The following is a 227,486-nucleotide window of genomic DNA, read 5'->3' on the forward strand; positions in this document are numbered from 1 at the left end:
CTGGTGGCCTCGTCGAAAATGAGAATCCGGGGATTGGCCACGAGCGCGCGGGCGATGGCGATCCGCTGCCGTTGCCCGCCGGAGAGGGAGCACCCCTGTTCGCCCACCAGCGTGTCGTAGCCTTCGGTCAACTCGAGGATGAAGTCATGCGCACCACGAGCTTCCGGTCGAGTCTCTCCGGAATGGCCTTGCCGTCACGCGCGGTACGGGCGAGCATGGCGAGCATCGCCGGTTCAATGAACCCGAAGTCGAGATAGGCGATGCCCTGCGCCACGGCGACCGTCGTGTAATTGGCCGACACCGGCTGATCCGCGTGCTCGACCGGTGTCAGCGTCACATTCAACGCAACCACTTTCTCGTTTCATTCGGCCATGGCTTCCTCCGATATTCCTCCGTGATACCCAAACCTCTTTCTTGGCTGCATGGACCATCGCTCATCTAGACTGCCACCTAGACGTTGTCAACGACGAAAAAGTACTAGTTTGTGTAGGAACAGCCGCACACGCGGAAGGCCCGTGGTTTCGCCAGAACCCTGCACAACCGGCCTTACCGCTCACCACAGCGTGACTCGACGGCAGGCACCGGAGATTCTGCGAACCCGCGATGAGAATTTTCTCGGGTTTCCGCCGCGGTTGACGCCATCCGGGCACAGGCTATACTTGGTCACAATACAGCATGAGGTCACGCGATGGATTGGCACCTGGCGCTTTGGACGGCCATCAGTTGGATGTTCAGCGGTGGCATCCTGTATCTCGTGTACCGGTTCGGCCTGAACAGCGCGATCGAGCAGGGCCTGAAATGGAACTCCTGGCGGAGCATCTTGTTGCTGTTGGGATTTGTCGTCTGTCTCGCTATGTTCGGGACGGACTATCCGGACCAAGGCCTGCTCGTTCAATTTGACCAGGACGATCAAGCCCGGTTCGTCGGCATCTTCGGCATCATCGTCCTCACGTACGCCTTCGGCTACTTCGACGGGAGATCTCAGGAAACGACCGCGTAGTCGAGGTCTCCTTTCTCCTCTTGCGGCCCCGCGGCCGGCCCCACCCCTCAGTAGAATTCCTCTACTGGCTCCCACGATCCGGCGGTGAGTAGAATAATCTGCCACCCTATCACCGGGAGGTGGGTTATGACACACCACACACAGCGGGAGGCCCTCGGGCCTCTGATCGGTTTCGCCGTCTTGCTTGCCGCGACCGGCTGCGCGACCACCTCCGATCTGGACAAGCTGGAGCATAATCTGGCGCAAAAGGTCGATGCCCAGACGAGAGCCATCCGGTCGGAGGTCGCCACGATTCGCGACCAGGTCAAAGGGATCAAAGCGGAAGTGGAAGGCTTGCGCGCCCAGGTCGGCACGTTCCAAATGGATATGCGCGCGGCGCTGGAGGACGAGAAAAAGACGGACGCCATGCGGGATCAAATCCTTAAGGATCTGACTCTCGTCACGACCGGCACGAAGAAGGCGGTGGAAGGCTCTCAGGCCGCCGCGCAAGAAGAGCTCAGGAAGCTCGAAGCGGTGACGGGCGACGCGGCCAAGCAGCTTCAGGCGTTGCAGCAGATGGTCTCCACCGTCGGCGTCAGGATGGAACAGTTGCCCGCGCAGGTCAGCGCGCTGAGCGGCGATCTGCGCGCCCTGACCGACACGCTGTTGGGGACGTATACGCTGGAAGAAGCCGCGCTCAAGGACCGCTTGAAGGCGCTGGACGAGATGAAGCGGCGCCTGAAGCCTCTTGAAGCCCGGCAGCCAGGCGAGGCCGGACCGGCCAGGTAAAAAGGTTCCCGCGCGGGCCGCGCCGCCGGAGCGGTCCTGTCGAAGGCCGTGCTGAGAACCGAAGGGAGGTGAGGGAGATGCCCATGTATGAATACAAATGTCTGGACTGCGGCAAAGAAGCCGTCCTGTCCCTCAGCCTAAGGGAGCGGGAAAGCGGGGAGGTCGCCTGCCCATCCTGCAAGAGCAAACGGATGGAACAACTGTTTACGAGCGTAATGGCGAAGACCAGCCGGAAGAGCTGACGCTCCGTTACGTCTGGCGTTTCAGACTCAGCATGTAACTGGTCAGATCGTTGAGTTCCTGCTCGGTCAGCGGGAACTTCGGCATGATCGATCCCGGCGAGACCGATTGCGGATCGCGGAAATGCCGCAGGTGCCATTCCCGTTCGGGCCTGACCTCGCCCACGTACGAGAGATCGGGGCCCACCGCCCCGCCTTCTCCGTGAATCCGATGGCAGCCCGCACAGCCGTATTTCGCGTAGATCTCTTTGCCGTGCGCGACGGCCGGATCCACGCGCGGCACGGCATAGAGATTTTTGAGGGAGATCCCGAGCAAGGAAAACACCACGACCAGAAAGACCACACCGGCCCCGATCGCCACGGGGCGTGAAGAGGGATGCCGGACCGGATTGCGATCAATGAACGGCCAGAAGAGCAGCACCAGCACGAACAGGGCCGGCAGGATCCATGTGGCCACCGGTTCGAGCGGCCCGTGCACGTATTTCAACAACTCATAATAGAAGAGGAAGTACCACTCCGGCACCGGCACGAAACTGGTGTCTGAGGGGTCGGCCTTGTCCGTGAGCGGGAACGGAACGGCGAGCGCGAGCGTCGCGATGACCAGGAACACCCCCAGCATCACGACCGCATCCATGTAGACCTGCCGGGGATAGAACGTTTCGCTCCCCAGCGCCGCGCGATCTTCGCTCCACGGGCCGGCCGGCCCGACCCGCCTCAGGATGAACAGGTGCAGCGCAATGCCGGCCACGGTCAGCGCGGGCAGAAAGAGGACGTGGACGGCGAAGAATCGGGACAGCGTCAGCGCTCCGAGCGTCTCTCCGCCGCGCAGGACCCGCACCAAAAAATCTCCGACCAGGGGGACGGTCCCGACCATGTTGATGCCGACCTGCGTAGCCCAGTAGGCCGTCTGGTCCCACGGCAGCAGATAACCCGTGAACGCGAAGGCCATGACGAGCAGAAACAGGACGACGCCGACCATCCACATCAGTTCCCGCGGAGGCTTGTAGGCGCCGTAGAGAAAGACCTGCAGCATGTGCAAGCCGATGGCGACGACCATCCCAGACGCCCCCCAGTGGTGCAGTCCCCTGACGAAGGCGCCGAAAGCCACCTGTGTTTCAATGAATCGAACGCTGTCGTAGGCATGGTCCGGGGTCGGCGCGTAATAGACGGCGAGAAACATCCCGGTGACGGCTTGCAGGACGAAGAGGAAGAGCGTCGCCGAGCCGAATACATAGACCCAACTGGCGCCGCCCGGAATGGGCTCGTCCAGGAGCGTCCGCTCGATCGGCTTGAGCTTCAGCCGGCTATCGAGCCAGTCATACACTCTGGAGGCCATGCGTCCCTCGTGAAGCGTGAAGCGTATTTCGTCCTTGGGAAGCGCCGTTCATCGACTGCGAGATACGTTTCACGAGTTCCGCTTCACGCACATCATAATTCCACGCTTCGTGGTAAGCCCGCCTTGAATTCCCTGTACTGGACCAGGAGCCGGCCGTTCTCGATTTTCGATGGCAACCGATCCAGCGGCCTGGGCGCGGGTCCGCCCATGACCCGGCCCGTGACGTCGAACACGCTCCCGTGGCATGGACATTTGAACCGCCGGTCGGCTCCGTCCCACCGATAGCCGCAGCCGAGATGGGTACACATCGGCGAGAAGACCGTCACCTGCCCGTCACCCTGCTTGATCGCCCACACGGCTTTGTTGGACTTCGCTTCCATCCAGCCGTCTTTGACGGTCGCCACGTAGTCGAGCTGCTTCGGTTCGCCGACAGGCAATTCGTCGAGCCCTCCGACGTCGACCCATGATGACTCGCGACGTTTCAACGCCGGCGAGACAAAGTAGCCGACCAGCGGCACCGCCAGGGTGAGCCCGATCACGGCCGCCGCCGCGGCGGTGACCCACCCGAAGAACGTGCGGCGCGATCCGACCGGCGTGAAGAAGCCTGGAGTCTGCTTATCTTTGGGCTCATCCGGCGGATTCATGCGCGTTTCCTCAAATGGATGACGGCTAACAGCGAATAGCCAATAGCAAATAGCTCAGAGTTATTCGCTGCTTGCTGCTCGCTGCTCTGAAAATGCCCCCTCGATCCCCTCCCCCTTGAAGGTGGAGGGGAAGTGCGGCTACAGTCTGTTCGCTATATGCTGCTAGCTGTTTCAAAGCAGTTGAGCCCCATCGCAAGCCTCCGCCCCTTCTTCAGCGCTGCAGACAGGGCTCGAACATCTGTTCGCAGTGCTCCATCCCGCCGATCGACTCCGGCACAGGCACGTACTCCACGTCCGTCACCCGCTGGTCTTTGAGTTTCAGGCGCGCGCGGCACCCATTCGGCACGATGGGCACGCTGGCCTTCGAGCCGACGAAGGACCGTTCCAACGGAGGAGCTTCCCGGTAATAGATCAGGACGGCTCCTTCCTGGCCGGAGGTCCTGGCAAGCGGCTCGCCGGCGCAGACCACGACATCCTGTTCGGTTTTCCCGATCAGAGCCGCCCTCGCCGGAAAAGGTTGATCCGTCTCGAGGGTGGCGCATCCTCCGACGGCAAGGAGGCTCCAGGCCGTGAGGACCGGAGCCAGCCCCGGAGGATGCCGTTCCGCCAACACGTCGTGACGAGCCGGCCGGGCGCCTGCCGCCGGCAGGTTCGACCGGCTCGGTCGCCCGCGCGCCTTCACGGCTTTCCCATGGACGCCGGCGGACAGGTGTTGATCCCGAAGAGCTTCCAGGCCGGACAGAAGCCAATCGCCCCCGTCACGAGCGCCACCGCGCCGACCACGAAGGCGATCCCGGCGCCCCAAGGGGGAAGCTCCGCAAACGCGCCGACCCCCAACAACACGATGCCCAGTACGATCCGAATCGGTCGTTCAATCCCGCCCACGTTGCACGTCATGGCTCCACCTCCATACCAAGCTTCGCTTGATCCGGCCGCTCTTTTACGCGTTATCGCGATGAACGCGGCCGGAGAGACTGCTCAATTCGCTTTCCCGGATTTCAGCACCGAGCTTGCTGAGCCGCTCGCTCTTTATCGTTTCATGCACGACTGCGTGTCTTCACGAATGAATCACCCGTGTCGCATCCGGTCCTGCCGACTCAAACACTATATAGGAGTCGGCCGCCTATGAAAAGATTCATGCGAGGCCAGCATGAGCTTCCACAGCTCCATCGCCAGCAGTGGGACCAGTCCGACTCCGACCACCAGCATCCAGTGCTCCGGATCGAACGGGCTGACCTTGAAGACTTCGCGCGCCGCCGGCAGCAGGATGATCAGGACCTGCAAGGCGGCCGAGACCCCGACCGCCCAGAGCAGAGACCGATTCGAGAACACGCCGATCGAGAAAATCGACCGCCGGTCGCTCCGGCAGTTGAACGCATGGAACAACTGCGCCAACACCATCGCGGTGAAGGTCACCGTGCGCGCCCGCTCGAGGCTCTTGTCCATGGCGAACAGACAGTACGCAAAGACAAGCATCGTGCTTGCGGCGATGAGCGTCCCTTGGCCAAACATGAGCAGAAACCGTCGCCGAGACAGGAACCGTTCCTTCGGATCGCGCGGCGGCCGGGTCATGATGTCGGGCTCCTTCGGATCGGCGGCCAGGGCAAGCGCCGGGAATCCGTCGGTCACCAGATTGATCCAGAGGATCTGGACCGGCAACAACGGCAAGGGAAGCCCCAACAAGGTCGCCAGCAGCATCAGCAACACCTCGCTGAGGTTGCACGACAGGAGGTAGTGAACGGATTTTCGGATGTTGTCGAAAATGGCCCGCCCTTCCTCGACAGCCGCCGCGATCGACGCGAAGTTGTCGTCCGTCACCACCATGTCCGACGCTTCTTTGGTCACGTCCGTGCCGGTCAGCCCCATCGCGACGCCGATGTCTGCCGCTTTGATCGCCGGCGCGTCATTGACGCCGTCGCCCGTCATCGCCACCACCGCGCCCCGAGCCTTCCAGGCCCTGACGATCCGGAGCTTGTGCTCCGCCGACACGCGCGCATAGACGGCGACCTGCTCCACGCGCTCCACCAGGGCCCGGTCGGACAAGGCATCCAGCTCGGGTCCCGCCAGCGCCTCCCCCCGCCCGTTCACAAGACCCAGGTCTTTCGCGATCGCGATCGCCGTTTCCTTATGATCGCCCGTAATCATTACGGTTCGAATGCCCGCCTCCCGGCACTGCCGCACAGCGACCTTGGCTTCAGGCCGCAGCGGGTCCTTCATGGCCATGAGCCCCAGAAACACCAGGGCCTGTTCGATGTCCGCGGCTCGGAGATCGACCGGCTTGTCGTCCAGTTGCCGGCGGGCGATCCCCAACACCCGCAACGCTTCGTGGGCGAACGTCCGGTTGGCCTCCACGATCTTCCGCTTCGCCGACTCATCGAGCGGCTTGACGGCGCCGTCGACCGTCAACATATGGGCGCATCGTTCGATCAAAACATCCGGCGCGCCCTTCACGAATGCGGCGATCCCGCCGGGGGTTTTGCGGAGCACGGTCATCATCTTGCGTTCCGGGTCAAACGGAACCTCCCCGACGATGGGCGCCTCCGCCTCCAGCGATTCCTTCCACAACCCAAGCTTCGCCGCCGCCACCAACAGCGCGCCCTCGGTCGGATCGCCGAGCACCTGCCAGGTCGCGCCCACCTGCCTGAGCGTCGCCCCGTTGCACAAGACGGCCGCGGTGAGCAGCTCCCGTAGCCCGTTGCCCGTTGCGCGTCCACCGTTTCCGGCTCGTTCGGATAACGGATCACAGATTACGGATAACGGACCACGCCCAATCTCGCGAATCTCGCCCTCCGGCGCATACCCTTCGCCGGTCACCTCGAACGTTCGGCCGTCGATGAAAAGACGGGTCACCGTCATCTCATTCTTGGTCAAGGTGCCGGTCTTGTCGGTGCAGATGACGGTCGTGGATCCCAACGTCTCGACCGCAGGGAGCCGGCGGATGAGCGCGTGGCGCGCGACCATACGCGTGACACCCAGCGCCAGCGTGATCGTGACGATCGCAGGAAGTCCCTCGGGGATGGCCGCGACGGCCAGACTCACTGACGTCAGGAACATGCTGACCAGTGGCTCTCCGCGCAGCAGCCCCAACACGAAGACCACCGCCACGACCCCCAGCGAGAGATAGAGCAGGAGATGGCCGAGTTGTTCGAGACGGCGCTGCAGCGGCGTGACCTCCGGTTCGGCCGTCCGGAGCATGGTCGCAATCCGCCCTAACTCGCTCTGCAAACCCGTTGCGACGACCACCGCTCGCCCTTTCCCGGCGACGACGACTGTACCCATGAACACGAGGTTCCGTCGTTCGGCGAGGGGATGGTCATCGCCGCTCATGGCGGCGACAGATTTGTCCACCGGCGTGGATTCTCCGGTGAGCGCCGCTTCCTGCGTCCGGAGGGCGGCCGCATAGGTGAGCCGCGCGTCGGCGGGCACATAGTCGCCCGCTTCGACCAGGATGAGATCGCCCGGCACCAACTCCCGTGCGGGAATCGATCGGGCGCTTCCATCCCTCACGACCCGCGCCGTCGCGACCGAGAGCTTTTTCAACGCGGCCAGCGAACGCTCGGCCTTGAACTCCTGCGCGAATCCCAAGATTGCGTTCAGAAACACGATCGCGAGAATGGCGCCCGCATCGACCCATTCCTGGAGCAACCCGGACACGACCGCCGCGCCGATCAAGACCCAGATGATGAGGCTGGAAAACTGGGCGAAGAACAGAGACAACGGTGACGGCAGCGGGGCCTCCGGCAATTCGTTCGGCCCGTGCAGGGCGAACCGGCGCGCGGCCTCCTGTTCGCTCAGTCCGTGATCCAGGTCGGAGCCCAGTTCGCGGACCGCCGCACCAGGCGACATCGCGTGCCAGGAAACGGGTTTCAGAGAGGACGCCGGTGTCATGCAGTTCGTAATTGTGTCGCGATAGCCAACAGCGAGCAGCCGTCAGCTCTTCCGCTTCCCCCTCATCTGTTTCCTCTCCCCCATTCCTGGGGGAGAGGGCTAGGTGAGGGGGATTTTCGTTCCCCGTGGAAAAATGACCGCTACCGAAATAGCAGCCACAGCCCGAGGAAATAGCCGACGATCATGACCATGCTGTCAGGTTCGATCAGCAGATAGCGCTTTTCCACCCGGTACATAATACCCATGAGACCGACGTTCATCAGCAGAATGCTCCATAAGGCCGTCAGCGCGTGCGCGGGATCGACCGCGCTCAGCAGAGGTCCCTCGCGAAACGCGGCATCGGCGAAAAAGAAGGCCGCCATGTTGAAGGCGTTGCTGCCGAAGAGGTTGCCGACGGCCAGATCGAAGGCGCCCAGGCGCACGGCCGCCAGCGCCGTGACCAGCTCCGGCATGGAGGTGGTAATGGCCACCAACGACGTGCCGATGAACGTCGCGCTGACGCCGGTCCCCTCGGCGATCTCCTTGGCCGAACCGGCCAGGAGCGGTGCCGCGCCAAGCAACGCCAGCGCCGAAATGAAAAACCCCGCCAAGGCCCATCGCAGCGTCTTACGCCGCTTCCCATGCCTGTCCTCCGCCAACACCGCCGCTTCTGCGACTGCTTCCTGCTCCCGCTGGCGGCGCTTCACATCTTCCTGCCGGAAGATCATCCGCATTCCTAAGACGTACATCACGAGCAGGAGCACACTGCCGAAGCCGATCCCCGCATGTTCCACATCCGCTCGCAAGAGCACCAGAAACGCAGCCAGCCCGGTTAGGACCATCGCCAGAGAGGCCACCAGGGTATGTTCGAAGGCCGCCTGCTGCCACACCCGCCTCCTCCGATACGCAAGATCGATCACGCCCAGCGTCAGCATATTGCTGAGCCCGGCGCCAAAGAGATCGCCAGCGGCGAGATCGGGCGCGTGAAGCAGGCCCGCGCTCATGGTGGTGAAGACTTCCGGCAACGATGTGGCGGCGGCCATCAGCAGCACGCCGATCCAGAGCCGGCCCAACCCCGTCAGCTCGGCGATCCGATCGCCGTATTGCGAAAGCTTCGTGCCGGCAAAGACGATCGCCACGGCGCTCAGCGCGAAAAGCCCCCACGTCAGCACCATCAAGCCTCTCCTCCGCGGCCGAGAAGCCGGCCCTGGCGTTCACCGAGTCAGCGACCGGACATAGGCGAGCACGTTTCGGCTCTCCTCCTCCGACAACCGCAATTTCCACGACGGCATGTTCGGTTTGCCTTCGTGCAGCGTCTTCAGCAGTTCTTCGTCGGATTTGCCCTTGGTCGACGGCGAGGTGAGGTTCGCCGGCTCCGGACCGAGCAGCCGGTAGCCGTCACCTCTGCCTTGCGGACCGTGACATCCTGCGCAATGCCGCTGATACAACGCCTTGCCCCTTGCCAGGTCGCGGGCCGGCGAGCCGGTCTCAGCCGACGCGCCGATCCCGCCCATGATCCCCAGATTCCAGAGCGTCGCCGCCACCCCCATCAGCCACGCACTCTTCATCGCGTCACCTCTTCCGAAACCACCTCCGACATGTCGTCCGCAAACAGCTTCTCCTCGGCGGCAGGAGCCTTCGGCCGATCGCCGGGCTCCTCGAACCAGCGGTACAGCGCGGGCAGCACGACCAACGTGAGCAACGTCGAGGTGAAAAGCCCGCTGATCACCACCGTCGCCAGCGGCCGCTGGATTTCCGCCCCGATGCCCTGCGAAACCGCAAGCGGCAGAAGCCCGAGCAGCGTCGTCATCATCGTCATCGTGACCGGGCGGAGCCGCAACGTGCAGCCGGCGATGATCGCCTGGTCCGTCGGCCGCCCTTCGCCCCGGAGCTGATTGACATAGGATACCAGCACGATCCCGTTCCCCACCGCAAGACCGAACAATTCGATGAAGCCGATGGACGCCGGCACGCTCAGGTACTGGCCGGTGAGCCACAGTGAGACGACCCCGCCGATCAGCGCGAAGGGAAGATTGAGCATGATCAGGATCGCGTACCTCCACGAATGGAAAGCGACGAACAACAGGAAGAGAATCAGGCCCAGGGCGATCGGGACCACGATCATCAAGCGGGCATTGGCCCGCTCCATGTTCTCAAAGGCGCCTCCCCACGTCACAACGTAGCCTTGCGGCAACCGCAGCTCCGTCGCCAGCTTCCGGCGCCCTTCATCCACCACACTCCCGATGTCGCGATCCACCACATTGAACCCGATATAAATGCGGCGGCGCACCTGTTCGCGGCTAATGCGCGCCGGTCATTCCCGCATCTCGATGGTCGCCAGCTCGCTCAAAGGGATCGGCGCACCGGTGGCGGCCTTGACTCGAATCTCTCCGATGGCCCCGACGCTGTTGCGATACACTTCCGGAAATCTGAGGATGAGCTGAAACTTGATCGCGCATTCGGTCCTGATGCCGGAGATCAGTTCATCGACGCGTTCCTGGATCGGTTGGCTCATGAGGACCGAAATACCGGGAATATCGGCCAGCCGCCGGCGAATCGCGTCCACGAGACCCGATTTGGTCTTGGCGGTGGTCCAGGTCTCTCGCGGACGCAGCAAGACGACCGGGTCGCTTTCGTTCGGCTCTTCCGGCGCGTTGGCGATCTCAGAGCAGCTCAAGCCGGTTCCTGGCTTCGCGCGCCTCTGCGCAAGCCGTTCTCAACTCCGCTTCGCGTTTCTGAAACTCGGCAAGGCTGACCGCCCGGTGCTGGTAAAGATCATGAGTTCGTTCATAGACCAGTTCCGCTTCGTGTAGTTTCGCCGTCGCCTTGAGATACGTCGCCTCGGCCAAACCGAGCTCCGTACTGTGGAGCAGGGCCAGCAGCTCGCCTTTCTTGACGTCCTGGCCGAAGTCCACATACACCTTCACCACGCGCCCGCGAATCAGGGTGGTGACATCGGCCAGTTCGTTTTCATTGGGCTGTACCGTGGCGGGAAACTCCCGGTACAACCGGAATTCGCCGCGGGTCACGGGGTGGACCTCGATCCCCGCCCGCACGATCTCGTCAAGTTTCAGGCGCAAAATGCCCGAGGGTGCGGCGGCCGGAGCGGGCTTCGCGCCGGAAGCCTCGTCTCCCTCTCTGCCGCAACCCGGCGGGCCGACCAGACACATCAGCAGGACGACCGCGCAGAATTGCCGGAGTGAGCGCGTAAGACGACCCGGCGGCGTCATCGCTTCTTCACGGCGGTGCACAAGTACGGCTTCACCATCTCCCAGGAATCTGTGGTGTTCACGGGAAACTCGGAGATCGGACAAAAGAAGGGCGGAACCGCACGCCACAACCGCACCGACGCCCCTCACCAGGCCTATGCAGACAAGGCACTGCTCCCACTCTCGTTGCGTCCGGCAAAGGTCATAATTACCCACGAGTGACCGAGGCAAGCCTAATGCCAGCCTAGGCCGTTGGAACGAGGCAATTTCTTAAAGGATCTTGCAGCGGCGACAAGACGCTTCAGACGGCACAGTGGCAGAAAGGGGCAGCTTCATTGGAACCCCAGGCCCAAAACACCCCGTGCCGCGGCCTGAACCGCGGGGATGGTAGTCGTCTCCCACGGTAATCGGGTAACCATCGAGGCACGAGATAAATTTCTTCACTATAGAGATAGGCGCAGGATCGGTCTGCCGATCTTGCACTTGGTAACGGTAGCCTGAATCCTTGGGCGAGCCACCATTCTCCCTTTTCTTTCATTTCGCATCGGACGCTGTGAACGGCGGAATGAGCAGACGTGGAAAGAAGAACAACTGGCCACGTTGGAGAGAGGCCAAAGAAGCAGCATCCCGCAATAAAGGATGCCGTGCGCCCAGTCCACTGTTACAGGATACACCTCGAATATAAGGGCTACTTATAGTTTGCTCGGAAGCTGTTTAAGAAGCTTGTTATTCGATCAAAAGCTGAATGATCAAGCGGTATTAAGGTTTCCGGACGGCTCCAGGCCCATTTCAAAGGCGTATATGGATCACTCTTGCACGCGGCAGACAAGAAGCAACGCATTTGCAGTTTAGATAACTTCGATTTCGGCCAAGATTCCGCATTCGTACAACGAACGAAATCCTCAACACATGGTCTAAGGCTAAACCACTTGTCGAGGGCTGCCCCCAGGCAAAGCGTTTCCAGATTGCCAGGTTGGTCCGCTTCAGGAAGTAAGACTACTGCGATGTCCGGCGATCCACCGCGCGTAGCAATTGTAAAAGGCCGGTCAGGAACCGGGTAGGTCTCAGCTGATTCAATTTGTTCTCTAAGCTTTGCGAACGCACTGCCTGCATCGTCATCGCTGTCGGTCACAATGACTATGCCGGAGATCTTTTCGAAGCCCTCAAGGACCCTAAGGGCGACGAGTAATTGGCCAAAACCTTTCTTGCCTCCAGTGTCCGACTCTGGTTTTCCAGGGAAAGCGACTTGAAAACCGTTCAAATTTCTTTGTTCTACGAGATGCCGAAAAAATGCTTCGTCATCTTCTCCTTCTCCGACAATCAAACATGGACCAACTAACGGCCTTGGAACCAAAAGATGATCCCTACCTCACTTCGAGATCCTGATCCATTGCGCTACGAAGCTCCTTTCCGCTAAACATTCTGATATTGCAGCGATCATCTTGTCTCTCAGCTCTTAAGAGTCTGAAGTCATCCTGATTCTCTTTAAGCAACGGTGACAGTGCTCTGAGGCAATCCAAGCTGTGAGTTGAGGCAATCAATTGAACATCGTAGTCCTTTGCGAAAGTAAAGAGAGAAGACCAGATAGTAGACAATCTGTCGTAGTAAAAGCCATTTTCGATCTCGTCCACGTAAACAACTCCATGAGGGTTGCTCGCAATGGCTAACAGTAGACTCACAAACTTGTTGATTCCACCGGAAACCAGCGTTAGCGGCAGCCTTCGACTTATCGAAGGCGCCACCAATCTTGCGTATACCATAGGCGAGCCAGAATCTATCTCGACGGATAATCCCTGAATATAGGGGAATTCTCTGTTGAGAGCCTTGACCAATTCGCCTTCTTTCCCTTGTTTGCTAAGCTCTGAAAAATGAGCAGCGTTTTCCTCGGCATTCGGATTATGGAACGAAGCAAATAGGGAACCAGGGAGCGGATCGATGAACTGGCCGACGTTCAGACCTCGCGGTGTCAATGCGGGTTTAACCTCAAAGGTTTTGCCTCCGCTTATTGTCCATTCCATCCTGATGGGTGTGATGACTGACATATCATCCCTCTTCTCCAGGATGGGAATAGTCAAGGATTCCTCGGATCTATAATAGATCTTCAAGGACCTGTCCGCTCCGTGAGTTCCGGACGTCCTAATGGATATCTGTCGATTTTGGTCAAATGCGTAAAATAGGTCTCGCCACAAGGACTCGTAGAATCTTCTTTCGTAAGTGATCTTCAGAACATCTCCAAAACCCCTCCATCCGCGCAAGCGCAAGAAGACCTCGGCAGATCCTGCAGCCACAAGAAAAAGAGACTCCAGGAAAGCAGTTTTACCGGTGGCGTTTTTCCCGACCAGTAAGTTAATTCTGCTCAGACCATCAAGGTTCAATTTCTCAAAACACCTAAAATTTTGAATTTCGATTGTGCTGATCATCTAGACAATGTGCTGAGATTCCTTGCACACCTCCCTAACTAGCGCTGCATAATACGTTACCGGATGTTTTTTGTCACGCTGTGAAGTGTGCCCCAACTGGCTTGGTTGCTTCCGCTGGGTGCATCATCGACCCCTTTATATTCTTCCCACTGCATTCGAACTGTAATGGGTACCTGGCACAGTCTTAGATGTTACCTTCAAACTTGTTGTTTTCTCCGCGTGTATTGGAGCTTGCATCAAAGCCGTCTTGTGCTCCGGCGTATCACGTCCAGGCGGCTGGGCTGGAATTCCTGCCGCACATCGCCGTAGTGGGCGGGACACAACTTGTCGCAGCATGCGGCCCTTGCTTCCGAACAGCAAGGGCGAAGCCTGTACTGTTTGAGGCCGCTGCGGCCGAGTTTACAGGATTCGAGCAGGCAAGGCTTAGTTGGGTGCCCCCGGAGGCGTCTTCAGCGGCAGAATTCCGGCCCAGCCACCGTTCCCACTCCAAACGGCCAGGGACCCATTGCCTAACTGGGCTTCGTGCAACGGGTGTGAGCGGAGGCAGTCAGTCCATCGCTCTTCCCCTCGCGTCCCGTCTCTTTGTCCTTCCGCCACCGCCACGTCACATACACCGCCGGGATCACGAACAGGGTCAGGATCATCGCTGAAAGTACCCCGCCCACCTGCGGAGCCGCGACCCGCTTCATCACGTCCGCCCCAGTCCCCGTCGCCAGCATGACGGGGACCAGGCCCAGCACGTCCACCAAGCCGATCATCGCCATGGGCCGGATGCGTTCCACCGCGCCGCGCTGGACGGTTTCCAAGAGATCGTCCAGGGTTTTCAACCCGCCCGCCGCCTTGCGGCGGGCGCAGGCCTCGTCCAAATAAGCCAGCATCACCGCGCTCGTTTCGGCCGCGGTGCCGACGACGGTGATGATCCCGACCCAGACCGCGATGCTCATGTTGTACTCCAGCGCAGCCAGGTACCAGATCGCGCCGACCAGCGCGAGCGGCACGCCCAGCATGACCATCAGCGTTTCGGCAACGGACTGGAACGTGAGATAGAAGACCACGAAGATGATCAACAAGGTCAGCGGGACCACGACCGCCAGCCGTTCCCGCACCCGTTGCATGAACTCATACTGTCCGGACCAGGCGATCGTGTAGCCCGGCGGCAGCTCGATTTTCCCCTGCACAGCGCGCTTGAGGTCCTCCACATACCCACCGACGTCCCGCCCGGCCATATCGACGTACACGTAGGCCGCGAGGCGGCCGTTCTCGTCGCGGATCATCGGGGGCCCGCTCACGAAGCGCAGCGCGGCGAGTTGCGCGAGCGGCACCTGGATGCCCGCCGGTGTCGTGACAAGGACCCGCTTGAGCTTCTCCGGATCGTCGCGCAGCTCCCGCAGGTAACGGACGTTGATCGGATAGCGCTCGCGCCCTTCGATCGTGGTTGCGATATTCTCCCCGCCGATGGCGGACTCGATGATCCGCCCCACGTCCATCACCTTCAGACCGTAGCGCGCAATGTCCTCGCGGTTGATCTCGAAATCCAGGAAGTATCCGCCGGTGACCCGCTCGGCGTACACGCTGCGGGTCCCCGGCACCTCCTTCGCGACCATTTCCACATGTCGCCCGATCCGTTCGATCTCCTTGAGGTCTGAACCGAAGATCTTGATGCCGACCGGCGTCCTGATGCCGGTGGTCAGCATGTCCACCCGGTTCTTGATCGGCATCGTCCACGCGTTGGTCACCCCTGGGAACTGCAATGCTCGGTCCATCTCGTCGATCAGGCCTTCATAGCTGAGGCCTGGCCGCCACTGCGCTTTCGGCTTCAACATGACGACCGCTTCGATCATGCTGAACGGCGCCGGATCGGTGGATGTCTCGGCCCGTCCGGCTTTGCCGAAGACCCGCTCCACCTCGGGGAACGCCTTGAGCTTCTGGTCCATCAGTTGGAGGAGTCGGCCGGCTTCGGTCACCGAGAGGCCGGGCAGCGTCGTCGGCATGTAGAGGATCGTCCCTTCGTACAGGGGCGGCATGAACTCGGAGCCGAGTCGCTGAAACGCGGGAACCGTTCCCGCCAACAGCGCCAGAGCCGCCAACACCACCAGGCCGCGGTGGCGCAAACAGCCCCTGAGGGCCGGCGAGTACAGCCGCTGCAGCAGCCGGCTCACCGGATGGCGCCGCTCCGGAAGAATCCGGCCCCGCATGGCGCCCGGGAGCACCGCCGGTACGAACGTGATCGCGAGCACCGCGCAAGCCGCGATGGCGAGATTGTTCGTCCAGGCCAGGGGCCGGAACAGCCGGCCTTCCTGCTCCTGCAGCGTGAAGATCGGGATGAAGGAGATCGCGATCACCACCACCGACGCGAACGTCGCCGGCCCGACTTCCTTTGCCGAGTCGATCAGGACTTTGGCGCGGTCTCCTTGCCGGCCTGCTTGCTCCCATTCCTCCAACCGCTTGTGCGCGTTGTCCACCATCACGATCGCGGCGTCCACCATGTCTCCGATCGCCACGATGATCCCGCCCAACGACATGATGTGGACGCCGATGTTCATCAGGTACATCGGCACGAACGCGATCAGCACGGCCAGCGGCAAGGTCAGGATCGGGACGGCGGCCGATCGGACGTGAAGGAGGAACAGGACGATCAGGGCGCCGGTCACGATCAATTCTTCCGCCAGGCTTTCGTACGCCGTGGCGATGGATTCTTCGATCAATCCGCTCCGATCGTAGGCGGTCACGACCTTGACGCCCTTCGGGAACGACGGTTCCAGCTCCTTGAGCTTGGCCTTGACGCGCTCGATGACGCTCAGCGCGTTCTCGCCGAAGCGCATGACGACGATGCCGCCGACCGCTTCCCCGATCCCGTCCATTTCGGCCAGCCCCCGCCGCATGTCCGGGCCGAGACGGACCGTCGCGACATCACGGAGCAGGATCGGCGTCCCGCTCTCGCTCACCCCGACGGCGATCTTCTCGATGTCACTGACGGCCTTGATATACCCGCGGCCCCGGATCATGTACTCGATTCCCGAGAACTCCACAACCCGGCCGCCCACATCGTTGTTGCTTTCCCGGATCGTTTCGATGATCGCCGGGATGGACAGCCGATAGGCCAGCACCTTGGTGGGATCGAGGTTGACTTGGTATTGCCGGACGAAGCCGCCCACGCTCGCCACCTCGGCCACGCCCTCGACCGCGCGAAGCCAGTAGCGCAGATACCAATCCTGGAAGCTGCGGAGCGAGGCTAGGTCGTGCTGCCCCGACTCGTCCACGAGCGCGTACTGGAACACCCACCCGACGCCGGTCGCGTCGGGGCCGAGTTGCGGCGCGACCCCTTCGGGCAGGCGCCCTTCGAGCTGGCTCAGATACTCCAACACGCGGGATCTCGCCCAGTAGATGTCCGTGCCGTCCTTGAAGAGCACATATACATAGGAAAACCCGAAGTCCGAGAGCCCGCGCACTACCGTGACCTTCGGCGCGGACAGCAAGGCGGTCACGATCGGATAGGTGATCTGGTCCTCCACGAGATCGGGCGAGCGTCCCGGCCACGTCGTGTAGACGATCACCTGGGTATCGGACAGATCCGGCAGGGCATCCACCGGCGTCTGCCGCACGGCCCACAGTCCGGCCGCCGCGGCAAAGAACACCAGCAGCAGGACGAAGAACCGGTTCTTCGCGCTGAACTCGATGATGCGTTCAACCATCGTCAAACACGTCATGCGTCATGCGCGACACGTTATGCATCATGAGTGACAGAACCGGGTATTTCTTGTCCTCTCCACGCTTCGCGCATCACGTCTCACGCATCACGTCCTATTTCATTCCCGGCATCCCGGCCATCCCGCCGACGGCGGCTTTCAACTGACTCTCGGAATCGATCAGAAAGTTCGCCGAGGTCACGACATGGTCACCTTCCTTGAGCCCCTGCACCACTTCGACCCAGTCGCCGGCCCGCTCCCCGAGCTTCACGGTTCGCCACTCCAGCTTGCCGCCGCCGTGATGGATGAAAATAATCTGGCGTTCGCCGGATTCCAGCACCGCATCCCTGGGAATCGCCAGCCGGGTCCCGAGCGGGATCTTCAGCTCCACATTGGCGTACATATCAGGCTTGAGCCGCTCGCCTGGATTGTCGACCTCGAACCGGACTCTGGCCGTTCGCGTCTTCGGATCCAGCGTCGGATAGATGAATCCCACGTGACCGTGCAGCTTCGTCTGCGGGTCATAGGACAGCGTGACCATGGCGCCCTGCCCGATTCTGATGGAGGGAAGTTCGTACTCGTAGATGTCGGCCATGATCCAGATCTGCGAGAGATCGGCGATGAAATACAGCTCCGTCCCGGGCGTGACGTACGTGCCGGCCCTGGCCTGCATGCGGATGACCGTGCCGGTGATGGGCGAATGAATCGGCAGCGTCCGGAGCACCCGGCCGGTGCGCTCAAGATCGCGGATATGGTCCTCCGTGATATCCCAGAGCTGGAACCGCCGCTTGGTGGCCTCCAGCAGTTCTTTGGCCCCGCGGGCGACCTCGGGAAACTCGCTCCCGCCGAGTTCGCGGTAACTCTGCAACGCCAGCAGGTATTCCTCCTGAGTCGCGACCAGGTCCGGACTGTAGATCGTAAAGAGGATCTCCCCTTTCTTGACGTGGTCCCCGACCGCGCTGACCCGGAGATCCTCGATCCAGCCGTCGAACTTGATGTTGACCCGAGCAAGCCGGCGCTCGTCGATCTCGACCCGCCCCACCGTCCGAATCGCTTTCTCGAGCGGCCGCCGCGCGGCTTCCTGGAACCGCACCCCGATCGTCTGCAACCGCTCCGGGGCGATCGTCACGGTGTTGCGTTCCGCAACCGGCGTGGACGGCGCCGCCGGCGCGCCGGCGTGCGGCGCCCCTTCGCGGGGTATCGTCTCATGCGGCTTCGCCGGCGCACCCGGCGGTTCCTGCGTCAGGAACCAATAGCCCGCCGCCAGCCCTGCCGCCAGCAACGCAAACGCCCCTGTGATGACGATCATGCGCTTCACGTGCCCTCCGCGGTCCGCAGTCCGCCACCCGTCATCCGTGATGCGTCACCCGTGATCCGTGAACGGTGATCGGAAAACGGGTGACGGACAACGGCTAACGGTTCGCGGATAACGGGCCTCCGGTCAATTCCTCCAATCTCGCCAGCGCCTTTTCGTGCGCGACCATTTCCCCGTGCAACTCAAGTTCATTTTCCTGCAAAGTCAGGAGACTATTCAGCAGCGTCAAGAAGTCCACTTTGCCGACGCCGTAGCCCGCCTGAGCGGATTGCAACGCCAGCGTCGCTTGGGGGATGATCGCGTCCCGGAGAATCATCACAAGGCGCTCCGCGCGCTGCGCCTGGACGAACGCATCCTTGACCCTGAACAGCACCTCCTGCCGCGACGTGCTCAAGTCCTCCCTCGCGCTGGTCAGCCCGGCGAGCGCTTGATTGACGCCCTGTCGCTGTTTGGTGGCATAGTAGAGCGGGATACGGATGCCGAGCATGACCTGATACCCATTGTCGTTGATCCGGTCGTTCCGGAGCCCCAAGGCGGTCACATCGAAGTCTGGAAAATACTCGCGTCTGGCCAGGGCGACGGCTTGCTCGCCTCGCTCGACCCCCTTGGCCGACGCCTGCAGAATCGGAGAGAGCGCCTCGGCCCGCCGGCTCAGCTCTTCCAACGGAAACGGGAGGAGGGCGACCTGGATCTCCTCGGGAGTGCCGAGCGCCGCGGCGGGGGGACGATTCAGAATGCGGTTGATCGCCGCATGGAAGCTCTCTTTCTGCTGCTCGAGCACCGCCAGACGGTCAAGGACCCGGGAGATCTCGACTTGCGCGCGAAAGACATCCTGCTGGGCCGCCCGTCCGACGGTGTACCGTGCTTTCGCGGTCTTTTCGAATTGGATCAGGAGCTGCTTGTTCTTCTCGACGATCTCGATGGCCTTGTGGACGAAGTGCAAATCAAAGTAACTCTGTTTGAGAGCCGCGATCAGCCGGAGCCGGGTCGCCAGATAGTCCCGTTCCAGCCGCTCGGCTTCCCGCTGGGCGACCTCACCGCGGAGCCGGAGCTTTCCGGGAAACGGGATCTCCTGTCCGAAGCCGTACACGGCGCCCTGAAGCGGCTCCACCATCGGCATCCGCTGATAGCCGAGCTGAACCTTCGGATCAGGGAGCGTTTGCACCTGCGGCACGATCGCCTTTGCCGCTTCCCATCGCTCGCGCGCCGCCCTGACCTCCGGGTTGTTCTCCATCACCTCCGTGATGAGGTTGTCCAATGACAGCCTCGTCTCTTGCGCGGCATTCGCGGCGGGGATCACACACCAGAGGCAGACAGCCGAGGCCGCCGCCATCCATCCTGTCATCAAGCGGATCATGGTCGTCCTCCCTCAAAGAAAAAGAACGGAGAGCCCTTGACCGAATCGGTCGCCGGCCCGTTGACGCAGCCGTTTCTCAGGAGAGGATCAAATGCGCAGGACGGCGTTCAGGGGAAGATTGCGCGGAGGATCGTGGAGCGTCCGGACGAGCAGGTGGGCACAACCAGACGCCGGCTTTGCACAGGAGACCGCGGGCACCGCACCTCCGGGGCAGAGCCGGTGCGCATCACCGGCGGGATCGAGGGTCTGGCCGGTCTCCACGGTGAGGGTCTTAAAGGCTTCGCAAAACTGGGGAGTCGGCTGTTGCCCCGACGTCGAACACCCGGCGCCCATCGTCGTTGCCGGGTGCCCGACGAACGGCAGCAAACAGGCGTAGGCGTTGAAGCTGAAGCCGGCAAACAGAACGATCAACAGGGCGACGAGGATGGCGCGTGCGCGACGCATCGATGATCTCCCTTACGCGAAAGCATACGCCTGCCGCGCAGACGAGTCAATTTGCAGGCGCGGGAGCGGTGTGCTCCGCCTGAGCACGCCCGTTTACAATCAAACGGAATCCTATTTGCTCACCGCACCACCAACACCGAACAGGAGCTGTGTTGCACGACTTTCGTGGACACACTGCCGAGCAGGAAGCGCGCGATGGCGCCCAAGCCTTTGGCGCCGGTGACGATCAGATCGGCTTTCTTGCGCGACGCGACCTTGATGATTTCCTCGGCGGGCTTCCCGAGGCGGAGCACCTCTTCGACGTGATAGCCGGCTTTGACCAACTTTTCCGCGCACCGTTCGACGACCCTCTTGCCAGCTTCTTTCAGCTCGGGATACTTCAGAAACGGCATCACGTGCACGACCGACACCCGGATCGGCTCGGACCTGCCAGCGGCCGCGCCTGCGTCCGCCCTGAGCTTGCTTGTCAGAAACCGGATCGCTTTCTCGGACGACGGGGACCCATCGGTTGCGAAGACGATGTGGCGGACCGGCCTGGCCTCCTCCTTGACGACGAGCACGGAACAGGGCGCATGGAGCGTCACCTGCGTCGAGACGCTGCCGAGCATGAACCGATCGAGCGCGTCCAGTCCCCGGCTGCCGAGGGCGACCACACCGTCGCGCCTGGGAGCCTGCTTCAGAATCGTCGAGGCGATGCCACCGTTTTGGGTGACGACTTTTCCCTTCAGGCCATGAGCCGAGAAGAGCGAGCGGGTCTCTTCAACCACTTTTTTCGCCCGCGTCTCCAGCCGCTTGATTTCCTCCTGAATGAACCGCTCGTTCCCGGCCACCACAGGCTGCACCACGAAGGGCGCGCGCAGCGCCGCGACGTCCATGACGTGCAACGCCGTCACCTGAGGCGGTGAAACAAATGGCAACCGCGCGATCCATTCCGTCGCCCACCGACCGTACTTGGAGCCGTCGACCGCTAAGAGGATTTTCATCGTCACCGTCCTTTCGTATTCAAAGAGGCGAGAGGCGCCCATTCCTCATTCACCATCAGCATTCGTCCCTAGCCCAGCGCCTGAATTTTGATCCGGGCCAGCAGCCGCTGCACGTCCTTGAGCCGGCACAATTGGTTGCCCGGCGCGAGGGTGGCCGCCGTGCCGGCGGCCGTCGCGAAGCGGACGCACTCCTCCAAGTCTTTGCCGCCCGCATGCTTGAACACAAAGCCCGCGACGGTCGAGTCGCCGGCTCCGACCGTGCTGCGAACCGTCACGGCCGGAGGCACGGCCCGGTATCGCTCGGCGCCGCTGACCGCCAGCAGCCCACGCCGTCCCTGTGAGACCAGCACGATCCGCACCCCCGCCCGATTCAGCGCCCGCGCCGCATCCCACACTGCGCCTTCGGTCCGCAACGGCCGCCCGGTCAGGCGACGCAGCTCATTCAAGTTGGGCTTGATCGCGAAGGGCCTGGCCTTGAGGCCCGCTTGGAAACAGGGTCCGTCCGCGTCCAACATCGCTTTCGCGCCTTCCCGCTGGACGAGGGCGATGATCTGCCGGTACGCATCCTGCGGGACGCCGCGGGGCAGACTGCCACCCAGCACGACATAGGCGCCTTGCAGGTCCAGCAAACCCAGATGCGTCAGAAACGCCCGCCATTCCTCCGGGGCGACGACAGGACCTTTGGCGTTGATCATGGTCTGCGTACGGCGCTGTTTCGCGCAGATAATGATGTTGCGGCGGGTTTCCTGCGCAATCGCCGTGAAGTAACAGGTCACGCCCTCGCCTTTGAGCAGATCGACCATGAGCCGCCCGTTATGCCCGCCGATAAACCCCAGGGCGATGCTGTCGCCGCCCAGACGCCGGATCGCGCGCGACACGTCGATGCCTTTCCCTCCGGCGTAGATGCATTCTCCCGTCGCGCGGTTGGCGTCGTCCACCCGCAGATCCTCGACGTCGAGGAAATGATCCAGCGCGGGATTCAGGGTGATGGTGTAGATCATCGCTTGCGCGCGGCCACGGGGCAAGAGGCTTGTGGCGAGAAGATCACGTGAGGTTTCCCCTAGCCCCGCGCCTCTAGCCTCGCGCCTTCTTTGCGAAGATACACGAACCAATAGACCAGCGCCACCAGCACCGTCCCGCCCAGGATGTTGCCCGCAGTCACGAGGACCAGGTTGTCGACGGCATCCCCGACCGGAATCGGCGCACCGCTTCCCGCCGCGACCGCGAGTCCGACCGGGAGGAAAAACATGTTGGCCACCGAGTGCTCGAAGCCGCAGGCGACGAAGGCGCTGATCGGGAAGATAATGGCCAGGATCTTGTCGGCCACGCTGCGGGCTCCCATGCAGAGCCAGACGGCCAGGCAGACCAGCACGTTGCATAACATGCCCCGCGCCAGCGCGGACAGCGGATCGAGCGAGGCTTTGGTCCGCGCGATCCGGGCCATCATCTCACCGACCGCACCGTCCTCCAGTGTGTGGACTCCCGCCAGCCACACCAACACCGCCGTCCCAAGCGCGCCCAGCAAATTTCCAAGATACACCCACCCCCAATTCCTGATGACCTGTGCAGTCGTGATGCGGCGGGCCGCCCATGCCATCGCGATCAGGTTGTTCCCGGTGAACAACTCGGCGCCGCCGACCACGACCAGCACCAGTCCCAGACTGAACGTGAGCCCGCCGGCCAGGCGTGTCAGGCCGAACGCCCCGGCCGAGCCGCCAGGCCCGGCGGTGATTGTCACGATGTAGAAGAGCGCGCCTAGCGAGATGAACGCCCCGGCCAGCACGGCCAGCGCGAGCGTCGTCAGGACCGGCGCCGCCGCTTTGGCCACCCCGACGTCCCGGACGCGCACCGCGATCTGGGCTGGCGCGTAGGCGTCAAATAGGGGCACAGAAGAGATTGACGATTGGTCCATCGCTCTTGGCTATTCCGATCACAAAGACGGCGTTACCTACCTGCGAGAAATGCGTGACTTGCGAGAAGCGCCAGAAGGACCAAACCCGCGAGCCGCCAGTCGCGCGTTTCCCGCCTGTCTCGCCGTCTTACGTAATCAACTTCGCCTGTACGCGGCCGAGTTCGGCCTCGTCCTCAGGCTCGATCTTCTCCCGGTCCAGGCGCTCCACCCGCACGGCCGACACCTTGTACTCGGGACATTTCGAGCTCTCGTCGGCGCTCGACGACAGCAGGGCATTGATCGCGGTGCCCGGAAAATGGAAGCTGGTGAAGAGCTGACCGTGCTGGACCCGCTCGCTGATCGCCAACGGAAGCGTCGCGTCGCTTCTGGCGCTCACCAGCCGGACGATTTCGCGGTCGCGGAGCCCCAGCCTGGCTGCGTCGTCCGGGTGCATCTCCAAGACATCGGCGTCGACCACCTGCAGAATCGCGGTTCGCCGCGTCTGCGCCCCGCAGTTGTAATGCTGCAGGATGCGGCCCGTGATGAGGATGAACGGGTACGCCTCGCTCGGCGATTCGCCCGGCGGCAAATAGTCCACGGCGACGAATCGAGCCTTTCCTCCGGGAAACCGTTCCTGATGCATCAGGGAAGTGCCGGGATGGGTCGGAGCGGGGACCGGCCACTGCAACCCTTCGGGCGTTTCCAGCCGGTCATAGGACACACCCGCGAACATCGGGGTCAGCCGCGCGATCTCGTCCATGATCTGAGACGGATGCGCGTAGCGCATGGGATAGCCCATCCGCGTCGCCACCTCACAGACGACTTGCCAGTCCGGCAGGACGCCGGCGGGCGGCTCGACGACTTTCCGAATGCGCTGAATCCGCCGTTCGAGATTCGTGAAGGTGCCGTCCTTCTCCAGAAAGGAGGCGCCGGGGATCACGAGCCGGGCGAACTTCGCCGTCTCGCTGAGGAACAGGTCCTGCACGACCAGGAAGTCCAAACTCGCCAGAGCCTGCCGGACCTTCTTGAGATTCGGATCGGTTTGCGCCACGTCGTAGCCGATGATCCACAAGCCCTTTAAGCGGCCGTCGAGCGCTGCATCCCACATGTCCGGAATCTTCATGCCGCGCGCCGTCGGCAGCGGACGTCCGGTGACCGTCAGGTGCCGCGCGGCCAACTCGGGATCGTCGAGGCTCTGGTATCCGGCGAAATAGGTCGGCAGGCAGCCGACATCGGAGGCCCCCTGCACGTTGTTCTGCCCGCGCAACGGGTTGATGCCGGTTCCGGGCCGGCCGATGTTGCCGGTCGCCAGCGCCAGGTTGCAGAGCGCGATCACCCCGTGGCTGCCCCAGCGATGCTCGGTCACGCCGAGGCCGTGGACGCAGAGCGAAGCGCCGCTGGTCGCATAGCGCCGGGCCGCATCGCGGATCATGGCCGCCGGGACGCCCGTGATCCGCTCGGTCACTTCCGGCGTGCAGGACGCCACGGTCTCCAGCCAGTCGTCGAGCCCCTCCGTCCTCGCCGCCGTGAAGGCATTATCAATAAGACCTTCTTTCGCGATCACATGGCCCAACCCGTTCAGCAGCGCGACGTTCGTGCCCGGCTTCAACTTGAGATGCAGGTCGGCCAGACGCGCCAGCTCCGTGCGGCGGGGATCGATCACGATCAGCGGTACGCCGCGCCGCTTCGCCTGCTTGATCCTCGCGCCGACCACCGGATGGGATTCGGTCGGATTGGCCCCGACGACCATGATCAGCTTGGCCAGATCCACGTCGGCGATCGAGTTGGTGGCGGCGGAGGCGCCGAGGGTCTCCATCATGCCGGTCACGGTCGCGCTGTGGCAGACGCGGGCGCAGTTGTCGATGTGGTTGGTCCCGATCACGCAGCGGATGAACTTGGCGAAGAGATAATTCTCCTCGTTGGTGCCGCGGCTGGAGGAAATGGCTGCCAAGGCATCGGGGCCGTAGGTCTTCTTGATGCGCGCGAACTCCAGCGCCACGCGGTCGAGCGCCGCCTCCCAGGACACCTCCTCCCACCGATCGCCCCGGCGCAGGAGCGGAACCCGTAACCGGTCCGGCGCCGAGATGTACGTCCAGCCGAAGCGGCCCTTCATGCAGGCGTGGCCTTCGTTCGACGGCCCGTCATCCGCCGGTACCATGCTGACTACCCGGCCGTCGCGGACGCCGGCGTCGAAGGCGCAGCCGACCCCGCAATAGGCGCAGATGGTGCGGACGGTCCGGGTCGGGGGTCCGAACTCAAGGACGGTCTTTTCCGTCAGGGCTCCGGTCGGGCATTCCTTCACACAGGCGCCGCACGAGACGCAATTCGAAGAGGCGAATCCGTCGCCATCCCCAGAGAGCGGGCCGGCGCCGGCGACCGGCCGCGAGCCGAAGCCGCGGTCGATCATCGTGAGCGCGAAGGTCCCCTGAATTTCGTCGCAGGCCCGGACGCAGCGCGCGCAGGACACGCAGATCGCGTTGTCGAAGGTGAAAAACGGGTTGGAGTCGTCCCGGTACGGGACGCGTCGCGCCGCGTCCGTGTACCGCACGCGTTCGAGCCCCAGGCTGGAGGCTAACTGCTTGAGGACATCCGGCGTCGGCGCATCCTGGGGTAGTTCCGAAAGGTACAGCTCGACGATATTTCTTCTGTGTCGCCGCAGCCGGTCGGTCTTGGTCTGCACCACCATCCCCTCCCGCACCGGGGTCGTGCAGGAAGCCGGGGTACCGGCCAGGCCCTCCACTTCGCAGAGACACAGACGACAGGAGCCGAACGGATTGAGATGATCCGAGGCGCAGAGGCTCGGAATGACGATGCCCGCCCGTTGCGCGGCTTGGTAGATCGTCTCGCCGGGAGAGGCGGAGACGGATCGGCCGTTGATCGTTAGCGTGACCACTGAGAGCGCGGGGCGTGTGGCATCCAGCCTGCGATCGGAGGGAAGGGTCGATCCCTGCGATACTCCGTTCATGTCTCGCGTCTCCCGCCCTTCGCCTCTCGCCTAACCCGCATTATTCATGAACGCTTCTGCTGCAAACGCGGACACGCTGTTCCGACGGGCGTGCTCGCCACTCAGTCGGTCAACATACTGTTGCAAGTATGCTTCCCTCCTTCGTGGCTGTGCTTGCCCGTCTCACAACGCGTCTCCGCGTTTTCCCGACGAACCGTCATGAATAATGCGGGCTAAATTCGTGAGGAAAATGCTCGATCGCCGTCAGCACCGGATAGGGCGCGCGGCCGCCGAGCGCGCAGAGACTCGCCGTTTTCATCGTCTCGCCGAGATCGGCCAGCAGCGCCAGATCGTCGGCGGTCCCGCGGCCCGCCTGGATGCGTTCCAAGATCTCCCGGCCCCGCACGGACCCGATCCGGCAGGGTGTGCACTTTCCGCAAGACTCGTCCGCCGTGAACGCCATGAAATGCCGCGCCAACTCGACCATGTCCGTCTCATGGTCGTACACCACGATGCCGCCGTGCCCCAGGATCGCGCCGGCCTCCGCGAAGGCGTCGTAGCAGATCGGAATGTCGAGCTTGGATTCCGGAAACAAGCTCCCCAATGGTCCACCGACCTGCACGGCCTTGAAGCGCGCGCCGGGAGCCATGCCTCCGCCGAAGCGGTCCAGCACGTCGCGCAAGGTCAGGCCGAACGGAACTTCGACGAGCCCCGGTTGTTTCACCCGTCCGCCGATCTGGAGAGGGATCGTCCCGCGCGACCGTTCGGTGCCCAGCGAGGCGTGCCAGGCGCCGCCGCGCGAGAGGATATTCGGCACGGTGGCGAAGGTCAGCACATTGCTCACGATGGTCGGCCGGCCGTAAAGCCCGGAGACCGCGGGATAGGGAGGCTTGGCGCGCACCACGCCGCGACGGCCTTCCAGGGATTCCAGCAGGGCCGTCTCTTCCCCGCAGACGTAAGAGCCGGCGCCGCTCACGACTTCCAGCCGGAAAGGAGTGCGGCCGAGTTGCAAGAGACCGGTCCGCTCGGCCTCATCAATGGCGGCCCGCAGCGTCCCGGCCGCGGCCGGATATTCCTGACGGCAATAGATGTAGCCGCTGTCGGCGCCGATGGCGCGGGCGCAGATCAGCATGCCCTCGATCAGGCGGAAAGGCTCCCCTTCCATAACCATACGGTCGCAGTAGGTTCCGGCGTCGCCCTCATCGGCGTTGGCGACCACGTATTTCCGGCCGGCCGGCGCCTGGCGGGCCACATCCCACTTGTTCCAGACCGGGAAGGCGGCGCCGCCGCGGCCTCGTAGTCCGGAGAGACGCACCTCTTCGATGATGGCCTCAGGGGACATCGATCTGGCGGCCTCGAGTCCCTTGAGTCCGCCGTGGGAGCGATAGTCCTCCAGCGAGAGCGGCCGGGTCACGCCGAAGTTCGCGAAGGTGACCCGTGTCTGCTCCTTAAGAAAGGGAATCTGATCGACGGGGACGCCGCCCGCGCCGTTCACGATCCGGGGCACGTCGTCCGGGGTCACGTTGAACCAGGCGATGCGCCCGCCCGGCGTGTCCCGTTCGACCATCGGCTCGAGGAAAAACGCGCCCCGCGAGGACGTCCGGATCACCTCGACGCCGGGCCGATCGCGCAAGGCTTCCGCCACTCGATCGGCGCCCGCGGCAACGGCCGATGTATCGCTTGAAAGGTAGAGGCGAACCATACATTAGCTTTCAGCTTTCAGCTTTCAGTCATCAGCTATCAGCTAAACTCTCTCCCTCGCCCTCCCCTATTTAGGGGGAGGGAAGGGTGGGGGTACTGACGGCTGATAGCTGACAGCCGAAAGCTTCCTTACTTGTACTTCTCAATGACCGCCGCAAGCTCCGCCGGCGTCATCCGCCCGTACAGATCGCCGTCAATGATGACGGAGGGCGAGACCGCGCAGTTGCCGACGCAATAGACGTTCTCCAATGTGAAACGGCCGTCCGGCGTCGTTTCTCCGACCCCGACCTGCAATCGGTCGCGCAACTGACAGAGCACCCGTGCGCTGCGGTTCGCAAGGCAAGATTCGCCCATGCAGACGCGGATGAGATGGCGCCCCGTGGTCCTGACGCGCAAATCAGGGTAATAGGAGAGTACGCCGGCCACATCCGCTTCCGTCACCTGCAGCGCATGGGCGATCTCTCCGACGGCGTTCGGGGGCACATGCCCCAGCCTTTCCTGTACTACGAGCAAGGTCTGCAGTACGTTCGCCCGGTCCGGCCGCTGCGGCCGGCACCTATCGAGAATCTCGGCCAGGAGCGACGCCTGCTCGTCCTTCATCGCACCACCTCTTCGATCCCGACATGGGCGCGGAGCCTGTTGTAGTCGAATGCCGGCCGACCCGTTCGCCGCCGGCCGATGTCGTTCCGTTCCATCTCGTCGATGAGCGCCGCGACCTTGTCGCGCGCCGCGGGAGACGCCGCCGCGTGGCGAGGCGTCTGCCCGCCGAGCGCGGGCGACTCCTGATCGGCCCATTCGAGGTATGTGGTCTCCAAAAAGGAGGCCAGCAGCGCCCGATCTTCTTCCGGGGTAATCACGAGAGACACCGGCTTCTCTGCGGCGAGATCCGACACAGAGGGCCGACGACCCGGCGGAGTCGTGGACTCTCCTCGAAACCGGAGCGCATACCCGAACGCGTACGCCATCCGGTGTTTGATCTCTTCCAAGCGATCGCGCAAGTCGCACTCGACCATCAGTTGGGTCGGTGTCAACGTCAGCCTGGCTATGACGCCGGTTCGTCCATTAGTCCCATCCCCGCGCTGCACCCAGGTACGCACCTGACGTGTTCCCCATCCAGGCCCGTCCTCGAGCTGCAGGATGGCCTCCAGCTCCAGCCCCTCCATCGCCGCCAAGCCGTCCGCCAGAAACCGATACTCATGATGCTCGTAGAACGCGATGGCGTAGAGATAGGGCTGGCCGTCGGGCGTGCAATAGCGGATGTTCGTCACCGCCTGAAGCAACGCGGCGAAACGCATCCTCGCGAAGTTCCAAAGGAGGACGTAGCCGTAGAGCTTGGCGAACTCCGTCCATTCACCGAGCGCGAAGGACCCGGAGGCGGCCTCCATGGCAAGCCGCTGTTCGTGGGTGAGTTGGTAGAGGCTTTGAGCGTCGGATGCGCTCAGCACGATGGCGCTCCCGGGAATGACCGCGCGATCGGTGTCGGGATCGCCCGGTTCACGGATGAGCCTCGTGAACAGGATCTGCCCGGCCGCCAGCCCCTTGGCGAACTCGCCGCCGGTGACGCGGAATACCTGACTGTCGCCGACCGAACGCACGGCGAACATCCCGCTCGGAGGGCCGACCTCAGCGGGCATCACCTCCAAGAGATCCATATACGAATGCTTCAACGGGTCCAACCAGGCGCGCTCCTCGTCGGGCACGTGCTCCGTAATCGTGTCCCGGAGTTGCTCGATCAGACTCAACTGCCCTTCGGGGTAGAAGTCTGCGTAGACATACAGATTCGCCAGTTCCACCTCTTGCGCCAGAGGCGCGAGGGGCGTCGCCGCGCCCGCTTCCAGATACGGTCTGAGCGCCTGCTCCAGCGCCGCCTTTCGTTGTCCCGCGAATCCCGGCTCCAACGACAAGGCTTCGAGGCGCGCCAGGACCGCCTCCAGGGACGGCTTCATCGGCGCCCACAGGCCGGCCGTCTGTTCATTCGCGAGCTTCATGAATCTCCTCCATCACGATGGCTTCGGCATCCAGCCAATCCTGCAACGCGTAACCTTCGCGCCGTCCCCGTTCTTCCCACAGTTCGTAGGCCTTGGTGGCGATCCGTTCCCACATGCCGTCCGGCAACTCGATGGGTTTCTGAGCGGAGACGGCTACGGTCCGTTTGGGCGTCGCCTTGGCAGCGCCGTTTTTCTTGACCGAGACTTTCATGACATCCTCCCTGTTCTGAAAATAGCCAATAGCTTCACCCCCACCCTCCCCTCCCCCTTCAAGGGGGAGGGTCTCGGGGAGGGGGTTTTTCATGCTGCCGGGGTACCCGTTGCTCTGACGCGGCAACGGGTCGTGGCCGACATCTCATGACGACTGTGGAGAACATAGCGAGCGGCAAGTAGCCAACAGCTCTCAGCTATTCGCTGTTCGTTGTTGGCTCAATTTTATGAACGACCGGCCGATGATCCGGCGCGAACTTCGGACTCCGCACCGTCAACACCGGGCAGTCCGCCCGCCGCAGCACCGCTTCGGTGACGCTGCCGTTGACCAAGTGAGAAATCCCCCGGCGGCCGTGCGTGCCCATCACGATGAGATCGACCGCCTGGCTGCGCGCATGGTCGAGAATGGAATCCGCCGGCAGACCTCCCCGCAGCGCCTCGTCCGCCTTCAGTCCGCACCCGGCCGCCGCCGCGGTCAGATCCCGGAGCCGCCGGCCGAGCTTCGCCCGCTTTTCTTCCAATTCGGACGGATGAGACAGCGTGAAATCCAAACCGTACGCCAGCGGCTCCATGACATAGAGAATCGTGACGGCCGCGTTCAATCGCTTGGCGACCTGTACCGCATACTCCAACGCATCCAGCGAGCAGTCGGAAAAATCGATCGGCACCAGCATCCGTCGGACCACGATCGGCGAGGAACGGTCCGGGACCTGCGCCGTCCTCGGTTTGTGCCCGCGAACCGCCAACACCGGACAGGGCGCGCCGCGAATGACCCGCTCCGCCGTGCTCCCCAGGAGCACATGCTCCAGGCCGGTCCGGCCGTGCGTCCCGACGACCACTAGGTCGTCGCCGTTGTCACGGGCGATCGCGGTGATCTTCTGGCTGGGAATCCCGATCACGACCTGCTTCTTCGCCGAAAGCCCGACTTGCGAAGCCCGCTCCGCCAACCGCTCGAGATGGCGATCGGCCTCTTTCCGGAGTTGGCCCAGGTACACGTCGTTGATCGGATACTCGGGGTTCATCCCGGGCGGAAATTCCAACACGCTCACCATATCGAGGCTGGCCCCCCAAGCCGAAGCCAGGAACAGCGCATACTCCTCGGCGCGAGCCGCGTAAGCCGAGCCGTCGGTGGCTAAGAGGATGCGGTGAATGAGCGGTGTCATCCGTTGTCCGTTGTCCGTTGTCCGTTGTCCGTTGTCCGTTGTCCGTTGCCCGTTGCCTTTCACCCCTCAGCCTTTACCCCTTACCCCTCACGCCTCAGGTCCTTCAGACCGCTTCGACATTGAGCAACAACAACTCGCCCTTCATGCCGGGATGAATCGAGCACTTGAATTCGTACCGTCCCGGTCGTTCGATTGTGAACCGGATCTCGGTCTGCTTCTTCGGATCCAGAAAGACGCCGCCGATCCCCTTGCCGTAGGAAATGACCCCGTCGCTCTCGACCTTGGTCAAGGTGCCTTCGAACATCGGCGACCCGAAGTCGTGTCGCTCCCCGTCCTGATTCCGGATCACGATCACCGTGGGCAGGCCGAGCCGCAACGGCGCCTGTTTGGCGACGAACGCATACTCCTTGATCGTGACATCGACGCGCTGCTCGGTTTGCGCGCCGACCGGCGCCAAGCACCCGAGCGCGATACAGCCGGCCACCACCACCTTGCTCATCCATCTGCGCGCATCCGATAGCCAGTGTGTCATCGTCCTCCTCCTTCACGAGACTCCGTCCCGCGCGGCCGCAGTCGGACCGGCAACGGGACGGTCAAGACCGGACAACCCGCCGTCCGCACCACTTTTTCGGCCGTGCTGCCGAAAAAGATCTTGTCCACGCTCTCGACCTGGCCTCCATAACTGCCCATCACGACCAAATCCACCCTTTCCATGCGAGCCGTCCGGGCGATCTCGACAAAGGGAGCGCCCTCCGCCAACAGCCGCCGGATCGTCACCCCCTTGGCCTCTTCGAACTGCAACAGCCGACGCGCCTGGAGCCGCGCATGATGTCGTAACCGTTTCTTCTGCCCGGTTTCTTCTGACGGAAGCGCCAGCCCCAGCCTGTTCAACGCGGTCAAGCTCTTGGTATCGATGACGTGCAACAGCAGCACCTCCGCGTGGAACAGACGCGCCAACGACAGCGCGACACGGAACGCCTCCTCCGAGCACGGCGAGAAATCCACCGGGACCAGAATCTTCGAAAAGAGTCTCTCACCCATAAGCACCCTCTCTACGCCCAAACGAGCGAATCGCTCATAGCAAGCCGCGAACAGCCAAGCCGCCCCTTCTTCTCCGCATCTAGCGTCCGGCAAGGGCAAGACACAGAGTGGATTCGCTGCCTGTCCGTCAGGGTCTGCGGAAATAGTCAGCAAGGCCGGTGCCACCTGCGGAGAGCAAACAGCGAATAGCAAGTAGCGAATAGCAAAGGGGGAAATCCCGCGGTAGCCGGCTGCGAGCTGTTCGCTGCCAGCTACCGGCTGAGAAGAAGGGGGAGTCTTGCTACAGTCCCACCTGAGTCCCTGTAGCGGAAGGCCACAAAGACCGTGAATCGTGAGGCGTGACGCGTGGACCGCAGAAAGACAAAGCGGCTGCTCGTGTTCATCAGATGCCCGTGATCTTTCACGCTTGACGGATTCCTCTTAACCCGTTTACCTCTTCCTGCTTACCCCTCTCGCCTCGGCACGGCACCCCTCTTGCTCCGGATTCATTTATGTGAAAGGTCGGGAGGGAGAGACGGATGACGAAAGCAGAGTGGTTACTGGTGGGGGCCGTCCTGTTAGGAGTAGCGATCGTCGTGTACTTCGTCTTCCTCTGCCCAACCGAATGCCACTGACACGACCGGCACGAGGCTCGGGGCAAGGGGTCTAGACACTGCACCGGGAGGAGAAGATGTACTGTGAACGATGTCACGGACTCATGGTAGTGGATTCTTTCATTGATCTCCAAGACGACTCCGGACATCTGTGGCTACGGGCCTGGCGCTGTGTGAACTGCGGCGAGGTGAGCGACCCGGGCATCATCAAGAACCGATCGGCTCACCGGTTCTGGCTTGCCGGGCTTGCCGGGCGCATGTTGTCCAAGTCCAAACGGCCGCGCACCGTTGAGCTGATCCCGCTGGCCGCGTAACGGACACGGCGATGACCACGGCCGCCGATCTGATGACACCCGCCGTGCCGCGTGCGAACCCCGACCACACTGCGGGGCAAACGCTCGCGTCGCTCCGCGAGCAGATATGGACCGAAGTCGGCCACATCTATCTCATCGACGCGGACGCCCGCCTCATCGGGCAGGTGCCGATCGAAACCCTGCTGAGCGCCGAAGCTCACCGCCGCCTTGACGATCTGCGAGGCGCGCCTCCCCTGGAAGTCTCGGCGGAGGACAACGCCGAAACCGTCGCCCTCACGGCGGTGGAGCGGCATGACGCCGACGTCGCGGTGATCGATGCGGAACGCCGGCTGTTGGGCGCGATTCCCATCGGTCGCTTGTTGGCGCTGCTTCACGAGGAACACGTGGACGACTGGCTGCGCATGGGCGGCATCGGAAGGGTCCATCCGGAACCGACGGCCCAGGGCGGCACGTGGACGGCCTTCCGGGCTCGGTTGCCTTGGCTCCTGATGGGATTGGTCGGCGGGTTCCTGGCGGGTGGAATTGCGGAGACGTTCGAGACTTCGCTCAAGCGGGAAATCGCGCTGGCGTTCTTCCTGCCGCTCGTGGTCTATATGGCCGATGCGGTGGGCACGCAGACTGAAACCGTGCTGGTTCGAGCGTTGGCCTATGGGACCGTCCCGTTTGGGCCGCAACTTCTCCGGGAAGCCACCGTCGGCACGCTGATCGGCGGAACGATCGGGCTTCTGGCCGGAGCCGGGCTCTTGTATTGGGATGGACGAGCGTCCGTGGCCGTGATCGTCGCTACAACGCTCGCCGTCACGGCGGTTGTCGCCACAGTGGTCGCGAGCCTCCTTCCGCTGGGCCTCGTCCGGCTCGGAGCCGACCCGGCGCTGGCCAGCGGGCCGGTGGCGACGGTGTTGCAGGATCTTCTCAGCGTGGCAACCTATTTGAGCATCGCCACGGTGATCCTGCGCTGATAGCGCGGGAAAGAGGGCACCAATGTCGCAGTACAGCCGAGGTCCCGACGAGCAGCCCGTGACGCTCCCCGGCCCCGGTGTCCGGCTGGAAGGTGTCCTGGCGGTTCCACCGCGCCCCGTCGGTGTCGTGGCCTTCGCCCATGGGAGCGGAAGCGGCCGATTCAGCCCCCGCAACAATTTCGTCGCCCGGAAGCTCCAGGACGGCGGCCTCGCCACGTTGCTCATCGATCTGCTCGACGAACGGGAAGCGGACGATCGCCGCAAGGTCTTCGACATCGATCTGCTGGCCGATCGGCTTCTACTGGCGAAGGCCTGGCTGGCGGAACGGCCGGAGACCCGGACCCTCCGCCTGGGCTATTTCGGCGCCAGCACCGGCGCCGGCGCGGCGCTGCAGGCCGCCGCGCGTGACCCTTCATCCGTCGGCGCCATCGTTTCCCGCGGCGGGAGGCCGGATTTGGCCGAACGCTATCTGCCCGCGGTGACCGCACCGACCCTCTTGATCGTGGGAGGTCACGACACCCCGGTGATCGAGATGAACCAGAACGCATTTCGGCGCCTCACATGCCCGAAAGAGCTGGTTATTGTGCCGGGCGCCGGCCACCTGTTCGAAGAACCCGGCGCCTTGGAACAGGTCGCGGACCACGCGCAGCGCTGGTTCCTCCGGCACTTCATTCACACGTAGGGAATCGCGAGCGCACGCTCGTCGGATGCGCAAGACCGGAGTCTGGGTCATACTCTGCTTATGGAAGGTCAATTGTTATTGGTCACCGGTCATTCGCGAAGAGCCCCGTATGGCTCCCGAGATCTCCGTGCGTCCGGCCGATAACCATTGACGAATCGCCAATGACCAGAAAATGGAGGAGGCCATGCGGATCTTACTGGCTGTGGACGGATCGGATAATTCGTACGAAGCCCTTCGGGCGCTGGCCCATCTGACTCGAGCCGAACAACTCATCCTGCTTCACGCCCTGGACGTTCCTCAGCCGACCTACCCGATGATGATGCCGGAGGTCGCCCGCGACATTTATACGACCGTGGAGAAGGAGATGCGGGAAGACGGCGAGCGGCTGCTGGACCGGATGGCGTCGTTGCTTCCGATGAACGTCGGTCCGGCAACGAAACGGATCGAGGTCGGCACGCCGTCCGAGGTCATCGTCAATGTCGCCCGGGAAACGGGGACGGACTTGATCCTCATGGGCGCCCGCGGCGTGGGTCCGATCAAGGAACGGCTCTTCGGCAGCGTGTCTCACCGCGTCCTGACCCACGCTTCCTGCGCGACCCTGATCGTCACCGGACCCGTTCGGAGCATCAAGCAGATTCTGCTGCCTCTGCAGGGGCCCGACGATGCCGAGGCTGCGATCCGGTTCTTGACCATGACACCGTTTCGAGAGCCGGTCGACCTGATGCTCGTCACGGTTCTCCCCTTCGCCCAACCTCTGTGGCCGGCGGGTATCTCCGTGACGGAGGCCATGAAAGAACAGGTGTTGCAGAGCGCACGGGCGTTCCTCGATGACGTCGCCGGGAAGCTGACCGGGTTGGGGTACCGCGCCCGGGGCGCGACGCTGCTCGGCGCCGCCGCCCCCATGATCCTGCATGAGGCCTCGAAGCTGAATCCGGACCTGATCCTGATGGGCTCCCGCGGACGCGGAGGTCTCACCCGCTTCGTGCTCGGCAGCACGTCTCATGCAGTGATGCACCAAGCCCCCTGCCCGGTGCTGGTGTTTCATTGACGAAAGGCCACGTAGGTAGTACTCTCTGGTTCAGTCAAGCCGCAAGCCGCCCGATGCCGCCTCAAACCGTTGCAGGCCTCGTTCGGTCTTGAGGCCGGTCACGGACCCGGTCGTTGAGATATCGAAATGAGCATCTTAATCGTGGATGATTCGCCGGACGAACTACGCTTGCTCAGTTCGCTCCTGGAGAAGGCGGGGTACCGATCGATTCTCACCGCCATTTCCGCAGAAGATGCCTTTCGAACACTGGGGGTTGACGGCTCTGAATCCTCCCCGACAGCGGTCGATCTGGTTCTGATGGATATCGTGATGCCGCAAACGGACGGGCTCGAGGCCTGCCGGCGGATCAGAGCGCACCATCGACTCCACGACCTCCCCATCATCGTGATTACGGTCAAGAGCGACCCCGGTGACCTGCGCGCCGCGTTCACGGCAGGGGCCACGGACTTCATCCGCAAACCGGTCAACGAGGTGGAGCTGGTCGCCCGCGTGAGCGCCGCCCTCACGTTGAGAGAAGAACGGGAATGCCGCAGGGAGAGAGAGGAACAACTCGTCGGCCGTACCAAAGAGCTGGAACGCGCTCTCCAAGAAGTGAAGGTTCTCCGAGGCCTTATTCCGATCTGCAGCAACTGCAAGGGTGTGCGAAATGAACAAGGCTATTGGCAGCACATCGAAGAGTACATTCGTGATCATTCAGAGGCGGAATTTACCCATGGCTTGTGCGAGACCTGCATGGCCGAGCGGCGCGCTCAAGACCGCGTTGAACGGACGAAGCAAGACGAGGCGGATTCGTCTCCTGCGGTCTCGGTCACCGGAATAGACAAGCCCGGTCAAAGCGAAGTGCGCGATGTTGAGTCGGTATCATCTGAGGCGGCAGGAGATTGGGCGCGGGCCAGGAAAGCTCGACGCGTGAAAATACAGTGTCGGCTCCTTTTCTCTGCGGAGAATATTTCGTCGGGGGAAGCTCGTGTCCTGGACCTCTCCACCTCGGGTTGCAAAGCGGAATCCCTCACGCCGGTGAGAAAGGGAATGGAACTGGCAGTGAAGCTCTTTCTCCCGGATCACGAGTGGGAACTCAAAATTGAACGGGCGGTGGTCCGATGGATCGAAGGGAAGACGTTCGGCTTGGAGTTTCTCGGCATACGCCCTGCCCAGCGCGAACGGATTCGACTCCTTCTGGCGAGAAGCGAGAAATAATTGCCGCCCATTTGGCATCCGGTAAAGCCGTGCAGGCCTCTCTACGCATCGATCAGATGGAAACACGGGCCATCAGTTTCTACTCGGCCTTCGAAGCCTCGCACAGGGGTCCGAACTTCACAGGAACCGTTGCTTGACGATCGTGAGAACCCGCTCGGCTGCTTCTGCCGGCGTCGCCTTTGTCGTGTCGATCCGAAGGTCAGGCTTCAGGGGCTCTTCGTAAGGAACCTGGAGACCTGGCACCGTCGCGGACTCCCCGCGCTGTCCCTTCCGGTAGGTGCCTTTTTTGTCCCGCGCCATGCACACCTCCAGCGGGCATTCGACGGCGATTTCGAGAAAGCGCGGGATCAGGCCTCGCGCCGAGTCCCGATAGGCCCGCCGGCCGGCGGTGGCGTCGAAGATCACGGTGACGCCGTGTTCGACGAGCCGGGAGCCCGTGAAGGCCAGCGCGCGATAGAACAGGTCGCGCTCCTCCGGCGAATAAGTTGGCTCGGGCGTCAGCACGCGCCTGACCTCGTCCGACTCCAACACGTCCACGCGCAACCCCAACGCCTCCAGCTTCGGACGCAGCGCCGCGACGATCGTGCTCTTCCCCGAGGCCGGAAGGCCGGTGATCCAGACGGCGAAGGCCTCCTTTGAAAATGCCGTCATTCGTCAATCGTCATTCGTCAATCGTGAAAACGGGAACAGGCACCGCTTTGTCTTATCTCGCCTCTCGCCCACCCATGATTTTAGATCCGCTTGCTCCACTTCGCGAACCGGTCCGCCAACAGGACCCCGTTCGTCTTCAGCCCTTCGGTCTGAATGGTTTTCCGAACCGCTTCGATCCGGCTGGAGAAGTTCGGGTGAGTCTTGAAGAACGCGCGGTCGTCCCCCTTGAGGTCGCGCAGCCGGGTCAGCAGCGTCACGTAGGCGAGTGGATCGTAGCCGACCCGGGCCGCAAACACGTCCCCCCGTTGATCCGCCTCGGTCTCCTTGCTCTGGTCCAGCCCTTCGTCCAACAGTTTTTTCACGGCTCCGTCGATCAGGTTCTTGAACGCCGCCGGGTTCTGATTGGCGTAGGCGAGTCCGGCTTCAGTGATCCCGGCGATCTGCTTGCTCCTCTGGATCACCTGCAAAATGTGCTTCTCGGTCACATGGGCGATTTCGTGGCCGAGCACCGCCGCCAGTTCCGCCTCGTTCCGCACCTGCTTGAGCAAGCCTTTCGTGACGAAGATATAACCCGCCGGCGCGGCGAAGGCGTTGATCGACTCGTGGTTCAGGATCGCGAAGCGATAGGGAATGTCGGGCCGGTCGCAGGTGTTGGCGACCGCCCGGCCGACGAGATTGACGTAGCGCGTGAGGGCCGGATCCTCGACGACCCCGCCGTATCGGGCCACCACCTGCAGCGCGATGGCCTGACCGATGGAGGATTCCTCCTCATAGCCGATCGGGAGCAACCCGGCGACCAAGGTCCCGGTCCCGCGGATCACCCCGGCGAGCCGCTCATTGCCGGATTGCCGCGCGACATCTTCGGCCGCCCGCTGCACTTCGGCGCACCCGCCGAGCGTTGTAACGAAAGCCAGTATGCCCATAACGGCAGTTCCCCAGAATCCCTTGGCCCACCCACGCATCATGAAAATGCGGGTGGCGCCGACCTGGGCGCCCATCCGCCCGGAGCGGGGCCCCCACACCGGGCGGGGTGCGAGGACGGATGGCGGGTACCCACGCGAGTGGGTGGTGAACCGGGTGCCCTTTGGGCGGCGAGCGGGCGACAGGACCTGCATTTTCAGAACAGAGATCTTATTTCGCATACTCGCCGAGCCCTCCTTCCTTCAGAAATTCTTCGACCTCCTGATCCGGAATCTGATACGCGGTCATGCGATCGACCGTGTCGCGGTCTTTTGGGGAAATCCCCGCGCGATCGGCGTAGCCTTCGGAGACCTTGTCCAATCCGCGTGCGCCGGCCGACGCGGTCACCGCCGACGTCTCGCTCCCGCGCATGCTGCGCCCGAGCTGCGCCAGCCCGCTGTCGCCGCCGCTGGGCTTGGTCTTGCTGGTCTTGCCGGCGTAGATCCAGCCCTGCGCGCCGCTCTCGGTCTTGACCTGCAACCAGCTTCCTTCCTTTTTCACCACCTCCAACTGATCCCCGTATCGCAGGTTGGCCACTACCTGATCCAGCGATGTCTTGCCGGACCGAAGTTGCGCCGTCCTGGCTTGCACATAGACGGTTTCAGCGAAGGCGGCGGTTACACAGACCAATGCCGCGCCGACGATCAGCCCTTGCAGCGTCCACCCTCTCCGTCGTGTCACGATCTCCTCCTCCTTTTGAACCGGCTTTCCAATCGAGTCTATTGCCCCTCGCCGCTCGCCCCGCGCCGCCCTGACCATTACTTCGATTTCAGTTCATACACTCCGTCCCAATCCGGCGGCGGAGGAGCCGTCAGATACGCAGCCGCCCGCTCGCGATAGACTTTCGACGGCCCGTCCGACGGGTCCAGCGCCAGCGCCGCCTCGAATCGCTGCTTGGCCGCGGCGAAGTCCCGCCGCTTGTAGGCCGCCAGGCCTTCGAGATACATGTCCGCCACTTTTTTCCGTTCGACCGACAGTCCTCCTTTGCGCCCCAGCAATTCGTACACCGTCACCGGTTCTTTCTTGCCCTTCACCCTGAGCAGATCCACCTCGCGCGCCTCGATATCCTTCTGGGCCAATTCGTAGGTCCGCGGCCCCAACAGAATCAGCGTATCGTAAAACTTGTTCGCCCCTTCCAGCCGCGAGGCGAGATTCACGCTGTCGCCCATCACGGTGTATTCGAGTCGCTCCGGCGACCCCATGTTACCGACGACCAGCGGCCCCGAGTTGATGCCGATCCGCGCCACGATCTCCGGATAGCCCTCCGCTGTCCACGCGTCGCGCAGCCGCGCCAATTCCGCCTGACTGTCCAGCGCCGCATAGCAGGCCTGCGTCGCGTGATTCGGATCGCCCAACGGGGCGCCGAAGATCGCCATGATGCCGTCGCCCAAGTACTTGTTCACGTTGCCCCGGTGCCGGCGGATGATGTCGGTCATGGCCGACAGATAGCGGTTGAGCAACTCGACCAGTTCTTCCGGCTGCAGTCGCTCGGAAATCGTGGTGAATCCCGCGACGTCCGAAAAGAAGACGGTGAGTTCTTTTTTTTCCCCGCCGAGCTTGATGCGCTCGGGGTTGCGCATGATCTCTTCGACCACTTCCCTGGACATGTACTTGTCGAACGCGGCCCGCAGTTGGCGCCGCTGCCGTCCCTCGATCAGATATTCCACGGTCGCCGCGACGCCGAAGGAGACGGCCAGCGCGCCCTCCGGAAACACCAACTCGATCCACAGCCCGTGCGACGCGAAGGCATGGACAGCGAGGGCGTAGTAGGCCGCCGCCAGTGCCGCGACGAGCCCGATTTTCAGGACCTGCTGCCGGATCAGCATGAAGCTCCAGGCCGTCGCCTGGCATAGCGCCAGCGTCGCGACAACAAACATCCAGTACGGCGCCTGCCGCATGAACTGTGACCGCAGGATGTTGTCCAGCGCGGCCATATGGATCAGCACCCCAGGCGTGAACGGTGACAGGGGCGTCACGCGCAATTCGTACGTGCCGGCCGCGGTCGTGGCGACGAACACGATTTTGTCCTTGAAGACCGCCGGATCGAGCAGCGGTCGCTCTCCCTTCTGAAGCTGCGCAAAGGACTGGAGCACGGCGCCGGCCGAATAGGACGGATAGGTCCTCTGCTCCAGCGTCCCATGCCAATCGATCAACATGGCGCCCTGGGAGGTCAGCGGCACCGACGTGGCTCCCATCCGGATCACGCCCGGCTCCAACGACACCTGATCCGCGCCCAGGAGGTACCGAGCCGCAGCCGCAGCGATATGGGGGAGGTGGTGACCCTGGGCAGCGGCCACAAGCGGAATGCGGCGCGTCGTCCCGTCGGAATCAGGCGTCAAGTTGATGAACCCGAGACCCCGTGCGGCCTCGGCGAGCGGCTGGATCGGCAACTTCACGCCGGGATAGGTCGCCAGCGGCGGAGTTGCCTCATCCGCCCGCACATCGACCGGCACGCCGGCCTTGGCCAACAGCTCCGGCGCGACGTCTTGCGACTCCCCCTGGAACAGAACCGGCAGGAACACGTTGCCGGCCGCCTGCACCTCGTCGGCGAACACCTGATCGAACTCTTCGGCGTTATCGTCCGGTTCCAAGAACAGGATATCGAAGACGACCGCCTTGGCTCCCGCATCGCGCAGAAACCGTACCAGGTACCCATGCCGGTCGCGCGGCCAGGGCCAGCGGCCGAACGCTTCCAAACTGGCTTCGTCCACGGCGACCAACACGATGTCTCGACCGGATTTGGAGGGATCGGCGTAGATCCGGAAGCGATGGTCGAGCGCTTTGAGCTCCGCGATCTCGAGCCAGCCGGTCCGATGCAGCATCAGCGCTAGAACACAGACCGACAGTCCCACGGCGGTCGCGATCAACGCTTTCTTGGCCGACTTGGATAGTTCCATCAACCTTGGTTGGGACGGATATGGAAGCGCTCCCGCGTCGCCGTCCGCGGCTTGGTGAGGACTCTATCGCGCTCTCGGAAGCGGGCATTCGCCGGGAGGGAGATCCGCCGGAGAACGTGCGGCCCGACTGCCGTCAAGGCACGTCCTGGGCGCAGCGGAACCCGAGGGTCGGCCCCCAGTAGGTCATCTCGTCCCAGCTCCGGTAGCTGGCGCGCAGCTCGAGCGGCCGCTCGTTCCAGTCCCCTCCCCGCAACACGCGGAAGGAACCGCGGAGCGGCCCTTGCGGGTCGCGGGCGGGCGACATCTGGTAGAAGTCCTCGGCATACCAGTCCTTCACCCATTCCCACACGCTGCCGACGAGATCATGGACTCCGTAGGGCGACACGGTGGCCGCCTGGCTGCCGATCTTTTCCGTGCTGTTTGCGCCGGCTTTGATCTCGCCGTTCTTGGGACGGCCCTTGATCACGTCCTCGCTGTTGCCCCAGGGATAACGCCGCCCGTCCGTCCCGCGCGCGGCCTTTTCCCATTCGGCCTCGGTGGGCAGGCGTTTGCCGCGCCACTCGCAATAGGCCCGTGCCTGCGTCCAGGTGACGCTGGTGACCGGATGCTGCGCCCGTTCGGGATCGTCGAAGGCCTGCCGATCTTTGGGCGGCGTACAGCCTCCTCCATCGACGCACTGACGATACTGCGTATTGGTGACCTCGTACTTGTCCAGCCAGTACGAGCTCAGATACACCCGGTGCATCGGCCGCATGTCCGGCAGGCCGTCCTCCGCGCCCATCAAGAACTCGCCGGCCGGAACCAGCACCATGCCCTCCGGCGGGGTAATCCCTTGCTGGACCAGCTTGCGCAACTCTTCCTGTTGCACCGCTTGCAATTGTTGATTGACTTTGGCGATCTGGGCCTCGTCGTCGTCCGCCGACGGCTGATCCGGAGCGGGCGCCGGGTGACCCCGCGGCGCCGGCGCGGGAGTCTTGCCGGTCTTCGGCGCTCCGCCCGACGGCTGATTGATCGTCTGTCCCGCCGGAGGCGACTCCGCGACCCGCACCGTCTCGATCCTGACCGAGGCCCTCATCAAGTCGTGAACCAGGTCGGCCTCGTCGCCTTTCGCCTTGGGCTCTTTGCCGCCCTTGCCGATCGACGTAAAGTCGAAGTCCGGAATGTTCGCCAACAGCGGCGTCGCATAGCTGATCGGCACGGCGAAGGCCATCCCTTCCGGCACGATGCCGGAGGGATGGCTGAATTTGGTCGTCACGATGCCGATCACCTCGCCCCGGCGATTGAACACCGGGCCGCCGCTGTTGCCTGGATTGACCGCCGCATCGACCTGAAACACCCGCTGCACGCCCTTCGTGCGGACGGCCGCCACGCGTCCGCGGGTGACGGACACTTCCCGCAGACCGAACGGAAATCCGACCGCGATGACTTCCTGATCCAGCCGCACCGCCCCGGCATAACCTAAGGCTGCTTCGGACAGCCCCACGGTTTCGATTTTGAGCAAGGCCAGATCATGCTCCGGATCGGCGCTGATGAGGATGGCCGGCGCGCGGAACTCGCCCGGCGTCACGACCACGATCCGCCGCGCGTTCGAGACGACGTGATGCGCGGTCAGGATATACCCGTCCGTGTGCACGATGACGCCGCTGCCGGCCGGTTTTTCCGCCGGAAGAGCGGGACGTTCGGCCGCCCCGATGAGCCGGGCTCCGCCCGCGATCGCCAGCGTCGCCGTCAGTGTCAGCAATGCCGTCCGTTTCATTTCCGGATGGGAATCATCACGCTGATCGCCCCTGCGTTCTGGCCGAGCTTCAAGCCTTCGCGCGGATACCCGGTGCGATCCAACTCACCCTTCGGCTCCCCGTGACAATCGAGGCACTGTCGGGTCGTGTACAGCGGAAACATCAGCCGCAGCCAACCGCTTTTGGCCGTCACCTCGCTGATCACTTTCTCGCGGGGGAACGCCGGATCGGCGAACGCCTCCAGCGCCGCCCGTTCCGCCGCATCGGGCGCATTGCGAGGGTTCCGCGGAGACAAGGCCGTCTGCTTCAGGCGCACGCCGGTCCGCTCGGTGAACCGCGCGGCCACCCGCGCGCCGAAGACGGCCGGAATGAATCCTTTGAACCCGACATCGGGTCGATTGATTTCCGGCTGCGCGTCCGCGACCACTTGCTTGCTGACCACGACCAACTCCTTGAGCAACCGCTTGGCGCCGTTGGGAATGCGGGCCTCGTCCAGATCCTGCAGATCCACGCCGGACCGGCTCCGGAACATGTCTACAAGCTGCCGCTCAAAGAGATCGGGCGTAAAACCTTTCTCTATCCGCCCGGGATCGTCGAAGAGGGACTGGTTGTCGTTGATGACGGCACGCCCGGAGTCCAGCAGAATCGCCAGAAGGCGGGCGGCACTCTCGAATTCGAGAACTGTTTGAAGCGGGACACCGGCGTCCGGGCTCCGCTCGCGGGCCGCGGCCGCCTCGCGTTCACCTCCTCCGCAGGCCATCAGGACCATCAGCGACGCGACCGTCAAGCATAGGCGGCGAAACATCGTGTCGATCCCAGCCCGCATTATTCATGAACGTTTCTGCTGCAAACGCGGATACGCTGTTCCGACAGGCGTGCTCGCCCCTCAGTCGGTCAACATACTGTTGCAAGTATGCCTCCCTCCCTCGTGGCTGCGCCTGCCTGTCTCACGACGCGTCTGCCGGGTACCCGTTGCTCTTTCGGTGCAACGGGTGCAGCGCGACGAACCGTCATGAATAATGCAGGCCAGGAGCCTGTCCGGCAGGCTCCTGGCGCGTACGCTCGTGAGGTGAAGCGGTGGACGGATGTCCCCCGCCTGATCATCAGGCGGGGGAACATCTTGGCGTGGATGGTACTTTTGCCCTCCCGTGAAGTCAAGCCGGGCGGGTGGGGTGAGGGGATTTCAACGACCTCGATGGATGTCGACCATCACGTTGTCGGCATCGAGCTCGATCGTGATAGGCATACCTTCCTGGAGAACGGAGAGCTTGCTGCCGGCCAGCGGGTCAACCTCATAACTGGCAGGTCCGTCGGGAGTCGAGAGTTGGATTTCGCTCCAATAGGGGTCCGAGTACCGAACGGTGCCGGCAATGAAGCGATGATCCGGGAAAAACCGATCCGTTCGCGAGACGTCGATCAGCACGTTCCCCGAATCCACTAACAGATTCACCTGCTCCCCGACCTTCGCCTCATGGAGTCCCACCCGATCCGCTTTCGACGGGCTGATCGTCCGAGGCTGCAGTCCCTTCTCGGTCTTCACAAAAAGAATCCCCGAACGGATCTTGGCAATCACCCCGCTGAAACCGTAATGGGCGGATTGAACGAACGGCGTCATCGGCTCGGCACCCGCCGGCGCGACCCCCGCCGCCAGGAATGCCCCGGTCAGGAAGAAAGAGAGGACGTAACGCATAACCTCACCTCTTGTCTTTCCGGAAGGAAAGCGGGCCCGTCGGCGTTCGCCCGGAACTGCCTCCTCCTCGCAATTCCCGGCCGACCAGGCCCGCATCCTCCGCATCGGTTCGCACGGAGCGGCGCGAGAGACCTCAGAACCCGCCGCCCGGCGGAGGCGGAACCGAAATCCCGTATTCCTGAACAGGCGTGACCATCAGGGCGAAGTTGAGCAGTTCATCGGCCGCGATGTCGTTGATCCCATGCTCGCGGTTCCGCAACATCTTGAACCACTTGCCCATCTCGGTCCTCACGGTGCGTTGATCGCCGCGCGCCAAAGCATCCTTCACCAACGTGAGCTTCTCCTGGTATGGCTGCCAGTTGGACGTAGGATAATTGGACTTATAGAAACTGACGGAATTGGCGATTTCATCCACCCAATTGGCCTGGGCGAGCGCAAGACTCGCGGAACACAGCAGCACCGCACAGGCGCTGATCACCGCCAGAGACAGACTCTTCCTGTTCATGTGCCCCTCCTTTGCGGTTCCTCGACCGTTCCCGGTCAAACCCGGTATCGGCCGCTCCGCTTTAAAACGAGATGGCGGACTGGGTGTCCGATTCTCTCGCGTTCTCGAAGTCGGACAAGTCCGGGCCTTTCAGGTTCTTCAGATCGATCTGGAACGTTTCGTTGTCGGGCACCTTCAGGGGTTGCTCGGCGCCTTTCCCGAGTTCACCCGGCATCGCCTCGGTCGACTTCGAAGTCGACTCATGGCCCGGCTTCTCCTTCTTGATCTCGACCGGAGGACCGGTCGTCGCGCCTGACTGTTCAGCCGCGAGCGCGAGCGGCGCCAGCACGAGCAACAGCGCGACGAGCGCCGCACCGATCAAAGCCACTCCTATGATGCGACCGTGTGTCATGGTTCTCACCTCCTCGTTCTGTGTCGACACTTGGGCTGTGCCCCGGCCCCGCTGGTCGTTGTGTTATCCTAATCGCGGATCGCACGCACGAGCATCGCCGGAACGGTGGATTTTCTATCGCCCGATCGGGTGATGGCCGCGCGCGGTCACCCGGCGGCTCCGGGGTCGTACACATCGTCGATCCAGTAATCGCAGCCTCCCTCCTTGCACGGCGGCCCGCCCTCGAACGGCGTCTGTAAGGTGTGATCGGGAACACTCATCGGCTTCTCATTGCCGATTCCCAGCTCGATCGCGCCCGTCGTCGTTCCCGGCTCCGCCGGTCGGACGCTCAACGCAAAGTTGTACAGCTCATCCGCCGCGACGTCGCTGATGCCGTGCGCCCGCTCCTGCAGCATCCTCAAAAAGCGATCCGTTTCCACCTTCACCAGGTGCTGATCGCCGCGGAGCAGACTTTCGTGGATTCTCGCCAACTGTTCTTGATAGGGAGCAAAATCCGAAGCGGGGTTGTTCGCTTTCTCAAAGGCCACCATGCTCTGGATTTCATCCACCCAGGTCCCTGCGGCAAACGCCGGGCCCGCGAGGAGCACGCACCAGGCGCCTGCCATGGCCAGCAGCAGGGCCGTCCGTCGTCGAATCGCCTGTGTGTTCATCTCGGCCTCCTTATGTGATTGTCCTGTCCGATCCCTGCCGATCCTTCCCGCGCTCTCCCTCATCGATCACCGCGGGCGCATCGGCCTCCCCGGCGGTCGACGCGCGCAACGTCCGTCACCGGCGGCGCGCGGGAACTCGCACAAGACACCTTCGGCACGACGTCTCCTCTTCCTCCGGTGACGAACCCATCCGAGCGCACCGGTCATCATAGGCGGCGGAGGAGCGACGGACTATTCCCGCGAGGGCGGATTTTTTCTCCATCGTTCGGGTGAGAAGATGGGAAGAGGAAGAGAGAAGGTCTCGGTTAGTTGGCGTTCAGGTACGCGAGAACCGCTTCGACGCGCCCTGTCACGCCGAGTTTGCGGTAGATGTGGTGCAGATGGGTCTTGACCGTGTCGGCGGAGACGCACAACTGGTCGGCGATTTCCTTGTTCCCGCGCCCCGCAGCGGCAAACGCCAGGATCTCGCGTTCCCGCTCGGTGAGCGCCGCGAGTCCGCCGGGCTCCTCCGCGCGGACCCGGTTCATGGCGGCGAAGGCCGTCCGCGCGAACCCGTCCGGCATGAAGGGCGAAAGCACCGCTTCGCCCCGCGCGCTTGCCCGGATGATCCGGAGGAACTCCTGGTGATCGGCGTCCTTGAGAATATAGCCGCAGGCTCCGGCCCGGACCGCCGCGACGATCCGCGCATCATCGTCGTGCACGGAGAGCATCAACACTTTGGTCTCCGGCAGGCAGCCGCGGATCAACCGTGTGGCGGTCACGCCGTCGAGCTTCGGCATGTCCACGTCCATCAGCACCATATCGGGCTTGAGCTGCGTGACGAGGTCGAACGCCTCCCGGCCGTCCGTGGCCTCACCGAGCACGGACAGGTCGGGTTCCCGTTCCAGCAGCAGGCGCAGGCTCTGTCGAAACAGCCGCTGATCCTCGGCGATCACAAGGGTGATAGGCATGGCGCCTCTTGATTGGCCGGCAGGAGGATCGAGAACACCGCCCCGCCCTCGGCGCGATTCGCCGCCCAGATCCGGCCGTGATGGGCCTCCGCCACCAGCCAGCAGAAGTGCAGCCCCAGACCCCGCCCGATCCGCAGGTCGCGGCCGTCCTTCTTGCGGAAAAACATCTCGAACAGGTGCGGCAAGTCTTCGGGTTCGATCCCCGGCCCCTCATCCTCGACCCGGATCAGCACCGCCGACTCGGCCCGGCCGGGTCCTTCCGCGCGCAGGTCGACTTCAGGTTGCGCCTCGAGCGTGACCGTGATCCGGCTTTCCGGCGGCGAGTACTTGAGCGCATTGTGGATCAAATTCATGGCGACCCGCTGAAACCGGCGACGGTCGGCCGTCATCCAGACCTCCTCATGCGGCACCCGCAGACGGATGATCACATCTCTCGCTTCCGCTTCGCTCCGGAACAGTTGCACCACCTCCCCCAACGCCGCATTGACCGAGAACCGGGAGGTAATGAGCGGGAGACCGGAATAGCTTTCCTGATAGACATCCAGCATGTCGTTGATCATGCCCAGCAACAGGTCCGTGGTAAACCGAAGGTCCTGAAACCAGCGCCGCTGGGGTTCGGCCTGCAGTTCTTCCCGCTGGCCGAGCAGCTCCAGCGTTTTCTTGATCCCCGCCAGGGGGTTCCTGATGTCGTGCGCGAACATTGAGGCGAACTGACTGAGCGAGGCGAGCCGCTCGGAACGCAACAGTTGCCGCTCCAACTGCTTCTTCTCGGTCACATCGCTCAATTGCAGCATGACGGAGGCGCCGGCCCCGACCGGCTCGACAAGAACGAGATCCGTTTCCATCACCAGGACGGCGCCGTCCGGCGTCCGCACCCGCAGGTCCGCCGCCGTGTTCTCTTCGCCGGTCTCCAAAACTTTCCGAATGGCCTCCAGGAAAACCGCGCGGTCCGCTTCGACGAACAGATGCTCCGCCTGCATACCGACCAACTCTTCGGCCCGCCGGCCCAGCTTCATCTCAGCCCGGCGATTCGCGCCTTGCACGATCCGCGCGGCATCGACGAGCAGCTTGGCATCGACCGAATGGTTCCAGAGCATGCGGTAGTGCGCTTCGGACGTCGCCATCTCGCGATTCGCTTTTTCCAATTCCCGCACATAGCGTTGGCTCTCTTGGGATGCGCGCTCCAACCGTTCGGTCAAATCAGCGAAACTGGCCGCCAAGGTGTCGATCTCCACAATCCCCGAGGGCGGGGTGGCGAGCGGCTTGGGGAGAGGCCCTTGCCCGATCGACCGCACGTGATCCACCAGCGCATTGATCGGCTTGACGATGCGACGCGCCAAACGCCAGCGGAACAGGGCCACGAGGCCGACCGCGCCGACCCAGAACGCGGCGAGCTTCCACGTCAGCGCGACCAACGGAGCGTAGGTCTCCCGAGGATCCTGCCTCACCAGGATGTACCAGATCCCGTCCGGCGCGATCTCGGACGGCAACGAGACGGGCGCGATCCCCACGATACTGCCGCGACTCCCGTGCGTATCGCTTTCCACCTCAAGCCATGCGGCGCCCCGCCTTACGCGGCCAGATCGGTCGCGCAGCGCCTGTATGCCCGCCGCCTTTCGATGCCACGCCGGTGGGAGCACGGGACAGGCCAAGACTTCCCCCCGCTCTCCGACCAGCATCACGTGGCCCGTCTCCCCGATCCGGCTGCGCAAGACCGACGCGAAGAGTTCGTCCTTGCCGATGACGACCTTCAGCGCGCCGAGCGCCGCGCCGTCTTCGTCGATGATCGGCGCCGCAATCTCCCAGAAGCCGCGCCCCGATTCATCGACCCTGAGGTCCCCGGCCCAGGGACGTCGCTGCTCGAACACGACAGGCCACCACGGCTGGCGTTGATAGTAGGTCCTCGCCGCGTCGCTCGTCACTCCTCCGACCGAGCGTCCCTGACGATCGATCACCACCAGAGAGCGGAAGTATTGGCGCTGTTCCTCGCGCCATTCGTGAAACGCGGGTCTATCAAGGACCAGCCTGGACCCTTGCCTTGCGGCGCTCTGCACATCCGGCAAGGCACTCAAGCGTTCGACCCATTCGATCTCTTTGGCCAGAATCAATCCGACCTTGTCGGCGCTTTGGCGAGCGAGTTCCTGGAACGTCAGACCGATCGAAGCCTGGAGGGAGAGCTTCGCCTGCCAGTAGGCATACGCGAGACCGATCGTGCCCGAGAGCAGACCGATCGTAAGGACTGAGAGCGTGATCAGACTTTGGAGACTGATCCGCCTGGTCATGGGAGGGCGATAGCCGTTACGACAGAACTACAACGGGCAGGCCTGCCGAACACAGACAAGCGTTTACGCCGCGTGCCTCGTCTTGCCGCCCGAGCCGTCGGCGAACGATTGGCCGGTGGAGGAGGCCGACCGTCGATGCTCCGCATCGCTCTCGCCCGCCAGGGTGGCGGCCAACAGCCAGAGCAGCGCACACATCGTCGCAAGGCCGATAATCTCGACCATGGTCACACCTGTTTCGGCGCCGTACGCCTGGTCGAACGTCACGCGCTCAGGCCGCGTGTTTGCCGCTCGTCCGAGTCGTCTCAGCCTGTTTCGCCGGAACATCGCCGACTCCGGCCAGACCGTCGAGCGGCTTCCTCGCCCTGGAGTACAGAATCTCCATGCAGACGAAGAACACGACCAGAAGCGCGACCAGGCCCGCCACGATTCCCCAATATCCCCAGGACATAAGCAATTCACCCGCGTATGAGGCCGACATCTCCATCCGCCCCCGTCGCTGCGGAGCGCCGCCTGTGGCGGTGCTCCGACAGATCTGCCCTAGGCCGTCTTTCGATACGCCTGAGTCGGCTCCGGCCGGATTTCGCCGATCACCACTCCACGCTCCCGCTCGGCGGATGGCAGCAGGAGCCCTGCAAGGAACAGCCCGATCAACCCGATCGAGGCTGCGAACAAGTATCCGACCGGAATCTCCGGCCAGGACCGCGGTTCAGTCACCGGGACGGACGTCCGTCGAGCCAGCGGTTCGGCCGCATCAAGCTGCGCAAAGAGGTCCGCTCGCAGTTCGGTCCGAATGGCCGCAATTGCCGCGCTGGCGATCTGCCCCTGGTTCACGGCGCGCGCCTCGTCGTAGCCGGCTTGCACTTTCGCGACCTGAACAACGGCCGCCCCGATGTGTTCCTGCGTCCGCTCGACCGCGCCCGCACGGTGCCGGCTGGCGGTCATGATCAGCTGCCCCAGATAGGGCTGCCAGCCGTTTTGGAACTCTTCATCCATCCGCGCGCCCATGGCCTGCGTCTGACGAATCATCCGCTTGTTAAACCCACTCTCGTATTGGGCCGGCGAGAGCACGCCGCTCCGGACCCCTCGTTGGGTGAAGTTCACGATCGCGCGGCCCATGACCGCTTGAATGCGACCGGCCTCGTCAGCCGCAACCGCGGCTGCGTGCGAACGGATCGCGTCGATATGCCTGAAGGGATCGGTCGATAACCAGTGCTGGGTCATCGTCGCCCGATTTAAATCCGAGACGGCGGTCGCCAAGTTTTCGGCCGCGGCGCGCTCAAGCAGATAATCCTCCACGATGGCCTGGCCGAGCGCCGGCTGGACCCACTCCATGCCGGCCATGATGCCGGTCGAGTGATTCAGCGAGACCGTCTCCGGGCCGGCGGCCTCCAAGGTCCCGTTTGCCGATATGAAGACGGCATATCCTCCAAGCAGTGTCGCGCAGAGTCCGATCACGACCATTAAATCGACTGGTTCCAGCGTCCGCCTCATGGTCACCTCCCTGATAGACGTCCGACTTTCGCTTTGTGACAAGTCCGGATACCCGATCGCTTGCCGTCCGCCGACGACACCGCCATATGAATGACGCAAGCTCAGTGCCTATCGCAAGCCTGCGGAACCCGTTGATCTGTTGAGAGCCTTATGAATTCCAACCATTTTGGCGTGGTTGATTCCAACCAGTCGCGCGCCAAATCCACCACATCCGCCGACGTGACTTTGACCCGAGGCGTCGCGTCGGCGCCATGTTCCGGATACACCGGATACACGTGGGAAGGACTCTGTCCTCCCGGTCCAGCACAGACACAGACGTTTGGGCTAGGGCCAAACGGCCCTAGGCAGATTCCACTTTCAGCAGTATCGTATCTCTATGTTTTCTTTACGAACTCTTCTGTGTTCCCGCCGCGCTCCGGTCAACGTCATTCCGAGTTCGGCGGGCACTCGGTATTTTCACGCTCAGCCCGTTGCCCGGTCGGGCGGATCTCTAAAACCGAACGCCGCGACCGATACGCTTCTTCATCGCATCGCGCACAGCGCGAGCACGTCCCGAACCGCAGCAGGAACATTGATCTTGGGGATTTTCCTGTTGGATCTCTTTGCTCCGCCTGGTTCTGCGGTCTGGATGCTCTATCTCCTCGCTTTGTGGCTTGCTTTTCGGTCTTCGAATCGGCGGTTCCCTCTCACGATCGCCGTCGTCTGCACCGGCCTGATTGCAGCGGGCTATGTCCTGTCCACGCCCGAAGAGCCTGTCCGGTTTGCGCTCATCAACCGCGCGTTGGGCGTGCTCGCCCTGTGGACGCTGGCGATGTTAGTTCGTCAGCGAGCCGACATGGAAGACCGACTCGCGGACAGCGAACGACGTGTTCGGCTCTTGGCCGACGCGGCACCGGTCATGATCTGGGCGGCCGGTCCCGATACGCAATGCACCTTCTTCAACAAGCCGTGGCTGGACTTTACCGCTCGCACCATGGCCGAGGAATTAGGAAACGGCTGGGCCCGGGGAGTGCACCCCGAAGACCGCGATCGCTGCTTCGCTACATATCTAGGCGCGGTCGAGGCGCGCGAGCCGTTCCGGATGGAGTATCGTCTCAGGCGGGCGGACGGCGACTATCGATGGATACTGGATACCGGCGCTCCGTTGTTCTCGTCCGACGGATCGTATGCAGGACACGTCGGGTCCTGCATCGATATCTCGGACTATCGGCTCGCGCAGGACACGTTGGAAGACCGGATCCGCGAGCGCGAAGCCCTCTTCGCGTCGTTCATGGACCACCTCCCGGCCTTCGCGTGGGTGAAGGCCCCCGACGGACGCTACGTCTATGCGAACAAATATTTTTGCGAGGTCTTCGGGCTCAAGTCCGACAAAGTGCTCGGACGCACCGACACAGAGCTGTTCCCGCCTGATACCGCGAAGCAATTCGTGGAGAACGACCGGTACGTCCTGACCACCGACCAAGAACTCCAGACCATCGAAACGTTTCGGATCGACGGCCGACAACGTTACGGCTTGGTCCGCAAGTTTCCGATTAGGGACGGGGGCGCGATACGACTGGTCGGCGGCGTCGCCATCGATATGACCGAGGCGAAGCTGGCGGAAGAGGCGCTGCGGGAGAGCCGGGAACGATTCAGCAGCGCGTTTCGCGACGCGGCCATCGGCATGGCTCTGGTCGGCCCGGACGGCCGGTGGCTCCAGGTGAATCGGGCCCTTTGCCGAATCGTCGGGTATTCGGAAGAGGAGCTGCTGGCGACCACGTTCCAGGCCATCACTCACCCGGACGACCTCGACGCCGATCTGGCATACGTGAACCAGATGTTGCGTGGCGAGATCCCCACCTACCAAATGGAAAAGCGGTATTTTCACAAGCGTGGCCACATCGTCTGGATTCTCCTGAGCGTGTCTCTCGTTCGCGACCAGGAGGGAAAGCCGCTCTATTTCATCTCTCAGATTCAGGACATCACCCAGCGCAAGCTGGCACTGGAACAACTCCAGGCCGCGCATGACCGGCTGCGCGACATGACCCGCAAGCTCGTGGCCGCCGAGGAAGAAGAACGGCGACGGCTGTCACGCGAACTGCATGATGAGTTCGGACAGGCCCTGACCTGTCTGAAATTCGACCTGGTGGCGGTGATCAAGAGCCTCTCCCAGGGCGGAGCCGCCGTTCAACCCGCTGAGGTGACGGACAAAGTCCGCGCCATGGCGAACCTGGTCGACGACATTATTGAATCGACCCGGCGGATCGCCACCGGCCTCCGACCAAGCATTCTGGATGAACTGGGTCTGGCGGCCGCCGTCGGGTGGCAGGCGCACCACTTCCAGACCCGCACCGGCATCGTCTGCGAGACAATCATCGATCCGCGGCTCGCGCAATCTCCCGTCGAGGCGACCCTCTCCACCACGATCTTTCGTATCCTTCAAGAGTTGCTGACCAACGTGCAACGGCATGCCCAGGCGACCCGTGTACGCATCGCTCTATTCGAGAAAGAGAATGCGCTGGTCTTGTCCGTGCAGGACAACGGCAAGGGCATCGAACCGGCCCGGACCAGCGGATCGGCGACGCTCGGTATCCGAGGCATTCAAGAGCGGGTGGCGCTGCTCAGCGGCGAGTTTTCACTGCACGGGGACCCGGGACGGGGCACGTCGGTGGAGGTGAAGCTTCCCCGCCGGGAAGCAACGAGGCCGGAGGGGCCTGGGCGATGAGCTTGAAGCACATCCTTGTCGCGGACGACCACGCGATTCTCCGGCAAGGATTGAAACAGGTGCTGGCCGAGGAGTTCGGCGACGCCTTCATCGGGGAGACGGGCTCCGGACAGGAAGCCTTGGAAAAACTCCGATCCCAACGATGGGATCTCATGATCTTGGACATCAACCTGCCCGACAAGAGCGGGCTGGATGTCATCAAAGAGGCGAAGGCCGTGCAGCCTCTCTTGCCGGTGATCGTGTTGAGCATCTATCCGGAAGATCAGTACGCCGTGCGCGCGCTCAAAGCAGGAGCGGCGGCGTATCTGAACAAGGAAGCGGCCCCGGATGAGCTGGTCAACGCCGTGAAGACCGTGGCGCAGGGTAGGAGATACGTCAGCGCCAGGCTGGCCCGCGAGTTGGCCAAGAACGCCGGCGACGAACCCGCCGCGCCGCCGCACGCAACCCTGTCCGATCGTGAATTTCAGGTCCTGAGCTTGATCGCCAAGGGCAAAACCCTCAAAGAAGTCGCCGAGACGCTGGGACTCAGCAGCAAGACCGTCAGCACGTATCGCGCTCGCTTGCTGGCCAAGCTCAGCCTGCCGACAACGGCCTCGTTGATCCGGTACGCCATCGAGCAAAGGCTAGTCGAATAGCGTCTCCCCCCCGGCCATTTTCCCAAAAGCACGATGCGTAGGATTAACCCTACACAAAATGAGACTTTTCCGTAGACGCTGGAAATTCATCAGCTATACTCCAGTTTGGGTTGACTCCGCACCGGAGCGAAGAGAAGCGTCGGCGCAGGTCAACACACGGCGCATCCGACCCGGCACGGCTGCTCGGAATGACCGGACTCACGATTCAAGGAGCCGCAACATGGCCAGGATTCTAGTGGTGGACGACGAACAAAGCATCCGGGATCTGCTCGATACCATCTTGCGTCGGCGCGGGCACGATGTGCTGTTGGCCGACCAAGGCCAGAAAGCCCTGGAACTGTTCCAGCGAGAACGGCCGCATGTCGTGATCCTGGATCTTCACATGCCGGGCATGAACGGGATCGCCGCGCTCAAGCAGTTCCGGACGATCGACGCGCAGACACCGGTGATCATTCTGACCGGTGTCGGGACCGAAGCCATGGAACAACAGGCTCGGACGCTCGGAGTGACGGACTTTCTGCAAAAGGGCTTCTCGCTCCATGCCCTCGGAAGCGCACTCGACCGGGCGCTGAAACAAGCGAATCCTGCGACTTCATCGTCTCCTTCCGCGGCGCCTTCGACGGCAAAGCGCTAGAGCGTCAGGCCACCATAGCAAGCAACATGGCGCACGTGTTGATCATCGACGACGAGCTTCCTGTGCGGACGGTGCTCCGCGCCCTCTTGGAGCGCGAAGGGCACACCGTTCTGGACGCACCTGACGGTCGGGTCGGCCTCGCTCTACTCCGGACGTCCTCGGTGGACCTTGTGCTGACCGATATTTTCATGCCGGAAAAAGACGGGATCGAAGTCATCATGGAAATCAAACGCCGCTGGCCTCATTCGAAAATCATCGCGATCACGGGCGGGGGGCAAACCGGCCAGACGGAATTGATCCCGGCTGCGCTTCTGTTGGGCGCCACGCGAATGTTGCAGAAGCCGATCGCCAAGCAAGCGCTCATCGACGCGGTCACCGAAGCGCTCGCAGACCGGGCCGTCGGCGGGGCTTAGCTCTCGAACCCAGCCCGCTGCATTCCGGCGACGTCCGGCACAGGCACCGCGTGACAATCCGAGTGGAAACACAGGACAGCCTCCTATGATCAATCGACGCCAACACACACGCTACAAGGTCGCCTTTCCGAGCACGTTTCATGGAGAGCGGGTCGACGGGGAAGGGACCGTCGTCGACATCTCGACCGGCGGTTGCCGGATCACGAGCGAGGCCGCCGTCTTCACCGGCGACTACATCGGGATCGCCATCCAGCTCTCCGGCGAGACCGCTGTCCTGACCGTGGACTTGGCCGCCGTGCGCTGGTCGATCGGCAAAGAGTTCGGCGTCGAATTCATCCGCATAAAAGCGGACCACCAAGAGCGCCTGCGCGCCATTGTCGCGCAGATGGAGCAAGCCTCCGCGCACCGGCAAGAAATCGCCTCCGGGAGCCCCGATGCGGTCGTCGCCGAGGAGTGTCCGAATCAGCAATAGCGAGGCCGCCCGCACCGGCGGCCCGGCCAGGCCGACGAGGCAAGGACGAGAGCCCGACCTCTCCCTTCCTCTGGAAGATTTACCGATGGATCATCCGTCGCCCGACAAGACCGCCGCTCAGGTCGAGACCCCGCTCGTTTCCTCGACAGGTTACAACCGCTACCAACTGATCCTCCTCCATACTCTCGTCACCATCGTCCTCTGCTACCAGCTTCTGTTCAGCAAAGATCCGCTGCTTCACTCCACCGTTCTGGACCTTGTTGCCCTCGCGCTCATCGGCACGATCATCGGATTGAGCGTCCTGCCGCGGAGCCTGTGGGCCACACGGTGGCTCGTCTGGGCGCTGGTCTTGTTCGACACCGGCATCACCACCGTGGCCATCTACCTATCCGGACACGCGAGCTCCAACTTCTACGTGGCGTATTTCCTGATCATGCTCATCGCCGCTTTCGCCCCGACCTTGTCACAAATGCTCGGCCTCTCGGTGATCCTCTGCCTCTCGTACGGCGTCATGCTGTACCTGGAGACCGGTGAACTCGGCGTCCTGGGCGAGAGCCATTGGCTCCAGATCCCCATTCTGCTGATTCTGGCCATCTTCTACGGGAGCACCAACGAGAGTGCGCGAAAGCTCAGCCGCGACAAGACCCTGCTAGTCGAGCAGATCAGCGAGCGCAAACGCGCCGAAAAGGCGCTCCGCGAGAGCGAGGAGCGCTATCGCCGCCTCGTGGAAGTCTCGCCGTACGCTATCTTCATCACCAGACGCCATCGCATCGTCTTCATGAATCAAGCGTGCTATCGGCTCTTGAAGGCCACCAGTCCGGACCAGATCATCGGGCGCTCGCCGTTCGACTTCTTCGATCCGGAAGACGATCCCGCCGTCAACGACACATTCCGCCGGGCGCTCGGGGAAGGACGACATCTCCCGTTGATCGAGCGACGGATCCTGTGTCTTGACGGAACGGTCATCACCGCCGAACTCGCCGTCTCTCCCCTGACCGATCACGCTTCCGCGGCGATGCAGGTAATCCTCCACGACATTACCGAACGCAAGCACCTGGAAGAGCAGGTCCGCCAGTCCAAGAAAATGGAAGCCGTGGGACAGCTCGCAGGCGGCGTCGCGCACGATTTCAACAACATGCTCACCATCATCGCCGGGCACGGCGATTTGTTGGCCGAAGACTCGACGCTGACTGATGATCAGCGCCGCAGCATCGAACAAATCAGGCAGGCCTGCATACGAGCCTCCTCGCTCACCGCTCAACTGTTGGCCTTCAGCCGGCGGCAAGTGATGCAGCCGAAGGTCTTGAACCTCAATGACGTCGTCGCCAACATGGAGCCGATGCTGCGACCGCTGGTCGGCGAACACATCACCCTGTTCACCGTCCTGTCGCCGGGCTTGGGCCATGTCAGGGCCGATCCGAACCAGCTCGAGCAGGTGCTGATCAATCTGACCATGAACGCCCGCGACGCGATGCCAGACGGCGGGACCCTGACCATCGAAACCGGCGGCTGTGACCTGGATGAGGACGTGATCAGTCGGCAACGCCTCGACGCCCGGCCGGGTCGATATGTGTCGCTTCGCGTGGCCGACACGGGAGTCGGCATGGACGAGGACACCCTCACCCGAATCTTCGAACCCTTCTTCACCACGAAACCGAAAGGCAAGGGGACCGGATTGGGCTTGTCCACCGTGTACGGCATCATCAAGCAGAGCGGCGGCAGCATCGCAGTGTGCAGCAGACCCGACCAGGGCGCCTCTTTCACCATCTATCTGCCCCGGGTTGAAGAGCCCGTCTGCGCGGACATCACGGGCACCGAGTCACCCGACGCCTTCGAAGGAACGGAGACCGTGCTCGTCGCCGAAGATGAACCGGGAGTCAGAAGTCTGGTGCGCGACTCGTTGCGATTGAAAGGCTATACCGTGCTGGAAGCCGGCAATGGGACGGAGGCCTTGGCTCTGGCTGAACGACACTCGGGACCGATCCATCTTCTGCTCACCGACGTGATCATGCCGCAGATGAACGGGCGGGAACTGAGCGAACGGCTCAAGGCGCGAAGGCCCGGCCTCAAAGTGTTGTTCATGTCCGGCTATACGGACGACGCGGTTCTCCGGCACGGGGTCGTCACCGAGGACCTGCCATTCATTCAGAAACCCTTCACCCCTTCGGCCCTGGCGGGCAAGATGCGAAACGTACTTGATGCTCGCGATGCGAAACCGGCCTCCGCGATTCGGTAGCCCGCATTCTCTCACGAGGGTGCGTGACCGTCGCGGCGTTGCTTCGACCCACTCCAGTCGGCGGAGCGATGCGCATCACGAGCCCGAGCCATTTCGCACTATCTCAACTCGACAATCGTGACGCCGTCGCCGCCCTCGGCTCGTTCTCCGGACCGAAAGCTCGCGACGTACGGAGATCCCTTCAAATACTCCCGCAGAACGGCCTTCAAGCGCCCGGTGCCGTGGCCGTGAACGACCTTCAGCAAGGATTCCCCGCGCAACGCCGCCCGGTCCAAACCGGCGATCAGCAGATCGAGCGCTTCGTCGGCCGCTTTGCCGCGGACATCCAGCGCGGCCGGCATATCACGAGCGGGATAAACGGCCGGCCCGAACGGGTTCGTTGTCCAGGCCCGTTTGCTGCGAACTGGCTCTTCGGTCGACGATCGGTTGACACCGGCCAGACCGGAGACCGGCACCGAGACTTCACCGTCGCCCACCTTGACGCGGACCCGCTTCTTGCCCGATGGGGATTCGAGCAACGTCCCGGTGGCCCCGACGCCGAGGATCTCCACCGGGTCTCCGACGTGAAGCTGTTCCACCGGCATCGGGTCCGACGGAGCCGCCAGCCGGGCCCTTTCACGTTGTTCCAATTCGGCCAGCCGCTGCTTGGCCTCTTTCGCCTTCTGCGCCGTGCGTTCGCGCTTCAGATCATCGAGAATCGCCTGGACCTCCGCGCGCGCCCGCAACAGTTCTTCGGTCAGCTTGCGCTTGACACCTTTCCGTTCTTCCCGCTCCGTCTCGCGCAGCCGAGCGAGAATCTCGGCCGCCTCGCGCGAAGCCCGCTCGGCCTCGACGCGGGCCTGAGAGGCCCGATCCGCTTCCACTGCCAGCCGCCGCTGGTGCTCCTGGAGATCGGTCAGCAGATCTTCCAGAGCCCGCTCGTCGCCTTTTAAGAACCGGCGGGCGTCTTCAAGGATCGACTCCTCCATCCCCAACCGGCCCGCGATGTCGAAGGCGGAAGACCCGCCCGGCATTCCCATCAGCACGCGATACGTCGGCGACAAGGTGCCGACATCGAATTCCACGCTGGCGTTGGCGAAGTCCGGTCTGCTCTGCGCCAGCGCCTTGAGCGCGTTGTAATGGGTCGTCGCCACGACCTTCATGCCGAGTTGGGCCAGCCGCACCAGGAGCGCTTCCGCCAAGGCCGCCCCTTCCGCCGGATCGGTGGACGTGACCGGCTCGTCCAAGAGCACCAGCGCCCGCGGCGTCTGGCTGGCACTATCCATCGCGGTCACGGTCGTCGCATGGTTCAACAACCGGATCATCTGCGTCATGTGGGCGGAAAAGCTCGAAAGATCCTTGGTCAGATCCTGCGCGTCGCCGATGTCGGCGTAGATTTCCGGGAAAAACGCCATCTCCGAATCCGACGCGCAGGGCAGCGGAAGCCCGGCGCGGACCATCAAGGCGAACAGCCCGAGCATCTTGAGCGTGACGGTCTTGCCGCCGGTATTGGGTCCCGAGATCACGAGCACCCGAACCTGGTCATCCAGCAGGAGATCGTTGGCGACCACCCGGTCTTTCGCCAGCGCCAGCAGCGGGTGTCTCGCTTGCTTGAGCCGGATCCGGCCGCACTCGTTCAACACGACCGGTCGAGCCCTGAGCCCGCGGCTCAGCGCGGCCTTGGCTGTGACGCAATCCAGTTCCGCCAGGACCTCCATCGCGCCGACCATCGCGTCGGCGTGCTCCGCGACCATCGCGGACAGCTCCCGGAGGATCCGCCGCACTTCCCGGTCGACTTCCAGATCGGCCACTTTGATCGCGTTGTTCAGTTCGACGAGTTCGCGCGGCTCGAGGAACACCGTCGCGCCGCTGGCCGAGACATCGTGAACGATGCCGGGAATTTTTCCCCGCATCTCGGCCTTCACCGGGACGACGTATCGGCCTTCGCGTTGGGCGAAGTAGGTTTCCTGCAGGACCTCGGCGTAGCGCTTGGAGTGAAGAATCTGCTCCAGGCGCTGGCGCATGCGCTGCTTCAGGTCATGGGCGTGGTGGGTCAAGCGCCGGAGCTCGGGGGAGGCGGATTCGCGGATCGAGCCGTCCGGCTCGATGGCCCAGTCGATCTCGCGCTTGATATGGCCGACTTGCGGAAAGCTTTCCAACGGCTTGGCCAGCTCGCACAGCGCCGGGGCCCGGTCACGGTGACGGCCGATAGAGCGAACGACCTCGTCGACGAGCCCGAGCACGCTCGAGCAGTCCCGCAATTCATGCGCCTCCATAGGCGCGCCCTTGCTCGCGCGGGCGAGCGGCTCCCGGACGTCGGGAAACGTCAAAGCCGGAAAGGGATCGGCGGTTTCTTGGAGCGAGAGCAATTCGGCGGTCTCTTGCAACCTAGTCCGCGCAGCCCGCAACCCTGACTCCAGCGGAAGGGCCCGGCAGCGGTGGACGCCCATGCTGGAACGGGCGTGCCGAGCCAACGCCTCAAGCAGCCTGTCCCATTCCAGTACGTTCTTGGCCTGTTCAACCAACGATGGTTCGTTCATGGGCGCCCCGCGCACCCGCCGCAGTCACCCCTCGCGAGGGAGCCTCGGCTATGCGGACTCTACCGAAGAACCCGGTCTAGAACAAGGCGCCCCCGGACCGGCCGAAACACGTAGCGTCTAGGAAAAATCACCGACCCTTTGCTTCATTCCCCGGCTTGACAAGGATTCGACGGCTGAGTACTATCGGGCTTGTCTGCCGGTTGATTGCCAACCGGCATCTTTTTTTCTAAAGGGCTCACGACTATGGCTATTCGCGTCGGCATCAACGGATTCGGACGGATCGGACGGAACGTGCTGCGGGCCTCTCTGGACGATCCCGATCTGCAGTTTGTCGCGGTCAACGACCTGACGGACGCCAAGACCCTTGCCTACCTGCTGAAGTATGACTCCGTGCACGGCACGCTCAAAGCCAAGGTTGAGGCCAAAGGCGACCAGATTTTCGTCGACGGCAAGGCGATCAAGGTCTTGGCCGTCAAAGATCCCAAGGAACTTCCCTGGAAAGACCTGGACGTCGGATACGTGATCGAATCGACCGGACGGTTCACGGACCGGGAAGGTGCCGGACGCCACTTGTCGGCGGGAGCCAAGGCCGTCATTATTTCCGCGCCCGCCAAAGACCCCGACGTGACGATCGTGCTCGGCGTGAATGAACACGTGTACGATCCCATGGCTCATCACATCATCTCAAATGCGTCCTGCACGACGAACTGCCTGGCGCCCGTGGCCAAGGTTCTGCTCGAGAATTTCGGCATCAAGCACGGCGTGATGACGACGATCCACTCCTACACGAATGACCAGCAGTTGCTCGACCTCCCTCACAAGGATCTCCGGCGGGCTCGCGCGGCCGGCTTGTCGATGATTCCCACAAGCACCGGCGCGGCCAAAGCGCTGCACCTGGTCCTGCCGCAGCTCAAAGGAAAGATGGACGGGATGGCGATCCGCGTCCCCACGCCGAACGTGTCGCTGGTCGATCTGACCGTCGAAACCGAGCAAGACTGCGACGCCGCGGCCGTCAACGCCGCCTTCAGGCGCGCGGCCGACGGGTCGCTCAAAGGCATTTTGCAGTATTGCGAAGAGCCGATCGTGTCGATCGACCAGAAAGGCGACCCCCACTCCGCAACCCTGGACGCTCCGCTGACGACGGTGATCGATCGCCGCCTCGTCAAGGTCACGGCTTGGTACGACAACGAGTGGGGCTATTCGTGCCGCGTTCGCGATCTCATTAAGTTCATCGCGGCCCGAGCCTGAACGCCTGATCGCCAGGACAGGAACCACGCCTGAGTCCATCTCTCCCCTCCGGTCCGCCGCTCCACCCGGACCGCAACTCGGGGCCAGCGGCGTGAAGCGTGAATAAGGAGCGGTGATGTGAACCTGCACAAACAGACCATCGAAGACCTTCAACTGTACAACAAGCGCGTCATCATCCGGGCCGACTTCAACGTCCCTCTTGACGACTCGTTGCAGGTGGCCGACGACACCAGGATCCGATCCACGCTGCCGACCATCAACCGCGCGATCGACGAAGGCGCCAAGGTCATCCTCTGCTCGCACCTCGGCCGTCCCAAAGGAAAGTTCGATCCGAAACTCAGCCTGGCCCCGGTGGCCAAGCGACTCCAGCGCTGGCTCGGCAAAGATGTGGTGTTCGCGCCTGACTGCGTCGGTCCAGCGGTCGAGAACGTGGTCGCACGCATGAAGCCCGGCGACGTGCTGCTCCTGGAAAACCTGCGCTTCCATCCCGGGGAGGAGAAAAACGACGACGATTTCTCCAAGGCGTTGGCTTCGCTCGGCGACGTGTACATCAACGACGCCTTCGGCGCCGCGCACCGGGCCCATGCCTCCATCGTCGGCATTCCCAAGTTCGTCAAGGAATCGGCGGCCGGATATCTTCTGAAAAAGGAAATCGAGTACCTGGAGGGCGCGGTCGAGAACCCGATCCGGCCGTTCGTGGCGATTCTGGGCGGCGCGAAGGTGTCCGGCAAAATCGGGGTCATCGAGAACCTGGGCAAGAAAGTCGACAAGGTCATCATCGGTGGCGGTATGGCCTTCACCTTCATCAAGGCGATGGGGTTGGAGATCGGCAACTCGCTCGTCGAAAACGACATGCTCGATTTCGCTAAAGGCGTGCAGGAACACGCTTTCTCGCGCGGGGTGAAGTTTTACCTGCCGGTCGACTGTGTCGTGGCGGCGAGCCGGGAGCCCGGGGCGGAGACCAAGATCGTACCCGTGCAGGAGATTCCGAAGGACTGGTACGCCCTGGACATCGGCCCCGCGTCGGTCAAACTGTTCACCGAAGCGGTGCAGAACGCAAAGACGATCCTGTGGAACGGCCCGATGGGCGTGTTCGAAATCGACGCATTCGCCCGCGGGACGATGGCCATGGCCCATGCGGTCGCCAACGCGTACGCCTTGACCATCGTGGGCGGCGGTGATACGGCCCTGGCCGTGCACCGGGCCGGCGAGTCGGAAAGTATGTCCTTCATTTCCACCGGCGGCGGCGCGGCCCTGGAACTTCTGGAAGGCAAGCAACTCCCCGGCCTGGTCGCCTTGCCCGACCGGAACCCCTGAATTCTCGTGCCAGTCGCATAACGATCCGTTGAGGTCACCGCCGTGCGCCGACTGCTCATCGTGGGCAACTGGAAGATGCACAAGACGGCCTCGGAGGCGGCGGACCATGTCCGGCATCTCTTGGCGCTGATCCCGGAGACGATCGGGATCGAAGCGGTCCTCGCGCCGCCGTTCACGGCGTTGCAGGCGGTGCGTGACGCGCTGGCCGGCGATTCTCGCTTCGTCCTTGCCGCGCAGAACCTGTTCTGGGAAGACCAGGGCGCATTCACCGGAGAGATTTCCGGACCGATGTTGAAGGACCTCGGCTGCCGATACGTGATCGCCGGCCATTCAGAACGGCGGCAGATCTTCGGAGAGCAGGACGAACTCATCAACAGAAAGGTGCGCGCCGCCGTGAAACATGGCGTACGGCCGATTCTCTGCGTCGGAGAATCGGCCACCGAGCGTGACGCCGATCGCACCGATGCCGCGGTGACCGGACAGCTTCTGAAGGGACTCGCCGGCCTGCGCAAGGAAGACGTTGCGGCGGTGACCATCGCGTACGAACCGGTGTGGGCCATCGGCACCGGACGGGCCGCTTCGCCGGAACAGGCGGCGGCCGTGCACCGGACGATCCGGAAGAAATTAGCGGAACAGTGGGGACGTGACGCGGAGACCGCGATCCGCGTCCTGTATGGCGGGAGCGTGACGCCGCAGAACGCGGCATCGTTGCTGGCCAACGACCAGATCGACGGCGCATTGGTCGGAGGGGCTTGTCTCGATCCGAACGCCTTTGCTACAATTCTCGCCGCTGCGCAAGCCCGCGCCGCGTGCCCGCGATGAGGCCGTGATGTACACCTTGATCGTGATTGTTCATGTGCTGGTCTGCTTCCTCATGATCGGCGCCATTCTGCTCCAGTCCGGCAAAGGCGCAGAGATCGGCGCCGCCTTCGGCGGCTCCAGCCAGACCGTCTTCGGCAGCCGGGGGCCGGCCAATTTCCTGAGCAAGTTCACCGTCGTCGCCGCTTTCGTGTTCATGATCACGTCGCTGAGCCTCGCCATCATGGCCAAAGAGCGTACGTTCTCTTCCACCGTCATCGACTTGAACAAGAAAGCCGCGCCCGCCGCTCCGGCGGACAGTTCCAAAGACTCCTCACCGAGCCAGCCGGCCGAAGAAAGCAAGCCGGTGAGTCCGTAGACTTCCAGCTATCGGCGTTCAGCTCTCAGCCACTGATCCTGCCTGCGCCGAGCCTCGGCGAGCCGGCATTGAACTAGCGTCTTTCTGCAGTAAAGCACCCGCTTTTGAGAGCGAGGTTTCCAAACTCGCAGTTCCGAGACCAAGGCTGAAAGCTGATCACTGAGAGCTGACCGCTGGGGGCTGATAGCTGACGGCTGCCGGCTTAAATTCTCGTCAGCCACGCCTGGTGGGAGGGGTCCTCGCCTTTGACGACATCAAAGAACGCCTTCTGGAGACCCATTGTAATCGGACCGGGCTTGCCGGTTCCGATCCGCCGATTGTCGATTTCGCGCACCGGGGTGAGTTCCGCCGCAGTGCCGGTCACGAACACTTCGTCGGCGACATACATTTCGTCGCGGGTGAACCGTTCCTCTGCCACCGGAATCCCGCGCTCCCGCGCAAGCTGAATGACGGAATTCCGCGTGATGCCTTCGAGAATGGAAGTCAACGGCGTCGTCTTGAGCACGCCGCGCCTGACGATGAAGACATTCTCGCCCGTCCCTTCCGCAACATAGCCCTCGGGATCCAGCATGATGGCTTCGTCGTATCCGTCCGCCTTCACTTCGCGCTTGGCCAGGATCGAGTTGACGTAGTAACCGGAGATCTTCCCGCGGGTCATCGAGACGTTCACATGGTGCCGCGTGAAGGACGACACCCGCGCGCGAATGCCGTTGGCCAACGCCTCTTCTCCCAAATAGGCGCCCCACCGCCACGCCGCGATCGCCACGCGGACCGGGTTCTCCCCCGGATAGAGCCCCATCGCGCCGTAGCCGATGTAGACCAGCGGGCGGATGTAGCAGGCATCCAGCCTGTTCACCCGCACGGTCTCGACGATCGCCTCGGTCACCTGCTTTTTATCGTACGGTATCCGGATCATGGCGATGTGCGCAGACTCGAACAGCCGGTCGACATGCTCCGGTAGGCGAAAAATGGCCGAGCCGTTCTTCCCCCGATAGCAGCGAAGGCCTTCGAAGGCTGCCAAGCCGTAGTGGAGAGAATGGGTCAGGACGTGGACGTTCGCGTCCGCCCAATTCACAAACGTGCCGTCCATCCAGATTTTGTCGCTGGGTTGCATCGTGGAGCCCCTGAGAAATGTGGGTTCGGTGTTCGAGACAAGCACAACGGTATAGCAGCGCCCTCGGCCTTGTCAACGAACCGCGAAGACCTTAGCGCGTGTCCCTTGCCTTGCGGCCCGGTCACCGGACGATGCGTTCCCCTAGCCCTTTGCCTTGACAGTTTTCGCGGCCCTGTGTTAGAGATTCGCTTCCTGTTTGGAGGCACATACCCCTATGTATGCGATCGTGGAGACCGGCGGCAAACAATATCGGGTCGAGCCGGGGACCCTGCTGCAGGTGGAAGCGCTGCCCGGCGAAGTCGGCGGCACGGTCGAATTGGACCAGGTTCGGCTGGTCCACGGCGACAGCGGCTTCCTGGTCGGCCGGCCTGTCGTCCAGGGCGCGCGTGTGCTGGCGGAGATCGTCAAGCACGGGCGAGCCCGCTCGATCATGGTTTTCAAGAAGAAGCGCCGGAAGAACTACCGGCGGACGAAAGGCCACCGGCAGGGCTACACGCAGATTCGGATCACCGGCATCCAGACCGCGTGAAGCGATAGAGACCGTGAAGCGCATCTCGTGAAGCATCGTTCGTTTGCGAGATACGAGCGACGGTCTCTAGCGAGATACGAACGACGAGATACGAGGAACTGAACAATGGCAACGAACAAAGGCGGCGGCTCCTCCCGTAACGGGCGCGACAGCAACCCCCAATATCTCGGCGTCAAGGCGTTCGGCGGCGAAACGGTGAAGGCGGGAAGCATTCTCGTCCGGCAACGCGGGACGAAATTCTTCCCCGGCTTCAATGTCGGCCTGGGGCGGGACCATACGCTGTTCGCGAAGATCGCCGGGGTGGTGAAGTTCGAAGGCGGACGGGACAGGCAAAAAGTGAGCGTGTATCCGACCACCTCGACCGAGTAGCGCGCCGCCTTCCTTCTCCTCCTTCTGATCCTTTATCCTGTACCAACGCACAGCCAGATCAGTCCGCCAGTGCAGGCTTGACCCGGCAGGTTTCGCCCGCACGACTGCCGCGGTCGAGCACGGGTTCCGGTGACGGCCATGTTTGTCGATGAAGTCCGCATCTTCGTGAAGGCCGGGCGCGGCGGGGACGGCGTCTGCAGTTTTCGCCGCGAAAAGTACGTCCCGCACGGAGGGCCGGACGGTGGAGACGGCGGCAACGGCGGCAACGTGATCCTGGTCGCCTCGCACCGGCTCAGCACCCTCCTAGACCTGCGGTATCAGCAGCATTACGAGGCTGAGGCCGGCCGGCCGGGAGAAGGGTCCAACCGCCACGGCCGCACGGGCGACGATGTCGTCATTCCGGTCCCGGTCGGCACGATGGTTTTCGACGACGAGACCGGCGAGGTGCTGGCCGATCTGGCCGCGGACGGTGATTCCTTCGTCGCAGCCCGCGGCGGGCGCGGCGGGCGCGGCAATTCCCATTTCGCGACGCCCACGAATCGCGTGCCGACGCGTTTCGAACACGGGACGCCCGGCGAAGAGCGATGGCTGCGCCTCGAACTCAAACTGCTGGCAGATGTCGGCCTGGTCGGCTTGCCCAACGCCGGCAAGTCCACTTTGATCGCCGCCATTTCCGCCGCGCATCCCAAGATCGCCGACTATCCGTTCACGACGCTGACTCCCAACCTCGGCGTGGTCCGCCTGGGCGAAGACCGCAGTTTCGTCGTCGCGGACATTCCCGGCCTGATCGAAGGCGCTCACCAGGGCAAGGGGCTGGGCTTCCAATTCCTCCGGCACATCGAGCGGACGTCGTTCTTGCTGCACCTGGTGGACGTGTCGGAGTCCGCGCCGGACGATCCCATCGCCGCCTTCGAGGTCATGCGGAAGGAACTGGCGGCCTATGACGCGACGCTCAAAGCCAAACCCTTCGCGGTCGTCGGGACCAAGGTGGACATCCGCGAGTCCGGCGCGCGCCTGGAGCGTCTGCGGACCTATTGCAAGCGGCACCGCTTCAAATTCTTTCCGATCTCGGCCGTGACCCGGGAAGGCCTCGAGGAGGTCGTGCGTTTCGTCGGCCAGAAAGTGGACGCGTTGAGGAAGGAACCGTGCGCGACGAACTCCTGAAGCAAGCCAAACGGATCGTCATCAAGATCGGAAGCAGCCTGGTCGCCTCGCGCGATTCCGGACTGCGTCCGGAGCAGATCGACCGGTTGGCGGACGAGATCGCCTCGCTCAGGACGGACGGGCGGGAGGTTTTGATCGTCTCGTCCGGCGCGATCGTGTCGGGCATCAAGAAACTCGGCCTCAAAACCTATCCGAAGAATCTGCCGGTCAAGCAGGCCGCCGCGGCGGTCGGCCAAAGTCGGTTGATGTGGGCCTACGAGAAAGCCTTCGAGCGCGTGGGGCTCAAGGTCGCCCAGATCCTGCTCACGCATCAGGACTTGGCCGACCGGCGGCGCTTTCTCAACGCCCGCCACACGCTGACCACATTGATCGAATTCGGCGTAGTGCCCATCATCAACGAAAACGACACGGTGGCGGTGGACGAGATCCGGTTCGGCGACAACGACACCTTGGCCGGCGACGTCGCCCACCTGGTGGATGCCGACCTGTTGGTGATTCTCTCCGACGTCGACGGGCTTTACACCGAGGACCCGCGGCGCAATCCCTCGGCGACGTTGATTCCGCTCATCCCGGACATCACGGACGACATCGAGCGCCGCGCCGGCCTGTCTTCAACGTTCGAGGGCACGGGCGGTATGGCGACGAAGGTGCGCGCCGCCAAGAAGGTGGCCGAGTACGGCGTGGCGACGTTGATCCTCAACGGGGAAAAGGCCGGGCTGTTGCCGGCCGTGTTCGCCGGACAGCCGGGCGGCAGTCTGTTTCTGGCTCGCAGCCGCCGCTTGACCAGCCGCAAACAGTGGATCGCCTTCACCCTGCGCGCCCGGGGATCGCTCAAGCTCGACGACGGCGCGGTCGAGGCGCTCACGAAACGGGGCAAGAGCCTGCTGGCCTCGGGCATCATCGACGTGGTCGGCCAGTTCGAAGCCGGAGACCCGGTCGCCTGCACGGACCGGGACGGCAAAGAGTTCGCAAAGGGGTTGGTGAACTTCTCATCCGAAACTCTGGCCCGCATCAAAGGCCTGAAGACATCAGAGATCCAACAACTCCTCGGACAGCAGGAATATGAGGAGGTCATTCACCGGGATAATCTGGTGATCCTCTAGGAGGAATGTGGCATGTGGAAGGTGGAATGCAGACGGCCGATGCCGGGCCATTCCTCATTCCTCATTCCACATTCCTCATTCCTCGTTCATCAATAATAAAGCATGCGTCTCGGCTTATTCGGCGGCACGTTCAATCCGATCCACATCTGCCATCTGGCGATCGCCGCGCAGACGCGGGACCGGATGGGGCTCGACCGGGTTCTCTTCATCCCCACCGGCGATCCGCCGCACAAGCCGCCGGGCGTGCTCGCGCCGGCCGAGCACCGCTGCGAAATGGTCCGGCTCGCCATCGCCGGCGAACCGACCTTCGCCCTCACCGACATCGAGATCCGCCGTCCGACGAAATCCTATTCGATCGACACGGTTCGGGAGCTGCACCGCGACTACGGCGCATCGACGGCGCTCTTCTTCATCATCGGCCTCGACGCGTTTCTTGACTTTGATAGTTGGCGGGAGGCGCCGACCCTGCTGCGCCTCTGTCATTTCGTCGTCGTCTCGCGGCCCGGCGCGTTGTTCCGCTCGTTCGAGAAGGTCTCGTTGCTGCCGCCGATCGAACCCGCGCAGCTTTCCGAGCTGGACGCCGATCGGAAGGACCGCGTCGATGTGCAGATTCCCGGCGGCCGCGGCCTCTCGCTGCTCCGCCTTCCGCCCTGCATGGTCTCCGCTTCGGACATTCGCAACCGCATCCGGCAGCGACTCAGCCTGGCGAATCTGTTGCCCACCCCTGTTGAATCCTATATAATTCAGCACAAGCTCTACCTGGAGGACGCCGATCGTACTGGAGTCTAAGGCCAAGGCCCTCGCGATTGCGCGGGCATCCCTCGACAAAAAAGCCTCCGATGTCCTGGTTCTCCACGTTGCGAAACTGACCTCCGTCACCGATTATCTGGTTCTGTGTTCCGGGGAATCGGAACGTCAAGTCAAGGCCATCGCGGACAACGTGGACGCGGTCCTCTCGGCGCAGCGCTCCGCGCCACTCAGTATTGAAGGCACCTCCGCGTCCAACTGGATTCTGATGGACTTCGGTGACGTGGTCGCGCACGTGTTCCGCAAAGACGTGCGTGAACACTACGCGCTGGAAAAGCTGTGGGCCGATGCCAAACGAGTTCGGCTACCCTCGAAAGGTTCGTCCGGCCCGGCCCCGGTCCGGCAGACTCTGCGGGTCCGTCCGCCGCGGGTCCGGTCGACGAAGCAGGCCTAAGCCATGTTTCGGCTGTTGCTCACTATCTTCCTGGTCAGCGCCGGCATCTTCATCTACGGCTATTTCCGCGAACTGAACCCCGGCACCATTACCATCCGCACAAGCCCGACCGACACCTTTGAATTGAGTCCGGTCACGCTCGTCCTGGTGTCAATGGCGGGAGGGGCGTTCATCGTCACCCTGCTGGTCGGCATGCGCGAAACGGTTCACTTCATCGGCACCTGGCAGAGCAATCGCCTGCTGCGGCGTAAAGAAAAAGTCGATGCGCTCCACCGCGAAGGCACCCATGCCTTCATGTCGAAGCGCACGGCCGAGGCCATCAGTCTCTTCGAAAAGGCCTTGGCCCTCGATCCGAACCGCACCGATTCTCTGCTCTGGCTGGGCAATATCTACCGCTCGGAGAACAATTACGCCGAAGCGATCCGGCTTCACCAACACGCACACCGGGTGGACGCGCGGAACATCGAGGTGCTGCTGGAACTGGCCAAGGACCTCGAGTGCGCCAAGCGGTACGAAGACGCGCTCCAAGCCTTGCAGGACATCCTGAAGATCGAGCCGGACAATCTGACCGCCCTGATCCGCAAGCGGGACCTCTTCATCCGGTTGGAGAAATGGGCCGATGCGCTCGAAATCCAACACCGCCTGCTCAAAGCCAACCTCTCGGAGGCCGACAAACGGGCCGAAACCAACCTCCTGGTCGGCTGCATGTACGAAGTCGGACGCCAACTGCTCGAACGCGGCCATCCGGAAAAGGCCCGTCGCTACTTCCGCGGCGCCATCAAGAAGGACCGAGGATTCCTGCCCGCCTACATCGGCCTGGGTGAAATTCTTGTCAGGGAAGGCAAGGTCAAGAACGCCGTCGAGATCCTCAAGAAGGTCTACGCCAAAACGAAGAACGTTATCATCCTCCACCGGCTCGAGGAGCTGTATCTGGAACTGAGCGAGCCGGCCGAGATCATTCGGGTGTATCAAGAAGCCGTCCAACAGGACCCACGCAACCCGGTGCTGCAGTTCTATCTTGGCAAACTCTACTACCGGCTGGAGATGGTCGATGAAGCATACGATGTACTCTCGACGATCGAAGGACCGCAGGATCAAATGGTCGATTATCACAAGATCATGGCCAACCTCTACTTGCGCAAACAGCACGTGCTGCAGGCGGTGGCCGAACTGAAAAAAGCGCTCGGCTTCAAAAAGCGCGTCGTCGTGCCCTACGTCTGCACCCACTGTCAGCATGAAATCATCGAATGGTCGGGCCGCTGCCGTCGCTGCGGCCTCTGGAATACCTACGTCGCCTTGCCATGGGTAGACACCGGCAAGCCCTGCGTCGATCAGGACCACCCGCTGCCCAGTCTCCGCGCCGTGCCTTATCAGGGCATTGCATCTCCGTTCGAAACCGTGTAGGTTGCCGCCGGTATTTGCTGATCTGCTCATCTGCTGATCTGTTGATTTGAAGACGCGAGGCTCGACAGATCATCAGACCACAAATTTGTTGAGGTCCCCATGAATTACCAGGCTCTGGCCGAGAAAGCTTTGCAGGATGAAATGCTCACGCGGGAAGAGTGCCGGTCCGTTTTGAAGGCGCCCGATGAAGAACTGCTGGCCCTGCTCCAAGCCGCCTTCCGCGTCCGCGAACGTTACTTCGGCAAGACCGTCCGACTTCAGATGTTGCTGAACGCCAAGAGCGGCGCCTGTCAGGAGGACTGTCACTACTGTTCGCAGTCCTCGATCTCAACCGCCACGATCGAACGTTACGGTTTGTTGCCTCGGGAGCGGATGGTTGAAGGCGCCAGGCGGGCGGCGGCGGGAAAGGCGCAGCGCTATTGCATTGTGATCAGCGGGCGCAGTCCGCTGGATCGGGAGATTACCGAGATCGCCGACGCAGTGAAGGCCATCAAGCGGGAGATTCCCATTCAGATTTGCTGTTCGCTGGGATTGCTGAATGAAGAGCAGGCCCGGCAGCTCAAGGCCGCCGGTGTGGATCGGATCAATCACAACCTGAACACGAGCGAGGCCTACCATCCCTCGATCTGCACGACCCACACGTTCCAAGATCGGCTGGCGACGATCCGCAACGCCCGATCCGCCGGCCTCGAAATTTGCTCGGGCGGCATTGTCGGTATGGGTGAACGGGATGACGACATCATCGATCTGGCCTTGGCTCTGCGCGACGTGAAACCGGACTCCATCCCCCTGAACACGCTGCATCCGGTCCCCGGCACGCCCTTGGACCACTGTCGGAACCTTACGCCGCAGCGCTGCCTGAAAGTGCTGTGCCTCTTCCGCTTCCTCCACCCGCGGACGGAAATCCGGATCGCCGGCGGACGCGAATTCAATCTTCGTTCGCTGCAGCCGCTCGCGCTCTACCCCGCCGACTCGATGTTCGTGGACGGCTACCTCACCACCCCGGGGCAACCGGCCCCGGAAGTGTGGCAGATGATCGCCGACCTGGGGTTCACCATCGAAGTGCAATACAGCCGATCTCATATTCATGAGGAACCGGTGACTACCCACCGGTCCGGAATTGTGTGAAGACCTCCGGCTCGTATTCCACGCCAAGACCAATCACGGCTTCCTGACCTTAAAGTAGACATAACCCACGAGCAAAAGTCCAAAGACCGACAGAAACCCTGGCGACAGGATCAGCGATTCAGGGGATAGCTCCGTCGGCAGACCAAACTCTTCCGGTCGTTCTTCCGCTCGTGTGGCAGCCTCGGCCAGCCAATTGGTGCCCTGTCCTCTACTGCCCTCCTCTTCCGAAAGGTACAGGCGATCTCTCCGTCACCACCACTGAACCGGACTCTGAAAGACAGACCTGCGTCTGACCGACCGACGCTGGGACCAGCGCTCGCATCCACTCCCAATCGGGAACAGACAGGCACCCAAAGACCGGACGGTCGGGCTTCTCCTGACGCGCTTCCGGCTTGCTATGTGCAGAGTCATTGATCCCGAGCAGCAGAGTGACGGCAACGCACCCGACTGCTAGAACCAGGAGCTGCGCAACACGGTTAAGCATTCTGATATGAAATGCAGGTCTGTCACCGACCGGCCGGGTACCCGTTGCCGGGAGACCCATTGCTTTCATATGCATGGGTCGTGGTTACAACGGGTGAAGGCCCGCACCCCGCCAACACCTATACCAAGAAGGTCTACCGGCTCTGCCAGATTTTGTGTGGTGAGTGTCGTGCCCTCTCCCTTGATGAGAGAGGGAAGGTGAGGGTGAAGCCGGGCGAGTGCATCGTCCCACACCCTCGCCTTTCCAATAAGATCCGAACAACCGGTTTTCCGGATCATTCGCGGTATCAGAAGTGATACCCGACTCCGAACACCACAAAGTGAGCGCTGTAATCGGCTTTAAAGCCGCCGCCAAAGGGAAGGAAGTTTGCTTGGTTGAACTTGTATTCACCAAAGACGGCGATGTGCTTCGTCATGAACCCCCGCATTCCGGCCAAGACGTTCAAGCCCGGCCGGACCGCAGAGCCCGCCGTCGACGAAGGAGAGGTGTACCAGAAGAGGCCGAGTCCGGCCCCCGCGTAGGGTTGAACGAATTCACCGGGATAACGGTACACCACGTTAAACGCCGCCGTGGTCACCCGAACATGATCACCGGGAACAATATTTCCGCCCGAACCGCTCACCATGAAGTGCTGCTGCTTGAGATACGGAGTCGCCGTATACACTTCCGCTTCGCCTCCGAAATACTTCAGGTTGTCCAGAAAGTACCCCACCTTCAACCCATAGATCGGAGAATTCTGGAGACCGAGATCCGATCCGGTGACGCCCGCATCTCCCCTGACGTCGCTCAATTGCGCCGAAAGTCCATACCCAGCAAACCCTGCCACGTAGGGTTCCGCATGGGTCGCACAGGGAGAGATAAAGATCAGAGCAACCGTTCCCATCCATACAAAACTATATAGGAGGACTGTTCTGGCGATTCCCGTGAAGTAATTTGATCTCATGCCTGGCATCCCCTTTTCTTGATCGGTTGAGAGAACCTGTGGTCCATGACGGCGCTCAATACTCCCTTTCCGGCAAAACGAGAGAAAGCGAAGACCCTGAGCAAGGCGGCGTTCGTTTCCCGCATGATGAGGTTTGCGAGCTCAGTGGCGCCTGTTCCAATCATGGGCAATCTGGAGGCTAAACATCCCTCCACTATCTTTCGCGAAGTAGGCGTGAATCTGCTTGGTTTTTCTCAGTGGTGGACGAGCCGGATAGAGGAGCGGGTCATAGCCACGGACGTTGACGCGAATCGTGTGACATGTTTCGAGCCACTCGCCGACTTTCTTCAAGGCTCCGTTCTTTTTCGCCTCGGTGGGCCACCTGTTGATCTGTCTTGCGACTTCAAGCAACAGCGCTTCGACGAGTTCAGCATTCTCCTTGTTGATACCCGGGGAGGAGTCTTTCATAATGGCAATGAGCGCAGACACTTCGCTATGAGGTTTCTTGAGTTGCTTCTTGGCAAGACGGTCTAGAAGTTTGCCTTGACCGATATCGGCAGGACGCACCTTATTCTTCCCCCTCCAGATGACATAGACGCCGTCAGCATTGAGGGCTTCCTCTACTAAAATTTCATCCATACGGCGAAACGTTGCGCTGATCACCAACATCGCCAATGCTCCTGCTTGTTGTCCTTTCTCAAATGTTGTCCGGATGAGTGGAGCATGGACGGTCCTGACAGAGGTCGAGTCCAGTTCAACCGAGAAATTGGTTTCAGATGCGGCCGTGGCCTTCAAACGCTCCCACTTCGATTAATCGCCACTTATAGTCACCATCAAACTTAGCACCTCGCCCGTAGGTGTCAACTAGATTGCAACTTATCGTCTGTCCACTTATAGCATGTAGACTGATCGACTGGCTTGGCCTAGCTTACGCGCCCAATGAAACATTCGGAGCGGTTGCAGGCGGCGTTTGGCAAGGCCATGAGAGGGGCTCGCATGGCGCTTGGGATTTCCCAGGAGGAACTGGCTGCTCGGGCGCAACTCCACCGGACTTACGTGGGGGACATCGAACGAGGCAAGCGCAATCTAAGTCTTGTGAATATGGTTAAGGTAGCGGAGGCCTTAGGCAAGAAACTCAGCGATTTGGTCCGTGACATGGAACGGCATTTACGGAAGTCAGGCGTGGAGAGATAGAAGCGTCAGCCGACATAAGGACAGAACACGTGTCAGGCGACATTTCGTTGGATGGATAAGGCGCAGTTCACGGCGAGCGCCAATCAGTAATTCTTCTGGACGGCCAGTTCTTGAGGAGGAGTGGCTGGCTTTTCAGGAGGAGGGCCACCCCAGATCAGGACGTCCGGACACAGGTGCGGCCCTGTTCGGCCGTACGACCGTGCCGTCTCCACTGACGAATCTCGACGATGGCCTGAATCTGGATGAGTTTCTTGAGAATTTCCCCACCGTCAGGTGTGAACAGGCGCTCCAAGTGCTCGAATTCTCAAAGACATTGCATGATTCAGAAACGACAGTCCGGCCTTTCAATCACGACCGTTCAGGACCTTGGTTGGAGCGGTATCAAGAATGGCGAATTGCTCCGTCGGGCTGGAGAGCGATTTGATGTCCTGATACCAGCGGACCGTAAACTCCGTTACCAGCAGTAACTGGAAGGCCGGAGGCTGGCCATCGTGGTGCTCCCCACGAACCAGGTCCGTATCGTGGCCGACCTTCTTCCGGCCCTTGAGGAAACCCTGAAAACACTTAAGCCGGGGGCACTGGTAGCAATCCCGTTGCCGTCGGCCGGATAACCTTTCTCGAACAAGGAAGTCGCACCCCCTTCCTTCACATCACTGACCGCAACATCAACCGGTTGGCCTACGACTTCCCAAGAGCGGAGAAGATCGCGACTGTCGAGCCAGAGCAATAACGTGAGTTACTGAGCAGTACAACCAGCCTTCAGGCCATCCCAGTACCATCGGCTCCGAAATTGACGCCTGGTCTATGACCTCTACGGCCTGAGGGAAGAGGAAATCACCATCGGCGAGGAAGCTCCGGTCGTTTCTTGAAGGGAAGCGAAGGACAATGGCAACCATGAGCCAGAAGACGAACCGGTCAATCGGTCTCGCTCAGGCCGAGGCGTGACTGCAACAGTGGCGCAAGCACCATGACACACCCGCGAAAGTGGCGGCGGCCCATCGGAAAGTCTTACTGGAGCGGGTGAGTCAGTCCATGGCGTTCGAGAACCAGCCGGTCAGTACGGATCGCCTCAAGACTCTGACGGCGACCAAGAGGACCAACGCGAGCCACCGCAATGGACTCTGATAGGAACCTCTAAGTTAGTCCCGCTTTTCAGCAATCCCTTCACAGAATAATCCACTCTCGTCACGCCTCACGTGTTACGCCTATTCCACGCATTACGCATCACGCTTCACGTCTCACGCTTCACAGCTATTCATACCGCAGCCCCTCCACGATCGGCTGTTTGCCCGCCCAGCGGGCCGGGACGTAGCCGGCGAGGAGGGCGGCCGCCACGGCCAGCACCACCGCTTGGACGAGCACGCCCATCGGCAGTATGGGTTGAATCGTCCAACCGAACGACTGCTTGTTGATCACCTTGATCAGCAGGAGCGAGAGCAGGATGCCGCCTGCCAGGCCCAGGGCGGCGCCCAGCACGCCCAGATAGCCGGCCTCCCAGAGCACTAAACGGTGAATCTGTTGTTCGCTGGCGCCGATCGCCCGTAGAGTAGCTAATTCCCGCTGCCGCTCCAGCACGGACGTGAGCAATGTGTTCACGATGCCCAGGACGGCGATGATGACCGCGATCGCCTCCAGCGCATAGGTCAGGAAAAAGGTCCGGTCGAAGATGTCCAGAATTTCGCGCTTCAGCTCGGCGTTGCTGATGAGCGCGGGGGGCGCGTACGCCGCTGATTCGCCCGCTAGCTTCTGAGCGATCGCCTTCCGCACCGTATTCAGATCCGCGCCCGGCTCCAGATACACCGGAAACACCGTCACGCTGTCGTCCCTCCACAGCCGGCGGTAGAGGCTCTGGTCCATGACGACTTTCCCGCCGTCGGTGGCGTAGTCGTAGAACACGCCCATGATCGGGAAACGTTGTTCACCGGACGGAGTCATCAACGACAGCGTATCCCCTTGTTTGACACCGAGGTACCCCGCCAGAACCTCCGAGAGGATCACCCCGTCTTTGGCGGCCGCGCGCCGGAGGATCGCGGCGGAATCTCCCGAGACAAACAGGTATCGGCTCCGCTCGGCATGGAGCCGCAAATCGCGCGAGACCAGCGCGGTCGATCGGCCCTGAATGTCGATCCGCAGGTCACGGTAGGCATCCACCGCCGCCACACCGGGGACCGAGGCGACGAGCGCCCCCCACTCGCGGGGGAGCCGTTTGTCCAGCGTGCCGTGCTGGGTCCCGCGCAGCCACAGGCTCGGCGCAAGCACTAGGTCCGCGATCACCGTCTCGTTGATCCAGATTTCGACCGTGTGGCGAAAGCTGCGGACCATGATCCCGACTCCGACCATGATCGCCAGACCGATCATCAGCGCGGACACCGTGACGCCGTTGCGACCTGGCGAACGCGCCGTCTGATCCGCTGCGATCGCCCGAAGCGCGCCGGAGGCCGATAGATCGTCCCGTCTCCGGCGGTGCGTCACGGCCCAGACCCCCTGGATCAGCAGCGGCGCCAGACACGACAGACCGACCAGCAAGCACAGCGTGGAGAGGTAGCCGAACACCGGCAGTCCCGAAATCGGTCCGGGCATGGCCAGCAGCCCAGAGGCGATCAAAAAAGCGCACCCGACCCCCGCGAGCGTGCGCCTGCGCAGTTGCCGGCTCGCTTCGTAGCCGCCGGGTGCCAACGCGAGCACCGGAACCGTCCGGCCGGCGTCCAGGCTCGGCCCTAATGCCCCCACCATTGAGACCAGCCCGCCGATCAGCGCGCCTTCCGCCAACACACCCAGAATCGCCTCCATCCCGATCCCCGTGCGATCGCCGGTCCCGACCACCGATACATAGAGGTCGGACACCGTCCGGCTCAGCAACGACACAAGCCCTTTGGCCAGCGCCAAACCGAGCGCGCCGCCGAGCAGCCCGCCGACAATCCCGATGGCCGCCGCCTCAGCGAGAAACAGGCCGGCCACCGCCCGTTCGGACATCCCGAGCGCCCGGAAGATGCCGATTTCCCGGCGCCGCTGCGCCACTGCGAACGACACGGTGTTGTAGATGAGGAACATTCCCACCAAGAGCCCGACGCCGCTGAGGACGCCCAGGTTCAGTTGGAACGCGCGGACCATCTCCTCCACTTGCCGGCTCCGTTGAGCCGGCCGCTGCACGACCACGGAGGGGGGCACGATGGCCTGTAACGCCGCTTGAACGTCATCGACCGGCCGGGTGGGGGCCGTGACCACATCGATCCGGTCGAGGCGCCCGACCATCCCGAAGAGCATCTGCGCCGCGGCGATGTCCATCACGGCCAGATCCTCCCAGACCGAGGGGGGCCCGGACGGCGGTTCGATCACTCCCTTAACGGTGATTTGACGCAGGCGGTTGCCGACCAGAATGTCCAGCGTGCTCCCTTGGGTCAGACCCAACTCAGCCGCCAGCCGGCGCCCGACGAACAGCGCTGTCGCTGAAAGCAAGGAGTGGAGCGCCCGTTCCCCGGTACCCTCGCTTCGAACACGAAACGACTTCAGCTCGGCCGCCTCCAACAGGTCCAGTCCCAACACCACAAAGGACTGGCCGCGATGCGGGCCCGCCGCCACGCGAACCCCCTGTTCGATGACCGGGGACGCCGACGTGACATCCGGGTGCTCGCGGACGATGGTGATGACCGTTTCATCCAGCCCCAGTTCTCCGCCGGACACCTGCAAGGTCGCGGACCCGGCCACGGTCATGACGGCATCTTGAAACGACTTCAGGACATCCACGTTCGCCGTCCTGACCGCCACCGACGCCGAAACACCGAGGGCCACGCCAGCGACGGTCAACAGGGTCCTGACCGGCCGTTCGAAGAAATGTCCCCGACCCAGCATCAGCAGGGCTTCAAGCCGACTCAACAAGACGCCCATGTTTCTTCAAGCACTCTTCATGAGCGATCGCTCACCCACGCATGATGAACATCACGAACGGGCTAGAGGCAAGGGGCTCGGGGCAAGGGGGAAGAGACTCAGACCTCTCGCCTCGTGCCCCGCGCCTCGCGCCTATTTTCCATACAGAGCCGCGCGCGATCTTGTACTCCCCCTTGGGAAATTCTACGGTAGAATCATTTACAGACTGTCCGGCCTCTGTTAGACTGAATTGAGATTGACGCAACGGGGAGGCGGTTATGGCCAAACCTGCCAGGACCAAAAAGGCGAGCAGACCTCGGGCGGCGAGAAGAGCCAGGCGAAGCGGTGGGCTCACGCCTCGTCAAAAGCAGATTCTGCGTTTCGTGGCGCAGGGGATGACGAACCGTGAGATCGCCGCCCAGCTCGCGATCAGCGTCCGAACCGTGGAAGTCCACCGTTTCAACCTGATGCGGCGCCTGAAGGTGCGCAACGTGGCGCAACTGCTGCGCCAGGCTCTGCTCCACGGGCTCCTCCCGAAGAACTTCGCGCTCAGGTAAGCGGTCACAATTCTTTCAGTTTGCCGCGGCAGGCCGCCGGCGAGGCGTAGCCTTTCTTGTCCAGCACCGCCGACAACTCCTGTTCCAGCCGCTCGAACGCCCCCAATCCCTCCTCGACCAGGACCGTGCCGATCTGAACCGCCGACGCGCCGCACAGGAGATGCTCGAAGGCGTCGGTGCCGGTCATCACTCCGCCGGTCCCGATGATCGGCAGCCTGTCCTGAAACCGAGTCCAGAACGCCCGGACGTTCGCCAGCGCCACCGGTTTGATCACCGGGCCGCCCAACCCGCCGAACCCGCCCTTCGGCTTGATCACCGCGGTTTCCCGTTCAGGATCGATCACCAACGCGTTGCCGACGGAATTGATCAACGAGAGAAAATCCACGCCGGCCCGGCCGATCACCTGCGCCATAACGTCGTGATGGGCCGGATCGAAGTAGGGAGGCAGCTTCACGCCCATCGGCACCGTAATCACCTGCCGAACTCTTCGAATGAGCCGTTCGGAAGCCTCCGGATCGTAGCCGATCTGCGGCTTGCCGGGAATGTTAGGACAGGAAAGGTTGAGTTCGATCAGATCCGGTCCGCTCTTCGTGATGACCTCGGCGATCGTGACGAAGTCGTCTTCGCAGAGCCCGGCCACGCTGGCGAGGACCGGCTTGCCGAATCGACGGAGCGAGGGAATGAGTTCCGCATAGGCGCGATAGCCGAGATTGGGCAGACCCATGGAGTTGATCGAGCCGCCCGGAAATCCGTAGTAGCGCGGTTCCGGGTTACCCTGGCGCGGCTCCAGCGTCATGGACTTGGTGACGATCGCGCCGGCGCGGGAGCGGCCCAGCGCTTCCAGCTCCTCCCGCGTCACGCAGCGCGCGCCCGCCGCGTTCATGAAGCAACTGGGAAACCGCACGCCGGCTATAATGACGGACAAGTCCACCGCGTCACGCGCCTTGTGTGATGAGCTGGGGAGTCGTGCGGGCCGCCAGTTGTCCGTCCTGCATATGCCAGACGTAGTCGGCCTCCCGGGCCGCCGTCGCGCTGTGGGTCACCAACAGGATCGTGTGGCCAAATTGTTGCGGCAACGACCGCAGCAGCGCGATGATCTCCGCCCCGCTCTTGGAATCGAGATTGCCGGTCGGCTCATCGGCCAGAATCAAGCTCGGCCGGTGAATCAGGGCGCGGGCGATCGCCACTCGTTGCTGTTCGCCGCCCGACAGTTCCGCCGGTCGGTGCCGGTCGCGCGCGCGCATGCCGACCAACTCCAGCGTCTCGGCCACCCGCTTTCGCACCTTTGCCCCGCTCTCCCCTTTCAGCAGGAGCGGCAGCGCGACGTTCTCCGCCGCAGTCAGGCCGGGGACGAGATGGAAGGCCTGAAAGAGGATCCCGATCAGCTCACGCCGCAACCTTGTCCATTCGGCGGCGGTGAATCCGGAGGTCGGCCGGCCGTCGATGACGATCTCACCCGCCGTGGGAAGGTCCAACCCACCCACGAGATTGAGCAGCGTGCTCTTGCCGCACCCGCTCGGTCCGACGAAGGCGCAGAAGTCCCCTCGCTCGATCTCCAGCGTGACGTCCCGCAGTGCCACGACCTTGGCGTCGCCGCGGCTGTATTCCTTCGAGACATGGACCAGCTTGACCACACGCCTGCTCCCCTGCCCGCCCTCGTATAACACAACCTCCCGCAGGTCACAACCTTGACAGCGGGCGGCGACTGTCTTAGAAGAACGGCGCGCAGCCTGATCGATATGCTCACACCCCCCGTCGAACTCGGTTTTACCCGGCGTCACGTCGGCCGCCTACTCTCGACCTTGGCCCGCCGAACGCTCAATACCCTCCTGCCGGTCGAGTGCGCGGTCTGCCGGACTCCATTGACCGACGATCCGGTCCCGTTTTTCTGCCGGCGCTGCTGGTCCGCGATCGAACCGTTCCACGGTCCCTCCTGTCCGCGATGTCATCAGCCGTTTCCGTCCGCCGTGTCCCTGCTCCACAGTCCTACTCATCTTTGCGGCGCCTGCCGCAAGACCAAACCGGCCTACACCGAAGCCTGGTCGCTCTATCCCTATGTTCCGCCGCTCCAGGAAGCCATCCGCCTGTTTAAATACGGCGGCAAGGTGACGCTGGCGGATGCCTTGGCCGAGTTACTGAACCGCGCCTTACCGGAACCGCCGGCCGCCGACCTCGTCATGCCGGTGCCGCTCCATCCGGCCCGATTGAGAGAACGGGAATTCAACCAGTCGTTGCTCCTGGCCGACCGGCTGAGCCGACGGCTGCGCATCCCCCTGTCCTTCACGAACCTGGTCCGCGCCCGGGCAACGGAAGCGCAGACAAGACTCCGGCGGTCGGCGCGGCTCAAGAACCTGCGGCGGGCCTTCCAGGTGCGGCGCCCGCAGGAGGTCGCGGGCAAACGCGTGTTGCTGATCGACGACGTGTGGACGACCGGAACGACCATCAACGAGTGCGCCAAGGCGTTGAGGAAGGCCGGCACGGGCGACGTGTTCGCCCTCACGGTGGCGCGGGCGGTGAGTCCCGATCTGCTCTCCGCCCGTGTCGAGGCGGACCTTCCCTCGCCGGCACCGATCCCGAACTGACCATGCCCATCTACGAATATCGCTGCCGCGACTGCGGCAAACGAAGCAGCCACCTGGTGTTGAGCATCAGCAATCCGTCACCGGTCTCGTGCAAGCACTGTCGGAGCGCGAACGTCGAACGGCTCATGTCCCGCTTCGCCGCGCCCAAATCAGAGGAAGCCCGCCTCGAGTCGCTGGCGGACCCCAGCAACTTCGGCGATCTAGATGAGAACGATCCGCAAAGCATGGCCCGGTTCATGAAAAAGATGGGGCGGGAAATGGGCGAGGACTTCGGTGATGAATTGGATGAAGCCATCGAAGAGTCCGGCGGCGACCCGGCGGAGTCGAACACCACTGACATCGATTGACTTACATTGTCATCAATAATCGCTTGACTTCATGTCGTCGTCGGGCTAGCATCGCGCCGGATGTCGGAGCCTTCTTTCCGCGTGATGGTCCATGCCCAAAGAGGTCCGGAACGAATTGCTGACCGTGGCCGAGACGTGTCGCTATCTCAAGGTCACGCCCCGCACGCTCTATCGCTATATCCGGAACCGCCGGCTGCCGGGTTTCAAGCTTGGAAAGGAGTGGCGGTTCGTGCGGTCCGACCTCGAACAGTGGATCCGGCAGCGGGCCGACGAATCCCGTCCCTGACGCACTGAGGAGCGGAGCCATGTTTGCCGGCGAATACCTCTGCAAGGTCGATGAAAAAGGCCGGTTCATCGTCCCCTCGCCCCTTCGGGAGCAAGTCGAGGCGCAGGGCAACGGCGTGGTCTTTCTCAAGGGCCCCGAGCAGTCGCTCTGGCTTTACTCGATGGGTGAGTGGGAAAAGGTGTTGGAGCGGACCAAGACCACGCTCGATGAAGACCAAAGCCGCCTGTTCATGCACTTCATCGTCTCGGAAGCCGGCACCTCAGAGATCGACAAGGCGGGACGTATCCTGATCCCCGGCCGGCTCAGGAAACTCATCCCGGTCGATGAAGACCAGGAGATCGTGCTGGTCGGGCTCTATCATCGGCTGGAAATCTGGAACCCGGCCGAGTGGCGCCGCTACCTGAGCAAGACCGAAGACAGGTACGAACAGCACCTGTCCAAGATTCTCAACCTGCTCTGATCGACCACCGTGCCGACTTCACCAGGCAGGCGCCGCCGTCCCCGTTCACCGGTTTCGCTACGCCTCACGTCCTACCGGTCCCCACGCAAGCCGCCCGCGGATTTCCGAGAGCCTATTGCCTCGCCGGCGATGGTGAAGCGTCTGCCGGGCGCCGGCCGACTCCGCTCGGTCCCGCTGGCCGCCGGCCGACCGCCGCAACCTTTACCCGTCGTGTCCGCTGAACGTCTCTCCTTGAGCTTGCCGGTCCCCCCCAGCGTCAACCATCAATATGCCACGGTCAACGGGCGCCGCCTACTCTCCGCCGCCGGGAGAAGCTACAAGGCGCTTGTCGGGCAACAGATCGTCCTCGCGCTGGCGCGGTCGCCGCACCGTCACGCCTTGCTCGAGACCCTGCGAGCGGACGAGTTGGCCCTCTCGATTCGGTTCTATTTCACCTCGCGGTTGCGGCGGGACGTGGACGGAGGCCTCAAGATCGCCCAGGACGCCCTGTGCGAGGGACTGGGCATCAACGACAACCGGATCGTGGAAACGCATTTGTACAAGCACCTCGACAAGCTGAACCCTCGAATCGAGATTGCCCTGTCTCCCGTCACGGCTTCGACTTGATCCGATTGTACGAGGATACCCCTCCTTATCGGAGAGATCCCTATACAGACGCAATCCGGGCCACGCTCTCCTGCAGCCAGATCGGCCACTGAACGCGAGCTTATTCATACCGCAACGCCTCGATCGGATTGAGGCGCGCGGCCTTGTTGGCGGGGTAGAGGCCGAAGAACAGCCCGACAGCCAGCGAAAACAGGAAGGCCACGACAACCGATTCCGCCGAGATGATCGTCGGCCAGCCGGCCACGACGGTCGTGAGCCGGGCGCCGGCGATGCCGAGCAGGATTCCCACGATGCCGCCGACCAGGCTCAAGGTCATGGCCTCGATCAGGAATTGAACCAGGATGTGGCGCCGCTTCGCACCCACCGCCATACGAACGCCGATCTCCCTCGTCCGTTCGGTCACCGACACCAGCAGAATGTTCATGATCCCGATTCCGGCCCCCAGTAACGATACGGCGGCAACCACTGCCAACATTTTGGTCAGCTCCGCATCTGCCGCCTGACCGACACCGCTCATCTCAACGTCCGTTTTAATCGTAAAGTCGTCCGCTTGACTCGGTCCCTTTCTATGGCGTTCCCGCAACACCGACCGGACCTGCTCGATCGCCAGCGGGATTTCTTCGCGCCCGTGTGTGGAAGCCAAAATCGCCTCTACCGGTTCCGACAGCGAGCGGCCCTTTACTCTCTGTAGCGCGGTAGAAAACGGGACATAAATCACATCGTCCATGTCGTAGCCGAAGGCGTTCACACCTTTTGGTCTTAAGACCCCGACCACCTCAAATCCCCACGCTGGGGCGGAGCAACCGGATGGAAGCGCCGGATCGGCACCATTGCGGCTCAAGGAACTCTGCAACGGTTCATACAACGAAAGGGGACCTTGTCCCAAACAGGGCCAACGCAGACCTCCGCCTGTACATGGTAGCTCTCTCGCTCCGGTCTCCGACTTCCCTGGTCGGGCTTTCTGCTCGAGCAACGGAAAAGGTCGGACGCATCCTGCATTGACCTGCGCCCCTTCACCTGTTCCCTTCGTTGAACCATTCGACGGGACGGCGCTTTTGGACAGTCGTATCTGTGCGGATATCGCTTCCTCTCCGATCTCAAAAAGATTCTCAAGGACCGTTCGTCCGACTATGGCAACCGACTTGTTGCGTACGAGATCTTCCTCGTCAAAAGGCCTGCCCGCGACAAAGGACCAGTTGCGGATCTCCAAGCAACTCGGAGTAATTCCGACGACACGCGTTTTCCAATTCCGAGACCCGCGGACTGCCTGCACCGTTTCTCCGACCGTCCAGCAAGTCGACTTTAACAGGGGAACGGCTTCCTGCAACGCCTGCCCATCCGCAACCGTTAACGCCGCGGAAATTTCCGGGGTCTGCCGAATCCCACGAACCATCGGTGCGCCAGGATTCACGAAGATTGCATTGGTCCCGATTGCGAGAATCTGATCGACCACGGCCGACTTCGCACCGCTACCGATCGCGATGGTGATCAAAACGGCGCCGACCCCAAGACCCAGACTCGCGATGCTGAGCAAGGACCGAAAAGGATGGCGAGCCGCTCCATCAATACCGACTCGGATGAGCTCTCTGACGGCGACCCGAACCATGGTCGTTCCGCTCTGCTGCGGTTATGGGGATTCGGCATCCGTGGGCCGAAGCATCCGAATCACCTGGGACACGATGGCGAGAGATCCGCTTCGCCGGACATCGCCTCATTCGTACCGCAACGCCTCGATCGGATTGAGGCGCGCGGCCTTGTTGGCGGGGTAGAGGCCGAAGAACAGCCCGACAGCCAGCGAAAACAGGAAGGCCACGACAACCGATTCCGCCGAGATGATCGTCGGCCAGCCGGCCACGACGGTCGTGAGCCGGGCGCCGGCGATGCCGAGCAGGATTCCCACGATGCCGCCGACCAGGCTCAAGGTCATGGCCTCGATCAGGAATTGAACCAGGATGTGGCGCCGCTTCGCACCCACCGCCATACGAACGCCGATCTCTCTCGTCCGTTCGGTCACCGACACCAGCAGAATGTTCATGATCCCGATTCCGCCGACCAGCAACGACACCGACGCGATCGCAAAGAGCATGACCGTCAAGGTCTGGCTGGTCCCTTCCTGCACCCTGCCGATGTCCACCTGCGTCCGGACCGTGAAGTCGTCGGGCTGGTCCGGCTGCAGACGATGGCGCGCTCGTAAGACCTCGCGGATCTGCTCCACCGCTTCCGGCAGGTCTTCCGCCCGATCGGTTGAAGCGAAGAGGGCGCCGACCGAGCCGAGGAACATGGTGCCGAAGACCTTGCGTTCGGCCGTCGTGAACGGAATGAAAATGATATCGTCCTGGTCCGAACCCTGGGCGGATTGGCCCTTGGGCGCGAGCACACCGATGACGCGGAACGGCACGTTTTTGATCCGGATCGTCGCGCCGACCGGCTCCTCGCCCGGATCGAACAGGTTTTCGACCACCGTCTGTCCGACCAAGGCCACACGCGCGGCGCTATCCATGTCGGCCTGCGTGATAGGCCCACCGCTGACGAAGGACCAGTCCCGGATTGTCAGATAGCCGGGGGAGATCCCGTTCACCGGGCCGTTCCAATTCTTGTTGCCGTTGACGATCTGCATCACGTCGCGCTTCGCCCAGGCCGTTTCACGCAGCAAGGGAACCCGCTTTTTCAGTTCCAACGCGTCCGTCACCGTCAAGGTCACGGCGCCGCCCTGTCCCCCGCGAACGCCGCCCACCGTCGTCGCGCCGGGCAGGATGATGATCACGTTGGTGCCCATGCTGGCCACCTGCGCCTGCACGGCCGCGCGCGCGCCCTGGCCTATGCTGACCATGGCGATGACGGCGCCGACGCCGATGACGATGCCCAACATCGTCAAGCCGGCCCGCATCCGATTCCGGCCGAGAATACGCAGGGCCGTGACGACGGTCAACCAGACGAACGTCGACATCAGGTTCCGGGTCTCCTTGCGGCGGAGGCGGACAGGACGTCCGCCCGCCGGTCGCTGATGATTCGCCCGTCCTTCATCCCCAGTTCGCGGGACGCACAGGCGGCGATGTCCGGTTCGTGCGTGACCAGGATGATGGTGAGGTGGTCTTCGCGGTTCAGTCGCTGCAGAATCCCCATGATCTCCCGGCTGGACTCGGTATCCAGGTTGCCCGTCGGCTCGTCGGCCAGGAGGATCGACGGCGAGGACACCAGCGCGCGGGCGATGGCGACACGCTGCTGTTGGCCGCCGGACAGTTGGGTGGGATAGTGATGTTCCCGCCCGGAGAGCCCGACGCGCTCCAAAGCCGCTGCGGCGAGCGCGCGCTGTTCTTTCAAGGACAGGCCCCGATAGAACAGCGGCAACTGCGCGTTCTCGAGAGCGCTGGTTCTGGGGATGAGATTGAAATTCTGAAAGACGAAGCCGATCTGCCGGTTGCGGATGTCGGCCAACGTATCCGGCCCGAGTGTGCCGACTTCGACCCCGTCCAGCCAATAGCGTCCCCGGGTCGGTTGATCGAGGCAGCCTATGATGTTCATCAGCGTGGACTTGCCGGAGCCGGACGCGCCCATCACCGCCACGAACCCGCCGCGCTCGATGGTCAAATCGACGCCGCGCAGCGCCTGGACCTCCACATCGCCGACGCGATAGATCTTCCAGAGATTCTCGCAAACGATCAGCGCGCCCATAGCCGAAACGTGAATCGTGAAGCGTCGGTCGTACTCGTCGCTCGTATTTCGTATCCCACCGTGCGCATCCGGTTCTTTGTACGCGAGATACGCTTCACGCACAACGCGCGACGAGTTAGATCCCGCGTGGGCCGCGCCGTTGGCCCGTGCCGAATCCCGGCGGCAGTTGATGCGGGGCCCGTTCGCTGCGCGGCAACTCGAGGCCGACGATAACCTGGTCGCCTTCACCCAGCCCGCCGCTGGTCACTTCCGCCGCCATCCCGTCGGAGATGCCGGTTTGGACGGTGACCGGCTCCGGCTCGCCGGAGCTTCCCAACCGCCAGACCGTCCTGACCGGTCCGTTCTCGGCGCGAAGCGCCGGCTGGCTCTGTCCGACCCCGCCGCCGTTCCTTGCCGCCCGGGCTTCCGATGACTGCCCGGCGCTCTGATCGGTCTTGGGCGGCGTAAAGCGCAAGGCCGCATTCGGCACCTTCAACACCTGGTCTCGCTTGGCCACCACGATCGAGACATTGGCGGTCATGCCTGGCTTGAGTCGAAGATCCCGATTGTCCACTCCGACCACGACGTTATACGTCACGACGTTCTGCACGTTGATGGGAGCCAATCGCACCTGCTTGATCACGCCCCGGAATTGTTCCCCAGGGTACGCATCGACCGTGAACGTCGCTTCCTTGCCTTCGGTGATCCCCCCGATGTCCGATTCGCTGACGTTGGTATCGACCTGCATTTGCGTCAGATCCAAGGCGATCAGGAAGAGGTTGGGCGTGGCGAAGCTGGCGGCGACGGTCTGGCCCACTTCGACGTTTCTGGCGACCACGATTCCGTTCACCGGCGACCGGATGACGGTGTATTTGAGGTCCAGTTCGGCCGCGTTGAGCGCGGCCTCCGCCTGCTTGACCTGCGCCTGGGCGAGTTTCAACTGCGCCGCGGCGCTTTCGTAGTTGGTCCGCGCCAGATCGACGTCGTTCTGCGAGACAAACTGTTGCGCGATCAGCGAATTCACCCGCTCCAGCTCACGCTTGCGCTGCGCCACATCGGCGCGGGCGCGGACCACATTCGCCTTGGCCATTTCCAAGTTGCTGGCGGCCTGGTCGCGACGCGCCTTGAACGGCGCCGGATCGATGATGGCGACGACGTCGCCGGCTTTGACGCGTGAATTGAAGTCGGCGTGCAGGCTCTTGATCATACCGGAGACTTGCGTCCCCACCTGCACCAACACGACCGGATTGATGGTGCCCGTCGCGGTGACGATCGACACGACCGAGCCGCGTTCCACCGGCACGGTCCGGTACCGCATCGGCGGCTGGCGTTCGCCGTTCAAGAAGACGTAGCCCCCGATGGCCAACGCGGCCACGAGGACCCCGACGATCCAGACGATCTTCCTCATCGGGCCGATTAGACTCCACACATGCAGGCTGTCTCCGCATTGTACCAGGAGGGCACGGGGGAATCACCCGGACGAAACAAGAGCTAACAGCTCGCAGCGAGCAGCTTAAAGCTGCCCCGTTGTTGGCTGCCGGCCATTCACATTTTCAGAACAGTCCCCATGGCCCTTTGGGCCACCCTGCAGGACGAAAATCGTGGATGGGCGAGAGGCGAGTGGTAAGGGGTTCAACTCCTCGCCTCTCGCCCCGTGCCTCTCGCCTCGCGCCTATTTTCTACACAGGCAGGAATAAGAACGGCCGTTCGTCTCCCGACGAACGGCCGTCATGCACTCCCTCTCGGCGCCCGCCTACGGCGCCACCGTGATGCGGTCCTTGATCATGTCGAAGGTTTCTTTGGGAAGCACGTTCTTGGCCACCAACTCGCCCTTGATCCGGTATGGTCGATTGCTGACGATGCGGTCGGCCATTTCCTTCGTCAGGCCGAGGAACAGGACCATGTCGCCGGCCGACGCGGTATTAATGTTCATCGGCGTCACACTCGGTTGAGGAGGCGTCGGCACCGCCGAGGGAGTCATTGGTCCACCCGGTGCGGCCGCACCCGGAACCGGCGGCGGGCCGGGCGCGGGAACAATCGGCGTGGGCGGCGGCGCGGTGCGCTGACGCTCTTTGAGCTCTTTTTGGTATCGGGCGACCAGCGACTTCAACGTCTCATTATGCCGTTTCACATCTTCGTATTCCTGGCGAAGGCTGCGGTTCTGCGCCGCGAGCTGTTTCTGTTTGTCCTCCAGTTCCTTGAGCCGCGCCGCGATGTCGCTGCGTTCCTTGTCGCGGGCGTGCTCGATGCGTTGCAATTCATCGCGGGCCGCCTGCGCTTCATTGCCGAATTTGACGTTCAGCTCCTTCAGAGTTTTGACTTGCTGCTCGAGGGCGCTTTTTTGCGTCCGCGTCTTCTCCAGTTCCGTCTTGGCAGCGTCCGCCTCGGCCAGGGCGGCTTTGTACTTGCTGTTGCTCACACAGCCCGCCGCGGCCAGGGCGCCGAGCAGGACCACGCACATCGTGACATACCGCTTCATGAACGACCTCCTCTCAGCCGTTTCGTTTGCACTCACCCGCGATTTCCCGCTTCAGGGCCGACTCATGCGAAATGGTAAACCTTCAAGACACGACGTCGCAGGAGAAAAACAGGTGAGATCACGGCGCCAATTGTGTGTAGTCCATCGGCCTCGCTTTGTCAACAGATTTGCGCGCATGACGGCCGATTCGCGCGAATGCGCGCACCGCATGCCGACGTTCCGTTTGAAATCCGCTCGCGGCTTGACTGACCACCGGGTCTCTGTGATCATGCGCCGAAACCGCCGTCCCGCATCGACGCACCGCAACTCTGGTAGGTGTCATGATCCAGTGGGGTCCGGAGCTCGCCGTCATCCTCGGGCTGGTGGAAGGCCTGACCGAATTCCTGCCGGTCTCCTCGACCGGCCATCTCATCCTGATCGGCCATGCCCTCGGCTTTACCGGCGCGATCGCCGCAAGCGTGGAAGTTTCGATTCAATTGGGATCGATCCTGGCGGTGGTCGCCTATGAGCGCCGCAAGATCGTCGAGCTCTTCTCCCAAGCCGGAAAAGAACAGGCGACCCTGCGGGAGATGCTCAAGACGCGCGGCGGCTGGGTGACGACGCTGCGGTGCTCGGCCGAGGCGCACCGCCACCTGTGGTTTCTGCTCGGCCTTGGCGTCGCCTTCCTCCCCGCCGCGCTGGTCGGATTCCTGGCGCACCGGTGGATCGAGACCTACCTCTTCACCCCGCAGACCGTCGCGGCCTCGCTCATCGTCGGCGGCCTCCTCATCCTCGCCGTAGAGGCGCGCCGTTCGCCGGCGCAGATCACCCGGCTCGAACATGTCGGGGTGCGGGCCGCCTTCTGGGTCGGCGTCGCGCAGTGCGTCTCGCTGATCCCTGGCATGTCCCGATCCGGATCGACGATCGTCGGCGGGTTATTCGCGGGCTTGGACCGGAAGGTGGCGACCGAGTACTCTTTCTTTCTCGCGCTGCCGACGATGATCGCGGCGACGGCCTACAAGATGGTTACATCCCAATCCCTGTTCTCGAATCAGGACTACCTTGCCCTGGGGCTCGGCCTGGTGGTGTCGTTCGTGGTCGCCTGGGCGGTCATCGCCGCATTCCTGACCTTCGTCCAACGGCACACCCTGCGGGTCTTCGCCTACTACCGCCTGATGCTCGGCGCGGTGGTCCTCATGGCTTTTTACTGAAAGAGCGTGTGACTGAGCCCGTCATTCGTCAATAGTCATCATGGCCGCAACGCGGCCGCCCTGTTTGACCCGTTGCTTGGCCCCAGAAACGCCCCCTCACCCTCCCCTTTCCCCATCCGGAGGATAAAGGTGAGGGGGGATTTTCAGGACAGGACTGAAGAGGAAGCGATCGATTAGCGACCGACGCTTGACGCTTGACGAGTGTCGGTCAGGACTGGTCTTCCTGAAGCGCCGGCTCTTGCTGCTTCTTTTCTAGGGCAAAGTGCAGAATCAGGAAGGCGACGCCGACGCTGATGGCGGCGTCGGCGACGTTGAAGGCGGGCCAGTGATACACGTCGTAGTAGAAATCCAGGAAGTCGATCACTTCTCCATAGCGCAGCCGATCCAAGAGATTGCCGATCGCCCCGCCGAGAATCCCTGCGATGCTCAGTTGTCCCATCCAGTCGCGCTCCGGGAGGCGGAACAGGATCGTCCCCAGCAGCACCAGCGCCAGGACGGACGTGAGCCCGAAGAACACGAAGCGGAACGCGCTGCTGCTCCCCGCCAACAAGCCGAAGGCGGCCCCGGGATTTCTGATGTAGGTCAGGCTGAAGAGGTTGGGGATGATCGTGATCGACTCATGCAGCCGCATGGTCTGCATGATATACACTTTCGTCACCTGATCCAGGCCGACGACTCCCGAGCTGACCAAGCCCAGGATCAGATAACGGGTCTTGCCGTTCACCGAATCGCCTCAACGCAGCGGTCGCAGAGAGTCGGATGGTCCGGGAACGTGCCGACCGCCGGCCGATAGTTCCAGCAGCGCTCGCACTTCTCCCCGTCTGCCCGGACCACGATAACCTCGTGATCATCTGGAGGCCGGACTGTTGCGCCTGAACGCAATTCAACTTGAGAGCAAATGAACAAAGCGGGCAACTCAGGCTCGTAACCCTTGAGAAATTCGTAGAGTCCGCTGGTTCCTGTGACAACAACCTTGGCTTCGAGCGAAGAACCTATGAGTTTTTCCCTGCGTTGTTCCTCAAGCTTGGAAAGAACGGTGGTGCGGACACGGAGCAAATCATTCCACCGACTCGCCAATTTCTCGTCTGCCCACTTCCGATCCGCCTCCGGAAACGAGGTCAGATGCACGCTGTTCGCGCCGGCATCCTTGCGCGCCGCTTCCGGCAGCATGCGCCAGATCTCTTCCGCCGTGAAGCTGAGGATCGGGGCCATGAGTCTTGTCAGCGCCACTAAGACATCGAATAGCACCGTTTGCGAACCCCGGCGCAACGGGGAGTCCTTTCTGAACGTGTACAGCCGGTCTTTCAGAATATCCAGGTAGACGGCGCTCAGGTCCACCGCGCAGAAGTTGTTCAGCGCGTGGAAGATCGTATGAAATTCAAAATCTTCATAGGCGCGCGTGACACGGGGGATCAACTCCCCGAGCCGCAGCAACGCCCACCGATCCAATTCCGGCAACCGTTCATAGGGGACCCGATGCTGCGCCGGGTCGAAGTCGTAGAGGTTGCTCAACAGGAACCGGCAGGTGTTGCGGATCTTCCGATAGGCCTCGATCAGGTGATTGAGAATCTCCTGGGAGATGCGAAGGTCTTCGCGATAGTCCTGGGCCGACACCCAGAGCCGAAGAATTTCCGCGCCGGATTGTTTGATCACATCTTGCGGCGCGACGACATTGCCGGCCGACTTGGACATCTTCTTCCCGGCCCCGTCGACCACGAATCCGTGAGTCAGCACGGACTGATAGGGCGCGCGGCGGTCCGTGACGACCCCGGCCAACAACGCGCTGTGGAACCACCCCCGGTGCTGATCGGATCCTTCAAGGTACAGATCGGCCGGCCACCATTTGCGCGGCTTGAGCACCGCGGCGTAGCTCACGCCCGATTCGAACCAGACGTCGAGGATGTCCCGTTCCTTTTCAAACGCCCGCCCCCCGCACGCCGGACACGTCGTCCCCGCCGGCAGCAACTCCGCGGCCGGTTTCTGGAACCACACATCGGCGCCGTGGATCTCGACAAGTCCGGCCACGTGGTCGATGATCTTGGGATCGGCCAACACGGTCCGGCAACCCGCGCAGGTAAAGCCCGGAATCGGCACGCCCCAGACGCGCTGCCGGGACAGGCACCAGTCCGGCCTGTTCTCGATCATGCCGTGGATCCGGTCCCGCCCCCACGGAGGAATCCACCGCACGCGCTCGATCTCGCCCAGGGTTTCCCGTCGCAGGTCGTTGATCTCCATCGAGACAAACCATTGCTCCGTCGCCCGGAAGATCACCGGGTTCTTGCAGCGCCAGCAGTGGGGATAGGAGTGGGTCAGCGAGCCGTGGCCCAACAATCGCCCGTTGGCTTTCAATCGCTCCACGATCGCCGGGTTGGCCTTGAACACATGCTGGCCGGCGAATTCCTTGATCGCTTCCGTGAAGCGACCGGCGTCGTCCACCGGCGCCAGAATCTCCAGCCGTTCGCCGGGCGAGGCGTTCGCGTTGTGGGCCAAGACCAACGCATAGTCCTCCTGCCCGTGTCCTGGCGCGATGTGGACGCAACCCGTACCCTGATCGAGCGTGACGAAGTCGCCGAGCAGAATCGGAGACAGACCCTGCGTCAACGGGCGCTGTGTCTCAAGACCTTCGAAGCCTTCACCGCCCCGTTTCACGCCCAGCACAGTGTAATTCGACAGGCTGCAAGCCTTGGCCACGCCGTCGAGCAGTTTCTGCGCGATGACAAGGACTTCGCGCCCGACCTTCACGAACGCGTACTCGATCTCCGGATGGAGGCAGACCGCTTGGTTGGCGGGTAGCGTCCAAGGCGTCGTAGTCCAGATCACGATCGAGACGCTCTCGACATCCGGGGGAAAATCGAGACGCAACGGCGAGGCGCTCGCCAAGACTTTGGGCGGACTCACCAACGGGAACTTCACATAAACCGACGGCGAAGTGTGATCCTCGTATTCGACTTCGGCTTCGGCCAAGGCGGTCTGATCGGTCGTGCACCAAAGCACCGGTTTGAGGCCTTTATAGACCCCGCCGCGCTCGACGAACTTGCCGAACTCCCGCAGAATCGTCGCCTCGTAGGCCGGGTCCATCGTGAGATAAGGCCGCTGCCAGTCGCCCAACACGCCCAACCGTTGAAACTCTTCCCGCTGAATCTTGTAATACTTCTCGGCATAGTCGCGGCAGAGTTTGCGGATCGACGACGTGTCCAGGTCTTTCTTCTTCTCGCCCAGTTCCTTGAGCACCTGATGCTCGATCGGGAGGCCGTGGCAGTCCCACCCCGGCACATAGGGCACGTGGTAGCCGGCCATGGTCTTGGACTTGACGATGATGTCCTTGAGAATTTTGTTCAGCGCGTGGCCGATGTGGATGCGCCCGTTTGCATAGGGCGGCCCGTCATGCAAGATGTACAGCGGCCGTCCCTTACCCCTTTCTTGAATCTGCTCGTAGAGCCGTTCCCGCTCCCACCAGGCGAGCAATTCCGGCTCCCGTTGAGGCAGGTTGGCCTTCATCGGGAAATCGGTTTTGGGGAGGTTCAATGTGGCTTTATAGTCCATGCCCGTAAGGCGTAAAGAGTTAGGCGTGTGGGGATCGGCCTCGTCCCCCTTACGCTTCACGCCTCACGCTTCACGATTCGGTTAGCTGATACTCATCATCCGTTCCAGCGCCACCTTCGCCCAGGCTTTTTCATCTTGCGGCACGACGATGCGGTTGACCACGTGCCCTTCGGCCAGGTTTTCCATCGCCCAGCAGAGGTGGGGGGCATCGATGCGGAACATGGTGGCGCATTGGCAGACGGTCGAAGAGAGGAAAAACACCCGCTTGTCGGCCTGCTCCCGCTTGAGGCGATTGACCAGATTCAACTCCGTACCGACGGCCCAGGTCGTCCCGGGCGGGGCGGAGCGGACCGTGCGGATGATGAATTCCGTCGAGCCGACAAGATCGGCCTTGTTGACGACGTCCTCATGGCATTCAGGGTGGACGATGACCGTGCCGTCCGGGTATTGCCTGCGGAAATAATCCACGTGGGCAGGTTGGAACATCTGGTGCACGCTGCAATGGCCCTTCCACAGAATCAGCTTCGCCCGTTGAATCGCATCGCGCGTATTCCCGCCGTTCGGCATATACGGGTCCCACACGATCATCTGCTCGCGCGGCAGCCCCATCTTGTTGGCGGTGTTGCGCCCCAAATGCTCGTCGGGGAAGAAGAGAATCTTCTCACGCCGCGCCCAGGCCCACTCCATCACCGCGCGCGCGTTCGATGAGGTGCACGTGATGCCGCCGTGCTCGCCGCAAAAGGCTTTGAGCACCGCGGCGGAGTTGACATAGACCACCGGCAGGACGGTGTCTTCGACCGGAAGGATCCGGCCCAAAGCCTCCCAACACTGGTCCACTTGTTCGATCGCCGCCATGTCCGCCATCGAGCAGCCCGCCGCCAGATCGGGCAGGATCACAGTCTGATTCGAACGGCTCAGAATATCGGCCGTTTCCGCCATGAAGTGAACGCCGCAGAAGACCACGTACGGCCGTTCGGCGTGTTCGGCGGCCTGTTTGGCGAGCAGCAGCGAGTCGCCGCGAAAATCGGCGTGCTCGATGACTTCATCCCGTTGATAGTTATGCCCCAGCACCATGACCTGATCGCCTAGGGCGCGTTTCGCCGCAGTCGTACGGGCGAACAGCTCTTCGGCGGACAACGTCTGATACTCCGTGATGGGTCGGGGCAGCGAAGCGACGGATTTCACAGACACCTCGATTGGTTCCCACCGGATCGGCGTCGGCGCGCGGCTGAGTATGCGGGCATTCTACGACAGAGCCTGCCGACAATCAATGTGAAGGGACTGCGAAAAAGCCCTATTGGGGCTGATGGAGCAGGAGCCCCAGGCGCAGGGTCCAAATGCCGATTGACTCTGATCGCGGAGGCGGGTACGATCCGATGCATCATAGCTAGGGGAGCCACTCGGCTGAGAGTCCGCCTGCCGGACGACCCTCAGAACCTGACCTGGATAATACCAGCGTAGGGAAGCGGAGAGAGCGTTGATGTCCGGCGACTCAGCCGCACCCCTGTCACGGTGCGGCTTTTTAGTTTGGACGCAGTAAATCGATGGGCAAGGGGCAAGGGGTTCAACTCCTAGCCTCGTGCCTATTTTGAGAAAGGATGTCATATTATGATGAGCGAGTCACAGACCGGAAACGGGACAACCAACGGCAACGGCCATCAGCCTGGCGAGGCGGTGCTGACGACGACGCCGTTCCCCGCGTCGCGCAAGATCTATGTCGAGGGCGCTATGCCCGGTGTGCGCGTGCCGATGCGGGAAATCAGCCTGACGCCCACCCGGCCGGCGAACGGCGGCGCGCCGGTGCCGAACCCGCCCGTGACCGTCTATGACACGTCGGGGCCCTACACGGACCCCACGGTCTCCGTTGACATTCGGAAAGGATTGCCCCCCACCCGCCTGCCGTGGATTCTTTCGAGAAACGACGTGGAGGAACTGCCGACCGTGACCTCCCTGTACGGTCGCCAGCGGGCCGCGGATCCCAAGTTGCGGGAGATTCGGTTCCAGCACACCAGAAAACCCCTTCGCGCGAAACCCGGCATGAACGTCACCCAGATGCATTATGCGCGGAAGGGCATCATTACCCCGGAGATGGAATTCATCGCCATCCGGGAGAACCAGTCCCGTGAATTGGCGCGCGAAGCGCTGGCGGCGGACAACGGGCGCGGCGGCGGGCCGCCGGACGACGCCGGCCGGCTCTGGGTTCAACACCCGGGACAGCCCTGGGGCGCCTCGATCCCCGACAAGATCACACCGGAGTTCGTGCGGGACGAAGTGGCCCGAGGCCGCGCCATCATTCCGGCCAACATCAACCACCCGGAGAGCGAGCCGATGATCGTCGGTCGCAACTTCCTCGTGAAGATCAACGCCAACATCGGCAACTCCGCCGTCGCCTCTTCGATCGAAGAGGAAGTGGAAAAGATGATCTGGGCGATCCGCTGGGGCGCCGACACGGTGATGGACCTTTCCACCGGCAAGAACATCCATGAAACCCGCGAATGGATCATCCGCAATTCGCCGGTCCCCATCGGCACCGTGCCGATCTATCAGGCGCTGGAGAAAGTCGGCGGCAAGGCCGAGGACCTGACGTGGGACATCTATCGCGACACGTTGATCGAACAGGCCGAGCAAGGCGTGGACTATTTTACGATCCATGCCGGCGTGCGGCTGCGCTACATTCCGTTGACGGCCAAGCGCATGACCGGCATCGTCTCGCGCGGCGGCTCGATCCACGCCAAGTGGTGCCTGGCTCATCATGAGGAAAATTTCGCCTATACGCACTTTGAGGAAATCTGCGAGATCATGAAGGCCTACGACGTCTCCTTCAGCCTGGGCGACGGCCTGCGGCCCGGCTCCATCGCGGACGCGAACGACGAGGCGCAGTTCGCCGAACTGGAGACGCTGGGCGAACTGACCAGGATCGCCTGGAAGCACGATGTGCAGGTCATGATCGAGGGCCCTGGCCATGTGCCCATGCACTTGATTCAGGTCAACATGGAGAAACAGTTGAAGGCCTGTCACGAGGCGCCGTTCTACACGTTGGGCCCGCTGACGACCGACATCGCGCCGGGCTACGACCACATCACCTCCGGCATCGGCGCGGCCATGATCGGATGGTACGGCTGCGCGATGCTCTGCTACGTCACGCCGAAGGAGCATCTGGGGCTCCCGAACAAGGAGGACGTGAAGGCCGGCGTCATTGCCTACAAGATCGCCGCGCACGCCGCCGATCTGGCTAAGGGGCATCCCGGCGCCCAGGCGCGGGACAACGCCCTGTCGAAGGCGCGGTTCGAGTTCCGGTGGGAGGATCAGTTCAATCTGTCGCTGGATCACGAGACCGCCCGCGCCTATCACGATGCGACCTTGCCGGACAACGCCGCCAAGGTGGCGCATTTCTGCAGCATGTGCGGACCCCATTTCTGCTCGATGAAAATCACGCAGGACGTCCGGGACTATGCCGCGCAGAAGCTGCTCGACGAGCAGCGGGCGCTGGAAGTCGGCATGAAAGAAAAAGCGGAGGAATTCAGAAAGTCAGGAGCGGAAATCTATCTTTAAGAACCTGGCAAGAGGCACGAGGCAAGGGGCGAGCGGATTGACCTCTCGCCTCTAGCCCCTTGCCCCTAGCCCCCATGGAGTGCCATCATGGCCAAACCCAAACCCTCCCCTTTGCGCGAACGAGACATCACCCGGCAGATCGCGCGGGAATACTACAAGGAGTTCGATCAGCTCATCGAGAGCGACGTCATCGTCGTCGGCGCCGGACCCTCGGGCTTGATCTGCGCCCATGATCTGGCCGCGATGGGCTTCCGCACGTTGGTCGTCGAGCAGGCCCTCGCCTTGGGAGGCGGCTTCTGGTCCGGCGGCTATCTGATGAACAAGGCGACGATCTGCGCGCCGGCCAATGAAATCCTCGAGGAGATCGGCGTGCCCTGCAAACAGGTCAAGGACTGCGACGGCATGTATATCGTGGACCCGCCGCACGCGACCGGCGCTTTGATCGCCGCCGCGTACAAGGCGGGCGCCAAGATCATGAACCTGACGCGGGTCGTGGACTTGATTCTCCGGAACGACGGCTTATTGGAAGGGGTCGTGGTCAATAACACGACCGCCGAGATGGCGGGTCACGACGTGATTCACGTGGACCCGATCGCCCTGGAAAGCAAGGTGGTGGTGGACGCCACAGGCCACGACGCCGTGGTGGTGGACCTGCTCCACAAGCGGAACCTCTACAAGCCGGTGCCGGGCAACGGCGCCATGTGGGTTTCCCGCTCGGAGGAAGAAGTCATGGACCGGACCGGCGAAGTCTATCCCAATTGCTTCGTGGTAGGATTAGCTGTAGCGGCCGTGTACGGCACCCCGCGCATGGGCCCGGCCTTCGGCTCCATGTTGCTCTCCGGCCGGTACGGAGCGGAGCTCATTAAGAAAAAAATAAAACAAGAGTGATTAAGTAACTGGTGATTAAGTGATTGAAGCGCCGAATCACTTAGTTGCCAATCGCTCAATCACGAATCACTCAATCGCTTCTGACCATGGACCTTCAGGATTTCTTAATACAGGGCGAGGGCAGCGAAGAGGACAAGAAGGAAGCCTGGAATCTGTTCCAGCGGGCGTACGAACACCAGATGAAAGGCGATCTTGAGGAAGCGGTCCGGCTGTACAAGAAGTCCATCGAAACCCATCCGACCGCCGAGGCGTATACCTTCCTGGGGTGGACCTACAGTTTCATGGGCAGACTCGACGAAGCGATCGAGGAATGCCATAAGGCCATCGCGCAAGACCCGGATTTCGGCAATCCCTACAATGACATCGGCGCCTACCTGATCGAGAAGGGCCAGTTCGACGAAGCCATTCCCTGGTTCGAGAAGGCCATGCAGGCCAGACGATACGAAAGCCCCGCCTTTCCTCATCTCAATCTCGGACGGGTCTATGAACGCAAGGGCCGCTGGAACGACGCGATCGAGTGTTATAAAAAGGCGCTGGCGCTCAACCCTAATTACGCGCTGGCCAAGCGCGCGCTCGGACGCCTCATCAGCATGATGAACTGAAACCGGCGGTCTATCTGGTCTGTCTCGTCTATCTGGTCCGTTTGGTTGGGGAAAAGGCGCATCAGGTGGTCCGGCTGCGAGGCTGCGTGCGGGTGCACAGATGACGACGAATCATAACAAGACAGACCAGAAAGACCGGACAGACCAAAAGACCATTTTAGTCGCCGTCAACGACATCTTCTTCTACACCAAAATCCGCGATGCGCTGTTGCCGAACGGCTACACATTGGAGCGAGTCCGGACGCTGGACGAGGTGCCGCAGAAGCTGTCCGCGTTGCGTCCCACGGCCATGATCGTGAACATGAACGACCCTTCGCTGGATGCCTTTCGGGCGCTGGAGACGGTCAGAGGCGGCAACAGCTTGCGGTCCATGCCGATCCTGGCCTTCGCCAATCACGAAGAGGTGGAGACCTGGAAACGGGCCAAGGAGTTGGGCGTCACCAAGATCGTGTCCAGGAATGAATTCTCGGCGAGGACGCGGGAATTGATCAACGAGTTAATGAGCAAACAGCCAACAGCGAGCAGCGAGTAGCTCCAACCACTGGGCTACGAGCTATTGGCTATGTGCTACTCGCTCATGCGCAAAATGAAACACTCCCTTCTCCAAGACCAGCACGCGAAACTGGGCGCCGTTTTTGAAGAGGTCGCCGGTTGGACCATGCCCGCGCACTACGGCGATGTGCGGGCCGAGCACGGGGCCGTGCGCCGGGTGGTCGGCCTCGCGGACCTGTCGCATCGAGGCCAAGTCCGCGTCACCGGCGAGGATCGGATCAAATGGCTGCAGAGCGTGATCAGCAACGACATCCTGTCGCTCTCAGTCGGCCAGGGCGCCTATTCCAGCTTGCTGACCCACAAGGGCAAGATGCTCACGTATTTCCGGGTCTACCTGCTGGCCGACTCGGTCATGCTCGAAGACGTCGGCGAGATCGGCGAGAGCACGTTTCAGGCCCTGCGCAAGTTTCTCCTGTTCGGCACGAAGGCCAAGCTGGAGAATTGCGCGGAAAGCTGGGGGCTCCTGCTGATCAGCGGTCCGAAGGCGCCGGAGGTACTCAAGGCGGCCTTCAAGGTCGAGGTCGGCCATCTCCGGCCGCTGCATGTCCTGACTCACCGGATCGGCGGCCTGCCGGCCTTGCTCATCCGTACCGAAGAGACCGGCGAGACCGATATCGAGATCATGATCTCCGCAGACGGCGTGCAGACTGCGTGGGAAGCGCTCATGCAGGCCGGCCTACCGTTCGGCATCAGGCCGTTCGGCGGTCATGCGAGGGAAGCGCTGCGTCTGGAAGCGGGATTGCCGAAGGCCGGTCCGGATCTCAACGAGGACATCGTGCCGCCTGAAGCGAATCTTGAAGGCAAAGCGTTCAGTCTCACCAAAGGCTGCTATCCCGGCCAGGAAGTCGTCGCCAGGATGGACACCTATGGCAGCGTGCGGCGGCGGTTGGTCGGCTTGGTGTTGAAGGAGCCGGTCATTCCGCCGAGAGGCGCCAAGCTCTTCAGCGGCGAGCGGGAAGTCGGCTGGATCAGCAGCGCCACCTACTCACCGCAACTCGACAGCGTCATCGCGTTCGGATTTCCGCTCCGCGATTTCACCAAACCGGACACCGCGCTCACGGTCGACATCAATGGCCGGCGCTACGACGCCACGGTCCGACCGCTCCCGTTTTACGCCCGACCTGCGGGTTAGAAGGACACCACCTGCTCGTCCGGCAGTCGCCGCTCGCGGAGGTGCGTGCGAGTCAGTCCCGCATCGAGCAGCGAATCACCCAGCCCCTCCATCGCCGCGGCCAAATTGAGCCGAAGCTGAACCTCCTTCTTTTTCCGGTCCTCTTCCGGAACTTCTTTTAGGCGCCCCCGCGTGTAGATCGCGACTTCCGTCTCGTGCCAGACGACCGCGCCGGTGACAGGATCGATCGCCGACGCTTCCACGCGGACCGGGCGAAAGGCCACACCGAACACATAACCTCCTCCGAACCAGACCGGCATGCCGGTCAAAAGCTCAAAGCCCACATTGCCGAGAATCGCGGCCGGATTCCAGGCCGTAGCCAACCCGAGCGCGACCGACTCCCAGGTCATGTCCGCGAGCATGCCTCCCGCGAGCCACTGCCAGCGGACCTTGCCGTAGTCCTGCACCACGCCGGTAACGAGAAGGTCGGCTCCAAGCCGCACACGCAGGCGATGCAGGTGTTCAGGTGAAAACGGCTCCGTGGTCGCGATACCGAGTTCGCCCAACACCCGATCCGTTTCTTCCAATGAGATCAGCGCATAGACGCGCTGATCGGCCAGCCTGGCATACATCAGTCGACGCGCGTCGTCACTGATCTGTCCGACCGCCCGTGCAACCAACCGCGGCTCTTCCTCCGGCTCGAGGTCTCCGTTCACACTCTGAATGGACGACAAGCTTGTGATTTCAACGCCCATCGCGAACGGCAGCACGGCAACCCTGGGCGGGTCAGCCGGCGGCGGATCAGGCTTCGCTTCGGACCTCAACCCAACGCATCCGGCCAGACCGAAGGACAGACCGACCATGACGGCGCATACGGCCAAGCTGATCGTGCTTGTGCTATGCATCGGACAACTCCCTTCGCGTGCGAAACAGACGATGAGCGGACGTGAGCCGGTCTAAGCTTGAAGAAACCGGCCCACAGGCTCACATACGAAGGGGCGGAAGACAGGGAGCGGCAGAGCGGGGTTTGAAGCGGCCATCGACTGGCGCGACGGAACAGGAGGACATCTTGAACGAAGAAAGACCCGTCAAGTCGTCGTCGGCATCCACCAATCTCTGACTCATGCCGGCGGTCTTCACGTGAGACGCCTCACTGCCGACGCTGGGCACCGTCGTATTCTCAGCGGGACCTTTCAGATCGTCCGGCGGAAACGGCAATTCGGCCGCCTCGGCTTCGGGGAACTCAAACACCAGGTCCTCGACCACATCGGCTGAGGCAGTCACAGCCAGGAGAAGCGCCAGCCAGGAGAGGGCTCGCAAGAAGCCGCCTTTCATTGCGACCTCCCTGCCTCGCTCTTTCGCCTTCGCGGAAGCCACCGTGGGACTGCGTTGCGATACTCCGCATAGAGCTGCCCGAACCTGGCTTGCAACAGAGGTTCCTCGATGGAGATCACAAACAGATGAAAGCCGACGCCCAACAAAAACGCGTAGACGGCGATCGCCAGGGAATCAAACGCCAGAGCTTCCCCGACGAGCATGAGAAGAATTCCCAGATACATCGGGTTCCTCACCCAGCGATACAAGCCGGTCGCCACAAACACGACCGGCGGATCCCACAAGGCCGGTGTGCCTTGGCCGCGCGTCGAAAACTCCCACGCGCACCAGAGATAGGCGCCGGCGCCGGCGGGGATCAACACGACGCCGATCAGGGACCACGGTCCGAAGGAAAACGGCACGCGGGGTTGGAAGTGGGACAGCAGCCAGTAGGGAATCACGATCGTCACCGTGCCCGGGACGAGGACGGTAAAGAGGATCGTCTTGATCAATATACGCATCGCGGCTCCGGCCACCGCGCGCGGCCATCGGTTGGGAACGCTTCGCGCCGGCGCTCACCGTTCGGGATTGCGGGCGTCGGCGACCGCCCGGGCAAAGGCCAGGACGCTTTTGCGCTCCTCGTCGTCCAGCGCGAGCAGGAGGTGGGTTTCTTCGGCATGCATGAGCCGCAGGCTCAGAAACGGCTCTTCCCGCCGCTTCTCCCGGTTTTCCCAGACCGCATCGATGATCTGCACCTTGTCCAGTTGGGCGACCGACACGACATCGTAGCGGAAATATTGATCGCCGATCACGATGTCGTAGAGAACGTTTCCGGCGGTGAGCAGCACGAGGTTGAATCGGCCCTGGTCCTCATACCCCTCGGGCAGGAACTTGTTGACATGACACAACGCGACCTTGCGATCCCCCAGCGCCGCCCGAAACTTGAGCTTCAAGGCGTCGTAATCGATCTGGAGCGCCTTCTCATCCGGACCGGTCGCGGCGATCGCCGCATCCTTCGCCTTCTCATAGATTTCATCCGCCGTCATCAGACCCGCCATCGTTCCCTCTCCTTTTCCTCAATCATTCCGCCTGAGCGTTATCCGCCGATGCTTCCGAATCGCGAGTCGGTACCCTAACCGGCCCGCCGCCAGGAATGCAAGAGGGTTACCGAGCCTTGAGCGTATGTGCCGCCCGAAGCGCGCCCTGGTCGTCGAGAATCCGGACCTCGAGCAGCGTTCCTTTCACCGACACCACCCCGAAGTTCGAGTACCCGCCGTCGCTGAACAGGGTCACGGGCTTGAAGGCGGGATTGGGGAGGACAGGACGACCGTAGGCCGCGGAGAGCGGCCCGCAGATGAATTCATGAAAGTCCGCCACACCGTCTCCATCCGGATCGTAGGCGTTGGCTTGCACGTAATGCACGTCGGCCGCCAACCAGACGACGTTCTTGATACGGCGCGACAGGATCGCCTCCACAATCTGCCCGAGCTCCGTCTGAAACCCCGTTCCGTCCGGCCCGCGCGCCCAGCTATCGTTGCCCGGCGCCAGTAGGGTGCCTCCCTTGGGATTGGACAACGGCACGCTGGTGGCGATCACCTTCCAGGTCGCCGTGGACTTCGCCAACCCGTCCAGCAGCCACGCCCGCTGTGCCTCGCCCAGCATGGTCTTGCCCGGCCCATCCGGCTCCGCGTTGCGGCTGCGGTACTGACGCGTATCGAGGATGAAGAGTTCCAGGTCGGCCCCGAATCGGACCCGCCGATACAGCCGAGTCGGATCGTCAGGCGGCGTCCGGATCGGCCAGTACTCCAGCAATGCCTGCCGGCCGATCGGCATCCGCGGATCATGCGGACCGGCAAAATTGTTGCCGACTTCGTGGTCGTCCCAGATCGCGAACACCGGGACGGCGGCTAAGAATCGTTGGAGCGCCGATGAGCCGCGCTGATAGCGATGCTTCGCACGATACTCATCCAACGTCGAGGCCGTAAAGGCGCTGCCCGGGGCGTTCGGCGGCGAGGGGCAGGTATCGTCGCTATAGATGAGGTCGCCCAGCAAGACGGCAAAATCGGGCTGTTGCCGACGCATGACATCAAAAATCGGGTAGCCGGCCCGGTCATCGCGACAGCGTTGCTGCCCCCCGAGATCGCCGCTCCACAGAAAGGTCACCGGCGCTGGCGCGTCCGGCGCAGGCGCCGTCAGAAATTCGCCCGCGGCCGCAACCTTCGCGACCGGGGCCAAGCCGCCTTCCCACTGCCGGTCCTCCACCAACACCTGATACCGGTACCTTGTCGCAGGCTTCAGTCCATCGAGCGGCACGCGGAGCGTGAAGTCATGCTCCCGGCCGGTCTGCAGGAGGGCGGTTCCGGCCAAGTGAGGCAAGTCGGCATGATCGCCCTCCGCCCTCGCCCATTCTTCCACTGGCGCCCATTCAATCTGGACTTTCTTGGGGCCGTCCGTACGGAGCCACACGAGAGCCGAACGATCGGTCACATCGCCGGTCGCGATCCCGGACGACAGCCTGCCGGAAAACGAGGCGGATGGTTCCGCAAAAGGGCTGCCGGGCGGCAGGCCGGGTTTATAAGAAGGCGGGCAGCCGGTCAGTGACAACGCCAGCCAGAGAGAGACCGGCCCAATCCAGATACGAAGCCAGGAGCGCATCGAGCGCCCACACTTACTTGAACAGGCGCGGCTCCGTCAAGGCATGGCCCGGCGCCGTTGCTTTTCTGCCGCGAGGTTCGGCATACTCGCTTCGGCTTGACGAGGTGTCGGCGGCGACGGGTACGGAGGAATTGCCTATGAGCGATCAGGCGTGTTCGATTCAGAATTGCAAAGCCAAGGTCTATGCGCCGGCCGGGACGGGCGCGCTCTGCAAAGAGCATTTTTTGAACTTCCTGGCTTGGCGACGCAAGCGCGGGCTCCAGATGTTCCAGAAATATGCGGCCATGACGATGGAAGAACGGGACACGGTCATGGCCGAGTGGGCCCAAACGGTCAGAATTGAAGAGGCGCCGGCCCCCCCGGGCGCGAAACGATAGTCCATTGCTGACTTCCTCGAAGGACCGCCGTTCATGTGCGCACGCTCTCGCTTCGCCACCCACCTTGTTGTCATCGGCGGGATCGGCTTGGCCGCGCTCCTTGCAGTGCCGTCTCTCGGCGAGGCCAGTTGCGCCGGTCTGAAGGGTGATGATCTGCAACGTTGCCTTGCAGGAGAGCTCAAGGATCCAGGGCCCGCCAAGATCCTCTTCTACGACCAGGCAGGCAAGTCTATCGCGCTCGACCAAGCCGTCGTCACCCGCTCCATGGACGAAGTCTGCCGGACCATCGGACGTGACGGCCTGTTCACGGCCTATAAAAACGACGGGCCCCGCCGGTCGGCGCGCATCTGGAAGGAAGTCTCCTGCAGGAGTGGTCGTGTGGACGGCCTTTGGAAGGAGCATTTCCCGTCCGATAACACCCTCACCATCCTCTTCTACGACGCCTCCGGCAAGGCCGTGAAACAGGCGCTCTACTACAACGGCCGGCTCATCCGCGAAAGCCCCATCGGCGGGAAGTAGGCCTGCGACCACTCGTTCTTCCGCTGGTTCCGGGCAACTGATCGATCGAACACTCGAACCGCTCGGCTCTTGTCCAACGCGTGGAGTTTGACTAAGTTGACGGTATGGGTGACACAGGCTGGCTGGTCTTGATCGTCGCGAGCGCAGGGATCCTGACCCCGCTGGTGCGCCGCTGGTATCGCCGACGAGTCGCTGCCAAATCGGCGGATCGCCTATTGTCCGAGGTGCTCAAAGCCAAGGACGCCTTCCGGCGGTGAGCAATCGAGTTCAGCCCGAGAATTAACCCGGATCGCAGAATATTTTCCTTGCGGCAGAAGATGCGGCGGCAGTATTAACGGCCCGATCGAGTGACGCAGCCGGCGCTGTTGGATGAAGTGGCACAAGTCTATCAGTACCGAACGGGGAATCAAGTACTGTCACGACTCTCGTTGCCTAAACTCTCGCGCTCCGTGGAGGACGCCCAAAATATAAACCGCCGGGGAAAGGGGTCGGGAGTCTTTACTCTGGATCCTTTTAGGCCGGCCCCGCAGCAGAGCGGACGTTCGCCTTGGCTTCCGACCCCTTTGTGTGTTCTCAAGAGATCGTCTAAAAGACTCCCGACCCCTTTTTTGTCGTTCGACCCCTTTTTGTCGTTCGCCCTGATACCAGCGGTTACCAATGACGGTCTTGATCTTCGCCACGCGCTCGGAGGAATACGGAAGAAGCACAATGAGCCTTCCCGCACCACCTGGCATGATCTGAATTTGGTTCGCCGGCATCTTCAACACTTCTGTCTAGCGCGCGCTGGGCGAACCTGAAGCGAGGGTGACGGCTGCATGCTCACTGCCCGTGTCCGGCGAGATCATTCTCCCCACACCCTTCCTCTTTAGGGGAGCGGTCTGCACGCCCTCGACTGCGCGCATCATCGACCCGTTGCAATCTGAAGAGCAACAGGTCCCCCAACACCGCCCATAGTGTTCTCATATGACCACCCCTTGGCGCGCGGTCTGCGAGCACAGAGAGAGCACAGCTTCACCCCATGACCGGTGACCCATGATGATGAATCATCAACCACTCATCCCCGATCCGTTCATAGAGGTTCGTGGCCAGCACCCGGCTTTCGATCGGTTGGTCGTCCTGGCGGCTGGTGATGTTCTCCGTGCAGATCACCCAGGCGATGTCCCCCGCCACCTGGATCTGAATCTCGGTGAGCTCGAATTTCATGGAGAACGTATTGTTGAAGATCAATACCCACGAGTCCCGCACCGCCGGCCACCCCACCCGCTGCGACCAACCCGGATGGATGCAGGTGACATATTCCAGGTGAGCCCATACCTTGTCCATCCGCGCGATATCCAAGCTTTCAAAGGCGTCGTAAAAGGCCTGGTTGGCGCGCGTCACTTCCTCGATTCGTTCCTTGATCATGCTCGCTCCTTGGAATGGGGTGCGTCGTATCATACCCCAAGTGCGCAGAGCGGGGCGAGCAGCAGGAATGGAGGAATACCGGTGTTCCTACTGACAGGGTGGACGGGACAAACGCGGGAAAGCGAACGGATGGAAGCCGCTCAGCCGGTTGGTGCAAGACGCGGCGCAGCCTTTACCCGCAAGGCGGTGGTTGGCGAACGGCATGGCTACTTTTTCTTGGAAGCTTTGGCTTTGCTCGGCGCGCTCTTCACCGCGGACTCCTTTTTGACCGGCATGGGGGCGGTCGCGCCGTTCCGCAAGGCCTCGATCATGGCTTTCCTCGTGGCGAACGTCTTGCCGGCCAGCGGTCCTCGTTCGCAGATATAGGGCCCTCTCGGCCGTTCTTGACGGCAGTCATGCTTATCGGAAGACTTCGCGGCGAACGAAGTCGCCGGTCCCATGACCAATGCCATCAGAACCACACTCAAGAAGACGGACAGATTTCGTGACATCGTACCCTCCTGCGTAAAAAAATAGGCGCGCGGCTAGAGGCCCGAGGCAAGATCTCAGGGCCTCTTCTCCCTCGCCCCGAGCCCCTTGCCTCCCGCCGAAGGCTCATGGGGTGTTAAGAGCACTGTCCAAGTATAGCAGGCGGCTCTGAAGCGGCAGCCTTCAGCAATCAGTAGTCAGCCATCGGCTTGCTGATAGCTGAAAGCTGGAGTGGTCAAGTTTTTAGGCGAGAGGTTTGCCAGCCGACCAACCAGACGCCGGCCAGAACCAAGATAATTCCGATGATCTCGATCGACCCGACCGGGTCTTTCAAAATAAGCGCGGACAGCACGACCGCCGCGACGGGCGTCAGGTTGCCCAGCACGGACGCGCGCGAGGGACCGATCCCGTTCACACCGTACAACCACGCCTGCTGCGCGACGGCGGTCGCGAAGATGACCAAGTAGCCTAACGCCAGCCAATCCTCGGCTGTTACCGAGGCCATACCCGCCTCCGTCATTTTGCGATCGGCCCACATCAGGGGAACCTGGAGCACCGTGGCAACCAACAACGTCGTCCAATTGACCGTCAGCGCGGACATCCGCTCCATGATCGTCCGGCTACCGATGCTATACAGCGCCCAACTCACCACGCCCAGGAACACGAGCGCGCTGCCGAGCACCGGCTGTTCGCCGACGGCCTGAAATCCCGCCACCGACACGAGCGCCACTCCCGCAAATGACAGGAGACAGCCGAGCCAGACGGCTCGCAACGGGACATCTTGAATCAGCATCGCCGAAAGCAACGACGTGACGACCGGAGACGAGCCGATGATGACGCCCGCAACAGCACCGCTCACGTATTTCAGCCCGATCAGGATCAAGAGGTGATTGCCCAACACACCGAGCCCGAGGAGCGACAGGGTACGGAGGTCCGTACGAGTGAAGCGTGCCACCCCGCCCTCCTGCCACCACCAGGTCGCCATCAGGATGGCGAGACCGCCCGTATCCCGCAGCACGGACGCTTCGACGGGCGAGAAGGACCCGAGCGCCAACTTCTGCGCGACGATCGAGCCGCCCCACAGGACGGCTGCTGCCGTCACCGCCCCGTAGGCGGCCCACTCCGAAGGTTTACGCATGGTGCACGGGCTATAACAATCGGCTCCGCCGGTCGTCAAGCGGTTTCTGATCGTCGCCTGCGCCTTGACAGGGTGGCGCGGCTTCGCTATTGTGCGCCTCCAAGCCGATCCGGGGATCGCAAACGGCCGGACATTTTCACCTCGTGGAGGAGTAATGACGCCTCATCCAACGGGACGCCGACTGGTGTCCCTGTTCCTCGCCGGATGTTTGCTCTTGGCTGGCTGTACGAAGACCCTGGTCAAAGACGACGTCCGCACCGCCAAAACGTCCGGCGATCACTGCTCGGGCAGCGAATGGGTGGACGATTCCGCGATCGCTGCGCTGCCGGTTCCTTTCGTCGCGTTCTTCGTTCCGCACATCGATCTGCACGACATCAAGGCCGACGAGTATCTGAAGCGCTGCGGCGGCGATCCCACGCGGCTGGTCAATCGGACGGTCGAGGTCAATCGCACCGCCTGCATCCCCGCCGCGCTGGTGTACATCATTACCCTCGGCATCTGGCAATGGTGCCCGGCGCAGGTGTCGTGGGAAGCGGACTTGAAGGCGTGAATCGTTAGGCGAAACACACCTCACACCTTACCCATCACGCCACACGCATCACGTCTTCTTTCGCACCACCATCACGCCGTCCCGGATTGTCACCAACACGGCCGTGACTCGCGGATCAGCGGCCACCAGGCGGTTCAATTCCTGGATCGTGGCCGTCGACGCATCCGGCGGCGGATGCACCAGCACGTCGCCGTTCCATAAGACGTTGTCGATCAGGATCACGCCCTTCGGCGACAGGAGTTCCAGCGCCCGCCGATAGTAATTGACATAGTTCACCTTGTCCGCATCGATAAAGATCACGTCGAACGGACCGGTCAGCGCGCGCAACGTCTCCAGCGCGGGACCCATCCGGATGTCGATCTTGCGGCCATGCGGGCTCTTGGTAAAATACCTCCTGCCCAACACCGCCGACTCCGGATTGATCTCGCAGGTGATCACGCGACCGTCCTCCGGCAGGGTTTCCGCGAAGCACAGGGCGCTGTAGCCCGTGAACATCCCGATCTCCAGCACCCGTTTCGCCCCCACCAACAACGTCATCATTTTCAGAAAGGCGCCCTCCAGCGGCCCGACGATCATGTGCGGGATCTCCATGGTCCGATAGGTTTCCTCCCGCAACGCGCGGCAGACTTCCGACTCGGCGGCGGAGTGGGCTTCGGCGTAGGCTTCGATTTCTGGCAAGACCAGGTTCTTCATGTTTCTCCTCGGGTGATTTGAAAAAACGGGCATGCGTTGCGTACACTCAGCGGACGATCATACAGCATCTCATCTTGCAAGCGAGAGGCAATCGGGAAGGAGGCCAAGAGTGAAGACCCTTGCCACCCTGGAACCGTTGACGACGCGGTTGCTCGAGATTCAGCGGATCCACAGCGCGGCGTCCCTGCTTTCCTGGGACCAGGAAACCTATATGCCGCCGAAAGGCGGCGACGCTCGGGCCGAGCAGATCGCCGCGCTGCAGGGCCTCGCCCACGAGCGGTTCGCCTCGCCGGACCTCGAACGGGAGCTGACCAAGTGGATCGATCCGGCAACCGGCCGAATCCTCGAGACGCCGGGCGATGCCTGGGACGAGCCGTCCCGCTCTCTGCTCCGGGAAGTATGGCGGGATTTCAGCCGGGCGAAGAAACTGCCGTTGGAGTTCGTGAAGCGCCTGAGCCGTGAATGCTCGCTGGCCCAACAGGTCTGGGCCGAAGCGCGGCGCAAGAGCGACTTCAGAATGTTTTTGCCCAATCTTCGCACAGTGGTGGCCCTCAAGCGGGAGGAGGCCGGCTATCTCGGCTACACGGCGTCGCCTTACGATGCGCTGCTGGATCTCTACGAACCGGGCTCGACGGTGGCCGCGCTGAAGCCGCTCTTCGACGCATTGAAAGCCCGCTTGGTCCCATTGCTCGATCGCGTGATGGCCAGCTCCGTCAAGATCGATGACGCCGTCCTCTTCAAGTCCTACGACACGGCCCGCCAATTGGAATTCGGCCGCCTGGTGCTGACCGCGATGGGTTATGACTTCGAGCGAGGGCGTCTGGATCTTTCCGCCCACCCCTTCACGACCTCCTTCCATCCCACGGACGTCCGAGTCACCACGCGCGTGCACGAAAAGGAGTTGCCGGTCTGCCTGTTCAGTTGCATTCACGAAGGCGGCCATGGGCTCTACGATCAAGGCCTGGATCCGCGCTATTACGGCACGCCGCTCGGCGACTCGCTCTCGCTGGGCATTCACGAAAGCCAATCGCGGTTATGGGAAAACTGCGTCGGCCGCTCCCGGCCCTTCTGGCGGTTTTTCTACCCGCTCCTCCGGCAGACGTTCCCCGAGCAACTCGGCGGCGTCGAGATGGAACAATTCTACGCCGCCGTCAATCGCGCCAAGCCGTCGTTGATCCGAGTGGAAGCGGACGAGTTGACCTACAACCTGCACATCATGCTGCGGTTCGAGATCGAGCAGGACTTGATCGAAGGTCGCACCCAGGTCGAAGACCTCCCCGCTATCTGGAATCGGAAGATGCAGGAGTACCTGGGTATTGCGCCGGAGACGGACGCGGACGGCGTCTTACAGGATGTCCATTGGTCGCTCGGTTCGTTCGGCTATTTTTCCACCTATACCTTGGGCAATCTGTACGCCGTCCAGTTCTACGACCAGGCGCGCCTGGAAATCCCCGACTTCAACGCGCAGATCGAGTCCGGACAGTTGATCGTGCTCCGGCGATGGCTCGAGCAGAAGATTCATCGCTGGGGACGCATGTTCACCCCTGATCACTTGGTGCAACGGGTCACCGGTAAAAGCCTGTCCCCCGAACCGTTCCTGACGTATCTGGAAAGGAAGTACGGCGAATTGTACAAGCTATAGGCGAGAGGCACGGGGCGAGGGGCGGGGACGGATTGCTCGGGCCTCCGCGCCCGAGTCAATAGCCCATGGCAGCATTCAGTTTGGCGAGGATCGCCGGCGACAGCGTGAACTCCGCCTCCGTTTCGATACGGGACGGAACCAAGATCGTGGTGTGAAAGACGATGTCCCGAATGGCGAGCTTGAAGTCGGGCTCCTGCGGCGTGCTCAGCTCGACCGCCTCGACCGACTTCGTAATCGTGCTGCTGTCTTGCGGACCGTAGGTCGCAACGACGGCCTGGAGAATCTCGATGATCTTCTCGTTGGCCTCCACCCCCTCCACGGCCTTGAGAAGCAGCGGGATCACTTCCTCCCTGACCTGGTCGGAGACTGCGAAGTTTTCGATCCGCTCCTTGCGCCGCAGCGACATGAGATCGTTGTCCAAATCTTTGCTGAAGACACCGTAGGCGTAGCGGAAAAATTCAAAGTGGAAGCCCTTCAGATTCTTGCCGAACATCTGGAGCTCGCACAGGAAGCAGAGGGATTGCAATTTCACGTCGTTCAGCAGGCCGAACGGCTCCGCAAGATGCAGCACGTAAAGCAGAAGCGCCCGGTCGATCGTCATCTGATGAGGCTTGCGCATCGCGCTCCACCTGCAAACCATGTCCGTCGGAAAATTTTTGCACTATAATCTCGGGTCGAGCCGCCAGTCAACGTACAGGGCCGGCGATCGGAGACCCGTGGCGGGCCCGGGAAGAAGGGCCCGGCTGCCACTTGACCCCGATTTTCATTTCGTCTTAAATGATTCTTCTCAAGAACAATCTCAGTCCGGCTCACGATGGCGTCGCATAAAAACACGCACAAGAATATAAAAGAAATGCAGGTGCTCAAGGAGCACCTGGCCAAACATCAGCTCAAGCTGACTCGGCAGCGGGAGCTGATTCTCAGCGTGTTCCTCAAAAAGGAGCACATCACCGCCGAGGAGATGTACCATCTGCTGGCGAAGAAAGACCCCCACCTCGGCCTCGCGACCATCTATCGGACCCTCAACCTCTTTTGCGACGCCGGCCTGGCGCAGGCCCGTCACTTCGGGTCGCAGACGCAGTACGACAACGTCTCACACAAGGGGCACCACGACCACCTGATCTGCACGGGCTGCGGGAAGATCGTAGAGTTTGAGAACTGCGAAATCGAACGCCTGCAGGAAGAAGTGGCCACCAAGAACGGCTTCGTCATTCAGACCCACAAGCTCGAACTCTATGGCCTCTGTTCGAGCTGCCGCCATTGACCCGCCCAATTGCCGGTATCGTTCGGGATACGAATCAATTTCATTCACCGGGAGCGCGTTTCGACATGAAAATGCACGAAGGAGTTCGTCGGCCTGATCGCCGCGAGGTCCGGCCTGAGACCGTCTTTCCTTACAGAGGCATGTGGCCGATTCTGATCCTGGCATGCCTGGTTTCGATCGCCGGCCAGGCGCCGTCCTCTCCCGCCGCGGATCGGCTGGTCGTCTACTCCGGGCGGGCCGAGCGCCTGATCAAGCCGGTTCTCGATGCCTTTCAAGCCAGGACCGGCATCCAGGTGGATCTGCTGTCGTCCGGCACGACTGAACTGGTCAACCGTCTGCAGGTGGAAGGCGAACGGACCCAGGCGGACGTCCTGATCACCAACGACGCCGGTAGCCTGGAACGGGCGCGGGAACTGGGGTTGTTGCGGCCCCTCTCCATGCCGGAGACCGAGCGGGCGATCCCGTCGCAGTTCCGCGCGCCGGACAACAGTTGGGTGGGATTGTCGGGACGCTTCTGGATCGTGGTCTATAACACGACGCGCGTCAAACCCGGAGACATCACGTCCATCCTGGACCTCGCCGCCCCTCGCTGGAAGGAGAAGATCGCGATTCCGAATTCGGGCAGCGAATACCTGCAGGCCGGCGTGTCGGTCATCAAGGCGACCTACGGGGATGAAAAGACCAAGCGGTTCCTCCAAGGGCTGAAAGCCAATGCCGGCACCCAGGTGTATCAGAAAAGCTCGCAGATCGTGGAAGCCGTCGCGAAGGGAGAGGCGGATGTCGGGCTGGTGAACCACTACTACGTCTATCGGCACCTCGCGACCCAGCCCGGAGCCCCCATTGCCTTGCTCATGCCGGATCAGTACGAAGGGGGGATGGGCGCCATCATGAACGTCGCAGGCGTCGGGGTCGTGAGACACACCCGCCATCTCGACGGCGCGAAACGACTGGTCGAGTTCCTCGTCTCCCAAGCCGGCCAGAAAATGTTCGCCGATCTCAACAAGGAATACCCGCTGCATCCCGAGGTCAAAGCGGACCCCGCTTTGCTCGAACGCAAGACCTTCCGTGCGGCGACGGTGCCGTTGGCCCGGTTGGCGGAACTGCGGGAGCCGACCGTGACCCTCATCGAGCAGGTGGGACTCCGCTGACGGACCGGCACCGCATGACCACGGCCTTTCGACATATCCCTTTCCCGCCGCTGCAGGTGTTTGCCGCTGCGACGGCCGGCCTCCTTACGCTGCCTCTGCTGTACATCGGATTTCTGGCCTTGTCCGCCGATCCGGCCGTCTGGGTCCGGTTGTGGGCCACGCGCATTCCCGAGTTGCTGATCAACACCGTGTCGCTGGCCGCCGGAGTTTCGCTGGCCACGTGTGTGCTCGGCGTCTCCTTCGCCTGGCTCGTGGTCCGATTCGACTTCCCCGGACGCCGCATCTGGGAATGGGCGCTGGTGCTGCCCTTGGCCATGCCGACCTACGTGCTCGCGTACGTGTACACCTTCATCCTCGGTATGGGAGGTCCCTTCCCCCTCTTTCCGCCGCACAGCTTTGCCGGCGCGACGCTGGTCATGACTCTCGACACCTTTCCCTTCGTGTATCTCTTGAGCCGGGCGGCGTGGCTCAATCTGAACGTCTCGTTCGAAGAGGTCGCCCGGGCGTGCGGCGCCTCGCGCTTCGAGACTCTGTGGCGCGTCACGCTGCCGCTTCTGCGGCCGGCGATCGTTGCGGGCCTTGCCTTGGTGATTCTGTATGTCGTGTCGGACTTCGGCGCCGTATCGCTGCTGCGCTATCAGACGCTCACCTATGCGGTCTATCAGCAGATGACCGGCCGCTACGACCACACGGCCGCCGGTATCCTCAGCCTGCTCCTGGTCGTCATCGCGTTGGTGTTCCTGGTCGCGGAACGCTGGTTCCGCCGGAAAAGCCGGTTCTACCAGACGGCGGGCCGCTACCGGGCTCCCGAACGCAAACGCTGCGGACCGCTGGGCACGCTGTTCGCCACCGGCTATCTCGCGATCGTACTGGGCGCCGCCTTCTTGGTTCCGGCGGCGCTGCTCGTCCGGTGGAGCCTCTCCGCAATCGTGCAGGGCGCGGTGGACGGTCGTTTCGTCGGGTTCATCTGGAACAGCACGGTCCTCTCCGGAGGGACCGCGACCTGCGCCGTCGTGATCGGCATTCCCTTGGCCTACCTGGCCGCCCGGCATCCCTCGCGGTTCAACCTGGCCTGCCTCCAAGCCGCCTATGCCGGATACGTGCTGCCGGGGCCGGTCGCCGCCTTGGCGCTGTTGGTACTGTTCTCCCATGTCGCGCCGTTCTGGTACGGCTCCATCGTCGTGCTGGTGGTCGCATACATCGTCCACTTTCTGCCGGCCGGTCTGCAATCGCTGGAGCCGGCCCTGCAGCAGGTGACGCCCAATTTGGAACAAGCGGCCCGGAGCCTGGGCCTGGGCATGCGGGAGACGCTGCAACGGGTGACGCTGCCCTTGGTGCGGAACGGGTTCATCGCGGCCTGGGTCTTGATGTTCCTGCATTGCATGAAGGAACTGCCGGCCACATTGCTGCTCCGGCCCGTCGGGTTTGACACGCTGGCGATCCGGGTGTGGCTAGAAGCCAGCGAGGAGTATTATCAACTGGCCGCCCCATCGGCCCTCTTGATCGTGATGTTGACGCTGCCGGCGCTTATGTTGCTCGTCTCCAAGGATTGGCGGGCGACAAGAACACGGTGATGCGTGACACGTGAAGCGTGACGCGGCGAAAACACAATCCTCAACCACAATGACGGGTTCTCAACGGCAGAGCCGACAATTGAAAAAGGCGCCAGGAGAACAGCCGATCGGGTCGGCGGCGCATGAAAACATCCTCGAGCTGCGCAAGGTGTCATGCGCCTACCAGGCCGGGCGCCCGGCGATCTCGGAGATTTCGTTTTCGGCGTGCGAGGGCGAGATTCTCTGCCTGTTGGGACCGTCCGGGTGCGGCAAGACGACGATTCTCCGCGTCATCGCCGGATTCGAACCGGTCTCCGCGGGCGAAGTCTGGCTCTCGGGGCGGCTCGTCTCGGCCGTCGGGTTGACCGTTCCCGCGGAGCAACGGCGCGTCGGCATGGTTTTCCAGGAATATGCGCTCTTTCCGCACCTGCGCGTAGCCGACAACATCGCGTTCGGCCTCCGGCGCTTGCCGTGCGATCAACGAAAGGCCCGGGTGCAAGCCATGCTGGAGATGACCGGACTCACCGGCCTGGAGAAACGGTTCCCTCACGAACTATCTGGCGGCCAACAGCAGCGGGTGGCGCTGGCCCGCGCCCTGGCGCAGAAGCCGGTGATCCTCCTGCTCGACGAGCCGTTCAGCAACCTTGACCCCGACATGACCGGCAAGATGCGCCAGGACCTCCATGACCTCCTGAGACGGACCAGGACGACGACGATCCTGGTCACACACGATCATGACGAAGCCTTCACGATGGCGGATCGAATCGCCGTGCTGAACCAGGGCCGGCTGGAGCAAGTGGACACGCCGGAAGCGATCTACCACACGCCTGCGACGCCGTTCGTGGCGGACTTCGTAGGCCAGGCGGATTTCATCCCCGGTATCGCGCAGGACGGCATCGTGCAGACCGAAATCGGCGAATTCCCGAACCAGGTCGGCTACGAAAGCGGAACCAAGGTCGTCGTCATGATCCGTCCGGACGACGTGCGTATCGTGCCCGCCAAGGATGCGACCGCCCGCATCCGGTCACGACAGTTCCGCGGATCGGAAAATCTCTACGCGATCGGCCTGCCGTCCGGCCAAATCATTCATAGCAGCGAAGCCTCGACGCACGTCTATCCCGTCGGCACACCCGTTGAACTCCAGGTGGCGGCAACACACATCGTCTTGTTTCCGGCACGCTGAACCAAAGACATGGAAACCGAAACAGCCTCTAAAACCCTCTGAAGAAATGCCAGAATTTTCCATTGACAGATTTTCTTCCGCCGTGATATTGATAACGCCTCTCAAATTCATCCATTAGACTTTTCGTCAGGCGCAAGGCCGGAGGAAGGGCGGGGTCATCAAGGTATGGACGTCTTGAAAGAAACGGTCGACTACGGGGTGATCGGGCTTCTGTTGGTTCTCAGCGTCTGGTGCGTCGCTGTGGCCGTCGAGCGATGGCTGTTTTATCGCCGGGTGGACGTCTCGCAATTCCCGAATCGCCAGGTGTTTGAGATTGCGCTGACCAAGCGGCTGGTCATCATCGGCACGGTCGCCGCCAACGCGCCGTATATCGGGCTGCTGGGCACCGTGCTGGGCATCATGCTGACGTTTTATACGATGGGCACATCCGGCACCATGGCCGTGAACACGATCATGATCGGCCTCAGTCTGGCGCTGAAGGCCACGGCGGTCGGCTTGCTCGTCGCCATCCCCTGCGTTGTGATGAACAACGTGCTGCGGCGCCGCGTCACCGAACTGCTCACGCTCCACAAGGTGCAACATGGATCGTGAGATGGACCAAATCAACGTCATCCCGTTGGTGGACGTGATGCTGGTCCTGCTCGTCATCGTTCTGACCACGGCGACGTTCATCACGACCGGGCAAATACCCGTCGATTTGGCCAAAGCCAAGGAAGCGGGCGACCGCAGGGACGTCCCGTTGGTGATCACCCTGACGGCGGAAGGGAAGCTCTACCTGAACGACCGCCCCGTTCCCGAGGATGGACTGAGGATCGTTTTGACTCCCCATCCCAGGGAATCCCTGGTCGTCGTCCGAGCCGATCGCGTGACGATGCTGGAACGATTCGTTCAGGTGGTGGACGAGGTGCGCGGGCTCGGATTCCAGCAAGTGAGTCTGGAGGTCGTCAGGTCGTGACCATGCCGGCTGCCGGATCGAATCGCGGTCTCAATTACCGGATCCAGGGCTGGGCGGTGTCGGCCGTCACCCACGCGCTGGCTGTGGGAGCGGCTTTTGCGCTGACGTCTAACTTGCACTTGCCCCCGCAACCCGAACCGTTCAAGTGGGAAGTCTCCTTGGTGCAGCCTCCCGCGCCCCAGGTCGTCGAGCCGCCGCAGCCAGACCCGACCCCGCCGAAGCCGAAACGAACGGAGCAGCCGGTGGTCGAGACAAAACCGGTGGTCCAAACGGTCCAGACCGTGACGCATGTCGTCCGGCAGGAGATCCGCGAAGTCACGCCCCAGGTCCGAACCGCCGTCCGGCCGGCGCCGCAGGTCGTCACCCGCGCGATGGAGTCCGTCAACCGGACGGCGGAGACCGAGGTACCGGCCGTCCAGACCGTTGTCGCGACCGAAGCGCGGCAGGTCATCACGGAGCCGGCTGCAGTGGTGCAGGAGGAGGCTCCGGTGGTTCGGGAGGAGGTTCCGGCGACTGTTCAGCATGTCGTGCAGGAGGCGCCTTCCCCCGTCGTAGCTGCAACTCCGGCTCCCGTGTCGCGTCAGGCCATCAAACGTGACCCGGTTGCGGCGATCCAAACGGCAGCGATTTCGGAAAACCCGGTCGAGCCGATCCAGACAGGCACAATCGAAAGTGCGTCTGTCCCCGTCGAGACCGCCGCGATTCAGGAACGCCAGATCGTTAGCGAGCCCGTTCCTGCAACGACGGCGGCGGCAGTGCCGATCCAGCAGGCCTCGATCCGCGAATTGCCGGTGCAACCGTTGCCGGCCGCCAAAGCGGACTATAGTTGGCTGGCCGAGGCGTTGTGGAACCGCGTCGAACAACTCAAACGCTACCCCCATCTCGCCAGAATGAACCGGTGGGAAGGCATGGTGGTGTTGCAGGCCGTCATTCGGCACGATGGACAGCTCGTCGATCTGAAGGTGGCGGAAAGCTCCGGCCATGCGGTGCTCGATCAGGACGCCATGGAGGTCATGAGAAAGGCCTGCCCGCTCCATCTGAAACACCCCCTGGGCAAGCCGCAGGTCGTGGTACAAGTGCCGATCAGCTATAAGCTGCAATAGACTTTTCCCTTTTCCCTCTCCCCTCAGTGGGAGAGGGTGAGGGTGAGAGGGCCCGGCGTAGTGAGGATAAGGCCGACGGCTGACCGCAAACAGCGTTTTTGAGATCGTCAAAGGAGAATGAACGTGAAACAGCAAGATTGTGATTATCGATTCTTCCTAGCCGTAGGACTATTGACAGCGATGATGTGGTTTTGTGGAGCGCCGGCTTGGGCACAGAACCCCCAGGGCAAGGCGGAGAAAAGCTTCTCGGCGGTCGTCACCGATACCCAAGGGGTGGAATCGGAGGTCAAGAACATCATTTTCTACTGGGAAGAGAAGGTCAGTGAAACGGCCTTTGTTCCGCACGAGCTTCGAGAGGTCCCCGTCAAGAAAGGGGCGGCCACCATCAAGGTCAAATTCGAATCGATCAAGCAGATCGATGTCAAACCCTCTCCTGACGGCGGGCCCCCGAGCGTCTCCATCAGCCTGACGAACGGCAAAACCGGCGAATTTGCTCTGGCCATGAACGGCAGCTTCAAGGGCTCGTCCGATTTCGGCGACGTGGAGTTTCCGGCCAACGGCTTGAAGAGGATCGTGTTCAAATGACACCAAGTCCAAGCGCCAGTCTTCAGCGTTCGCTTTCGCATCCGGCCGACGACATATCCGGTCGCAGTCCCCGTCCGTTTGTAACGTAACCCTAATAACCCTATAACCCAGGAGGAGGTCTTGACATGGGTGGGCAATTGAGAGAGTTGATATTGAGAATAAGAACTAAAACCAAAATCGTTGCAATGCTCTATGCTTGCCTCATCGCATGGGCGTTTTTACTCCTGCCGCTTGGCGCGCCGGCAAGCGCTGAGGAACCTTCGGGCCAGACCGCTGGTTCTCAAGAGACAACCGGCCAAGGGCCGGAAGCGCCGGCGCCCGAACAGAAGCCGCTAAGAATCCCCCTCACCGAGGTGATCGGGACCGCCCCAGAGGCGCTGGAACACATTCCCGGCTCAGGCCGTGTGGTGACACAGGAAAGCCTGTGGAAGAACCATCGCCTCACGATCAATGAAGCATTGCGCGAAGTTCCCGGCGTCAACGTGCGCGATGAGGAAGGGCTGGGCATCAGGCCGAACATTGGGATTCGAGGTCTCGACCCCACCCGAAGCCGAAAAATCCATATCATGGAAGACGGCGTCCCGATCATGCTGATGCCCTACGGCGACCCGTCGTCCTATTACTTCCCGCCGGTCTTCCGCTTCGACCGGATCGAGGTCTTGAAAGGCAGTGGGCAACTGCTTTTCGGTCCGCAGAACATCGGCGGCGTGATGAACTTGATCACCCGTATGCCGCCGTTGACTCCGACCGGCAACTTTGAGTTCCGTGGCGGCAATCTGAACTACTTCAACACCCATTTCGATTATGGAGGAACCTGGGGCAAGAGCGGCTACCTGGTGGACTACACCCACTATCAGAGCGATACGCCTCGCTTTACCAACATTCGGGCCAAGGTGGATGACTTCACCTTCAAAACCGTTCAAGAACTCACGGCTCGTACCACCATTTTGGCGAAGTTCAATTACTACCGCGAAGATTCCGGTATCGGTTATCAGGGGTTCACTGAAGCCGACTGGGGAGCACGCGGCGATGATCGCCAGACGCCGTTCACGCATGATCATTTCGATTTCCGCCGCGTGGGCGTGCACGTCGCGGTCCAGCACATGTTCAACGCGGACCTGAGCGTGACGACCAATTTCTTCGGTCATTACATCGCGCGCGACTGGTCGCGGCAGAATCAACTGGCTCTCAGAGCCGATGGCACCACAACTACTCTCACCGGTAACAACCTGCCGGCTAACACCCTTACCGTTGTACCGGATCCACAGCGTCGCTTCACCAACGAACGAGAGTATTGGGTCTACGGCGTCGAACCTCGTTTCCACCTGACCCATCGATTGCTGGGGATCAAGAGCGAGGCCGATTTTGGCGCCAGATTCATGCACGAGCAGTCCGATCGCAAGCAGTTCCTGAATCAGATCACAGGAATCGGAGGCTCATCCACCTGCTTGGCAAGTCCGGCAGCCGCAACGTGCTTAGGCGAAAACAACATTCGGAAAACCGACGCGTATGCGCTGTTTTTCCAGAACCGGTTTTTCGTCACCGATCAGATCACTGTGACGCCGGGCTTCCGGGTCGAACACGTGAACTACGAGCAATTCAACAAACTGCCCACCACCGGAGAAACGTTCGGCAAGACTGCCATCACAGAAGTCCTGCCGGGGATCGGCGCGACCTATTCGCCGATCAAGAATTACACCTTCTTTGCCGGCTTCCACCGCGGGTTCGCGCCGCCGCAGGTCTCAGACGCGATCACGGGAACCGGCGCGGTGGTCGATTTGGACGCCGAGTTGAGCTGGAACTATGAACTGGGTATGCGAAGCACCCCGGTCCAGTGGCTCGGGTATGAACTGACCTTTTTCCAGATGGACTTCCAGAACCAGATCGTGTCGCAGTCCGTCGCGGGAGGAGTCGGCGCGACCTTGACCAATGCCGGACGGACTCGTCATCGCGGCATCGAATTCGCCGTGAAGACCGATCTCTTGGATGCGGTGACCGGACAGAACAGGAACGAAGACATTATCTTCGATCTGAACTACACCTGGGTCGCCGATGCGGAGTTCAGAGGAACGCGGAATAGCTCCATCACCGGCGCTGCCCTTCTCCCCGGCGAGGCTGCGGTGTTCAACGTAAGCGGGAACCGTCTTCCGTATGCGCCCAAGCACATGCTCACGGCCGGACTGGGCTACATCAATCGCCAGATCGGGTTCGACGGTCGAGTGGAAACCCAGTGCATCAGCGACATGTTCGGAGACGACCGGAACACGCACGTCGCGACGCCGAACGGCCTGCGCGGCATCGTTCGCGGCTGGTGCGTGTTGAACGCGGCGGCCAACCAGTACGTGAAGCCGATCAACACCACGTTCTTCGTCACCGGGAAAAACCTGCTGGATCACCTGTACATGGTGGATCGGACCCGCGGCATCTATCCGGGCCTGCCGTTGATGGTCCAGGCTGGTGCCCGATGGACGTTCTGATCCTCACCCTCCCCTCCTCCGCCTTGCGGTGGAAGGAAAGGGAGGGGGGTTGTGGAACATGGGACCTGTCACGAAGCGCGGAAGGATGAACGTGGCGGACCACGGCCAGGTCCGTTGCCTGTGCGGCCAGCTTCTGGCCAGATGGGTTCCCGACGGCATCCAGGTGAAGTGTAAACGATGCCGGAGGATCGTGACGATTCCGTTCGCTGAGATCGAGGGGTCGCCGGCATCCTGCGGCGCCCCGCTCAAGACAGTCCCGACATGAACACGGCCTGCAGGTAGCGCAGTGTAACGTCAGGCCAGAGGACCTGCGAGTCCTGAGCCCAAGGCGATCTTCTTTTCGCCTCATCCTTCACATGGGAGAGGCGACGAGAGGGTCGTCTTGGGCTCTTCTATTTTTCGCCTGTATGGGAGGGAGCCAACGCCATGAACAGCACCGGGCCTGCTCTGTTGAATCATCATCCCGATCTCGCCGCCGTCGTGGATGAGCTTCACGCCCTCGATCATGTGCGGCTGCCGGCTCGATCCTTGTCGGACGTTCGCGCCGTTCAGATACGGCGGATCGTCCGACGAATCGAGAGCCTCTTGCCGCATCACGGAGGCCACGGGGAGCGGACCGCCTGCTACGCTCTTGCGTTCGGAGAAGCCCTCGGGCTTTCCGACGACGAATTACTCCACCTCCGCTTCGCCGCATTGCTCCACGATATCGGCTTGCTGACGGTCCCGGCCGGCATCCTGTCGGAGACGAGACCGCTTACCGGCGATGAGTACGCAGCGCTGCAGAGCCATCCGCGGGCCGCCGCCGAACTGCTGGAGCCGATCCGTTTCCTGCGCCGGGCCGCGCTTCTGATCGCCCACCACCATGAACGCTGGGACGGGTTCGGCTATCCCTACGGCCTGCGAGGTGAGTTCATTCCGCTCGGCTCCCGCATCCTGGCGGTCGCGGACACGTTCGACGCGCTGGCCGCCCGTAGGCCGGCGGCTGCCAAGGTGTTCGAGCACGAAACTGCATTGGCGCAACTGCAAGCCGTGGCCGGCTCGCAACTCGATCCTGATCTTGTCGCGACCTTCGTCCGGCTGGCGCCGGCACTGAGGCCTGACAGCTCTCCCGGGTGGGGTTGTGCCCCCCACCCATTCGGGCGGGGCGCCTCTCTTCCTCCTGGGCCCCCCGCCCGCCCCTTTTCTGGAAAGACCGCACGGCCCGCCGGCGAACGTTCGAAAGCGGGCAGACCGGAGCGCTCGACGACGACCATGAATGAGAGCCCGCCGAGGCCATGAACCACCGTCCACGGAGGGATCCTATGCGCCGCGCCGACTCGACAGGACAGTCTGCATGTGACCCGGCCTGCAGAACGAACACTCGCGCCCCCCTGAGCTCATCTCGACTCTGCGACGATCCGTTCTCGATTCAAGAACATCCCCCCGCGTTGCAGGCGCCTCCGGACGTCGCGCAGCGCGTGCAGGAGTTCATCAGGAACAACCTGCACGAGGGCCTGACCCTCAAGGATCTGGCGCGGTTTCTGGGCTACTCGGACAAGTACTGCTCCGATCTCTTCAAGGCCCTCATCGGCATTCCCTTCTCCCACTATCTGAAGCGTCTTCGCCTTGAGCGGGCCGTCGGCCTGCTCGCGGAGTCGAATGCGACGCTGTCCTGCATCGCCGAGGCCCTCGGCTTCAGCGATCAGTTCGCCTTCAGTCATTTCTTCAAAAACGCCGTCGGCTGCTCCCCTCAACGGTTCAGATCGCAATGCCCCTCACGCCGACTTCGCCCGAACCTTTCGCGCTCCGCATGGGCGAGCCGCCGCTCCAAGCCGCATAGTAAAGGTTGAAGTTCGGCTGAGCGCCCCCCGGCTGTACGGCCTCTCATGTGGCCGCCGGACGGCGCTTCCGGCAATCTGGAAAATGAACATGGTCAACGCTTCCGCGTCGAGATATATTGATATTGAAATGCAATCTCAACAACTGCCTGAGCTACCGGAGTTGCCGGTGCGAATGTGTCTCAGGAACAAGAGGATCACAGGATGGCCGGCGGCGGCCCTACCAGCCCGGCTACTCGCCGTGCTTGCGGCGCTGCTCCTGTTCACATTCGCGCCGACACCCGAGCCGGCGGCGGCCGGATCGACGGTCGGCTTTCTCGTCGTCGCCCCTGACCGAGGATTTTTAGGCAACCAGGAAATCCGCGCTGTGTTCGACGAGTTCGCGCAACACTATGCGCCGGCGGCGCTGGCCTGGGTCGGGCGGGATTACAACGGGATGGGGAGCGAATACTCCGACTATCTCAGCCGGGCGCTGGCCGACCTTGAGCGCGGCGGCGCGACGGAGATCGTGGCGATTCCGCTCTTTGTCTCCGCCTCGGACCCCGTTTTGCAGAAGGTCGTGGCCCATCTGCCCGCCTATGCACGAACCGGAACCATTCGGTGGGCCGAGCCGATGGTCTCGAGTCACCTCATCCGCCAAATCCTGTTGGATCGCGCGATGGCAGCGAGCCGTGACCCGGAGCATGAACGGCTCCTGCTGGTCGGATTCGGCGCGACCGACGAAGCCGGAGAGGCGGCCATGCGCCGCGACCTGGAACGGTACCTGGCCTACATTACGCAGTACCTCCGTTTTCGAGAAACCAGGGCCGTCCTCTACTACGACCGCTCCGCACCGGACGCCGAACGGAACAACAAGGCGGCGGATCAGGTGATTGTCGAAACCGCCGCCAAGAAGGGACGGACGCTGCTGGTCCTGGCTACGATCGGCCCGAAATTTGATCAGACGATGGCGCTGACGCACTGGTTCGGCGACAAGCTGCGCGACTGGAACATCGCCTATGTCGCGGAAGAACTCCTGCCCCACCCCAACGTGCTGCTGTGGCTGAAGAAGACCGCCAACGCCTTTCTGCCGGCGTCTCCGGCAGAAATCGGCGTCGTGATCATGCCGCACGGCGCCACCCAACCGTGGAACGACGCCGTGGAGCGCGCGATCGCGCCGCTGCGCCCCCGTTACCGGATCCAGATGGCCTATGGGATGGGCGATCCTGCCGTGATTCAGCAGGCCGTCGAGCGATTGGAGCGGCAAGGGAGCCGGCGCATCGTGTTCGTGCGCATGTACGCCCTCGCTCACCATCTGAAACACCGCATCGAATACCTGCTCGGCCTCTCCGATTCACCGGAGCCCGAGGGCCGACACAGTGGACACGATCGGGAAACGACCCCTCCGGCGCAAATTCGAAGCGCGGCGCTCTTCGCCACGTTCGGCGGATACGAGGAAGACCCGGGCATCGCCGAGGCGCTCCACGAGCGGATTCAGGAAGTCAGTCGCGACCCGTCGCAGGAGACCGTGATCCTCGTCGCGCACGGCGACAAGCGCGATGAGGACAACGCGCACTGGCTCTCGGTCATGCAGGCCAACATCGAGCGGCTGAAGCGCGATCCCCACTGCGCCAAGCTGAGAGCGATTGAGGCGGCCACGGTCCGCGAGGACTGGCCGGCGCTTCGGGAGCGCGCCGTCGGCGACATCAGGAGCCTGATCGAAGCCCACGCGAAAACCGGACGGGTGCTCGTGATCGCCGACCGGCTCTATGGGGCGGGACCGTACCGGAAGCTGTTCGACGGGTTGGAGTACGTGCTGAACGACAAGGGGCTCGTGCATCCCGCGCTGACCCGCTGGCTCGAAGCCGGGATCAATCAGGCGATTTCGGTCCTGACCCGACCGGTTTCCGCCATCGATCGCGTTGCAAAGCCCTGAGACGGGAATACAGGAGGGATCGCGATGACCTGTCCGAAATGCCGAGGCCTGCTGGTGATCGAACGGTCTTTAGACTTCTACGCGCGCACGGGCGCATGGCGATGCATCAACTGCGGCGAGGCTCCGTCCGGTAGACCTTCGGTGTTGCCGGACTTGCGTACGCCGGTTCATCAGCGCCGTCGCGCTCCAACGATTCCGGTTCCCGCCGAATCGGGGGAGAGGCGCCGTGCGCGGCGCGACAACGTGGGATGAGGGAGGACAGTCCATGTTGCTCATCGGCCAACGCGCTCCTCGGTTCCGAGTGCCGGCGTTACGGGACGGAGCGTTGACGTATCTGGATTCCGCCGGAATGCACGGCCGCTGGGTGGTCCTGTGCTGCTTGCCGAGGCTGAGCCTGGTCGAGGCGACCATCGTGGACCGTCAAGGCGCCGCTTTCACCTGCTACGGGGCCGATTTTCTCGCCGTCGCGCCTGAAGATCGTGCATTGCGGCGGCCATGGCTCGGCAGGCTCGGCGCGTTGCGGGCGCCCCTCCTGGTCGACCCCTTGCGCCGCCTTCACCGCGCCTACGGCCTCGTCCAGGACCAGACTCTGACCCGGTGCCGGACTTTCTTGATTGATCCGGACGGTCTGCTCCGTTTCCATTTGGTACACGATCTGACCGGCCGAGGCCTGAGCGCGGTCACGGAAATCCTGCGCCTGTTCCAACACCGACAGGCGCCGGCTCTGAGGCATTCGTTTGGAAGGAGGTGAACGATGCAGAAGGGTTTGAGAAGCACCGGGCGGGCGACGCTGAATGTCTGCGGATGCGGTCGGCTCCATGTGACCTACGGGCCGATCACTCTGCATTTCGAGCCGGAAGAGTTTCTCACGTTCGGGGAAGCCGTGACTCAGTTGGTCGATCAATTTCGACGGATCCAACGCGATCAGCTCGTTCCGTCGCCGCCCGGACACGAGACGGTCTGCCATTAAGGGAGGAACGTCTGATGAACATTCGCGAATGCCCGCGTTGCCGCCAACACAGCCTGGTCCCCACCGGGGCGTTTTGGGCCTGTGCAAGCTGCGGCTACGCCATCACCGGTTTCGCGCTGGCGGTCGAATTGAGGGTCGCCTCAAGAAGAGAAGCCGCCGCGCGTATCACTGCGACGGAGAAAGGATTCTGAGGAAAGGCCGCAGGGAATGTGGCGCATACTCAAAGACCGGCTTCCGCTGAGACCCGATGACCGGATGGTCCTGATCAGCCTGCTTGCCTCGCTGGGAATGGTGGTTATGGCGACCGCCGGTCTGTGGCTGTGGACGATCATGTCCACGTCGCCTCTTCCTACGGCATCCGTGAGCCTTCCGCCGCTGCCCTAAAGAACAAATGGGGGAGAGACGAACCGTCTCTCCCCCGCCGGACGCGACTCGAAATGGCTTTATGACCCTTCCTTCTTGATCTGTTCGGACAGGTAATTTTCGAGTCCAACCTGCTTGATGGCCCTGAGCTGGGTCTCGAACCAGTCAACATGCTCCTCGGTCTCAACGACCATGTCCTCGAGCTTGTGCCTCGTGGTGAAGTCCCCGACCTTCGCGCAATGCGCGATGGCGTCGCGCAGGAGTTTCACGTCGTCCTGTTCGAACCGCAAGTCCGCCTGAAACAGGTCCGGGACGCCGCGGCCGCTGCTGACGGTCCCCAGTTTCTGCATGTCCGGGGTGCCCTCGAGATACAGGATATGATCGAGCACCTTGGACACATGGCTCATCTCTTCAGTGGCCAATTCGCGAAACTCATGCTGTAAGCGGTGATACCCCCAGTTCTCGCACAGCGAGGCGTGCAGGAGGTATTGGTGGACCGCCGTCAGCTCCATGGTGACCACCTTGTTCAGGAAGTCGACAACACCTTCTTTCGCTTTCATGGCTCGCCTCCCTGCCGAAGAAGTTGTACGGCTTTACGGCCTATTCCTCTTTGTGGATCTGCTCGCTCAAATAATTTTCCAAGCCGACTTGCTCGATCAACTCCTGCTGGGTCTCGATCCAATCGATATGCTCGTCAACGTCCTTCACCATGTCTTCCAGCATGTGGCGCGTGGTGAAGTCCCCGACCTTGGTGCAATGGATCACGCCTTCGCTCAAGATGGCCAACATCTCCTGCTCGGCCTTCAGATCCGCCTTGAACTGCTCGGGAACGGTTTCGCCGACGTGCACCGTGCCCAGCCGCTGCATGTTGGGCACGCCTTCCAGATACAGAATGTGCTCGATCAGCTCTTCCGCGTCCTTCATTTCGTCGAACGCCCGCTTGCGGACGTGATGATGGAGGCGCTCGTAGCCCCAGTTCTCGCACATCTTGGCATGGACAAAATACTGATTGATGGCCGTCAAGTCCGCGGTAAGGATCTTGTTGAGCAGATTGATGACGCCTTCCTTCGCTTTCATGCTAACCTCCTCCGGTCCAGGGGGTTAAGGTAGATTGCCGAATGAATGCCTATGGAGTTCTGCGCGGCGGCGCACACGCCGTTCATTACCAATCATTATCCTTCCTCTTCGCGTCTTCGTCAACAGGAGATATACGTATAATTGACTACCATTCTCATCTTCGATGAAATCGCGTTTCATTCTCTTTTTGCGTTGCGCCGCCTCGGTAAGCCGGACGATGCAGACCGAAAAGAAAGTTGAAGAGAGAGATGCGGCGGAGAGGCGGCTGGGGGGCTTCTTATCGTTATCCGGCTTCCCGATAGCCGCAATCTTCATTGCGGCACTGGACGGTTCGGCCGGCCTGTTTGCTGACTTTCTCGACGAGGAAGGGCGCTTTGCAGGTCGGACAGGATTTATTCACCGGGCGATCCCACAACGCGAATTCACACTGCGGATAGCGGCTGCAGGAGTAGAACGACCGGCCCTTTCGCGTCCGCTTCTGCACCAGATCGCCGCCGCAACCCGGCGTCGGGCACTTGACTCCCAACGCGATCGGCTTGGTGGTCTTGCAGGCCGGGTAGGCGGAGCAGGCGAGGAACTTCCCGAAGCGGCCGGTCTTGACCACCATCGGACTGCCGCACTTCTCGCAGGTTTCTCCGGTGGTGATCTCTTCTTTCGGCACGACTTTGATGGTGCCGTCGGACAACTTCTCGAAGTTCTGAGTGTTCTTGCAGGGCGGGTCCTCCTTGTACCCGGGACACGCCAGAAACTTTCCGTTCCGGCCCCACTTGATCTCCATCATGCGGCCGCACTTTTCGCACGGGATGTCGGTCGGCGGATGAACGGTGTCCTTGGGGCCCGGAATGTGCCGCGCCTTTTCCATGTCCTTCGTAAAGGGCCCGTAAAAGTCCCTGACCGCGGCGACCCACGGCTTGTCGCCTTCCTCGACCTGATCCAACTCCTGCTCCATTTGCGACGTGAAGTCGACGTTGATGAGGTCGGGGAAGCCTTTGAGGAGAAACTCATTCACCGTTTTGCCCGTTTCCGTAGGGACGAATCGGCCGTCGACCTTTTCCACGTACTTCCGCTCCTGAATGGTGGAAATGATGCTCGCATACGTGGACGGGCGGCCGATGCCTTTCTCTTCCAGCTCGCGAATCAGCAGCGCCTCGTTGTAGCGCGGAGGCGGCTGGGTGAAATGCTGCTTCGGCGTAATCCCCGGCACGCTCTGCCCGTCTTGAGCGACCAGACGGAGGCGCTCCCCCTCGCTCAGAACCGGAAGTTGACGCTCGGCCTCATCCTCGGCGTCGGACGCGGCCTTCTGATTCCCGTTGAGGGCGTCCGCGTCCTTGCCTTCCATGTAGACGGCCGTATGGCCCGGAAATTTGACGACCGTCCCGGTCGCCCGAAAGATGTAGCGATCTCTTGTGCCGATCGGCGCGCAATCCACCCGTGTGACATCGAGTACGGCCGGCACCATCTGCGACGCGACGAACCGATTCCAGATGAGCTTGTACAAGTTGTAGAGATCGGGCTCCAGGTACGACCGGACGGATTCCGGATCGCGCGCGACCGAGGTCGGCCTGATCGCTTCGTGCGCCTCCTGCGCGGCCTTCTGGGTTTTGTAGACGTTGGGCGTCGCCGGCAGAAACTCCTCGCCGAACCGTTCCCGGATCAGGCGCCTGGCTTCTTCCATCGCTTCGTTGGAGATCCGGGTCGAGTCCGTCCGCATATAGGTGATCAATCCGGTCGGCCCTTCGTCGCCGATGTCCACGCCCTCGTACAGTTGTTGAGCCAGGGTCATGGTTTTCTTCGGCGTGAAGTGCAGCTTGCGGGCCGCTTCCTGCTGGAGCCGGCTGGTGATGAACGGTGCGACGGGATTGCGCCGCTTCTCCTTTCGCTCGATGGATCGGACGACGAACTCTTTCCCCTGCACGTCCTCCACGATCCGCCGGGCGTGTTCACCGGACGGGATGGAAGCTTCCTGCTCGTTGATGCTGTGCAGCTTGGCCTCGAACGGAGGAGGTTGGCTGCCGGCCAGCGTGGCCGTGATGGACCAATACTCCTCGGGACGGAACGCTTCCCGCTCCTTTTCCCGGTCGCAGATCAATTTCACCGCGACCGATTGGACCCGCCCCATGCTCAAGCCGCGGCGGACTTTCTTCCACAGCAACTGGCTGCCCTGATAGCCGACGATTCGATCCAGGACGCGCCGCGCTTGCTGCGCATGCACCAATTTCATGTCGATCTGCCCCGGCGACTGCAACGCGCGTTTGATGGCCGATTCCGTGATCTCATTGAAGAGGACCCGGTAGATTTTCCCGTTTTTCTTCTTCCCCTTGCCGTTGATTTCCTGGGCGATATGCCAGGCGATCGCCTCGCCTTCGCGGTCAGGGTCCGGCGCGAGAAACACCTTGTCGGCCTCCTGCGCTTTCTTCTTGATCTCAGCGAGCACTTTGGCTTTGCCCTTGATCGTGACGTACTGAGGCTCGAAATCACGTTCGACGTCGACGCCGAGTTTGCTGGTCGGAAGGTCTTTGACATGGCCGACGGAAGCCATGACGGTGTACCCGCGACCCAAGTACTTCGTGATCGTCCGGGCCTTCGCCGGCGACTCAACAATGATCAATGATTTCGCCATCTACGCTCCCGCTCCTTAAAAAACGGTCATTCCGCGATCGTCTCCAACTATATCAGATCGTGACGGCATGCTCATCTCTCGACCGGTTCAATTATAACCGAAGGTAGGAATGCCCGGGCAGTTGGCGGACGCGCTGCTTCAGCTCCAACGCCAGAAGGAGCGCGGCGACCTCCGAAGGGGAGAGACCGGTTTTCACGACCACGTCATCTAAGTGCCGCGGCTCATAGGAGAGCGCATCATAAACCTTCGCCTCGTCTCCGCTCAAGCGGGACGATGGTTCGCGCGCCTCGGACGCCCGCGCGTTCACGCGCCGCTTGAAGGCGTCATCGACCTGCGGCAGGAGCTCGTCGATCACGTCCTGCGCGCATTCGACCAGTTTGGCGCCTTGCTTGATCAGTCCGTTCGGCCCGCGGCTATTTTCCGCCTTCGCGAACCCGGGCACGGCGAACACCTCGCGGCCCTGATCGGCGGCCAACCTCGCCGTGATGAGCGATCCGCTCTCGATCGCCGCTTCCGCAACCACGACCCCCAAACACAACCCGCTGATGATCCGGTTGCGCCGGGGAAAGTGGTAGCTGTGCGGCGGCGAACCCGGCGGCAATTCGGACAGCACGGCGCCGTGGGCTTCGATCTGTTCGCGCAGCGTGTCGTGTTCGGGCGGATAGGTGCGGTCCACGCCGCACCCCAGTACCGCCACCGTCCGTCCGCCGGCGGCCAACGCACCCCGATGCGCAGCCGCATCGATCCCTCGCGCAAGCCCGCTGACGATCGTAAAGCCGGACGCCGCCAGGTCCCGGCTCAACTCCTCCGCCAAGACCCGCCCGGCGTGACTCGCGCGCCGCGCTCCGACGATCGCCACCGCATACTGGTCGGACGGCTCCAGTCGTCCGGCGACATACAGCACCGGCGGCGGATCCGGAATCATCCTGAGACGAACCGGATATGCCTCATCGAGGCACGTGACCACGGACAGCTTCAGGCGAACGATCGCGTCCAACTCCCGGTCGATGCGTTCGCGGGCTTGCGCGTCGGGTCCCCGTTGAATGGCCTGCGCCAAGGCGGGACTGCACCCCGCTCCGGTCAATTCACCGGCCGACGCCGTCAAGACCGCTCGGGGCGAACCGAAGGTCTGCACGAGCCGGAACAGCGCCGCCTCGCCCAGCCCGTTGACGGCCCGCAACGTGAGCCAGGCTTGCAACGCTTGCCGTTCGCGCGCGTCGTGTCGCTCCCGCGCCTTTGTCATCGCGTCACCGGATTCAGGTGTGCAGCAGAGGGACGGACTGGCCCTGTCGGACAGATCAGAGCACGACGATATCGTATTGCTCCAGGTGCAGCTTCTCGTCGGGCATCACGATGATCTTGGCCGAGAAGTGGCGTTCCAGTTCTTCGATGCCCTGCCGCTCCTCGTCCTGGAGCAGTTCCGCCACCGCGGGATGCGCGCCGACCACGACTTTCTGCCCATCGCCCAGGCTGCCGATCCGCCGGATCTCGCGGAAGATCTCGTAGGCGACGGTCATGGGCGATTTCGTATACCCCCGCCCCTCGCAGTACCGACAGGGCTCTGACATCGCCCGCAGAAGATCTTCTCGAACCCGTTCGCGCGACAGCTCGATGAGTCCCAGGTCCGAGATGCGGGAGATGCGCGTGCGCGCCTTGTCCGAAGCCATGGCGTCGACCAGGGCCTGGTAGACCTTCTCCCGGTTTTTCTCCCGCTCCATATCAATGAAGTCGATGATGATGATTCCGCCGATGCCCCGCAGCTTGATCTGGTACGCGATCTCCTTGACGGCTTCCAAATTGTTTCGGAGGATGGTTTCTTCCTGATCGCGTTTGCCGACGAAGCGTCCCGTGTTGACATCGATGACCGTCATGGCTTCCGTATGGTCGATGACGATATACCCGCCGGACTTGAGCCACACCTTCCGACTGAGCGCGCGGGCGATCTCCTGTTCGATGGCCAGGTAGTCGAACAGTCGCTCTTCCTTGTCGTAGTAGTGGATCCGCGAAACCTGCTCCGGCGAGAATCGCTGCACGAAATCCCGGATGGCGTCATATTCCTCCTTCGAATCGATGAGCAGCCGTTCGACTTTCTTCCCGAAGAGATCGCGCACCACCCTGAAGCTCAGGCTGAGGTCCGAGTGCAGCAAAGAAGGAGCCGGCTGTTGGTCCCGCTTCTTCAGGATGTCCTGCCACAGAACGTGCAAAAATTCGACGTCCGAGCGCAGGTCGTCTTCTTTCACCCCCTCGCTCACGGTCCGGACGATGTACCCGTAGCCGGGCCGCCGGAGCCGCTTCATGATCTCCTTCAGCCTCGCCCGCTCCTCGTCGCGGGGAATCCGCCGCGACACCCCGATGTGGTCGACGTTCGGCATGAACACGAGATACCGACCCGGCAGGGACACGTAGGTGGTGACGCGCGGGCCCTTGGTGCCGATGGGGCCTTTGGAGATTTGGACCATCAGCTCCTGCCCCTCGCTCAGCAACTGTTCGATCGGCTTCAAGGTCTGGCGACGGGGCCGAGGCAGTTCCGCCCCCCTGTCGTCGTCCTCGCTGTCCATCAGGGTGTCGCCGGGCTCCGTATCGGTCGACAGGTCCGAGACATGCATGAAGGCCGCTTTTTCCAACCCGATGTCGACGAACGCCGCTTGCATGCCCGGCAAGACCTTGGCGACGCGTCCCTTGTAGATGTTGCCGACAAAATCCTTGTCCTTGGCCCGATCGGTGTACAGATCGGTGACCAGCCCGTTATCGAGCACCGCCACGCGCGTTTCTTCGCGCGCGACGCTGATCGCGATCTCTTGTCCCATACGAACTCCTTCAATAAAACAACGTTAACCGACGACGCTTGATATTCAATAGAAGACCAAGGGCCGCCATCGTCGTTATTGTGACGCTTCCCCCGTAACTCATCAAGGGCAGGGGGATGCCGACGATCGGGAACATCCCGGCGGTCATGCCGATGTTGACGACGACGCAAAAGCACAGCATCGCGATGACGCCGGCGGCCAGCAGCGCGCCGAGGACGTCCTTGGCGCGCGAGGCGATCTCCAGCGAGAGCCAGATCAGCCCGACGAAGAGGGCCAGCAACAGCAGGACGCCGAGAAATCCCCATTCCTCCGCAAACACGGCGAACACGAAGTCCGTATGCCCCTCCGGCAGGAACTTGAGCTGGCTTTGCGTGCCTCCATACAGCCCCTTGCCCAGCAACTCCCCCGATCCGATCGCGATGCGGGACTGGAGCCCGTGATAGCCCTTGCCGCCCGGATCGTACTCCGGGTCGACGAAGGCCATGATCCGGTGTCGCTGATACTCATGCAGCGAGCCCCACAACAGTTCCCAGGCGAAGGGGAAGAGCATGAGCGAAAACAACAGAATGATCCCGATCGCCTGCGACCGCATCCCGACCATCAGCAGCATCGCGGCGTAGACCGCCAGAAAACTCAGTCCGCTGCCCAAATCCGGCTGTTTCAAAATCAACAACAAGCCCGGAAGCATGATCAGTCCGGGCAGAACCACGCGTTGCAGCCATCCGATGCGCGGCGCGCTCGAATAGTAATGCGCGAGCACCAGGATCAGCACCAACTTGGCGAACTCGGAGGGCTGAAACGCAAAGGGGCCGATCGGAATCCATCGCTGCGCGCCCCGGCTGGTCTTGCCTATGACCAACACGACGGCCAGCAGCACCAGGATGATCGCGTAGAGGGGGTACGCCAGCCGTGCGATCTTGTGATAGTCCACCGTCAGCATCGCGACGAACGCCGCGCTGCCGAGCGCGATCCACATGAGTTGCTTCAGATAGAACGGCGTCCCGCCCTGCTGGGCGTGGGTCACGCTGTAAATCGACAGAACGCCCAGGAACAAAATAGCCAGGACGAGCCCGATAAAACGCCAGTCGAAGCTGTCGAACCCGCGGTTGTCGATCACGCGGTCGATCATCGCGTCTCCCTTGGCGCCGAAGCGGTCGGCACACCGGGCCCCTGCGCCACAACCGGGGCCTTTGGCGGCAATTTCACGAGCGCCTCGATGATTTCTTTGGCCAACGGCGCAGCCGCCGACCCTCCGTGCCCCATATGCTCCACCAAGACGGCGACCGCGATGCGCGGCTTCTCGACCGGCGCGTAGGCCACGAACCAGGCGTGGTCGCGGAATTTCTTGGGAATATCCTTCTCCGGTCCCGTCCTGAGCGCGGCGGTCTGCGCGGTCCCGGTTTTGCCGGCGATGCTGATGAGCACGGACTTGGCGCGGGTCGCGGTCCCTTCCCGCACGACCCCGGCCAGCCCTTCCTGAATCAGCTTCAGCGTTTGCGGTTTCACCTCCACCTTGCCACGCGCGACGGCCGGCAACTCCTGCAGGCGTCCGGTGGCGCGGTCCATGATCGCCTGGACGAGCCGCGGCCGGTAAGCCACGCCGTTGTTGGCGATCGTTCCGATCACGCTGGCCATCTGGAGCGGCGTGACCGTGACATAGCCCTGGCCGATGGAGGCCGAGATGGTTTCTCCCGGCAGCCACGGCTCTCCTTTCACTTTTTCCTTCCAACTGGTGGACGGGACGATCCCCACACGTTCGGACGGCAACTCGATGCCGGTGGGCTGTCCCAACCCAAATTGCTTGGCGTAGTCGGCGATGGTGTCGATGCCCATCCGCTGTCCGACCGTGTAGAAATACACGTCGCAGGAATGGACCAACGCCTGTTCCAGGTCGATGAAGCCGTGTCCCCCGGCTTTCCAGTCGCGATAGAGGCGCCTTCCGAACTGATAGCCGCCGGTGCATCGCACGGTGGTCGAGGGACTGACCGTCTTGGTCTCCAGCGCCGCCGCCGCCATGATCACCTTGAAGGTCGACCCGGGCGGATACTGGCCTTGCGTAGCCCGGTTGTTGAGCGGGTGCCCTTCGTCCTGGACGATCTCCACCCATTGTTTGGGAGTCAACTCCCGCGACAGGACATTCGGATCGAAGGCCGGCCGGCTCGCCATGGCCAAGACGTCGCCGTTGGTCGGATCCAACGCCACGATGGCGCCGGCTTCTTCTCCCAGCAGGTCTTCGGCCAGCCTCTGCAACCGGACATCGATCGTGAGATACAGATCGTCGCCGGCCTCCGGCTTCTCCACGACGTCGCTGCGCTTCTCATGGCCCAGGGCATCGACTTCGACGCTCTTCTGCCCCGCTTTTCCTCTGAGGAAACGATCGAACGTCTTTTCAACGCCGTACTGCCCGATCATGCTTCCCTGGTGCAGTTCCTCGAATTCGGACCGCTCCAACTGTTCGGCCGAGACCTCGCCCACGTATCCGAGGAGATGCGCAGCGACCGCGCCGCCCGGATAGTTGCGCTGCGATTCGACCTGAATCATGACGCCCGGCAGATCGAGACGATGCGCTTCGATGACGGCCGCCTCGCGCAGGCTCAGGCGGTCCTTGATCTTGCGGGGAAGCAATTTCCCGCCCTTCGTCGCCAGTTTCCGGCGCACCATATCCGGATCGAGCCCGAGGAGCGAGGTGAGCTGCTGAATCAGCGCCTCGCGATCTTTCACATCCTCCAGCGTCACATAGAGCGTGAAACTCGGCACATTGTTCGCCAGCAGCACGCCGTTCCGGTCGTAGATCTGCCCGCGCACCGGCTCCAGAATCACCGAGCGGGTCCGGTTGTTTTCCGACAGGTCGCGATAATAGGATCCCTCGCGGATCTGCAAATGCCAGAGCCGAAAGGCCAGCAAGGCCACCACCAGCAGCAAGCCGATCCGTAAAACGGTCAGCCGACGCTGAAGCTCGCCCAGCTCGACATCTTGAAATCCGACGGACGCCATGCTCTCGTTTCGGGGTTACTCGGCCAGCACCCACCGGTCTCGAACCCGCTCTTCCAGCACCCAATACACTCCCGCGCCGAGCAGCGCATCGAAGACGGCCTGCGGAACAAGGACGGAGCGAACCGCCAGTCCCACACCGGCCCAGCCGCCGGTCTGCGCCAGAAGCAGAAAGAGCACACCCGAGCAGCAGGAGATGATAAAAAGACCGGCCAGCATCACGACGGTCGTGACATGCGCGACCTGACGCCCGGCCAATCCGGCCAGCAGACCGATTGCGCTTTTTGTCGCCAGGTTGAACCACCAGTCCCCGGCGGAGAGCAGATCCTGCGCGAACCCCAACAACAGACCCGCCAGGAACCCTTCCAGCTCTCCGCGAAAGAACCCGATTAAACAGACCGAGACGAGCACCAGGTCTGGCCGAACCCCGCCCGGGCCGAGGTAATGCAGAATCGTCGCCTGCATCGGCACAAGCGCCAGCAGAAACGCTCCGTACAGCGCCGCTTTCATGGTGTTCCCTTTGCGGCGGGCCGAGACGGCAGCAGGCCTTCCGCGCTCGCATCGTTGTCGCCGTACGGTGCCATGATGACCAAGACTTCCTCCAGCTTCGAGACATCCACCTCGGGAAGAATCTCGGCGGACTGGAAGAGCGCCCCTTCCTCTTTTTCAATGCTCGTGACGGCGCCGATCATGAGGCCGCGCGGAAAGCCCCCCGTCAACCCCGACGTCACGACGCGATCCCCGGCCCGCACGGTCGAGAGCAACGGAATGTACTTCAGTCTGGCGCCGCCTTCGGCGGTGCCTTCCACAATGCCTTCGTCCCTGGTGCGCTGAATAAGGCCGGGGATGGCGTTGTTCGGATCGGTGATGAGCAGCACGACCGAGGAGGAGTTCGTCGTCTTGACCACCCGCCCCACCACTCCGGCCGGCGTGATCACCCCCATCTCCGGCCTGACGCCGTCGGCCTCCCCCTTGTTCAGCAACACCGCGCGATACCAGTTGGTCGCATCGCGGCCGATTACCTGGGCGGCCAGCGTATGCGGCGCGCCCTTCCGTTTGAATTCCAGCAACGCAGCCAGGCGCTGCGTCGCAGCCGCGGCTTCCCGAAGCTGACTGTTCTGCCCCCTCAACTCCTCGATCTCTTTCCGCAGCGCCTCGTTCTCCTCGCGCACATGCTGCAACGCCACGTAGCCGTCCCACAGTTCGGTAAGGCCCCGATCCACCGCCGAAAAAGCCGCAAGCGGCACGCCGAGCACCTGCCCGACCGGTCCGCCGAGGTATTGCAACAGCATGTGAATCTGGCCGGGGAGCAAAAAAAGAATGGAGAGCAGGAGGGCGAACAGAACGATGGCCAGCCGTCTCGTGCCGTATGTCGAACGAAAAATGGCCATCCACATCAGGGATGGAACCTTACCGGAGGCTGCTGCACTGCGACATGACGGACACCTTGCGAAGGAGATCGAGCTCGTCGAGGATCTTTCCCACGCCCAGCACCACGGACGTCAACGGATCATCCACGGTGATGATGGGCAAATTGGTTTCCTCCCGGAACCGCGTGTCCATCCCCTTCAGCAGAGACCCTCCTCCGGTCAACACAATGCCGCGATCGATGATGTCACCGGCCAGCTCCGGAGGCGTATTCTCCAGCGCGACTTTGATGGCATTGACGATCGTCCCGATAGGTTCCTGCAAGGCTTCCCTGATCTCGGCGTCGTCCACCACGAGCGTGCGGGGGATGCCGGAAATCAGATCGCGCCCCTTGATCATCATCGTCTTGCGCTCCTCGAACGGATAGGCCGATCCGATTTCCACTTTGATGCGCTCGGCCATATGCTCCCCGATGAGGAGGTTGTACTTCTTCTTGATGTAATTCATGATCGCTTCGTCCATGCGGTCGCCGGCCACTTTCACGGACTCGCTGTACACGATGCCGCCCAGCGAGATCACGGCGATATCGGTTGTCCCGCCGCCGACGTCCACGACCATGTTGCCCGACGGTTCGGTGATGGGCAGACCGGCTCCAATGGCGGCGGCGACCGGCTCCTCGATCAAATAGACTTCCCGCGCGCCGGCCAGTTCGGCGGAATCCCTCACGGCCCGCTGCTCCACCTGAGTGATGCGGGACGGCACGCCGATGATGATCCGCGGCCTGACGAAGGCGCTCCGGTTGTGGGCCTTGCGGATGAAATACTTGAGCATCTGTTCGGCCATCTCGAAGTCGGCAATCACGCCTTCCTTCATGGGTCGGATGGCGGTGATGTTGCCGGGGGTGCGCCCGAGCATTTTTTTCGCTTCGGCCCCGACTGCGAGGACCTTTTCACTCTTCTTCTCCACGGCGACGACGGAGGGCTCGTTCAGTACAATCCCCTTCCCATGCACGTAAACCAGGGTCGTCGCAGTGCCCAGGTCGATCGCGAGATCGTTCGAGAACCAGCCGAAGACATCGCCAGAGAGTCCCACAGTTTGTCTCCCTTCCTCTCAATCCTGTGCGTTCCGCACGGTTACGCCGCCGTTCCGTTCATTCGGGCAGATCCAGCCGACCGGCGTCCAGCACCTGGGTATGGGCCACTTCGTCTCCGAGGCGAAGTCCCCGGTCGTTGCCGATCACGAGCAGCGCTTCGAAGGACACAACGGCGAGCGAACCCACCCATCCCACATAGGGGATCTGAAACAGCAATAGAGCCGCGGCGAAGGGCAGGTTGCGGATAATGGATTCCTTGAAGCCGGCCGCTTCACGCGTGTGCGGGACAATCGTTTCGAGACCGATCAACCGCTTGCCGACACTACGACCGCCGGCGAACCCATCGGCAACCAAGGCATAGGCGAGCCCAGCGAGGAAACCGACCGGAGGAACGACCTTGTCCGCAGCGGCGACGATGAGAAGATCGATCAGCTTCGCAATGAACCGGTTGAGGACGTGCGCCTTGGGATAGACACCGACATTCGACGGACTGACCCCGGCGACTTCCTCCGCCAACTGACCTCCTCGCAATTAGTGGACAAGTATAACAAATTGGGTCATGCAGCACAAACAAACAGACGATCCACACGCATGCCCACCGACGGACGACGGAGGCGGTCCATAGGCAAGTCGCGGCCGAATCGCATGTCCTCGCGCGGCCTCCGCGCTCCCGTCGCTTGCCTTTGCGCGTGACGGCTGAGTAGAATCCGCGCAGAGTCAACGAGGAGACCGGATATGATCAAATTGATGCGAGACGCCGCCCACAATTATCCCTGGTTGCTGAAATCGATCATGGGCATCCTGGCGGTCGCATTCATCATCACGATGGGCTGGTGGGGATTCGGCGAGTCGCAGGGCAATATCGTCGCCTCGGTCGGCGATCTGACGATCACCCGCGACGAGTACCGGCGCGCCTATGAAAACACCTATCGCTTCTACAAGGACAAAGTGCAGGGCGACTTCAAAGAAGAGACGCTCAAGCAGTTCGTGCTGGAGCAATTGATCGAAAACCGGCTCTGGTTGGTCGCGGCGAACGAAATGGGGCTGGCCGTGACCCCCGAGGATTTACGGGAGGACATTCTGCAGCGTCCGGAGTTTCAGCGGAACGGCGTGTTCGATCCGGACCTCTACCGCCGGCTCCTGGCCGCGAACCGCTTGACGCCGTCGATTTTCGAAGCGGCGCAGACGAAAGAGATTCTCGGCGAGAAAGCCAGAATGATCATCAGGGACGCGGTCGCCCTGACGCCCGCGGAGATCTCGGAAGCCCAAGCCCTCGTCGCGCGGCAAACGGCTGCGGACGCGGGCAAGAATCCAACAGCCACCCAGCGTATTTACCAGGACTTTTTGTTTCAGAAACAGCAGCGCGCGCTGATGGCCTATGCCGAAGCGCTCAAGACCCGGGTTCCGATCAAGATTCACAAAGAACTGCTCTAACAGCAGGTAGCAAGGAGCGAGCAGCTTACAGCTACCAGCTATTCGCTATCAGCTATCCGCTCAGAGTATCAGCATCGCATCTCCGTAGCTATACAACCGATACCGTTCATTGATCGCCTCCTGATAGGCGGCCCGCATGCGTTCGTGTCCGCCGAAGGCGGACACCAGCATGAGCAGGGTCGTCCGAGGAAGATGAAAGTTGGTCATCAGGACGTCGACGGCTCGGAAGCGATAGCCGGGGACGATATACAACTCGGTTTCGCCTCGAAAGGGCCGGATGTTCCCGTTCGGATCGGTGGCCGATTCCAACGCGCGCACGACGGTGGTCCCCACCGCCACCACTCGACCGCCGGCCGCTTTCATCCGGCGAACCAATTCCGCCGTTTCTACCGACACCTCGATCCATTCGGCGCCCATGCGATGTTCCTCAATACGGTCGACGGTCACGGGTTTGAACGTGGCCGGCCCGACATGCAAGGTGACGCACGCGAGCGTCACGCCGCGATCGCGAAGAGACGCGAGCAGCCGCTCGGTAAAATGCAGCCCGGCGGTCGGCGCGGCAATGGCGCCCTCCTCACGAGCGAACACGGTCTGATACCAAGCCCGGTCCGCGTCCGTCGGCGCGCGCTTGATATAGGGGGGGAGAGGCATGCACCCGATCTCCCGCATGACTTCCTGAAACGGCTGGGGTGATTCGACGCGCACGGTCGTTCGAGACTCGCTGCGATCCACGACGACTGCGCGGGCCTGTGAGGCCAACTCGATCGCATCCCCCGGCCGAAATCTCCCCTTCAGCAGGACCTCCCAGATGCCTCCTCCCAGCTCCTTGACGAACAGCACGTCCACCCGTCTGCCGCCCGGTTGCTTGCGGCCGCTCAGACGCGCCGCCATCACTTTGGTATCGTTGACGACGACGAGGTCTCCGGACCTCAGCAAGGAAGGCAGATCCAGGACCCGTCGATGGAAGAAACGACCGGCCCCTCGGTCCACAATCAGGAGGCGAGCCTGGTCGCGAGGTTCGACGGGTTTCGACGCGATGAGACTCGAATCGAAGGGGAAGTCGAATTCGGAAAGCAACATCACGGGCCGGGAACGGATGGCGGCCTCACCAACGAAGCGGACTGGAGTTCAGTCCCCGGATAGTAATAGCCCAGGATCGTCGCAAAGGAATAGCCGAGCTCGGCCAGTTCCTTCGCGCCCCATTGGCACAGCCCGACGGCATGGCCTGCCCCATACCCGGACACGACCACGTCCGGGCCTATAACGTCCAGATCGAACTGCGTGCTGGGAATCGCCGCGTACCCGATGACGCGGCGCAGGTCCTCGCCGCGCAGATACAGTTCTCCCCCGGAGTGCAGGACCCGGAGTTTCGTCACCCGACCGGCCCGGCTGTAGGAGGCGGGCGCCAGCGTCACGATCGTGCCGACCGCAATCCCCTGTTGCCGGAGATTCCGCTCCAGGGTTTCCAGCTTGAACGAGGCCCGCCACCGATAGTAGGGCGAGTTGACGTCGAACGGACACTCCACGCCTTTTAAATAAGGCAAATCCTTCGACCAGACGTTGAGCGCATCCTCGGTGAGTCCCGCGGCGGTGGAGGAAAAAGCCGCATAGATCGGCGCCTGCTGATACGTCACGACGAGCCCGCGCGTCTCTTCGACCGCCTGCTCGATCCGGCCATCGATGCCGTGCCGTCCCCGATACACCTGATCCTGGGTGCCGGCGACCAGATCATAATCACGGCCGGCGCTCACCATCCGTTGGTAGAGCGCGTACGTGCGCGCAGCGACCGCCTGCGCCTTCAGCACCTCCGGATGCCAGGCCGCGTTGACTTCCGAAGGAACGACTCCTTTGACATATTCTTCCAGATCCAGCTCGTTGACGATCATGAGCCCTTTGCCCCGGCGCAACACGGACACCTGCCCGGCGACCTCCAGCGTCGTCGTCATGTCCGATCCAGGTGGGACGCCGTTCGCGTTGACCGACAGTCCGCTCGAGGGCCCCGCGGCGATCACGAGGGCAAGGTGCCCGCTCGACGCCCGGACAACGAGCCCATCGGCGGGCGTTTTCTCTCCGTTCAGCGCGATCGAGCCGCCGACCGCCGTGAACGAAATCGGCGGCCGCACCGCTCGTTGTTCTCCGTTCGAGAGCAGGAGGGTCAGGCGGTCGCCGGCCCGCAGGTCAATCCGCTGGGCGTCCTGCGAGAGCAGCACGCGGACGGAGTCCGCCGCGGCAGCCGGCACGCCGCACGGCGGTCCCGCCCACTGCCAGGCGCACAATCCCGCCAACATCGCTGTCACGAGTTTCATCGCCTGAACAGCCACGAGAGGAGAGTCAAGAGCAGACTCAAAACGACGCTGAGGAGAATGCTGGTCGCAATCGGAAAGTAGAAACTGAAGCGGTCGCGCCTGATCGCGATATCGCCGGGCAGCTTACCGAACCAACCGAACGTTTCGCCTAAACCGGGCAGCTTGTCCAACAGGGTGAGCAACAGGCCGATGAGCGCGATGCCCAGCCCCAGCGCGATCAAGAGCTTGCCTATCGGACTCCAGTCGGGCATGGCTTATTATTGTATCAGACATTCGGCGATCTGGACCGCGTTCAGCGCGGCGCCCTTTCTCAGATTATCGGCCACCACCCAGAGGTTCAGGCCGTTGGGGATCGATTCGTCCTCGCGGATCCGGCCGACGTAGACCTCGTCCTTGCCGGCCACATCCAGCGGCATAGGGTAAATCTTCCGCTGCGGATCGTCGTACAGTTGCACGCCCGGCGCGGTGGACAGAATCGCCCGCGCTTCGTTGGCGGTCAGCTTCCGCTCCGTCTCGATGTTGACGGCCTCCGAATGTCCGACATAGACCGGCACGCGCACGGTCGTCGCCGTCACCCGGATCGACGGATCACCCATGATCTTCCGCGTCTCGTTCAGCAGCTTCACCTCTTCCTTCGTGTACCCGGAAGGAAGGAACTCGTCGATGTGCGGCAGGCAGTTGAACGCGATCTGATAGGGATAGACCTTGGGACGCGCTTCCTTGAAGCTGAGCAGGTCTCGCGTTTCCTCTATCAGTTCGTCCATCGCCTCCTTCCCCGTGCCGGACACGGATTGGAAGGTGGTGACCACGATCCGTCTGATCCGCGCGCAGTCGTGGAGCGGCTTCAGGGCGACGACCATTTGGATCGTCGAGCAGTTCGGATTGGCAATGATGCCCTTGTGACCGAACACATCGGACCGATTGACTTCCGGGACCACCAAAGGCACGTCCGGCTCCATCCGCCAGGCCGCGCTGTTATCGATCACCACCGCGCCGGCTTGTGCGGCGAGCGGGGCGAACTCCCGGCTCACGTCACTCCCGGCCGAGAACAGCGCGATGTCGACGCCTTCGAAGGAGTCCTTGCTCAGCACGTTGACGGGAATCTCTTCGCCGCGGAACGACACGGTTCCGCCGGCCGACCGGGCTGAGGCCAGGGGCAAGAGACTCTCGACCGGAAACTTGCGCGCTTCCAGCACCTCGATCATCTCGGCCCCGACCGCGCCGGTCGCCCCGACCACGGCCACGCGATACGCTGCTTTCTTCGTCAGCATCCTCTCCGCTCCTCTGGCCCGTTATGCGTCACATGTCACGCCTGTTTTGCCACAACCGCACGAATCCGGTGGTTGAACGTGTCCGCGACGAAGATCGTCCCCCAGCCGTCGACAGCGACCCCAAAGGGATAATTCAGGCAGGCCTCCTCAGCCGGCCCCCCGTCTCCTGAAAAGCGGGCGACTCCCGTGCCGGCGATTCGCGTCACGATGCTTCTCCCCCGATCCCATCTTCGGATCAGGTGGCTGTCGGAATCGGTCACCAGAATGTTACCCTGTCGATCGACGGCAATGCCATAGGGACGGGACAGGCTCATCGAAGGCGCGTCCGTCTCACCCTGATATCGATACTGGCCGCCGTCGCCGAGGACGGTGCCGATCAGACCCGTGACCGGGTCGATCTTTCGAATCCGCCCGTTAAAGGTATCGGCGACATAGAGTTCCTCTTCCGGACCCAAGGCCAGCCCGCTCGGACCCGCCAAGCAGGCGTGAATCCCCCTTTCCCCGTCTCCGTCGTAGGCGGCAGTTCCCGTGCCTGCGATGGTTCGAATGATTCCCGTTTCCAGATCGACGACGCGGACCCGATGGTTGCTTTGGTCGGCGATGTACAAGCGCCCTTTGCGGTCCACGACCACGGCGGAGGGTTCGTTCAACGCCGCGGCGACGGCAGGCCCGCCGTCGCCGGAGAACCGAGGTTGTCCCGTGCCGGCGACGGTGGTGATCACCCCGGTCATCCCATCCACACGGCGAATCCGGTGATTCATCGTGTCCGCGATGTAGAGATTGCCTTGCCCATCCACCGCGACGGCCGAAGGGAAATTCAAGAGCGCCTCGGTCGCCGGGCCGCCGTCGCCCGCGAATCGCCCCTTGCCGGACGCGACGCCGGTGACAAACCGCACTGTCCCGCTGAGATCCGCCAGTTGCGCGAACCGCTCGGGATCGGATCGATCCGGAGTCCCCAAGGGATCGTCGTCGGCTGCGGACGGATGCGCCGGAGAGAGACTTCGTCGATCACCCGCGGTGGAAGTCGGTCCCTCCCGCCTTCCCGCAACGGTCGTGATGATGCCGGTGGCGAGATCCACTTTCCGGATGATGTGGTTCTCCGAATCGGCGATATACACATGCCCGCGCCCGTCCACCGCGACGCTCTTGGGCTCGTTGAGGCACGCCGCCGTCGCCTGCGTCCCGTCTCCGAAGTAGTCAGGTTCGCCCGTGCCGGCGATCGTGTGAATCGTTCCCGGTTTCGCTGAAACCAACACGACCCTATCCTCGAACGCTACACGAGATTGCGCGCAATCGCGTCCCCCATTTCAGCCGTTCCCACGATCCTGGCCCCCGGACCGGCGATGTCCTTGGTCCGATAGCCCAGATCCAGCGTCTTGACGATGGCCTGCTCGATCGCTTCCGCTTCCTTGTCCAGATTGAACGTGTAGGAGAGCATCATCGCCGCCGACGCGATGGTCGCGATGGGATTGGCGATGTTCTTCCCGGCGATATCCGGCGCGCTGCCGTGAATGGGCTCATAGAGGCCGGCATGGGCGCCGAGGCTGGCCGACGGAAGCATGCCGATGGAGCCGGTCAGCATGGCCGCCTCGTCGCTCAGGATATCGCCGAACATGTTGTTGCAGAGCAGCACGTCGAACTGCTTCGGGTTCCGGATCAACTGCATGGCGCAGTTGTCGACGTACATGTGCGTCAGCTCCACATCCGGATAGGCTTGGTGAACCTCCGTGACCACGCGCCGCCACAACTCGGACGACTCCAATACGTTCGCCTTGTCCACCGACGTGACCTTCTTACGCCGTTTGCGCGCCGCGGCGAACGCGATCCTGGCGATGCGTGCGATCTCTTCCGTCGTATAGACCTCGGTGTTGACGCCCCGCTCGCCGCCGGGAATTTTTTCGATGCCTTTCGGTTTGCCGAAATAAATCCCTCCGGTCAACTCCCGAACAACGAGCAGGTCGATGCCCTCGATGACCTCCCGCTTCAGCGTCGACGCGTCGGCCAGCATCGGATAGAGTTTTGCCGGACGCAGATTGGCGAACAGGCCGAGCTGCTCCCGCAGCCCCAACAGCGCTCGTTCCGGACGGAGACTGTACTCGAGCCCTTCCCACTTGGGACCGCCCACCGCCCCGAGCAGCACGGCATCGCTGTGCTTCGCCAATGCCAGGCTCTCTTGCGGCAGCGGGACGCCGACTTTGTCGATCGCCTGCCCGCCGATGTCCCCGGCGACGAATTCGAACGTATGTCCGTACCGTTCCGCGACGGCTTTGAGCACTTTGACCGCTTCGGGCACGATCTCCCGGCCGACGCCGTCGCCGGCCAACACCGCAATCCTCGCTCTCAACGATTCCTCCTCTTTTTGAGCCCCTTCCTCATCGCCGCGTGCCCCTTCGCCTCTCGCCCAGCTATTATTCCAGCACTTCCTCGTCCTGCGGACGCCAGGCCGGGTCCACGAGACACAGGAACTCGATGGGCACGGCGCCGTCATTCTGCAGCGACTGTTTGCCCCCGGGCGGCACGTACACGACCGACCCGGGCTCCACCGGCACCGATCGGTCGCCGACCGTGAAGACGCCCCGGCCGGCGAGAAAGTAATACACCTCCGACGACGCCAGCCGGTGCCACTTCGACCGTTTGCCCGGCTCCAGTTTGCCGTGCGCCAGGCTGTACCGGAGGGCCAGCGGCGTCTTGGCCGGATGCAGCAGTTCCCGCAGCCAGGTCTGATCACCGGCCAGAAACTCCGGGCATTCGTTCAGGCTCGTCTTCAGCACGCGCGCCCTCGTTGGCCCATCCCCGTCGCAGTCCTCATGAGCGCAAGGCGCTCCCCGTGCGATTGGCTCCTCGCCTTCGATGGTAGTGAATGTGCGGCTGATGGCTGTTCGCTGCAGGCTACTCGCTATTGTTAATCAAGGGCGGTCACTCTATCCCGTGCCGCCCGCTCAAATCAAGCTCACCTTCTGCGCGCCATCGGCCTGTTTGGACGCCCAGAACGCGAGCTTGTTCAAGGCATTCAGGTACGCCCGTGCGGACGCCACGATGATATCCGTGTCGGCCCCATGCCCCGACACGGTGCGCCCTCCTTCTTCGAGCCGCACCGAGACTTCGCCCTGCGCGTCCGTCCCGCCGGTGATGGCCTTGACCGCATACATCAGCAGTCGGCTCTTGGTCTGCGTCATCGCCGCGATGGTCCGATAGACGGCATCGACCGGCCCGTCCCCGGTGCCCGTTTGTTTGACCAGGCGGCCGTCGATTTCCAACTCGACCGTGGCGGTCGGAATCTTGTCGGTGCCGCTCTCGACGTGCAGCCATTTGAGCGCCACCCGCTCCCAGATCTTCGCGATCTCCTCGGAGACGATCACTTCGAGGTCTTCCTCGTAAATCTCTTTCTTCTGATCGGCCAGACGCTTGAACCGATCGAAGGCGCGGTTGATCTCCTCCTCCGTCAACGTGTACCCGAGTTCCTCCAGCCGTTGCCGGAAGGCATGCCGGCCCGACAACTTGCCCATGACCAGTTTGCTGTCCACCAGACCGATGGATTCCGGCCGCATGATCTCGTAGGTGGTCTTCTCCTTCAGCAACCCGTCCTGATGAATGCCGGACGTGTGCGCGAAGGCATTGGCCCCAACGATCGCTTTGTTCGGCTGGACCACCATACCGGTGATTTTGCTGACCAGGCGGCTTGTCTTGGAGATCTCCTCTGTGTTGATCCCGGTGTCGGCGCCGTAGAAGTCCTTGCGCGTCCGCAAGCCCATGACGATCTCTTCCAGCGCGGTGTTGCCGGCCCGCTCGCCGATGCCGTTGATGGTGCACTCGACTTGTCCGGCGCCCTCCAGCACGGCGGCCAAACTGTTGGCCACCGCCAACCCCAGATCGTTGTGGCAGTGGACGGAGATCACCGCCTTCGAGCTGTTCGGCACCTTTGCCCTGATCCCGCGAATGAGCTTGCCGAACTCCTGCGGGACCGCGTAGCCCACCGTGTCGGGAATGTTGATCGTGCCGGCCCCCGCCTCGATCACCGCTTCCAAGACTTCGTACAAATAGGACGGATCGGACCGGCTGGCGTCCATCGGCGAGAACTCCACGTCGTCCACGTAGCCCCGCGCGCGCCGGACCATTTCGACGGCCCGTTTTTTCGCTTCCTCCCGCGTCATCCTGAACTGGTATTTCAAATGGATGTCCGAGGTCGAGAGAAACGTATGGATGCGGACCTTGGGCGCGCCTTTCAGGGCCTCCCACGCGCGGTCGATGTCCTCGGGCCTCGCCCGCGCGAGACTGCAGATGATGGGCCCTTCGACTTCCTGGGCGATCCGCCGCACCGCTTCGAAATCGCCGGGAGAACTGTACGCGAAGCCGGCTTCGATGATGTCCACCCCCAACCGGGCCAGTTGCTTGGCGATCATCACTTTTTCTTCCACGTTCATGCTGGCTCCCGGCGACTGTTCGCCGTCCCGCAACGTCGTGTCGAAAATCCGAATCATCCGTGTCATGTCGGCACCCCTCTCCTTGAGCGAGCAGCCGACAGCGAGCAGCCCATCGCTCCGGAGCTATTGGCTACGCGCTATCCGCCGGCGCGTTTCGCTCGGAAAAAACAAAAGCCTCCATCCCGTTTTCAGGGACGAAGGCTTCACGCGCTCCGTGGTACCACCCTGATTCAGCGACCGGCTCGAAGGTCACAGGTCGGTCGCCCTTCATTGCACCCGTCTCGTGGGTGAGGCGGGGTCCGCTACCCAGGACGCCTCTTGCGAGTCATGTGAACCGCAATGGGCGCCCGTTCACGGGCCCGGCTCGGAGGCGAGTTCGGCGAATCACGGGTTGGTTCGCACCGGCCACCAACTCTCTCGATTCCGTGCGGATCGCCTACTACTCCTCGTCGTCGCCGTTATTCTTTTCTGTCCAACAGCGCCAAATCGGCCTTGGCCTGGCCGCCGCGCTTTCCGAACGCCTTCGCCAGCCATCCGAAGCCGCGCTCGACCGGCCCCGACACCGCGTACGCGGCAAAGATAACAAATAACATGACCTGAGGCCAAGCCATCACCAGCATGAGCCCGAGGATCACCCAGACCAGGTAATTGAAGTGGCGGCCGCCTCTGAACTTCAGATCCTTGAAGCTGCGATACTTGATCGTGCTGACCATGAGAAACGCCAGCGTCAGCGTGATGATCAGGATCAGCAATGGCTTGACCTCGGCGCCCATCCGGACGATGTGATGGTCGAAGATGACCAGTGAGGCGACCACCCCGGCTGCGGCCGGAATGGCCAGACCCGTAAAGTATTTGCTGTCGGTGTTGGCGACGGTCGAGTTGAACCGAGCCAGGCGAACGGCCCCGAGGGCCACATAGGCGAACATCACCGCCGCCCCGAACATGCCCTGCCCGCTGAGCGCCCACGAATAGATCAACAGACCCGGCGCCACCCCGAACGACACCACGTCGGCGAGCGAATCGTACTCCAGGCCGAACTGGCTCGTGCTGTTCGTCAACCGCGCCGACTTGCCGTCCAAGACATCGAACACCATCGCCACCAGGATCGCGACCGCTGCCGCGATATAGTTGGCGTTAAAGACCGCGAGAATGGCAAACACGCCGCAACAGAGGTTCCCGGTCGTGAACAGGTTCGGGATCAAATTGACGGCGCGCCGCCGCTTGCCATACTTCGCGAGCGCCCCGCGGAATCCGGTTCCTTTCATCGGAGTTCTCCCAAGACGGTCTCGCCGCCTTTGACCCGGTCGCCCACAGCCACGCGCAGCGCGGTGCCCACCGGCAGAAACGTGTCCATCCGCGAGCCGAACCGGATCAATCCGAACCGTTCCCCGCGCCGGACCACCTCGCCCGGAGACACCCAGCACACGATGCGGCGCGCGATCAAGCCCGCCACTTGCACGCAGAGCACCTTCGCGCCGCCGGCGGTCCTGAGCATGAGCGCGTTCTGTTCGTTCCTCAACCCGGCGTCCGGCCGGTTGGCGGCCACGAAGCGGCCCGGCTGATAGACCACGTCTTCGACCGTTCCCTCGCAGGGAATCCGGTTGACGTGGACATCGAAGATATTGAGAAAAATGCTCAGCCGGATGCTCCGTTCCTTGAGGAATCGCGGCTCGTACTCTTCGTCGATGGCGATGATCTTGCCGTCTCCCGGAGCGACGATCAGCCCCGGTTCTTGCGGGATCGTGCGCCGGGGGTTCCGGAAGAACCACGCGGTAAAGAGCGTGAGCGCGCTGAACACCGCCGCGCCGACCGGCCAACCCAGCCACCCACAGGCGAGTGTAAGACCGCCCGCCGTTCCCACAAAGGGAATTCCGTCTTGGACTATCGGCATGCCGGCGGCGCGATCAGCCATGGCGCAATCAATTCTTCGATTTGTCGACCAGCTTGTCCTTTTTCAGCCAGGGCATCATCGCGCGCAGCCGGGCGCCGACCTCTTCGATCGGATGCGCTTCACCCTTGGCCAGCAACGCGTTGTAGACGGGACGGTTGGCCTGGTTCTCCAACACCCACTCTTTTGCGAACAGGCCGCTCTGAATCTCCGACAGAATCCTCCGCATCTCTTTCTTGGTCTCGTCTGTGACGATGCGCGGCCCTCGCGTAACGTCGCCGTACTTCGCGGTGGTGCTGATCGAGTAGCGCATGTTGGCGATGCCGCCCTCGTAAATGAGATCCACGATCAATTTGACCTCGTGCAGACATTCGAAATAGGCCATCTCCGGCGAGTAACCGGCTTCCACCAGCGTTTCAAATCCGGCCTGAATCAGCGAGGTGAGCCCGCCGCACAGGACGACCTGTTCCCCGAAGAGATCGGTCTCCGTTTCTTCCCGAAAGGTGGTCTCGATCACGCCGGCCCGCCCGCCGCCGATCGCGCTCGCATAAGCCAGCCCCACTTGCCTCGTATTGCCGCCGGGGTCCTGGTGAATCGCGAGCAACATCGGCACGCCGCTCCCTTTGGTGTACTCCGACCGCACCAGATGCCCCGGCCCCTTGGGCGCGACCATGAAGACATTGGTGTCCGCAGGCGGCACGATCTGGCCGAAGTGGATGTTGAACCCATGACCGAACGCCAAGTATGCCCCCGCTTTCAGGTTGGGCGCGATCTCCTGCTGGTAGATGGCCGGCTGGGCCTCGTCCGGCGCCAGGATCATCACGACATCGGCCGTCTTGACGGAGTCGGCGACGGGCATCACCTTGAGCCCGCTCGCCTCCGCCTTCTTCCAGGAGTTCCCTTCCCGCAATCCGACGACAACCTGGACGCCGCTCTCCTTCAGGTTGAGGGCGTGCGCATGACCCTGGCTGCCATACCCGACCACGGCGACTCTCTTGCTGCGAATCTGCTGCAGATCGGCATCCTTGTCGTAATAGATCTTCATCTTTCACTCCTCGTAATCCGTGAAACGTGATGCGTAATCCGTGATGGGTGGCGAGACTACGGTCCGATCCTCCGGAACCGATCACGCATCACGGATCACGTGGCTTCATTCCTTTGCAACCCGTTTCGGCTGAGCGGCGGCCGGCCTGATGGGTTCTCGGGCGATGGCGACTCGCCCGGTCCTGATCAGTTCCTTGATGCCGAGCGGCTGGAGCAGGTTGATGATCGCTTCGATCTTCTTGGGATCGCCCGTCACTTCGATCGTGTAGGTCGTCGGCGTGGAATCGATGACGTTGGCGCGGAAGATGTCGGCGATCCGCAGGGCCTCGGCACGGTCCTCGGCCCTGGTATGGACCTTGATGAGCGCCGTTTCACGCGACACGAACTCGCTCTCGTTGAGGTCCACCACCTTGATGACGTCGATGAGCTTGTTGAGCTGCTTGACGATCTGCTCGATGATCCGGTCGTCGCCCGAGGTGACGATCGTCATCATCGACATCGACGGGTCGAGAGTCGGCGCCACCGACAGGCTCTCGATGTTGAAGCCTCGTCCGCTGAACAGCCCGGCCACGCGAGAGAGCACGCCGAACTTGTTTTCCACCGTAACGGAGATGATGTGTTCCATCTTGAGCGAATGGCGAACAGCGAGCAGCGAATAGCCGATAGCTCGGAGCTCCCGGCTATTCGCTATTCGCTGCTCGCTTGATCACGCAGTCAGCACCGTATCTTTATCTTCCGGCGTCACCGGCGACGGCGCCGCTTGCTTCTTCTTCAGCTCCGGCGGATCGGCCAGGATCATTTCATGGTTGCAGCCGCCGGCCGGAATCATCGGATAGCAGTTTTCGTACGGGTCCACCGGCACATCGACGACCACCGGCCCGTTCACGGCAAGGGCTTCCTTGAGCACGCCGTCCAAGTCCGCGACCTTCTCCGCCCGCAGGCCGACCGCCCCATAGGCTTCCGCCAACTTGACGAAGTCCGGCACCACGTCCAGGTAGCTCGACGCGTATCGCCCTTCATAGAACAGGTCCTGCCACTGGCGCACCATCCCGTGGAACCGGTTGTTAATGACGACCAGCTTCACCGGCAGCTTGTTGACGACGGCCGTCGCCATCTCCTGCATATTCATCTGCACGCTGCCGTCGCCGGCGATGCACAGAACCAGCCGGTCGGGAAAGGCCGCCTGGGCGCCCAACGCGGCGGGGAACCCGAACCCCATCGTGCCCAGTCCCCCCGAGGTCAGCCACCGGTTCGGCTTGGCCAGTTTGAAATATTGCGCCGTCCACATCTGATGCTGGCCCACATCAGTCGACACGATCGGATCGCGATCCTTGGTCAACTCGTAGAGCCGTTTGATCACATGCTGCGGCTTGATGGGCCCCTGCGGATCCTGTTCGTAGGTCAGAGGGTGGGCCTTCTGCCATTCGTGTATTTGATCCCACCACGGTTTCCGAAGCTCTTTCTGATCCCCGTTCACCGTCGCCCGCAGGATCTGAATCAGCTCCCGCAACACCCGTTGGCAATCGCCCACGATCGGGATGTCGACATGAATGTTCTTCCGGATCGAGGTGGGATCGATATCGATGTGAATGATCTTGGCATAGGGACAGAACTCCGAGACTTTTCCGGTCACCCGGTCGTCAAAGCGCGCGCCGACCGCGATCACCAGATCGGAATAATGAACCGCCATGTTGGCCCAATAGGTGCCGTGCATCCCCATCATGCCCAGACAGAGGGGATGCTCGCCGGGAAACGCGCCCAGAGCCATCAGGGTCATATCGACCGGGATCTGGGTCAGTTCGGCCAACTCCAACAATTCCTTCGACGCGCCGGAGAAAATCACCCCGCCGCCGACGTACAGGACCGGCTTCTTGGCCTTCATGATCGCTTCAGCCGCCTGCTTGATCTGCCACTTGTTCCCGTCGTACGTCGGGTTGTAACCTCGGATCGACACCGAGTTCGGGTAATGGAAGTCGGCCTTGTTCATCGACACATCCTTCGGAATGTCGACCAAGACCGGGCCCGGCCGTCCGGTGGTGGCGAGATAGAAGGCTTCCTTGATCGTGACCGCCAGGTCGTTCACATCCTTCACCAGGAAGTTGTACTTGGTGCAGGGCCGGCTGAGCCCGACGTTGTCCGCTTCCTGAAACGCGTCGTTTCCGATCAGGCTGGTCGGCACCTGTCCGCTGAAGCAGACCAGCGGCACGGAGTCCATATAGGCGTCGGCCAGGGCGGTGATCACGTTGGTCATGCCCGGCCCGGACGTGACGAGCGCGACTCCGGCCTTGCCGGTGGCCTTGGCATAGCCTTCGGCCATGTGTCCGGCGCCCTGCTCATGCCTGGTCAGGATGACCTGAACGTCCTTTTGCTGATGCAGGATATCGAAGATCTTCAAGACGACCCCGCCCGGCAACGCGAAGATGGTCTTGACCCCTTCGCGGCGGAGGCATTCGACAAAGATCTCTGCACCGGTGAGCTTCATAACTCCCCCCTTGCTCCCCACCGCCTCAGACCTGAGACAAACAGGGCACCCGCCGGCGCGTAGCGAGAGATGACGCCCGGCAATCTCTCCGATCTTACTGAAAAATCAATGACTAAGATGGGCGATGGTACCATCGCCCACCGGCGGCGTCAATAGGAATGACGGCGAGCCGGAGAAAAACGGCTCGATGACAGTCTCTACCGCTTCGTGCTAGGCTCCGATCCCCGACCTGCCGGTCAGGCAAGGTTCGATTCAGACAGATACGCGCGATGCCGGCGATCCACGTCACGGTCCTCTCGAGGCAAGACTGTCACTTGTGCCGGGTCGTTGACCGGATGGCGCAACGACTCCAGCGGGAGTTGGCGTTTGACCTGACCAAGGTGGATATCGACACCGCCCCGCACCTGGCCACCCGATACGGGAACCGTATTCCGGTCGTGTTGATCGATCAGGTGGAGAGCCTGTCGGGCAAGATGACGGAACGGGACCTGCGGCGGGCGATTCAAAGGGCGCGCTGGAGGAGACCTATAAGCCGGATTCTGTACCGCCTGAGAGAAGCTCTCACACGGCGGTGATCATTTCTCTGGGACCCGGATCGCTCCGGGCCTCAAGCGACCTACCCGAGGACCTCGGCCGGGCCGGCCTTTCCGAATCCGGTCGACACGCCGACCGCTCCGGTCGTCCTCCTATTTGGTCTTGCTCCGGGCGACGCTTACCGTGCCGTTTGTGTCGCCACAAACGCGGTGGGCTCTTACCCCGCCGTTTCACCCTTGCCTGATCCGAAGGCGACCGATATGGGGTCCATGTCGCCCCGGCCATCGGCGGTCTGTTCTCTGTGGTGCCGGTGTCGGATCGCTCCGCCTGGGAATTACCCAGCGCCCCGCCCTCGGAGTCCGGACTTTCCTCCCACCGGGGAAACCCCGATGAGCGATCACCCGATCTCCTCCAACGCGCAGGGTCAGTATAGTCATCGGGTCGTGATCGTTGCAAGCATCGTGACGCGAAGTGAAACGGCGATGACTTCGCCGGATCGCTGAAGGAGATGGAACCGGATGGCCCAAGGCCTTGATAAAAGGGCGGCAGAAGAGACCGATCTACTCGGCCGGCTGATGAGCCGCGGCGGCCGGAGCGTCAACAGCGCTGAGGTTCACCGGGCCGGATCGCAAAGGAGGCACGTCGGCGCGGTAAAACTCTGCGTCCTTCAGGAGTTGATCCTTCAGCGAGAGCAAACAACGCTCGGTGACTTGTCCTTGCAGTTCTTCAACGGCCAAGGGAGTGGCGCCGAACAAGTGATAATAGGCCGTGCCCTTGGATGCCGCCTGATACTGCCTGATCTGCCCGTCCCACCGTTGCAGGTCCAACGTCATCTGCGCTTCATAGTCGTATTCCAGGGGAAGGAGCGGGGTGGCCAAGAACATCGACGCGCCGATGAGGAACCCCTTGAAGGCCGCTTGCCCGGCATGGGAATCCACGGTCTGGCGCATCGAAAGGCGAGCGACCACGTGCTTTCGATCACCCAGCGGCGGCTGGGCGTGGGCCGGAAAGAGGAGCTGCGAAAAGACGCCGGTGTCGTACAGGGCGCTCACCAGGCGGCGGTCCAGGTCGGCGTTCGGATTGAGCGGCGCCCCGTTCTGCTCGACGGCGGTGATGTGCAGCACAGCCGGGACTCGCGCTTCGGCCGGAATGACGGCGATCGTGGTCGGCGCAGCGGGCGGAGCAGTCTCTGCCAACTGCGTCCATCGCGCGCACCCGCCGCAAAAGACCGCCAGGGCCGCGCAAGCGGTGACGACCGCCGCCGAGGGCCCCAGACGCGTTCGATCACGTCGAGATGCCGGCTGTAGGCTCATGCCCAAGGCGCCCTCCTTGCTAAAAGAAAAAAAACGAAAAGCCCGCGAACGGCAAACTGGAGTTGATGCCGAGGTTCGGCATGCGCGTGCCGGCATTGGAAATGTGATGGAAGCGATACCCGACATTGAGCGCAGCTTGATTCGTCAGGAACCACGAGACGCCGAGCCCTGCCGTGACGATGAAGTTGAATCGGGACGACTCCTCGGGGATGCGTCCGCCCAAGTCGGTCCAGAACGGACCGCCGGCGAATTCGACATAAGGCCGCAGGCGATTGAGCGCGACGAACGTGTATTTGATCTTGGGCGTGAACCCGACGCCGTGCGTGAGAACCGGTTCGCGAAACTCGATGTAGACCACCTCGGCGCCGACCGTGGTCTGACCCCGATACCAGCCGTCCCCGACCGGCTCATGCAGCACCATCCCCCACGACGGCATCAGCGCCGGGCCTTCCTGTTTGGTCACATGCTTTTTCGTCAGTCGGTGCGGAAGCAAATAGCCGGCGGTCAACCCGATCTCTTGCGTGCCGGCGGGGTAATGCGGCTTGATCTCCTCGGCCTGGCTGTTGACGGCTGAACTCACGAAACCGCTCGCCAGAATCATGACCAGAACAAGAACCCGTGCCGTCATGCGAGATGGCTGTTCGTCATCCTACCGGTTGAAGAAGCATGCGCCTGAACCGCCGACGCGAGTGTCTACACAAAGCTAGCAGAAGTTTGCGCGTTGTCCAGGAAGGGAAACCACGCAGGGGGAGCCGATCACGGCCCGAGCGCGTAGCGCGGTCCCCAGTCTAACGCTGCCCCCGATCTGGCGCCTTTCCTGGATCCCCTCATTGGCACGGAAAAGACCGCGCCGCCTTAGCGGCGAGCCGTGAGGTGACGCCGCAAGACGGAGGAAACGGAGCGCGTACACACCGGTTGAGAGAAGCGCGGCAAATGGAAGCCCTACTCCCACCGTGACCGGAGCTTCAGGAGGGACGATTCCTTTCCATATATACAGCTCTGACAGGGGTGAGGGCGGTCAGCGATCAGGGAGGTAGGCTACTGAGTGAAGCGTTGCCCAAGGTAGCGTTCATGAGCGATCACCGATTTCCTTCAACGCGCAGGGTCCTGTATAGTCACACCTGTTCACAGGCCTATGGCTCACGGAGCAACTTCGGATACAACGCCTCGATGGGTGACGCGCGCGGCGCGCCCTGCCGCCGCGGAGACACCAGCAGCCGCCGAAGAGGGGTGGATGTGGGGCCGACGGTCGATCGCCGCATAAAAGCCAAATGCGGAGGGCATGGTTCACGTCACATGCGGGGAGCAGCCAATTTCTACAGGAATTGGGATGCAACCTACGAGGAGCGTGCAAGCTCTCTCATCACAACACCATCCTTGCCCTTCCAGGCACATCGTCGCACGACAGTGATGGGCGTGTCAGGCTGCAAAATAAAACTCGCCAACGGCTCTGTCGGGGGCCGACGATCGACCTTAATGTAGGCGACAAAGCCCGCCAAGTAGAACCGAACATAGTTGACGCCATCATAGCGATCCGGGTGCGGATCCAGCATGGCTGTGTAGCCCGGCGCATCGAATTTAGCAAGTACCACAGCAAACCTTGTAGGCTCCCCCGGGTCTTGGGCTGCAATCATGGTGCGAAGCTCTTCCTCGAAAGGTCCCGTTGCAACGCGCCGGTAGAAATCTTGCTTGGACACGGAAGCCCGCCACAGCAACGATAGAAAGAAAAGCTTCATTTGGGGGTACTCGAAAGTTCTAATTCTCCACCCGACCACCGCACGCCCGTCGTAGATAGCTTCGTGGTGCAGAGAGTCTCGGAGGAGCACCTCTTGCGCGTGCTTGTCCCAGGGGGAATACATGTTGTCGCATGGACGGCAGAGAATCGACTTGTCGTACACGCCGACTGGTACACGCTTCGGACGCGCTCCGTGCTTGTTGGTGTATATCTGCAGCGCCTCAGAACGATGGCCGATACTCCGGAAAAAGCCGGCCGGAATGATGTGCGCCTTGATCAAACGCTGCTCAGTTTGGCAGAACCGGCAGATCATGACATGCGTTGTGCGGCCAACGCCGCTTGAACCGGGGTACCGAACGGACGCTACACTCTGCGCCGACGTTACACCGCGCCCTGATGAAAGCACAGACACACGCAAAGGGGTCGGGAGTCGATTCTTGACAGGAGGCCTGCGATTCCCGTAGAAGCGCATCCGGTTTCTGTCGTCCCCGCGCGGCCGCTGGTACTCTCGCCCGTCATGTCATGCGTAACGAAATGACTCCAACCCCTTGTCCTTGTTCCGCGATGATCCAAATAAGACGCCCGATCCCTTTGTTCCCTTTCTTTGCCAAAATCCGGCTTGATGCGCAGCGCCTGCTGAAAGGCCTCGATCGCCTTGGTAAACTCTTTGGTTTGATCACAGGCGACGCCCAGATACGTCCACGCCATCGTCTCCTGTGGTTGCGCTTGCGCCCAGGCCTGCGCATGTTCCAGCAGGCCCGGCCAGTCTTTCTTGCGCTCGAGCACAAGAGTTGTCATGAGCCACCCGACCACGCGCTGGGCGGCCGGCTTCGTCGTCGTGCTCCGTTGTGAGAGCGCGGTGACCCACTCGACCGGCACGGCGAAATTCACCTGTTGTCCGCCGCTGAGGGAGAAGGTCGGCAGCCCGATCAGCCGGCCTCGCTCACCAAAGAGCCCGCCGCCACTGGAACCCGGCGAGATCGGCGCACTGATTTGCAACACGCGCCCGTCCGGCACGTCGCGCAAGCCCGAGATGAGGCCTTCGGACAACGTGAGTTCCAGCCCGTACGGGGCACCGATGGCAAAGACCTTCTGCCCAATCTTGAGCGACTGCGTCTCACCCCGCTCGACCACAGGTGCATCGAACCCCGTCACGGTCAGGCTGCACACGTCGCGCTCGTAGTCGGCGTCCTTGAGCGTGGCCGGATAGTCCCGATTGCGGTGCGTGACCGACAGCGTCGCGGCATGCTCGATGACATGGCAGTTGGTGGCGACCTCGCCGCGTGCGATCACCACGCCGCTGCCGAGGCTCCGGCGCATGCCCTCGCCGTCCTTGCCATACACCACCACGATACTCGCGGACACGGCCTCGAACAGCGCTGTGGGCGACTGACTGAGGGTATCCGGCTGCTGGTGCGCCGTCGGGGTGGATACGGACTCGGACGGCTCTGTGGGCGACGTGGCACAACCGGCCACCGGGATGGACAGGGCCGCAACGACGAGGACCGCGCAACGGCCGCGAATCACGGCGCGTCGCTCCCGGGCAGGGATTGGCATGGCAGGCTCATCCGTGACGCCCCCCGAACAACAGCGCACACAGCCACGGGGTCGCTCGTATTCTACCTGACTCCGTGTTCCGCTTGTCCACAAGCACAGGCAGACAGCAGGACTCGGGAGCCGCCGTTCGCCAACCTTGGGCGGGACGTATGCCGAAGCGAGGATGATCCTGTCACCAAAAGACTCCCGACCCCTTTTATCTCTTTCAAATAAGACTCCCGACCCCTTTTATCCGACCCCAGCGACTGGCGGATGGCGATCCACTGCTGCGTGCCCCAGACGGATAGCCCTACGGAGCCCTTCAGCAGAGCCCGGCATTCCTGGATTCCTACCGCCCGCTGATCGGCGGCAGCTCGGCGCCGAGGCCGAGGCCGCCCGGCGGGTAGAGCGCTAGGGCTTCGGGCATCCATTGCTGGAGTTGCCGGATGCGGGTGCCGTGGCCGGGATGCGTCGAGAGGAATTCCGACGGCGATTTTCCTCCGGAAAGCTGTTCCATGCGCTCCCACAGGCGCGGGGCTTCGCGCGGGTCGTAGCCGGCCTGCGCAGCGAGCAGCAGCCCGATGTAGTCGGCCTCGGATTCGTGCGCCCGGCTGAACGGAAGCAGCACGCCCACTTGCACCCCGGCGCCGAGCGCCGCCATCGCGCCTTGCGAGAGGAGCGGACTGCTCCCGCTCGCGCCTAACGCGATATTGGCCGCCTGCAATCCGACCTGCGCGACGATGTTCTGGCTCATGCGCTCGGCGCCGTGGCGCGCCAGCGCGTGCACGACTTCATGCCCCATGACGGCCGCCAGCCCGGCTTCGTTTTTCGCCACAGGGAAAATGCCGGTGTATACCGCGATCTTGCCCCCGGGGAGCGCGAAGGCGTTCATCGTCTTGTCGTCCTTGATGACCGTGACTTCCCACTGGAATTGTTTGGCCATCTCCGCGTACTTGGATTGCTTGGCCGCCTCGATGACCCGCTGCGCCACGCGCTTCACCGGCTCGACCTCGCGGGGGTCCTGGGAGATTTTCACCTTCGGGTCGTTCTTCACCTGCGCATAGGCCTGGGCGCCCAGTTGCAACTCCTCCGACACCGGCATCATCAGCAACTGGGATCGTCCGGTGTAAGGATTGGTTTCGCAGCCCGCGACGCTCAGCAACGCCGCCGCCAGGACCACCGCCGCGCCCATGCACCGACTGATCCAGCCCGCTGCTTCCATTGTCAGTCCTCCCAACACAGATTCTCGCCCGATTCGAAATTGACCGCTCAACCGAGGTCTGTTAGATTAGCGCCCCGCCGCAGCCATGTCCACGTGGAGCCATTCCCGTTGACCCCCTCGCCCGCCCATTCGAGCGTCACCCGCATCGGCATCGACGAATCCGGCAAAGGCGATTATTTCGGCCCGCTGGTCGTCGCCGCGGTGTTTGTCGATGCGACGACCGAATCCGAGCTTCGCCTGATGCAGGTCCGGGACAGCAAGAAAATTTCGGACGGCCGGATTCTCGAGCTGGCCCCGGACATCCGCACCATCTGCCCGCACAGCGTGGTGGCCATCGGGCCGCAGCGCTACAACGAACTGTATCGGAAGATCAAAAACCTGAACCGGCTGCTGGCCTGGGGGCATGCCCGGGCGCTGGAGAACCTGCTGGAGCGGGTCGATTGCGACTTGGCGATCGCGGATCAATTCGGGGACGAGCGGCTGATCCTCAACGCGTTGCAGGAGAAGGGCAAGCGGATCCGCCTCGAACAACGCCCCAAGGCCGAATCGGACCTGGCCGTGGCGGCCGCGTCCATCGTCGCGCGCGCCGAGTTTCTGCTTCGCTTGAAACGCCTGTCCGACGAGGTGGGGACGACGCTGCCCAAAGGCGCGTCACCGGCGGTGGAGCTGGCGGCCAGGATGATCGTGAAGAAGCACGGGCAGGAACGGCTCGGTGCGGTGGCCAAGCTGCATTTCAAAACCACCCAAGCGGTGCTGGCGGGTTAGCGCGCTAGACCGTCTCGCCCACCTCGTCGTCGGCCTTTTCCGCGCTCGGGCCGATTTTCACGTCTTCCACCGGCCCGCCGTCCCAGTACAGCATCCGGTGGCAATAGGGGCAGGTCTGCAGCTCGTCGGACCGTTTGACCTCGGCGACGAGCTGGGGCGGCACCTGCAGCCGGCATCCTTGGCAGATCCCGTCCCGCACCGGCGCCAGCGCCAGGTCTTTGCGCGTAGCCTTGAGTTTGGTGTAGCGGTCGAAGAGTCCCTTGTCGATTCCAGCGGCGAGCTCCCGCTGCTTGCGGTCCAACTCCGACAGCTCCGCTTCCAGTTTCGCGTCCAGATCCTCGAGCGTTTTTTTCTCCAGACCGAAGGCGCGCTCCGCCTCCGTCACCTTCGCCTGTGCGTCCTTGGCGGTCCGCTGCATCTGCTCGACCTTCTCCATCAGGATCAGGATCTGCTCCTCGATCTCGCCTTTCTTCTTGTTCGCCATCTCGATCTCGAAGAGATACGCCTGGTATTCCTTGTTGGTTTTGAGTTCGCTCATGCGGGCTTTCAACTTCTCCGTCTGCGCCTCGTGGGCTTCCAGGTCCCGCTCGCGCGCGCGGCGTTCCTTGACGTACGTCTCGACCGAATCGGCGGCTTCTTTGAGGAGCCGGGCGGCTTCTCGGAGGGGAGCTTCCGCGGCGGCCAGCCGCTCGGGGATTTTCCGTCGCTGTTCCTTGATCTCGGCGATCCGGAGATCCAGGGTTTGGAGCTCGATGAGAGATGAGAGATGAGGATTCAATGGAGCCCTTGTTTCCCGCTATCCGTGACGCGCCGCCCGGACGTGTCGCCCGGCGTCCACCCGGCGGCAATGGTGGGCCCACTAGGACTCGAACCTAGGACCAACTGATTATGAGTCAGCCGCTCTGACCACCTGAGCTATGGGCCCGTCTCAGCCGTGCGCCGACGCGCCCGATCCTTCACCATGCACGGCATTTTACAGGCTTTCGACGAAGCTGCGCAATTTCTTGCTGCGGCTCGGATGGCGCAACTTACGGAGCGCTTTGGCCTCGATCTGCCTGATCCGTTCCCGCGTGACTTCGAAGTCCTGCCCAACTTCCTCCAGGGTATGGTCCGTCGCCTCGCCGATTCCGAAGCGCTTGCGCAGCACCTTCTCCTCCCTGGGCGTCAGCGTCTCCAGGGCGCTGTTGATCTGGCGCTGCAAATCGTAACGGATCGCCGCTTCGAGCGGGGAGATCGCTTTCTTGTCCTCGATGAAGTCGCCCAGATGGCTGTCTTCCTCCTCGCCGATGGGCGTCTCGAGCGAGATCGGCTCGCGGGCGATCTTCAGGATCTTCCGCACCTTGTCCAAGGGGAGGTCCATCCGCTCGGCGATTTCCTCGGGGGTCGGTTCGCGCCCCAGTTTCTGCACCAGATGGCGGGATGTCCGGATCAGCTTGTTGATCGTCTCGATCATGTGCACCGGGATGCGGATGGTCCTCGCCTGGTCCGCGATCGCGCGGGTGATGGCCTGGCGGATCCACCAGGTCGCGTAGGTGCTGAACTTGTAGCCGCGTTTGTACTCGAACTTGTCCACCGCCTTCATCAGACCGATGTTGCCCTCTTGAATCAGATCGAGGAATTGCAGACCCCGGTTGGTGTATTTCTTGGCGATGCTGACCACCAGCCGCAGGTTGGCTTCGACCAGCTCCGCCTTGCCCCGCTTGACCTTTTCCTCGGCGATGTCCAGATGCCGCACGGCGTCCTTGATTTCTTCCGCCGAGACGAGGGCCTCCTCGGTTTCCAATTGCCGGATCCGGCCGCGGGCCGCCTGGAACGTCTTCTTCAGTTCCTGAAGCGTCTCCTCCGACAGACCGGTTTTGCGCTTCACGGCCAGCAGATCGCGTCGGCCCCGCCCGAGCCTCCTGAGCAGTTCGAGTCCCGCTTCGCCCGACACGCCGAGCTTCCGCTGGCACTGCGCGATCTCGCGCTCCGCCGCCCGGATCTGTTGCGCCAACTCGCGGACCCGCTGGACCATCCGGTCCTTCAGGACGGCGTGCAGGTTGACCGATTCCATCTTCTCGACGACCTGCTGCCGGATCGCTTCGATCTGTTTCTTGATCTTCTTCTGCCGGGCCGGATCGTTGCCCGCATGCCGGCTCTTGTCGTAGAGGCTCTTGAGCGCGGAGGAGACTTTGCGGACCGCGTTCAGGGCGTCGAGCGTCTTCCGCTTCAGCTCCTCGTAATCGCGTTCGACCTCCTCTTCCTCGAACTCCTCTTCGGCCTCCGTGACGGGAACGATCTCCCGGACGTCGATCTTTCCGTGCTTGAGCTGATCGCGTAGCGACAGGACGAATTCGATCGTCATCGGCATGCCGTACACGACCGAAGCGATTTCTTTCTTCCCTTCCTCGATGCGCTTGGCGATCTCGATTTCTCCTTCCCGGCTCAGCAGAGCGACGCTGCCCATCTCTTTCAGATAGAGCCGGACCGGATCGTCCGTGCGGCTGAGCGCGCCGGGCGAGAGGTCGATCTCCTTTTCGCTTTCCTCGATCGCCTCGCTTTCTTCGACTTCCTCGGCCGTCTCTTCGTGTTCGCCCGTCTTCTGGAAGCGTTCGCCGTCCGCCGTATCGACGATCTCGATGTCCATCTCGCCGAACATGGTCATGAGATTCCCGAATTGTTCGGAGGAGACCACTTCGGCCGGCAAGGTGCTGTTCAGTTCGTCGTACGTCAGAAAGCCCTTCTCTTTCCCGAGCGAGATCAGCTTCTTCACCTCGCCGAGCAGTTCTTGTTTCGGCATAACGACTCCTTCGCAGACAACATTACACGGCGGACGGCTGGGCCCCGGCTTTTCTGATCCGCAATTCGTTGACCTGCGCGTTCAAGACTCGAACGTCCTCGAGCCGCCCTTCGCGCTCCGCCGTTTTGAGTTGGGCGATCAGCTCCCGAAGCATCGTTTCGGATCGCTTGCGTTCCAGGGCGGCCAGGCAGTCCCGGATATACCCCTCGACATCGTCGCAGGGCCGGTCCGCCAGCGACAGCTCGGTGGCCAACGGCCCGCACTCGGCATCGCCGACGACCTCGTCCAGCACCTCCCGCAGCCGAACCCGCCCGTCCCGGTCGAGGTTCTTGAGCGCGCTTTCGACGATCCGGCGGCAGGCTGAGTCCGAAAACGCCTCGGTCCGCAGTCGCCGGATGTCGGCCGGAGACAACCGTCCCTGCAACAGAAAGTGTACAAGATCGCGCTCCTCGGGACTGATCTTGGGCCGCGCCGGCGACGGCTGTCGCTGAGCGTCCCGCCTGTTCCATTTCCTGGGTTCCCGAGCCAGCAGGGCGGGATACCGCTCGATCAGCCGTTGCTGACTGATCCCCAAACGTTCCGCCACGACGCGCAGGCGTTCTTCCTTCTCGATCGGGTGGGTGTTCTTTTGAAGCACCCGGAGCACGTCGTCCACGCTTCTGATCCGGTCTTCGATGGTTCCCGACTCCGCGCCCTTCAGGCAATGTTCCAGGGCGAAATCGAGCAGGCTCGGCGCCTGTTCCTGCAACGAGAGAAAGGCCTCCGCTCCGCGTGTTCGGACGAAGGTATCCGGGTCTTCGCCGTCGGGCAAGGACACGACCCGGACTCCAAGCCCGCTGTTCACGAACAGATCCAACGAGCGCAACGCAGCCCGGACCCCGGCCTGATCCGGATCGAACAACAGCACCACTTTCGAGACGAACGGACGGATCTTCTGGATATGGTCGGCGGTGAGCGCCGTGCCGAGCGTCGCGGCGACGTTGCCGATGCCGGCTTGATGCAGGGCGATCGCGTCGAAGTAGCCTTCGACGATAATGAGGCTGCCGGTCCTTCCGGCCGCGTCGCGCGCCAGGTCCAACCCGAACAGCGTCTGGCCTTTCTTAAAGAGCGGCGTGTCCGGAGAGTTCAAGTATTTCGGCGTCCCCTCCCCCAGCACCCGACCGCCGAATCCGACGATGCGCCGCCGCTGATCGCGGATCGGAAACATCACGCGGGCGCGGAACGTATCGTAGTATCCACCCGCGCCGGGGCTTCCCGACATCTGCCTGCGAGCCGCGACCAACCCGGCCGCGGCCAGATCGGCGGGATTGAATCCCTCGCGGGTCAACGCTTTCACCAGCGCGTCCCACTCCGGCGGGGCAAAGCCGAGCCCGAACCGCTCACTGATCTCCGGCTGAATGCCGCGCCCGAGCAGGTACGCCTGCGCCTCCTTGCCCAGCGTCGCATCCGACAGATTACGCCGGAACCATGCCGCGGCGGCCTGATTGACTTTCTCCAGGAGCGCTCGACTGGCCGCGTTGGGATCCAGTCCCTTGCCCGTCAGCTCCGGCACCTGAATCCCGACTTTTTGGCCGAGTTCGCGGACGACTTCGGGGAAGCTGGCGCCCGTCATTTTCATCAGGAACGAAAAGACGTTCCCGCCGACCTTGCAACCGAAGCAATGAAAAATCTGGCGTGACGGACTGACGTTGAAGGAAGGCGTTTTTTCGTGATGGAAGGGGCAGAGCCCCCGGAAGTTTTGTCCGGCCTTGGAGAGGGCGACGTGCTGGCCGACCACCTCCACAATATCGATCCGGTCCCTGATCTGGTTGATGATCTCGTCAGCAATCAGGCCCTGCCCCACAGCGGCACAGACTCCGTCTGGTTGAGTGGTCTCTCTGACTGAACCCCGGACAGGTATCGGCCGGCGGACCGGAAAAATTGACCGGTCACCCTAACAAACGAACCAGCGCGCTGTCAATGCGATGGGGACCCGCCCTCAACCCGGCGGCCAGGTCATGTGTCGGCCGCCAAGCAAATGAAAATGAAGGTGAAATACCGTCTGCCCGCCGTGAGATCCGACATTGGTGACGACCCGGTAGCCGGACTCCGCCAAACCCCGCTCTTTCGCGATCTCCTTGCAGGCGAGCATCAGATGGCCCAACAACCCGGCGTCTTTCTCGTCCAACTCCTGCACCGACCGGATATGCCGTTTGGGAATGACAAGAATATGCGTCGGCGCCTGGGGATTGATGTCCTCGAAGGCCAGGGAAAGTTCGTCCTGACGAACCAGCTTCGCGGGAATGCTTCCTTCGACGATCCGGCAAAAGATACAGGTGCTCACGCGCGGCTCCTCACGGTCGGGCGGGGCGCAGCCCCGACTTGCCGTAACGCTTGGCCAGTTCCTGATAGATCTCGTCAAGCGTGATCCGGTGATAGCCCAGAACCAGCAGGGTGTGGAACAGAAGATCGGCCACTTCGTAGACGATGTCCTCCCGCTTGCCGTTTTTGGCGGCCAGCAGGACTTCCCCCGCCTCCTCGGCGACTTTTTTGAGGATTCGATCGACTCCCCCTTCCAGCAAGGTGGAGACATAGGAGCCGGGTTTCGGCGACGCGCGTCGGTCCTGAATCGTCTGATAAATCCGCTCCAGAATCCCGCCGAAGGCCTCGGTCGTTTTCTCCGTTTCGGGCGTCCCCTGGTCGGTCACGCGGCTGAAAAAGCAGGACCGCTCGCCGGTATGGCATGTCGGGCCGACCGGCTCAGCCTTGACCAACACGGTATCCCGATCGCAATCGACGAAGAGATCCTTGACCAGGAGCCGATGGCCGGAGGTCTCCCCCTTTTCCCACAGCGTCTTGCGGGACCGGCTCCAAAAATGGACGGAGCGGGTTTCCAGCGTCTTGCTGATCGCCTCGCGGTTCATGTACCCCAACATCAGGACCGTGCCATCCCGCCAGTCCTGGACCACCGCGGGAATCAACCCCTGCTCATCGAAGGCCATGGAACTCTGGTCGTTCATCCCCGTTTGCCTGCTATGCGTTACCGGCAATTCGCTGTTGGCTATTCGCCGTTCGCTATCTTCTTTTATAGTCACCCCGCCGTCATTTCGACCGGAACCATCCGCACCGCCACGCCTCGTTCGCGCAGATATTTCTTGGCCTGGGGAATCGTGTATGTCCGGTAATGGAAGATCGACGCCGCCAGGACCGCGTCGGCCTGACCGACCGCCAGTCCATCGTACAGATGCTCCAGCGTGCCCGCGCCGCCGGAGGCGATCACCGGAATGGACACGGCCTGGACGACCGCCCGCACAAGCTCCAGATCGTACCCCGCTTGGGTCCCGTCCTGGTCCATGCTGGTCAACAGGATCTCTCCGGCTCCGTAACTTTCCACGCGGCGGGCCCAGTCGATCGCCGACAAGCCGGTCGGTTTCCGGCCGCCATGGGTATAGACCTCCCATTCCGGCGACGCGCCGGACGGTTCGCCGTTTCGGCGCCGCTTGGCGTCGATGGCCACCACCGTGCACTGCGTGCCGAACCGTTCGGCCGCCTGCCGCACGAATTCCGGATTCTGAACCGCCGCCGTATTGATGCTGACTTTGTCCGCCCCGGCTTTCAGCAACGCCCTGATGTCCTCCAAGGCCTTGACCCCGCCTCCGACCGTGAGGGGCATAAAGACCCGCTCGGCAGTTCGCTCCACGACGTCCAGGATCGTCTTGCGGTTTTCGTACGACGCCGTGATGTCGAGGAAACACAGCTCATCGGCGCCTTCCCGGTCATAGGCCGTCGCCACTTCGACCGGATCGCCGGCATCGCGCAGGTTGACGAACCCGACTCCCTTCACCACCCGTCCGTCCTTGACATCCAGACAGGGAATGATCCGTTTGGTCAGCATGGTGACTCGCTATGCTCGCTTCAGGCACGGGGCAAGGGGCCTGCGGCGGCGATCGCCGCCGCGAGGTCCAGCTTTCCGTCGTAGAGAGCCTTGCCCACGATCACGCCTTCCACGCGGGGTCCCAGCGCCTTGATCGCCAGCACATCCTCCACGCTCGCGATGCCTCCGGATGCGATGACCGGGACCGAGGATGCGTCGACGATTTCCTGCAACGCCACCAGGTTCGGTCCGCTCAGCATGCCGTCTTTGGCAATGTCCGTGTAAATCACGGCGCTCAGGGGATACCCGGCGAGGTTCTTGAGCAAATCCACCGCGCGGGTGTCCGAAACGCTGGTCCAGCCTCGCACGGCCACATTGCCGTCACGCGCGTCCAATCCGAGCACAATGCGAAGCGGAAACTCCCGGCATGCCTGCTCCAGCAGGGCCCGGTCCCGCAAGGCCGCCGTCCCCAACACGACCCGGGACACGCCGGCGTGCAGATAGCGACGAACGGTCTCGATCGTCCGGATTCCCCCTCCTACCTGCACCTTGATCGAGACCGATTTCACGATCGTGTCGATCCGGTCCAGGTTCTTCGGCTCTCCCGCGACCGCTCCGTCGAGGTCCACCACGTGGATCAGCGCCGCGCCAAGCCGCTGCCAGCCCAACGCCACACCCGAGACGTCGTCCGAATAGACGGTCTCGGCGGCCAGGTCTCCCTGTCGTAGACGAACGCACCGCCCGTCTTTCAGATCGATCGCCGGAATCACCAGCATCGCCGATCACTTGCCTAACGCGCATTATTCATGAACGCTTCTGCTGCAAACGCGGATACGCTGTTCCGACGGGCGTGCTCGTCACTCAGTCGGTCAACATACTGTTGCAAGTATGCTTCCCTCCTTCGTGGCTGCGCTTGCCCGTCTCACAACGCGTCTGCGCGTTTTCGCGACGAACCGTCATGAATAATGCGCGCTAAGCCGACGCAGAAACGCAAGATCTGCTACGATGTCGCGCCGAACGGAAAGTCTTGCAAGACCAGATCCGCCCCATAGGCGGCCAATTCGTCGGCCGTGACGAACGCGCCCTTACGCTGGATGAACCCGATCAGATCCTCGTTCATGGGACGCTGCTTTTCGTAATAGTTCCCTTCCCACAAGACCGTTCCGTCGCGCGCCACCAATTTCATTTCGAATCCGACCGCGGCGGGATCCGCCCCCAGCCGGCTCCCTTCCCGTTCTTTGTACACCAACACTCTCCCGACCAACGCCGCGTCCGCCGACATCCGTTCGGCAAGCCGTTGGGCCAGCGCCTCACGAGACAGATTCTCGTGTTTCCCGGACAACTCTTTCGCCGCCTTGTCCGCTTCATCCAGTGACAGAACCAGCAGCGCCTTCCTCGCCCGCAATCGATTCCAGATCATTCGGGTGACTTTCTCCGCGGCGGACGGAGGCACGACCGATGTCGGGCGACTGGCGGTCTCACCGCTCGGGGGAACGGCCACCGAAATGTCCGAGCCCTTGGCGCCGGCCGGAACCTGAAACCGCGGCTCCAGCGGATCCACAACCTGCGGCGTGGTCAAGGCGTCGAACGGCACGACCGCGATTGTCTGCACTCGATACTTCTCCAGGTCCGGCGACGCCTTGACGCTGACCTTGGACGGCCCGCATCCGTCCAGCGCCGCACACGCCGCAGGCAGGGCCAGCCAGACCGTGAGCGCAGCGCGCATGGGTCCGCCGCACACGAGGCCCAGGCAGCGATCGTTCATGTCCAGTCCCCGAAGTTCTTCACCATGCGGAGACCCACGGCCTGGCTTTTTTCCGGATGGAATTGGCAGGCGACGATGTTGTCGCGCCAGACACTCGACGCAAACCGCAGGCCGTAGTCGGTCACGCCGGCGACGACGGTCGGATCGCTCGGCTCCACATAATAGGAATGCACAAAATAGCAGAAGCTCCCGCTCTCGACGCCCCGAAAGAGCGGCGCGGGTTTCTGGATCACGACGGCGTTCCACCCCATGTGAGGAATCTTCAGCGCCGGCCCGTCGCCCGCCCCCTTCCACCCGTTCCGTTCCCGGTCGAACCGAAAACGTGTGACCCGGCCCGGGACGACATCCAGTCCTTTATGGACGCCGAACTCCTCGCTTTCGGTGAACAGGACCTGCAGGCCGAGACAGATGCCGAGAAACGGCTTCCCGGTCCCGATGGCTCGCCGGATCGGATCGATGAGCCCGTATCGGTCCAGATTCGCCATGCAATCGGCGAAGGCCCCGACACCCGGCAACACGACGTGCGTGGCGTCGCGGATCACACGCGGGTCGCGGGTCACGACCGCGCGATGCCCCACTGCTTCGAACGCCTTGTGGACGCTCCGCAGGTTTCCCATCCCGTAGTCGATTATGGCGATCATAGTTCCAGGCTAAGGGCGATAGGCACGAGGCCAGGGGCTAGAGGCATGGTTTAAGAAAGTCTCTCCCCTGCCCATCGCCTCTCGCCTCTTGCCCCGCACCCAGTTAGAGCTTTCCTTTTGTCGACAGGACGCCGGAGAGCCGTTCCTCCAGCGAGGTGGCCTGGTCCAATGCCTTGGCCAGCGCCTTGAAGACGGCCTCCATGATGTGGTGGGGGTTGCGGCCGTAGAGCACGTTCACGTGCAGGTTGAGCGCGCCGTGCGCGACGAAGGCCTGGAAGAAGTCTTCGAACAAACCCAGGTCAAACGACTTGATCTTGCGTTCCGGCAGATCGACCCGATAGACGAGATAGGGCCGTCCGCTCAGATCGACCGTCACCTGCGCCAACGTTTCGTCCAACGGAACCGACGCCCAGCCGAACCTCCGGATGCCTTCCTTCGTTCCCAGCGCCTGCTTCAACGCGTCGCCCAGGACGATCCCGATGTCTTCGATCGTGTGATGGTCGTCGATGTCGACGTCGCCCTTGGCCTGGACCGTCAGGTCGAAAAACCCGTGCTTGGCGAGCAGCGCCAGCATGTGATCCAGGAAGGGGATCGTCGTGCTGATTTTGCCCTGCCCGGTTCCGTCAAGCTGGAACTCGACCTGGACCTGCGTCTCCGTCGTCACCCGCTGAATCGAAGCCCGTCTGGGCGGCCGCGTGCTCGTCATGAGAACCTGCTTTCCGCCGATTTGGCGTGCGCGTCGAACCCTTCGATATGGGCGAGGCGCGTCAGGTGGTCCTTCACCTTGACGAGCTCGTCCCGGGTGTAATGCACGATGTTGCTCATCTTCACGTAATCGTTCACCGACAGCGCGGAGAAAAATTTCGCCGTCGCGCCGGTCGGCAACACGTGGTTCGGGCCCGCAACGTAGTCGGCCACGGCGGGAGGCGTGTAGCGGCCGAGAAACAGCGCGCCGGCATGGCGGACTTTCTCCAGGTAATCGAACGGCCGATCTACCGACAGCGTGAGATGTTCCGGCGCAATGTGGTTGGCCAGATCGATCGCCTCGTCCAAGGTGGTCACGACAAAGGCCACCGAATGCCGCGCAATCGACTTGGCCGCGATCTTCTCCCTCCGCAATTTTTTCACCTGCGCCTCGACCAGACGGACGACCTCCTTGGCCAGCCGTTCGGACGTGGTCACGAGATACACTTGCGCATCCTCGTCATGCTCGGCTTCGCAGAGCAGGTCAGCCGCGACATGTGCGGGATTGGCATTGTCGTCCGCGATCACGAGCAGCTCGCTCGGCCCCGCCACCATGTCGAGCCCGACCGTGCCATACAGTATGCGTTTGGCAGTGGCGACATAGATATTGCCCGGACCCACGATTTTGTCGACACGGGCGATGGTCTTGGTCCCGTAGGCCAGTGCACCGATCGCCTGCACCCCTCCGACACGATAAACCTCATCTACCCCGGCAATGTCGGCCGCCACCAGCAGATAGGGATTAATTCCGCCTTTCGGTGTCGGCGTGCACATCACTACTCGTTTGACGCCGGCCACCTTCGCGGGGATGGCGCACATCAAGACCGAGGACGGATAGACGGCCTTGCCTCCCGGCACGTAGATGCCGACGGCGTCCAGCGGCGTCACAGCCTGGCCGAGCGTCGCACCGTTGTCCTGATACATCCAGGTCTTTGTCCGCTGCCGCTCGTGAAAGGCTGTAATGCGCTGCGCGGCGAACCGCAACGCGTCCCCCTCATCCTTACGGATGTGATAGTAGGCTTCTTTGATGTCTTCGGGGGTGACTCGGATTTCCGCCGGTCCCAGCGAAACCCGATCGAATTTCTTCGTATAACGGAGAAGCGCCCGGTCCCCGCCTCGCTCCACCGCCCGCAAGATGGTTTTCACGCTCTTCTCCACGGCTCCGCTCTGCAGGCGACCGCGGGACGTAATGCGTTTGAGCGCTGGAGCAAAGGCCCGATCCGTGGTGGCGATGATTTTCATCCTGGCGCTCCCGTCCAAGCCATAAAGGACACCCGTCGATCAGCTCCTCCGCCGGCTGCGGCGGCGCGGGGCGGCCCCGTCCCGCAGCCGGGAAATGAATTCCGTCAGAGCCTCGTGCTTCATCTTCAAACTGGCCCGATTCACGATCAGCCGCGCCGTCGACCGTGCAATGACCTCGACCTCGGTCAAGTCATGGGCTTTCAGCGTATTTCCCGTCTCGACCAGATCGACGATGCGGTCCGCCAGACCCACCACCGGCGCCAGTTCGATTGAGCCGTACAGCTTAATGATTTCAACCGGGATCCCCATCCGGTTGAAATACCGCTCGGTGATGTTCGGATACTTGGTCGCGACCCTGATCTTGGACGAGAGCCGGTTCCGCGATTCCTGACCTCTCAGCGCGGCGACCGAGATTCTACACGCTCCGAAGCGTAAATCCAACGGCTCATATACGTCACAATCCTGCTCCAAGAGCACATCTTTGCCCACGATCCCCGCGTCGGCGGCCCCATATTCCACGTAGGTCGGCACGTCGCTCGGCCGTACGATGAGCAGCTTCATGTCGTTGTCCGGGCAGGCGTAGACCAGCCGCCGGCTGTCCGCCGAAAGGCCCGGGCTGGCATAGCCCGCCCGCCGGAACAGCTCCAGGGTCGGCTCCAGCAGTTTTCCTTTCGACAAGGCGATCGTCAGCATGTCCGCTTTCCTGTGCCGCCGTCCGCGCCGGCTTTCTTCCGCTCGATGACGGCTCCCAGACGCCGCAATTTCTCTTCCATCCGTTCATAGCCGCGATCCAGATGATAGACCCGGGAGACTTCCGTGACGCCCTCCGCCGCCAGGCCGGCCAGGACCAGCCCGGCGCTGGCGCGCAGGTCCGAGGCCATCACCGGCGCTCCCGTCAGCCGCTCCCGACCCGTCACCACGGCCCGGTTGCCCTCCACTTTGATATCGGCGCCCATGCGCCGCAGCTCCTCCACATGGATGAACCGGCTTTCGAACACCGTTTCCGTAATCACGCTGGTCCCCTGGGCCACGCTCATCAACGCGACCATCTGAGCCTGCATATCGGTCGGGAATCCGGGATACGGACAGGTCCTGACGTCGATACCGCGCGGACGGCGTACGGCCTTCACGCAGACGCTCTCCTTGTCCTCGGCGATGTCCACCCCGCTCTCGCGCAATTTGATCAGCACGGCTTCCAGATGATCGGGACGGCAGCGCTCCACGCGCACCTCGCCCCCCGTAATGGCTCCGGCGACCAGGTAGGTGCCGGCCTCGATGCGATCGGGAATGACCTGATGATCGGCTCCGTGCAAGGCCGCCACCCCTTCGACCGTGACGAGGTCGGTGCCGGCTCCCGCGATGCGCGCCCCCCGCCTGACGAGAAACTCGGCCAGGTCGACGATCTCGGGTTCCTTGGCGGCGTTTTCAATGACGGTGGTGCCCTCCGCGACACAGGCGGCCATCATCAGATTCTCGGTGCCGGTCACGGTCGGCGTGTCGCAGTAGATCCGCGTCCCTCTGAGCTTCCGGGCTTTCGCCTTGATGTACCCGTGTTCGATCGAAATGTCCGCGCCCAGTTTGGCCAAGCCGGCAAGATGGAGATTCACCGGCCGCGATCCGATCGCGCAGCCGCCCGGCAGCGACACGGTGGCCTCGCCCCAGCGGGCCACCAGCGGCCCCAGCACCAGCACGGATGCGCGCATGGTCTTGACCAGTTCGTACGGCGCCTCGGTCGAATGCAGACGATCCGCGTTGATGGAGACATGATCCCCCTCGTGTTTGACCGAGGCGCCCAAGATCTCCAGCAATCTTTCCATCGTCCTCACGTCCACGACATGGGGCACATTGGAGACCGTGCAGTCCCCCCCGAGGATCGCCGAAGCCAGGATCGGCAACGCGGCGTTCTTGGCGCCGCTGGCTCGGACTTCGCCGCAAAGCGGGTTCCCGCCGGTGATGACGATACTGTCCATGCTCTGCTCCGCTTTCCGGCCCCGCGACGCCAGCCTTAGCCTTTTTCCACGCAGACAAGCCGATCGATCCCTGCCAGGTCCTGCCTGGTACTGATGGTCCCGTACCGGCCTTGGCGGCTGGCGATCTCGCAGACCGACGCGGCCTGGTCCCGGCCGACTTCCATGATCAGCACCCCTCCGGGAGCGAGCCATTCCCATGCTTCGTTCACGATTCGGCGATAGAAATCCAGTCCGTCTTGACCGCCGGACAACGCGAGACGAGGCTCGAACAGCCGGACTTCAGGCTGAAGGCCGTCGATCTCCGGATCGGCGATGTAGGGAGGGTTCGAGAGGATCGCGGCGAACGCGCCCGTCATGCCTCGCGCGCGCAGCGGCCCAAACAGATCGCCGCGGAGGCAGGTCACCCGCACCTGGACGCCGTGCCGCACGACGTTCCTGCCGGCCACCACCAGCGCCGCCTCAGAGAGGTCGACGGCGTAGACGGAAGCGTGCCGGAACACGCGGGCGGCCGCCACCGCGATGCAACCGGATCCTGTTCCGATATCGGCGAGAAGCGCCGGTTCGTCCGCCCGCAGGCGGCGCGCGAGTTCGTCGATCAGGAGTTCGGTTTCCGGCCGGGGAATAAAGACGGAGGGATCGACTTCAAATTCCAACCCGCAGAAATCCTGCGTGCCGAGAAGATATTGAAGCGGCTCGCGGGCGGCTCGTCGCGCCAGCAACGCCCGCGCGGTGGCGAGTGTGTGCGGATCGACGAGGCGGGTTCGCTCGAGCGTGAGGGCGAGCCGGGACGTGTTCAGCGCCGCTTCCAGAATCCAGACGGCTTCCTGCTCCGCCCGTTCGACGCCGGCCTCCGCCAGCATCGCGCGCCCTTCCCGAAGCAGCGCCGCCAACGTGACGCCATGCGTGTTCGCGGCGGAAGAGGCGATCGACTCCATCACGTCTCCGCAGCCAGGGCATTGGCCTCGGCCGCGCGCAACCCTTTCACGATCTCGTCGAGGTCCCCGTCGAGCACCTGATCGAGCTTGTGCAGGGTGAGCCCGATCCGATGGTCCGTGACGCGATTCTGGGGGAAGTTGTAGGTCCGGATTTTCTCGCTCCGTTCGCCGGTCCCGACCTGCGCTTTCCGGTCCTGAGCGATCTCGGCCTCCTGCTTCGCGCGCTCGGCTTCCACGATCCGCGCCCGCAGAGTCCGCATGGCCTTGGCGCGATTCTTGAGCTGGGATCGCTCATCCTGGCAGGTGACCACCACGCCGGTCGGGATATGGGTGATGCGCACCGCCGAATAGGTCGTGTTGACGCTTTGCCCTCCTGCTCCCGAGGAACAAAACGTGTCGATCCGGAGGTCTTTAGGATCGATATGGACCTCGACCTCGTCGACTTCGGGCATGACCGCGACGGTCACCGTGGACGTATGGATCCGTCCGCTCGCCTCGGTGACCGGCACCCGCTGCACCCGGTGGACTCCGGCTTCATGCTTGAAGTGTCCGTAGGCGCCCTTTCCTTCCACCAGGAGAACGGCTTCCTTATACCCGCCGATGCCGGTTTCCGACGCTTCCATCACTTCCACACGCAGGCCTTTGCGTTCCGCATATCTGACGTACATTCGGAGCAGGTCGCCGGCGAACAATGCCGCTTCGTCTCCTCCCGTTCCGGCCCGAATCTCCACGAAGGTGTTTTTGTCGTTGCGCGGATCTTTCGGCACCAGCAATCCGAAGGCCTGCTCTTCGATTTCCTTCCGCCGTTGCCGCAGCACCCGCGCCTCTTCCGCGGCCAACTGCTGCAGGTCCGTTTCGGCGTTGGGATCGTTGAGAATCTGATCGGCTTCTTCGAGTTGCCTGACGAGGTCGCGCCGGACGTTGAAAAGCTGGGCGAGTTCCTCGATTTCGGTGCGCTCTTTGTTGAGCTTGCGGATGAGGGCGGGCTGGTTGAGAACAGAGGGATCCTGGAGCTGATGGGTCAGTTCCTCATATCTGACGGCGACCGCCTCCCACTTGGATAGCAGTCTCGTTTCCTTGGTCTCGGCGGTTGGCGTCTGGGCCATGACCTGCTCCGGTCCTCGAAGCGCTCTGTCCGATGGAGCAGCATAGGCTGCTTCTTTCGCGTGCCTTACTTCGCCTTCTTGGCGTACTTCTTCTTGAAGCGCTCCACGCGGCCTTCCGTATCCACGATCTTCTGCGTCCCGGTGAAGAACGGGTGGCAGCTCGAACAGATATCGACGTTGATATTGCCGACGGTGGATCTGGTCTTGAACGTCGCCCCGCAGGCGCAGTGCACCGTCGCCTCTCGATAAGCCGGATGAATGCCTTTCTTCATTATTATGCGCTCCTGTCGGAAGCTTACAGTGGATAGCTATCAGCCATCGGCGTTGCCCTCAGGTTTTCACCGAAGGCTGAAAGCCGACGGCTTTCTTGTCATCGATTCATGGACATGAGGAATTCCTGATTCGTCTTGGTGCCCTGGATCTTGTCCATGAGGAATTCCATCGCCTCCATGGTTCCCAACGGGCTCAGCACTTTTCTGAGAATCCACATCTTGTTGAGCCGGTCCCGATCCACCAGCAACTCTTCCTTGCGGGTCCCGGACTGGCTGATATCGATCGCCGGGAAGATGCGCTTGTCCGCCAACCGCCGATCCAGGTGCACTTCCATATTGCCGGTGCCTTTGAACTCTTCGAAGATCACGTCGTCCATGCGGCTGCCCGTGTCGACCAGGGCGGTCGCCATGATGGTGAGGCTTCCACCGTTCTCGATGTTCCGCGCCGCCCCGAAGAACCGCTTCGGGCGTTGCAGCGCGTTGGAATCGAGACCGCCGGAGAGCACCTTGCCGCTCGGCGGCGCGATGGTGTTGTAGGCGCGGGCCAACCTGGTGATGCTGTCGAGCAGAATCACCACGTCCCGCTTGTGTTCCACCAGCCGCTTGGCCTTCTCCAGCACCATTTCGGCCACTTGCGCGTGGCGCTGGGCCGGCTCATCGAACGTGGAGCTGATCACCTCGGCCTTGACCTGTCGCTGCCAATCGGTGACTTCCTCGGGACGCTCATCGATCAACAGCACGATCACGGTCATCTCCGGATGGTTCTTCAGAATCGCCCGGGCGATCGCCTGCAACAACATGGTCTTACCGGTTCTCGGCGCAGCGACGATCAATCCGCGCTGACCTTTGCCGATCGGAGTGATCAGGTCCATGACCCGCGTGCAGTACTCCTCCGGATCGAACTCGAGGTTGATGCGTTCCTCGGGATAGAGCGGCGTGAGGTTGTCGAACAGAATCTTGTCCCGTGCGACTTCCGGGTCTTCGTAATTGACCTTTTCGACTTTCAAGAGCGCGAAGTACCGCTCGCTTTCTTTGGGCGGGCGAATCTGCCCGGAGACGATGTCGCCGGTCCTGAGATTGAAGCGACGGATCTGCGAAGGGGAGATGTAGATGTCGTCAGGGCCCGGCAGGTAATTGGAGTCGGGCGCTCGCAGGAAGCCGAAGCCGTCGGGGAGCGTCTCCAACACACCTTCTCCGAACACCACTCCGTTTTTTTCTGTCTGTGCCTGCAGGATCGCGAAGATCAGTTCCTGCTTCCGGAGATTGGCCGCTCCCTCGATCTTGAGTTCTCGCGCCACCTCGTTCAGTTCGGCGATGGTTTTTTGCTTTAATTCGGCCAGATGCATGTTCTCCCCCTTACCATGTTGCGTTCCGAGGCTTACGGATTGCTCTGCCTCGCTGCAGCAACGAGCTGCGAGAAAATGTCCGTTCAGCGTCACACATGAACGAAGCTCATGTCGTTGATGATGTCAGTTTGAACTGGAGAGGATGATCCGCGAAGGATGAACGTGTTCTCGGGTTATAGTGTCCGGACTTTCGCTCGCTGAAAGCCGACTGTTCCCTCGGAGTTCGGGAACGTCCGACATCGAAATTTGCCTGGGCGACTACGATAAATCGGCTTGGTTCGAGACGGGCCCCGGAAAGTTAAACGGGGGAAGAGGTAACCTTCTATCGAACCGGAAAGCTGGTCAAATGATAACGCTCGCCTTCCACCTTGTCAATAGTCGTCTCGTCCTTCTGTGACACGGTCTCCCTGTGACACGGTCTCCCCCGGCTGCCCGGGCCACGGAGACCTGCCGGCTCAACAAATGGACTATCCGGCCGCCGTCATCCGTCTGCCACGTCGCGCTGACCCAACGCCGTTGAACCCCGATTCGACGTTGTGCTAAAGAAACCGCCGAGGCTTCATTATGGCCGACCGCGGCGAAAGCGAGAACCAGGACCGCATTTTTACCCTCTCGGAAGCCAATCGGCTGATCCCTCACTTGTGCCATCATTTGACGGCGATCAAGCAAGGGAAGGCCATCCTCATTCGTACGAAAGACGAGATCAAAAAAGCCAGCGCGAACGCGGAGTCGGGAGGCGGCAGCCCGCTCGGCGCTCTCTATATTATGGGCTTGCAGCAGATCGGGGAAAATCTCCACGCCATCCAGGACATGGGCGTATTGGTCAAGGATATCGATATGGGGCTCTGCGATTTCCCCTATCTCTTGGACGGTCGAATCGTCTATCTCTGTTGGAAACTCGGAGAATCCGAGATCCGCTGGTGGCATGAGGTCACCCATGGCTATAAGGATCGCCATCCGCTCGAAGCCTTCGGTTCATAAAGGTTCACACCCGTTTTCCTGACGTTTCGCATAGGCTGATGCGTCCGGTATCTACCATGTTTCACGACATCCGTCGGAGAGCTGCATGAAGTTCGTCATCATCGGTTTCGACGGCCCGGACGGCCAAGCCAAACGCAAGATCCACCGCTCAGCCCACCTGGCGAAGCTCGAGCCGCTGAATGCGCAAGGGCGAGTCATTCTGGCCGGCCCGCTGACCGATCAGACCGGCAGCCTCATCGTGATCGAGGCGAAGTCCCAGGAAGAAGCGGAACAGTTCGCACGGGAGGATCCCTATACTGTCCACGGCGTGTTCGAGCGGGTCGAAGTGCACCCGTTCCTGCAAATCTTCCCCAAGGTATGATCGATATGAGCCCCGTTGTTCAAGCGTCAATTGCTTGACCCGGCGCACCACAGCCTACCCTCGCTGGGCCCCCTAGACAGGGGATCACGCTTTCCCCGTGTGTCATGTCGGGTAACCTGGTTATCCGGCAGCCGCTCCCCCCATTCGCATAGATTGTTCACCCGCCCCGCCGGCGGTATAGTTGAAATGATGAAGATACGATGGGTGTTTTTCGCCAAGGACTGCGCGGTCGTCTGTGCGTGTGCGGTGTTTCTTTTCGGACCCCACGCTCTAGCCGGTACCACGAAAGTCATCGTCGCCGAGGCGAGATATGTGATGGGCGATGGAGACACCCTGGCAGGTGCGGAGGCCAATGTCCTGTTGAGAGCGAAACGGAAGGCGGTCGAAGAAGCCGGCGTGTACCTCGAGTCCGCCTTTCTGGACATGGAAAAGACCTTCGGCGACAGAACTTTCCGAGCGAGTGCCCTCGAGGTACGGACGATCTCGGCGGCCATCATCGAAACGGAGATCCTCCAATCGCACCGGACGTTCGAGGGAGACCGGCCGGTCTTCCAGATCAAGATTCGCGCGGTCGTCAGCTTGGATAAGCTCGAAGAAGCCATCAAGCGCCTGCAGTCCGAACAGCGACTGGCTGCAAACTACCGTGAGCTTCAACGGGAGAATTCGCAACTCCGCTCGCAGTTGAAGGAGCTTCGGAAGGAGTCTCGGGGAGTACGCATGCTGCTGATCGAACCGACGCCGAAGTCGCAAAACCGGCAGCGGGCCAGCGAGTTGGTGCGATCGGCAATCGGCGCGCAGAACCTTTCTCAAAAGATCGACTTGGCCACGCAGGCCGTGATTGCGGATGATCAGTTCATCGACGGGTACATTGTGAGGGGCCAGACGTACTTGCGCATCGCTTCCCTCGCCTTCTCGCGCAAACCGCGGCCCGACGAACTCGCGAATTATCTGGAGCGGGCGCGCGCTGATTTTGACTACGCGTTGGTGCTCGATCCGACCAACACGTGGGCCCTCTTGGGACGCGGAGACACCCTGACCTGGTACAAAAAAGCGGAAGAAGCTGCGAAAGACTACGAGCGGATCCTCGAGATTGACCCCCTCTTCGACCTCGCTCGACAACGGCTCATCACGCTGTATACGACGCTCGCGAGAAAGCAAGCTGCGGCCAAGCAGTGGCGTGAGGCGCTGGCGACGCTGGACAGGCTTCTGGGGACTCAGCTCAGCGACAGCTGGCTCGCTTACCAAAAGGAGGCGTACCTGCTGCGGAGCGAGATTTACGCCAGGCTCAAGCAACCCCAACGCGCCATCGAAGATCTCTCCGTCGTCGTGCGGGCGGATCCCACCGATAAAGAAGCCTTTCTACGTCGCGCTAAACTCTATCAGGGGCTTATGTTAGGGCGGTTGGCCAAGGACGACTTTGAGCGCGCCTGCGCATTAGGTTCTACGGTCGCTTGCGAGCGGCTGCCTTGAGCCACCCGGAAGGAAAACGAGGCCCCTCACAAGACCAGAAAGTGAGAATGGCTTGAGCACGGTCTTCCGCCACCCTTTTCGATGGAGCAAGGATTGTCCACACAATCGCGGCCCAATCTGCAGATTGACAGTTCGAAAGAACGCCAGCTATAATGCGGCCTTAGCTTATCAAGCTCCGGCGCGCGCTCTTAGTTCAAAAGACCTACTAAGGATCGGCCCCCATAGCCCAAAATTTCTTTTCGGTGGGCCTTCTGTTGTCTTGCGGTAGTGGCGGAAACGGCTTAGAGTGGCGGTATGCCTTCAAGAATGCGCTCATTTTTGCCTGAGGAGAAGAACCTGGAATGAACCAACAATACCGCGTCCTTCCTGGACCAGAGCATTTTTTGCCGCCTGCCGCGGCAACCATGGGCATCCGGCTTCCGAATCCCGGAGAAGCCCATATCAACGGCGTCATTGTTCCCGAAGAACAGGCGATGGAGGAAGCTGCCCGACAGTTTCTGATGGCGAAGGTTCCGACGATCTTTCCGGGTCCTCTCGTGCTCTGGGCATGGAATGAAAAAGCGGCCAAGAAAGCGACCGCCATTCGCCATCTCTATGAGACCATCAAGGAATGCGTGCAGCCCGGACAGAAGCCCATGTTGATCCCCATGCCCGACTACCGACCGAAATATCCCAAGATCAACCCGGAAATCGAGATCAATCCGAACCATCCGAATCTCACGATTTGGCACAACAAGATCGACTGCTGCATGTTTGTCGGTGTTCATTGTCATCAGGCGAATCTGTCGTTGAAAATCATCCGGGGCGGGACTTCCTGCTATACGATCGCCATGTGCGCCCAAGCCGGTCACGAAGACGCCATGCTGTCGTTTCGCGATGCGACGCCTGAGAAAATCATGCGACTGGCCGAATGGGTGCGCAAATTGAAAGGAACGGTCCAACCACGTTTGACTTCGGTCAAGAGTACGGCCTCAAACTGATGTTTGAGCGCCCGCGGCAGAGAAAGGAGGCTGGGGCCATGGCAGAAGGAAAGTCGGTCATCGGGACGCAGAACAAGAAGGGACAGACGTACACAGATCCCTGGTATATGCTCCATGAGGCCCCGCGCACGCCTTCGTTTTTCACCGGAAGCGAGGTCATCAAGGAAGCGATTCGTCGGGCGAGCTGCGACGTCATGATCGCTTATCCGATCACGCCTCAGAGCGAAGCGGCGGCGTTGATCGGCGAGTTGTTCGCCGAAGGTTACGTGGGCGACTACTTCCGGGGCGAGAGCGAGTTCGCCGTCATGTCGGAATGTGCGGGCGCCGCATTCGGAGGGGCCAGAGTGTTCACGACGACGGCCGGTCCCGGCACGATGCGGGCCATGGAAAACTTTCCGATGTGGGCCGGCGCACGGCTGCCGATTCAGATGATCGTCACGTGCCGCGGCATCAATTCGCCGCTCTCGATTCAACCGGATACGTTGGAAATTTCCTATCTCCTGAATACGGGCATGTTGGTGTGGCATGCCGAGACGGCGCAGGACTTCTTCGATTGGATATTGAAGGGATACATGGTGGCTGAAGAACCGGATGTCCATTTGCCGCTCGCGCTCTGCTGCGACGGCTTCTTCGTCACGCACACCAAAGACGTGGTGCACTTGACGCCAGCCGACATGTGTCTACCGCCTTATGATCCTTATCGCTCGCCCGTGCCCTGCATGGATATGGAGTGCCCGCCCGTGCGGATGATGCGCGACCCGTTCGTGATGAAGAGCAACTATATCAGCTACGCGACGCACGCAAGTTGGCAACAGGAAGTGTGGGCGGCGGTGGAGCGGTCCCGCAAGCATACGATTCACTGGCTCAACGGATTGATCGACGCGGAGAACACGGACGCCGACATTTTGATCGTGACGTCGGGGACCGCAGTGTCGCAGGGACGAGAAGCCATTCGCCTGTTGGAAGACGAAGGCGTACGCTGCGGCCTGGTGAAGGTCAAGACGTTGCGTCCTTGGCCAGGGGACGAAATCCGCGAGGCGACGAAACACGCGAAGCATATCTTCGTGCCGGAGTTCAATGTCACCGGATGGTTGGCCAAGGAGATTCGGGCCACGATTCCCAACAGCGATCGCGTCCATGCCGGTCCCCATGTCTGCGGCGGCATGACCATGCCGCCGGAAATCATTGTTTCTGAAATCAAGACGGCACTGGGGATGCGGGCCATGTCGCTGGCCGGCCGCGGGAGCTGACGAAAGGTGTTTTCTCCGAGCGCCTGGAACCATCAGATTGGCGCTCGGCTCAGCAAGCTAGGGAAGGAGGCATCCATGAGCAAAGAGCGAATCAAAATCGCACCGGAATTCTTCGAGATCATGCCGCCCGAGTATCAGGATTTGGTCCAGCGGGCCACGTTCGGCAAGGAAGACCGGGGCTGGAAAGATATCGGAACCACCAAGGAACTGATCGAAGAGCATTCGCTTTGCGCCGGATGCCCCGAGTCGATGGCCTTCCGATACATCCTGGCGTCCCTGCCGAACCCCGAGGACACGGTGATGGTGGGATCGACCGGCTGCACCAGCCTGGTGTTTCCCCACGTCGCCGTGCACAACATCCACTCCCTGTTCGGCAATCAAAATGCCATCGCGTCCGGTCTCAAGCGCGCGCTGACCGTCCGGTTCCCCGGACGGATCAAGGATGTCGTTGTGTTGGCCGGCGACGGCGCGACGGTGGACATCGGATTGGACATGACGCTCCAGGCTTGGTTCCGCCAGGAAAAATTCACCACGATCTGCTTCGACAACGAACTCTACGCCAACACCGGAGGCCAAGAGAGCGGACTGATGCAGAAAGGTTTTGTCGCCAAGATGGCGCCGGTCGGCAAAACCTTCGAAAAGGTGCGGCTCCCGGAGATCGCTCGCGAGTCCGGCTGTCATTACGTGGTCCAATGCACGGTCAGCAAGCCGTCGCTGGTGGAAAAGGTCGTCCGGAACGCCGTGTTCGTGGCTCGCGAGATCGGTCCGACCTATCTCCAACTCTACACTCCGTGCATCTTGGAGATCGGCAAGAACAGTATGGAAGGGCTCCAAGAGATGCGGGATTCGGAGAAACCGACCGAGCGATTCGCCTATAGGGAATATGTGAGCGACGCCGCGAAGCAGTTCCTGGCGGAACTGGCCGCCAAGGAGAAGGAAAAGAAAGCGGCGGCGAAACAGTTGGCCGCGCAGGAAGCCTAATCCAACCGGACGAGACGCGAGTCGGGGAGGACGGATCATGATCAAGAAGAGACTGAATATCCGGATGTCGGGATTGGGAGGACAGGGTGCCGTGACCGCGGCTCATGTGATGGCCATGGCGGCGAACCGGGATGGGAAGTACGCGATTTCCAATCCGTTCTTCGGCGCGGAAAAACGGATGGCTCCGGCCGAGAGTTACTGCCGCATCGGGGTCGAGCGTATCTATGACCGCGGCGAACTGGTGTTTCCCGATGTGATCGAAGTGTTCCACCCCCAGGTGATCACGATGGGGAAGAGTTACACCATGCCGTTCTACTCCGGCATCAAAGAAAACGGGCTGGTGATCATCAACTCGGACGTACCGCTGTTGTCCGAGGAAGACATCCAACGGCTGAAAGATCTGAACGTGGCGGTGTTTTACATCAAGGGGACGCAGATCGCCCTGGAGATCGCGGGAACCGAGTTGTCCACGAACATGACCATGATCGGATCGGTGGCCGGCATCACCCAATGCGTCTCGTTGGAGGCTCTGGATCAGGCGCTTCAGGAACGGTTCGGCAAAAAGTTCGTGGCATCCGGCGGCACGGCATCGTTGGACGAAGCGATCAAGAAAAAGTTTGCCAAGAAAGAAATGTTGCTGCAGAAAAACCTCGCGACCGTGAAGCGCGCCTATGAGTTGGGCGCGGAATGGGCCGAGAAGAACAACTTCGAGCTCAAGGTCGGGATGCCGGCCGTGGCAGCCTAACGAAAAAGGAACCGTGACGCATGTATAATGTCGCGCAAGTCATCGAAGAAAAATGCGTAGCCAAGAAGGGCTGCCGTCTGTGCATCATGTACTGTCCCGAGGCGAACTGCCTCGATCTCAACGTCGCGAAAATGGTCGCCGAAGTGAACATCACCCGCTGCAAAGGCTGCGAACTCTGCGTCGTGGTCTGCAACGCCGCCAAGCACCAGGCAATCGAGATGTGCGCAGTCAGCGCCAACGGGGAGTTGCTTTCGAGAAAAGGCGAATCCGCGGCCCTGGGCCAAGCCTACCAGGGCTGATCGCTGCACGGAGCCATGTCACGGAACCCCATGGCGCTCTCGCTATGGGGTTTTTTGTTGGGTGAGTTTGCACGAGGCGCGCCATGATGGAAAGCGAAGACAACGTCGTGAGGTCGTTGATCATGGAGATCTCGACCCTGCTGAAGCAATTTCCCGAAGCGTTGGAGCGCCGGGCGGCCGAAATCCAGGCTACGGGTAAGGATCCGGAGCTGGCCGGCAAGCTTGCGAAAGGCGCCGATGCGATGCGGGACAGCGGGAACATCTATCTGAGTTGGGCCCGCCATTATGCCGCGCTGGCCGAAGGCACTTCCGACGCAGCGGACGACGAAGACGAATCTGAGGACTTCAACGTGTAGGTTGAGGGGCCTCATCGACCGTCCATCGCCTCTCCCCGGCCGTTACGGTTTGTGCTACAATACGCCCCGTTTGCCGTCGGATACGATTCCCCGGTAGCTCAGTTGGTAGAGCGGTCGGCTGTTAACCGATTGGTCGCAGGTTCGAGTCCTGCCCGGGGAGCCACTCTTCTCTCAGACCGCTCTGCATCAGCTGGAAGCCGGCGTTCTGCGTTTCCAAGCCTCAATGGATCCCTTGAGTAGCCTCCCTCGTTTCGATCCACACCCGTTACTTCGAGACCCCCACGCCATGACCATCGTACCGCGCCTGTGGCCTCGCCGAGATCTTTTGCGCGACGTGCCGGTAGAGGCGCGGCTATTTTCCGTCGCGAAGGACACCAAACTGCTCGGTTTCTGCCATTGGCACAAAGACAAGAAGGCCTGCCGGACCGCCGTGCTGGTGCACGGGTTGGAGGGCTGCAGCGAATCGCACTACATGCGCGGGATCGCTGCAAAGGCCTGGCGGGCAGGCCTGAACGTCGTGCGGTTGAACCAGCGTAACTGCGGAGGAACCGAGGCCCTGACTCCGACGTTGTACAACAGCGGGCTCAGTGCGGATTACAAGGCCGTGGTCGAGGAACTGGCGAATGTCGACGGGCTGTCGGACATCTGGCTGGTCGGGTATTCCATGGGCGGCAATCTTGTTTTGAAGACGGCAGGCGAGGCGGGAGCCGATTTGCCCGCGCTGCGAGGCGTGTTGGCCGTTTGCCCCAATATCGATCCGGCGGCCTGCGTCAACGCGCTGGAACAGCCACGCAATCGTCTGTACCATTCCTACTTTCTGAAACGCCTGAAGGCCAGAATGCGACGCAAGGCGGCGCTGTTTCCCGGCAAGTTCGACCTGTCGGACTTGCGGGCCATCGGCACGATGCGGGAATTTGACGACCGGTACACGGCGCCGGACGGCGGCTATCGCGATGCTGCCGACTATTACGAGCGCGCCGGCGCACGGCATGTGCTTGCTCAGGTCCGCGTGCCGACCGTTATCATGACCGCTCAAGACGACCCCTTTATCCCCTACATCACGTTCCAGACGTCCTCCCTGCGCAACAATCCCCGCATCAGGCTGATCGCGCCCGTGCACGGAGGGCACTGCGGTTTTTTCCAACGCCTCAAACCGTGTGAGGACCGCTATTGGGTAGAAAACCGACTCGTGGAGGTCATGGCGAAGGACCTCCGGCAATCTGAAGCGGCTGGGCGTTGCTCCCGCCGATGAAGCCGTGGCACGGAGTACGCGGGATTCACTGGAAGGCCGGTTCGATCCGATGCGATGCTCGCGGCAGGTCAGTTAGAAAGCATCTCTTGGACCTTGTCCGCCAGCGTCCGGGGCATGATGGGCTTGGGCAGGAAGACGCATTGCTCCCCGACCCCGTTGGCCGAGATCGTGTCGCCTGTGTACCCGGAAATGAAGAGCACTTTGAGATCGGGAATGAACGCCGCAAGGTGTTGCGCCAAGGCCGGCCCGTTCATCCGCGGCATGATGACGTCGGCGATCACCAACTGGCATGCGCCGGCGTGCGTTTGCATAAGTTTAAGCGCTTCGACGCCGTCGGACGCCTCGAGGACGTGGTAGCCCTGAGTTCTGAGGATCGTCGCGATAAACGACCGGACTCCGTTCTCGTCTTCGACCACGAGCACGGTTTTGTAATGCTCCGCCAGGCGTTCCGGAACAGTGAATGCCTGCGCGTCTTGGATTTTGGTCTCTATCCGGGGCAGGAGCACTTTGAAAGTTGACCCCCGTCCCGCTTCGCTGGCGACCTCAATATAGCCGCCGCTTTGCTTGACGATTCCATAGACCGTCGCGAGACCGAGCCCGGTTCCTTTGCCGACTTCCTTCGTGCTGAAGAACGGCTCGAACAGCCGGGCTCGCGTTTCAGCGTCCATGCCGCAACCGGTATCCCGCACAGACAGGGCGACATAGCGGCCCGGCTTGGCTCCCGGATGCCGGCGGAGATAATCGTCGCTCAAGTGGACATTAGAAGTCTCGATCGTCACGACTCCTCCTTGCGGCATGGCATCGCGCGCATTGATGACCAGATTGAGGATGACTTGTTCCAACTGCACCGGGTCGGCCAGCACCTCTCCTGCCTCCGGATTCAGCAAGGTCACAATCTTGATTTGCTCGCCGATGAGGCAGCGCAGAATCTCTTCCATGTCCCGGATCAACGCATTGAGCTCCAGGGGCTTTTGATCCAGAACCTGGTGGCGACTGAAGGCCAGCAACTTCTTGGTCAGGGCCGCGGCGCGCGAGCCGGCCTGACGGATCATATCCAAATCTTTCCGACAGGGATGATGAGCCAACTCCTCGGCCACAAGCTGGCTGTAGCCGTTGATGATCGTCAGCAGGTTGTTGAAATCGTGCGCGATGCCGCCGGCCAGCCTGCCGATCGCCTCCATTTTCTGCGCCTGCTGCAGCGCCTTCTCGGTCCGTTTGCGTTCGGTGATATCCGTGATCGTCTCCACGACATGGACCCGTCCGTCCACCGTCACGGCTTTCGACCATTGGACGAGAAGACATTGATTGTTCGGCAGCAGCACTTCGTTACAGGTGATTTCTCCGGTCTGCATCGTTTCCGGCATCCGGCAAAAGGCACAGGGCGCCGCGCAGCCGGCGATCTTTTCGTAACAGGGCGCGTCGGAGATGTCGCCGAATTTCTTCAGGCCGGTCTCGTTCTGAAACTGAACCCGATAGGTAGCCGGATCGACGACGGTGATAATGACCGGCTGGGAATTCAGCAAACTCTTCGGGTCGTACTGGGGTCGGCGTTTTTCCATCGACATCGTACGCGGTCCTCCAACGTTCGTTTTCAGAACCGTATCTTTACGAGTGGCTGACCCCTTCATACAACAGCCAGACACAGAGTCAAGTCTTAACTCGGACGGCCGCCCAGTGAGATTCTTACGTATTTCATCGCCGACGCGTGAGATCGTGGAAGACAGACGATCGGGAAGGCCTGTGCGGGTGATGGCGAAGGACGGGAGAGCCGCGACGGGCTAGGCACGTGAGGCGTGAGCACGACGGAGTCACAACAATTGCGGATGAGTCAAGCGATCTGCGGGACCGGCAAGGAAAAGACCGGGGCCCGGCGTGATATCCGATCCTTCGACCGGCGGAAACCGGCCTGCAAGTCGCTCAGCAGGAGGGAGCAGAGTGAGCGCGCGACGTATCAGGCCGGCTGTCGTTTCCCTTTCTTCTGGATCTCCAGCGATGCGAGCAGCGGCGCGCTTTTCAGAAACCACGTGACGACCACCCAGATCGCCGCGGCGACGATGCCCGCCACAAACAACCAGTTGTAGATTGTTTTGCCGGTTTTTCCCAGGAACGGACCGCAGATCAGCAGCAGAACCCCGTATCCGGCGGTCACGACGATCAACGTCGCCGCCGGCATGATCATCTCCCGGAACGGCGAAAACCACTTCCACTCCTCCGGGAAATGGATGGCTGCGTGGCGTCCGAACAGCCAGAACATCAACAGCGCGCCTCCGTAACCCAGGAACTGCGCCACATCGGAGGCCTTGAGCTTGGCGGTTCCGAGCGTCGTCCCTGTGAACAGCGGAATATTTCCCAGAATCACACCCAGCAGTAACGCAAGGACGATCGCCACACCATACTGCACGACCCAACCCCTGGTTTTCATGCTCGAGATGCCCTCTGCCATCGTCTTCCTCCTCCCTCTTGTGTTACTTACCGGCTTTGCCGTTGGCTTTTTTCGCCGCCTTGTTCACCGTTTCGGCTCCGGCGCCGGCGGCCTTGGAAATTTCTCTTCCCGCGTCGTTCTCGATCCGCTGGATGTTCCGCACCAGCTCTGATCCGCTCTGCTTCTTTCCGTCGACATCCGCAGCTCCAGCCCACTCCGCCGATATCCCGATCACCACGAATAAGACAGCGAACGCGAAGGTGATCGCCCGCCAGGCTGCAGAAAAGGCGACGGATGCATGCATGGCGATCCTCTCACGGTGTTGAGAGAATCTTAGCACTCGACCTGCGCGAAGCCGACCGATCCGGGAAATCAACAGCTTAGACGACCGACCCGTTCATGGCCTCTGCAGTGAGACCGGGGCAGCAACGGGGCAAACACCTCGTCCTGCGAGCGTCGGTCGTATCTGATGGAACCGACGCGCGCGGCAGAGAGGAGAGCGGAAGCGGGTAGGTGAATCGACCGGCGGACCAGCTTGTTCACCCGGCGAGGTAGTCCCGCACTTCCTGAACATAGGTCTTGAACGGATCCGGCATCGGGAATGGCGGGCGGCCGCGAAGCTGGAAAATCGACCAGTTGATGACATAGGCGGGAAAGTACCGTTCGTCTGGCGCGGGGTCATCAGGCTCACGCGGAGGGCCGCAGGCCAGCAGGTGCCGAACCAGCTCTCCCCGCCCGAAGGCGCGCGTATTTCTCGGCGGACGATCTTGCGCCAGCTCGACCGCCTTGTCTGTCGTCAGTTTCGCCACTCGTCCCTCCTCCAGGAGCCCCCAGTACAACCCTCTGTCGGGATGGAGGTTATGGTATTCCAGATCCAAACTTTTCATAATCGGATCGTCCCACTCGACCCGTTCCGCCTCCCGGAACGTCTCCAGTAACCACAGCTTGGAGGCCCAATCCACGCGTCCGACCAGCTTCGTGTACTCGCCGCGCAGATCGGCAAGGGTCTGTTCCCATTGCTCCAGCACCCAATCGGTCTCGTCGTCCTGCCCCTTGCAGTGCTCCTGGGCCGCTTGCAGAAAACGTTCCTGGATTTCGACAGCGGACATCGTTTTCCCCGACGTTAACATGACCAGCCATCGGCGATCCTGGTCTTGGGAAATTTCCTGCAGCGCCTCCACCGGTTCCTGGATCTCCAAGCCCTTGGGAGCGTGACCCTCCTCGATGAGTTGGAGCACCAGACCGGTGGCGCCCATCTTCAAGGCCGTCGCGTACTCGGCCATGTTGGAGTCGCCCACCAACAGATGAATGCGGCGGAACCGATTCGGATCGGCCAGCGGCTCGTCGCGGGTATTCACGATGGCCCGGTTCTGCTGGACCCACTCGAAGAAATCGTTGACGATGTGGTCCGCCCGCTGGGAAATCTGAAAGGGCAACGCCGGTCGATTTCGAAGAGACGAGATGGCCGCCCGAGGCACGATCAGCCGATCCCTCTGGAGCCAACCGTCCTGCGGGCCGGCTGCGCCCACTCGCCCGGCGCCGGTAAAGATCTGGCGCGTGACAAGAAACGCGACCAACGGCGCGAGTCCCCGGCGCGAGAACGGGAACCGCCGCGAGACAAGATAATTTTCGTGGGAACCGAACGTCGCATCGGTTTCGTGATCGATGTTGTTCTTGATCAACGACACCGTGTCGGCCAGCCCCAGATCCTGCAGCGCCGTCTGCAAAATCCGATCACCGGCCCGGTCGGACGCGACCAGATCGGTCAACGTGCCACACTCGGGCGAGGCATATTCCAGGTGACCCATGTCGAGATAGATTCGGCCGGCGTTGGTCAGAAACCCGCCGTTACCGGGCGGTTCATCATGGCCACGGTGATGAAGGTCCAGCACGCCGCGTTGCTGAATGCGGAAGATGTGATCGCGGATGCGGTGAGCCAGCCAGGAAGGCGAATGACCCGGGCGGTCCTGATGGATGAGCAGGCCGTACTCGGTTTCGAGGCCGAAAATGCGGGTCAGCATGAAAGATCCGTTATTCGTGAACCGTTACCCGTGAAGCGTATGCAAGAGAACGATATTGCGCTTGGCCGTAGATTCACGCATTACGTGTTACGTGTCACGTTCCTCAGTTCACGCGGCAGCAGGCGTCCGACTTCGTCCGGTTTGAGCGCGCGATACTTGGACGAACCTGGTGCCCCGCGCTCCAGAACGGCGCACTCGAGCGTTTTTTCCGCCACCGTTTCCCGCAGATGGGCGAGCAGCCGAGCCTTGTCAGGCGCCGATGGCGCGGGCTGAGCGTGATTAGATCGGGAAGGTTTCTCCTCGCCTTGCCGGTCTTCGGTCCGTTCCAGGATCTGCGCCAACGAACCCACCGCCCAGGCGCAGACCGCGCTCGAGACCGCCTGTTCCAGCGAGGCGGAGGCCAGATCGCCCTCCTGCTTGAGATACGCTCCCATTTCGGTCTGAATGGCCGGAGTGGCCGCGAGCACCGCGCATCCGGTCGTTTCTTCGAACGTGCCGTCATAGTTGATGGCCAGAAACGCATCCCGTCCCGGTCTGAGCCCCAACTCGGCCAGCAAAATTTTCACGATGAACGGGGCTTTGAAAATTTCTTCGAACGCCTGCTTGATGGTCGGGGCCAGACCGTGTTTCATCAAGCGCGCGCCGGTCACGTCCGACGGTGACCGGTTGAACCCCTCGACATGGGCCATCTCCAGCAGGCTGAACCGCAGTTTCTCCAGATCGGCCGGATGGCCCATGCCGCCCAGCGCGATGCGGTCGTAGATTTCGTAGAGCTTGGGCGTTCCCCGACTGACGGTCAACAGCAGAATACCGTCGGCATAGGACAGGGCCACGACCGGACTGCCCTGTTTGAACTGCTCGTCGAGGTATTGGCGTCGATTGCCGACCGCTTCGACCCATCGATACGGTTCTTCAAACATGGCGCGCCACCTTCCCGTCAAACAAGGGCTTGAGCCGGCTCTCCGGCACGGTCTGCACGCCGGCTTCCGTGATCAGCTTCACGACGGGGTAGAGATTCGCCTCGCGGTTCACTCCGCCCGTCGCGGAATCAAACTCCGCCGCGCAGGTGAGCAGCCGCAGCGCCTGGGTCGTCGCCTCCTCCTCGGACTGCGCGCTCAGCGGCTGGGCGCCCCAGGTATTGAGATAATGGAGAATACCGCGAATCGTGGGAGACCCGGAACCGGAGACGGCATATTCCACGCCCTCGAACTCCGCGCCGAGAATGTCATAGAAGAAAATCTTGGCCGTCCCTTGCTCGATATCATAGCCGGCGAAGATGGGGGCGACGGCGCCGGTGCCGGCGAGCGCCGCCGCGACGTTCTCCTTCAGCAGCTTGGACACGGCGCGCAATTTCCCCTCGAAGCTCAATTCCTGCAACTGCGTGCGGCGGTAGTACTTAAACGAATGCTCCAGAATGCGGGCCATCTCATAGGCCGTCGCCGGCACGCCCGCGATCGCCATCACGCTGTGGCGATCCAGCTCCAGAACCTTGTCGGTCCGGTCGTACATCACCGTGTTGCCCGCCGTGGCCCGACGGTCTCCGGCGACCAGAACTCCGTTCCGATACTTCATCGCCAGGATCGTCGTCCCGCACGCGATCTCCGCCGATGGTCCCGTCCCGCCGCCCCCACCACCGGTCCCGGCGGTGCCGAACCGATAGCCCCGCTCTTTTAACAACTGCAGGAAGTCGCCTTCCATCCCCATCGTTCAATCTCCGGATTGTCGGCGAAAGGCGCGCGGCTAGGGGCTAGGGGCCAGAATTCTGCTTTCCCGCCTCTCGCCCCTTGCCTCGTGCCTCGCACCTGATTCCTACTGCCCCGTCCGCTGCCGATACCGCTCCGCTTGTTTCGGATCCACTTTGCGCATCCGCTTCAGCAGGTTGTCTTTATCCGGCGACCCGGTCTCCGGGCGCTTGGGCCCCTCGCCTTCTTCCGACGGGCTGACCGGTCTCGGCATCGGATCGAACGGCCGTTCGCGTCGCTCGAACATCGTATGGTGGTTCATGACCTGCGTTCCTTTCGTTGGTTCCACAGCGCCGCGGCATCGGCAAGGGACGCCGCCTTCTGCAAGACCTCGGCAAGACGCTTGACCTCTTCCGGCTCAAACAGATCGCTCATGTCGAGCGTCCTGGACGGCACACCTCCGGCGAACTGCACCCGTTCCCATTGGACGGACTTGATCTGATCGGGGAACCGACGGACGCACAGACCCCTGATGCCGCCCCGCGTATCGGCCGGCCCGGCGCCGATGGCCGCTTCGATCTCCAGCTCGGTCACGAAACGGGCCGTTTTGCCCTCGGCTTCTAGCCCGAGATACAGACCGCGTTCGGGATCGAGGTTGTGATACTCCAGATCAAGACTGGCCAGCCACGGATCATCCCAATTGAGCCGCTCTTCCTGGGCGAAGGTTTCCAAGAGCCACAGCTTGGTCACCCAGTCGAGCTTGCCGACCAAGCGTGAACGATCTTCGGACAGCAGCCTGAGCGTCTCGGCCCATTCCTGCAGCACCCAGTCGGTTTCCACATCCCGGTCGGAGAACGCCTTCTGCGCGGCAAGGCAATACGCCTCCTGAAGCTCCCAGCCGGAAATGGTCCCGCCCGACTTGCGCCGGACCACGGTTTTGAAATCCGGATCGCGGGAGAAGGCTTTGACCGCCTCGACGGGCCGCTCCAGTTCCAGGACCGGCGCCGCCCCGCGCTCAATCAACTCCAGCGCGAGCCTCGTCGTTCCGACTTTCAATGCCGTGGCATATTCGCACATGTTGGCATCGCCGAGGATCAGGTGGAGACGACGGTACTTCGTCCGGTCCGCGTGGGGTTCATCGCGCGTGTTCAGGATGGGCCGGTTGTGCATCGTGTCCACGCTCAGTTCGGTCTCGATGAAATCCGCGCGCTGTGAGAGTTGAAAGAGCCCGGGCCGGAATCCCGAATCGGGCGTCTCAACCCCGATCTTCCCCGCCCCGGCGATCAGTTGCCGGCTGACCAGGAACGGCAGCAACCCGGACGCCAGGTCCGCGAAGGGGATCGTCCTCGGCACCAGGTAGTTGTCGTGACAGCCGTAACTGTGGCCGTGGAAATCGGTATTGTTCTTGTAAAGCTGCACGTGCGGGCCGCCCAGCGCGCGGTTCCGTCGGATGGCCGCGCGGCGCACGATCCGTTCGCCCGCCCGATCATGGGCGACGAGATCGCGCAGGGTCCGGCACTCCGGCGTCGAATATTCCGGGTGGGTATGGTCGTTGTAGAACCGCGCGCCGTTCGGGAGGACCAGGTCGCTCTTCATGTCGTGGAACGAGAAGGGCCGATGCGCGTCCCGCTCGGCGAATTCGTCCTCTTCTTTGTCCTGCTGCAACCTGGCCACGCGAAACCCCCGCGCATCCTCGTGGGGGTCTTCACCGCTGTAGTCCCAGGTTCTCTCGAAGGAGCCGGTGAGATACGCGCGGACCAATTCCATCGACTCGACCACCGGATCCACGGTCTCCAAGTCCCCGCGCGTGATGCCGTACTCGGTCTCGATGCCGAACAGGCTCATGGGTCGTTTAGGCACGAGGCCCGAGGCAAGGCGCTAGCCGCCCTCTCGCCTCGCGCCTCGTGTCTCTGCGCTTTCAAATGATCTGACCGATTAACCGCTCTTCAGCCGGTCTCCCACGCCGGAACGACGAAATTCCGACCACCTGTTCCGGATGGTGATCCAGCAGCTTCAGCCATTCCTCCGCCGCGTCGTCCGGCGGAAGCACTTCACCCTCCCGATACTCGGCGGTTACGGACTCCAGGAGATCTTCGGCTGTGAGTCCGTGCGAGGCCGCCCCGTCGGCGTCATGAACCGCCCGCTCGATCGCCCGTTCTTTCGCCCGTTGGACGACGGATGCGAGGATCGCGCCGCTGACCAGATCCCCGCGATACAGGACCTTGTGTTGTCCGCTGCGGAGCCGGATGGACAACAGCCGGTTCTCATCGCTGCGCCTGAAGACGGCCTCCACGACGTCGGCAATCAGCGCCTCGCAGGCGCTCGCCCGGTCTCCGTTGTGAGCCGCCACCAGCGCCGGATCGAGCGGCAGATCCGGCGACAGATAGACCTTCAAAATCTCGGCCGCCGCCTCGCGGTTCGGGCGGGCGACCTTGATCTTGCGGTCGATCCGTCCCGGCCGGAGCACGGCCGGATCGATCAGGTCCGGTCGGTTCGAAGCCAGGATGATGACCACGTCGCGCAGCGACTCGATCCCGTCCATTTCGGCGCAGAACATGGGCACGAGCGTGTTGTTGATGTTGAAGGAACGCATCGACCGGCGCGTCCCGAGAATCGATTCCGCCTCGTCGATGAAGATGAACGGCAGCGCCCCTTCTTTTCGCCGGGCCCGCGCCTGGGCAAACAGGTCACGGACGATGCGCTCCGACTCGCCCAACCACATATTGAGCACTTCGGGACCTTTGACGTGCAAAAAGACCCCGCCGGTTACCGGCGGCCGGCCCGGCTCGAAACCGGACGCCTCGACGGTCGTCGACTCACTCATCAATTTCGACAAGCCGGCCGCTGCAGCCTGACCGATCAAGGTCTTGCCGCACCCGGGCGGTCCGTACAGCAGAAAGCCCTTGGGTTGGGTGAATCGATATCGCCGGAAGGTCTCGGCATGCAGCAGCGGATATTCGATGGCCTTGCGGATCGCCTCGATCGCGGCTCGCTGCCCTCCGATCTGCTCCCAGGTGACCTTCGGGACTTCGTCGAGCACGTGCGCCTGGGCCTTGCGGTCTTCGAGGCGCTCGATCGCGATCCGGTGGCTGGGATCGATCCGCACCTCATCGCCGGCCTTCAGCTCCATGCCGACCAGATCGCTCGATCGCTGCAGGATCAGCGCTTGCCTCCCAGGCTCCTGCTCAAAACGAATGCGGCCGTCCGGCAGGGTCTCCGCTACCTTGAGCACGGGGCCGCTGCGATCGTAACCCAACGCCTTGATCACGGCGTAGGCTTCGTTGACGAGGATCTGCGTGCCGATCTTGCGGTCTTCCGCCGGCACGCGCGGGTCCACATTGGCGTAATACTCCGATCCGCCGACCACGATGCGGGCCAATCCTTCAGCGGGCAGTTCCAGCAAGGTGCCGATGCGATTCGCCGGCGCGGTGAGCTTGGCGACGACCTCGCTCAGCTTCTTACATTCCGCCTCGCGCTGCTGCTGGGTTGCGGCGTTCAGCATGACGAAGTGCCGCAGCTTGTAGAGAATCTTCCGGCGTGGGTCGCCGTCCGGGAAGGCGGCGAGACATTGGTCGATCAACTCGAGCGGATCGGATGACGCCCGGGACGCGCCGGCCCGTTCGTCTCCCCGATCGGTCTTGGACCCGAACTCGCCGTCTCCCTCCGTCGTCTTCCGATGGTCGCTCATGGTTCCCTCTCCGACCGAAGCTCAGACTCGTCGTCCGATTCGTTCACCAATGGGGTCATCTTAACACAGTCGCCGCCCGCTCAGCCGCCGCAACTCGTGCGCGGCTTTTCCTTTCGCCGGAAAACGACGGAAAAGGCGGAAACGTGGGAAAGTCAATTCATCGCCTGCAGGGTGACGATGACCTGCTGGCGCCGGTTGCCGCGCAGGATGTCCACCGTCACCTGGTCTCCGACCTTGTGCCGTTCCAGGATCGCCATGAGATCGTCCACGACCTCGACCGGCTTTCCCTCCACGGCCACGATCACGTCGCCGATCTCGATACGGCCGCTGAAGGTCTCGCGGGCCCCGCGCAAACCGGCGCGCGCGGCGGGGCCTCCAGGCTGGACCCTGCCGATGACCAACCCTTTGATCCCCCAACGCCGGGCGATCGCGTCCGGCACCAAGGACACGCCCAAGCCCGGCCGGATGAGCCGGCCGTGCTTGATCAGCTCCGGCACGATCCGATTGACCGTATCGACCGGCACCGCAAAGCCGATCCCCGCGAAGGCGCCGCTCGGGCTGACGATCTGCGTATTCACGCCGATCAAGCGCCCGGCGCTGTCGAGGAGCGGCCCGCCCGAATTGCCGGGGTTGATGGCTGCGTCGGTCTGGATCACCCCTTCGATCGTCCGGTCGGTCATGGACTTGATCGTGCGGCCCAGCGCGCTGACGACGCCGGTCGTCAGCGTATGGTCCAGTCCGAAAGGATTGCCGATCGCCAGCACTTTCTGCCCGACCCGCAGATCGCCGGAGCTGCCGACTGCGATCGGCGCGAGCGCCGATTCCGGTGCCTGCACCTGCAACACAGCCAGATCATGGTCCGGATCGATCCCGACCACCCGGGCCTTGTATTCGGTCTGATCGGCCAAGGTCACCGTGATGGCGTCGGCGCCGTACACGACATGAAAGTTCGTGACGATGTGGCCTTGCTTGTTCCAGACAAAGCCGGACCCGGAGCCCTGCGGCACTTCAAAAAGATTGAACGACCAGGGATCGCGCTGGATGGCGGTGTTGGCGATGAAGACGACCGACTTGGCGGCCTTGTCGAACACCGCGATGGTCGCGCGCTCGTCGGCGCCGAGTTCGGCCGTGGGCGGAGTGACCGGACGCGGGCGGCCTTCGGGACCGTCGTAGTTCGCCCCCAACGGTTTGCCCCAATCGGTGCGGACTACGGCGGCGGTCAGCAACCCGGCAGCGGCGAGAACGACGACGAGGGCGAGTACGGGGGTCTTCATCGCGATCAAGAGTGTCGTCGCTATTCTCCGACCACTTGAATCACCAACTCCCGCGTGCGCGGCCTGGTATCGAAGTCGATGACGACGATCTGCTGCCAGGACCCGAGCGTCATTGCCCCGTCGTTGAACGGGATCGTCACCGACGGTCCCTGAATCTGGCCTCGCAGGTGGCTGTGGCCGTTATCCTCGCCGGGGTTCCTGGAGTTGTGCTGCCAGGCCGGGCTGGGGGGAATCAATCGATCCCAGATCGCTTTGGTGTCGGCGCGAATGCCGGGCTCGTCCTCGATGATCATCATGGAAGCGGTGGTGTGCTTGATGAACACGGTCAAGACGCCGGCTCGGAGCCCGGTGCTTTCCAGCGCCTGCTGCACCTGTTTGGTAATATTCTCGATTTGCGAGTCCCCGCGCATGCTGATGCGCAAGGGGACACTCTTCACGGGCATCAACGTCTCCTACGCGACGCTTCGCACGAGCCGTTTCTCGGCGGGAGTCAATGCGCGGCCGCGCGCCTCCTTCAGAATGTCATCGAACGCGCCTTCGGCGACCAGATTTCGCAAGCTCCCGACTACCGGTTCGCTCAGAATGCCTTCGCGTTGCAGTTGGTCGAGATAAGCGAACGCTTCGGCCAGCGTCTCATTGGAGCGCACGTAATAGTCGCGGCCGCGCCGTTGGTTGCTGTAGGCTTCGAACTGCTCGCAGGCCACCAGGATTTCCGCCAACTGCCGCACCCAGGGCTTCGCCTTCGCCAGCTTTTCAGGATAGTAGTAGTACAGCATCACCTGCTTCATCCAAGGCGACCACCGCACGCCGAGTTTCCGCAACCGCGGCATGAGCTCGCGCAAACGGCGGGTGAGCCGACGGGCATAGCCGAGCCGCATCTCCACCTGCTCGCGGGCCCACCCGTCCATACGGATGCCCGCGTCTTCGAGCGGCTGTCGATAGCGCGCCAGGAAGGTCTCCGTCTCGCGGCCGTACGGCGTCTCGGGATACACAGCCCGCCATTCGCGCGGCCTGGTCGGAATGCCGCGCGCCTTCGCCCAGGACCAGATGCGGCCGAAGAGGGCCCGGTCGAGCCCGGCTCGTCCCAGATCGTGCAGGAGGCAGGCGATCTGATACTGTTTCATCCGTTCCGGCTCATGGCCCAGCCGTCGAGCCATCGCCGCGCACATACGGGCCGTCCGCAGCGCATGAGGGCGGTCATAGCCCCGAATGATCCGCCCGCGGCGACGTGGATCCGGATAGTCGTAGAGGCGCAGCAGCTCGGTCGCGAGGGCCCGAGACAGCAGCAGCGGCGCTCGGTGACGCGAAGTCTTCAACATGACACGGTCAGCCGTTGTAGACACACGGCGGGGAGAATATCGCCCGCCCGAACGGAGTGTCAACCCGCGAAAAGCTCGATCCCTTGGCGCATCTTTGCTATGCTGGGCCGTGAACATGGGGGCGCTTCACCGGGCAGGACGCACTACGCGCGCCGCGATCGCCGCGGCCGGATGGCTGATCTGGATGGTGCCGGCGGCGTTCGGTCTCTTCGATCGCCACCACGCGGTCGCCGCCGTCTCCCTCGACCAGTTGACCGACCTCACCGGCCGGGCGACCGCCGTGGTGACGCTGAAAGGCCGCGACAACTTTACCAGCGAATATCGCTACGACGTCAGCGTGAAGAACCTGTCGCCGGATCCATTGGTCGGCGACTCGCTGGTGGTGGTGTTGGACAAAATCACCAACCTCGCCGGCGAAGACCGCGATTCCTTGAAGGGCGACTCCTTTCTGAGCCGGTTCGACGTGCTCGGGCAGGATGGACAGACCGAAGACGGCAAACCCTATTTCTACGTTCCCGCCGGGTCCGGACCGGACCTGCTCCCGCAGACCGAGAGCCGACCGGTCACGGTACGGCTGCGCAACAAAGAGTACTTGATCGTGTTCACGCCGTCCTTTCGCGTGCTGGGCCTCAAACGCCCGCTGCCTTCGCCCAAGCCGGCCGAACCGATTGCCACGCCGCCGCCCGCCAAGAACTCGCTGGACAAGCTCATCGAGCTCCTCATCAAAAAAGGCGTGATCACCGAGGAGGAGTGGCGCGGCACCGCCAAGCCATGACGGCGCTCGGCCTGCCCGGCGATCCAGGGACACCTTCGTCGACGATGTTTTTGAAGCCGCCGAGTTGCCCATATCTTCATGTGTCCGTGCGCCCGACCTATCCTACCGAGAAACTTGCGGCTCGAATTCAGGCCATTGTCACGGACTTTAGCCAAAAGAGCGCGCAACAGGTTGAGGTCAGATCTTGATTTCGCCGTCTGCTTTTTCACGAGGCGCCTGACCAAGCGGTGAGTCGAACGGGGGCATCGAGAAAGGCGAACCAAGACGGGGGTTCATTCATCCCGCTCGATTCCTAAAGAGCTTGCCAAGAACCAGCCTCACACGAGGCGCTGGATCAGGCTACGTGCTTTGGGGCGCGTTTCTCGATCTCTTGAGAAGAGTGATGAGAAGGTTGGGAGTTGCTTGTGCCACTTAGACGGGTGGACGATGACCGGCAAGAACCTATAGAACTTTAAATGACAGCCCTGGGATCTTAACCGAAGTCCCGGCGGTTGAGCGTCAGGACAGTGTCGCCTCTCGAGATCGCGGTCGCCCCAATGATGAGATCATGGGCTCCGACCCGGAGGCCTGTGCGCTCCAGCGTCGCCCACAGTTCCGCGTACAGGCGCGAGACAGCCGGATCGAAGTCGTAAACCGGGAAGGACGAGAGCACCTGCTCCACGAAGGCCGAACGCTTCAAGTGCCGGGCGGCGCTCTCCGCCCGGTGGACCCCATGAAGCAACTCGGCGGCGGAAATCACGCTGAGGCCCAGCGGCTCGTCCGGGTAGGCCGCGGCGTACGCCTGGAGCGCCTCAGCTTTACGCTCCCACTCGATCAGCACGCTCGTATCGAGGACTACACCCACTGACCCTTCCTGGGCGATCCTGGAGCCTTGCGCACCCCTCGCGACACATCACGGGCGAAAGGCGCAGCATCTTTCCCCAGCGGGGGCAACTTCCTCAACAGGTCGGGAAGCTCAGCAAGGACTCTGGGAACAGAAGATATCGCAGGTGTGAGATAGGCAATCGGCTTGCCGCCCCCAGCAATGATGTAACGCTCGCCGCGGAATCCTACCTTATTAAGCAGGTCCGAGAAATTCCGAGCAGCGTTCGTGGCCGAGACAATCTTCCTCATTATTCCCACCACTTGTTTGCCGGTATCCTATCTGATTATCAGATTCCGCGCAATTTGTGCACTTGTGCAGAAGTCCTCCGGAGCATGTTTCCACATGGTCAAGTCTTGACCTGACTCTGTCCATCGGAACCGACGGAAGCCGAGACGTTCGCTTCTCTATCGTCAGAGAGGAGGCGCGCGGCGCGTTATTATGGGTAAAGTGCCTTTGGGCTTTTCTACAAAAACGCCGTGCGGCAGCAGGAGATTGCGGCCTCCGGGCCGGGCTCCGGCCGACGTGATCCCGGCCTTCATCGCTTCGTCATGAAGATGCGCCCCTTGCAGGTGGAGGCAGCGCGCCTCCCTCGTTGCCGCATCGAGTCGGATTGGTATATGGTGTGTTTTGACTATGCCTCCCGGAGAAACACCCGGCTTCATGGTCGGCAAATCGGTTCCAGTGACGCTCCTCATCGTGCTCGGCGCCCTCTCGGCCTTTCATGTACCAGCCTTCACCCAGACAGATCAAACCCAGCCAACTGCGACAAGCGAAGCCGGCCGGAACAGGCCTGCGCCGTCAGCCGTCGACCAGACGAGTACGATCACCGACCTCCGGGAAGCCGTCCGGCGCCAGCCGGAATCGGCTGAAACCCGCTTCACGTTGGCATCCACGCTGTACAACGCCGGCGAGTTCGACGGCGCGATCGACGAATACCGTCTGCTGCTGCGGCTCCAGCCGGACCATCGGCAGGCCCGGCTCAACCTCGCCGTCGCCCTGATGGCCACACAGCAGTGGCGCGAGGCGGTCGCGGAGTTGTTGGAAACCCTTCGCCTGGCTCCCGACCTTGCCCAGGCCCAGTACAACCTGGGCACCGCGTACTTCGCCTTGAAGAACTGGCCGGCGGCGATCGAGGCCTACCGTAACGCATTGAAGCTGCGCCCCGACCACCCCGATGCTCATTACCGATTGGGGCTGAGCCTCAAGCAGGCCAAGCGCGACAGCGAGGCGGTGGACGAACTGCTGCTTGCGGCGCGAGACGGGATCGCCAAAGCCCAATATCTCCTCGGAAACGCCTTCCAGTCCGGACAGGGTGTCAAAAAGAGTTGGGCTCGCGCCATCGGGTGGTGGTTCCTCGCGGCCGAACAGGGTCTGGAGGAAGCGAACGCCGCGCTGGCACGGCTGCGCCGACTCGCCACAGAGAAAGGGGCTCGCAGTGCCAAGGACGCGACAGCGGCGGCGCAGGCCTTTCAGGACTTCCGAGCCGATCTGTGGCTGGATTTTCCCGACCTCGTACCCTCGGCCGACGGAGAAGGGGTCGGGGCGACCTTGCTCAAACAGGGCCGCATTCAAGATGCCGTTCCCGTCCTGATCCGCGAGGCGTATGCGCTCGGCGAAGTCTCCCACTATCTGCTGGAGCGTCTTTACGAAGAGGGAGTCGAAGGGCAGTTGACTCCCTACGATCCGCGTATCCTCCACTACCTTGAGACGACAGCCGCAGAGGGGATGACCCATTCACGGCTCGCCCTGGCCCGCATTTATGCCAGGGGATTGGGCGTCCATCGGGACCAGGCGCGGGTGAAAGCCTTGCTCAAAGGTCTCCCCAAGGAAGAAGCGCAGTTGATCATCGAAGGCTTCCCGCCCACGTCCAAAGGTCAGTGAGCGTTCATGAGCAGCGAATAGCTATGGGCTGTTCGCTACTTGCTGCTGGCCGTTTTCTAGGCAGTCCTCATGAGCGATGGCTCACCTGTCTGCGTGCGACGCACAGGCAGGCCCACGCATGATGAACATCATGAACGGGCAAGAGGCAAGGGGCTCGGGGCAAGGGGGAAGAGACTCAGACCTCTAGCCGCGGGCCTCTAGCCTCGCGCCTATTTTCAAAGCCGGGACTCGGCGCGACCGAGGTCGCCGTGGATTCGAGTGGTATAATGCTCGCTGGTCCGATACGTCGCCGGGAGGATCGCGGGATCGTATGAAGAGCGGGTGGGCTCCTGTCACCGTGCTCGTGCTGCTGACGACATCCCCCGCATGGTCTCAGGGTCCCTCGGCTCCACCGACCGAGGAGCAACCGGCTCCTTCCGCGACCGAAGCTCCCGCCGAACCCCCTGCGCCCCGTCCTGCTTCGGAGCCCGTCGCCCCCTCCCAGGAACCTCCGTCCGGCCAAACTGCCGCGGCGCCGGAGCAAGCCATCGAGGCGTTGCGCCAGGCGGTGAACGCCGCGCCGAATGCCTACGACGTTCGCGTGCGATTGGGGCTTGCCGAGTGGGCCGCCGGCGATCTGTCCGCCGCGATCGTTCAGCTTCGCCAGGCGACCCGCCTCAAGCCGGACGCCGCAGAGGCCCGCCTGAAGCTCGCCGACGCGCTCTACCAGTTCGGCGACGTGGAAAGCGCCATCGAGGAGTACCGAGTGCTGACGCGGCTGCAGCCCGACCTCGCGCAGGCCCACCTGGGTCTCGGGACGGCGCTCATGGTGAAGCAAGATTGGCGGACCGCCCTGGCCGAATTTCGGGAAGCGTTGCGACTGGATGCCGGCCTCGCGCAAGCGCATTACAACATGGGAACGATCCACTACACGACGAGGGATTTTCTGGCGGCGATCCAATCCTACCGCGAGGCGCTGAAGCTCAAACCGGATTTTCCCGATGCGCATTACCACCTGGGCCTGGTGTTGAAATTGGCGAACCGCGACGCCGAAGCGGCTGAAGAGCTGCAAATCGCCGCCACGAACGGTGTCCCCAAAGCGCAATACTTTCTGGGCAGCGCCTATCGCTCCGGGCACGGCGTGCCGAAGAATTTGCTCCTCGCCATTACCTGGTGGGTGCGCGCGGCGGAACAAGGCATGAGCCAGGCCGGCGAAGCCTTGGCGCAGTTGCGACAGACGACACTCGCCAAAGGCCCTCGCGCCCAGAAAGAGGCGCAGGCCGCGCTGCGAGCCTTCCAGCAATATCTGGCGGAGCTGGAGCAGGACTTCCCGGACCTCGCCCGTCCCGATGAAGCCGAGAGCGTCGGGGCATCGCTGCTCAAAACGGACCGGGCGCAGGACGCGATTCCGGTCCTGATTCGAGAGGCCTACGCCCTCCACGAACCGTCACAGTCCCTCCTGGAGAAATTGTACGAGGAAGGGATCGAGGGGCAGGTGTCGCCGTATGATTCCCGCATTCTGAACTACTTCCAGACGACGGCCGCGGCAGGGTTGCCCCGCTCCCGACTCATGTTGGCCCGCATCTACGCGAAGGGGCTCGGCGTGGCTCCCGACGGCGCCAAGGCGAAAGCCATGTTGAAAGGATTCTCCAAAGGGGAACGCAAACGGACGGCGGAGGACGCGCACCCCGGCCGGAAGTCCTCCCCGGCTCAATAACCGCCATGTCGTTCGGTCAACGCGCCCGCGCCATGTTCACCGGCTCCACCGCGCTCCAAGCGCTCGCGATCGGCTCGGCGGCCACCCTCGCGGCATGGTTCCTCTGGCAGGCCGCGCCGGCCACGTTCACGACGTTGGAATGGGCCCCCTACGACGCCTGGCTCCGATTCCGCGCCCCGGTTCCGGCCAGTCCCTCCGTCGTGCTGGTGACCAGGGATCAGGCGAGCGAGGAGCGGTTCGGCACAGGCCCCTGGGACCGCGCGCTCATCGCGAAACTCGTCACGGCGCTCCACGACGCAGGCGCGGCCGTCATCGGCGTGGATCTGCCCATCACCGCGCCCAGCCCTCCGCATCTCGGCGGCGCGGTCAGCGATGCCATGTTGGCGGAAGCGACCAAGGAGGCCGGGAATGTCGTCTATCCGCTGACACCAACCTTGGCGGCCGACTCGCAATTCTCCCGTGAATCCGAGGCGGAGGGGCCCTCGTCATGGACCCACCCCAGTTGGCCGACCATCACCCCGGATGCCGCGCCCCGGATCCCGACCGGGCCGAGACTGTCGGGCGCCATGCCGGCGCTTGCGCAGCAGGCCTATGCCGTGGGGCACCTGCTTGCCTTGCCCGACGGCGATCGCGTCGTTCGGCAGATCCCGTTGTATGTATCCGCCGGAGACCGCGCTATTCCTGCCTTCGGGCTCGCGCTGGTCGCGGCGTTCCACAAGGAGAATCTGGAAATCAGCCTGGCGGGATCGACGACGCAGCAACTGGAGGCGCTGCGCATCCCTGTCTGCTCGGCTGCTCGGTTGTTCGTCAATTATGTCGGAGACGGCCTGGCCTCCTCGTTCTCCTCGCTGTCGTTCGCTGCGCTCGTGGACGCCGTCGATCAAGGGGACCGCGACCGGCTTGAAGGGTGGCTGGACGGCAAGATCGTCCTGCTGTTGCCGAACTCGGACGGCGAGCCCTTGTGGACGACGCCGACCGGCCGACCGATCGCGCAGGGGATCATCCATGCGCATGCGCTGCATACGTTGCTGACCCGGAAGTGGATCCGGCCGATCTCTTTTCTGTGGCAGATCATCCTGCCGCCGGCCCTTGCCGGGCTCGCCGCCGGGGCGCTGCTGTCCCTGAAAGGATGGAAGGGGCTCCTCACGGCCTCGGGACTGGCGCTCGGCTACGGCATGCTGCTGATCTTGACGTTGGCCGTGTGGGGGTGGGTGTTGCCCCTTGTCGTCCCCTTGTCCGCCACGCTCCTGGTGTTCGGCGGCACCACCGTCTGGAGTCACGTCTCGGCGGGACAGCGCTTCCGGCTGGTCGAGCAGGACATGCGGCGCATCCAGCAGGAATTGGTCGCCGTGCGCGAGGCCCTGGTCCGCCGGGAAAACGTCGTCGAAGGGTTGGAAGAGGACCTGGAGGCCGCGCGCGCGGCCATTGCCCAGTCCACCGGTCGGCAAGAGGAGTTGGTCAGGACCACCGACGTCCTTCGGACGGAACTCGCGCAAGCCCGATCCCAGGAAGCGGCGGCCCGCAAGCGCATGCAGGAACTGGAACGCGAATTAGACGGCCTGCAGGCCGTCGCGTCGGACCGGAGCCGCTTGAGCGACGCGGAGCAGGAACGCCTGCGGCAGGAGTGCGAGCACCTCGGCATCATCACGCGGGACCCCGTCGTCCTCGGCCTGTTTCGCGACCTCAAAAAGGGGGCCCGCTCCTCGCTCTCGGTCCTCTTGTTGGGCGAGCCCGGCACGGGCAAGGAACTGTTCGCCCGCGCCGTGCACCGGCTCAGCCTGCGCGCGAGTCAGCCCTTCATCGCGGTCAATATGGCGGCGATCTCGCCGGATCTCTTCGAGAGCGAGTTGTTCGGCCACGTCCGGGGCAGCTTCACCGGGGCAACGAGCGATCGGAAAGGCTACTTCGAGCTGGCCCACCAGGGCACGATCTTCCTGGACGAGATCGGCGACCTGCGGCTGGACCACCAAGGCAAGCTGCTCCGCGTGCTGCAAGACCGGACGTTCTACCGCGTCGGCGCCACGACGCCGACCGTCGTCGACGTCCGGGTCGTGACCGCCACCAATAAGGACCTGGCGCGCGGGGTGTCGGAAGGCTGGTTCCGGGAAGACCTCTATTTCCGGCTGAAGGGGCTAGTCCTGCGGCTGCCGCCCTTGCGGGAGCGTCCGGACGATGTGCCGCTCCTGGCCGATCATTGCGTCCGCACCGCCGCCGCGCAACTCGGCCGCGAGGGGGTGCGCCTGTCGCGCGAGGCGCTGGCCGCGCTGCAGCGCCACGAATGGAAGGGCAACATCCGCGAGCTGCGCCACTGTCTGGAACAGGCCGTCGCGCTCGCCGAAGGTCCGGTGATCACCGAGGCGGATCTCCGGCTGGCGGTCGAGGAACCTTCGTTGACAGGCCGCGAACCCGCCCTCGATCGGTCGCCGGATGAGCCCATGACCGACGCCGCCGTGCTGACCTGTCTGCGCCGTCACGGGTTCGACATGCAGGCCACGGCGAAGGCGTTGAAGTGCGACCGCAGCACCGTCACCCAACGGCTCAAGGGCCTGAGCTTCCAGGCTTTGGTGGACGCGGGTGGAGATCAGGCCAAGGCCGCCCTCGCGCTGGCCGGCGATCCGGCCCTGGTTCGGACCGTCGAGCTGAAGCTGGCGGACTATTACGGACACCTGATCAAGACCGTCGAGGGGTTCCGTTCCGCGGAAGAGGCCCTCCTCGATTGCCAGCGACGCTTCAAAAATCTCCCCGACCGCCACTTTCGCGCCGTCGAGACGCTCATCCGTCGGCATTTTGCCCGGACGCCTACCTCGGTGAAGACGCGATGATTCCAGGGGCAACCATCGGGAAGATGATCCGTCGAGTCAGGCTGACCTTCAGCCGATCCGTCGGTTCCTGCGTGTCAGCCTTTCCCTACAATACTTCCATTTCTCATCTCCTTTTTAATAGCTCTCCCCCATAAGCTGGGTTGCTTTCGCCGGGGGAATGGCGTAAGCCTCTGCGCAAAAACGACCGTGGCGGGATAGCAACCTCACCTGCAGGGATAGCCGATCCCAGGAACCTCATGCTGCAGGCGTTTTCCCTTTCGTGGTTTCGCTTCGTACTGGAGCCTGAAAATCGGGTCGCGCTCCACCCGCGCAATCCCGGCAATACCCTTCGCGGCGCGTTCGGTTCCACATTCAAGCGCCTCGTCTGCCCCACACCGGCCGACTGTCGTGAGACCTGCCGCCTGAAGGCCACCTGTCCGCATGGGCAGATCTTCGAACCCAGCCCGCCGCCGGGAGCGGATCGGCTCAGTTTGAATCAGGACATTCCCCGCCCCTTCGTGTTCCGTCCCCCGAACGGCATCGAGACAACGGCCCGGCCCGGCGAGGTCATCCAGTTCGACCTGATCCTTATCGGCAAGGCGCTCGATTACTTCCCTTACTTTTTGGTCACCTTCCGTGAGCTCGGCGACCAAGGCATCGGTCTTGGTCGGGGCCGCTACGAAATCAGTCGGGTGATGCAACTGGATCCGCTGCCCGCGTTCCGCGTCCCGCAACCCGCAAGCGGCAATCAGATTGGGGAAAGCGGACAGCGGATAACGGATAGCGGCGCTATCGAAATCTACTCTGCAAAGGATCAACTCGTTCGTCCATCCCAATCCCGCCTGACTTTTCAAGATTGTCACCTTGCTGCCGAACAGTTGACCATTAGCGGATTGCAGACTGCAGGCAGCGTTGAGCGGTCTGCGGATTGCGGGTGGCGGATTGCGGGCTGCGGGGCACGGTTGGCGGAAGGCGGATCGCGGAGTGCGGATAGCGGTATGCGGATCATGATCCGCTTTCTCACCCCGACGCTTCTCAAAGCCGACGGCAGGATCGTCGAGCGCCCGGAGTTCCACCACCTGATCAAGCGCCTGCGCGACCGCATCAACGCCCTCGCCCATTTCTACTGCGACGACGCGCTGGACATAGACTTCAAAGCCTTCGGCGAGCGCGCCGAAGCCGTCCGAACCGCGAGCTGCCGCATCCGATGGGAAGACCGCGACCGCCGCTCCTGGAAAACCGGCCTCACGCATGACATGGGCGGGTTTGTGGGCGACGTGACGTATGAAGGGGACCTAGAAGAGTTCCTGCCGTTGCTGATCCTGGGGCAGTACACGCACGTCGGCAAATATGCGGTGTGGGGCCATGGGCAATATGAAATTCTTCAGAAGGATTGAGTGATACCCGGGCTTGCGCAGAGATGAGGGTTGCTACCGGTAGGCCTCTCGACGATGGGCAATACGCAGAACAAGAACAGTCCGCGCCGTGTCATCAATTTCAAAAAGGATGCGGTAATCGCCGCAGCGAATACGCCAGAGATTACTGCTGTCGGTCAGCTTTGTGACGCCGGGAGGGAGAGGATCTTGTTCAAGACTGAGAAGAACGTCTTTGATTCGGGATCGGACCTCTGGAGGGAGCTTCTTGAGGTCCCGTTCCGCCGCCGGCCGGAGCAGAACGGTGTAGGGCATCAAGAGCGCCTGCCGGACTCGCTCAATACATCGCGGAGCGGCTTCGACGGCCCTTCTTCGGCCCGTGCCTCCTCGGCTAACAGACGATCGATAGCATCCTGCAAATAGGAAGGGAGACTCTCCCAGTCGGTATGCGCAGCCAACGTTCGCAGAAAGCGCCGGTAGTCCTCAACGGAGACGATAACTTCCACAATCTCTCCCCGTTCGTTTTGAATGTATCGAGGGGGAGAGAGAAGTTCCTTCTGACTCATACGACGCCTCTAAGCCTTTCCACGAAAGCCATCCGACACTCGCTTTTTCAGCCAACAGTACTCGACGGGCCTTCAAAGGTCAACAGGGCTGTTCATTCCTGCCCTGTCCTCCGCTCGCCGGACCGCGTCACTGCCCTCGCCCATTTCTACTGCGACGACGCGCTCGGCATAGACTTCAAAGCCTTCGGCGAACGAGCGGAAGCCGTCCGAACGGTAAGCTGCCGCATCAGATGGGAAGATCGCGACCGCCGTTCCTGGAAACCCGGCCTCACGCATGACATGGCGGACCGTTGTCCGCTGCCCGTCTTCCGTTGTCCATTCTCCGTTGTCCGTTTCCCGCAGCCCGCGTCCCGCTCACGGATGACGGATTGCGGAATGCGGAGAGCGGATCGCGGGCTGCGGGGTGCGGATCGCGGAAAACGGGCCACGGACGACGGATCATGTCTTGACCCCAGATGTCACACCGGTGTGGTACACAGAATGCCCTCTCCCTGTCGTCTTCCCCTCTCCCCTCGCGGGAGAGGGCGAGGGTGAGGGGAGATACCGAAACCCATAACCCCAGGGTTGAACGATGGAACGATCAGTAATCATGGCAAGCCCGCATTATTCATGGAGGTTCGTCGCGAAATCGCGCAGTCGCCAGGCGAGACGGGTGCGTGGAGCCGCGAGGAAGGGAGGCGTGCTCCCGGCAGCACGTTGACCGACCGAGCGGCGAGCCCGCCCGCTGGCATGCCTCAAAACCGGCATGCCAGCTTGTCGCAGCGGCGAATCCGCGATTGCAGCAGAAGCGTTCATGAATAATGCGGGCAGGAGCGGCCACGTGGATGCAGGCGCGCGGCTGGAAACAGAAGCTGGCCAAGCTGGGACGATGATCGCATAATGGAACTCCCTTGATGAACACCTGTACCTGAATGATCCTTTGCAGATCGGGACCAGGGAGACACCACACTGGATTCGGACTGAGAAGGCCATACATGACCGACGAGCAGAAGAAAGATGTCAAACCATGGATTGAGGTCTCTCGCTAAGACTTGGACACGGCCAAGGCGATGCTGCGTTCGCGCCGGTATCTGTACGTGCTGTTCATGTGCCAACAGTCGCTCGAAAAACTGCTCAAAGCCCACGTGACCGCAAGGACCGGCGAATTTCCTCCGAGAATCCATAATCTCGTGCGACTGGAGGAAGCAGCCGGTCTTCACTGTACACCTGACGAGAAAGCCCTGCTGGAGCGCTTGTCCCTGTATGACATTCAGACGCGTTATCCGCCTGAGATCCGGGCACTGGCGAAGAGCGTCACGAAATCGTTGGCAAGAGACCTACTCCAACAAGCGGAGGCCCTGTGGAAAAAGTTGAGGCGACAGCTCGCACGAAAGAGCTGATCAAGCAGACCATCGAACATCTGCAGAAGAAGATCACCATTCAGGAAGCGATTCTGTTCGGTTCGCACGCACGGGGTGAGGCCGACGAGTGGAGCGACGTGGATCTCGCCGTGATCTCACCCGACTTTGCCCGGATGAGCCATGCGAAGCGCATGGACTTGCTGGTAGAGCTGTCGCTGGCTGTCGATCCCTCGGTCGAGGTCCGGCCGTATACGCCCAGCGATCTCAAAGAAGCCAGGCCGAGCAATTTCCTCGGCCACATCCTGGCTGAAGGAAAGGTCGTCTATAACCAGGGCAAGTTTCTCTTGTAGCCGGAGATCAGAAGGTGACTGCGACCGGCGCTCCTGGAAACCCGGCCTCGCGCACGACATGGCGGACCGTTGTCCGTTGTCCGTCGCCCGTTAGCTGAAAACGGTTAACGGACGACGGTTGACGGTTCACGGAATGCGGGTCGCGGGTCGCGGTAAACGGGAGACGGTTCACGGTAAACGGGCCACGGACGACGGATCACCGTCTTGACCCCAGATGTCACACCGGTGTGGTACACAGAATGCCCTCTCCCTGTCGTCTTCCCCTCTCCCCTCGCGGGAGAGGGCGAGGGTGAGGGGAGATACCGAAACCCATAACCCCAGGGTTGAACGATGGAACGATCAGTAATCATGGCAAGCCCGCATTATTCATGGAGGTTCGTCGCGAAATCGCGCAGTCGCCAGGCGAGACGGGTGCGTGGAGCCGCGAGGAAGGGAGGCGTGCTCCCGGCAGCACGTTGACCGACCGAGCGGCGAGCCCGCCCGCTGGCATGCCTCAAAACCGGCATGCCAGCTTGTCGCAGCGGCGAATCCGCGATTGCAGCAGAAGCGTTCATGAATAATGCGGGCAGGAGCGGCCACGTGGATGCAGGCGCGCGGCTGGAAACAGAAGCTCGCCAAGCGGCGTGGTCATGAGCAAAGTCTTTTCGAACATAGCCTCATCGAGCTAGTGTCATTCCAACTTAATAGGCCTAATTGAGCGAATGCGATTGAGCGGATGGCGCAAGAGACCGAGCTTCCGATGACGATACCGCAAGTAGCGGTCAATGCGCCGGCGGCGGACGAGGTGACTCGGGTCATCGGTCTGCCGCAGGGTGAAGCGCTTGAGCACGCCAAACGGCGCCTCGATCAAGTTGAGCCACGAGGCCTCCGTGGGGGTCCAGACCGGATGAATCCGCAGGCGGCGGAGTAGGGCCAAGAAGCGGGGATGATCGTGGGTGTTGTGCAAGTTGTCCATGATGACCAGCAGGCGCTGCCGCGGATAGCAGGCTCGCAGGCGCCGAAACGCCTCGCACAGTTCGGGCAAGCGCTTGTGTTTGCGAAAGACCCCGCCGAGGCAGTCGGCATGCACGTCGTAAAACCCGAGAAACTGCTCCGTGCCCTGCAGACGGCGATAGGTCGCCCGCATCCGGCGCGGGCGACGGAGCCGGGCCCAGGCGGTCCCGCCGATGGGTTTCACCTCGAGCGGCCCCCACTCGTCGAAGCAGACCACCGCGGTCCGCGGCGGACAGCGACGGTAGAGCGCTCGGATCCGTTTTTTTTCCGGTCAAATGCGGGGTCATGGGAGATCTTCCAGGTTCGGATGCGTTGGGCGCTGAGCCCTTCCCGCCGGAGCAGCCGCCGCACCCATTCATCGGTCACGGGCGGCAGCAGCCGTTTCTGGCGACAGTATGCCGCCAGCATGGGAACAGACCAGGCCGAGAACGGCAACCCGCGTTCCAGCGGACTGGACAGGGCGACGTCCACCAACTCGCGCAGTTGGCTGGCTTGGAGGATCGGCGGCCGGCCCTTCGGGTTTGGCACCCGTTCGAACGTCGCAAACCAACTCTCGTTGAACCGGTGGATCCAGTCATACACCACGGTCAAGTGGCACTTCACCTGCGTGGCTGTGGCCATCGCCCCCATCCCTGTCCGCAGACACTCGATGAGGCGATACCGCTGGTGGACGCGAGCGGAGAGCGACAAATCCTTGAGTTTGGCGCGCAAGACACGGTGTTCCCCACGGGTCTGGGCCCTGAGTTGGACGGGTTTGGCCATCCTCTTGTATATGGAGGGCTATCTGATGAATCCTCGTGGTCGGATGCATTCGGGGCGTGCCAGATCGACATCCTCTGGGTCCATCGAGGCCGTGGGGGAGCACGGGTCGGCACGTCCCTCCACCCAAACCCGCACAGTTGCCTGGGCCGCACGAGCCCGCATCCGGCAAGACCGGGTTCCCATAGGAGGATCGTCCCGTATGAATCAAGCCGACGTGTTTGTAGGCATTGACGTGGCCAACGCGCGCCTCGATGTGGCCCTTCATCCGTCCGGCGAGACCTGGATGGTGCGCAACGATGAGGCGGGCATCGCGACCTTGGTCGCGCAGCTCCAACAGCGGCGAGTTGCCCTCGTTGTGCTCGAGGCGACCGGGGGCTTGGCACTGCCCCTGCTGGGCGCGTTGGGCGCCGCGGCGCTGCCGGCCGTCGCGGTGAATCCCCGCCAAGTGCGGGACTTTGCCAAAGCCCTGGGCCGGTTGGCCAAAACCGATCGGCTCGATGCCCAGGTCTTGGCCCTGTTCGCCGCGCAGGTGCGCCCGGCCCTGCGGCCGCTGCCCGATCAGGCGACGCAGGCGTTGAGCGCCTTGGTCGCCCGCCGGCGTCAAGTGGTGGAGATGCTCACGGCCGAAAAGAATCGCCGGGGGCAGGCGCCTCCCGCGATCCAAGCCGACATTGCGGCGCACATTGCCTGGTTGGAGGCGCGGCTGGCGCAGTTGGAGAAAGAGGTGGGCTAGCACCTCAAGCAGAGTCCCCTGTGGCACGCCCACGATGATCTGCTGCAAAGCGTGCCGGGGGTGGGGCCCGTCTTGAGCCGGACCCTGCTGGCGGATCTGCCGGAGTTGGGCACGCTGGATCGCAAGCAGATCGCCGCCTTGGTCGGGGTGGCCCCGCTGAACCGAGACAGTGGCACCCTGCACGGGACCCGCACCTGCTGGGGGGGACGCGCCGCCGTCCGGGCCGTGCTGTACATGGCGACGGTGGCCGCCACGCGGTGCAACCCGGTGATTCAGACCTTCTATCGGCGCTTGTGTACAGCCGGCAAAGCCAAGAAGGTCGCCCTCACGGCCTGCATGCGAAAACTGCTGACGATCCTCAATGCTCTGCTGAAGCACAAGACCCGCTGGCAGACTGCTCCAACAGACCCAAGAGGGGGATCCCAGAGATCGCGTGCCTCGGAGATCGCCGCTCCTGAGCCAAATGCGTGCGCCGTGATCGCGTGAAGTCATACAGAATTTCTCATGGCACCTTGACATTCAACACAGTTGCTCCCTCCTGGTTCGGGACAGGATAGCACAATCTAGGGATAATAAGTTGGAACAGCACTAGGTGTGCTGGGAAGGTGCTAAGAACCCATGAGCGAGTTTGACGCAGCAACATATTCTCAATCCTTCCGAAAGGTATCTGGTTGGGTTCCTTTCGATTACCAGATCGATGTTGCACGCAGCCTCTTTAACGGAAGCAATGTGGTTCTTCGTGCTCCAACAGGAGCCGGAAAGACATGGTCAGTCTTAGCGCCGTTTCTCTTTCCCTCCTGGAATAATCAACCGATGCGCCTGATTTACGTCCTACCCCTCAGAACGTTGGCGCAAGGCATCTATCGCGAGGCTCTCGATGCGGCCAAACGGCTCGGGCTAGCAATCGAGAGCCAACAGGACTCACAAGGCCGTGAAATGGTCTCGCCCTTCGTCACATTGCAGACTGGCGAGCAACCTGACGATCGGTTCTTTGATCGGGGAAGGATCATTGTCACGACCTACGACCAGCTTTTAAGCGGGTTTCTCTGTAGCCCATACGGGCTCTCGGATCGGCTCCACAATGTGAATGCTGCCGCTGTGGCTGGGTCACTTGTCGTATTCGACGAATTCCATTTGATGGAGCCGCACAGGGCATTCCTCACCGCCGTGGCGGGACTGCGCCTGTTTCAGCATTTGAGCCAAACCGTCTGGATGACGGCGACCGCCACGCAGCCACTTCAACAAATGTTGCAAGACGCCCTGAGGGCAGTTCCCATCCCGGCGAACGACGCAGAGATGCGTGAGCTTCTGGCATCGCTTCCCAGTGTGTCCCAGGTGACCCGGCGCATCACGCTCGAATCCACGCGCATGTCCGCCGATGCGATCCTTGCGCACCACGAGAGGCGCTCGCTTGTTTTGCTGAACACCGTTGGCCGTGCGCAAGCCATGTTTGAGGCGTTGCGGCACGCTATCGAGGCGCGGAAACTCGGAGTGCCTCTCCTGCTCCTTCATTCCCGCTTCTTCAAAGAGGATCGGCGCGCAAAAGAAGCACAGCTTCGATCTCTCTTTGGGAGAGGAACGCAAGGCCCTGCCATTCTAGTGGCGACCCAGGTGGTGGAAGCAGGGCTCGACATATCATGTGACCATCTCCACACAGAGATCTGTCCGATGAACGCACTGGTTCAACGGGCGGGGCGCTGCGCTCGGTTCGAGGGCGAAGAAGGTACTGTTCATGTTTACCCCCTACCAGAGGAAGAACACGCTTGGTTGCCGTACGGTGACCAGCAATCCGAAAACGGCACATTGACGCGGACACGCGCGTTGCTGGAAAGAGTGGGGAACGGGATTATGGACCCTCTTCAGGCTTCGGAATGGGTTCGTGAGGTTCACGGACCCGATGACGAGATTGCCTTGCAGGAAGGCTGGATGCCACGGCTTGAGGAGTGTCTGAGACGAATCGAGCAGAATGCGATCGTGCGTGACCCCAAACGGGTAGCCGATCTTATCCGGGGCGATGACACCGATTCGGTGCGCGTGATCATCAACGATGAAGCACACCGACCTGAGAGTCCTGGGCAGCGAGAAGCGCTGTCCTTGTCGCGCCGGTCGCTGTATCGGCTCTTCCAGACCGGACATCAGAACCTTGGATGGTTCTGGGATGGCTCAGAGGAGAGCCCATGGAAGCCTTTGCAATCAGGCGAGGATCTTCAACAAACCTATGTAGTTTGCTTAAGGCCGCTGGTCGCGGCTTACGACGAGCAAATAGGGCTTCGACTTGGAATTGCGGGGAGTCGGGAGAGCCCACCCCGATCAGAGCCGAAGCGCCCTGGCCACGCGCCTCTTCGTGCCGAATCCTGGAGTGACCATGCTCAGCGGGTTGTCGCGGAGGCACGAGCCAGGCTTACACGGGAAGGGTATCAAAATGGCCTTCTAGGCAGAGGCTTCCAGAGGCGCTACGGTCTGAATGCGCAAAATATGGCGGAAGCTGTTCAGGCCTGTTCGCGGCTGCATGATTTGGGAAAGCTTCAAGAGACCTGGCAGCGTTGGGCCGAGGCAGCCCAGAAGGCAAGAAACCCTGCCTATAGTCACGTCGTGCCCTTGGCTCATACCGATTTTGACCCGGAGAAGCCAGAAGATCGCGAGCAAGAGCGTAACCTTGGCATCAAACGGCCTCCCCATGCAGCGGCAAGCGCCTTCTACAGTGGGGCGTTTCTGGCAAGGCTGCTCCCTTCTCTAGCCGACGACGACCGAACCCGCGTTGCTTCGGCGTGCGCTGCTGCAGTACTGGCGCATCACGGCGGGTGGCTGCCAGATGGCTTGGACCTGGGGATCGTTCCCCTTTGCTCCAACTGGGAGCAGGCTGTGGAGAATGTCCTCGGGTGGCACCCGGACCGAACCATGGTGCAAAGCCTTTGTGTCCGACCGGATAAGCGTGGCTCCCTGGAGGCGCTGCTAAGAATAGCCGCGGGCTCCGACTCTCTCAAGGATTGGTGGCCACTGGTCGCATACCTGACTCGCACGCTCCGCCTTTCCGACCAGCGTGCGACAGCCGAAGGAGCATCTCATGAGTGACACTATCCAGACCTTTCGAATCCGTAAGAGCACGGGCACGCACGCCGACGTCTTCGCCGCGGTGGGGCTGGCGGACTTGCTTCGGTCTGTTCAGGATGCCGGAGCCGTCCGACTGATCGAGCGCGAGGCCGAATTTGAGGTCCACCTACTGACACCAATGGGGAAAGCTGCACTTGTTGACCGTATCCCGAAAATCCCTGGTTATCCGTTCCTGAAGGCAAACGAGAACGTTCGGGTCCCCGCTGGTGTTCATGATTTTGTCGACTACAAAGCCGAGAAGGCCAAGGCTGATCGGAAGAAACAGTTTGCCGGATCAAAGAGAAAGAACAAGCAGAAAGTCGTTGATGTCGAAACACAACAGCTCATTCAAGAAGAACAGCTTCGCGAGGACTGGCGCCTACTTCAGGTCCTCAACACATTGCAGGGCGACGAAACCGCGAACAGGGTTCATGAGACCATCATACGAAAAAGACCAGAACAATTTCGAAGCGATTTAGCCAATGCACTGGATGCCGTGGTTAGACAGAAACCGGCCAACCTAGATTGGAAGGTGAGCACCGTACAACTCTTCACCCCTATTGCGGCCAAGGGATACAGCCGGCTCAAGCCCGACAGCACGGATCGGAATGACAAGACCAAGGAGCAATGGGCTGATCCCTTCACAGAGTGGCTGCGATATCGGGGTTATTTCCGCACCGCCTGCCCGTTTTTTCAGGGGCAGAAGGCCGAACATGTCCGCCTCGTTTGTCCTATTCCTTACAATATATCAATTGGTGCGATAGAGTCGGTAGCCCGAGAGCTACGAAAGGGCGGCGTCTATGGCGGTTCTCCCAAGATGGACGCATTGGCAGTCCTCAAGCTGGCCGAACTTTTGGTGCGCCATTCAGAGGAGTACCACGACCCCTATGCGGAAGTCTTCCCCGGTCTTTCGTTGAGAGGAAAGACCCCAGCAGAAGCCATCTCGGGAGTGACGGTGACCCATTATCAGTCTTTGGGAAAGGCGCACGCTGTCTCCGCCATGTCTTCGCTCGCTCTGCCAGGGTGGTTTCCCATTGAGAGTAAAAAGGATGCCGGCGACTGGCTAGCCATTCTGGACGAGCATCAGCGAATCATCCGAAGACTTCAGGACGACCGATCCGATGAGATCGGGCTTCTTGTGGCGTATCGGCGTCTTCTGGAGAAACGCAGTGAGAGTGCCATCTGGGCGCTGGTAGAGTTCATGGAACGATACGGACCGTTCGTGATGCGTGCAAACGGTTTAAGACTAAACGGGCGGGTTCGGTGGATACGGCGGTTCACGGACCAGCACTTCAGGAGGATCATTATGGGAACAAATGCGCATCTCGTGGAGATCATTAACGATGCCGGATTCGAAGCGGTTGCGAGAGCAGTTCGCCAGGCAACGGTAACTTCGCAGAACCGAAAGGCGCGTGGTGAGCAAGTCTGGCGCGAGATCCGCTATGAGTTACTGCACGACCTGCACCGCACTCGCAAGGCTCCCGGCAATGCCTTTATCGAATGCGTCATGGAGTTTATTTCGCACTACAACCGCGAAAATGCCCGGCATCGTGAAACGACAAAGAACCCCAAGGCCGCGCCGGCCAACGTGAGCGACGAAGAGCTGAAAGAATTCGTGGCATTGGTCGATCGCCATGGAGCGGCGGTTGTCGGTGCTCTTCTCGCCGCATACGGCTCCTGCAAGGAGAAATGGGAGCCCGAAGATGTCGATTCTGCTCAGGAGTCCGACGGAACGTCAGGAGATCGGCAACCGTAAAGGTTGAAGATAAATGGAGGAGTGCTATGGGAACCGTACGCTCGCTTTCACTGTCTGCTCGGATCACGCTTGATCTTCATAGTCTGAACAACGAGGGAACCGAGGGAAACCAGCAGCAAACCCGAATGGTGCATATCATTGATCAGAAAGGCCAACGCGCTGTGGTGAACGCGGTGAGTGGCGACATGTTCAAGCATATCCTGGTGGGGCACTTGGTGCCGCTGCTCGAAGAGGCTAACCAACCTCTGTCAGAACCTGCCAGACGGCTGGATCCAGATCGTATCACGGCGGATGCTGAGTTCTTGCAACTCGCCGAAAACCACGACGGTTCAAATGCAGACCTGCTTACCGAGGTTCTCACACGATGCAGTTTAACCGATCTCGCTGGTGCTCTGTTCGTCGACGCCGCTCTTCCGCGCAAATCATGCATTGAGTTCGGTTGGGTGGTTGGGCTTCCGACAGATGGCAACGGAGCGCCGCTCACAACCACTGAACAGTACTTTCATGTGAAATACGCCGCCGAGCGAGGTGGTGCGGCAGGTGAGGAGACAACGGTGGGGAAGCAGCCTATTTTCCACCGACCCGCCTCCTCCGGCATCTACGCTCTCATCTGCAACCTGGACCTCTACCGCATCGGTCTCAACGATATCACGCAGCAGTACGTGATCGACGCTCCCGGAAGGCAGGCCAGAGCCAGGGCCCTCGTTCATTCACTGGTCGCAACCCTACTGAAGCCTGCTGGCGCCCAGCGGAACACCCAGAATCCGCACATCGTGGCATGCGAGGGGGTTGTTGCAGTTTCCAGCACTTCGCTGCCCGCGCCCACTGTGAGTCCCCTTCACGACAACTACCGGGACCAGATCGAGAGAGCGGCGGCAGTGCTGAACGGGATCAAGGCAAATGGGATTGCAGTCCTGTCCTTTGATACGCTGGCGGATGGCGTGAAGGTCTTGGCGGGTGTCGCCGCCGATCTTCAGGTTCCAGGAGCTTAAACGATGGCGAGGAAGAAGAAACCTGATGTCAAGGAACCCAAAGAGAACAAACGGGCAGCCCGCCTTGCAGTACTGGCGCAGCCCACCGCCATTGCAGGTGTGCCGGGGCCCGGGCACTGGCTCATAGCCGAATACCAGCCCACAGCCCTTTTCTCTTTGAAGATCAGCCTGGCGACTAGCTCTGTAGGAAAGACCTTGGTTGTGCCGACACCCTATAGCATAAAGATGGCCTTCGTCGACGCGGCGTTTAGAGCGCGTTTGTCCGACCTAGAGTGTGAGGATTTCCTCAGGTCGCTGGTCGGTGTTGAGGTCCGCATCAGGCCTCCTGAAGCAGCTTGTATCACACACACGTTTGTAAAGGTTCGACAAGAGCCCAAAACGCCCGATCCGCTTCGCCCCTACATCGACAGCATCGCGTATCGGGAAGTTGTCCACTACCAGGGTACTTGGGGGTGGGCCTTCGATCTGGCAACCGGAGACGATACGCTGGCCGAGCGGCTTGTTCGGATTGCTCCCCACGTTGCCTATATTGGCAAGCGCGGCTCGTTTATTCAATTTGTTGGTGTCTCTCGTGCTCAAGAGCTTGGCCCAGACTTTACGCAACCTGTCCAGAACGAGCACCCTTGGACACTTCCGCCGAGAGCGCATATTGCAGTCCTGGACGATTTTGGTCCGGAGGCAAACCTAGACGTTCTCAGTTCCTTCACGAAAAAGTCGCCTAAGCGAGACTGGCACAGACGGTTCCTCGAAACTATTGTCCCTTTGGGATTGGTGAATACTGGGCCAGGCTTCAGTGAGTATCGCAGCAGATAGATGCATGCGAGCGAGATTTTCTGGCCCGACGACTGCGGGGTGATCCTGGAGACAAAAGACTACCACGATCACCCGAAAAAGCTGCTCCTCTACCAGGACGGCGAGGCGACGCCGGTGTCGGATTTGATGAGCCGGCAGAATCATATCTTCACCGTGGTGCCGCGCGCGGCGGTGAAGGAGGAACTCGATTGGCGTCTGCCCGTCTTCGAGGCTGGCCCGCACCTGCTCGCCTTCGACGGCGCGGCACTGCTGGTGGTGGAGCTGTGGCGGCGCAGTTATGATGCTGCGCCAAGAGAATATGGTGCTGTAAAGGAGAAAGACACTCATGAAAGCTGTCAAGATTCAGACTGGCGGCTCAATTAAACTTCCGAAAGAGATCATGCGGCTTTTTCCCCGTACAAGCGAGTTGGCCGTGTGGACGGAGGGCGACATGATCATCCTCAAACGCCTGAGCCCACTCAAGCCGTCTGAGATCGCAGAACGGGCCCCTGAGAAGGAGATGCCGCTCCAGGAGATTACGGCCGAAGTGCACCGCATGCGCCGCGAAAAGCGGGGGCGGCGTGGCTAAAGTCCGCGTGTGCTCGACACGAACGTCTGTATCTCTGGTCTCCTATGGACCGGCATTCCTCACCGTCTTATACGAGCAGCCGAGGTTGGAGAGCTTTCCCCAGTCACAACCCCGGCCATCATGAATGAGATGCGCGAGGCCCTGAACCGTCCTAAATTTGCCCAGAGGATTCATGCCTTAAACACTTCGGTCGGCGAATTGATGGAATCCTTGCTTGGCATTGTCGAGGTCGTACAGGACACTCGAATTGAACGGGTGATTGAACACGATCCCGACGATGACACAATCTTGGCCTGTGCTGTCGCCTCACGGGCACAGTGGATCGTTTCTGGCGATGAGCATCTGCTGGCATTGAAGGAGTATCGGGGCATTCCGATCCTGACTCCAAAAGCCTTCTGGGATCGGTGGTCGAAATCTCCACGGTGACGAGGCGAAACTTCTGCTCGCCTTCGACGGCGCGGCGCTGCTGCCGCTGGGACTCCGGCGTCGGAACTGATGCGTCGAACATCGACGAACACCCGGCCGGCGGATAGAGTAGTGACGTCACTACATTGTAAAGGAGGCATGGCGCCATATTTTTCCAAAGCGGTCAAGGTCGTGAAGGCCGGAGAAGAGGTCGTGCTGACGGAATGCGGCAAACCGATCGCGGTAATCAAGCCGTTGGACGGGGACGCCACGGGTGAAGCGCTGATGCGGCGCCTCGAAACGAGCGGCGTCCTGCGGCCGGCGTCCAAACCTTCGCCATTGCCGCCCTGGCGGCCGCGCCCGCTGCGGGGAAAGCCGTTGTCCAGGACGCTGCGTGAAGAGCGCGACGCGTCGTGAAGCGGCCGGCCTGGGCCTATTTCGGCACCAGCGCGCTGCTCAAGCGCTACGTTCGGGAGGACGCCTCGGCGCAGGCCCGGACCTTCCTTCGACGGCATCGGTGTTTGTCCTCGGCCATTTTGCCTGTCGAGATGATGTCGGCGCTGAGCCGGCGACCTGGCCGACCGGCATTTTCGGGCGATCATCGCCCGCCTCCGACAGGATCGCGCCTATTGGGAATTGGTGGAAGCGAGTCCCCAGGTTCTCGCGCAGGCTGAGGACTTGGTGCGCACCCTGGCTCTCCGCGCCCTGGACGCGATCCATGTCGCATCGGTGATGACGGTTCAGGCCACCTCCGGTATCGGCATCCCGTTGGTTACGGCAGACGCACAGCAGCGGAAGGCGGCCGAGCTGTTACGGATCTCGGTCCTGTGGGTCGGTTAAGATAGCGTGGCTTCGCGGTTCATCGTCCTTCGACGGCGCGGCTGCTCCGGGAAATGGACCGACAGTCGCGTGGGAAGCGGGCGCGCGTTACCTCGTGAGCCAGCGGACCTTGATGAGATGTTCCACGGCGCAGAACTCTGAGTCGTTACGTCTGCGCGTCTTCGAGGCCGGCCCGTACCTGCTCGCCTTTGACGGCGCGGCCCTGCTGCTGGTGGAAATGAGTCGGCGGAAGGTATGAAGGGGCAATGGCGCTGTCGGGCGGACTCAAGCGAGTGAGCCGACGCGGGAGAGGTGACGAACGCGTGACAAAGAGTGGGTACGGTCGAAGAGGCGGCGATCGGCCGTGATGAAGGGGCAGTCGAGCTCAACGGCGAGCGCTACGAACGAGGCATCGTAGAAGGTGAGACCCCATTTGCGACCCAGACTGGCAGCCCGTTTCAGGAGAGGCATGGCCGGCGGAGCGACAGTAAACGGTAGACGCTCCAGATGCTCGAGGGCATCATCCAGCGCCGTGGCGTCAAGGCTGGTCTTCAAGAGCAGGATGTTCCCGATCTCGTACAGAAGCAGTGCCGGGACATGCACATCAAGAGACAGCTTCTCCACCTCGGCGAGCAGGGCACGCGCCTCCCTGACCAGCGTTTCGTCCTTCGTTTTCACCCACTTGACCAGCACCGAGGAGTCAACGACGATCTTTTCGGCCATACCGGCTCTCGCGGTAATAGCGGATGATATCCGTCGAATCCCACTGGCCGACCCATTGCTGCTCGAGCTCCCGCAGCGGGGCCAGCGCGTCTTTCCAGGAGCGACGGCGACTGCCTTCCCCGCTCAAGTGCGAGCGCAATGCCTCACGGATCAACTCGCTGCGGGACCGGTCCTGGGCATCAGCAGCACGGTCCACCTTTTTCAGAAATTCGTCTGGAAGAGAAACCATGACCTTAGCCATCAGAGTTCAACCTCCAAGAGGAGCATAGCACCGGGTCCGGACAATGGCAATACTAATTATAGCCTCACCCTGGCTCCGCGTCAGTGAGACTCTTGCCGGCGCGGCACTGCTGGTGGTGGAGCTGTGGCGGCGCAGTTATGATGCTGCGCCAAGAGAATATGGTGCTGTAAAGGAGAAAGACACTCATGAAAGCTGTCAAGATTCAGACTGGCGGCTCAATTAAACTTCCGAAAGAGATCATGCGGCTTTTTCCCCGTACAAGCGAGTTGGCCGTGTGGACGGAGGGCGACATGATCATCCTCAAACGCCTGAGCCCACTCAAGCCGTCTGAGATCGCAGAACGGGCCCCTGAGAAGGAGATGCCGCTCCAGGAGATTACGGCCGAAGTGCACCGCATGCGCCGCGAAAAGCGGGGGCGGCGTGGCTAAAGTCCGCGTGTGCTCGACACGAACGTCTGTATCTCTGGTCTCCTATGGACCGGCATTCCTCACCGTCTTATACGAGCAGCCGAGGTTGGAGAGCTTTCCCCAGTCACAACCCCGGCCATCATGAATGAGATGCGCGAGGCCCTGAACCGTCCTAAATTTGCCCAGAGGATTCATGCCTTAAACACTTCGGTCGGCGAATTGATGGAATCCTTGCTTGGCATTGTCGAGGTCGTACAGGACACTCGAATTGAACGGGTGATTGAACACGATCCCGACGATGACACAATCTTGGCCTGTGCTGTCGCCTCACGGGCACAGTGGATCGTTTCTGGCGATGAGCATCTGCTGGCATTGAAGGAGTATCGGGGCATTCCGATCCTGACTCCAAAAGCCTTCTGGGATCGGTGGTCGAAATCTCCACGGTGACGAGGCGAAACTTCTGCTCGCCTTCGACGGCGCGGCGCTGCTGCCGCTGGGACTCCGGCGACGGCGGTCTTTCAGACATGCGGAATGAGATGACGAACAGCCGGCCTTCGGCGATAATGCGTAACCACGCGCCCTAGCTGAGAAGGGAGAACAGGCCATGAAGACCTACAAGGGTGTCGTCAAAGGTAACACCGTCGTGCTCGATGAGAAGCCCGATCTTCCCGCTGAGTGCCCGGCGTTGGTGGAGATCAAGCCGCTTGATCAGGCCACCCGTGATGAGGAAATCACAAGGCACCAGCTTGAGCTGTTGAAGCGTCCGCATAAGGGAGGCAAGCTCCTCTACCGACGCCGCGAGGAGCTCTATGACTGCTGGTGAGCGGCTTATTGACTCCGATGTTCTGGTTAAGGACGGCCCGTTGAGCGGCCAAGAACGCGAGGGATGGTAGGGATGGTGTGATGGAATTGGGTCAGGCGAAACATGAATGGCTTGGCGAGGTGGTGGCCGCGCTGGAGCAGCGACTTGGTTCTGACCTGGTCGCGGTGGTGTTGTTCGGATCACACGCGCGGGGTGACCATTGGGAAGAAAGCGACTGGGACCTGTTGGTCATCGCTCGCAATCTTCCGGCGAGCCCCTTCGAACGCAGTCGCGGACTCCGAGCATGGCTCCCCCCGGCCCGTCGTGCCCAGGTATCGTTGCTTGCCAAGACGCCGCAGGAATTTGACGCCGGCGTTCCGAGCCTGTGGCTCGACATCGCCTTGGACGGCGTCGTGCTCTATGACCCGCTCAACTATGCTACCGAGCGGCTTGGTCGGCTACGACGATTGATCGACCGGATGGGGCTGATTCGTGAACGCCGGGGCCATGACCTAGTGTGGCGGTGGAAACGGTTTCCCGGATTCGCCTGGTCCTTCACGTGGGAGCAAGCTTCATGACCGGAGAGCACGCCGCCTATCGCCTGCGGATGGCCACCGGCTTTCTGGGTGAGGCGCAGCAGGATGTGAGCCTGGGCCGGTGGCGATCGGCCGTGGACAATGCCCAGCTCGCCGCCGAGAACGGTGTCAAGGCGGTGTTATCGCTCACAGGGCCCGTCGGTCGGACCCATGCGCCGACTGTGCCGCTCCGAGAGGCACTCGCCCGGGGAGAGTTTCCCCCTGAGTTCACCGAGCGACTTCACCGACTGATCGAGCACGCCGAGATGCTCGGTCACGACGTTCACGTCCAGACCGATTACGGAGACGAAGCGGCCGGACGCACGCCGTGGGAGCTGTTCACCGAAAACGATGCTCGCCGGGCCGTTGCGGAGGCGGAGCAGGTTGTGTAGTCGGCGCGGCGCGTTATTGAGGCAATTGGTGGCTAATCGGCGGCTTCGCCACCTTGGCGAAGAAGACAGAAGGCCCTGCTCGCCGTTCTCCGGCGCAGCGCTGCTGCTGGTGGAAATGGAACGGAAGTCTGGGCAGGGTTCAGGCTAACGGGCAGGTACTTGAAAGAGAATTAGACATCGGGATCGCGCTCGATAGCGGCGAAGTCGGCGTTGATTCGCATGCTTTCTTTGCGGACCTTGCTGGAAGCCCCGGCGAGGCGCGTGCCAGCAAGGCCAGCACGAGATTTACCACGCGCCTCGTTCCGGTGCTCACGGCAGAGATCGTCGGTCAGGGAGAATTGACCTTTGAGAAATCCCGTGGCAGCGGCAATTGGGTCAGGAGGAACTGGTTTACGTTTGGCCCTCATTGCGTTCCTTTCTTGAGCCAGAATGTACTCAATCTACAAGTCGCGGTCACTTTCTTCGACACGGCACGAGATGGAGCATGGCTATGAGCGCACAAGCGCCTGAACCTAATCCCCTCCCTCGTATCCATCCTGAAGTTGCGGCGCCTGAGCCCGCGCGCGAGCTGCCTCCAACGCAGATCAATCTCTTTACCGGCGAGCCGGAAGCCGTAGTCGTACCGATTGAGACCGAGCCGCCGGACGGCGAGGAGCGGATCATCGATGAGGGTATCCGGATGGTCAAGACCGGCGACACGTCGCAGGTGGTGTTGTCCGGGTTCGGGATGTTTCTGTCGAAGAAGAGCGAGCGGTTGCTGGTCCGTCAGAACAAGACCGTCATCTATGAATTTCCCTTTTTCCGGTTGAGCGAGGTGGTGGTAGCCTCGCGCGGCGTGACGCTCTCCTCCGACTTGATCGAAGAGTTGTGCCAGCGCGGCATCCGACTCAGCTTTCTCACGAGCGGCGGCAAACCGTATGCGATGCTGTCCTCCCCGATGCTGACCGCGACGGTGATTTCGCGGCGGGAACAGTTGGCTGCGATCGCGGACGAGCGAGGCGTCGAGTTCGCGAAGTCGATCGTCACCGGCAAGCTGACCAATCAGGAACGGCTGCTCCGCTATTTCGGCAAGTACCTGAAGCAGGCCGACCCGGAACGCTTTGCGCGCGTGGATCGGGTCGCCGACCAACTCGCGGACTTGCGGCCGGCGGTCGAGCGGATCGCGGGCTTATGCATCGATGACGTGCGGGATTCCCTGATGGGCTATGAGGGGACCGCCGGACGCCTGTATTGGGATGGCATCAAGGAGATCATTGGTCAGCGCGCGGAGTTCATGGGGCGCGAGCATCGGGGCGCGACCGACGCCGTCAATGCTCTGCTGAACTATGGGTATGGCATTCTATACGCGCAGGTGTGGGGCGCGGTCTTGAATGCCGGGCTGGAACCCTTCGCCGGATTTCTCCATGTGGATCGCCCGGGGAAGCCATCGTTGGTCCTGGATCTGGTCGAGGAATTTCGGCAACCGGTCGTGGATCGGACCGTGATCGCCCATATCAATCTCGGCGAAGCCGTCACGCTGAAGGCCGGCATGCTGGATGAGGAGACCCGCTCGCGGTATGCGGCCAAGATTCTGGAACGCCTGGAATCCACCGAGACGGTGAAAGGCAAGAAGTACCAGATCAAGTCCATTATCCAGATGCAGGCGCGGAATCTGTGCACGTTCTTGCGTCGAGAAGGAGACTATAAGCCGTTTGGGTTTAAGTGGTGAGACCGCGGTCCGCAAACCGCTTCCCGCGGCCCGCTTTGCGCGGACAGCCTGGATACTGAGTGCCGATGCGCCAAGCGGGAAGCGGAACGCGGGGCGCGGATTGCGGACTGCGGACAGAGACAGAGCGGATAGCGGGATGCGGACCGCGGATGGCGGATAGCGGATCGCGGGCAGCGGATCATGGAGGAACTGACCACGTATGTGTTGTACGACATTCCCGACGATGGCGTTCGGACCAAGATTGCCGATGTCTGCAAAGACTACGGGCTCGAGCGCGTTCAATTCAGTGCGTTTTGCGGCCCGCTTACGCGTAATAAGCGAGAGGAACTCTTTCTCCGGCTTGGAGACACGTTAGGAGACCGCACCGGGAAGATCCTCCTGCAGCCTGTTTGCCAGAAGGATGTGACGGTCAGTTTACGGATCGAGAATGAGGAGACCGGCGCCGAGCCCGAATCAGCCCAAACTGATGCTCCGGGTGAACGACCTGAAGCAGTATGACTACTGCCCGCGCGTCGTGTATTACCAGTACGTCATGCCGGTCGAGCGGAAGGCGACCTTCAAGATGGAGCATGGCAAGTCGGCTGAAGCACGACTGGATGCGTTGGAGCGACGGCGGGGTGTGCGCCGTTATAAGCTGCCCGATGGCCAGCGTCATTTTCATGTGTGGCTGACTTCCGACACTCTGGGGCTGTCCGGCAAGCTGGACTTGCTGATTGAATCGTCAACCGGCTGGTATCCGGTCGATTTCAAGGAGACGACCGGTCCTGCGCGATCGAATCATCTCTTGCAACTGTGCGGATACGCCATGCTGGTCGAGGAAGCGTATCAGTGTTCGGTTCCTCGTGGATTCATCTACCTGATTCCAGGGAATCGAATCGAGCCCGTCG

233 protein-coding genes, 2 tRNA genes, 1 other RNA gene, 4 pseudogenes and 1 riboswitch (1 of these 241 running past the window's edge) are annotated in these 227,486 nt (G+C 62.2%); of the genes and pseudogenes, 102 read left to right on the forward strand and 138 right to left on the reverse strand.

Annotated features, from left to right (window positions below):
* Positions 1–155: pseudogene (locus AB1555_00005) on the reverse strand (ATP-binding cassette domain-containing protein).
* Positions 128–352 (reverse strand): hypothetical protein, encoded by a 225-nt coding sequence (locus AB1555_00010; GenBank protein MEW6245076.1) that lies wholly within the window; start codon positions 350–352, stop codon positions 128–130. The pseudogene AB1555_00005 and the gene AB1555_00010 overlap by 28 nt, the downstream one beginning before the upstream one ends.
* Positions 353–688: 336 nt before the next feature.
* Between AB1555_00010 and AB1555_00015 the strand changes: the two genes are divergently transcribed.
* The 3 genes from AB1555_00015 (at position 689) to AB1555_00025 (ending at position 2,010) form a co-directional block, all read left to right on the forward strand.
* A complete protein-coding gene (locus AB1555_00015) occupies positions 689–1,000 on the forward strand; it encodes a hypothetical protein (GenBank protein ID MEW6245077.1) in 312 nt (103 codons plus the stop codon).
* A gap of 126 nt (positions 1,001–1,126) precedes the next feature.
* Complete coding sequence (locus tag AB1555_00020; GenBank protein MEW6245078.1) at positions 1,127–1,768, forward strand: hypothetical protein; 642 nt, start codon at positions 1,127–1,129, stop codon at positions 1,766–1,768.
* Positions 1,769–1,845: 77 nt separating this feature from the next.
* Positions 1,846–2,010, forward strand: a complete 165-nt coding sequence (locus tag AB1555_00025) for an FmdB family zinc ribbon protein (GenBank protein MEW6245079.1) — start codon at positions 1,846–1,848, stop codon at positions 2,008–2,010.
* A gap of 7 nt (positions 2,011–2,017) precedes the next feature.
* Here AB1555_00025 and AB1555_00030 read toward each other — a convergent pair whose 3' ends face one another.
* From AB1555_00030 to AB1555_00160, 27 genes are all read right to left on the reverse strand, one after another.
* The gene (locus AB1555_00030; GenBank protein ID MEW6245080.1) at positions 2,018–3,343 is read right to left on the reverse strand and encodes a cytochrome b N-terminal domain-containing protein; all 1,326 of its coding nucleotides are present in this window, start codon (positions 3,341–3,343) and stop codon (positions 2,018–2,020) included.
* 92 nt (positions 3,344–3,435) lie between these two features.
* Positions 3,436–3,987, reverse strand: coding sequence for a ubiquinol-cytochrome c reductase iron-sulfur subunit (locus tag AB1555_00035; protein MEW6245081.1), 552 nt, complete (start codon positions 3,985–3,987; stop codon positions 3,436–3,438).
* 211 nt (positions 3,988–4,198) lie between these two features.
* Positions 4,199–4,669, reverse strand: a complete 471-nt coding sequence (locus tag AB1555_00040) for a hypothetical protein (GenBank protein ID MEW6245082.1) — start codon at positions 4,667–4,669, stop codon at positions 4,199–4,201.
* Positions 4,666–4,884, reverse strand: coding sequence for a DUF2892 domain-containing protein (locus tag AB1555_00045; GenBank protein MEW6245083.1), 219 nt, complete (start codon positions 4,882–4,884; stop codon positions 4,666–4,668). Before AB1555_00045 ends, AB1555_00040 begins: the two co-directional genes overlap by 4 nt.
* 207 nt (positions 4,885–5,091) lie before the next feature.
* Positions 5,092–7,875: a cation-translocating P-type ATPase gene (locus AB1555_00050; protein MEW6245084.1), complete on the reverse strand. Its 2,784-nt coding sequence runs from the start codon at positions 7,873–7,875 to the stop codon at positions 5,092–5,094.
* 140 nt (positions 7,876–8,015) lie between these two features.
* Positions 8,016–9,029: a sodium:calcium antiporter gene (locus AB1555_00055; protein MEW6245085.1), complete on the reverse strand. Its 1,014-nt coding sequence runs from the start codon at positions 9,027–9,029 to the stop codon at positions 8,016–8,018.
* A 39-nt stretch (positions 9,030–9,068) separates the two neighbouring features.
* Positions 9,069–9,422: a cytochrome c gene (locus AB1555_00060; protein ID MEW6245086.1), complete on the reverse strand. Its 354-nt coding sequence runs from the start codon at positions 9,420–9,422 to the stop codon at positions 9,069–9,071.
* Positions 9,419–10,144, reverse strand: a complete 726-nt coding sequence (locus tag AB1555_00065) for an efflux RND transporter permease subunit (GenBank protein ID MEW6245087.1) — start codon at positions 10,142–10,144, stop codon at positions 9,419–9,421. The genes AB1555_00060 and AB1555_00065 overlap by 4 nt, the downstream gene beginning before the upstream one ends.
* Positions 10,145–10,168: 24 nt before the next feature.
* Positions 10,169–10,531, reverse strand: a complete 363-nt coding sequence (locus AB1555_00070; protein MEW6245088.1) for a hypothetical protein — start codon at positions 10,529–10,531, stop codon at positions 10,169–10,171.
* A complete protein-coding gene (locus tag AB1555_00075) occupies positions 10,518–11,105 on the reverse strand; it encodes an efflux RND transporter periplasmic adaptor subunit (GenBank protein ID MEW6245089.1) in 588 nt (195 codons plus the stop codon). The genes AB1555_00070 and AB1555_00075 overlap by 14 nt, the downstream gene beginning before the upstream one ends.
* A gap of 646 nt (positions 11,106–11,751) precedes the next feature.
* Positions 11,752–12,417, reverse strand: coding sequence for a DUF3226 domain-containing protein (locus tag AB1555_00080; protein MEW6245090.1), 666 nt, complete (start codon positions 12,415–12,417; stop codon positions 11,752–11,754).
* Positions 12,418–12,427: 10 nt separating this feature from the next.
* The gene (locus tag AB1555_00085; protein ID MEW6245091.1) at positions 12,428–13,483 is read right to left on the reverse strand and encodes an AAA family ATPase; all 1,056 of its coding nucleotides are present in this window, start codon (positions 13,481–13,483) and stop codon (positions 12,428–12,430) included.
* Between the two features lie 509 nt (positions 13,484–13,992).
* A complete protein-coding gene (locus AB1555_00090) occupies positions 13,993–17,175 on the reverse strand; it encodes a CusA/CzcA family heavy metal efflux RND transporter (GenBank protein ID MEW6245092.1) in 3,183 nt (1,060 codons plus the stop codon).
* Positions 17,176–17,284: 109 nt separating this feature from the next.
* Positions 17,285–18,478, reverse strand: a complete 1,194-nt coding sequence (locus AB1555_00095; protein ID MEW6245093.1) for an efflux RND transporter periplasmic adaptor subunit — start codon at positions 18,476–18,478, stop codon at positions 17,285–17,287.
* Positions 18,479–18,581: 103 nt separating this feature from the next.
* Positions 18,582–19,841: a TolC family protein gene (locus AB1555_00100; protein MEW6245094.1), complete on the reverse strand. Its 1,260-nt coding sequence runs from the start codon at positions 19,839–19,841 to the stop codon at positions 18,582–18,584.
* A gap of 87 nt (positions 19,842–19,928) precedes the next feature.
* Positions 19,929–20,285, reverse strand: a complete 357-nt coding sequence (locus tag AB1555_00105) for a hypothetical protein (GenBank protein ID MEW6245095.1) — start codon at positions 20,283–20,285, stop codon at positions 19,929–19,931.
* A 119-nt stretch (positions 20,286–20,404) separates the two neighbouring features.
* Positions 20,405–21,268 carry a universal stress protein gene (locus AB1555_00110; GenBank protein MEW6245096.1) on the reverse strand — a complete coding sequence of 288 codons (864 nt, stop codon included), beginning with the start codon at positions 21,266–21,268 and terminating at the stop codon, positions 20,405–20,407.
* Positions 21,269–21,336: 68 nt separating this feature from the next.
* Positions 21,337–22,269 carry a 1-phosphofructokinase gene (pfkB, locus tag AB1555_00115; protein MEW6245097.1) on the reverse strand — a complete coding sequence of 311 codons (933 nt, stop codon included), beginning with the start codon at positions 22,267–22,269 and terminating at the stop codon, positions 21,337–21,339.
* A 59-nt stretch (positions 22,270–22,328) separates the two neighbouring features.
* Positions 22,329–23,180 (reverse strand): formate/nitrite transporter family protein, encoded by an 852-nt coding sequence (locus tag AB1555_00120; GenBank protein ID MEW6245098.1) that lies wholly within the window; start codon positions 23,178–23,180, stop codon positions 22,329–22,331.
* Between the two features lie 127 nt (positions 23,181–23,307).
* On the reverse strand, positions 23,308–26,124 hold the full coding sequence (gene fdhF, locus AB1555_00125) for a formate dehydrogenase subunit alpha (GenBank protein ID MEW6245099.1): 2,817 nt from the start codon (positions 26,122–26,124) through the stop codon (positions 23,308–23,310).
* Positions 26,125–26,320: 196 nt separating this feature from the next.
* A complete protein-coding gene (locus tag AB1555_00130; protein ID MEW6245100.1) occupies positions 26,321–27,805 on the reverse strand; it encodes an NADH-ubiquinone oxidoreductase-F iron-sulfur binding region domain-containing protein in 1,485 nt (494 codons plus the stop codon).
* 128 nt (positions 27,806–27,933) lie between these two features.
* Entirely contained in the window at positions 27,934–28,404 is a 471-nt protein-coding gene (locus AB1555_00135; GenBank protein ID MEW6245101.1) for an NAD(P)H-dependent oxidoreductase subunit E, read from the reverse strand.
* Positions 28,401–29,792, reverse strand: a complete 1,392-nt coding sequence (locus tag AB1555_00140) for a hypothetical protein (protein MEW6245102.1) — start codon at positions 29,790–29,792, stop codon at positions 28,401–28,403. Before AB1555_00140 ends, AB1555_00135 begins: the two co-directional genes overlap by 4 nt.
* Positions 29,776–30,003 (reverse strand): DUF2934 domain-containing protein, encoded by a 228-nt coding sequence (locus tag AB1555_00145; GenBank protein ID MEW6245103.1) that lies wholly within the window; start codon positions 30,001–30,003, stop codon positions 29,776–29,778. Before AB1555_00145 ends, AB1555_00140 begins: the two co-directional genes overlap by 17 nt.
* 196 nt (positions 30,004–30,199) lie before the next feature.
* A complete protein-coding gene (locus AB1555_00150; GenBank protein MEW6245104.1) occupies positions 30,200–31,165 on the reverse strand; it encodes a universal stress protein in 966 nt (321 codons plus the stop codon).
* A gap of 103 nt (positions 31,166–31,268) precedes the next feature.
* Positions 31,269–31,697 (reverse strand): cupredoxin domain-containing protein, encoded by a 429-nt coding sequence (locus AB1555_00155; GenBank protein ID MEW6245105.1) that lies wholly within the window; start codon positions 31,695–31,697, stop codon positions 31,269–31,271.
* Positions 31,694–32,206, reverse strand: coding sequence for a universal stress protein (locus tag AB1555_00160; protein MEW6245106.1), 513 nt, complete (start codon positions 32,204–32,206; stop codon positions 31,694–31,696). The genes AB1555_00155 and AB1555_00160 overlap by 4 nt, the downstream gene beginning before the upstream one ends.
* 703 nt (positions 32,207–32,909) lie before the next feature.
* On the opposite strand from AB1555_00160, the gene AB1555_00165 reads away from it, so the two are divergent.
* The 5 genes from AB1555_00165 (at position 32,910) to AB1555_00185 (ending at position 36,999) form a co-directional block, all read left to right on the forward strand.
* Entirely contained in the window at positions 32,910–33,113 is a 204-nt protein-coding gene (locus AB1555_00165; protein ID MEW6245107.1) for a hypothetical protein, read from the forward strand.
* An 11-nt stretch (positions 33,114–33,124) separates the two neighbouring features.
* A complete protein-coding gene (locus AB1555_00170) occupies positions 33,125–34,072 on the forward strand; it encodes a magnesium transporter (GenBank protein MEW6245108.1) in 948 nt (315 codons plus the stop codon).
* Positions 34,073–34,094: 22 nt separating this feature from the next.
* The gene (locus AB1555_00175; GenBank protein MEW6245109.1) at positions 34,095–34,754 is read left to right on the forward strand and encodes a dienelactone hydrolase family protein; all 660 of its coding nucleotides are present in this window, start codon (positions 34,095–34,097) and stop codon (positions 34,752–34,754) included.
* A 184-nt stretch (positions 34,755–34,938) separates the two neighbouring features.
* Entirely contained in the window at positions 34,939–35,802 is an 864-nt protein-coding gene (locus tag AB1555_00180; protein MEW6245110.1) for a universal stress protein, read from the forward strand.
* A 126-nt stretch (positions 35,803–35,928) separates the two neighbouring features.
* Positions 35,929–36,999 carry a response regulator gene (locus AB1555_00185; GenBank protein MEW6245111.1) on the forward strand — a complete coding sequence of 357 codons (1,071 nt, stop codon included), beginning with the start codon at positions 35,929–35,931 and terminating at the stop codon, positions 36,997–36,999.
* A gap of 117 nt (positions 37,000–37,116) precedes the next feature.
* Here AB1555_00185 and AB1555_00190 read toward each other — a convergent pair whose 3' ends face one another.
* The 15 genes from AB1555_00190 to AB1555_00260 all read right to left on the reverse strand — a co-directional run bounded on the left by AB1555_00190 (position 37,117) and on the right by AB1555_00260 (position 51,202).
* Positions 37,117–37,650: an adenylyl-sulfate kinase gene (locus AB1555_00190; GenBank protein ID MEW6245112.1), complete on the reverse strand. Its 534-nt coding sequence runs from the start codon at positions 37,648–37,650 to the stop codon at positions 37,117–37,119.
* 80 nt (positions 37,651–37,730) lie between these two features.
* Positions 37,731–38,792 carry a M48 family metalloprotease gene (locus AB1555_00195; GenBank protein MEW6245113.1) on the reverse strand — a complete coding sequence of 354 codons (1,062 nt, stop codon included), beginning with the start codon at positions 38,790–38,792 and terminating at the stop codon, positions 37,731–37,733.
* Complete coding sequence (locus tag AB1555_00200) at positions 38,782–39,291, reverse strand: SH3 domain-containing protein (protein MEW6245114.1); 510 nt, start codon at positions 39,289–39,291, stop codon at positions 38,782–38,784. The genes AB1555_00195 and AB1555_00200 overlap by 11 nt, the downstream gene beginning before the upstream one ends.
* 77 nt (positions 39,292–39,368) lie before the next feature.
* Positions 39,369–41,507 carry an adenylate/guanylate cyclase domain-containing protein gene (locus AB1555_00205; GenBank protein MEW6245115.1) on the reverse strand — a complete coding sequence of 713 codons (2,139 nt, stop codon included), beginning with the start codon at positions 41,505–41,507 and terminating at the stop codon, positions 39,369–39,371.
* Between the two features lie 133 nt (positions 41,508–41,640).
* Positions 41,641–43,263 carry an SUMF1/EgtB/PvdO family nonheme iron enzyme gene (locus tag AB1555_00210; protein ID MEW6245116.1) on the reverse strand — a complete coding sequence of 541 codons (1,623 nt, stop codon included), beginning with the start codon at positions 43,261–43,263 and terminating at the stop codon, positions 41,641–41,643.
* Positions 43,260–44,048: a DUF3365 domain-containing protein gene (locus tag AB1555_00215; GenBank protein ID MEW6245117.1), complete on the reverse strand. Its 789-nt coding sequence runs from the start codon at positions 44,046–44,048 to the stop codon at positions 43,260–43,262. The genes AB1555_00210 and AB1555_00215 overlap by 4 nt, the downstream gene beginning before the upstream one ends.
* A 378-nt stretch (positions 44,049–44,426) precedes the next feature.
* The gene (locus AB1555_00220; GenBank protein MEW6245118.1) at positions 44,427–44,933 is read right to left on the reverse strand and encodes a hypothetical protein; all 507 of its coding nucleotides are present in this window, start codon (positions 44,931–44,933) and stop codon (positions 44,427–44,429) included.
* A 133-nt stretch (positions 44,934–45,066) separates the two neighbouring features.
* Positions 45,067–45,438 (reverse strand): hypothetical protein, encoded by a 372-nt coding sequence (locus AB1555_00225; protein MEW6245119.1) that lies wholly within the window; start codon positions 45,436–45,438, stop codon positions 45,067–45,069.
* Positions 45,439–45,499: 61 nt separating this feature from the next.
* Complete coding sequence (locus AB1555_00230; protein MEW6245120.1) at positions 45,500–45,829, reverse strand: hypothetical protein; 330 nt, start codon at positions 45,827–45,829, stop codon at positions 45,500–45,502.
* Positions 45,830–45,975: 146 nt separating this feature from the next.
* On the reverse strand, positions 45,976–46,479 hold the full coding sequence (locus AB1555_00235) for a hypothetical protein (protein ID MEW6245121.1): 504 nt from the start codon (positions 46,477–46,479) through the stop codon (positions 45,976–45,978).
* A 305-nt stretch (positions 46,480–46,784) separates the two neighbouring features.
* Entirely contained in the window at positions 46,785–47,429 is a 645-nt protein-coding gene (locus AB1555_00240) for a response regulator transcription factor (protein ID MEW6245122.1), read from the reverse strand.
* Positions 47,411–49,711, reverse strand: coding sequence for an ATP-binding protein (locus tag AB1555_00245; protein MEW6245123.1), 2,301 nt, complete (start codon positions 49,709–49,711; stop codon positions 47,411–47,413). Before AB1555_00245 ends, AB1555_00240 begins: the two co-directional genes overlap by 19 nt.
* Positions 49,712–49,774: 63 nt before the next feature.
* Positions 49,775–49,975, reverse strand: a complete 201-nt coding sequence (locus AB1555_00250) for a hypothetical protein (protein ID MEW6245124.1) — start codon at positions 49,973–49,975, stop codon at positions 49,775–49,777.
* Between the two features lie 4 nt (positions 49,976–49,979).
* Positions 49,980–50,189 (reverse strand): hypothetical protein, encoded by a 210-nt coding sequence (locus AB1555_00255; GenBank protein ID MEW6245125.1) that lies wholly within the window; start codon positions 50,187–50,189, stop codon positions 49,980–49,982.
* Positions 50,190–50,248: 59 nt separating this feature from the next.
* Positions 50,249–51,202, reverse strand: coding sequence for a hypothetical protein (locus AB1555_00260; GenBank protein MEW6245126.1), 954 nt, complete (start codon positions 51,200–51,202; stop codon positions 50,249–50,251).
* Between the two features lie 577 nt (positions 51,203–51,779).
* Here AB1555_00260 and AB1555_00265 point away from each other — a divergent pair.
* The 6 genes from AB1555_00265 to AB1555_00290 all read left to right on the forward strand — a co-directional run bounded on the left by AB1555_00265 (position 51,780) and on the right by AB1555_00290 (position 58,296).
* Positions 51,780–53,906: a PAS domain S-box protein gene (locus AB1555_00265; GenBank protein ID MEW6245127.1), complete on the forward strand. Its 2,127-nt coding sequence runs from the start codon at positions 51,780–51,782 to the stop codon at positions 53,904–53,906.
* On the forward strand, positions 53,903–54,541 hold the full coding sequence (locus tag AB1555_00270; GenBank protein ID MEW6245128.1) for a response regulator transcription factor: 639 nt from the start codon (positions 53,903–53,905) through the stop codon (positions 54,539–54,541). Before AB1555_00265 ends, AB1555_00270 begins: the two co-directional genes overlap by 4 nt.
* Before the next feature lie 220 nt (positions 54,542–54,761).
* Positions 54,762–55,175, forward strand: coding sequence for a response regulator (locus AB1555_00275; protein ID MEW6245129.1), 414 nt, complete (start codon positions 54,762–54,764; stop codon positions 55,173–55,175).
* A 26-nt stretch (positions 55,176–55,201) separates the two neighbouring features.
* Positions 55,202–55,588 (forward strand): response regulator, encoded by a 387-nt coding sequence (locus AB1555_00280; protein ID MEW6245130.1) that lies wholly within the window; start codon positions 55,202–55,204, stop codon positions 55,586–55,588.
* 85 nt (positions 55,589–55,673) lie between these two features.
* On the forward strand, positions 55,674–56,060 hold the full coding sequence (locus AB1555_00285) for a PilZ domain-containing protein (GenBank protein MEW6245131.1): 387 nt from the start codon (positions 55,674–55,676) through the stop codon (positions 56,058–56,060).
* Positions 56,061–56,145: 85 nt separating this feature from the next.
* Positions 56,146–58,296 carry an ATP-binding protein gene (locus AB1555_00290; protein ID MEW6245132.1) on the forward strand — a complete coding sequence of 717 codons (2,151 nt, stop codon included), beginning with the start codon at positions 56,146–56,148 and terminating at the stop codon, positions 58,294–58,296.
* A gap of 98 nt (positions 58,297–58,394) precedes the next feature.
* On the opposite strand, the gene AB1555_00295 is transcribed toward AB1555_00290, so the two are convergent.
* On the reverse strand, positions 58,395–60,815 hold the full coding sequence (locus tag AB1555_00295) for an endonuclease MutS2 (protein MEW6245133.1): 2,421 nt from the start codon (positions 60,813–60,815) through the stop codon (positions 58,395–58,397).
* A gap of 243 nt (positions 60,816–61,058) precedes the next feature.
* On the opposite strand from AB1555_00295, the gene gap reads away from it, so the two are divergent.
* The 4 genes from gap to secG all read left to right on the forward strand — a co-directional run bounded on the left by gap (position 61,059) and on the right by secG (position 64,557).
* Complete coding sequence (gap, locus tag AB1555_00300) at positions 61,059–62,063, forward strand: type I glyceraldehyde-3-phosphate dehydrogenase (GenBank protein ID MEW6245134.1); 1,005 nt, start codon at positions 61,059–61,061, stop codon at positions 62,061–62,063.
* Between the two features lie 123 nt (positions 62,064–62,186).
* Positions 62,187–63,380, forward strand: coding sequence for a phosphoglycerate kinase (locus tag AB1555_00305; GenBank protein MEW6245135.1), 1,194 nt, complete (start codon positions 62,187–62,189; stop codon positions 63,378–63,380).
* A gap of 42 nt (positions 63,381–63,422) precedes the next feature.
* Positions 63,423–64,202, forward strand: coding sequence for a triose-phosphate isomerase (tpiA, locus tag AB1555_00310; GenBank protein ID MEW6245136.1), 780 nt, complete (start codon positions 63,423–63,425; stop codon positions 64,200–64,202).
* Positions 64,203–64,209: 7 nt separating this feature from the next.
* The gene (gene secG, locus AB1555_00315; protein ID MEW6245137.1) at positions 64,210–64,557 is read left to right on the forward strand and encodes a preprotein translocase subunit SecG; all 348 of its coding nucleotides are present in this window, start codon (positions 64,210–64,212) and stop codon (positions 64,555–64,557) included.
* 202 nt (positions 64,558–64,759) lie between these two features.
* On the opposite strand, the gene AB1555_00320 is transcribed toward secG, so the two are convergent.
* On the reverse strand, positions 64,760–65,671 hold the full coding sequence (locus AB1555_00320; protein ID MEW6245138.1) for a branched-chain amino acid transaminase: 912 nt from the start codon (positions 65,669–65,671) through the stop codon (positions 64,760–64,762).
* Positions 65,672–65,885: 214 nt separating this feature from the next.
* On the opposite strand from AB1555_00320, the gene rplU reads away from it, so the two are divergent.
* From rplU to bioB, 8 genes are all read left to right on the forward strand, one after another.
* The gene (gene rplU, locus AB1555_00325; protein MEW6245139.1) at positions 65,886–66,200 is read left to right on the forward strand and encodes a 50S ribosomal protein L21; all 315 of its coding nucleotides are present in this window, start codon (positions 65,886–65,888) and stop codon (positions 66,198–66,200) included.
* A 105-nt stretch (positions 66,201–66,305) separates the two neighbouring features.
* Positions 66,306–66,569: a 50S ribosomal protein L27 gene (rpmA, locus tag AB1555_00330; protein ID MEW6245140.1), complete on the forward strand. Its 264-nt coding sequence runs from the start codon at positions 66,306–66,308 to the stop codon at positions 66,567–66,569.
* Positions 66,570–66,707: 138 nt separating this feature from the next.
* A complete protein-coding gene (gene obgE / locus AB1555_00335) occupies positions 66,708–67,733 on the forward strand; it encodes a GTPase ObgE (GenBank protein MEW6245141.1) in 1,026 nt (341 codons plus the stop codon).
* Entirely contained in the window at positions 67,715–68,836 is a 1,122-nt protein-coding gene (gene proB, locus AB1555_00340) for a glutamate 5-kinase (GenBank protein ID MEW6245142.1), read from the forward strand. Before obgE ends, proB begins: the two co-directional genes overlap by 19 nt.
* Before the next feature lie 102 nt (positions 68,837–68,938).
* Positions 68,939–69,625, forward strand: coding sequence for a nicotinate-nucleotide adenylyltransferase (gene nadD, locus AB1555_00345; GenBank protein MEW6245143.1), 687 nt, complete (start codon positions 68,939–68,941; stop codon positions 69,623–69,625).
* Between the two features lie 16 nt (positions 69,626–69,641).
* Positions 69,642–70,037 carry a ribosome silencing factor gene (gene rsfS, locus AB1555_00350; protein ID MEW6245144.1) on the forward strand — a complete coding sequence of 132 codons (396 nt, stop codon included), beginning with the start codon at positions 69,642–69,644 and terminating at the stop codon, positions 70,035–70,037.
* 3 nt (positions 70,038–70,040) lie between these two features.
* Positions 70,041–71,441 carry a tetratricopeptide repeat protein gene (locus AB1555_00355; protein MEW6245145.1) on the forward strand — a complete coding sequence of 467 codons (1,401 nt, stop codon included), beginning with the start codon at positions 70,041–70,043 and terminating at the stop codon, positions 71,439–71,441.
* 99 nt (positions 71,442–71,540) lie between these two features.
* Positions 71,541–72,569 (forward strand): biotin synthase BioB, encoded by a 1,029-nt coding sequence (bioB, locus tag AB1555_00360; protein MEW6245146.1) that lies wholly within the window; start codon positions 71,541–71,543, stop codon positions 72,567–72,569.
* A gap of 770 nt (positions 72,570–73,339) precedes the next feature.
* Here bioB and AB1555_00365 read toward each other — a convergent pair.
* Positions 73,340–73,936, reverse strand: coding sequence for an outer membrane beta-barrel protein (locus tag AB1555_00365; protein MEW6245147.1), 597 nt, complete (start codon positions 73,934–73,936; stop codon positions 73,340–73,342).
* Between the two features lie 201 nt (positions 73,937–74,137).
* Positions 74,138–74,770: a hypothetical protein gene (locus AB1555_00370; protein MEW6245148.1), complete on the reverse strand. Its 633-nt coding sequence runs from the start codon at positions 74,768–74,770 to the stop codon at positions 74,138–74,140.
* Between the two features lie 144 nt (positions 74,771–74,914).
* Between AB1555_00370 and AB1555_00375 the strand changes: the two genes are divergently transcribed.
* Positions 74,915–75,169, forward strand: coding sequence for a helix-turn-helix transcriptional regulator (locus AB1555_00375; GenBank protein MEW6245149.1), 255 nt, complete (start codon positions 74,915–74,917; stop codon positions 75,167–75,169).
* Positions 75,170–76,420: 1,251 nt separating this feature from the next.
* Here the strand turns inward: AB1555_00375 and AB1555_00380 are convergent.
* The gene (locus tag AB1555_00380) at positions 76,421–79,054 is read right to left on the reverse strand and encodes an FtsX-like permease family protein (GenBank protein ID MEW6245150.1); all 2,634 of its coding nucleotides are present in this window, start codon (positions 79,052–79,054) and stop codon (positions 76,421–76,423) included.
* A gap of 257 nt (positions 79,055–79,311) precedes the next feature.
* Between AB1555_00380 and AB1555_00385 the strand changes: the two genes are divergently transcribed.
* Complete coding sequence (locus AB1555_00385) at positions 79,312–79,590, forward strand: response regulator transcription factor (GenBank protein MEW6245151.1); 279 nt, start codon at positions 79,312–79,314, stop codon at positions 79,588–79,590.
* 4 nt (positions 79,591–79,594) lie between these two features.
* On the opposite strand, the gene AB1555_00390 is transcribed toward AB1555_00385, so the two are convergent.
* Together AB1555_00390 and AB1555_00395 are read right to left on the reverse strand one after the other, a co-directional pair.
* Positions 79,595–80,521, reverse strand: coding sequence for a dihydroorotate oxidase (locus AB1555_00390; protein MEW6245152.1), 927 nt, complete (start codon positions 80,519–80,521; stop codon positions 79,595–79,597).
* A 4-nt stretch (positions 80,522–80,525) separates the two neighbouring features.
* On the reverse strand, positions 80,526–81,224 hold the full coding sequence (locus AB1555_00395; protein MEW6245153.1) for an ABC transporter ATP-binding protein: 699 nt from the start codon (positions 81,222–81,224) through the stop codon (positions 80,526–80,528).
* Positions 81,225–81,329: 105 nt separating this feature from the next.
* Between AB1555_00395 and AB1555_00400 the strand changes: the two genes are divergently transcribed.
* The 5 genes from AB1555_00400 (at position 81,330) to AB1555_00420 (ending at position 83,871) form a co-directional block, all read left to right on the forward strand.
* The gene (locus tag AB1555_00400; protein ID MEW6245154.1) at positions 81,330–82,172 is read left to right on the forward strand and encodes a ComF family protein; all 843 of its coding nucleotides are present in this window, start codon (positions 81,330–81,332) and stop codon (positions 82,170–82,172) included.
* 2 nt (positions 82,173–82,174) lie between these two features.
* On the forward strand, positions 82,175–82,519 hold the full coding sequence (locus tag AB1555_00405; protein ID MEW6245155.1) for an FmdB family zinc ribbon protein: 345 nt from the start codon (positions 82,175–82,177) through the stop codon (positions 82,517–82,519).
* A 91-nt stretch (positions 82,520–82,610) separates the two neighbouring features.
* Entirely contained in the window at positions 82,611–82,805 is a 195-nt protein-coding gene (locus AB1555_00410) for a helix-turn-helix domain-containing protein (protein ID MEW6245156.1), read from the forward strand.
* A gap of 19 nt (positions 82,806–82,824) precedes the next feature.
* On the forward strand, positions 82,825–83,265 hold the full coding sequence (locus AB1555_00415) for a cell division/cell wall cluster transcriptional repressor MraZ (protein MEW6245157.1): 441 nt from the start codon (positions 82,825–82,827) through the stop codon (positions 83,263–83,265).
* Between the two features lie 129 nt (positions 83,266–83,394).
* Positions 83,395–83,871, forward strand: a complete 477-nt coding sequence (locus tag AB1555_00420) for a RusA family crossover junction endodeoxyribonuclease (GenBank protein MEW6245158.1) — start codon at positions 83,395–83,397, stop codon at positions 83,869–83,871.
* Positions 83,872–83,971: 100 nt separating this feature from the next.
* Here AB1555_00420 and AB1555_00425 read toward each other — a convergent pair whose 3' ends face one another.
* The 6 genes and pseudogenes from AB1555_00425 to AB1555_00450 all read right to left on the reverse strand — a co-directional run bounded on the left by AB1555_00425 (position 83,972) and on the right by AB1555_00450 (position 90,001).
* Complete coding sequence (locus tag AB1555_00425) at positions 83,972–84,619, reverse strand: FtsX-like permease family protein (GenBank protein MEW6245159.1); 648 nt, start codon at positions 84,617–84,619, stop codon at positions 83,972–83,974.
* Between the two features lie 348 nt (positions 84,620–84,967).
* A pseudogene (locus AB1555_00430) lies at positions 84,968–85,477 on the reverse strand (ABC transporter permease).
* 105 nt (positions 85,478–85,582) lie between these two features.
* Entirely contained in the window at positions 85,583–86,818 is a 1,236-nt protein-coding gene (locus tag AB1555_00435; GenBank protein MEW6245160.1) for an ABC transporter permease, read from the reverse strand.
* Entirely contained in the window at positions 86,818–87,543 is a 726-nt protein-coding gene (locus AB1555_00440; protein MEW6245161.1) for an ABC transporter ATP-binding protein, read from the reverse strand. The genes AB1555_00435 and AB1555_00440 overlap by 1 nt, the downstream gene beginning before the upstream one ends.
* Before the next feature lie 115 nt (positions 87,544–87,658).
* Complete coding sequence (locus tag AB1555_00445; protein MEW6245162.1) at positions 87,659–88,930, reverse strand: efflux RND transporter periplasmic adaptor subunit; 1,272 nt, start codon at positions 88,928–88,930, stop codon at positions 87,659–87,661.
* A 345-nt stretch (positions 88,931–89,275) separates the two neighbouring features.
* A complete protein-coding gene (locus AB1555_00450; GenBank protein ID MEW6245163.1) occupies positions 89,276–90,001 on the reverse strand; it encodes a helix-hairpin-helix domain-containing protein in 726 nt (241 codons plus the stop codon).
* Positions 90,002–90,321: 320 nt separating this feature from the next.
* On the opposite strand from AB1555_00450, the gene AB1555_00455 reads away from it, so the two are divergent.
* Complete coding sequence (locus tag AB1555_00455) at positions 90,322–91,191, forward strand: undecaprenyl-diphosphate phosphatase (protein MEW6245164.1); 870 nt, start codon at positions 90,322–90,324, stop codon at positions 91,189–91,191.
* 208 nt (positions 91,192–91,399) lie between these two features.
* On the opposite strand, the gene lspA is transcribed toward AB1555_00455, so the two are convergent.
* The 3 genes from lspA to nadA form a co-directional block, all read right to left on the reverse strand.
* Positions 91,400–91,915, reverse strand: a complete 516-nt coding sequence (gene lspA, locus AB1555_00460) for a signal peptidase II (GenBank protein MEW6245165.1) — start codon at positions 91,913–91,915, stop codon at positions 91,400–91,402.
* Complete coding sequence (gene ileS, locus AB1555_00465; GenBank protein MEW6245166.1) at positions 91,912–94,734, reverse strand: isoleucine--tRNA ligase; 2,823 nt, start codon at positions 94,732–94,734, stop codon at positions 91,912–91,914. The genes lspA and ileS overlap by 4 nt, the downstream gene beginning before the upstream one ends.
* An 81-nt stretch (positions 94,735–94,815) precedes the next feature.
* Positions 94,816–95,889 (reverse strand): quinolinate synthase NadA, encoded by a 1,074-nt coding sequence (nadA, locus tag AB1555_00470; GenBank protein ID MEW6245167.1) that lies wholly within the window; start codon positions 95,887–95,889, stop codon positions 94,816–94,818.
* A gap of 224 nt (positions 95,890–96,113) precedes the next feature.
* Positions 96,114–96,215, forward strand: a riboswitch (TPP riboswitch).
* 130 nt (positions 96,216–96,345) lie between these two features.
* Between nadA and thiC the strand changes: the two genes are divergently transcribed.
* The 5 genes from thiC to AB1555_00495 all read left to right on the forward strand — a co-directional run bounded on the left by thiC (position 96,346) and on the right by AB1555_00495 (position 101,460).
* The gene (gene thiC / locus AB1555_00475) at positions 96,346–98,286 is read left to right on the forward strand and encodes a phosphomethylpyrimidine synthase ThiC (protein MEW6245168.1); all 1,941 of its coding nucleotides are present in this window, start codon (positions 96,346–96,348) and stop codon (positions 98,284–98,286) included.
* An 87-nt stretch (positions 98,287–98,373) separates the two neighbouring features.
* Positions 98,374–99,174, forward strand: coding sequence for a sulfide-dependent adenosine diphosphate thiazole synthase (locus AB1555_00480; protein MEW6245169.1), 801 nt, complete (start codon positions 98,374–98,376; stop codon positions 99,172–99,174).
* An 86-nt stretch (positions 99,175–99,260) separates the two neighbouring features.
* Positions 99,261–99,776 (forward strand): tetratricopeptide repeat protein, encoded by a 516-nt coding sequence (locus AB1555_00485; GenBank protein ID MEW6245170.1) that lies wholly within the window; start codon positions 99,261–99,263, stop codon positions 99,774–99,776.
* Between the two features lie 100 nt (positions 99,777–99,876).
* Complete coding sequence (locus AB1555_00490) at positions 99,877–100,308, forward strand: histidine kinase (protein ID MEW6245171.1); 432 nt, start codon at positions 99,877–99,879, stop codon at positions 100,306–100,308.
* A 54-nt stretch (positions 100,309–100,362) separates the two neighbouring features.
* Positions 100,363–101,460: an aminomethyltransferase family protein gene (locus AB1555_00495; protein MEW6245172.1), complete on the forward strand. Its 1,098-nt coding sequence runs from the start codon at positions 100,363–100,365 to the stop codon at positions 101,458–101,460.
* On the opposite strand, the gene AB1555_00500 is transcribed toward AB1555_00495, so the two are convergent.
* The 5 genes from AB1555_00500 to AB1555_00520 form a co-directional block, all read right to left on the reverse strand.
* Complete coding sequence (locus tag AB1555_00500; protein ID MEW6245173.1) at positions 101,457–102,344, reverse strand: hypothetical protein; 888 nt, start codon at positions 102,342–102,344, stop codon at positions 101,457–101,459. The genes AB1555_00495 and AB1555_00500 overlap by 4 nt on opposite strands.
* A 79-nt stretch (positions 102,345–102,423) precedes the next feature.
* Positions 102,424–102,774, reverse strand: a complete 351-nt coding sequence (locus AB1555_00505; protein MEW6245174.1) for a hypothetical protein — start codon at positions 102,772–102,774, stop codon at positions 102,424–102,426.
* Positions 102,771–103,274: an isoprenylcysteine carboxylmethyltransferase family protein gene (locus AB1555_00510; protein MEW6245175.1), complete on the reverse strand. Its 504-nt coding sequence runs from the start codon at positions 103,272–103,274 to the stop codon at positions 102,771–102,773. The genes AB1555_00505 and AB1555_00510 overlap by 4 nt, the downstream gene beginning before the upstream one ends.
* A 54-nt stretch (positions 103,275–103,328) precedes the next feature.
* Positions 103,329–103,811: a hypothetical protein gene (locus AB1555_00515; GenBank protein MEW6245176.1), complete on the reverse strand. Its 483-nt coding sequence runs from the start codon at positions 103,809–103,811 to the stop codon at positions 103,329–103,331.
* 106 nt (positions 103,812–103,917) lie between these two features.
* Positions 103,918–105,408, reverse strand: a complete 1,491-nt coding sequence (locus tag AB1555_00520) for an alkaline phosphatase D family protein (protein ID MEW6245177.1) — start codon at positions 105,406–105,408, stop codon at positions 103,918–103,920.
* 137 nt (positions 105,409–105,545) lie between these two features.
* On the opposite strand from AB1555_00520, the gene AB1555_00525 reads away from it, so the two are divergent.
* From AB1555_00525 to AB1555_00535, 3 genes are all read left to right on the forward strand, one after another.
* Entirely contained in the window at positions 105,546–105,785 is a 240-nt protein-coding gene (locus AB1555_00525) for a hypothetical protein (GenBank protein MEW6245178.1), read from the forward strand.
* 33 nt (positions 105,786–105,818) lie between these two features.
* Positions 105,819–106,304 carry a hypothetical protein gene (locus tag AB1555_00530; GenBank protein MEW6245179.1) on the forward strand — a complete coding sequence of 162 codons (486 nt, stop codon included), beginning with the start codon at positions 105,819–105,821 and terminating at the stop codon, positions 106,302–106,304.
* A 104-nt stretch (positions 106,305–106,408) separates the two neighbouring features.
* On the forward strand, positions 106,409–106,561 hold the full coding sequence (locus AB1555_00535; GenBank protein ID MEW6245180.1) for a hypothetical protein: 153 nt from the start codon (positions 106,409–106,411) through the stop codon (positions 106,559–106,561).
* Between the two features lie 754 nt (positions 106,562–107,315).
* Here AB1555_00535 and AB1555_00540 read toward each other — a convergent pair.
* The 3 genes from AB1555_00540 to AB1555_00550 all read right to left on the reverse strand — a co-directional run bounded on the left by AB1555_00540 (position 107,316) and on the right by AB1555_00550 (position 109,314).
* A complete protein-coding gene (locus AB1555_00540) occupies positions 107,316–107,708 on the reverse strand; it encodes a nuclear transport factor 2 family protein (protein ID MEW6245181.1) in 393 nt (130 codons plus the stop codon).
* A 206-nt stretch (positions 107,709–107,914) separates the two neighbouring features.
* Positions 107,915–108,199, reverse strand: a complete 285-nt coding sequence (locus AB1555_00545; GenBank protein MEW6245182.1) for a hypothetical protein — start codon at positions 108,197–108,199, stop codon at positions 107,915–107,917.
* A gap of 212 nt (positions 108,200–108,411) precedes the next feature.
* Positions 108,412–109,314, reverse strand: coding sequence for a DMT family transporter (locus AB1555_00550; GenBank protein ID MEW6245183.1), 903 nt, complete (start codon positions 109,312–109,314; stop codon positions 108,412–108,414).
* 154 nt (positions 109,315–109,468) lie between these two features.
* Here AB1555_00550 and AB1555_00555 point away from each other — a divergent pair, with 154 nt between their 5' ends.
* Positions 109,469–109,864 (forward strand): hypothetical protein, encoded by a 396-nt coding sequence (locus tag AB1555_00555; protein MEW6245184.1) that lies wholly within the window; start codon positions 109,469–109,471, stop codon positions 109,862–109,864.
* A 48-nt stretch (positions 109,865–109,912) separates the two neighbouring features.
* Here the strand turns inward: AB1555_00555 and AB1555_00560 are convergent, their stop codons facing one another.
* On the reverse strand, positions 109,913–110,557 hold the full coding sequence (locus AB1555_00560; protein ID MEW6245185.1) for a class I SAM-dependent methyltransferase: 645 nt from the start codon (positions 110,555–110,557) through the stop codon (positions 109,913–109,915).
* A 109-nt stretch (positions 110,558–110,666) separates the two neighbouring features.
* On the opposite strand from AB1555_00560, the gene AB1555_00565 reads away from it, so the two are divergent.
* Positions 110,667–112,199, forward strand: a complete 1,533-nt coding sequence (locus tag AB1555_00565) for a carboxypeptidase M32 (GenBank protein ID MEW6245186.1) — start codon at positions 110,667–110,669, stop codon at positions 112,197–112,199.
* Positions 112,200–112,254: 55 nt separating this feature from the next.
* Here the strand turns inward: AB1555_00565 and AB1555_00570 are convergent, their stop codons facing one another.
* Entirely contained in the window at positions 112,255–112,818 is a 564-nt protein-coding gene (locus AB1555_00570; GenBank protein ID MEW6245187.1) for a hypothetical protein, read from the reverse strand.
* Between the two features lie 195 nt (positions 112,819–113,013).
* On the opposite strand from AB1555_00570, the gene AB1555_00575 reads away from it, so the two are divergent.
* The 17 genes from AB1555_00575 (at position 113,014) to AB1555_00655 (ending at position 127,553) form a co-directional block, all read left to right on the forward strand.
* Positions 113,014–113,463: a Fur family transcriptional regulator gene (locus AB1555_00575; protein ID MEW6245188.1), complete on the forward strand. Its 450-nt coding sequence runs from the start codon at positions 113,014–113,016 to the stop codon at positions 113,461–113,463.
* A 65-nt stretch (positions 113,464–113,528) separates the two neighbouring features.
* Positions 113,529–114,611: an extracellular solute-binding protein gene (locus tag AB1555_00580; protein ID MEW6245189.1), complete on the forward strand. Its 1,083-nt coding sequence runs from the start codon at positions 113,529–113,531 to the stop codon at positions 114,609–114,611.
* A 14-nt stretch (positions 114,612–114,625) separates the two neighbouring features.
* The gene (locus AB1555_00585; GenBank protein ID MEW6245190.1) at positions 114,626–116,185 is read left to right on the forward strand and encodes an iron ABC transporter permease; all 1,560 of its coding nucleotides are present in this window, start codon (positions 114,626–114,628) and stop codon (positions 116,183–116,185) included.
* Between the two features lie 79 nt (positions 116,186–116,264).
* Positions 116,265–117,347, forward strand: a complete 1,083-nt coding sequence (locus AB1555_00590) for an ABC transporter ATP-binding protein (protein MEW6245191.1) — start codon at positions 116,265–116,267, stop codon at positions 117,345–117,347.
* A 165-nt stretch (positions 117,348–117,512) separates the two neighbouring features.
* Positions 117,513–117,938 (forward strand): TonB-system energizer ExbB, encoded by a 426-nt coding sequence (exbB, locus tag AB1555_00595; GenBank protein ID MEW6245192.1) that lies wholly within the window; start codon positions 117,513–117,515, stop codon positions 117,936–117,938.
* Entirely contained in the window at positions 117,928–118,302 is a 375-nt protein-coding gene (locus AB1555_00600; GenBank protein MEW6245193.1) for a biopolymer transporter ExbD, read from the forward strand. The genes exbB and AB1555_00600 overlap by 11 nt, the downstream gene beginning before the upstream one ends.
* Before the next feature lie 2 nt (positions 118,303–118,304).
* Positions 118,305–119,405: a TonB family protein gene (locus AB1555_00605; GenBank protein MEW6245194.1), complete on the forward strand. Its 1,101-nt coding sequence runs from the start codon at positions 118,305–118,307 to the stop codon at positions 119,403–119,405.
* A 123-nt stretch (positions 119,406–119,528) separates the two neighbouring features.
* Entirely contained in the window at positions 119,529–119,990 is a 462-nt protein-coding gene (locus tag AB1555_00610; GenBank protein ID MEW6245195.1) for a hypothetical protein, read from the forward strand.
* 353 nt (positions 119,991–120,343) lie between these two features.
* Positions 120,344–122,467, forward strand: coding sequence for a TonB-dependent receptor (locus AB1555_00615; protein ID MEW6245196.1), 2,124 nt, complete (start codon positions 120,344–120,346; stop codon positions 122,465–122,467).
* Positions 122,468–122,525: 58 nt separating this feature from the next.
* Positions 122,526–122,732 carry a hypothetical protein gene (locus tag AB1555_00620; protein ID MEW6245197.1) on the forward strand — a complete coding sequence of 69 codons (207 nt, stop codon included), beginning with the start codon at positions 122,526–122,528 and terminating at the stop codon, positions 122,730–122,732.
* Positions 122,733–122,893: 161 nt separating this feature from the next.
* Positions 122,894–123,745 (forward strand): HD domain-containing phosphohydrolase, encoded by an 852-nt coding sequence (locus AB1555_00625; GenBank protein MEW6245198.1) that lies wholly within the window; start codon positions 122,894–122,896, stop codon positions 123,743–123,745.
* Between the two features lie 149 nt (positions 123,746–123,894).
* A complete protein-coding gene (locus tag AB1555_00630) occupies positions 123,895–124,296 on the forward strand; it encodes an AraC family transcriptional regulator (GenBank protein MEW6245199.1) in 402 nt (133 codons plus the stop codon).
* A 118-nt stretch (positions 124,297–124,414) separates the two neighbouring features.
* Positions 124,415–126,199, forward strand: coding sequence for a hypothetical protein (locus tag AB1555_00635; protein ID MEW6245200.1), 1,785 nt, complete (start codon positions 124,415–124,417; stop codon positions 126,197–126,199).
* Between the two features lie 265 nt (positions 126,200–126,464).
* A complete protein-coding gene (locus tag AB1555_00640) occupies positions 126,465–126,950 on the forward strand; it encodes a redoxin domain-containing protein (GenBank protein MEW6245201.1) in 486 nt (161 codons plus the stop codon).
* Positions 126,951–126,953: 3 nt separating this feature from the next.
* Positions 126,954–127,169 (forward strand): hypothetical protein, encoded by a 216-nt coding sequence (locus tag AB1555_00645; protein MEW6245202.1) that lies wholly within the window; start codon positions 126,954–126,956, stop codon positions 127,167–127,169.
* 14 nt (positions 127,170–127,183) lie between these two features.
* Positions 127,184–127,360 carry a hypothetical protein gene (locus tag AB1555_00650; GenBank protein MEW6245203.1) on the forward strand — a complete coding sequence of 59 codons (177 nt, stop codon included), beginning with the start codon at positions 127,184–127,186 and terminating at the stop codon, positions 127,358–127,360.
* A 16-nt stretch (positions 127,361–127,376) separates the two neighbouring features.
* The gene (locus tag AB1555_00655) at positions 127,377–127,553 is read left to right on the forward strand and encodes a hypothetical protein (protein ID MEW6245204.1); all 177 of its coding nucleotides are present in this window, start codon (positions 127,377–127,379) and stop codon (positions 127,551–127,553) included.
* 59 nt (positions 127,554–127,612) lie between these two features.
* On the opposite strand, the gene bfr (AB1555_00660) is transcribed toward AB1555_00655, so the two are convergent.
* From bfr (AB1555_00660) to AB1555_00710, 11 genes are all read right to left on the reverse strand, one after another.
* A complete protein-coding gene (gene bfr / locus AB1555_00660) occupies positions 127,613–128,092 on the reverse strand; it encodes a bacterioferritin (protein ID MEW6245205.1) in 480 nt (159 codons plus the stop codon).
* A gap of 40 nt (positions 128,093–128,132) precedes the next feature.
* A complete protein-coding gene (bfr, locus tag AB1555_00665; protein MEW6245206.1) occupies positions 128,133–128,609 on the reverse strand; it encodes a bacterioferritin in 477 nt (158 codons plus the stop codon).
* 283 nt (positions 128,610–128,892) lie between these two features.
* Positions 128,893–131,229, reverse strand: a complete 2,337-nt coding sequence (topA, locus tag AB1555_00670) for a type I DNA topoisomerase (protein ID MEW6245207.1) — start codon at positions 131,227–131,229, stop codon at positions 128,893–128,895.
* Positions 131,230–131,320: 91 nt separating this feature from the next.
* Positions 131,321–132,472 carry a DNA-processing protein DprA gene (gene dprA, locus AB1555_00675; protein MEW6245208.1) on the reverse strand — a complete coding sequence of 384 codons (1,152 nt, stop codon included), beginning with the start codon at positions 132,470–132,472 and terminating at the stop codon, positions 131,321–131,323.
* A gap of 55 nt (positions 132,473–132,527) precedes the next feature.
* Positions 132,528–134,036 (reverse strand): Rne/Rng family ribonuclease, encoded by a 1,509-nt coding sequence (locus tag AB1555_00680; protein MEW6245209.1) that lies wholly within the window; start codon positions 134,034–134,036, stop codon positions 132,528–132,530.
* Positions 134,037–134,046: 10 nt separating this feature from the next.
* Positions 134,047–135,165, reverse strand: coding sequence for a rod shape-determining protein RodA (gene rodA, locus AB1555_00685; GenBank protein MEW6245210.1), 1,119 nt, complete (start codon positions 135,163–135,165; stop codon positions 134,047–134,049).
* A complete protein-coding gene (gene mrdA, locus AB1555_00690) occupies positions 135,162–137,030 on the reverse strand; it encodes a penicillin-binding protein 2 (protein MEW6245211.1) in 1,869 nt (622 codons plus the stop codon). Before mrdA ends, rodA begins: the two co-directional genes overlap by 4 nt.
* Positions 137,031–137,045: 15 nt before the next feature.
* Positions 137,046–137,537 (reverse strand): hypothetical protein, encoded by a 492-nt coding sequence (locus AB1555_00695; protein ID MEW6245212.1) that lies wholly within the window; start codon positions 137,535–137,537, stop codon positions 137,046–137,048.
* The gene (gene mreC, locus AB1555_00700; GenBank protein ID MEW6245213.1) at positions 137,534–138,424 is read right to left on the reverse strand and encodes a rod shape-determining protein MreC; all 891 of its coding nucleotides are present in this window, start codon (positions 138,422–138,424) and stop codon (positions 137,534–137,536) included. Before mreC ends, AB1555_00695 begins: the two co-directional genes overlap by 4 nt.
* A 13-nt stretch (positions 138,425–138,437) precedes the next feature.
* Entirely contained in the window at positions 138,438–139,487 is a 1,050-nt protein-coding gene (locus tag AB1555_00705; GenBank protein ID MEW6245214.1) for a rod shape-determining protein, read from the reverse strand.
* Positions 139,488–139,545: 58 nt separating this feature from the next.
* The gene (locus AB1555_00710) at positions 139,546–140,004 is read right to left on the reverse strand and encodes an RDD family protein (GenBank protein MEW6245215.1); all 459 of its coding nucleotides are present in this window, start codon (positions 140,002–140,004) and stop codon (positions 139,546–139,548) included.
* A gap of 219 nt (positions 140,005–140,223) precedes the next feature.
* Between AB1555_00710 and AB1555_00715 the strand changes: the two genes are divergently transcribed.
* Entirely contained in the window at positions 140,224–140,922 is a 699-nt protein-coding gene (locus AB1555_00715; protein MEW6245216.1) for a SurA N-terminal domain-containing protein, read from the forward strand.
* 60 nt (positions 140,923–140,982) lie between these two features.
* On the opposite strand, the gene queA is transcribed toward AB1555_00715, so the two are convergent.
* The 13 genes from queA to ilvB all read right to left on the reverse strand — a co-directional run bounded on the left by queA (position 140,983) and on the right by ilvB (position 154,334).
* Entirely contained in the window at positions 140,983–142,002 is a 1,020-nt protein-coding gene (gene queA / locus AB1555_00720) for a tRNA preQ1(34) S-adenosylmethionine ribosyltransferase-isomerase QueA (protein ID MEW6245217.1), read from the reverse strand.
* Positions 142,002–143,228: a SpoIID/LytB domain-containing protein gene (locus tag AB1555_00725; protein MEW6245218.1), complete on the reverse strand. Its 1,227-nt coding sequence runs from the start codon at positions 143,226–143,228 to the stop codon at positions 142,002–142,004. The genes queA and AB1555_00725 overlap by 1 nt, the downstream gene beginning before the upstream one ends.
* Positions 143,225–143,479, reverse strand: a complete 255-nt coding sequence (locus AB1555_00730) for a DUF2905 domain-containing protein (GenBank protein MEW6245219.1) — start codon at positions 143,477–143,479, stop codon at positions 143,225–143,227. The genes AB1555_00725 and AB1555_00730 overlap by 4 nt, the downstream gene beginning before the upstream one ends.
* A gap of 6 nt (positions 143,480–143,485) precedes the next feature.
* Positions 143,486–144,499, reverse strand: a complete 1,014-nt coding sequence (locus AB1555_00735; protein ID MEW6245220.1) for an aspartate-semialdehyde dehydrogenase — start codon at positions 144,497–144,499, stop codon at positions 143,486–143,488.
* Between the two features lie 35 nt (positions 144,500–144,534).
* Positions 144,535–145,755, reverse strand: a complete 1,221-nt coding sequence (locus tag AB1555_00740) for an NHL repeat-containing protein (GenBank protein ID MEW6245221.1) — start codon at positions 145,753–145,755, stop codon at positions 144,535–144,537.
* Positions 145,756–145,772: 17 nt separating this feature from the next.
* Positions 145,773–146,843 (reverse strand): 3-isopropylmalate dehydrogenase, encoded by a 1,071-nt coding sequence (gene leuB, locus AB1555_00745; GenBank protein ID MEW6245222.1) that lies wholly within the window; start codon positions 146,841–146,843, stop codon positions 145,773–145,775.
* A 64-nt stretch (positions 146,844–146,907) separates the two neighbouring features.
* Positions 146,908–147,270 carry a cupin domain-containing protein gene (locus AB1555_00750; protein MEW6245223.1) on the reverse strand — a complete coding sequence of 121 codons (363 nt, stop codon included), beginning with the start codon at positions 147,268–147,270 and terminating at the stop codon, positions 146,908–146,910.
* A 168-nt stretch (positions 147,271–147,438) separates the two neighbouring features.
* On the reverse strand, positions 147,439–148,986 hold the full coding sequence (locus AB1555_00755) for a 2-isopropylmalate synthase (protein ID MEW6245224.1): 1,548 nt from the start codon (positions 148,984–148,986) through the stop codon (positions 147,439–147,441).
* Between the two features lie 392 nt (positions 148,987–149,378).
* Complete coding sequence (pssA, locus tag AB1555_00760) at positions 149,379–150,185, reverse strand: CDP-diacylglycerol--serine O-phosphatidyltransferase (GenBank protein ID MEW6245225.1); 807 nt, start codon at positions 150,183–150,185, stop codon at positions 149,379–149,381.
* Positions 150,182–150,832: a phosphatidylserine decarboxylase family protein gene (locus AB1555_00765; protein MEW6245226.1), complete on the reverse strand. Its 651-nt coding sequence runs from the start codon at positions 150,830–150,832 to the stop codon at positions 150,182–150,184. Before AB1555_00765 ends, pssA begins: the two co-directional genes overlap by 4 nt.
* Before the next feature lie 7 nt (positions 150,833–150,839).
* Positions 150,840–151,853 carry a ketol-acid reductoisomerase gene (gene ilvC / locus AB1555_00770; protein MEW6245227.1) on the reverse strand — a complete coding sequence of 338 codons (1,014 nt, stop codon included), beginning with the start codon at positions 151,851–151,853 and terminating at the stop codon, positions 150,840–150,842.
* Between the two features lie 105 nt (positions 151,854–151,958).
* The gene (gene ilvN, locus AB1555_00775) at positions 151,959–152,477 is read right to left on the reverse strand and encodes an acetolactate synthase small subunit (GenBank protein ID MEW6245228.1); all 519 of its coding nucleotides are present in this window, start codon (positions 152,475–152,477) and stop codon (positions 151,959–151,961) included.
* Between the two features lie 81 nt (positions 152,478–152,558).
* Positions 152,559–154,334, reverse strand: coding sequence for a biosynthetic-type acetolactate synthase large subunit (gene ilvB, locus AB1555_00780; protein ID MEW6245229.1), 1,776 nt, complete (start codon positions 154,332–154,334; stop codon positions 152,559–152,561).
* Positions 154,335–154,603: 269 nt separating this feature from the next.
* On the opposite strand from ilvB, the pseudogene AB1555_00785 reads away from it, so the two are divergent.
* Positions 154,604–154,825 (forward strand): annotated as a pseudogene (locus tag AB1555_00785) (glutaredoxin family protein).
* 21 nt (positions 154,826–154,846) lie between these two features.
* Here the strand turns inward: AB1555_00785 and rnpB are convergent.
* From rnpB to AB1555_00815, 6 genes are all read right to left on the reverse strand, one after another.
* An RNA gene (gene rnpB / locus AB1555_00790) (RNase P RNA component class A) lies at positions 154,847–155,281 on the reverse strand.
* 147 nt (positions 155,282–155,428) lie between these two features.
* Positions 155,429–156,181, reverse strand: a complete 753-nt coding sequence (locus AB1555_00795) for a hypothetical protein (protein MEW6245230.1) — start codon at positions 156,179–156,181, stop codon at positions 155,429–155,431.
* Positions 156,182–156,200: 19 nt separating this feature from the next.
* Positions 156,201–156,809, reverse strand: coding sequence for an acyloxyacyl hydrolase (locus AB1555_00800; protein MEW6245231.1), 609 nt, complete (start codon positions 156,807–156,809; stop codon positions 156,201–156,203).
* 709 nt (positions 156,810–157,518) lie between these two features.
* A complete protein-coding gene (locus AB1555_00805) occupies positions 157,519–158,196 on the reverse strand; it encodes a hypothetical protein (GenBank protein ID MEW6245232.1) in 678 nt (225 codons plus the stop codon).
* Between the two features lie 101 nt (positions 158,197–158,297).
* Positions 158,298–159,473, reverse strand: a complete 1,176-nt coding sequence (locus AB1555_00810) for a trypsin-like peptidase domain-containing protein (GenBank protein MEW6245233.1) — start codon at positions 159,471–159,473, stop codon at positions 158,298–158,300.
* 328 nt (positions 159,474–159,801) lie between these two features.
* Entirely contained in the window at positions 159,802–160,674 is an 873-nt protein-coding gene (locus AB1555_00815) for a M48 family metallopeptidase (GenBank protein MEW6245234.1), read from the reverse strand.
* Positions 160,675–160,782: 108 nt separating this feature from the next.
* Here AB1555_00815 and rnhC point away from each other — a divergent pair, with 108 nt between their 5' ends.
* Entirely contained in the window at positions 160,783–161,439 is a 657-nt protein-coding gene (gene rnhC, locus AB1555_00820; protein MEW6245235.1) for a ribonuclease HIII, read from the forward strand.
* A 4-nt stretch (positions 161,440–161,443) separates the two neighbouring features.
* Here the strand turns inward: rnhC and AB1555_00825 are convergent, their stop codons facing one another.
* The 18 genes from AB1555_00825 to rho form a co-directional block, all read right to left on the reverse strand.
* A complete protein-coding gene (locus AB1555_00825) occupies positions 161,444–162,217 on the reverse strand; it encodes a C4-type zinc ribbon domain-containing protein (GenBank protein ID MEW6245236.1) in 774 nt (257 codons plus the stop codon).
* Between the two features lie 70 nt (positions 162,218–162,287).
* A tRNA-Ile gene (locus AB1555_00830) sits at positions 162,288–162,364 on the reverse strand.
* A gap of 48 nt (positions 162,365–162,412) precedes the next feature.
* Positions 162,413–164,218 (reverse strand): RNA polymerase sigma factor RpoD, encoded by a 1,806-nt coding sequence (gene rpoD, locus AB1555_00835; protein ID MEW6245237.1) that lies wholly within the window; start codon positions 164,216–164,218, stop codon positions 162,413–162,415.
* A gap of 22 nt (positions 164,219–164,240) precedes the next feature.
* Positions 164,241–166,061, reverse strand: a complete 1,821-nt coding sequence (gene dnaG / locus AB1555_00840) for a DNA primase (GenBank protein MEW6245238.1) — start codon at positions 166,059–166,061, stop codon at positions 164,241–164,243.
* Between the two features lie 135 nt (positions 166,062–166,196).
* A complete protein-coding gene (locus AB1555_00845) occupies positions 166,197–166,541 on the reverse strand; it encodes a histidine triad nucleotide-binding protein (GenBank protein MEW6245239.1) in 345 nt (114 codons plus the stop codon).
* Between the two features lie 10 nt (positions 166,542–166,551).
* Positions 166,552–167,217: a bifunctional phosphoribosyl-AMP cyclohydrolase/phosphoribosyl-ATP diphosphatase HisIE gene (hisIE, locus tag AB1555_00850; protein MEW6245240.1), complete on the reverse strand. Its 666-nt coding sequence runs from the start codon at positions 167,215–167,217 to the stop codon at positions 166,552–166,554.
* Positions 167,218–167,288: 71 nt separating this feature from the next.
* Positions 167,289–168,092: an imidazole glycerol phosphate synthase subunit HisF gene (hisF, locus tag AB1555_00855; protein MEW6245241.1), complete on the reverse strand. Its 804-nt coding sequence runs from the start codon at positions 168,090–168,092 to the stop codon at positions 167,289–167,291.
* A 20-nt stretch (positions 168,093–168,112) separates the two neighbouring features.
* Positions 168,113–168,847, reverse strand: coding sequence for a 1-(5-phosphoribosyl)-5-[(5-phosphoribosylamino)methylideneamino]imidazole-4-carboxamide isomerase (gene hisA / locus AB1555_00860; protein MEW6245242.1), 735 nt, complete (start codon positions 168,845–168,847; stop codon positions 168,113–168,115).
* Between the two features lie 224 nt (positions 168,848–169,071).
* Positions 169,072–169,836, reverse strand: a complete 765-nt coding sequence (locus tag AB1555_00865) for a hypothetical protein (GenBank protein ID MEW6245243.1) — start codon at positions 169,834–169,836, stop codon at positions 169,072–169,074.
* Entirely contained in the window at positions 169,833–170,477 is a 645-nt protein-coding gene (gene hisH / locus AB1555_00870; protein MEW6245244.1) for an imidazole glycerol phosphate synthase subunit HisH, read from the reverse strand. The genes AB1555_00865 and hisH overlap by 4 nt, the downstream gene beginning before the upstream one ends.
* 103 nt (positions 170,478–170,580) lie before the next feature.
* Complete coding sequence (gene hisB, locus AB1555_00875; protein MEW6245245.1) at positions 170,581–171,183, reverse strand: imidazoleglycerol-phosphate dehydratase HisB; 603 nt, start codon at positions 171,181–171,183, stop codon at positions 170,581–170,583.
* Positions 171,180–172,463 (reverse strand): histidinol dehydrogenase, encoded by a 1,284-nt coding sequence (hisD, locus tag AB1555_00880; protein MEW6245246.1) that lies wholly within the window; start codon positions 172,461–172,463, stop codon positions 171,180–171,182. The genes hisB and hisD overlap by 4 nt, the downstream gene beginning before the upstream one ends.
* A gap of 39 nt (positions 172,464–172,502) precedes the next feature.
* Positions 172,503–173,156: an ATP phosphoribosyltransferase gene (hisG, locus tag AB1555_00885; protein ID MEW6245247.1), complete on the reverse strand. Its 654-nt coding sequence runs from the start codon at positions 173,154–173,156 to the stop codon at positions 172,503–172,505.
* Positions 173,150–174,433, reverse strand: a complete 1,284-nt coding sequence (gene murA, locus AB1555_00890) for a UDP-N-acetylglucosamine 1-carboxyvinyltransferase (protein ID MEW6245248.1) — start codon at positions 174,431–174,433, stop codon at positions 173,150–173,152. The genes hisG and murA overlap by 7 nt, the downstream gene beginning before the upstream one ends.
* A 35-nt stretch (positions 174,434–174,468) precedes the next feature.
* On the reverse strand, positions 174,469–175,368 hold the full coding sequence (gene prmC, locus AB1555_00895) for a peptide chain release factor N(5)-glutamine methyltransferase (GenBank protein ID MEW6245249.1): 900 nt from the start codon (positions 175,366–175,368) through the stop codon (positions 174,469–174,471).
* The gene (gene prfA, locus AB1555_00900; GenBank protein MEW6245250.1) at positions 175,368–176,474 is read right to left on the reverse strand and encodes a peptide chain release factor 1; all 1,107 of its coding nucleotides are present in this window, start codon (positions 176,472–176,474) and stop codon (positions 175,368–175,370) included. The genes prmC and prfA overlap by 1 nt, the downstream gene beginning before the upstream one ends.
* A gap of 65 nt (positions 176,475–176,539) precedes the next feature.
* Positions 176,540–176,746, reverse strand: coding sequence for a 50S ribosomal protein L31 (gene rpmE, locus AB1555_00905; GenBank protein ID MEW6245251.1), 207 nt, complete (start codon positions 176,744–176,746; stop codon positions 176,540–176,542).
* A 98-nt stretch (positions 176,747–176,844) separates the two neighbouring features.
* Positions 176,845–178,092, reverse strand: coding sequence for a transcription termination factor Rho (gene rho, locus AB1555_00910; GenBank protein ID MEW6245252.1), 1,248 nt, complete (start codon positions 178,090–178,092; stop codon positions 176,845–176,847).
* A 564-nt stretch (positions 178,093–178,656) separates the two neighbouring features.
* On the opposite strand from rho, the gene AB1555_00915 reads away from it, so the two are divergent.
* The 11 genes from AB1555_00915 (at position 178,657) to AB1555_00965 (ending at position 186,767) form a co-directional block, all read left to right on the forward strand.
* Entirely contained in the window at positions 178,657–179,073 is a 417-nt protein-coding gene (locus AB1555_00915) for a DUF2203 domain-containing protein (GenBank protein MEW6245253.1), read from the forward strand.
* A gap of 85 nt (positions 179,074–179,158) precedes the next feature.
* Positions 179,159–179,434 carry a YciI family protein gene (locus AB1555_00920; GenBank protein MEW6245254.1) on the forward strand — a complete coding sequence of 92 codons (276 nt, stop codon included), beginning with the start codon at positions 179,159–179,161 and terminating at the stop codon, positions 179,432–179,434.
* Between the two features lie 186 nt (positions 179,435–179,620).
* The gene (locus AB1555_00925) at positions 179,621–180,904 is read left to right on the forward strand and encodes a hypothetical protein (GenBank protein MEW6245255.1); all 1,284 of its coding nucleotides are present in this window, start codon (positions 179,621–179,623) and stop codon (positions 180,902–180,904) included.
* A 404-nt stretch (positions 180,905–181,308) separates the two neighbouring features.
* Entirely contained in the window at positions 181,309–181,884 is a 576-nt protein-coding gene (locus AB1555_00930; GenBank protein ID MEW6245256.1) for a carbon monoxide dehydrogenase beta subunit family protein, read from the forward strand.
* 38 nt (positions 181,885–181,922) lie between these two features.
* On the forward strand, positions 181,923–183,134 hold the full coding sequence (locus AB1555_00935; GenBank protein MEW6245257.1) for a transketolase C-terminal domain-containing protein: 1,212 nt from the start codon (positions 181,923–181,925) through the stop codon (positions 183,132–183,134).
* A 75-nt stretch (positions 183,135–183,209) separates the two neighbouring features.
* Positions 183,210–184,115 carry a thiamine pyrophosphate-dependent enzyme gene (locus tag AB1555_00940; GenBank protein ID MEW6245258.1) on the forward strand — a complete coding sequence of 302 codons (906 nt, stop codon included), beginning with the start codon at positions 183,210–183,212 and terminating at the stop codon, positions 184,113–184,115.
* A gap of 37 nt (positions 184,116–184,152) precedes the next feature.
* Positions 184,153–184,860: a 2-oxoacid:acceptor oxidoreductase family protein gene (locus AB1555_00945; GenBank protein MEW6245259.1), complete on the forward strand. Its 708-nt coding sequence runs from the start codon at positions 184,153–184,155 to the stop codon at positions 184,858–184,860.
* A 20-nt stretch (positions 184,861–184,880) separates the two neighbouring features.
* A complete protein-coding gene (locus AB1555_00950; protein ID MEW6245260.1) occupies positions 184,881–185,159 on the forward strand; it encodes a pyruvate ferredoxin oxidoreductase in 279 nt (92 codons plus the stop codon).
* A gap of 83 nt (positions 185,160–185,242) precedes the next feature.
* On the forward strand, positions 185,243–185,515 hold the full coding sequence (locus AB1555_00955) for a hypothetical protein (GenBank protein MEW6245261.1): 273 nt from the start codon (positions 185,243–185,245) through the stop codon (positions 185,513–185,515).
* Between the two features lie 87 nt (positions 185,516–185,602).
* A tRNA-Asn gene (locus AB1555_00960) sits at positions 185,603–185,678 on the forward strand.
* 123 nt (positions 185,679–185,801) lie between these two features.
* Positions 185,802–186,767, forward strand: a complete 966-nt coding sequence (locus AB1555_00965) for an alpha/beta fold hydrolase (GenBank protein MEW6245262.1) — start codon at positions 185,802–185,804, stop codon at positions 186,765–186,767.
* A gap of 68 nt (positions 186,768–186,835) precedes the next feature.
* Here the strand turns inward: AB1555_00965 and AB1555_00970 are convergent, their stop codons facing one another.
* The 12 genes from AB1555_00970 to AB1555_01025 form a co-directional block, all read right to left on the reverse strand.
* Complete coding sequence (locus tag AB1555_00970) at positions 186,836–188,332, reverse strand: ATP-binding protein (protein ID MEW6245263.1); 1,497 nt, start codon at positions 188,330–188,332, stop codon at positions 186,836–186,838.
* A 386-nt stretch (positions 188,333–188,718) separates the two neighbouring features.
* The gene (locus AB1555_00975) at positions 188,719–189,210 is read right to left on the reverse strand and encodes a hypothetical protein (protein ID MEW6245264.1); all 492 of its coding nucleotides are present in this window, start codon (positions 189,208–189,210) and stop codon (positions 188,719–188,721) included.
* A gap of 22 nt (positions 189,211–189,232) precedes the next feature.
* Positions 189,233–189,493, reverse strand: a complete 261-nt coding sequence (locus tag AB1555_00980; protein MEW6245265.1) for a hypothetical protein — start codon at positions 189,491–189,493, stop codon at positions 189,233–189,235.
* A 235-nt stretch (positions 189,494–189,728) separates the two neighbouring features.
* Positions 189,729–191,210, reverse strand: a complete 1,482-nt coding sequence (locus tag AB1555_00985; GenBank protein ID MEW6245266.1) for a proteasome accessory factor PafA2 family protein — start codon at positions 191,208–191,210, stop codon at positions 189,729–189,731.
* An 80-nt stretch (positions 191,211–191,290) separates the two neighbouring features.
* A complete protein-coding gene (locus AB1555_00990; GenBank protein MEW6245267.1) occupies positions 191,291–192,130 on the reverse strand; it encodes a proteasome subunit alpha in 840 nt (279 codons plus the stop codon).
* The gene (locus tag AB1555_00995; protein ID MEW6245268.1) at positions 192,123–192,914 is read right to left on the reverse strand and encodes a proteasome subunit alpha; all 792 of its coding nucleotides are present in this window, start codon (positions 192,912–192,914) and stop codon (positions 192,123–192,125) included. The genes AB1555_00990 and AB1555_00995 overlap by 8 nt, the downstream gene beginning before the upstream one ends.
* Before the next feature lie 105 nt (positions 192,915–193,019).
* Entirely contained in the window at positions 193,020–193,214 is a 195-nt protein-coding gene (locus AB1555_01000; GenBank protein MEW6245269.1) for a ubiquitin-like protein UBact, read from the reverse strand.
* A complete protein-coding gene (locus AB1555_01005) occupies positions 193,211–194,737 on the reverse strand; it encodes a proteasome accessory factor PafA2 family protein (protein ID MEW6245270.1) in 1,527 nt (508 codons plus the stop codon). The genes AB1555_01000 and AB1555_01005 overlap by 4 nt, the downstream gene beginning before the upstream one ends.
* A 73-nt stretch (positions 194,738–194,810) precedes the next feature.
* The gene (locus AB1555_01010; GenBank protein ID MEW6245271.1) at positions 194,811–196,580 is read right to left on the reverse strand and encodes an AAA family ATPase; all 1,770 of its coding nucleotides are present in this window, start codon (positions 196,578–196,580) and stop codon (positions 194,811–194,813) included.
* A 152-nt stretch (positions 196,581–196,732) separates the two neighbouring features.
* Entirely contained in the window at positions 196,733–197,854 is a 1,122-nt protein-coding gene (locus AB1555_01015; GenBank protein MEW6245272.1) for a trypsin-like peptidase domain-containing protein, read from the reverse strand.
* Positions 197,855–197,874: 20 nt separating this feature from the next.
* Positions 197,875–198,297: a secondary thiamine-phosphate synthase enzyme YjbQ gene (locus tag AB1555_01020; GenBank protein ID MEW6245273.1), complete on the reverse strand. Its 423-nt coding sequence runs from the start codon at positions 198,295–198,297 to the stop codon at positions 197,875–197,877.
* Positions 198,298–198,306: 9 nt separating this feature from the next.
* Positions 198,307–199,173, reverse strand: coding sequence for an HD domain-containing protein (locus AB1555_01025; protein MEW6245274.1), 867 nt, complete (start codon positions 199,171–199,173; stop codon positions 198,307–198,309).
* Between the two features lie 115 nt (positions 199,174–199,288).
* Here AB1555_01025 and AB1555_01030 point away from each other — a divergent pair, with 115 nt between their 5' ends.
* Positions 199,289–199,948 carry a hypothetical protein gene (locus tag AB1555_01030; GenBank protein MEW6245275.1) on the forward strand — a complete coding sequence of 220 codons (660 nt, stop codon included), beginning with the start codon at positions 199,289–199,291 and terminating at the stop codon, positions 199,946–199,948.
* A gap of 472 nt (positions 199,949–200,420) precedes the next feature.
* Here the strand turns inward: AB1555_01030 and AB1555_01035 are convergent, their stop codons facing one another.
* Positions 200,421–200,792, reverse strand: a complete 372-nt coding sequence (locus AB1555_01035) for a PIN domain-containing protein (GenBank protein MEW6245276.1) — start codon at positions 200,790–200,792, stop codon at positions 200,421–200,423.
* Positions 200,793–201,446: 654 nt separating this feature from the next.
* Between AB1555_01035 and AB1555_01040 the strand changes: the two genes are divergently transcribed.
* From AB1555_01040 to cas6, 4 genes are all read left to right on the forward strand, one after another.
* A complete protein-coding gene (locus AB1555_01040) occupies positions 201,447–202,694 on the forward strand; it encodes a tetratricopeptide repeat protein (GenBank protein MEW6245277.1) in 1,248 nt (415 codons plus the stop codon).
* Between the two features lie 310 nt (positions 202,695–203,004).
* On the forward strand, positions 203,005–204,390 hold the full coding sequence (locus tag AB1555_01045) for a tetratricopeptide repeat protein (GenBank protein MEW6245278.1): 1,386 nt from the start codon (positions 203,005–203,007) through the stop codon (positions 204,388–204,390).
* Between the two features lie 5 nt (positions 204,391–204,395).
* Complete coding sequence (locus tag AB1555_01050; protein ID MEW6245279.1) at positions 204,396–207,212, forward strand: sigma 54-interacting transcriptional regulator; 2,817 nt, start codon at positions 204,396–204,398, stop codon at positions 207,210–207,212.
* Between the two features lie 140 nt (positions 207,213–207,352).
* Entirely contained in the window at positions 207,353–208,588 is a 1,236-nt protein-coding gene (cas6, locus tag AB1555_01055) for a CRISPR system precrRNA processing endoribonuclease RAMP protein Cas6 (protein ID MEW6245280.1), read from the forward strand.
* A gap of 33 nt (positions 208,589–208,621) precedes the next feature.
* Here cas6 and AB1555_01060 read toward each other — a convergent pair whose 3' ends face one another.
* The 3 genes from AB1555_01060 to AB1555_01070 form a co-directional block, all read right to left on the reverse strand.
* Complete coding sequence (locus AB1555_01060; protein MEW6245281.1) at positions 208,622–208,879, reverse strand: type II toxin-antitoxin system RelE/ParE family toxin; 258 nt, start codon at positions 208,877–208,879, stop codon at positions 208,622–208,624.
* Positions 208,879–209,130 (reverse strand): hypothetical protein, encoded by a 252-nt coding sequence (locus AB1555_01065; GenBank protein ID MEW6245282.1) that lies wholly within the window; start codon positions 209,128–209,130, stop codon positions 208,879–208,881. Before AB1555_01065 ends, AB1555_01060 begins: the two co-directional genes overlap by 1 nt.
* Before the next feature lie 72 nt (positions 209,131–209,202).
* Positions 209,203–209,406: a hypothetical protein gene (locus tag AB1555_01070; GenBank protein ID MEW6245283.1), complete on the reverse strand. Its 204-nt coding sequence runs from the start codon at positions 209,404–209,406 to the stop codon at positions 209,203–209,205.
* Between the two features lie 773 nt (positions 209,407–210,179).
* Here AB1555_01070 and AB1555_01075 point away from each other — a divergent pair.
* Positions 210,180–210,509: a HEPN domain-containing protein gene (locus tag AB1555_01075; protein MEW6245284.1), complete on the forward strand. Its 330-nt coding sequence runs from the start codon at positions 210,180–210,182 to the stop codon at positions 210,507–210,509.
* Positions 210,470–210,820 (forward strand): nucleotidyltransferase domain-containing protein, encoded by a 351-nt coding sequence (locus tag AB1555_01080; protein ID MEW6245285.1) that lies wholly within the window; start codon positions 210,470–210,472, stop codon positions 210,818–210,820. The genes AB1555_01075 and AB1555_01080 overlap by 40 nt, the downstream gene beginning before the upstream one ends.
* A 670-nt stretch (positions 210,821–211,490) precedes the next feature.
* On the opposite strand, the gene AB1555_01085 is transcribed toward AB1555_01080, so the two are convergent.
* Together AB1555_01085 and AB1555_01090 are read right to left on the reverse strand one after the other, a co-directional pair.
* Positions 211,491–212,030, reverse strand: coding sequence for a transposase (locus AB1555_01085; GenBank protein ID MEW6245286.1), 540 nt, complete (start codon positions 212,028–212,030; stop codon positions 211,491–211,493).
* Positions 211,994–212,575 (reverse strand): hypothetical protein, encoded by a 582-nt coding sequence (locus AB1555_01090; protein ID MEW6245287.1) that lies wholly within the window; start codon positions 212,573–212,575, stop codon positions 211,994–211,996. Before AB1555_01090 ends, AB1555_01085 begins: the two co-directional genes overlap by 37 nt.
* A gap of 199 nt (positions 212,576–212,774) precedes the next feature.
* On the opposite strand from AB1555_01090, the pseudogene AB1555_01095 reads away from it, so the two are divergent.
* From AB1555_01095 to AB1555_01145, 11 genes and pseudogenes are all read left to right on the forward strand, one after another.
* Positions 212,775–213,698: pseudogene (locus AB1555_01095) on the forward strand (transposase).
* A gap of 228 nt (positions 213,699–213,926) precedes the next feature.
* On the forward strand, positions 213,927–216,380 hold the full coding sequence (gene cas3, locus AB1555_01100; GenBank protein ID MEW6245288.1) for a CRISPR-associated helicase Cas3': 2,454 nt from the start codon (positions 213,927–213,929) through the stop codon (positions 216,378–216,380).
* Positions 216,373–218,154, forward strand: a complete 1,782-nt coding sequence (locus AB1555_01105; protein ID MEW6245289.1) for a hypothetical protein — start codon at positions 216,373–216,375, stop codon at positions 218,152–218,154. Before cas3 ends, AB1555_01105 begins: the two co-directional genes overlap by 8 nt.
* A gap of 26 nt (positions 218,155–218,180) precedes the next feature.
* Positions 218,181–219,146 (forward strand): DevR family CRISPR-associated autoregulator, encoded by a 966-nt coding sequence (locus AB1555_01110; protein ID MEW6245290.1) that lies wholly within the window; start codon positions 218,181–218,183, stop codon positions 219,144–219,146.
* Between the two features lie 3 nt (positions 219,147–219,149).
* Positions 219,150–219,959, forward strand: a complete 810-nt coding sequence (locus AB1555_01115) for a hypothetical protein (protein ID MEW6245291.1) — start codon at positions 219,150–219,152, stop codon at positions 219,957–219,959.
* A complete protein-coding gene (locus AB1555_01120) occupies positions 219,960–220,322 on the forward strand; it encodes a hypothetical protein (protein ID MEW6245292.1) in 363 nt (120 codons plus the stop codon).
* A gap of 16 nt (positions 220,323–220,338) precedes the next feature.
* Positions 220,339–220,527, forward strand: coding sequence for a hypothetical protein (locus AB1555_01125; protein MEW6245293.1), 189 nt, complete (start codon positions 220,339–220,341; stop codon positions 220,525–220,527).
* Between the two features lie 9 nt (positions 220,528–220,536).
* Entirely contained in the window at positions 220,537–220,953 is a 417-nt protein-coding gene (locus tag AB1555_01130) for a putative toxin-antitoxin system toxin component, PIN family (protein ID MEW6245294.1), read from the forward strand.
* A 138-nt stretch (positions 220,954–221,091) separates the two neighbouring features.
* Positions 221,092–221,349 carry a hypothetical protein gene (locus AB1555_01135; protein ID MEW6245295.1) on the forward strand — a complete coding sequence of 86 codons (258 nt, stop codon included), beginning with the start codon at positions 221,092–221,094 and terminating at the stop codon, positions 221,347–221,349.
* Between the two features lie 222 nt (positions 221,350–221,571).
* Positions 221,572–221,772 (forward strand): hypothetical protein, encoded by a 201-nt coding sequence (locus AB1555_01140; GenBank protein ID MEW6245296.1) that lies wholly within the window; start codon positions 221,572–221,574, stop codon positions 221,770–221,772.
* Between the two features lie 112 nt (positions 221,773–221,884).
* Positions 221,885–222,010, forward strand: coding sequence for a hypothetical protein (locus AB1555_01145; GenBank protein MEW6245297.1), 126 nt, complete (start codon positions 221,885–221,887; stop codon positions 222,008–222,010).
* A 26-nt stretch (positions 222,011–222,036) separates the two neighbouring features.
* Here AB1555_01145 and AB1555_01150 read toward each other — a convergent pair whose 3' ends face one another.
* Entirely contained in the window at positions 222,037–222,474 is a 438-nt protein-coding gene (locus AB1555_01150; GenBank protein MEW6245298.1) for a type II toxin-antitoxin system VapC family toxin, read from the reverse strand.
* Positions 222,452–222,715, reverse strand: a complete 264-nt coding sequence (locus AB1555_01155) for a ribbon-helix-helix protein, CopG family (protein MEW6245299.1) — start codon at positions 222,713–222,715, stop codon at positions 222,452–222,454. The genes AB1555_01150 and AB1555_01155 overlap by 23 nt, the downstream gene beginning before the upstream one ends.
* A 185-nt stretch (positions 222,716–222,900) precedes the next feature.
* Here AB1555_01155 and AB1555_01160 point away from each other — a divergent pair, with 185 nt between their 5' ends.
* The 9 genes from AB1555_01160 to cas4 form a co-directional block, all read left to right on the forward strand.
* Positions 222,901–223,143, forward strand: coding sequence for a hypothetical protein (locus AB1555_01160; GenBank protein ID MEW6245300.1), 243 nt, complete (start codon positions 222,901–222,903; stop codon positions 223,141–223,143).
* A 9-nt stretch (positions 223,144–223,152) separates the two neighbouring features.
* The gene (locus AB1555_01165) at positions 223,153–223,569 is read left to right on the forward strand and encodes a putative toxin-antitoxin system toxin component, PIN family (GenBank protein ID MEW6245301.1); all 417 of its coding nucleotides are present in this window, start codon (positions 223,153–223,155) and stop codon (positions 223,567–223,569) included.
* A 157-nt stretch (positions 223,570–223,726) separates the two neighbouring features.
* The gene (locus tag AB1555_01170) at positions 223,727–223,945 is read left to right on the forward strand and encodes a hypothetical protein (GenBank protein MEW6245302.1); all 219 of its coding nucleotides are present in this window, start codon (positions 223,727–223,729) and stop codon (positions 223,943–223,945) included.
* Positions 223,946–224,025: 80 nt separating this feature from the next.
* On the forward strand, positions 224,026–224,502 hold the full coding sequence (locus AB1555_01175) for a nucleotidyltransferase domain-containing protein (GenBank protein MEW6245303.1): 477 nt from the start codon (positions 224,026–224,028) through the stop codon (positions 224,500–224,502).
* Positions 224,499–224,891, forward strand: a complete 393-nt coding sequence (locus AB1555_01180) for a HEPN domain-containing protein (protein ID MEW6245304.1) — start codon at positions 224,499–224,501, stop codon at positions 224,889–224,891. The genes AB1555_01175 and AB1555_01180 overlap by 4 nt, the downstream gene beginning before the upstream one ends.
* Positions 224,892–224,944: 53 nt before the next feature.
* Complete coding sequence (locus tag AB1555_01185) at positions 224,945–225,385, forward strand: hypothetical protein (protein MEW6245305.1); 441 nt, start codon at positions 224,945–224,947, stop codon at positions 225,383–225,385.
* Positions 225,382–226,599 (forward strand): CRISPR-associated endonuclease Cas1, encoded by a 1,218-nt coding sequence (gene cas1, locus AB1555_01190; GenBank protein MEW6245306.1) that lies wholly within the window; start codon positions 225,382–225,384, stop codon positions 226,597–226,599. The genes AB1555_01185 and cas1 overlap by 4 nt, the downstream gene beginning before the upstream one ends.
* A 180-nt stretch (positions 226,600–226,779) precedes the next feature.
* A complete protein-coding gene (gene cas2, locus AB1555_01195) occupies positions 226,780–227,097 on the forward strand; it encodes a CRISPR-associated endonuclease Cas2 (protein ID MEW6245307.1) in 318 nt (105 codons plus the stop codon).
* Positions 227,066–227,486, forward strand: the 5' portion of a protein-coding gene (gene cas4 / locus AB1555_01200) for a CRISPR-associated protein Cas4 (GenBank protein ID MEW6245308.1). The gene runs 149 nt beyond the window's last position; 421 of the gene's 570 nt are visible here — the first part of the coding sequence; its start codon is at positions 227,066–227,068; its stop codon lies beyond the right edge, outside the window. Before cas2 ends, cas4 begins: the two co-directional genes overlap by 32 nt.

Source organism: Nitrospirota bacterium, assembly GCA_040755395.1.
GTDB lineage: Bacteria > Nitrospirota > Nitrospiria > Nitrospirales > Nitrospiraceae > DATLZU01.

Excerpts from the sequence above, each read along its gene's own strand:
- AB1555_00500 (MEW6245173.1), bottom strand. The coding sequence starts at position 102,344 with ATGCATAGCACAAGCACGATCAGCTTGGCCGTATGCGCCGTCATGGTC.
- prmC (MEW6245249.1), bottom strand. The coding sequence starts at position 175,368 with ATGGAGTCGATCGCCTCTTCCGCCGCGAACACGCATGGCGTCACGTTG.
- hisB (MEW6245245.1), bottom strand. The coding sequence starts at position 171,183 with ATGACGAGCACGCGGCCGCCCAGACGGGCTTCGATTCAGCGGGTGACG.
- rpoD (MEW6245237.1), bottom strand. The coding sequence starts at position 164,218 with ATGCCGAAACAAGAACTGCTCGGCGAGGTGAAGAAGCTGATCTCGCTC.
- AB1555_00925 (MEW6245255.1), top strand. The coding sequence starts at position 179,621 with ATGATGAAGATACGATGGGTGTTTTTCGCCAAGGACTGCGCGGTCGTC.
- AB1555_00285 (MEW6245131.1), top strand. The coding sequence starts at position 55,674 with ATGATCAATCGACGCCAACACACACGCTACAAGGTCGCCTTTCCGAGC.
- AB1555_00755 (MEW6245224.1), bottom strand. The coding sequence starts at position 148,986 with ATGACACGGATGATTCGGATTTTCGACACGACGTTGCGGGACGGCGAA.
- ilvB (MEW6245229.1), bottom strand. The coding sequence starts at position 154,334 with ATGAAGCTCACCGGTGCAGAGATCTTTGTCGAATGCCTCCGCCGCGAA.
- AB1555_00160 (MEW6245106.1), bottom strand. The coding sequence starts at position 32,206 with ATGGGTGAGAGACTCTTTTCGAAGATTCTGGTCCCGGTGGATTTCTCG.
- AB1555_00445 (MEW6245162.1), bottom strand. The coding sequence starts at position 88,930 with ATGAGGAAGATCGTCTGGATCGTCGGGGTCCTCGTGGCCGCGTTGGCC.
- AB1555_01025 (MEW6245274.1), bottom strand. The coding sequence starts at position 199,173 with ATGTTGAAGACTTCGCGTCACCGAGCGCCGCTGCTGCTGTCTCGGGCC.
- AB1555_00170 (MEW6245108.1), top strand. The coding sequence starts at position 33,125 with ATGACCACGGCCGCCGATCTGATGACACCCGCCGTGCCGCGTGCGAAC.
- AB1555_00320 (MEW6245138.1), bottom strand. The coding sequence starts at position 65,671 with ATGCAACCCAGCGACAAAATCTGGATGGACGGCACGTTTGTGAATTGG.
- AB1555_00140 (MEW6245102.1), bottom strand. The coding sequence starts at position 29,792 with ATGAAGCTCGCGAATGAACAGACGGCCGGCCTGTGGGCGCCGATGAAG.
- AB1555_00815 (MEW6245234.1), bottom strand. The coding sequence starts at position 160,674 with ATGGAAGCAGCGGGCTGGATCAGTCGGTGCATGGGCGCGGCGGTGGTC.
- AB1555_00135 (MEW6245101.1), bottom strand. The coding sequence starts at position 28,404 with ATGAAGGACGAGCAGGCGTCGCTCCTGGCCGAGATTCTCGATAGGTGC.
- dprA (MEW6245208.1), bottom strand. The coding sequence starts at position 132,472 with ATGACAAAGGCGCGGGAGCGACACGACGCGCGCGAACGGCAAGCGTTG.
- murA (MEW6245248.1), bottom strand. The coding sequence starts at position 174,433 with ATGGACAGTATCGTCATCACCGGCGGGAACCCGCTTTGCGGCGAAGTC.
- AB1555_00050 (MEW6245084.1), bottom strand. The coding sequence starts at position 7,875 with ATGACACCGGCGTCCTCTCTGAAACCCGTTTCCTGGCACGCGATGTCG.
- AB1555_00090 (MEW6245092.1), bottom strand. The coding sequence starts at position 17,175 with ATGGTTGAACGCATCATCGAGTTCAGCGCGAAGAACCGGTTCTTCGTC.
- prfA (MEW6245250.1), bottom strand. The coding sequence starts at position 176,474 with ATGGCCCAGACGCCAACCGCCGAGACCAAGGAAACGAGACTGCTATCC.
- AB1555_00535 (MEW6245180.1), top strand. The coding sequence starts at position 106,409 with ATGGGTGACACAGGCTGGCTGGTCTTGATCGTCGCGAGCGCAGGGATC.
- thiC (MEW6245168.1), top strand. The coding sequence starts at position 96,346 with ATGAGCGAGTCACAGACCGGAAACGGGACAACCAACGGCAACGGCCAT.
- AB1555_00995 (MEW6245268.1), bottom strand. The coding sequence starts at position 192,914 with ATGGGGATGGAAGGCGACTTCCTGCAGTTGTTAAAAGAGCGGGGCTAT.
- AB1555_00970 (MEW6245263.1), bottom strand. The coding sequence starts at position 188,332 with ATGTCGATGGAAAAACGCCGACCCCAGTACGACCCGAAGAGTTTGCTG.
- AB1555_01160 (MEW6245300.1), top strand. The coding sequence starts at position 222,901 with ATGAAAGCTGTCAAGATTCAGACTGGCGGCTCAATTAAACTTCCGAAA.
- AB1555_00640 (MEW6245201.1), top strand. The coding sequence starts at position 126,465 with ATGTTGCTCATCGGCCAACGCGCTCCTCGGTTCCGAGTGCCGGCGTTA.
- AB1555_00150 (MEW6245104.1), bottom strand. The coding sequence starts at position 31,165 with ATGACACCGCTCATTCACCGCATCCTCTTAGCCACCGACGGCTCGGCT.
- AB1555_01115 (MEW6245291.1), top strand. The coding sequence starts at position 219,150 with ATGGCGAGGAAGAAGAAACCTGATGTCAAGGAACCCAAAGAGAACAAA.
- AB1555_00245 (MEW6245123.1), bottom strand. The coding sequence starts at position 49,711 with ATGACCAGGCGGATCAGTCTCCAAAGTCTGATCACGCTCTCAGTCCTT.
- AB1555_01170 (MEW6245302.1), top strand. The coding sequence starts at position 223,727 with ATGAAGACCTACAAGGGTGTCGTCAAAGGTAACACCGTCGTGCTCGAT.
- AB1555_00455 (MEW6245164.1), top strand. The coding sequence starts at position 90,322 with ATGATCCAGTGGGGTCCGGAGCTCGCCGTCATCCTCGGGCTGGTGGAA.
- AB1555_00730 (MEW6245219.1), bottom strand. The coding sequence starts at position 143,479 with ATGCCCGACTGGAGTCCGATAGGCAAGCTCTTGATCGCGCTGGGGCTG.
- AB1555_01075 (MEW6245284.1), top strand. The coding sequence starts at position 210,180 with ATGCTGCGTTCGCGCCGGTATCTGTACGTGCTGTTCATGTGCCAACAG.
- AB1555_00365 (MEW6245147.1), bottom strand. The coding sequence starts at position 73,936 with ATGGGAACGGTTGCTCTGATCTTTATCTCTCCCTGTGCGACCCATGCG.
- AB1555_01010 (MEW6245271.1), bottom strand. The coding sequence starts at position 196,580 with ATGAGCGACCATCGGAAGACGACGGAGGGAGACGGCGAGTTCGGGTCC.
- AB1555_00110 (MEW6245096.1), bottom strand. The coding sequence starts at position 21,268 with ATGAAAATCCTCTTAGCGGTCGACGGCTCCAAGTACGGTCGGTGGGCG.
- pfkB (MEW6245097.1), bottom strand. The coding sequence starts at position 22,269 with ATGATCTACACCATCACCCTGAATCCCGCGCTGGATCATTTCCTCGAC.
- AB1555_00225 (MEW6245119.1), bottom strand. The coding sequence starts at position 45,438 with ATGAACAGGAAGAGTCTGTCTCTGGCGGTGATCAGCGCCTGTGCGGTG.
- AB1555_00495 (MEW6245172.1), top strand. The coding sequence starts at position 100,363 with ATGAAACACTCCCTTCTCCAAGACCAGCACGCGAAACTGGGCGCCGTT.
- AB1555_00515 (MEW6245176.1), bottom strand. The coding sequence starts at position 103,811 with ATGGCGGGTCTGATGACGGCGGATGAAATCTATGAGAAGGCGAAGGAT.
- AB1555_00260 (MEW6245126.1), bottom strand. The coding sequence starts at position 51,202 with ATGAGGCGGACGCTGGAACCAGTCGATTTAATGGTCGTGATCGGACTC.
- AB1555_00450 (MEW6245163.1), bottom strand. The coding sequence starts at position 90,001 with ATGAAGCGGTATGTCACGATGTGCGTGGTCCTGCTCGGCGCCCTGGCC.
- AB1555_00585 (MEW6245190.1), top strand. The coding sequence starts at position 114,626 with ATGACCACGGCCTTTCGACATATCCCTTTCCCGCCGCTGCAGGTGTTT.
- AB1555_00190 (MEW6245112.1), bottom strand. The coding sequence starts at position 37,650 with ATGACGGCATTTTCAAAGGAGGCCTTCGCCGTCTGGATCACCGGCCTT.
- AB1555_00965 (MEW6245262.1), top strand. The coding sequence starts at position 185,802 with ATGACCATCGTACCGCGCCTGTGGCCTCGCCGAGATCTTTTGCGCGAC.
- hisF (MEW6245241.1), bottom strand. The coding sequence starts at position 168,092 with ATGCTGACCAAACGGATCATTCCCTGTCTGGATGTCAAGGACGGACGG.
- AB1555_00715 (MEW6245216.1), top strand. The coding sequence starts at position 140,224 with ATGATCAAATTGATGCGAGACGCCGCCCACAATTATCCCTGGTTGCTG.
- AB1555_01050 (MEW6245279.1), top strand. The coding sequence starts at position 204,396 with ATGTCGTTCGGTCAACGCGCCCGCGCCATGTTCACCGGCTCCACCGCG.
- AB1555_00405 (MEW6245155.1), top strand. The coding sequence starts at position 82,175 with ATGCCCATCTACGAATATCGCTGCCGCGACTGCGGCAAACGAAGCAGC.
- mrdA (MEW6245211.1), bottom strand. The coding sequence starts at position 137,030 with ATGGCGTCCGTCGGATTTCAAGATGTCGAGCTGGGCGAGCTTCAGCGT.
- AB1555_00735 (MEW6245220.1), bottom strand. The coding sequence starts at position 144,499 with ATGCTGACGAAGAAAGCAGCGTATCGCGTGGCCGTGGTCGGGGCGACC.
- AB1555_01090 (MEW6245287.1), bottom strand. The coding sequence starts at position 212,575 with ATGGCCAAACCCGTCCAACTCAGGGCCCAGACCCGTGGGGAACACCGT.
- AB1555_01030 (MEW6245275.1), top strand. The coding sequence starts at position 199,289 with ATGGGGGCGCTTCACCGGGCAGGACGCACTACGCGCGCCGCGATCGCC.
- bioB (MEW6245146.1), top strand. The coding sequence starts at position 71,541 with ATGAATTACCAGGCTCTGGCCGAGAAAGCTTTGCAGGATGAAATGCTC.
- AB1555_00400 (MEW6245154.1), top strand. The coding sequence starts at position 81,330 with ATGCTCACACCCCCCGTCGAACTCGGTTTTACCCGGCGTCACGTCGGC.
- ileS (MEW6245166.1), bottom strand. The coding sequence starts at position 94,734 with ATGGACTATAAAGCCACATTGAACCTCCCCAAAACCGATTTCCCGATG.
- AB1555_00980 (MEW6245265.1), bottom strand. The coding sequence starts at position 189,493 with ATGCATGCATCCGTCGCCTTTTCTGCAGCCTGGCGGGCGATCACCTTC.
- AB1555_00195 (MEW6245113.1), bottom strand. The coding sequence starts at position 38,792 with ATGCGAAATAAGATCTCTGTTCTGAAAATGCAGGTCCTGTCGCCCGCT.
- AB1555_00290 (MEW6245132.1), top strand. The coding sequence starts at position 56,146 with ATGGATCATCCGTCGCCCGACAAGACCGCCGCTCAGGTCGAGACCCCG.
- AB1555_00375 (MEW6245149.1), top strand. The coding sequence starts at position 74,915 with ATGAAACATTCGGAGCGGTTGCAGGCGGCGTTTGGCAAGGCCATGAGA.
- AB1555_00060 (MEW6245086.1), bottom strand. The coding sequence starts at position 9,422 with ATGAAGAGTGCGTGGCTGATGGGGGTGGCGGCGACGCTCTGGAATCTG.
- AB1555_00795 (MEW6245230.1), bottom strand. The coding sequence starts at position 156,181 with ATGAGCCTACAGCCGGCATCTCGACGTGATCGAACGCGTCTGGGGCCC.
- AB1555_00990 (MEW6245267.1), bottom strand. The coding sequence starts at position 192,130 with ATGTTTGAAGAACCGTATCGATGGGTCGAAGCGGTCGGCAATCGACGC.
- fdhF (MEW6245099.1), bottom strand. The coding sequence starts at position 26,124 with ATGAACGGAGTATCGCAGGGATCGACCCTTCCCTCCGATCGCAGGCTG.
- hisIE (MEW6245240.1), bottom strand. The coding sequence starts at position 167,217 with ATGAACGACCAGAGTTCCATGGCCTTCGATGAGCAGGGGTTGATTCCC.
- AB1555_00480 (MEW6245169.1), top strand. The coding sequence starts at position 98,374 with ATGGCCAAACCCAAACCCTCCCCTTTGCGCGAACGAGACATCACCCGG.
- AB1555_00600 (MEW6245193.1), top strand. The coding sequence starts at position 117,928 with ATGGATCGTGAGATGGACCAAATCAACGTCATCCCGTTGGTGGACGTG.
- AB1555_00570 (MEW6245187.1), bottom strand. The coding sequence starts at position 112,818 with ATGCGCAAGCCTCATCAGATGACGATCGACCGGGCGCTTCTGCTTTAC.
- AB1555_00100 (MEW6245094.1), bottom strand. The coding sequence starts at position 19,841 with ATGATCCGCTTGATGACAGGATGGATGGCGGCGGCCTCGGCTGTCTGC.
- AB1555_00210 (MEW6245116.1), bottom strand. The coding sequence starts at position 43,263 with ATGAAACGGACGGCATTGCTGACACTGACGGCGACGCTGGCGATCGCG.
- AB1555_00505 (MEW6245174.1), bottom strand. The coding sequence starts at position 102,774 with ATGAAAGGCGGCTTCTTGCGAGCCCTCTCCTGGCTGGCGCTTCTCCTG.
- AB1555_00935 (MEW6245257.1), top strand. The coding sequence starts at position 181,923 with ATGGCAGAAGGAAAGTCGGTCATCGGGACGCAGAACAAGAAGGGACAG.
- AB1555_00555 (MEW6245184.1), top strand. The coding sequence starts at position 109,469 with ATGACGCCTCATCCAACGGGACGCCGACTGGTGTCCCTGTTCCTCGCC.
- AB1555_01110 (MEW6245290.1), top strand. The coding sequence starts at position 218,181 with ATGGGAACCGTACGCTCGCTTTCACTGTCTGCTCGGATCACGCTTGAT.
- AB1555_00580 (MEW6245189.1), top strand. The coding sequence starts at position 113,529 with ATGAAAATGCACGAAGGAGTTCGTCGGCCTGATCGCCGCGAGGTCCGG.
- hisG (MEW6245247.1), bottom strand. The coding sequence starts at position 173,156 with ATGCTGACGATCGCCTTGTCGAAAGGAAAACTGCTGGAGCCGACCCTG.
- AB1555_01180 (MEW6245304.1), top strand. The coding sequence starts at position 224,499 with ATGACCGGAGAGCACGCCGCCTATCGCCTGCGGATGGCCACCGGCTTT.
- AB1555_00385 (MEW6245151.1), top strand. The coding sequence starts at position 79,312 with ATGGCCAAACCTGCCAGGACCAAAAAGGCGAGCAGACCTCGGGCGGCG.
- rpmE (MEW6245251.1), bottom strand. The coding sequence starts at position 176,746 with ATGAAGAAAGGCATTCATCCGGCTTATCGAGAGGCGACGGTGCACTGC.
- AB1555_00620 (MEW6245197.1), top strand. The coding sequence starts at position 122,526 with ATGGGACCTGTCACGAAGCGCGGAAGGATGAACGTGGCGGACCACGGC.
- AB1555_00435 (MEW6245160.1), bottom strand. The coding sequence starts at position 86,818 with ATGTCGACGTTCGTCTGGTTGACCGTCGTCACGGCCCTGCGTATTCTC.
- AB1555_00235 (MEW6245121.1), bottom strand. The coding sequence starts at position 46,479 with ATGAACACACAGGCGATTCGACGACGGACGGCCCTGCTGCTGGCCATG.
- AB1555_00950 (MEW6245260.1), top strand. The coding sequence starts at position 184,881 with ATGTATAATGTCGCGCAAGTCATCGAAGAAAAATGCGTAGCCAAGAAG.
- AB1555_01040 (MEW6245277.1), top strand. The coding sequence starts at position 201,447 with ATGCCTCCCGGAGAAACACCCGGCTTCATGGTCGGCAAATCGGTTCCA.
- AB1555_00650 (MEW6245203.1), top strand. The coding sequence starts at position 127,184 with ATGAACATTCGCGAATGCCCGCGTTGCCGCCAACACAGCCTGGTCCCC.
- AB1555_00510 (MEW6245175.1), bottom strand. The coding sequence starts at position 103,274 with ATGCGTATATTGATCAAGACGATCCTCTTTACCGTCCTCGTCCCGGGC.
- AB1555_00485 (MEW6245170.1), top strand. The coding sequence starts at position 99,261 with ATGGACCTTCAGGATTTCTTAATACAGGGCGAGGGCAGCGAAGAGGAC.
- AB1555_00605 (MEW6245194.1), top strand. The coding sequence starts at position 118,305 with ATGCCGGCTGCCGGATCGAATCGCGGTCTCAATTACCGGATCCAGGGC.
- AB1555_00255 (MEW6245125.1), bottom strand. The coding sequence starts at position 50,189 with ATGTCGGCCTCATACGCGGGTGAATTGCTTATGTCCTGGGGATATTGG.
- AB1555_00030 (MEW6245080.1), bottom strand. The coding sequence starts at position 3,343 with ATGGCCTCCAGAGTGTATGACTGGCTCGATAGCCGGCTGAAGCTCAAG.
- bfr (MEW6245205.1), bottom strand. The coding sequence starts at position 128,092 with ATGAAAGCGAAAGAAGGTGTTGTCGACTTCCTGAACAAGGTGGTCACC.
- AB1555_01000 (MEW6245269.1), bottom strand. The coding sequence starts at position 193,214 with ATGAACCACCATACGATGTTCGAGCGACGCGAACGGCCGTTCGATCCG.
- AB1555_00655 (MEW6245204.1), top strand. The coding sequence starts at position 127,377 with ATGTGGCGCATACTCAAAGACCGGCTTCCGCTGAGACCCGATGACCGG.
- secG (MEW6245137.1), top strand. The coding sequence starts at position 64,210 with ATGTACACCTTGATCGTGATTGTTCATGTGCTGGTCTGCTTCCTCATG.
- AB1555_00540 (MEW6245181.1), bottom strand. The coding sequence starts at position 107,708 with ATGATCAAGGAACGAATCGAGGAAGTGACGCGCGCCAACCAGGCCTTT.
- AB1555_00270 (MEW6245128.1), top strand. The coding sequence starts at position 53,903 with ATGAGCTTGAAGCACATCCTTGTCGCGGACGACCACGCGATTCTCCGG.
- AB1555_00695 (MEW6245212.1), bottom strand. The coding sequence starts at position 137,537 with ATGAAAGCGGCGCTGTACGGAGCGTTTCTGCTGGCGCTTGTGCCGATG.
- AB1555_00045 (MEW6245083.1), bottom strand. The coding sequence starts at position 4,884 with ATGACGTGCAACGTGGGCGGGATTGAACGACCGATTCGGATCGTACTG.
- AB1555_00560 (MEW6245185.1), bottom strand. The coding sequence starts at position 110,557 with ATGAAGAACCTGGTCTTGCCAGAAATCGAAGCCTACGCCGAAGCCCAC.
- rpmA (MEW6245140.1), top strand. The coding sequence starts at position 66,306 with ATGGCAACGAACAAAGGCGGCGGCTCCTCCCGTAACGGGCGCGACAGC.
- AB1555_00800 (MEW6245231.1), bottom strand. The coding sequence starts at position 156,809 with ATGACGGCACGGGTTCTTGTTCTGGTCATGATTCTGGCGAGCGGTTTC.
- AB1555_00415 (MEW6245157.1), top strand. The coding sequence starts at position 82,825 with ATGTTTGCCGGCGAATACCTCTGCAAGGTCGATGAAAAAGGCCGGTTC.
- cas1 (MEW6245306.1), top strand. The coding sequence starts at position 225,382 with ATGAGCGCACAAGCGCCTGAACCTAATCCCCTCCCTCGTATCCATCCT.
- obgE (MEW6245141.1), top strand. The coding sequence starts at position 66,708 with ATGTTTGTCGATGAAGTCCGCATCTTCGTGAAGGCCGGGCGCGGCGGG.
- AB1555_00765 (MEW6245226.1), bottom strand. The coding sequence starts at position 150,832 with ATGGCTGATCGCGCCGCCGGCATGCCGATAGTCCAAGACGGAATTCCC.
- AB1555_00945 (MEW6245259.1), top strand. The coding sequence starts at position 184,153 with ATGATCAAGAAGAGACTGAATATCCGGATGTCGGGATTGGGAGGACAG.
- AB1555_00520 (MEW6245177.1), bottom strand. The coding sequence starts at position 105,408 with ATGCGCTCCTGGCTTCGTATCTGGATTGGGCCGGTCTCTCTCTGGCTG.
- AB1555_01015 (MEW6245272.1), bottom strand. The coding sequence starts at position 197,854 with ATGAAGACCCCCGTACTCGCCCTCGTCGTCGTTCTCGCCGCTGCCGGG.
- AB1555_00725 (MEW6245218.1), bottom strand. The coding sequence starts at position 143,228 with ATGAAACTCGTGACAGCGATGTTGGCGGGATTGTGCGCCTGGCAGTGG.
- AB1555_00575 (MEW6245188.1), top strand. The coding sequence starts at position 113,014 with ATGGCGTCGCATAAAAACACGCACAAGAATATAAAAGAAATGCAGGTG.
- AB1555_00215 (MEW6245117.1), bottom strand. The coding sequence starts at position 44,048 with ATGTTTCGCCGCCTATGCTTGACGGTCGCGTCGCTGATGGTCCTGATG.
- AB1555_00185 (MEW6245111.1), top strand. The coding sequence starts at position 35,929 with ATGAGCATCTTAATCGTGGATGATTCGCCGGACGAACTACGCTTGCTC.
- hisD (MEW6245246.1), bottom strand. The coding sequence starts at position 172,463 with ATGAAAATCATCGCCACCACGGATCGGGCCTTTGCTCCAGCGCTCAAA.
- exbB (MEW6245192.1), top strand. The coding sequence starts at position 117,513 with ATGGACGTCTTGAAAGAAACGGTCGACTACGGGGTGATCGGGCTTCTG.
- AB1555_00145 (MEW6245103.1), bottom strand. The coding sequence starts at position 30,003 with ATGAAAGTCTCGGTCAAGAAAAACGGCGCTGCCAAGGCGACGCCCAAA.
- AB1555_00955 (MEW6245261.1), top strand. The coding sequence starts at position 185,243 with ATGATGGAAAGCGAAGACAACGTCGTGAGGTCGTTGATCATGGAGATC.
- gap (MEW6245134.1), top strand. The coding sequence starts at position 61,059 with ATGGCTATTCGCGTCGGCATCAACGGATTCGGACGGATCGGACGGAAC.
- AB1555_00550 (MEW6245183.1), bottom strand. The coding sequence starts at position 109,314 with ATGCGTAAACCTTCGGAGTGGGCCGCCTACGGGGCGGTGACGGCAGCA.
- AB1555_00530 (MEW6245179.1), top strand. The coding sequence starts at position 105,819 with ATGTGCGCACGCTCTCGCTTCGCCACCCACCTTGTTGTCATCGGCGGG.
- AB1555_00440 (MEW6245161.1), bottom strand. The coding sequence starts at position 87,543 with ATGGGCGCGCTGATCGTTTGCGAGAATCTCTGGAAGATCTATCGCGTC.
- topA (MEW6245207.1), bottom strand. The coding sequence starts at position 131,229 with ATGGCGAAATCATTGATCATTGTTGAGTCGCCGGCGAAGGCCCGGACG.
- AB1555_00355 (MEW6245145.1), top strand. The coding sequence starts at position 70,041 with ATGTTTCGGCTGTTGCTCACTATCTTCCTGGTCAGCGCCGGCATCTTC.
- AB1555_00380 (MEW6245150.1), bottom strand. The coding sequence starts at position 79,054 with ATGGGCGTCTTGTTGAGTCGGCTTGAAGCCCTGCTGATGCTGGGTCGG.
- AB1555_00095 (MEW6245093.1), bottom strand. The coding sequence starts at position 18,478 with ATGATCGTCATCACAGGGGCGTTTGCGTTGCTGGCGGCAGGGCTGGCG.
- AB1555_00155 (MEW6245105.1), bottom strand. The coding sequence starts at position 31,697 with ATGACACACTGGCTATCGGATGCGCGCAGATGGATGAGCAAGGTGGTG.
- AB1555_01045 (MEW6245278.1), top strand. The coding sequence starts at position 203,005 with ATGAAGAGCGGGTGGGCTCCTGTCACCGTGCTCGTGCTGCTGACGACA.
- AB1555_00975 (MEW6245264.1), bottom strand. The coding sequence starts at position 189,210 with ATGGCAGAGGGCATCTCGAGCATGAAAACCAGGGGTTGGGTCGTGCAG.
- hisA (MEW6245242.1), bottom strand. The coding sequence starts at position 168,847 with ATGCTGGTGATTCCGGCGATCGATCTGAAAGACGGGCGGTGCGTTCGT.
- AB1555_01070 (MEW6245283.1), bottom strand. The coding sequence starts at position 209,406 with ATGCGTGAGGCCGGGTTTCCAGGAACGGCGGTCGCGATCTTCCCATCT.
- AB1555_00865 (MEW6245243.1), bottom strand. The coding sequence starts at position 169,836 with ATGAACGATCGCTGCCTGGGCCTCGTGTGCGGCGGACCCATGCGCGCT.
- ilvN (MEW6245228.1), bottom strand. The coding sequence starts at position 152,477 with ATGGAACACATCATCTCCGTTACGGTGGAAAACAAGTTCGGCGTGCTC.
- AB1555_00205 (MEW6245115.1), bottom strand. The coding sequence starts at position 41,507 with ATGGAACTATCCAAGTCGGCCAAGAAAGCGTTGATCGCGACCGCCGTG.
- AB1555_00920 (MEW6245254.1), top strand. The coding sequence starts at position 179,159 with ATGAAGTTCGTCATCATCGGTTTCGACGGCCCGGACGGCCAAGCCAAA.
- AB1555_00490 (MEW6245171.1), top strand. The coding sequence starts at position 99,877 with ATGACGACGAATCATAACAAGACAGACCAGAAAGACCGGACAGACCAA.
- AB1555_00230 (MEW6245120.1), bottom strand. The coding sequence starts at position 45,829 with ATGACACACGGTCGCATCATAGGAGTGGCTTTGATCGGTGCGGCGCTC.
- AB1555_01145 (MEW6245297.1), top strand. The coding sequence starts at position 221,885 with ATGAGATGTTCCACGGCGCAGAACTCTGAGTCGTTACGTCTGCGCGTC.
- AB1555_00930 (MEW6245256.1), top strand. The coding sequence starts at position 181,309 with ATGGGCATCCGGCTTCCGAATCCCGGAGAAGCCCATATCAACGGCGTC.
- AB1555_01005 (MEW6245270.1), bottom strand. The coding sequence starts at position 194,737 with ATGAGCCTGTTCGGCATCGAGACCGAGTACGGCATCACGCGCGGGGAC.
- AB1555_01060 (MEW6245281.1), bottom strand. The coding sequence starts at position 208,879 with ATGCCCTACACCGTTCTGCTCCGGCCGGCGGCGGAACGGGACCTCAAG.
- AB1555_00985 (MEW6245266.1), bottom strand. The coding sequence starts at position 191,210 with ATGCTGACCCGCATTTTCGGCCTCGAAACCGAGTACGGCCTGCTCATC.
- AB1555_00015 (MEW6245077.1), top strand. The coding sequence starts at position 689 with ATGGATTGGCACCTGGCGCTTTGGACGGCCATCAGTTGGATGTTCAGC.
- AB1555_01125 (MEW6245293.1), top strand. The coding sequence starts at position 220,339 with ATGCGGCTTTTTCCCCGTACAAGCGAGTTGGCCGTGTGGACGGAGGGC.
- AB1555_00175 (MEW6245109.1), top strand. The coding sequence starts at position 34,095 with ATGTCGCAGTACAGCCGAGGTCCCGACGAGCAGCCCGTGACGCTCCCC.
- AB1555_01175 (MEW6245303.1), top strand. The coding sequence starts at position 224,026 with ATGGAATTGGGTCAGGCGAAACATGAATGGCTTGGCGAGGTGGTGGCC.
- AB1555_00055 (MEW6245085.1), bottom strand. The coding sequence starts at position 9,029 with ATGGTGCTGACGTGGGGGCTTTTCGCGCTGAGCGCCGTGGCGATCGTC.
- AB1555_00025 (MEW6245079.1), top strand. The coding sequence starts at position 1,846 with ATGCCCATGTATGAATACAAATGTCTGGACTGCGGCAAAGAAGCCGTC.
- AB1555_01150 (MEW6245298.1), bottom strand. The coding sequence starts at position 222,474 with ATGGCCGAAAAGATCGTCGTTGACTCCTCGGTGCTGGTCAAGTGGGTG.
- AB1555_01135 (MEW6245295.1), top strand. The coding sequence starts at position 221,092 with ATGGCGCCATATTTTTCCAAAGCGGTCAAGGTCGTGAAGGCCGGAGAA.
- AB1555_00035 (MEW6245081.1), bottom strand. The coding sequence starts at position 3,987 with ATGAATCCGCCGGATGAGCCCAAAGATAAGCAGACTCCAGGCTTCTTC.
- AB1555_00625 (MEW6245198.1), top strand. The coding sequence starts at position 122,894 with ATGAACAGCACCGGGCCTGCTCTGTTGAATCATCATCCCGATCTCGCC.
- AB1555_00280 (MEW6245130.1), top strand. The coding sequence starts at position 55,202 with ATGGCGCACGTGTTGATCATCGACGACGAGCTTCCTGTGCGGACGGTG.
- AB1555_00545 (MEW6245182.1), bottom strand. The coding sequence starts at position 108,199 with ATGTCACGAAATCTGTCCGTCTTCTTGAGTGTGGTTCTGATGGCATTG.
- AB1555_00645 (MEW6245202.1), top strand. The coding sequence starts at position 126,954 with ATGCAGAAGGGTTTGAGAAGCACCGGGCGGGCGACGCTGAATGTCTGC.
- rplU (MEW6245139.1), top strand. The coding sequence starts at position 65,886 with ATGTATGCGATCGTGGAGACCGGCGGCAAACAATATCGGGTCGAGCCG.
- AB1555_00240 (MEW6245122.1), bottom strand. The coding sequence starts at position 47,429 with ATGCCTATCACCCTTGTGATCGCCGAGGATCAGCGGCTGTTTCGACAG.
- AB1555_00420 (MEW6245158.1), top strand. The coding sequence starts at position 83,395 with ATGGTGAAGCGTCTGCCGGGCGCCGGCCGACTCCGCTCGGTCCCGCTG.
- AB1555_00410 (MEW6245156.1), top strand. The coding sequence starts at position 82,611 with ATGCCCAAAGAGGTCCGGAACGAATTGCTGACCGTGGCCGAGACGTGT.
- bfr (MEW6245206.1), bottom strand. The coding sequence starts at position 128,609 with ATGAAAGCGAAGGAAGGCGTCATCAATCTGCTCAACAAGATCCTTACC.
- AB1555_00085 (MEW6245091.1), bottom strand. The coding sequence starts at position 13,483 with ATGATCAGCACAATCGAAATTCAAAATTTTAGGTGTTTTGAGAAATTG.
- mreC (MEW6245213.1), bottom strand. The coding sequence starts at position 138,424 with ATGTGGATGGCCATTTTTCGTTCGACATACGGCACGAGACGGCTGGCC.
- AB1555_00810 (MEW6245233.1), bottom strand. The coding sequence starts at position 159,473 with ATGCCAATCCCTGCCCGGGAGCGACGCGCCGTGATTCGCGGCCGTTGC.
- AB1555_00275 (MEW6245129.1), top strand. The coding sequence starts at position 54,762 with ATGGCCAGGATTCTAGTGGTGGACGACGAACAAAGCATCCGGGATCTG.
- cas3 (MEW6245288.1), top strand. The coding sequence starts at position 213,927 with ATGAGCGAGTTTGACGCAGCAACATATTCTCAATCCTTCCGAAAGGTA.
- AB1555_00180 (MEW6245110.1), top strand. The coding sequence starts at position 34,939 with ATGCGGATCTTACTGGCTGTGGACGGATCGGATAATTCGTACGAAGCC.
- rodA (MEW6245210.1), bottom strand. The coding sequence starts at position 135,165 with ATGATCGACCGCGTGATCGACAACCGCGGGTTCGACAGCTTCGACTGG.
- queA (MEW6245217.1), bottom strand. The coding sequence starts at position 142,002 with ATGTTGCTTTCCGAATTCGACTTCCCCTTCGATTCGAGTCTCATCGCG.
- AB1555_00295 (MEW6245133.1), bottom strand. The coding sequence starts at position 60,815 with ATGAACGAACCATCGTTGGTTGAACAGGCCAAGAACGTACTGGAATGG.
- AB1555_00220 (MEW6245118.1), bottom strand. The coding sequence starts at position 44,933 with ATGCGTTACGTCCTCTCTTTCTTCCTGACCGGGGCATTCCTGGCGGCG.
- AB1555_00120 (MEW6245098.1), bottom strand. The coding sequence starts at position 23,180 with ATGGACCAATCGTCAATCTCTTCTGTGCCCCTATTTGACGCCTACGCG.
- AB1555_01065 (MEW6245282.1), bottom strand. The coding sequence starts at position 209,130 with ATGAGTCAGAAGGAACTTCTCTCTCCCCCTCGATACATTCAAAACGAA.
- ilvC (MEW6245227.1), bottom strand. The coding sequence starts at position 151,853 with ATGAAGATCTATTACGACAAGGATGCCGATCTGCAGCAGATTCGCAGC.
- hisH (MEW6245244.1), bottom strand. The coding sequence starts at position 170,477 with ATGATCGCCATAATCGACTACGGGATGGGAAACCTGCGGAGCGTCCAC.
- cas2 (MEW6245307.1), top strand. The coding sequence starts at position 226,780 with ATGGAGGAACTGACCACGTATGTGTTGTACGACATTCCCGACGATGGC.
- AB1555_00130 (MEW6245100.1), bottom strand. The coding sequence starts at position 27,805 with ATGGTTCGCCTCTACCTTTCAAGCGATACATCGGCCGTTGCCGCGGGC.
- nadD (MEW6245143.1), top strand. The coding sequence starts at position 68,939 with ATGCGTCTCGGCTTATTCGGCGGCACGTTCAATCCGATCCACATCTGC.
- pssA (MEW6245225.1), bottom strand. The coding sequence starts at position 150,185 with ATGAAAGGAACCGGATTCCGCGGGGCGCTCGCGAAGTATGGCAAGCGG.
- AB1555_01020 (MEW6245273.1), bottom strand. The coding sequence starts at position 198,297 with ATGCCCGTGAAGAGTGTCCCCTTGCGCATCAGCATGCGCGGGGACTCG.
- AB1555_00635 (MEW6245200.1), top strand. The coding sequence starts at position 124,415 with ATGCAATCTCAACAACTGCCTGAGCTACCGGAGTTGCCGGTGCGAATG.
- AB1555_01120 (MEW6245292.1), top strand. The coding sequence starts at position 219,960 with ATGCATGCGAGCGAGATTTTCTGGCCCGACGACTGCGGGGTGATCCTG.
- AB1555_00020 (MEW6245078.1), top strand. The coding sequence starts at position 1,127 with ATGACACACCACACACAGCGGGAGGCCCTCGGGCCTCTGATCGGTTTC.
- AB1555_00525 (MEW6245178.1), top strand. The coding sequence starts at position 105,546 with ATGAGCGATCAGGCGTGTTCGATTCAGAATTGCAAAGCCAAGGTCTAT.
- AB1555_01155 (MEW6245299.1), bottom strand. The coding sequence starts at position 222,715 with ATGGCTAAGGTCATGGTTTCTCTTCCAGACGAATTTCTGAAAAAGGTG.
- AB1555_00915 (MEW6245253.1), top strand. The coding sequence starts at position 178,657 with ATGGCCGACCGCGGCGAAAGCGAGAACCAGGACCGCATTTTTACCCTC.
- AB1555_00940 (MEW6245258.1), top strand. The coding sequence starts at position 183,210 with ATGAGCAAAGAGCGAATCAAAATCGCACCGGAATTCTTCGAGATCATG.
- rho (MEW6245252.1), bottom strand. The coding sequence starts at position 178,092 with ATGCATCTGGCCGAATTAAAGCAAAAAACCATCGCCGAACTGAACGAG.
- AB1555_01105 (MEW6245289.1), top strand. The coding sequence starts at position 216,373 with ATGAGTGACACTATCCAGACCTTTCGAATCCGTAAGAGCACGGGCACG.
- AB1555_00105 (MEW6245095.1), bottom strand. The coding sequence starts at position 20,285 with ATGCGTCGCGCACGCGCCATCCTCGTCGCCCTGTTGATCGTTCTGTTT.
- AB1555_00680 (MEW6245209.1), bottom strand. The coding sequence starts at position 134,036 with ATGGGACAAGAGATCGCGATCAGCGTCGCGCGCGAAGAAACGCGCGTG.